Annotated in this window: 210 protein-coding genes, 4 tRNA genes, 3 other RNA genes, 4 pseudogenes and 2 riboswitches (2 of these 223 only partly in view); of the genes and pseudogenes, 108 read left to right on the top strand and 113 right to left on the bottom strand. The window is 66.0% G+C overall.

Annotated features, from left to right (window positions below; translation table 11 throughout):
- The 5 genes in view from pdxA to lptF are tightly spaced (at most 44 nt apart) and all read right to left on the bottom strand, a layout consistent with a single transcriptional unit that may run on beyond the window.
- Positions 1-455, bottom strand: partial view of a 4-hydroxythreonine-4-phosphate dehydrogenase PdxA gene (pdxA, locus tag AC4PTB_RS12970; protein ID WP_492190348.1) — the 5' end (the start) only. 556 nt of this gene lie to the left of the window's left edge; the window shows 455 of its 1011 coding nt (coding positions 1-455); it begins with the start codon at positions 453-455; its stop codon lies off the left edge, out of view.
- Complete coding sequence (locus AC4PTB_RS12975; protein ID WP_492190349.1) at positions 452-1720, bottom strand: peptidylprolyl isomerase; 1269 nt, start codon at positions 1718-1720, stop codon at positions 452-454. The genes pdxA and AC4PTB_RS12975 overlap by 4 nt, the downstream gene beginning before the upstream one ends.
- A 44-nt stretch (positions 1721-1764) precedes the next feature.
- Positions 1765-3972, bottom strand: a complete 2208-nt coding sequence (locus AC4PTB_RS12980) for an LPS-assembly protein LptD (protein ID WP_492190350.1) — start codon at positions 3970-3972, stop codon at positions 1765-1767.
- The gene (gene lptG / locus AC4PTB_RS12985) at positions 3972-5072 is read right to left on the bottom strand and encodes an LPS export ABC transporter permease LptG (RefSeq protein ID WP_492190351.1); all 1101 of its coding nucleotides are present in this window, start codon (positions 5070-5072) and stop codon (positions 3972-3974) included. Before lptG ends, AC4PTB_RS12980 begins: the two co-directional genes overlap by 1 nt.
- Positions 5069-6199, bottom strand: a complete 1131-nt coding sequence (gene lptF / locus AC4PTB_RS12990; protein WP_492190352.1) for an LPS export ABC transporter permease LptF — start codon at positions 6197-6199, stop codon at positions 5069-5071. The genes lptG and lptF overlap by 4 nt, the downstream gene beginning before the upstream one ends.
- Before the next feature lie 165 nt (positions 6200-6364).
- Here lptF and AC4PTB_RS12995 point away from each other — a divergent pair, with 165 nt between their 5' ends.
- From AC4PTB_RS12995 to AC4PTB_RS13025, 7 genes are all read left to right on the top strand, one after another.
- A complete protein-coding gene (locus AC4PTB_RS12995; protein ID WP_492190353.1) occupies positions 6365-7831 on the top strand; it encodes a leucyl aminopeptidase in 1467 nt (488 codons plus the stop codon).
- A gap of 4 nt (positions 7832-7835) precedes the next feature.
- Entirely contained in the window at positions 7836-8288 is a 453-nt protein-coding gene (locus AC4PTB_RS13000) for a DNA polymerase III subunit chi (protein WP_492190354.1), read from the top strand.
- A gap of 74 nt (positions 8289-8362) precedes the next feature.
- A riboswitch (TPP riboswitch) is annotated at positions 8363-8465 on the top strand.
- A gap of 39 nt (positions 8466-8504) precedes the next feature.
- Positions 8505-9494, top strand: a complete 990-nt coding sequence (thiB, locus tag AC4PTB_RS13005) for a thiamine ABC transporter substrate binding subunit (protein ID WP_492190355.1) — start codon at positions 8505-8507, stop codon at positions 9492-9494.
- A complete protein-coding gene (locus AC4PTB_RS13010) occupies positions 9470-11014 on the top strand; it encodes a thiamine/thiamine pyrophosphate ABC transporter permease ThiP (RefSeq protein WP_492190356.1) in 1545 nt (514 codons plus the stop codon). The genes thiB and AC4PTB_RS13010 overlap by 25 nt, the downstream gene beginning before the upstream one ends.
- Positions 10998-11693, top strand: coding sequence for a thiamine ABC transporter ATP-binding protein (locus AC4PTB_RS13015; RefSeq protein ID WP_492190357.1), 696 nt, complete (start codon positions 10998-11000; stop codon positions 11691-11693). Before AC4PTB_RS13010 ends, AC4PTB_RS13015 begins: the two co-directional genes overlap by 17 nt.
- A gap of 105 nt (positions 11694-11798) precedes the next feature.
- Positions 11799-12140 (top strand): hypothetical protein, encoded by a 342-nt coding sequence (locus AC4PTB_RS13020; protein WP_492190358.1) that lies wholly within the window; start codon positions 11799-11801, stop codon positions 12138-12140.
- A 4-nt stretch (positions 12141-12144) separates the two neighbouring features.
- Positions 12145-12465: an I78 family peptidase inhibitor gene (locus AC4PTB_RS13025; protein ID WP_492190359.1), complete on the top strand. Its 321-nt coding sequence runs from the start codon at positions 12145-12147 to the stop codon at positions 12463-12465.
- Between the two features lie 60 nt (positions 12466-12525).
- Here the strand turns inward: AC4PTB_RS13025 and AC4PTB_RS13030 are convergent, their stop codons facing one another.
- A complete protein-coding gene (locus tag AC4PTB_RS13030; protein WP_492190360.1) occupies positions 12526-12984 on the bottom strand; it encodes a cytochrome c in 459 nt (152 codons plus the stop codon).
- A 341-nt stretch (positions 12985-13325) separates the two neighbouring features.
- Here AC4PTB_RS13030 and AC4PTB_RS13035 point away from each other — a divergent pair, with 341 nt between their 5' ends.
- Positions 13326-13673 (top strand): DUF2794 domain-containing protein, encoded by a 348-nt coding sequence (locus AC4PTB_RS13035; protein ID WP_492190361.1) that lies wholly within the window; start codon positions 13326-13328, stop codon positions 13671-13673.
- 21 nt (positions 13674-13694) lie between these two features.
- Here the strand turns inward: AC4PTB_RS13035 and AC4PTB_RS13040 are convergent, their stop codons facing one another.
- From AC4PTB_RS13040 to AC4PTB_RS13050, 3 genes are all read right to left on the bottom strand, one after another.
- Positions 13695-14522: a C40 family peptidase gene (locus AC4PTB_RS13040; RefSeq protein ID WP_492190362.1), complete on the bottom strand. Its 828-nt coding sequence runs from the start codon at positions 14520-14522 to the stop codon at positions 13695-13697.
- Positions 14519-15922, bottom strand: a complete 1404-nt coding sequence (locus AC4PTB_RS13045) for a leucyl aminopeptidase family protein (protein ID WP_492190363.1) — start codon at positions 15920-15922, stop codon at positions 14519-14521. Before AC4PTB_RS13045 ends, AC4PTB_RS13040 begins: the two co-directional genes overlap by 4 nt.
- Positions 15923-15993: 71 nt before the next feature.
- Complete coding sequence (locus tag AC4PTB_RS13050) at positions 15994-16413, bottom strand: hypothetical protein (protein WP_492190364.1); 420 nt, start codon at positions 16411-16413, stop codon at positions 15994-15996.
- A 127-nt stretch (positions 16414-16540) separates the two neighbouring features.
- On the opposite strand from AC4PTB_RS13050, the gene AC4PTB_RS13055 reads away from it, so the two are divergent.
- On the top strand, positions 16541-17191 hold the full coding sequence (locus AC4PTB_RS13055) for a carbonic anhydrase (protein WP_492190365.1): 651 nt from the start codon (positions 16541-16543) through the stop codon (positions 17189-17191).
- 54 nt (positions 17192-17245) lie between these two features.
- Complete coding sequence (locus tag AC4PTB_RS13060; protein ID WP_492190366.1) at positions 17246-17692, top strand: hypothetical protein; 447 nt, start codon at positions 17246-17248, stop codon at positions 17690-17692.
- Between the two features lie 133 nt (positions 17693-17825).
- Here AC4PTB_RS13060 and AC4PTB_RS13065 read toward each other — a convergent pair whose 3' ends face one another.
- The 4 genes and pseudogenes from AC4PTB_RS13065 to AC4PTB_RS13080 form a co-directional block, all read right to left on the bottom strand.
- Positions 17826-19430, bottom strand: coding sequence for a DUF4139 domain-containing protein (locus AC4PTB_RS13065; protein WP_492190367.1), 1605 nt, complete (start codon positions 19428-19430; stop codon positions 17826-17828).
- A gap of 103 nt (positions 19431-19533) precedes the next feature.
- Positions 19534-20556 (bottom strand): aspartate-semialdehyde dehydrogenase, encoded by a 1023-nt coding sequence (locus AC4PTB_RS13070; RefSeq protein WP_492190368.1) that lies wholly within the window; start codon positions 20554-20556, stop codon positions 19534-19536.
- Positions 20557-20661: 105 nt separating this feature from the next.
- Positions 20662-21840: an MFS transporter gene (locus tag AC4PTB_RS13075; protein WP_492190369.1), complete on the bottom strand. Its 1179-nt coding sequence runs from the start codon at positions 21838-21840 to the stop codon at positions 20662-20664.
- Between the two features lie 77 nt (positions 21841-21917).
- Positions 21918-22139 (bottom strand): annotated as a pseudogene (locus AC4PTB_RS13080) (transposase); the annotation flags it as partial.
- A gap of 154 nt (positions 22140-22293) precedes the next feature.
- Between AC4PTB_RS13080 and AC4PTB_RS13085 the strand changes: the two are divergent.
- Both AC4PTB_RS13085 and AC4PTB_RS13090 read left to right on the top strand, forming a co-directional pair.
- Positions 22294-22383, top strand: a tRNA-Ser gene (locus tag AC4PTB_RS13085).
- Positions 22384-22520: 137 nt separating this feature from the next.
- Complete coding sequence (locus AC4PTB_RS13090; RefSeq protein WP_492190370.1) at positions 22521-23813, top strand: tyrosine-type recombinase/integrase; 1293 nt, start codon at positions 22521-22523, stop codon at positions 23811-23813.
- On the opposite strand, the gene AC4PTB_RS13095 is transcribed toward AC4PTB_RS13090, so the two are convergent.
- A complete protein-coding gene (locus AC4PTB_RS13095) occupies positions 23795-23983 on the bottom strand; it encodes a hypothetical protein (protein ID WP_444460532.1) in 189 nt (62 codons plus the stop codon). The genes AC4PTB_RS13090 and AC4PTB_RS13095 overlap by 19 nt on opposite strands.
- Positions 23984-24122: 139 nt before the next feature.
- Between AC4PTB_RS13095 and AC4PTB_RS13100 the strand changes: the two genes are divergently transcribed.
- Entirely contained in the window at positions 24123-25055 is a 933-nt protein-coding gene (locus AC4PTB_RS13100) for an IS5 family transposase (protein WP_492190371.1), read from the top strand.
- A 161-nt stretch (positions 25056-25216) separates the two neighbouring features.
- On the opposite strand, the gene AC4PTB_RS13105 is transcribed toward AC4PTB_RS13100, so the two are convergent.
- Genes AC4PTB_RS13105 through AC4PTB_RS13120 form a run of 4 tightly spaced genes read right to left on the bottom strand, consistent with a single transcriptional unit; the run spans position 25217 to position 28051 of the window.
- Positions 25217-25846, bottom strand: coding sequence for a phage tail assembly chaperone (locus AC4PTB_RS13105; RefSeq protein ID WP_492190372.1), 630 nt, complete (start codon positions 25844-25846; stop codon positions 25217-25219).
- A gap of 3 nt (positions 25847-25849) precedes the next feature.
- The gene (locus AC4PTB_RS13110; RefSeq protein ID WP_492190373.1) at positions 25850-27361 is read right to left on the bottom strand and encodes a phage major capsid protein; all 1512 of its coding nucleotides are present in this window, start codon (positions 27359-27361) and stop codon (positions 25850-25852) included.
- Entirely contained in the window at positions 27358-27678 is a 321-nt protein-coding gene (locus tag AC4PTB_RS13115; RefSeq protein ID WP_492190374.1) for a gene transfer agent family protein, read from the bottom strand. The genes AC4PTB_RS13110 and AC4PTB_RS13115 overlap by 4 nt, the downstream gene beginning before the upstream one ends.
- Positions 27671-28051, bottom strand: coding sequence for a phage portal protein (locus tag AC4PTB_RS13120; protein WP_492190375.1), 381 nt, complete (start codon positions 28049-28051; stop codon positions 27671-27673). Before AC4PTB_RS13120 ends, AC4PTB_RS13115 begins: the two co-directional genes overlap by 8 nt.
- Before the next feature lie 53 nt (positions 28052-28104).
- Between AC4PTB_RS13120 and AC4PTB_RS13125 the strand changes: the two genes are divergently transcribed.
- The gene (locus AC4PTB_RS13125; RefSeq protein ID WP_492192642.1) at positions 28105-29034 is read left to right on the top strand and encodes a phage portal protein; all 930 of its coding nucleotides are present in this window, start codon (positions 28105-28107) and stop codon (positions 29032-29034) included.
- A gap of 23 nt (positions 29035-29057) precedes the next feature.
- Here AC4PTB_RS13125 and AC4PTB_RS13130 read toward each other — a convergent pair whose 3' ends face one another.
- A complete protein-coding gene (locus AC4PTB_RS13130) occupies positions 29058-29558 on the bottom strand; it encodes a hypothetical protein (RefSeq protein ID WP_492190376.1) in 501 nt (166 codons plus the stop codon).
- A 138-nt stretch (positions 29559-29696) separates the two neighbouring features.
- Here AC4PTB_RS13130 and AC4PTB_RS13135 point away from each other — a divergent pair, with 138 nt between their 5' ends.
- From AC4PTB_RS13135 to AC4PTB_RS13145, 3 genes are all read left to right on the top strand, one after another.
- Positions 29697-30230, top strand: a complete 534-nt coding sequence (locus tag AC4PTB_RS13135) for a hypothetical protein (RefSeq protein WP_492190377.1) — start codon at positions 29697-29699, stop codon at positions 30228-30230.
- A gap of 251 nt (positions 30231-30481) precedes the next feature.
- Positions 30482-31174 (top strand): AAA family ATPase, encoded by a 693-nt coding sequence (locus tag AC4PTB_RS13140; protein ID WP_492190378.1) that lies wholly within the window; start codon positions 30482-30484, stop codon positions 31172-31174.
- A complete protein-coding gene (locus tag AC4PTB_RS13145) occupies positions 31167-31400 on the top strand; it encodes a hypothetical protein (RefSeq protein ID WP_492190379.1) in 234 nt (77 codons plus the stop codon). Before AC4PTB_RS13140 ends, AC4PTB_RS13145 begins: the two co-directional genes overlap by 8 nt.
- Before the next feature lie 181 nt (positions 31401-31581).
- Here AC4PTB_RS13145 and AC4PTB_RS13150 read toward each other — a convergent pair.
- Positions 31582-31657: transfer RNA gene (locus AC4PTB_RS13150), tRNA-Phe, on the bottom strand.
- A gap of 650 nt (positions 31658-32307) precedes the next feature.
- Here AC4PTB_RS13150 and AC4PTB_RS13155 point away from each other — a divergent pair.
- The 5 genes from AC4PTB_RS13155 to AC4PTB_RS13175 all read left to right on the top strand — a co-directional run bounded on the left by AC4PTB_RS13155 (position 32308) and on the right by AC4PTB_RS13175 (position 39618).
- Complete coding sequence (locus tag AC4PTB_RS13155; protein ID WP_492190380.1) at positions 32308-33423, top strand: sulfate ABC transporter substrate-binding protein; 1116 nt, start codon at positions 32308-32310, stop codon at positions 33421-33423.
- A gap of 194 nt (positions 33424-33617) precedes the next feature.
- Positions 33618-34697, top strand: coding sequence for an efflux RND transporter periplasmic adaptor subunit (locus AC4PTB_RS13160; protein ID WP_492190381.1), 1080 nt, complete (start codon positions 33618-33620; stop codon positions 34695-34697).
- On the top strand, positions 34694-35740 hold the full coding sequence (locus tag AC4PTB_RS13165; protein ID WP_492190382.1) for an efflux RND transporter periplasmic adaptor subunit: 1047 nt from the start codon (positions 34694-34696) through the stop codon (positions 35738-35740). Before AC4PTB_RS13160 ends, AC4PTB_RS13165 begins: the two co-directional genes overlap by 4 nt.
- Complete coding sequence (locus AC4PTB_RS13170) at positions 35737-38817, top strand: efflux RND transporter permease subunit (RefSeq protein WP_492190383.1); 3081 nt, start codon at positions 35737-35739, stop codon at positions 38815-38817. The genes AC4PTB_RS13165 and AC4PTB_RS13170 overlap by 4 nt, the downstream gene beginning before the upstream one ends.
- A gap of 66 nt (positions 38818-38883) precedes the next feature.
- On the top strand, positions 38884-39618 hold the full coding sequence (locus AC4PTB_RS13175) for a hypothetical protein (RefSeq protein WP_492190384.1): 735 nt from the start codon (positions 38884-38886) through the stop codon (positions 39616-39618).
- Positions 39619-39700: 82 nt separating this feature from the next.
- Here the strand turns inward: AC4PTB_RS13175 and rpmG are convergent, their stop codons facing one another.
- From rpmG to gatC, 7 genes are all read right to left on the bottom strand, one after another.
- Positions 39701-39868 (bottom strand): 50S ribosomal protein L33, encoded by a 168-nt coding sequence (gene rpmG / locus AC4PTB_RS13180; RefSeq protein ID WP_011750518.1) that lies wholly within the window; start codon positions 39866-39868, stop codon positions 39701-39703.
- Between the two features lie 130 nt (positions 39869-39998).
- Positions 39999-40709, bottom strand: coding sequence for a DUF533 domain-containing protein (locus tag AC4PTB_RS13185; protein ID WP_492190385.1), 711 nt, complete (start codon positions 40707-40709; stop codon positions 39999-40001).
- Between the two features lie 176 nt (positions 40710-40885).
- An RNA gene (gene rnpB, locus AC4PTB_RS13190) (RNase P RNA component class A) lies at positions 40886-41290 on the bottom strand.
- 162 nt (positions 41291-41452) lie between these two features.
- Positions 41453-42142, bottom strand: coding sequence for an N-acetylmuramoyl-L-alanine amidase (locus AC4PTB_RS13195; RefSeq protein WP_492190386.1), 690 nt, complete (start codon positions 42140-42142; stop codon positions 41453-41455).
- On the bottom strand, positions 42139-42798 hold the full coding sequence (locus tag AC4PTB_RS13200) for a hypothetical protein (RefSeq protein ID WP_492190387.1): 660 nt from the start codon (positions 42796-42798) through the stop codon (positions 42139-42141). Before AC4PTB_RS13200 ends, AC4PTB_RS13195 begins: the two co-directional genes overlap by 4 nt.
- Before the next feature lie 10 nt (positions 42799-42808).
- Entirely contained in the window at positions 42809-44287 is a 1479-nt protein-coding gene (gene gatA, locus AC4PTB_RS13205) for an Asp-tRNA(Asn)/Glu-tRNA(Gln) amidotransferase subunit GatA (protein ID WP_492190388.1), read from the bottom strand.
- The gene (gene gatC / locus AC4PTB_RS13210; RefSeq protein ID WP_013068461.1) at positions 44284-44571 is read right to left on the bottom strand and encodes an Asp-tRNA(Asn)/Glu-tRNA(Gln) amidotransferase subunit GatC; all 288 of its coding nucleotides are present in this window, start codon (positions 44569-44571) and stop codon (positions 44284-44286) included. Before gatC ends, gatA begins: the two co-directional genes overlap by 4 nt.
- A gap of 114 nt (positions 44572-44685) precedes the next feature.
- Here gatC and AC4PTB_RS13215 point away from each other — a divergent pair, with 114 nt between their 5' ends.
- From AC4PTB_RS13215 to AC4PTB_RS13260, 10 genes are all read left to right on the top strand, one after another.
- Positions 44686-45378, top strand: a complete 693-nt coding sequence (locus tag AC4PTB_RS13215) for a metal-dependent hydrolase (RefSeq protein WP_492190389.1) — start codon at positions 44686-44688, stop codon at positions 45376-45378.
- A gap of 304 nt (positions 45379-45682) precedes the next feature.
- An RNA gene (ffs, locus tag AC4PTB_RS13220) (signal recognition particle sRNA small type) lies at positions 45683-45781 on the top strand.
- An 88-nt stretch (positions 45782-45869) separates the two neighbouring features.
- Positions 45870-47639: a DNA polymerase III subunit gamma/tau gene (locus AC4PTB_RS13225; RefSeq protein WP_492190390.1), complete on the top strand. Its 1770-nt coding sequence runs from the start codon at positions 45870-45872 to the stop codon at positions 47637-47639.
- A 93-nt stretch (positions 47640-47732) separates the two neighbouring features.
- Positions 47733-48077, top strand: a complete 345-nt coding sequence (locus AC4PTB_RS13230) for a YbaB/EbfC family nucleoid-associated protein (protein WP_013068465.1) — start codon at positions 47733-47735, stop codon at positions 48075-48077.
- A gap of 14 nt (positions 48078-48091) precedes the next feature.
- Positions 48092-48691, top strand: coding sequence for a recombination mediator RecR (recR, locus tag AC4PTB_RS13235; RefSeq protein ID WP_492190391.1), 600 nt, complete (start codon positions 48092-48094; stop codon positions 48689-48691).
- Entirely contained in the window at positions 48691-48879 is a 189-nt protein-coding gene (locus AC4PTB_RS13240) for a hypothetical protein (protein ID WP_492190392.1), read from the top strand. The genes recR and AC4PTB_RS13240 overlap by 1 nt, the downstream gene beginning before the upstream one ends.
- 74 nt (positions 48880-48953) lie before the next feature.
- Positions 48954-49619 carry an FtsZ-binding protein FzlA gene (fzlA, locus tag AC4PTB_RS13245; RefSeq protein WP_492190393.1) on the top strand — a complete coding sequence of 222 codons (666 nt, stop codon included), beginning with the start codon at positions 48954-48956 and terminating at the stop codon, positions 49617-49619.
- A gap of 158 nt (positions 49620-49777) precedes the next feature.
- On the top strand, positions 49778-50794 hold the full coding sequence (queG, locus tag AC4PTB_RS13250; protein ID WP_492190394.1) for a tRNA epoxyqueuosine(34) reductase QueG: 1017 nt from the start codon (positions 49778-49780) through the stop codon (positions 50792-50794).
- Positions 50795-50831: 37 nt separating this feature from the next.
- A complete protein-coding gene (locus tag AC4PTB_RS13255) occupies positions 50832-51782 on the top strand; it encodes a DMT family transporter (protein WP_492190395.1) in 951 nt (316 codons plus the stop codon).
- 123 nt (positions 51783-51905) lie between these two features.
- Positions 51906-52100, top strand: coding sequence for a hypothetical protein (locus tag AC4PTB_RS13260; RefSeq protein ID WP_492190396.1), 195 nt, complete (start codon positions 51906-51908; stop codon positions 52098-52100).
- Positions 52101-52284: 184 nt separating this feature from the next.
- On the opposite strand, the gene AC4PTB_RS13265 is transcribed toward AC4PTB_RS13260, so the two are convergent.
- Entirely contained in the window at positions 52285-53154 is an 870-nt protein-coding gene (locus tag AC4PTB_RS13265) for a branched-chain amino acid aminotransferase (protein WP_492190397.1), read from the bottom strand.
- 148 nt (positions 53155-53302) lie between these two features.
- Between AC4PTB_RS13265 and AC4PTB_RS13270 the strand changes: the two genes are divergently transcribed.
- From AC4PTB_RS13270 to AC4PTB_RS13290, 5 genes are all read left to right on the top strand, one after another.
- Entirely contained in the window at positions 53303-53803 is a 501-nt protein-coding gene (locus AC4PTB_RS13270; protein ID WP_492190398.1) for a MarR family winged helix-turn-helix transcriptional regulator, read from the top strand.
- Complete coding sequence (locus AC4PTB_RS13275; protein ID WP_492190399.1) at positions 53803-54513, top strand: response regulator; 711 nt, start codon at positions 53803-53805, stop codon at positions 54511-54513. The genes AC4PTB_RS13270 and AC4PTB_RS13275 overlap by 1 nt, the downstream gene beginning before the upstream one ends.
- A 194-nt stretch (positions 54514-54707) precedes the next feature.
- Positions 54708-55283, top strand: coding sequence for a ubiquinol-cytochrome c reductase iron-sulfur subunit (petA, locus tag AC4PTB_RS13280; protein ID WP_492190400.1), 576 nt, complete (start codon positions 54708-54710; stop codon positions 55281-55283).
- 12 nt (positions 55284-55295) lie between these two features.
- A complete protein-coding gene (gene petB, locus AC4PTB_RS13285) occupies positions 55296-56609 on the top strand; it encodes a proton-pumping cytochrome bc1 complex subunit PetB (protein ID WP_492190401.1) in 1314 nt (437 codons plus the stop codon).
- A 17-nt stretch (positions 56610-56626) separates the two neighbouring features.
- Positions 56627-57466 (top strand): cytochrome c1, encoded by an 840-nt coding sequence (locus tag AC4PTB_RS13290; protein ID WP_492190402.1) that lies wholly within the window; start codon positions 56627-56629, stop codon positions 57464-57466.
- Positions 57467-57564: 98 nt separating this feature from the next.
- Here the strand turns inward: AC4PTB_RS13290 and AC4PTB_RS13295 are convergent, their stop codons facing one another.
- Positions 57565-58191: a TetR/AcrR family transcriptional regulator gene (locus tag AC4PTB_RS13295; protein WP_492190403.1), complete on the bottom strand. Its 627-nt coding sequence runs from the start codon at positions 58189-58191 to the stop codon at positions 57565-57567.
- 121 nt (positions 58192-58312) lie between these two features.
- Between AC4PTB_RS13295 and AC4PTB_RS13300 the strand changes: the two genes are divergently transcribed.
- The 11 genes from AC4PTB_RS13300 to AC4PTB_RS13350 all read left to right on the top strand — a co-directional run bounded on the left by AC4PTB_RS13300 (position 58313) and on the right by AC4PTB_RS13350 (position 68617).
- Entirely contained in the window at positions 58313-58756 is a 444-nt protein-coding gene (locus tag AC4PTB_RS13300) for a tellurite resistance TerB family protein (protein ID WP_492190404.1), read from the top strand.
- Positions 58757-58890: 134 nt separating this feature from the next.
- Positions 58891-59688, top strand: coding sequence for an ABC transporter ATP-binding protein (locus AC4PTB_RS13305; RefSeq protein WP_492190405.1), 798 nt, complete (start codon positions 58891-58893; stop codon positions 59686-59688).
- A gap of 31 nt (positions 59689-59719) precedes the next feature.
- Entirely contained in the window at positions 59720-60439 is a 720-nt protein-coding gene (locus AC4PTB_RS13310; RefSeq protein WP_492190406.1) for a transporter substrate-binding domain-containing protein, read from the top strand.
- Between the two features lie 85 nt (positions 60440-60524).
- Complete coding sequence (locus AC4PTB_RS13315; RefSeq protein ID WP_492190407.1) at positions 60525-61406, top strand: ABC transporter permease; 882 nt, start codon at positions 60525-60527, stop codon at positions 61404-61406.
- Positions 61403-62236: an ABC transporter permease gene (locus tag AC4PTB_RS13320; protein ID WP_492190408.1), complete on the top strand. Its 834-nt coding sequence runs from the start codon at positions 61403-61405 to the stop codon at positions 62234-62236. Before AC4PTB_RS13315 ends, AC4PTB_RS13320 begins: the two co-directional genes overlap by 4 nt.
- Before the next feature lie 4 nt (positions 62237-62240).
- Positions 62241-63572, top strand: coding sequence for a glutamine synthetase family protein (locus AC4PTB_RS13325; protein WP_492190409.1), 1332 nt, complete (start codon positions 62241-62243; stop codon positions 63570-63572).
- 175 nt (positions 63573-63747) lie between these two features.
- Positions 63748-64434, top strand: coding sequence for a type 1 glutamine amidotransferase (locus tag AC4PTB_RS13330; RefSeq protein ID WP_492190410.1), 687 nt, complete (start codon positions 63748-63750; stop codon positions 64432-64434).
- Positions 64435-64436: 2 nt separating this feature from the next.
- On the top strand, positions 64437-64607 hold the full coding sequence (locus tag AC4PTB_RS13335; protein WP_492190411.1) for a hypothetical protein: 171 nt from the start codon (positions 64437-64439) through the stop codon (positions 64605-64607).
- A 54-nt stretch (positions 64608-64661) separates the two neighbouring features.
- The gene (locus AC4PTB_RS13340; protein WP_492190412.1) at positions 64662-66029 is read left to right on the top strand and encodes a glutamine synthetase family protein; all 1368 of its coding nucleotides are present in this window, start codon (positions 64662-64664) and stop codon (positions 66027-66029) included.
- 3 nt (positions 66030-66032) lie between these two features.
- The gene (locus AC4PTB_RS13345) at positions 66033-67340 is read left to right on the top strand and encodes an NAD(P)/FAD-dependent oxidoreductase (RefSeq protein ID WP_492190413.1); all 1308 of its coding nucleotides are present in this window, start codon (positions 66033-66035) and stop codon (positions 67338-67340) included.
- A gap of 92 nt (positions 67341-67432) precedes the next feature.
- Complete coding sequence (locus AC4PTB_RS13350; protein WP_492190414.1) at positions 67433-68617, top strand: DegT/DnrJ/EryC1/StrS family aminotransferase; 1185 nt, start codon at positions 67433-67435, stop codon at positions 68615-68617.
- Between the two features lie 114 nt (positions 68618-68731).
- On the opposite strand, the gene AC4PTB_RS13355 is transcribed toward AC4PTB_RS13350, so the two are convergent.
- Both AC4PTB_RS13355 and rlmB read right to left on the bottom strand, forming a co-directional pair.
- Positions 68732-69151, bottom strand: coding sequence for a CoA-binding protein (locus AC4PTB_RS13355; RefSeq protein ID WP_492190415.1), 420 nt, complete (start codon positions 69149-69151; stop codon positions 68732-68734).
- Positions 69152-69347: 196 nt separating this feature from the next.
- Complete coding sequence (gene rlmB, locus AC4PTB_RS13360; protein WP_492190416.1) at positions 69348-70142, bottom strand: 23S rRNA (guanosine(2251)-2'-O)-methyltransferase RlmB; 795 nt, start codon at positions 70140-70142, stop codon at positions 69348-69350.
- A gap of 107 nt (positions 70143-70249) precedes the next feature.
- On the opposite strand from rlmB, the gene AC4PTB_RS13365 reads away from it, so the two are divergent.
- The 5 genes from AC4PTB_RS13365 to AC4PTB_RS13385 all read left to right on the top strand — a co-directional run bounded on the left by AC4PTB_RS13365 (position 70250) and on the right by AC4PTB_RS13385 (position 78022).
- Positions 70250-70333 (top strand) — tRNA-Tyr (locus tag AC4PTB_RS13365).
- Positions 70334-70424: 91 nt separating this feature from the next.
- Positions 70425-71402 (top strand): GT-B fold glycosyltransferase domain-containing protein, encoded by a 978-nt coding sequence (locus AC4PTB_RS13370; RefSeq protein WP_492190417.1) that lies wholly within the window; start codon positions 70425-70427, stop codon positions 71400-71402.
- A 177-nt stretch (positions 71403-71579) separates the two neighbouring features.
- On the top strand, positions 71580-72863 hold the full coding sequence (locus AC4PTB_RS13375; RefSeq protein WP_492190418.1) for an O-acetylhomoserine aminocarboxypropyltransferase/cysteine synthase family protein: 1284 nt from the start codon (positions 71580-71582) through the stop codon (positions 72861-72863).
- 165 nt (positions 72864-73028) lie between these two features.
- Positions 73029-75980: a hypothetical protein gene (locus tag AC4PTB_RS13380; protein WP_492190419.1), complete on the top strand. Its 2952-nt coding sequence runs from the start codon at positions 73029-73031 to the stop codon at positions 75978-75980.
- Between the two features lie 146 nt (positions 75981-76126).
- On the top strand, positions 76127-78022 hold the full coding sequence (locus AC4PTB_RS13385; RefSeq protein WP_492190420.1) for a cation:proton antiporter domain-containing protein: 1896 nt from the start codon (positions 76127-76129) through the stop codon (positions 78020-78022).
- Positions 78023-78131: 109 nt separating this feature from the next.
- Here the strand turns inward: AC4PTB_RS13385 and AC4PTB_RS13390 are convergent, their stop codons facing one another.
- From AC4PTB_RS13390 to AC4PTB_RS13410, 5 genes are all read right to left on the bottom strand, one after another.
- The gene (locus AC4PTB_RS13390) at positions 78132-78641 is read right to left on the bottom strand and encodes a CarD family transcriptional regulator (protein ID WP_013068497.1); all 510 of its coding nucleotides are present in this window, start codon (positions 78639-78641) and stop codon (positions 78132-78134) included.
- 372 nt (positions 78642-79013) lie between these two features.
- Positions 79014-79352 carry a ferredoxin FdxA gene (fdxA, locus tag AC4PTB_RS13395; protein WP_492190421.1) on the bottom strand — a complete coding sequence of 113 codons (339 nt, stop codon included), beginning with the start codon at positions 79350-79352 and terminating at the stop codon, positions 79014-79016.
- 109 nt (positions 79353-79461) lie between these two features.
- A complete protein-coding gene (locus AC4PTB_RS13400) occupies positions 79462-79770 on the bottom strand; it encodes an RNA-binding S4 domain-containing protein (protein ID WP_492190422.1) in 309 nt (102 codons plus the stop codon).
- Positions 79771-79773: 3 nt separating this feature from the next.
- Complete coding sequence (locus tag AC4PTB_RS13405; protein ID WP_492190423.1) at positions 79774-82656, bottom strand: helicase-related protein; 2883 nt, start codon at positions 82654-82656, stop codon at positions 79774-79776.
- Positions 82657-82690: 34 nt separating this feature from the next.
- Positions 82691-83251, bottom strand: a complete 561-nt coding sequence (locus tag AC4PTB_RS13410) for a tetratricopeptide repeat protein (protein ID WP_492190424.1) — start codon at positions 83249-83251, stop codon at positions 82691-82693.
- A gap of 63 nt (positions 83252-83314) precedes the next feature.
- Here AC4PTB_RS13410 and AC4PTB_RS13415 point away from each other — a divergent pair, with 63 nt between their 5' ends.
- Positions 83315-83602: an SCP2 sterol-binding domain-containing protein gene (locus AC4PTB_RS13415; RefSeq protein ID WP_492190425.1), complete on the top strand. Its 288-nt coding sequence runs from the start codon at positions 83315-83317 to the stop codon at positions 83600-83602.
- Complete coding sequence (locus AC4PTB_RS13420; RefSeq protein WP_492190426.1) at positions 83599-84537, top strand: alpha/beta fold hydrolase; 939 nt, start codon at positions 83599-83601, stop codon at positions 84535-84537. Before AC4PTB_RS13415 ends, AC4PTB_RS13420 begins: the two co-directional genes overlap by 4 nt.
- Positions 84538-84542: 5 nt before the next feature.
- On the opposite strand, the gene AC4PTB_RS13425 is transcribed toward AC4PTB_RS13420, so the two are convergent.
- From AC4PTB_RS13425 to AC4PTB_RS13440, 4 genes are read right to left on the bottom strand one after another with little or no spacing between them, the layout of a single operon-like run.
- Positions 84543-85268, bottom strand: coding sequence for a proteasome-type protease (locus AC4PTB_RS13425; RefSeq protein ID WP_492190427.1), 726 nt, complete (start codon positions 85266-85268; stop codon positions 84543-84545).
- A gap of 28 nt (positions 85269-85296) precedes the next feature.
- Positions 85297-86109 (bottom strand): transglutaminase family protein, encoded by an 813-nt coding sequence (locus AC4PTB_RS13430; protein ID WP_492190428.1) that lies wholly within the window; start codon positions 86107-86109, stop codon positions 85297-85299.
- Positions 86106-87059 (bottom strand): alpha-E domain-containing protein, encoded by a 954-nt coding sequence (locus AC4PTB_RS13435; protein WP_492190429.1) that lies wholly within the window; start codon positions 87057-87059, stop codon positions 86106-86108. Before AC4PTB_RS13435 ends, AC4PTB_RS13430 begins: the two co-directional genes overlap by 4 nt.
- Before the next feature lie 4 nt (positions 87060-87063).
- Positions 87064-88476, bottom strand: coding sequence for a circularly permuted type 2 ATP-grasp protein (locus AC4PTB_RS13440; protein ID WP_492190430.1), 1413 nt, complete (start codon positions 88474-88476; stop codon positions 87064-87066).
- Between the two features lie 203 nt (positions 88477-88679).
- Here AC4PTB_RS13440 and AC4PTB_RS13445 point away from each other — a divergent pair, with 203 nt between their 5' ends.
- Positions 88680-90506, top strand: coding sequence for a M3 family oligoendopeptidase (locus AC4PTB_RS13445; protein WP_492190431.1), 1827 nt, complete (start codon positions 88680-88682; stop codon positions 90504-90506).
- A 64-nt stretch (positions 90507-90570) separates the two neighbouring features.
- Positions 90571-91746: a dipeptidase gene (locus AC4PTB_RS13450; RefSeq protein ID WP_492190432.1), complete on the top strand. Its 1176-nt coding sequence runs from the start codon at positions 90571-90573 to the stop codon at positions 91744-91746.
- A 217-nt stretch (positions 91747-91963) separates the two neighbouring features.
- On the opposite strand, the gene AC4PTB_RS13455 is transcribed toward AC4PTB_RS13450, so the two are convergent.
- The 5 genes from AC4PTB_RS13455 to lgt form a co-directional block, all read right to left on the bottom strand.
- Positions 91964-92779, bottom strand: coding sequence for a Hint domain-containing protein (locus tag AC4PTB_RS13455; protein WP_492190433.1), 816 nt, complete (start codon positions 92777-92779; stop codon positions 91964-91966).
- Positions 92780-93061: 282 nt separating this feature from the next.
- Positions 93062-93232: a hypothetical protein gene (locus AC4PTB_RS13460; protein ID WP_492190434.1), complete on the bottom strand. Its 171-nt coding sequence runs from the start codon at positions 93230-93232 to the stop codon at positions 93062-93064.
- A gap of 223 nt (positions 93233-93455) precedes the next feature.
- Positions 93456-94217 carry a peptidoglycan editing factor PgeF gene (pgeF, locus tag AC4PTB_RS13465; protein WP_492190435.1) on the bottom strand — a complete coding sequence of 254 codons (762 nt, stop codon included), beginning with the start codon at positions 94215-94217 and terminating at the stop codon, positions 93456-93458.
- A gap of 3 nt (positions 94218-94220) precedes the next feature.
- Complete coding sequence (locus tag AC4PTB_RS13470) at positions 94221-95291, bottom strand: class I SAM-dependent methyltransferase (RefSeq protein WP_492190436.1); 1071 nt, start codon at positions 95289-95291, stop codon at positions 94221-94223.
- Positions 95288-96172: a prolipoprotein diacylglyceryl transferase gene (gene lgt / locus AC4PTB_RS13475; protein ID WP_492190437.1), complete on the bottom strand. Its 885-nt coding sequence runs from the start codon at positions 96170-96172 to the stop codon at positions 95288-95290. Before lgt ends, AC4PTB_RS13470 begins: the two co-directional genes overlap by 4 nt.
- A gap of 134 nt (positions 96173-96306) precedes the next feature.
- On the opposite strand from lgt, the gene AC4PTB_RS13480 reads away from it, so the two are divergent.
- Positions 96307-96546, top strand: a complete 240-nt coding sequence (locus tag AC4PTB_RS13480) for an accessory factor UbiK family protein (protein WP_023916636.1) — start codon at positions 96307-96309, stop codon at positions 96544-96546.
- 300 nt (positions 96547-96846) lie between these two features.
- Here AC4PTB_RS13480 and AC4PTB_RS13485 read toward each other — a convergent pair whose 3' ends face one another.
- Positions 96847-97158, bottom strand: a complete 312-nt coding sequence (locus tag AC4PTB_RS13485; protein ID WP_492190438.1) for a DUF6476 family protein — start codon at positions 97156-97158, stop codon at positions 96847-96849.
- Here AC4PTB_RS13485 and AC4PTB_RS13490 point away from each other — a divergent pair.
- From AC4PTB_RS13490 to AC4PTB_RS13500, 3 genes are all read left to right on the top strand, one after another.
- Positions 97148-98191 (top strand): RluA family pseudouridine synthase, encoded by a 1044-nt coding sequence (locus tag AC4PTB_RS13490; RefSeq protein ID WP_492190439.1) that lies wholly within the window; start codon positions 97148-97150, stop codon positions 98189-98191. The two genes, AC4PTB_RS13485 and AC4PTB_RS13490, sit on opposite strands and share 11 nt — an antisense overlap.
- A 135-nt stretch (positions 98192-98326) precedes the next feature.
- Entirely contained in the window at positions 98327-99226 is a 900-nt protein-coding gene (gene rpoH, locus AC4PTB_RS13495) for an RNA polymerase sigma factor RpoH (protein ID WP_492190440.1), read from the top strand.
- A 51-nt stretch (positions 99227-99277) separates the two neighbouring features.
- Positions 99278-100249 carry a Gfo/Idh/MocA family protein gene (locus AC4PTB_RS13500; protein WP_492190441.1) on the top strand — a complete coding sequence of 324 codons (972 nt, stop codon included), beginning with the start codon at positions 99278-99280 and terminating at the stop codon, positions 100247-100249.
- Positions 100250-100425: 176 nt separating this feature from the next.
- Here the strand turns inward: AC4PTB_RS13500 and AC4PTB_RS13505 are convergent, their stop codons facing one another.
- Complete coding sequence (locus AC4PTB_RS13505) at positions 100426-100926, bottom strand: Lrp/AsnC family transcriptional regulator (protein WP_492190442.1); 501 nt, start codon at positions 100924-100926, stop codon at positions 100426-100428.
- Between the two features lie 184 nt (positions 100927-101110).
- Here AC4PTB_RS13505 and trxB point away from each other — a divergent pair, with 184 nt between their 5' ends.
- A complete protein-coding gene (gene trxB, locus AC4PTB_RS13510) occupies positions 101111-102052 on the top strand; it encodes a thioredoxin-disulfide reductase (RefSeq protein WP_492190443.1) in 942 nt (313 codons plus the stop codon).
- A 53-nt stretch (positions 102053-102105) separates the two neighbouring features.
- Here trxB and AC4PTB_RS13515 read toward each other — a convergent pair whose 3' ends face one another.
- Positions 102106-102561, bottom strand: coding sequence for a hypothetical protein (locus tag AC4PTB_RS13515; RefSeq protein ID WP_492190444.1), 456 nt, complete (start codon positions 102559-102561; stop codon positions 102106-102108).
- Positions 102562-102798: 237 nt separating this feature from the next.
- Here AC4PTB_RS13515 and AC4PTB_RS13520 point away from each other — a divergent pair, with 237 nt between their 5' ends.
- A complete protein-coding gene (locus AC4PTB_RS13520; RefSeq protein WP_492190445.1) occupies positions 102799-104505 on the top strand; it encodes a bifunctional sulfate adenylyltransferase/adenylylsulfate kinase in 1707 nt (568 codons plus the stop codon).
- Between the two features lie 119 nt (positions 104506-104624).
- Here AC4PTB_RS13520 and AC4PTB_RS13525 read toward each other — a convergent pair whose 3' ends face one another.
- Positions 104625-104852: a DUF1150 domain-containing protein gene (locus AC4PTB_RS13525; RefSeq protein WP_492190446.1), complete on the bottom strand. Its 228-nt coding sequence runs from the start codon at positions 104850-104852 to the stop codon at positions 104625-104627.
- On the bottom strand, positions 104852-105274 hold the full coding sequence (locus AC4PTB_RS13530; RefSeq protein WP_492190447.1) for an Hsp20 family protein: 423 nt from the start codon (positions 105272-105274) through the stop codon (positions 104852-104854). The genes AC4PTB_RS13525 and AC4PTB_RS13530 overlap by 1 nt, the downstream gene beginning before the upstream one ends.
- Positions 105275-105495: 221 nt before the next feature.
- On the opposite strand from AC4PTB_RS13530, the gene AC4PTB_RS13535 reads away from it, so the two are divergent.
- The 3 genes from AC4PTB_RS13535 to AC4PTB_RS13545 all read left to right on the top strand — a co-directional run bounded on the left by AC4PTB_RS13535 (position 105496) and on the right by AC4PTB_RS13545 (position 107336).
- Positions 105496-105726: a YdcH family protein gene (locus tag AC4PTB_RS13535; RefSeq protein ID WP_492190448.1), complete on the top strand. Its 231-nt coding sequence runs from the start codon at positions 105496-105498 to the stop codon at positions 105724-105726.
- A gap of 67 nt (positions 105727-105793) precedes the next feature.
- On the top strand, positions 105794-106279 hold the full coding sequence (gene purE / locus AC4PTB_RS13540; protein WP_492190449.1) for a 5-(carboxyamino)imidazole ribonucleotide mutase: 486 nt from the start codon (positions 105794-105796) through the stop codon (positions 106277-106279).
- On the top strand, positions 106272-107336 hold the full coding sequence (locus tag AC4PTB_RS13545; RefSeq protein ID WP_492190450.1) for a 5-(carboxyamino)imidazole ribonucleotide synthase: 1065 nt from the start codon (positions 106272-106274) through the stop codon (positions 107334-107336). Before purE ends, AC4PTB_RS13545 begins: the two co-directional genes overlap by 8 nt.
- A gap of 147 nt (positions 107337-107483) precedes the next feature.
- Here AC4PTB_RS13545 and AC4PTB_RS13550 read toward each other — a convergent pair whose 3' ends face one another.
- Positions 107484-108209, bottom strand: coding sequence for an alpha/beta fold hydrolase (locus AC4PTB_RS13550; RefSeq protein WP_492190451.1), 726 nt, complete (start codon positions 108207-108209; stop codon positions 107484-107486).
- A 39-nt stretch (positions 108210-108248) separates the two neighbouring features.
- Positions 108249-109268 carry a ribose-phosphate pyrophosphokinase gene (locus AC4PTB_RS13555; RefSeq protein WP_492190452.1) on the bottom strand — a complete coding sequence of 340 codons (1020 nt, stop codon included), beginning with the start codon at positions 109266-109268 and terminating at the stop codon, positions 108249-108251.
- 107 nt (positions 109269-109375) lie between these two features.
- Here AC4PTB_RS13555 and AC4PTB_RS13560 point away from each other — a divergent pair, with 107 nt between their 5' ends.
- Together AC4PTB_RS13560 and AC4PTB_RS13565 are read left to right on the top strand one after the other, a co-directional pair.
- The gene (locus AC4PTB_RS13560) at positions 109376-109987 is read left to right on the top strand and encodes a 2-hydroxychromene-2-carboxylate isomerase (protein WP_492190453.1); all 612 of its coding nucleotides are present in this window, start codon (positions 109376-109378) and stop codon (positions 109985-109987) included.
- The gene (locus AC4PTB_RS13565) at positions 109987-110799 is read left to right on the top strand and encodes an alpha/beta fold hydrolase (protein WP_492190454.1); all 813 of its coding nucleotides are present in this window, start codon (positions 109987-109989) and stop codon (positions 110797-110799) included. Before AC4PTB_RS13560 ends, AC4PTB_RS13565 begins: the two co-directional genes overlap by 1 nt.
- Positions 110800-110838: 39 nt before the next feature.
- Here AC4PTB_RS13565 and fumC read toward each other — a convergent pair whose 3' ends face one another.
- The 4 genes from fumC to ssrA form a co-directional block, all read right to left on the bottom strand.
- Positions 110839-112245 (bottom strand): class II fumarate hydratase, encoded by a 1407-nt coding sequence (gene fumC / locus AC4PTB_RS13570; protein ID WP_492190455.1) that lies wholly within the window; start codon positions 112243-112245, stop codon positions 110839-110841.
- Positions 112246-112330: 85 nt separating this feature from the next.
- On the bottom strand, positions 112331-112918 hold the full coding sequence (locus AC4PTB_RS13575) for a hypothetical protein (protein WP_492190456.1): 588 nt from the start codon (positions 112916-112918) through the stop codon (positions 112331-112333).
- A 10-nt stretch (positions 112919-112928) separates the two neighbouring features.
- Complete coding sequence (locus tag AC4PTB_RS13580) at positions 112929-113390, bottom strand: SspB family protein (protein ID WP_492190457.1); 462 nt, start codon at positions 113388-113390, stop codon at positions 112929-112931.
- A gap of 108 nt (positions 113391-113498) precedes the next feature.
- Positions 113499-113847: a transfer-messenger RNA gene (gene ssrA, locus AC4PTB_RS13585) on the bottom strand.
- Positions 113848-114020: 173 nt separating this feature from the next.
- Between ssrA and AC4PTB_RS13590 the strand changes: the two genes are divergently transcribed.
- The gene (locus AC4PTB_RS13590; RefSeq protein ID WP_492190458.1) at positions 114021-115301 is read left to right on the top strand and encodes a hemolysin family protein; all 1281 of its coding nucleotides are present in this window, start codon (positions 114021-114023) and stop codon (positions 115299-115301) included.
- A gap of 33 nt (positions 115302-115334) precedes the next feature.
- Here AC4PTB_RS13590 and AC4PTB_RS13595 read toward each other — a convergent pair whose 3' ends face one another.
- The 7 genes from AC4PTB_RS13595 to AC4PTB_RS13625 are packed head-to-tail and all read right to left on the bottom strand — an operon-like array spanning position 115335 to position 120662.
- A complete protein-coding gene (locus AC4PTB_RS13595) occupies positions 115335-116195 on the bottom strand; it encodes a 1-acyl-sn-glycerol-3-phosphate acyltransferase (RefSeq protein WP_492190459.1) in 861 nt (286 codons plus the stop codon).
- Positions 116196-116220: 25 nt separating this feature from the next.
- Positions 116221-116493 (bottom strand): HPr family phosphocarrier protein, encoded by a 273-nt coding sequence (locus AC4PTB_RS13600; protein ID WP_492190460.1) that lies wholly within the window; start codon positions 116491-116493, stop codon positions 116221-116223.
- Complete coding sequence (locus tag AC4PTB_RS13605) at positions 116490-116891, bottom strand: PTS sugar transporter subunit IIA (protein ID WP_013068539.1); 402 nt, start codon at positions 116889-116891, stop codon at positions 116490-116492. The genes AC4PTB_RS13600 and AC4PTB_RS13605 overlap by 4 nt, the downstream gene beginning before the upstream one ends.
- Entirely contained in the window at positions 116888-117826 is a 939-nt protein-coding gene (gene rapZ, locus AC4PTB_RS13610) for an RNase adapter RapZ (RefSeq protein ID WP_492190461.1), read from the bottom strand. Before rapZ ends, AC4PTB_RS13605 begins: the two co-directional genes overlap by 4 nt.
- Complete coding sequence (locus AC4PTB_RS13615; RefSeq protein WP_492190462.1) at positions 117799-118218, bottom strand: HPr kinase/phosphorylase; 420 nt, start codon at positions 118216-118218, stop codon at positions 117799-117801. Before AC4PTB_RS13615 ends, rapZ begins: the two co-directional genes overlap by 28 nt.
- 3 nt (positions 118219-118221) lie before the next feature.
- Positions 118222-119964 carry a stimulus-sensing domain-containing protein gene (locus tag AC4PTB_RS13620; RefSeq protein ID WP_492190463.1) on the bottom strand — a complete coding sequence of 581 codons (1743 nt, stop codon included), beginning with the start codon at positions 119962-119964 and terminating at the stop codon, positions 118222-118224.
- Complete coding sequence (locus AC4PTB_RS13625) at positions 119961-120662, bottom strand: response regulator transcription factor (protein WP_013068543.1); 702 nt, start codon at positions 120660-120662, stop codon at positions 119961-119963. Before AC4PTB_RS13625 ends, AC4PTB_RS13620 begins: the two co-directional genes overlap by 4 nt.
- A gap of 325 nt (positions 120663-120987) precedes the next feature.
- Here AC4PTB_RS13625 and AC4PTB_RS13630 point away from each other — a divergent pair, with 325 nt between their 5' ends.
- Positions 120988-122586, top strand: coding sequence for a phosphoenolpyruvate carboxykinase (locus tag AC4PTB_RS13630; RefSeq protein WP_492190464.1), 1599 nt, complete (start codon positions 120988-120990; stop codon positions 122584-122586).
- Positions 122587-122647: 61 nt separating this feature from the next.
- Here the strand turns inward: AC4PTB_RS13630 and rnr are convergent, their stop codons facing one another.
- Positions 122648-124903, bottom strand: a complete 2256-nt coding sequence (gene rnr, locus AC4PTB_RS13635; protein WP_492190465.1) for a ribonuclease R — start codon at positions 124901-124903, stop codon at positions 122648-122650.
- 79 nt (positions 124904-124982) lie between these two features.
- Here rnr and mobA point away from each other — a divergent pair, with 79 nt between their 5' ends.
- The 7 genes from mobA to AC4PTB_RS13670 all read left to right on the top strand — a co-directional run bounded on the left by mobA (position 124983) and on the right by AC4PTB_RS13670 (position 130297).
- The gene (gene mobA / locus AC4PTB_RS13640; RefSeq protein WP_492190466.1) at positions 124983-125561 is read left to right on the top strand and encodes a molybdenum cofactor guanylyltransferase MobA; all 579 of its coding nucleotides are present in this window, start codon (positions 124983-124985) and stop codon (positions 125559-125561) included.
- A gap of 59 nt (positions 125562-125620) precedes the next feature.
- A riboswitch (TPP riboswitch) is annotated at positions 125621-125716 on the top strand.
- 45 nt (positions 125717-125761) lie between these two features.
- The gene (gene thiM, locus AC4PTB_RS13645; RefSeq protein ID WP_492190467.1) at positions 125762-126568 is read left to right on the top strand and encodes a hydroxyethylthiazole kinase; all 807 of its coding nucleotides are present in this window, start codon (positions 125762-125764) and stop codon (positions 126566-126568) included.
- A complete protein-coding gene (thiE, locus tag AC4PTB_RS13650; protein WP_492190468.1) occupies positions 126565-127176 on the top strand; it encodes a thiamine phosphate synthase in 612 nt (203 codons plus the stop codon). Before thiM ends, thiE begins: the two co-directional genes overlap by 4 nt.
- On the top strand, positions 127173-127970 hold the full coding sequence (thiD, locus tag AC4PTB_RS13655; RefSeq protein ID WP_492190469.1) for a bifunctional hydroxymethylpyrimidine kinase/phosphomethylpyrimidine kinase: 798 nt from the start codon (positions 127173-127175) through the stop codon (positions 127968-127970). Before thiE ends, thiD begins: the two co-directional genes overlap by 4 nt.
- A 1-nt stretch (position 127971) precedes the next feature.
- Positions 127972-128895, top strand: coding sequence for an ABC transporter substrate-binding protein (locus AC4PTB_RS13660; protein WP_492190470.1), 924 nt, complete (start codon positions 127972-127974; stop codon positions 128893-128895).
- Entirely contained in the window at positions 128892-129581 is a 690-nt protein-coding gene (locus AC4PTB_RS13665; RefSeq protein ID WP_492190471.1) for an ATP-binding cassette domain-containing protein, read from the top strand. Before AC4PTB_RS13660 ends, AC4PTB_RS13665 begins: the two co-directional genes overlap by 4 nt.
- Positions 129578-130297, top strand: coding sequence for an ABC transporter permease (locus AC4PTB_RS13670; protein WP_492190472.1), 720 nt, complete (start codon positions 129578-129580; stop codon positions 130295-130297). The genes AC4PTB_RS13665 and AC4PTB_RS13670 overlap by 4 nt, the downstream gene beginning before the upstream one ends.
- 20 nt (positions 130298-130317) lie before the next feature.
- On the opposite strand, the gene AC4PTB_RS13675 is transcribed toward AC4PTB_RS13670, so the two are convergent.
- A complete protein-coding gene (locus tag AC4PTB_RS13675) occupies positions 130318-131556 on the bottom strand; it encodes a PAS domain-containing protein (RefSeq protein ID WP_492190473.1) in 1239 nt (412 codons plus the stop codon).
- Between the two features lie 346 nt (positions 131557-131902).
- Here AC4PTB_RS13675 and AC4PTB_RS13680 point away from each other — a divergent pair, with 346 nt between their 5' ends.
- Positions 131903-135382: an EAL domain-containing protein gene (locus tag AC4PTB_RS13680; RefSeq protein ID WP_492190474.1), complete on the top strand. Its 3480-nt coding sequence runs from the start codon at positions 131903-131905 to the stop codon at positions 135380-135382.
- Between the two features lie 7 nt (positions 135383-135389).
- On the opposite strand, the gene AC4PTB_RS13685 is transcribed toward AC4PTB_RS13680, so the two are convergent.
- The 6 genes from AC4PTB_RS13685 to AC4PTB_RS13710 form a co-directional block, all read right to left on the bottom strand.
- Positions 135390-135743: a hypothetical protein gene (locus AC4PTB_RS13685; protein ID WP_492190475.1), complete on the bottom strand. Its 354-nt coding sequence runs from the start codon at positions 135741-135743 to the stop codon at positions 135390-135392.
- A 284-nt stretch (positions 135744-136027) separates the two neighbouring features.
- A complete protein-coding gene (locus AC4PTB_RS13690; protein WP_492190476.1) occupies positions 136028-136807 on the bottom strand; it encodes a trypsin-like serine peptidase in 780 nt (259 codons plus the stop codon).
- A gap of 48 nt (positions 136808-136855) precedes the next feature.
- On the bottom strand, positions 136856-138139 hold the full coding sequence (glcF, locus tag AC4PTB_RS13695; RefSeq protein ID WP_492190477.1) for a glycolate oxidase subunit GlcF: 1284 nt from the start codon (positions 138137-138139) through the stop codon (positions 136856-136858).
- The gene (locus tag AC4PTB_RS13700; protein ID WP_492190478.1) at positions 138139-139212 is read right to left on the bottom strand and encodes an FAD-binding protein; all 1074 of its coding nucleotides are present in this window, start codon (positions 139210-139212) and stop codon (positions 138139-138141) included. The genes glcF and AC4PTB_RS13700 overlap by 1 nt, the downstream gene beginning before the upstream one ends.
- Positions 139213-139275: 63 nt before the next feature.
- On the bottom strand, positions 139276-140706 hold the full coding sequence (locus AC4PTB_RS13705; RefSeq protein ID WP_492190479.1) for an FAD-linked oxidase C-terminal domain-containing protein: 1431 nt from the start codon (positions 140704-140706) through the stop codon (positions 139276-139278).
- A gap of 211 nt (positions 140707-140917) precedes the next feature.
- Entirely contained in the window at positions 140918-141730 is an 813-nt protein-coding gene (locus tag AC4PTB_RS13710) for an SseB family protein (RefSeq protein ID WP_492190480.1), read from the bottom strand.
- A 254-nt stretch (positions 141731-141984) separates the two neighbouring features.
- Between AC4PTB_RS13710 and AC4PTB_RS13715 the strand changes: the two genes are divergently transcribed.
- The 3 genes from AC4PTB_RS13715 to kdsA are packed head-to-tail and all read left to right on the top strand — an operon-like array spanning position 141985 to position 145359.
- Positions 141985-142638, top strand: coding sequence for an ABC transporter ATP-binding protein (locus AC4PTB_RS13715; protein ID WP_492192643.1), 654 nt, complete (start codon positions 141985-141987; stop codon positions 142636-142638).
- Positions 142622-144511: a KpsE/RkpR family capsule polysaccharide export protein gene (locus AC4PTB_RS13720; protein WP_492190481.1), complete on the top strand. Its 1890-nt coding sequence runs from the start codon at positions 142622-142624 to the stop codon at positions 144509-144511. The genes AC4PTB_RS13715 and AC4PTB_RS13720 overlap by 17 nt, the downstream gene beginning before the upstream one ends.
- Before the next feature lie 14 nt (positions 144512-144525).
- Complete coding sequence (gene kdsA, locus AC4PTB_RS13725; RefSeq protein ID WP_492190482.1) at positions 144526-145359, top strand: 3-deoxy-8-phosphooctulonate synthase; 834 nt, start codon at positions 144526-144528, stop codon at positions 145357-145359.
- 179 nt (positions 145360-145538) lie between these two features.
- Here kdsA and AC4PTB_RS13730 read toward each other — a convergent pair whose 3' ends face one another.
- A complete protein-coding gene (locus AC4PTB_RS13730) occupies positions 145539-146726 on the bottom strand; it encodes a BaiN/RdsA family NAD(P)/FAD-dependent oxidoreductase (protein WP_492190483.1) in 1188 nt (395 codons plus the stop codon).
- A 99-nt stretch (positions 146727-146825) separates the two neighbouring features.
- On the opposite strand from AC4PTB_RS13730, the gene AC4PTB_RS13735 reads away from it, so the two are divergent.
- Together AC4PTB_RS13735 and AC4PTB_RS13740 are read left to right on the top strand one after the other, a co-directional pair.
- Positions 146826-146900 (top strand) — tRNA-Gln (locus tag AC4PTB_RS13735).
- Between the two features lie 703 nt (positions 146901-147603).
- Positions 147604-149934 carry a methyl-accepting chemotaxis protein gene (locus tag AC4PTB_RS13740; protein ID WP_492190484.1) on the top strand — a complete coding sequence of 777 codons (2331 nt, stop codon included), beginning with the start codon at positions 147604-147606 and terminating at the stop codon, positions 149932-149934.
- Between the two features lie 65 nt (positions 149935-149999).
- Here AC4PTB_RS13740 and AC4PTB_RS13745 read toward each other — a convergent pair whose 3' ends face one another.
- Entirely contained in the window at positions 150000-150812 is an 813-nt protein-coding gene (locus AC4PTB_RS13745) for a hypothetical protein (protein ID WP_492190485.1), read from the bottom strand.
- Positions 150813-151081: 269 nt separating this feature from the next.
- Between AC4PTB_RS13745 and AC4PTB_RS13750 the strand changes: the two are divergent.
- Positions 151082-151591: pseudogene (locus AC4PTB_RS13750) on the top strand (DUF2793 domain-containing protein); the annotation flags it as partial.
- 231 nt (positions 151592-151822) lie between these two features.
- Complete coding sequence (locus AC4PTB_RS13755) at positions 151823-151960, top strand: DUF6538 domain-containing protein (protein ID WP_492190486.1); 138 nt, start codon at positions 151823-151825, stop codon at positions 151958-151960.
- Positions 151961-152017: 57 nt separating this feature from the next.
- On the opposite strand, the gene AC4PTB_RS13760 is transcribed toward AC4PTB_RS13755, so the two are convergent.
- A complete protein-coding gene (locus AC4PTB_RS13760) occupies positions 152018-152641 on the bottom strand; it encodes a hypothetical protein (RefSeq protein WP_492190487.1) in 624 nt (207 codons plus the stop codon).
- Positions 152642-152884: 243 nt separating this feature from the next.
- On the opposite strand from AC4PTB_RS13760, the gene AC4PTB_RS13765 reads away from it, so the two are divergent.
- The 4 genes from AC4PTB_RS13765 to AC4PTB_RS13780 all read left to right on the top strand — a co-directional run bounded on the left by AC4PTB_RS13765 (position 152885) and on the right by AC4PTB_RS13780 (position 155986).
- Positions 152885-153442 (top strand): GNAT family N-acetyltransferase, encoded by a 558-nt coding sequence (locus AC4PTB_RS13765; RefSeq protein ID WP_492190488.1) that lies wholly within the window; start codon positions 152885-152887, stop codon positions 153440-153442.
- A gap of 7 nt (positions 153443-153449) precedes the next feature.
- The gene (locus tag AC4PTB_RS13770) at positions 153450-153878 is read left to right on the top strand and encodes a sugar 3,4-ketoisomerase (RefSeq protein ID WP_492190489.1); all 429 of its coding nucleotides are present in this window, start codon (positions 153450-153452) and stop codon (positions 153876-153878) included.
- Entirely contained in the window at positions 153875-154975 is a 1101-nt protein-coding gene (locus AC4PTB_RS13775; protein WP_492190490.1) for a DegT/DnrJ/EryC1/StrS family aminotransferase, read from the top strand. The genes AC4PTB_RS13770 and AC4PTB_RS13775 overlap by 4 nt, the downstream gene beginning before the upstream one ends.
- Before the next feature lie 75 nt (positions 154976-155050).
- Positions 155051-155986, top strand: a complete 936-nt coding sequence (locus AC4PTB_RS13780) for a glycosyltransferase family 2 protein (RefSeq protein WP_492190491.1) — start codon at positions 155051-155053, stop codon at positions 155984-155986.
- A gap of 413 nt (positions 155987-156399) precedes the next feature.
- On the opposite strand, the gene AC4PTB_RS13785 is transcribed toward AC4PTB_RS13780, so the two are convergent.
- The 3 genes from AC4PTB_RS13785 to AC4PTB_RS13795 form a co-directional block, all read right to left on the bottom strand.
- Positions 156400-157158: a class I SAM-dependent methyltransferase gene (locus AC4PTB_RS13785; RefSeq protein WP_492190492.1), complete on the bottom strand. Its 759-nt coding sequence runs from the start codon at positions 157156-157158 to the stop codon at positions 156400-156402.
- Positions 157159-157581: 423 nt separating this feature from the next.
- Positions 157582-157875 (bottom strand): DUF6538 domain-containing protein, encoded by a 294-nt coding sequence (locus tag AC4PTB_RS13790; RefSeq protein ID WP_492190493.1) that lies wholly within the window; start codon positions 157873-157875, stop codon positions 157582-157584.
- 81 nt (positions 157876-157956) lie between these two features.
- Complete coding sequence (locus AC4PTB_RS13795) at positions 157957-158418, bottom strand: GmrSD restriction endonuclease domain-containing protein (protein ID WP_492190494.1); 462 nt, start codon at positions 158416-158418, stop codon at positions 157957-157959.
- 222 nt (positions 158419-158640) lie between these two features.
- Between AC4PTB_RS13795 and mads1 the strand changes: the two genes are divergently transcribed.
- The 8 genes from mads1 to drmC are packed head-to-tail and all read left to right on the top strand — an operon-like array spanning position 158641 to position 173748.
- Positions 158641-158829 carry a methylation-associated defense system helix-turn-helix domain-containing protein MAD1 gene (mads1, locus tag AC4PTB_RS13800; RefSeq protein WP_165054474.1) on the top strand — a complete coding sequence of 63 codons (189 nt, stop codon included), beginning with the start codon at positions 158641-158643 and terminating at the stop codon, positions 158827-158829.
- Positions 158830-158860: 31 nt separating this feature from the next.
- Positions 158861-159958, top strand: a complete 1098-nt coding sequence (locus tag AC4PTB_RS13805; protein WP_492190495.1) for a DNA cytosine methyltransferase — start codon at positions 158861-158863, stop codon at positions 159956-159958.
- Positions 159959-159971: 13 nt separating this feature from the next.
- On the top strand, positions 159972-160370 hold the full coding sequence (locus AC4PTB_RS13810; RefSeq protein WP_492190496.1) for a very short patch repair endonuclease: 399 nt from the start codon (positions 159972-159974) through the stop codon (positions 160368-160370).
- The gene (gene drmD, locus AC4PTB_RS13815) at positions 160361-163480 is read left to right on the top strand and encodes a DISARM system SNF2-like helicase DrmD (protein WP_492190497.1); all 3120 of its coding nucleotides are present in this window, start codon (positions 160361-160363) and stop codon (positions 163478-163480) included. Before AC4PTB_RS13810 ends, drmD begins: the two co-directional genes overlap by 10 nt.
- Positions 163477-167148: an Eco57I restriction-modification methylase domain-containing protein gene (locus AC4PTB_RS13820; protein WP_492190498.1), complete on the top strand. Its 3672-nt coding sequence runs from the start codon at positions 163477-163479 to the stop codon at positions 167146-167148. Before drmD ends, AC4PTB_RS13820 begins: the two co-directional genes overlap by 4 nt.
- 11 nt (positions 167149-167159) lie before the next feature.
- On the top strand, positions 167160-171149 hold the full coding sequence (gene drmA / locus AC4PTB_RS13825) for a DISARM system helicase DrmA (protein ID WP_492190499.1): 3990 nt from the start codon (positions 167160-167162) through the stop codon (positions 171147-171149).
- Entirely contained in the window at positions 171146-172987 is a 1842-nt protein-coding gene (gene drmB / locus AC4PTB_RS13830; RefSeq protein WP_492190500.1) for a DrmB family protein, read from the top strand. The genes drmA and drmB overlap by 4 nt, the downstream gene beginning before the upstream one ends.
- Positions 172987-173748 carry a DISARM system phospholipase D-like protein DrmC gene (drmC, locus tag AC4PTB_RS13835; protein ID WP_492190501.1) on the top strand — a complete coding sequence of 254 codons (762 nt, stop codon included), beginning with the start codon at positions 172987-172989 and terminating at the stop codon, positions 173746-173748. Before drmB ends, drmC begins: the two co-directional genes overlap by 1 nt.
- Before the next feature lie 119 nt (positions 173749-173867).
- On the opposite strand, the pseudogene AC4PTB_RS13840 reads toward drmC, so the two are convergent.
- Positions 173868-174467: pseudogene (locus AC4PTB_RS13840) on the bottom strand (DUF2793 domain-containing protein); the annotation flags it as partial.
- Between AC4PTB_RS13840 and AC4PTB_RS13845 the strand changes: the two are divergent.
- The 7 genes from AC4PTB_RS13845 to AC4PTB_RS13875 all read left to right on the top strand — a co-directional run bounded on the left by AC4PTB_RS13845 (position 174446) and on the right by AC4PTB_RS13875 (position 178221).
- The gene (locus AC4PTB_RS13845) at positions 174446-174700 is read left to right on the top strand and encodes a hypothetical protein (protein ID WP_492190502.1); all 255 of its coding nucleotides are present in this window, start codon (positions 174446-174448) and stop codon (positions 174698-174700) included. The pseudogene AC4PTB_RS13840 and the gene AC4PTB_RS13845 overlap by 22 nt on opposite strands.
- A gap of 21 nt (positions 174701-174721) precedes the next feature.
- Positions 174722-175261, top strand: coding sequence for a glycoside hydrolase family protein (locus tag AC4PTB_RS13850; protein ID WP_492190503.1), 540 nt, complete (start codon positions 174722-174724; stop codon positions 175259-175261).
- Between the two features lie 43 nt (positions 175262-175304).
- Entirely contained in the window at positions 175305-175703 is a 399-nt protein-coding gene (locus tag AC4PTB_RS13855) for a transposase (RefSeq protein WP_492190504.1), read from the top strand.
- Positions 175704-175729: 26 nt separating this feature from the next.
- Entirely contained in the window at positions 175730-176053 is a 324-nt protein-coding gene (gene tnpB / locus AC4PTB_RS13860) for an IS66 family insertion sequence element accessory protein TnpB (protein WP_164517419.1), read from the top strand.
- Positions 176054-176132: 79 nt separating this feature from the next.
- Positions 176133-177671, top strand: coding sequence for an IS66 family transposase (gene tnpC, locus AC4PTB_RS13865; protein WP_492190505.1), 1539 nt, complete (start codon positions 176133-176135; stop codon positions 177669-177671).
- Positions 177647-177847 (top strand): hypothetical protein, encoded by a 201-nt coding sequence (locus tag AC4PTB_RS13870; protein WP_492190506.1) that lies wholly within the window; start codon positions 177647-177649, stop codon positions 177845-177847. Before tnpC ends, AC4PTB_RS13870 begins: the two co-directional genes overlap by 25 nt.
- A gap of 65 nt (positions 177848-177912) precedes the next feature.
- Positions 177913-178221 (top strand): hypothetical protein, encoded by a 309-nt coding sequence (locus AC4PTB_RS13875; protein WP_492190507.1) that lies wholly within the window; start codon positions 177913-177915, stop codon positions 178219-178221.
- On the opposite strand, the gene AC4PTB_RS13880 is transcribed toward AC4PTB_RS13875, so the two are convergent.
- The 4 genes and pseudogenes from AC4PTB_RS13880 to AC4PTB_RS13895 all read right to left on the bottom strand — a co-directional run bounded on the left by AC4PTB_RS13880 (position 178218) and on the right by AC4PTB_RS13895 (position 182757).
- Positions 178218-178883 carry a class I SAM-dependent methyltransferase gene (locus AC4PTB_RS13880; protein ID WP_492190508.1) on the bottom strand — a complete coding sequence of 222 codons (666 nt, stop codon included), beginning with the start codon at positions 178881-178883 and terminating at the stop codon, positions 178218-178220. The two genes, AC4PTB_RS13875 and AC4PTB_RS13880, sit on opposite strands and share 4 nt — an antisense overlap.
- Positions 178884-178948: 65 nt before the next feature.
- Entirely contained in the window at positions 178949-179785 is an 837-nt protein-coding gene (locus AC4PTB_RS13885) for a protein NO VEIN domain-containing protein (RefSeq protein WP_492190509.1), read from the bottom strand.
- Positions 179786-180301: 516 nt separating this feature from the next.
- A complete protein-coding gene (locus AC4PTB_RS13890) occupies positions 180302-181474 on the bottom strand; it encodes an IS5 family transposase (protein ID WP_099649422.1) in 1173 nt (390 codons plus the stop codon).
- Between the two features lie 186 nt (positions 181475-181660).
- A pseudogene (locus AC4PTB_RS13895) lies at positions 181661-182757 on the bottom strand (IS630 family transposase).
- Between the two features lie 128 nt (positions 182758-182885).
- Here AC4PTB_RS13895 and AC4PTB_RS13900 point away from each other — a divergent pair.
- Positions 182886-183637 (top strand): IS5 family transposase gene (locus AC4PTB_RS13900; RefSeq protein WP_492190510.1). Its coding sequence is split into 2 segments (ribosomal slippage): positions 182886-183210 and positions 183210-183637, totalling 753 coding nucleotides; the frame shifts between segments, so codons are not numbered across the junction.
- Between the two features lie 13 nt (positions 183638-183650).
- Here AC4PTB_RS13900 and gltS read toward each other — a convergent pair.
- From gltS to AC4PTB_RS13945, 9 genes are all read right to left on the bottom strand, one after another.
- Positions 183651-184856 (bottom strand): sodium/glutamate symporter, encoded by a 1206-nt coding sequence (gene gltS, locus AC4PTB_RS13905; protein ID WP_099649423.1) that lies wholly within the window; start codon positions 184854-184856, stop codon positions 183651-183653.
- A gap of 92 nt (positions 184857-184948) precedes the next feature.
- On the bottom strand, positions 184949-185713 hold the full coding sequence (gene fabI, locus AC4PTB_RS13910) for an enoyl-ACP reductase FabI (RefSeq protein ID WP_035745640.1): 765 nt from the start codon (positions 185711-185713) through the stop codon (positions 184949-184951).
- Entirely contained in the window at positions 185710-186879 is a 1170-nt protein-coding gene (locus AC4PTB_RS13915) for an acetate/propionate family kinase (RefSeq protein ID WP_035745643.1), read from the bottom strand. Before AC4PTB_RS13915 ends, fabI begins: the two co-directional genes overlap by 4 nt.
- On the bottom strand, positions 186876-188270 hold the full coding sequence (locus tag AC4PTB_RS13920; protein ID WP_097031787.1) for a bifunctional enoyl-CoA hydratase/phosphate acetyltransferase: 1395 nt from the start codon (positions 188268-188270) through the stop codon (positions 186876-186878). Before AC4PTB_RS13920 ends, AC4PTB_RS13915 begins: the two co-directional genes overlap by 4 nt.
- Before the next feature lie 4 nt (positions 188271-188274).
- On the bottom strand, positions 188275-190032 hold the full coding sequence (locus AC4PTB_RS13925) for a PHA/PHB synthase family protein (RefSeq protein ID WP_051693716.1): 1758 nt from the start codon (positions 190030-190032) through the stop codon (positions 188275-188277).
- A 318-nt stretch (positions 190033-190350) separates the two neighbouring features.
- Positions 190351-191427: an alpha/beta hydrolase gene (locus AC4PTB_RS13930; protein WP_492190511.1), complete on the bottom strand. Its 1077-nt coding sequence runs from the start codon at positions 191425-191427 to the stop codon at positions 190351-190353.
- An 8-nt stretch (positions 191428-191435) separates the two neighbouring features.
- Positions 191436-192548, bottom strand: coding sequence for an ABC transporter permease (locus tag AC4PTB_RS13935; RefSeq protein WP_068767091.1), 1113 nt, complete (start codon positions 192546-192548; stop codon positions 191436-191438).
- Positions 192549-192555: 7 nt separating this feature from the next.
- Positions 192556-195294, bottom strand: a complete 2739-nt coding sequence (rbbA, locus tag AC4PTB_RS13940; protein ID WP_492190512.1) for a ribosome-associated ATPase/putative transporter RbbA — start codon at positions 195292-195294, stop codon at positions 192556-192558.
- A complete protein-coding gene (locus AC4PTB_RS13945) occupies positions 195291-196358 on the bottom strand; it encodes an HlyD family secretion protein (protein ID WP_035745651.1) in 1068 nt (355 codons plus the stop codon). Before AC4PTB_RS13945 ends, rbbA begins: the two co-directional genes overlap by 4 nt.
- 259 nt (positions 196359-196617) lie before the next feature.
- On the opposite strand from AC4PTB_RS13945, the gene AC4PTB_RS13950 reads away from it, so the two are divergent.
- Positions 196618-197244: a TetR/AcrR family transcriptional regulator gene (locus tag AC4PTB_RS13950; protein ID WP_492190513.1), complete on the top strand. Its 627-nt coding sequence runs from the start codon at positions 196618-196620 to the stop codon at positions 197242-197244.
- A 329-nt stretch (positions 197245-197573) separates the two neighbouring features.
- Here the strand turns inward: AC4PTB_RS13950 and AC4PTB_RS13955 are convergent, their stop codons facing one another.
- The 20 genes from AC4PTB_RS13955 to AC4PTB_RS14050 all read right to left on the bottom strand — a co-directional run bounded on the left by AC4PTB_RS13955 (position 197574) and on the right by AC4PTB_RS14050 (position 219279).
- Complete coding sequence (locus AC4PTB_RS13955) at positions 197574-200921, bottom strand: error-prone DNA polymerase (RefSeq protein WP_492190514.1); 3348 nt, start codon at positions 200919-200921, stop codon at positions 197574-197576.
- A complete protein-coding gene (locus AC4PTB_RS13960) occupies positions 200918-202417 on the bottom strand; it encodes a Y-family DNA polymerase (protein WP_492190515.1) in 1500 nt (499 codons plus the stop codon). Before AC4PTB_RS13960 ends, AC4PTB_RS13955 begins: the two co-directional genes overlap by 4 nt.
- Entirely contained in the window at positions 202344-202946 is a 603-nt protein-coding gene (locus AC4PTB_RS13965) for an ImuA family protein (RefSeq protein WP_051294656.1), read from the bottom strand. Before AC4PTB_RS13965 ends, AC4PTB_RS13960 begins: the two co-directional genes overlap by 74 nt.
- A complete protein-coding gene (locus AC4PTB_RS13970; protein WP_246100380.1) occupies positions 202936-203577 on the bottom strand; it encodes an SOS response-associated peptidase in 642 nt (213 codons plus the stop codon). The genes AC4PTB_RS13965 and AC4PTB_RS13970 overlap by 11 nt, the downstream gene beginning before the upstream one ends.
- A gap of 333 nt (positions 203578-203910) precedes the next feature.
- A complete protein-coding gene (locus tag AC4PTB_RS13975; RefSeq protein ID WP_097031795.1) occupies positions 203911-205833 on the bottom strand; it encodes a DUF2793 domain-containing protein in 1923 nt (640 codons plus the stop codon).
- A 21-nt stretch (positions 205834-205854) separates the two neighbouring features.
- Positions 205855-209820, bottom strand: a complete 3966-nt coding sequence (locus AC4PTB_RS13980) for a baseplate multidomain protein megatron (RefSeq protein WP_099649426.1) — start codon at positions 209818-209820, stop codon at positions 205855-205857.
- 9 nt (positions 209821-209829) lie between these two features.
- Positions 209830-210276: an NlpC/P60 family protein gene (locus tag AC4PTB_RS13985; protein ID WP_099649427.1), complete on the bottom strand. Its 447-nt coding sequence runs from the start codon at positions 210274-210276 to the stop codon at positions 209830-209832.
- Entirely contained in the window at positions 210273-211157 is an 885-nt protein-coding gene (locus AC4PTB_RS13990) for a phage/gene transfer agent baseplate hub protein (protein WP_099649428.1), read from the bottom strand. Before AC4PTB_RS13990 ends, AC4PTB_RS13985 begins: the two co-directional genes overlap by 4 nt.
- Positions 211154-211396 (bottom strand): hypothetical protein, encoded by a 243-nt coding sequence (locus AC4PTB_RS13995; protein WP_145110684.1) that lies wholly within the window; start codon positions 211394-211396, stop codon positions 211154-211156. Before AC4PTB_RS13995 ends, AC4PTB_RS13990 begins: the two co-directional genes overlap by 4 nt.
- A gap of 110 nt (positions 211397-211506) precedes the next feature.
- A complete protein-coding gene (locus AC4PTB_RS14000) occupies positions 211507-211608 on the bottom strand; it encodes a DUF3789 domain-containing protein (protein ID WP_099649430.1) in 102 nt (33 codons plus the stop codon).
- Positions 211601-211831 carry a hypothetical protein gene (locus AC4PTB_RS14005; RefSeq protein WP_099649431.1) on the bottom strand — a complete coding sequence of 77 codons (231 nt, stop codon included), beginning with the start codon at positions 211829-211831 and terminating at the stop codon, positions 211601-211603. Before AC4PTB_RS14005 ends, AC4PTB_RS14000 begins: the two co-directional genes overlap by 8 nt.
- Positions 211832-211834: 3 nt before the next feature.
- Complete coding sequence (locus AC4PTB_RS14010; RefSeq protein WP_099649432.1) at positions 211835-212494, bottom strand: lysozyme; 660 nt, start codon at positions 212492-212494, stop codon at positions 211835-211837.
- Between the two features lie 128 nt (positions 212495-212622).
- Positions 212623-212973 carry a hypothetical protein gene (locus AC4PTB_RS14015; RefSeq protein ID WP_099649433.1) on the bottom strand — a complete coding sequence of 117 codons (351 nt, stop codon included), beginning with the start codon at positions 212971-212973 and terminating at the stop codon, positions 212623-212625.
- Positions 212970-213596 (bottom strand): DUF2460 domain-containing protein, encoded by a 627-nt coding sequence (locus AC4PTB_RS14020; RefSeq protein ID WP_099649434.1) that lies wholly within the window; start codon positions 213594-213596, stop codon positions 212970-212972. The genes AC4PTB_RS14015 and AC4PTB_RS14020 overlap by 4 nt, the downstream gene beginning before the upstream one ends.
- Entirely contained in the window at positions 213596-216055 is a 2460-nt protein-coding gene (locus AC4PTB_RS14025; RefSeq protein ID WP_114348931.1) for a phage tail tape measure C-terminal domain-containing protein, read from the bottom strand. The genes AC4PTB_RS14020 and AC4PTB_RS14025 overlap by 1 nt, the downstream gene beginning before the upstream one ends.
- Positions 216048-216191 (bottom strand): DUF7697 family protein, encoded by a 144-nt coding sequence (locus AC4PTB_RS14030; protein WP_158644569.1) that lies wholly within the window; start codon positions 216189-216191, stop codon positions 216048-216050. The genes AC4PTB_RS14025 and AC4PTB_RS14030 overlap by 8 nt, the downstream gene beginning before the upstream one ends.
- An 83-nt stretch (positions 216192-216274) precedes the next feature.
- Positions 216275-216730, bottom strand: coding sequence for a phage-derived protein YdaY family protein (locus tag AC4PTB_RS14035; RefSeq protein ID WP_099649436.1), 456 nt, complete (start codon positions 216728-216730; stop codon positions 216275-216277).
- Between the two features lie 18 nt (positions 216731-216748).
- Positions 216749-217681, bottom strand: a complete 933-nt coding sequence (locus tag AC4PTB_RS14040) for an IS110 family transposase (protein WP_028718737.1) — start codon at positions 217679-217681, stop codon at positions 216749-216751.
- A 209-nt stretch (positions 217682-217890) separates the two neighbouring features.
- On the bottom strand, positions 217891-218835 hold the full coding sequence (locus AC4PTB_RS14045) for a phage tail tube protein (protein ID WP_097031797.1): 945 nt from the start codon (positions 218833-218835) through the stop codon (positions 217891-217893).
- Between the two features lie 24 nt (positions 218836-218859).
- Positions 218860-219279: an acyl-CoA transferase gene (locus tag AC4PTB_RS14050; RefSeq protein WP_097031798.1), complete on the bottom strand. Its 420-nt coding sequence runs from the start codon at positions 219277-219279 to the stop codon at positions 218860-218862.
- Between the two features lie 87 nt (positions 219280-219366).
- On the opposite strand from AC4PTB_RS14050, the gene AC4PTB_RS14055 reads away from it, so the two are divergent.
- On the top strand, positions 219367-219744 hold the full coding sequence (locus tag AC4PTB_RS14055; RefSeq protein ID WP_141400098.1) for a hypothetical protein: 378 nt from the start codon (positions 219367-219369) through the stop codon (positions 219742-219744).
- A 42-nt stretch (positions 219745-219786) separates the two neighbouring features.
- On the opposite strand, the gene AC4PTB_RS14060 is transcribed toward AC4PTB_RS14055, so the two are convergent.
- Together AC4PTB_RS14060 and AC4PTB_RS14065 are read right to left on the bottom strand one after the other, a co-directional pair.
- On the bottom strand, positions 219787-220419 hold the full coding sequence (locus AC4PTB_RS14060) for a DUF6441 family protein (RefSeq protein WP_097031799.1): 633 nt from the start codon (positions 220417-220419) through the stop codon (positions 219787-219789).
- A gap of 5 nt (positions 220420-220424) precedes the next feature.
- A complete protein-coding gene (locus AC4PTB_RS14065; RefSeq protein WP_097031800.1) occupies positions 220425-220739 on the bottom strand; it encodes a head-tail joining protein in 315 nt (104 codons plus the stop codon).
- A 15-nt stretch (positions 220740-220754) separates the two neighbouring features.
- Here AC4PTB_RS14065 and AC4PTB_RS14070 point away from each other — a divergent pair, with 15 nt between their 5' ends.
- Positions 220755-221137 carry the start of a PGN_0703 family putative restriction endonuclease gene (locus tag AC4PTB_RS14070; RefSeq protein ID WP_097031801.1) on the top strand. It continues 463 nt past the right edge of the window, so 383 of the gene's 846 nt are visible here — the first part of the coding sequence; its start codon is at positions 220755-220757; its stop codon lies beyond the right edge, outside the window.

Below are 221137 nucleotides of genomic sequence, written 5' to 3' on the forward strand. Positions count from 1 at the left end.
ACCCGCGCGCCGCCCGCCAGATGCGCCAGATATTCGGTATGGCCCGGAAAGGCGAAGCCCGCCCCGTCCTTGAGCACCTTCTTGTTGATCGGCGCCGTGGTCAGCGCCAGCCCCGCGCCGCGCGTCACCAGATCGACACCGCGCGCGATCACGTCGATCACCGATTGCGCATTCGCCAGATCGGGTTGCCCCGGCACCGCCGCCGCCGGAAACGGATGCGGCAGCACGCACAGCGCCGCCCCGGCATGGGTCATCGCCTGCTCGGGCGTGTCGATTTCGCGCACCGCCGCGCCGCGCGGCAGATGCGCCGGATCGCCCAGCCAGACAAAGGGCAGCCGCGCCCCCAGCGCCTGGCTCGCCCGCACCGCCAGTTCCGGCCCGACCCCGGACGGATCGCCGCAGGTCAGGATCACCGGCCGCTCGATCCCCGCCACCTCGGTTGCGCGCAGGCTCATTTCCGCACGATCACCGCTTCGGCGCGCAGTTGCGCCAGCATCCGGTCGGCCAGGGCGCCCACCCGCGCGTTCAAAAGCTGATCCCGCACCGCCTCGCGCGAGGGGCCGGTCTCGCCCACCGCGGCATTGATCGCCCGGCCGCGATCGCAGAGCATCACCAGCACGTCATTGCCGCCGCGCGTGATCACCTGCATCTCGTTCAGATCGAGCCGCGGCAAAAGCCGGGCGATATCGGCCGGGATCTGCCCGGACCGCGCCGCCTCGACCCGCTCCAGCCGCTCGGGCGGAAGCTTGCCCGCCACCGAATAAAGATCGTCGCAGCGCTGCGCATCGGCCTCGGCACGGGCGCGCAGGGCGGCGGCCTCGGGCGAGCCGGAGGCCCCCAGAAGCAACGTCGCATAGCCGATCGCCGCGGTTTGCGGCGTCAGCGGCGCCCCCTCGTCCAATCCGCGCAGGAAGAAGACCGACACCGAATTCGGCGTCTGGACCGGCGCCGAGGCGCGGCCGGGCCGCAGCCCCAGCACGGTTTCGCGCACTTCGGGCGGCAGCGCGGTGACCGGCATCCAGTCCAGCCGCCCGCCCTGTCTGGCGCTTTTGGCCGAGGACAGCTCTTTTGCCAGCGCGGCAAATTCCGCCTCGGTCTTCGCCGCGGCGGCCTTGCGCGCCTTGGCCATGGTCTCGGCATCGCGGCCGGGGAAATTGCGGATCACGATTTCCGAGACCAGCACCTTCGGCGGCTCGGGCTCGGCGCCCCTGGGCGCCTCATGGGCCAGCGCCCGGTCGATCTCGGCATCGGAAATCCGGATCCGGCCGCCGCCATAGGTCGCCTTGATCACCTCGCGCCAGGTCACCCCGGAGGTGACGAAATCGCGATAGGTCTGTGCCTCGACCCCGGCCTCGGCCAGAACCTTGAGGAAATCTTCGGGGCTCAGATTGGCGCGGGAAGCGAATTCCGCCATGCCGCGGCTCACCGCCTCGGAGGAGACGGACACACCAAGGCTGCGCGCCTTCCAGCTTTGCAGCCGGTCGTCGATCAGCGCCTCCTCGGCCATCTTGCGCGCATTTTGCCCCGCCCCCAGCAGCTCCATGAAGCGGGCGCGCTGGGCGATTTCATAGCCGCTGATCGCCAGACCGTTGACGGTGATCGCCGGGGCGAAATCCCCCGCCGATTGCGCCTGCAGCGGCGCGGCGGTGCCCAGCGCCAGCCCGGCCGTCAGAACCCATCCGAGAAGCGAGGGAAAATGCCGCATCATTCGTTCCGTCATCCGTTCGTCGTTTCCTTGCGCGGGCCGCGCATCCGGGCCCGGTTTCAGCGCCGGCAGACCCGCTCGGTCCGGTTGCCGCCCGATCCGGCGCCAAAGCCCGCCAGCGTGACCGACAGGCCGAAGTCGGTTTCGGGCTCCACACTAGTAGAGGACGTGAACCGGCGCGAGAGGGAAAGATCGACGGTGACGCATTCGTTTGAATATTGCAGCCCCAGCGCGGCCCTTGCGGCGCGGTCGGCGATCAGGTCGTAGCGGGTGTCGAAACCGGTTGACCAGCCGCGGCGCAGCTGCCAGTCGGATTCGAACAAAAGCTCCGAGGTTTTCGACACCGCCCCGAACTCGCGCATCCACAGATAGCCCGCCGCCACCTTTGCCCGCTCGCCCAGATAGGCCAGCCGCAATTCATCGCGGTCAAAGTCCAGATCGTCATCGACCAGCATCCGGTTCGACACCACCAGCCCGCCCGCCGTGCTCAGATGCGTGGCGATCAGCCAGTCCGAACTGGTGCCCGAAAGCCCCGAGCCTTCGACGAAATCGCCAAGGTCATCCAGCCGGAACACCCGCCCCGCCGTCAGCCCCAGCGACCAGCCCGAGGCATCATGCCGCGTCCAGCTCAGGCCAAGGTTCGCCCGCGTGCCGCGTTCGCGCCGGTCCCCGCCCGGATAGCGGGAAAAGTCAAACAGGTTGCCCTCGTCGAATTCGGTCAGCAGGCTGTCCTCGTCGGGCAGCTGTTTCAGGCTCTTGCCGCTCCAGATGATCTGCGCCACCGGCTCGATCACCTGCACCGCGCGGCCCTCGCTTTTCACCAAAGGCCAGCGCAGCTCGACCCCAAGCGAGGGCAGCGCGCGCAGGCTTTCGCCGGAAAAATCCTTGTCCTGCCGCACCGCCGTCGCGTCGATCGCCAGCTCGCCCTCCAGCGCGGCGAGCAGGCCGCCGCCCAGAAGCCAGTTCCGCCGCCATTCCGCCACGCCCGAAAGCCGCGTCATGTCGCGCCCGTCGGCGGCATCACCGGCATCCGGCCCGTCCGTCGCCAGGCCCGAGGCCCGCCAATGCGCATGCAGGCTGCCCTCGAAGCTCAGCTCGCCGCCGATCAGCCCGGGCCGCCAGACCCGGGTCCAGGCGGCATCGGCCGAGCGCATCGGCTCGGTCTCGTTGCTTTCGCTCTCGCGCAGCGAATGGGTCTTGCCGATCTTCGCCCGGATCAACTCGTCGCGGCGCACCCTGTCCAGCGTCACCCCCGACCACAGCCGGTCATCCTCGGTCACGTCGTAATTGAGCAGATAGGACGGGTCCGAGACCATCCGCAGCTGCAGCCCGAGCGTGTAACCGGCGGGCAGCGCGAAAGTGCCGGTGCCGAACAGATAGCCGCGGGTCTTGCCCTCGCGGATGGAATCGCGGCTCGCCGCGCCCTCGATCTCGAAACTACCGCTGCGCAGCGCCTGACGGTAGCGCAGCCCGAGCGTGCGGGTGTAATTCGCCGACAGATAGGGCGTCACCGTCAGATCGGCCGAGGGGCCGAAGGTCAGGAAATAGGGCACCTTGAGCCCCGGCCCCAGAAGCGAGGTGGTGCGCAGGGTCGGACGCAGCACGCCCGACATCCGCTCCACCGTCGGATCGGGCATGCGCAGCCGCGGCAACCAGACCAGCGGCACGCCCATGGCACGGAACTGCGCGCTTTCAAACAGAAGCTGGCGCGTTTCGGTGTCATGGGTGATGGTGCGGGCGCGGATCTCCCACAAAGGTTCGGGATCGGTCAGACAGACCTTGCACGAGGAGGCCACGACCTCGCGCAGCACGGTGCGGGTGCCGTCCTGCCGCTCCATCCGGTTCGCCGCCAGCTGCAATTCGCGCGACAGCACCATCCGCGCGCCGCTCAGCACGCCGTTTTGCAGATCGCGGCTCAGCTCGGCGGTATCGGCAAGGATCACCGAGCCGGTCGCTCCCGGCTGCACCAGCCGGATCGGCCCCTCGATCGCCAGCCGGTCGCTGGCCTTGTCATAGAGGATGCGGTCGGCGGTCAGCCGGTGTTCGCGCCAATAGACCTCGACATGGCCCGAGGCGATCAGCCGGTCGGTGCCGGTGACCTCGATCCGGTCGGCGAGCAGCGTCGCGGCATCGGAATAAAGCGGAGCCGCCAGCGCGGGGGCGGGCGCGGCCGGGGTCTGCGGCTGCGCCGGGACGGCAAGCGTCAGCGCCAGAGCCGAACCGAGCGCCGAACCAAGCGTCCAGTGCCGCAAGCGGCGGTTGCGCATCATCCCTCCTCCTGCTGCAGAACCAGCGTCAGCGCCAGCATCAGGGCGATGGCGGGCGGCGCCCAGGCCGCCAGCGCGGCGGGGATCTGCCCGTTGTCTCCCAGAACCTGAGCGATATTGCGCAGGAAGAATAGCGCAAGTCCGGCCAGAAGCGCCAGCATCACCCGCCCGCCGGTGCCGCCAAAGCGCGCCGGACGCAGGGTGAAGCCGGCCGCCACCAGCACCATCGCGGCGAGCATCAGCGGCTGCGCCAGCTCCACCTGCAGCCAGACGATATGGCGGCGCGCGGAAAAGCCCGCCTCCTCCAGCGCGCGGATGAAGCCCGGCAATTCCCAGATCGGCATCGCCGAGGGGGCGCCGAAACTGTCGGCGATGCTTTCGGCGGTCAGCGTCGAGGGCAGCGAGAGCGTCCGCGCCCGCGTCGCGTCGCGTTCGGGGTTGGTCGAGCGGCCCAGCGGCCAGTCCTTCGCCTCTGTCAGCACCCAGGACCCGGGCGTCAGCCAGGCCGAGGCGGCATCGATCCGGCGCACCGGCCCGGCCTTGGCGTCGAACAGCAGGAAGGTGACCTGGTAAAGCGCGGTGGCATCGGCATTGCCGCGCATCGCATGGATCACCGCCTGCCCGCCATCGGCGGTGCCCTGGCGCATCCACAGCCCCTCGCGGCCGATCGAGACGGTCTGGCGGCCCTCGGCGCGCAGCTGGCCCTCGATCTCCTCGGCGCGCTGGCTGGTGGCGGAAACGATCGGATTGCCGACCGCGACCAGCAGGACGCCGATCAGCAAAGCCACCGTCACCGGCGCCAGCAGCATCCGCAAGGCCGAGCGCCCGGCGGCACGGATCACCACCAGTTCCGAAGACCGCGCCAGACCGAGAAAAGCGACCACGCCCGAGAGCATGACGACGAGCGGAAAGATCGTGTAAAGCGTCGAGGGCACCGACAGCGCCGCCAGCCGCGCCGCATCCGACAGCGCGCCGCGGGCGGGGTCGAGACGGCGGATCTGCTCGACCATCTCGATCAGGAACAGCACCCCCCAGAACGCCCCGGCGACGATCAGAAAGGCCTGCCCGAAACGGCGCGCGATATAAAGCGACAGCGTCATGCCCGGCCCTCCGCCGCCGTCAGGGGGGGCGACCTGCGCCGCCGCCCGGCCCAGGACAGCGCCAGCACCACCCCCGCAAGCCCGGCCAGCGCGGGCATGTAAGGCAGCGCCCAAAGCTCGGGATCGGCGCGGGTCATCGAGGTGGCCAGATTGGACAGCGACTGCAGCCCGATCAGCGCCAGCACCGCCAGCCCGATCTGCCGCCACAGCCCCAGCCGCGAAAACCCGCCCAGCATCATCGCCGCCACCGCGATCAGCGCCGCCACCGGCGCCAGAAGCGGCTGCGCCAGCCGGTCATGCAACTCCAGCCGCGCCGCCGCCATCGTCGAGCCGGTCGCCGCCAGCAGCTCCGGCCCCGGCGCGATCAGATCGCGGCTGGGCACCTCTTCCCAGTCGATGCGCCCGCGCAGGCCGGTGCCGATCGCGCCGCCCAGATCATAGGTGAAATCGGCAAAGCGCGTCAGCGCCAGCGAGCCGTCCGAAGGCCGCAGCGTCTGCGCCGTGCCATCGAACATGACGAGCTTCGGCCCGGCCTCCGAGGGCACGATCAGCGCCTTTTCGGCGGTATAGATCGTCTCGGCGCTCTCGCCGCGGGCATCATAAAGGAAAATGTCCAGAAGCTCGCCCAGATCGGAAATCTCGCGGATATAGACGGTGATGCCCGCGGTGGGGGTCTGGAAACTGCCCTCGGTCAGAAAGCGCGCGGTGACATCTTGCGACACCTGCGCCTGCCGCTCGGCCAGCCGCGCGCGGGCGGCGGGCACAAGCTCATGCACCAGCACCAGCATCAGCGCCGCGACAATCAGCCCGAAGACCGCGACCGGCCGCGCCAGCCGCCACGGGCTCGCCCCCGCCGATTGCATCACCACCAGCTCGGATTCGCCCGAAAGCCGGTTGATCGCGTAAAGGACGGCGGCAAAGGCCGCCACCGGCAGCACCAGCGAAATCACCTTGGGCAGGGTCAGCGCGGTGAATTCCAGCACCACCCAGGCGGACTGGCCGTCACCGATCAGCTTGTCGAACAAAAGCACCGCCCGGTTCACCCAATAGACCGAGACCAGCACCAGCGCGAAGAATCCGAAGATCGCCATCAGCTGGGACAGGAGATATCGGTCCAGGCGTTTCAATGTCGGATCTCTCCCGCGGGGTTTGCCCCTCTCTAGCGCGGGATCACAGCCGGGAAAAGCCCGAAGACCCGGGCCGGTGCAGCTTCCCGCCCATCATCGCACGGCTATACAAGCGCGGTGGCGCCGCTTAGGCTTGCGCCGAACCAACCAGCCGCAGGGACTGCCATGATCCACCCCGTCGCCCTTCGTTTCACCGCCTCCGATGCCGAGACCCTTGCCGCCCGTGAAGGCCGTCTGGCGCTGATCGTGCCGCCCGAGGGCAAGCTCGGCGTGATGGGGCGCAAGCTGGACCGGCTGACGCGGGGCGCGGTGCGGCGGGCGCTGGCCTCCGAGGGCTGGGGCAAGCTGGCGGTGGGTGATTCGCTCGATCTGGGCTTTCCGGGCGGGCTGGCCTGCGAGACGCTGGCCCTGGTGAAGCTGGACCGCCGCGCCGGCGTGGCCGAGGCGCGCAAGGCGGGCGCAAGCATCGCCAAGGGGCTTGGCGAGAAAGGCGCTCTGGTGATTGCCGAAGCGCATCCGCGCGCCGCCGACATTTCCTTTGGTCTGGCGCTGCGGGCCTACCGTTTCGATTACCTGAGCGAGCCGAAAAAGCCCTTCGGCCCGGTCGAGATGATGGTGGCGGCCCCCGAGGCCGTCGCCGCCGCGGCCGCGCCGCATGCCGCGCTGGCCGAAGGCGTCTTTTTCACCCGCGATCTGGTGAACGAACCGGCCAATATCCTGACCACCGACGATTTCGCCGCGCGGCTGGCGGCGATGCACGAGCTGGGCCTTGAAGTCGAGATCCTCGACGAGGACGCGCTGGAGGAACTCGGCTTCCGCGCGCTCTTGGCGGTGGGCCAAGGGTCGGCCAGCCCGTCGAAGGTCGTGGTGATGCGCTGGCAGGGCGGCGAGCCCGATGCCGCGCCCTTGGCGCTGGTCGGCAAGGGCGTCTGCTTCGACAGCGGCGGCATCTCGATCAAACCCGCGGCGGGCATGGAAGAAATGACGATGGACATGGGTGGCGCGGCCGTTGTCGCGGGCGTGATGCGCACGCTGGCGCTGCGCAAGGCCCGCGCCAATGTCGTGGGGCTGGTCGGTCTGGTCGAGAACATGCCCGACGGGCGGGCGCAAAGGCCGGGCGATATCGTCAAGAGCCTGAAAGGCGACACGATCGAAGTGGTCAACACCGATGCCGAGGGGCGGATGGTTCTGGCCGATGTGCTTTGGTATGCGCAGGAGCGTTTCGCCCCCGCCGCAGTGATCGATCTGGCGACGCTGACCGGCGCGATCATCGTGGCGCTTGGCCATGATCATGCGGGCATTTTCAGCAATGACGACAAGCTTGCGGGCGATCTTCTGAGCGCCGCGAAGGCCGAGGGCGAAGGCGCTTGGCCGATGCCGCTGACGCCCGGCTATGATCCGCTGATCAAGTCGCGTCTGGCCGATATCAAGAACTCCGGCGGGCGCTGGGGCGGCGCGATCACCGCGGCGGCGTTCCTGAAGCGCTTCATCAAGCCCGATATGCCCTGGTGCCATATCGACATCGCGGGCGTGGCACTGCCGCCGGGCGAAAGCCCGCTGGCCCCCAAGGGCGCGACCGGCTGGGGGGTGATGACGCTCGACCGGCTGATCCGCAGCCGCTTCGAGGCCTGAGCCCATGCCCGCGCTGTTCTATCACGTCACCCAGTCGCCGGTCGAAGGGGTGGTCGAAACGCTGCTCACCCGCGCGCTGGCGCAGGGCTGGCGGGTGGAATTGCGCGGGGTGTCCCCCGAGCGGATGGACTGGCTTGACCAGAAACTCTGGCTTGGCCCCGAGGAAGACTTCCTGCCGCACGGGCTGGCGGGCGGGCCGCATGATGCGCTGCAACCCGTGCTGCTGACCACCACCCCGCGCCCCGAGGGGCGGCAGGCGGTGATGACCCTTGACGGCGCCGAGGTCACCCCCGCCGAGGTGGCGGCGGCCGAACGGGTCTGGATCCTGTTTGACGGCCGCGACGAAACCGCCGTCGCCCGTGCCCGCGATCAGTGGAAGGCGCTGACCGGGGCGGGCACCGCGGCGCAATACTGGAGCGAGGAAAGCGGGCGCTGGCAGAAGAAGGCCGAAAAGTAGCGCCCCGCCCCGCCCCCTCGCCCCCCGCAAAACACAGTTTTCGCTTGCGGCTTTCGCGCCGGGCCTTATGGTCCCGTCCCACCTCGGGGTGCTCTGACAGGGGCTGAGATGCGCTTGCGCAAACCCGTTGAACCTGAACCGGTTAAGACCGGCGGAGGGAAGGTATCCGGGCGCTCTCCCGGCCTGACCCCGCCCGTCAAGCCATTGGAGAGAAAGATGAAAACTGCTCTGATGCTGGCGGGTTGCGTGCTTGCCGCAACCCCTGCTCTGGCCGAGGACAAACCCGTCCTGACGGTCTATGCGCCCGAGTATTTTACCAGTGAATGGGGCCCCGGCCCGGCGATTGAAAAGGGTTTCGAGGCCGAGTGCGGCTGCGATCTGCGCTTCGTCGCGGGCGATGTGCTGCCGCGGCTGATGCTGGAAGGCGAGAAGACCGAGGCCGATGTGGCAATCGGGCTGAATACCGACATCACCGCCCGCGCCCGCGCCACGGGCCTGTTTGCGCCCCATCATCAGGATCTGTCGCGCCTGACCCTGCCGATCACCTGGGAAGATGACACGTTCCTGCCCTTCGACTGGTCCGAGGTCGCCTTTGTCTATGACAAGACGAAACTGACCACCCCGCCGAAATCCTTTGCCGAGCTGCTCGACGCCCCCGAAGGCGCCTTCAAGGTCGTCATTCAGGACCCGCGGTCCTCGACCGCCGGCCTCGCGCTGCTGCTTTGGGTCAAGCACATCTATGGCGACAAGGCCGGCGAGGCCTGGGCGAAGCTTGCGCCCAAGGTGCTGACGGTGACGCAGGACTGGTCCGAGGCTTACGGGCTTTTCACCGAGGGCGAGGCCGACATGGTGCTGTCCTTCACCACCTCGCCCGCCTATCACCGCATCGCCGAACAGGATGACAGCAAGGCGGCGGCGATCTTCCCCGAGGGGCATTATTTCTACACCGAGCTCGTGGCACAGCTGAAAACCTCGGATCAGCCGGAGCTGGCACAGAAATTCATGGATTACGTCCTGTCAGATACGTTTCAGGGCATGATCGCCACGGCGAACTGGTCCTATCCGGTGATCGAGAAACCGGGCGTCCTGCCCGAGGGCTTCGCCACCCTGCCCCGGCCCGCGACAACCTTCTTTTACAGCGAAGCCGAGGCCGAGGCGCTGCGCGGCCCGGCGCTGGAAGAATGGCGCGCGAATTTCGGCAAATGATCCCGGCGGCATCGGCGGCGGTCCTGGTGGCCGCGCTGGTGCTGGCCCCCCTCGGCGCGGTGATCCTCCGCGCCGGGGGGCTTTCGGCTTTGACCACCGCCGATCTGGAGGCGTTGCGCTTCACGCTCTGGCAGGCCGGGCTCTCGGCCCTGTTCTCCTGCCTGCTGGCGATCCCGCTCGCCCGGGCGCTGCACCGGCGCCGCTTTCCCGGCCGCAGCCTGTTCATCGCGGCGCTTGGGGCGCCGTTCCTGTTGCCCACCCTTGTCGCGGTGATGGGGCTTCTGGCGATCTTCGGCCGTCGCGGGCTGCTCAATGGCGCGCTTGACGCCCTTGGCCTGCCCGGGGTCTCGATTTACGGCCCCTGGGGGGTGGTGATCGGCCATCTGTTCCTGAACCTGCCCTTGGCGACGCGGATGCTGCTGCAGGGCTGGCAGGCGATCCCGGCCGAGCGGGTGCGGCTGGCGCTGTCGCTTGGCCTTGGCCCGGCGCAGATCGCACGGCATCTGGAGGCGCGGATGCTGCGCGCCGTCCTGCCCGGGGCCTTTCTGGCGATTTTCCTTGTCTGCCTGTCGTCCTTTGCCGTCGCGCTGACGCTGGGCGGCGGTCCCCGCGCCTCGACACTCGAGGTGGCGATCTATCAGGCCTTCCGCTTTGACGCCGATCTGGGCCGCGCCGCGGCGCTCTCGGCTTTGCAGGTGGCGCTGGCGCTGGCGGCGCTGGGCATCGCGGCGCGGCTGACGCTGCCGCCCGGCTTTGGCGCCGGGCTCGATCGGGCGCTGCCGGTGCAGCTGGCGCCGGGGCGGCCGCATCGGATCGGGGATGCGCTGATCCTCAGTGCCGCCGCGGCCTTCCTGCTGTCCCCGCTGGCCGCCATCGCGCTGCGCGGGCTGCCCGCGCTGGCCGATCTGCCCGGGCAGGTCTGGCAGGCGGCTTTCACCTCGGTCTGGCTCGCCATCGGCGCTGCGGCGCTGACGATGGTGCTGGCGCTGCCGCTGGCTTTGGCCGCGCCGCGCCGGATCTGGGCCGAACCCGCGGCGATGCTGCCGATGGCGGCCTCCTCGCTGGTGCTGGGCACCGGGCTGTTCCTGATCGCGCAGCCTTTCGTGGCGCCGACCGCGCTTGCCCTGCCGGTGACGCTTTTGACCAATGCCGCGCTCAGCCTGCCCTTTGCCCTGCGCCTGCTTCTGCCCGAGGTGCGCGCGCTGCAGGCCGATTACGACCGTCTGGCCGACAGCCTGAACCTGCGGGGGCTGGCCCGGCTGCGCTTCCTCACCCTGCCCCGGCTTGCACGGCCGACGGGCTTTGCCGCGGGGATTGCCGCGGCCTTTTCGATGGGCGATCTGGGCGCGATCGCGCTGTTCTCGGATGGCCGCAGCCAGACCCTGCCGCTCGCCGTCTATCAGCTGATGGGCAGCTACCGGATGGATCAGGCCGCGGGCGCCGCCTGCCTTTTGATGGCGCTGACCTTTGGTCTTTATGCCACCTTTGACCGGATCGGAGCCCATGCTGACCCTCGATAAGATCCTGATAGAACAGGATGATTTTAGCCTGAGTGCGGATTTCGCCATTGCCGAAACGGCGCGGGTGGCGCTTTTGGGCGCCTCGGGCGCGGGGAAATCGACGCTGCTGTCGACGCTGGCGGGGTTTCTGGCACCGCGCCGCGGCCAGGTCCTGTGGCGCGGCACCGACATCACCGATCTGGCCCCGGGGGCGCGGCCGCTCTCGATCCTGTTTCAGGACCAGAACCTGTTTCCGCATCTGAGCGTGGCGCAGAACCTTGGCCTTGGGATTTCGCCAAAGCTGCGGCTGGCCCGCGCCGATCACGCGCAGATCGCGGCAGCGCTGGATCGGGTCGGGCTTTCGGGTCTGGGGGATCGGCGGCCCGCGACGCTCTCGGGCGGGCAGCAAAGCCGGGTGGCGCTGGCGCGCTGTCTGCTGCGGGCCAAACCGCTTCTGCTTCTGGACGAGCCCTTTGCCGCGCTGGGTCCCGCGCTCAAATCCGACATGCTGGCGCTCGTGGCCGAGATCGCCACCGAGCAGCACGCCACCGTGCTGATGGTCAGCCACGAGCCCGCCGATGCGATCGCGCTTTGCCCGCAGACCGTGCTGGTGGCCGAGGGCATCGCCCATGCGCCCGCCGCCACCGCGGGCCTTCTGGCCGATCCGCCGCCCGCCCTTGCCGCCTATCTGGGCAAATGACGGAAAAAGCCGCCCGATCCCTGCAAGCCGGGTTCTCTTCCGCCTTTCCGGCCTGTATAGAAAGGGCGATTTCGCGGCCTTGCCGCATCTGCCGGATGGAAGACCATGCTCACCAAATATGCCCTTCTTGCCCTTGCCGCGCTGAGCCTGACCGCCTGCGGCCCTTCGCCTGAAGAAGAAGCCGCCGCCGAGCCCGCGCCGGTGCCGCATCTGACGCAGCCGGTGTTCCAGACCGGCGTGCTGGAAAACCGCTCGCCCGACACCTGCCATGCCGCGCGCTATGCCTCGGCGCTGGGGCAGCCCGCGACGATCATCCCGACGCTGGGCATCACCGATCCGGTCAACGTGATCGAATGGCGGGGCATCGAGCCGCAGGAATACAATTCGCACCGCGTGGTGTTCCGCCTCGATCCCAAGGGCAACATCTTCAACATCGACTGCGGCTGAGCCGATGCGGGCCAAAGCCCCTCTCCGGCTGATCGCCGCGCTGTCGCTGGTCAGCCTGACCGCGGGCTGTTTCATGGTCGTTCCGGTGCCGCTGGGCACCACCGCCGCGCCGTCCGCGACCAAAGCGCCCCAGCCCGACAGCTGCGGCGCCGCCGGGCTGCAGGATCTGATCGGACAGCCGAAATCCGTGCTGAACGGGCGCGATCTGGCCCCCGTGACCCGGGTCATCCTTCCCGGCCAGCCGGTGACGATGGATTCCTTCCCAGAGCGGCTGAACGTCTGGATCGACGACAACGGGCGGATTTCCAGCGTGATCTGCGGCTGAGCGCAGCCAGGACTAGAAAAGCAAAAGACCGGAAAAGCAAAGGGGGCCGCGGCCCCCTTTTCATTGCAGCTTGAAGCGGCCGTGACAATCCTTGCAGGCGGCCTGCACCGGGGCCAGCGTTTCCGCCAGCGCCCCGCTGTCCGCCCCGTCCAGCGCCGCCGTGGTCTTCACCAGCTTCGCGGTCTTTTGCCGGAATTCCGAGGGCGCGGTCCAGATCTCGGGCAGCGCCTGCGAGGCCGGATCATCGGCCCGGCTGCGGAAGGCCGGGGCCAGACCTTCGGCCCCCGCCTGCAGCGCCGCAATCGCCGCCGCGACCTTGTCGGCCGCAAAGGGCTGCGCCCCCGAAGCGGCGTCGGACAAAAGTTTCATCTGCGCCTTGTAGCCCTGCATCAGCTCGACCCGGGCCCTGACCTCCGGGTTGCTGACGCCATCGGCGGCATAGACGATGCCTCCGACAAGAGCCAAGGCGACGGTCAGGCCAAGATGAATGGCCACATACAGTCGTCGTTTCAATTGCATGAAGTTCTCCCTCTTCATGCGCCCAAATGAGGGCGGCAGGGGGCACATGGCAAGCGTTCCGATGATCACGAAAAGGAAAGCCCCGCCCGGGAGGGGGCGGGGCTTTCGCCGCGAAAAGCCGCCCCGGCGCGCGAACTGGGTGGGGGCTGTCGACCGCGCGCCGGGGCTTTCGGCGTTTCCCGCCGCGGCCCAGACTGCGGGCCAATCGCGGCGCAATCGCGCTGGTCAAAGGGCATTTTGCAGACCTTTTCGCGACAAGTTTCAGACAGGATGAATCGCGTGAAAGCCCTGTGAAACAAGGGCGGATTGATTTTCGGACGCAAGACTGTCACGCTTTCGCCATGACCTTCGAGCCGCCCACGCCCTTCCCCGGACCCGCCGCCGCGCCCGCGCAGGTGACCTTTGATCGGCGCGAACTGGGCGCCATCCTGACGGTCTACGGGCGCATGGTCGCGGCGGCCAGCGCGCGCGATTACGCGCTCAGTTTCGGGCGCGAGGCGGCGGTCTTTGCGATCTTACGCCGCACCATGGAAAGCCCGCTCTACCGCCTGGAAAAGCGGCCGGCGCTGCGCAACCGGCAGGGGATCTATGCGCTGATCGGCGCAGAGGGGCAGGTTTTGAAGCGCGGCCACGATCTGGCGCCGCTGTTGCGGGTGATCGAGCGCAAGCTGATCCGCGCGGTGGAGTGAGCGGCGAATCACCCGCCGCCGTCAGAGCGGCCGCTTGCGGCCGAAGTAGCGGCTGCCCTCGGTGGCGGCGATGCGGGCCAGACAAGCGGCGATCGGCTCGCGGCTGACCTGCATCGCATGGCCGTTGGCATGCAAGAGCGTGCCGTTATCCAGCGCGATCGCGACGTGACCGGCCCAGAAGAACAGATCGCCGCGTTCGGTCGGCACGGTGTCGGGCAGGACATCGCCAAAGGCGGCGCGCTGCTGGTCGCTGTCGGCCGGGCAGGCGCGGCCCGCCAGCGTGAAGGCAAGCTGCACAAGGCCCGAACAATCGATGCCCGCGGCGGAATTGCCGCCCCAGAGATAGGGCGTGCCGATCAGCCGTTCCGCCACCGCGACCGGATCGGGCTCGGGCTCAGCCAGCGGCCGCAGGTGGCTGGCGGGAAGGAAGCCATCGGGCGTGCGGGCCAAAGCGCCCTCCTGCCCCAGCACCGCAACGCGGGCGCCAAGGCTGAGCGCGCCGATCTCGCCACGCTTGATCAAGGCCTCACGGTACAGATGCGTGCCGCGGCTGGCGACGACATGGGTGGCGGGCACCGGCGCGGCCAGCGCAGTCTCGGGCAGCCAGCCGCAGGCGCCATCCAACGCCGCCTGCGCGAAGGCGAAACCGTCGCGCCGGTCGATCACCGTGACCGCGGCGCCATGCAGCCATTGCCGCTCGCGCGGGCCACCGGGATCCAGCGCCAGATCCACCAGCATCGCGCCGATCCGCGCCGGTTCGCCCGCAGTGAAGGCCGGGGCGTCGATCTGACCGCGCAAGGACGCGTGCGCGACCCGGCCCGAAAACGGCATCAGACGGCGGTCGGTCACAGCCCCAGCACCTCGGAGAGCGCGCCCAGCACCGCGCGGCCGCCCTGCCCCAGCCCGCCCTTGCTCCGGCCCGGCGCGGCGGCGGGTTGCCAGGCGTAAAGGTCGAAATGCGCGAACCGCTCGGTCTCGGTGACGAAGCGGCGCAGGAAGAGCGCGGCGGTGATCGAGCCCGCCATGCCGCCCGAAGGCGCGTTGTCGAGATTTGCAAGGCTCGGCTCGATCAGCGGCTCGTAGGGCGCCCAGAACGGCATCCGCCAGAGCGGATCGCCATTGCGCAGCCCCGAGGCGGTCAGCGCCGCCGCCAGCTCGTCGTCATCGGTGTAAAACGGCGGCAGATCGGCGCCCAAGGCCACCCGCGCCGCGCCGGTCAGCGTCGCCATGCACAGGATCAGATCGGGCGCCTCCTCGTCGGCGGCGGCCAGCGCATCGGCCAGGATCAGACGCCCCTCGGCATCGGTGTCATTGACCTCGACCGTCAGCCCCTTGCGCGAGGTGTAGATGTCGCCCGGCCGCATCGCATTGCCCGCCACCGCATTTTCGACCGCCGGAACCAGCAGCCGCAGCCTGACCGGCAGGTTCAGCGCCATGATCATATGCGCGAGCGCGAGCTGGTTCGCCGCCCCGCCCATGTCCTTTTTCATCAGGGCCATCGTGGCCCCGGTCTTCAGGTTCAGCCCGCCGGTGTCGAAACAGACGCCCTTGCCGACCAGCGCCAGATCGGGGCCAGCCTCGCCCCAGCGCAGCTCGATCAGCCGCGGCGCCCGCGCACTTGCACGCCCCACCGCATGGATCAGCGGATAGCCCTGCGCCAGAAGGTCGTCGCCGGTGACCACCGCGACCTTTGCGCCATGCCGCGCGGCAAGATCGCGGACGGCGGCTTCCAGCTCATCCGGTCCCAGATCATTGGCGGGGGTGTTGATCAGATCGCGGGCCAAAGCCTCGGCCTCGGCCATGATTTCAAGCCGGTGCGCATCAAGGCCCGCAGGCGCCACCAGCCGCGCCGCGGGCACGGATTGCGGGCCGTAACGGTCGTAGCGATAGGCTTCCAGAAGCCAGCCCAGGACCTCGGATTTCTGCACCTCGGCCGGTAGCGGGCTGGCCAGCGCCCAGGCCCCGGCAGGCAGTTTTGCCGCCGCCGCCGCCAGCTGGAACCGCGCCCGCGCCCGTTTGCGCGCATCGCCATAGCCAAACAGCGCCGCCGCGACCGCCCCGGTCTCGTCCGGCAAAAGGCACAGGCTGCCCAGCGCGCCGGTGAAGCCCTGCGCCGTGGCAAAGGCCCGTTGCGCCGCGGTCAGCGCCACAGGCAGGTCTGCCCCCGCCTCGACCAGATGCAGCGGACGCGGCCCGGCATCGGCGGGCGCGAAGCGCATCTCGGGACGGAAACGGAAAAGATCGGACATGCTCGGGCCTCCTGCGACTGTCGCGCCAGCCTAGCGCGGCGCCCGCCGCCCGCAAGCCCCGTTCGCCGGTCTCAGAGCTGCAGGTCCTGATAATCCCAGACCGCCGTCAGAGAGGTTTCGGCCAGCCGCACCAGCCGCGCCAGAACCGCCGCCTGCGCCACCGCATCGGCCCGCGTGACACAATCGCGCAGGTCCTGCGCCACCCGGGCCAGAAGCACCATGCCGACCTGCCGCGCCAGACGCGCAATCTCGGCCGCACCATGATCAAGCACGTCAAGGCGCCGCTCCTGAGCGGCCAGCTGCACCGCCACCAGATGCACGGCCAGATCCTCCATCGCGGCGGCAATCAGCCGTTCTGCCGCGAACTGCCCCAATTCGGCATAAAGAACCACCAGCCTGTCCGGATCGAGCCGCACCGGCTCTTCCATCCGCAATTTCTCGATCGCGCTCACCCCAGCCTCCGTCTTCGTCTTGGTCTTGGTCTTGGTCATTCCGGCCCCCACGGCCTCGGCCAACATGACCGGCAAGTTTCAAGAAAAGGTTGAGGCGCGGCGAAAAAACCCTCGCATTCAAGCGGGTTGACGCCTATCAGGTTTGGGACTTGCGACGGGGATGACAATGAAAGAGCACGTGCGGCCCTTGCCCTCCTACCTGACCAACCGCTACCACGGCTGGCGCGCCACCACCTATACCGAGAACCGCCCCTGGTATCGCCGCCTGGCCGATGCCGGTCAGCACCCGCGGGCGATGGTGATTTCCTGCTGCGACAGTCGCGTGCATGTCACCTCGATCTTCGGCGCGGACGAGGGCGAATTCTTCATCCACCGCAACATCGCGAACCTGGTGCCGCCCTACAACCCGGACGGCGATCACCACGGCACCTCGGCGGCGATCGAATATGCGGTGCGCAATCTGCGGGTGGCGCATGTGATCGTGCTGGGCCATTCGCAATGCGGCGGCGTCGCGGGCTGTCATGCGATGTGTTCGGGCGATGCACCGGAGCTGGACGACAAGACCTCCTTCGTCGGCACCTGGCTGAACCTGCTGCGGCCCGGTTTCGAACGGGTCAAGGACAAGGCCGAGGCCGAGCGGATCACCGCGCTGGAGCAGGAATCGGTGGTGATCAGCCTGGAAAACCTGCTGACTTTCCCCTTCGTGCGCGCCGCGGTCGAGGCGGGCGACATGAGCCTGCACGGGCTTTGGAACGACATCGGCGAGGGGATGCTCTGGCAGTTCAACCCGGAGAGCAAAATTTTCGAGCCGATCTGAATCAATCTTAATTCGATTCATCTTGTATTAAGGTCAATGCGCGAGTCTTGGGACATGACCCAGCACCGACTCGTCACCCTTCGCCTTCCGACGGACCTGATCGCCAGGATCGAGGCCGTCGCCCGCCTGCAGGAGGAAACGCCTGCAGAGCTGATCCGACGCTCGCTGGCCGATGCGCTGCGCGAGGCCCCGAGCGTCGTGCAAAAAACCGAGATGGCGGTGATCACCGCCGCCTTCGACAAGGCGCAGGGATGGCTTGATCTGCAAGCCAAGCTGCGCAAGGCCGGCTTCGTGCTGCGGCTCGAGGAGGAACGGCTTGGACTGCACGAATGGCCCTCGGACCGGTTCGTGCTCTGGATAGAAGAGATCGGCCATTCGCTGTCCGATCTGATGCTGCAATACCGCGCCCCCTTCCCCGGCGCGCTGACCCGGCGGGCGGGGCTTGCCCCGCGCGAGGTCGGTGTGACCGGCAGGGGACGACACCCGGGGCGGGCCGCCTGAAGGCGACCCCGCTGCACCGCCAGAATGGCGGCGTGATCCGGCCTCCGGCATGCGGGGCCAAGGCCTGACCGGCGGCAGAACGCCCCCGGTCAGGTTTTTCATTTCCGGCCAGGCGCGGAGGCCCGGCCCGGGCTCACTGCAACACCAGATCGGCGGGCCAGCGCATCTTCGTCTCCAGCCGGATCGCCTGGGTCGCCCCCGCAGCCAGATCGAGATCCCAGGCCAGAACGCCGCGCTTGTCGTCGTAATCGGTCTGCGTCGCGGGCGGCGTCGCGGCATGGGTGATCTGCAGATCCTCCTGCTCGGCATAGGGCACGCGATCGATCACCCGCAGCGCCCAGGGCTTGCCGGTCAGGTTCTCGACCGTGATTTCAGCGGTTTCGGTCCGTTCGTTCGATTTCGTGATCAGGCCGCGGTCGCCCTCGTTCGCCTGCGGAATCACCCGCTTCAGCCGCAGCCCGTCAATCGCGCCATAGCCCAGCCGCAAGGTGTCGCCCGCCGCGACCAGCGGCAGATCGGCCGTCCCCACCACTGCGCCATCGAGCCACAGCACCGCCGGGCCGGGCAGGATCGGCTCGGCGCCCGCCGTCTGCCCTTCGACGACGCGATAGGCAGTCTCGTCGAGCATCGGCACCGCTTCGGCCAGCAGCTTGACCGGCGTCTCGATCCGATCCAGCTTCAGGCGCAGGTCTTCCACCCCGTCACGGATATCGACCGCGGCCGGATAGGTGTAGGTCACCGTTTCGCCTTGCAATTCCATCGCCATCCGGCCCGCCGCCGGGGCTGGCGCGGCCTCCATCACCGGGACGGCATAGCTGTCCATCGCCGCTTTCGGCGCCGCCATCCCCACCATCGGCGGCGCGGGCGGGCCGATGCGGCGCAGATCCGACCAGAGTTCGGACGGATCGGTGCGCTCCGAGGGCCGCGCAGTCGACAGCACCAGCGCCACCCCGCGCCAATCCTCGCCCGAGGCCTGATGCACCGACACGAAGCGATCGAGCGCCAGCTTGCCCGCGGCACTGTCCAGCCGCGCATCGTAGCTGGGCGCCCAGCCGGCTTGCGCCACAAAGGTCGTCACCGTGACCGTCCCCGCCCCCGACACCGTCAGCAGCAGGGAATCGCTGTCCTTTTTCGGGTTTTCCAGCACCTCGAGCGCCTGTTTCGCCCGTGCCACCGCCTCTTTCGCCGGTTTCAGCGCCGCTTCCGCCGTGCGCAGTTCGGCCCGGGCGGCGATCCGGGCCTGTTCGGCGGCCAGAACCCCCTCGGAGACCGTCCGCGCCAGCGCCGCGATCTTGTCGGGCGGGGTGTTCGAGGTGTCGAGCGCGGTGAAGAAATCGGCCTCGGCCTCGGCCGCGGTGATCTTTGCGCGCAGCAAAGCCAGCTTGTCCTGCTGCACAGCCAGATCGGCGCGCGCGGTCTCAAGCGCGGCGCGGGCCGCGCTGACCTCGGCCGAGGGCATGCGCGCGGCGGCGGGTTCGCGATCCGCCATCAGCGTCACGGCGCCGATCTCCACCCCCTCGCCCACCACGCGCAGACTGGCCGGATCGGTGCCGTCGGGCAGATCGGGCACCAGCACCTCGGTCACGCCCGCGGGCACGGAGAGGCTGCGGGTCACCTGCGCCCCTTCGGGGAAAAGCGTGACAGCGGAAAGGGTTGCGGGGATCTCGGCAGGCGCGGCGAACAGCGCTGCAGGGGCGCAGGCCAGACAAAGGCTGGCGAAAAGCGGCAGACGGGGCATGGGGTCCTCCCGGGAAAAGATGCCCTCAGCGTCCCTTGGCTCGCCCACAAAAGCAAGAGGGCGCCCCAAGGGGCGCCCTCACGTTTCAGCGGGTGGCCCGTGATCAGCCTTTTTTCAGGCAGCGTTGGCCCAGCACTTCGGCGATCTGCACCGCGTTCAGCGCCGCGCCCTTGCGCAGGTTGTCCGAGACGCACCACAGGTTCAGCCCGTTCTCGATCGTGCTGTCCTGGCGGATGCGCGAGATATAGGTGGCATATTCGCCGACGCATTCGACCGGCGTGATGTAGCCGCCCGCTTCGCGTTTATCCACCACCAGCACGCCCGGGGCTTCGCGCAGGATCTCGGTCGCTTCTTCCCAGTCGAGGAATTCCTCGAACTCGATGTTCACCGCTTCCGAATGGCCAACAAAGACCGGCACGCGCACGCAGGTTGCGGTCACCTTGATCGACGGATCGAGGATCTTCTTCGTCTCGGCCACCATCTTCCATTCTTCCTTGGTCTCGCCGGAATCCAGGAAAACGTCGATATGCGGGATCACGTTGAAGGCGATCTGCTTGGGATAGACCTTGGGGGCCACTTCCTGACCGGGGACATACATGCCCTTGGTCTGGTTCCACAGCTCGTCCATGGCTTCCTTGCCGGTGCCCGAGACCGATTGATAGGTCGAGACCACGACGCGCTTGATTTTCGCACGGTCATGCAGCGGCTTGAGCGCCACCACCATCTGCGCGGTCGAGCAGTTCGGGTTCGCGATGATCATCTTGTTGGTGTAGCGCACGACATCATCGGCGTTCACCTCGGGCACGACCAGCGGGATCTCCGGGTCGTAGCGATAGAGCGAGGAGTTGTCGATCACCACGCAGCCCTGCGACGCGGCTTTCGGCGCGTAGACCTTGGTCGCGTCCGAGCCGATCGCGAAAAGCGCGATGTCCCAGCCAGTGAAATCGAAAGTGTCGAGGTCCTGGGTCTTCAGAGTTCGGTCGCCAAAGCTGACTTCGGTGCCAAGCGACTTGCGCGACGCCAGCGCCGCGATTTCGTCCACCGGAAACTCGCGCTCGGCGAGAATGTTCAGCATTTCCTTGCCAACGTTGCCCGTGGCTCCGACGACGACGACCTTGTAGCCCATTCGGACCTCCTTCTCGAAAGAACGACCCCCGCTAGCGGAAACGGGGGGGTTTGGAAAGGGGTTCGGGAAAGTTTCGGGAAAGTGGTGCCGAAACACCCGCCCGGATCATGCCGGGCGGGCGCGCGAGAACAGATAGACCGCCAGACCGGCCACGACCGGGATCAGGAAGAACAAAAACAGCCCCCGGTAAGCCGCCACCGGATCGCCCGCGCCTGAGGCAACGGCAAAGACCGGACGCGACAGGAAAAGCCAGATCCCCGCCCCGGCGATGGAAAACAGGTTCAGAAGCGTCACCCCCCGGCCCAGCAGATGCGACGGCAGGAAGGTCCGCCCATGCGCCATCAGAGCCGGGAAGGAGGCGCCAAAGAACCCCACCGCGGCCAGCAGCGCCGTCGCCTGCCACAGCCCCGCATCGGGCGCGATGGCCAGCGCGGCCAGGGCCAGACACAACAGCGCATTGCCCACGATCGCCACCCGCTTGTGGCTGCCAAGGATGCGGTCGGCAGGGCCATAGGCGAAATTGCCCAGCACCATCGCCACCCCCATCGCCAGCGTCACCGAGCCGATCAGGGCCGCATCGGCGCTGTGCAGCGCGCTGAGCCAGGGCCCCGCCCAAAGGCCGCGGATCGCCGCGGCGGCGGTGTAATTCGCAAAGATCAGGGGCAGGATTAGCCAGAAACCGGGCAGGCGCAGGATGTCGAGCACATTGCCCTTTTGCCCCTTGTGCGCGATGCGTTCCGGGTCGCGGGTAAAGATCAGGATCGCCAGCGCCACGATCAGGGTAATGGCGGTCAGCCCCCAGAGCGTGCCGCGCCAGCCAAAGGCCGCAATCGCCGCGGCGAGCGGCGCCGCCCCGGCCAGATTGCCCAGACTGCCGACGCCGATCACCGCCGCGGCCAAAGTGCCGAAGATCGCGGGCGAGAAGCTGCGCGCAAAGATGTAGTAAGACCCCATCAGCACCGGCGAGCAGCCGATGCCGATCAGCACCATCGCCAGATGGATGCCCCAGGGCCCGGTGGCCAGCGCGAAGGCGGCCGCGCCCCCGCCCCCGCCCAAGGCCAGCAGCCAGCCCACGGTGCGGCGCGGCCCGATCCGGTCCAGAGCCTCGCCGACCGGGATCTGCATCAAGGCGAAGGCCAGATACCAAAGGCCGAGCGAGACGGCCAGATCCTCGGCCGAGGCCCCCAGCTCCGTCTTCAGAACCGGCGTCAGGACCGCAAGACAGGCCCGATAGAACTGGCTGAGCACATAGCCCGCCACAAGAAACGCAATCGACAGTCGCATGATCCCTCCCCGGAGCCCGGCCAAGCTGCCTTGGGCGCTGCGCAAACACAAGGGGGGGCAGCCCCGAAACGACCTGCCAGGGCCTTGCGGCGTGCAAGGCGCGGCGCGAGGTCCATGATGGTTTTCCAAGGCTTCTCATTCTTGCGGGGCGGGATGACGGCATGAGCACCGCACTCGGCGATCTCATCATGGCACCTGCGCGTGTCGCAGGCGCCGCCTGCCGTGACGCTGCCAATTTCCTGGTTCTCCGGAATCTGGCTGAGCAGATCAGGGAGCACCGGCGCATCGCCGATGTGGCTCTTCAGGCCGCCACCCGGCGCACCGCATACCACGGCGGGGCATCCCCCCCTGGTTTCGGGTCACGGGGTACGAAAACACACCATTTGCCTGTGGCCACCCGCCGCACGGAAAAAGCTCTTGTTCTGCCTTCACTTGCCGCATATACGGGCAGGCGGAGCGGTGGCCGAGTGGTCGAAGGCACACCCCTGCTAAGGGTGCAGGCGGGAAACCGTCTCGAGGGTTCGAATCCCTTCCGCTCCGCCATTCACAATGTTTTGATGTTAGACAAGCCCTTGATCTTCAAGGGCTTTTCTATTTTCACCCCATGCAGGCGCCCACTTCTGCTATACATTTTGCATTACATTTTGTGATACACTCGCCCGAAGCACCGGGGGCAAAGCATGGCAATCAAAACGCGCGACGGTTCAGTAAAAGGAACGCTTCACCTCTACCGGCGCGTTCCGAAACGCTATGCCTCGGTTGAACCGCGCAAGTTCGTCTGGATAAGTCTGCACACGGATTCCCCCTCGGTCGCCAAGACGAAAGAGGCCGCGACATGGGAACAGATGGTTGCAGCTTGGGAAGCCAAGCTCGCCGGTGACAGCACCGATGCCCAGGAACGCTTCGCCGCGGCCCGTGACCTCGCCGAAGCACGCGGCTTTCGCTACATGCGCGCCGAACAAGTTGCGAAGCTGCCGCTCGAAGAGCTGCGCGACAGATTCGCCGCCGTTACCGGCTTCAAGGATAGCCCCGAAACACCCGACATGCGCGAGGCCGCCGCCCTGCTTGGCGCAGAGAAGGCCCCGCCCCTTTCGGTCAGTGCCGCGCTGGAACTCTATTGGACACTCGCCAAGGACAAGACCTTGGGCAAGTCCGAGGATCAGCTTCGGCGCTGGAAAAACCCGCGCGTGAAAGCCGTGAAGAACTTCATTGCCGTGGTCGGCGACAAGGCGATTCACGACATTACCGGCGACGACATGCTCGACTTCCGCAACTGGTGGATGGAACGGCTCGAAGAGGAAGATCTGACAGCGAACAGCGCAAACAAGGATCTGATCCACCTTGGCGACGTGCTGAAGACCGTGAACCGGATGAAGCGGCTCGGTCTGGTGCTGCCGCTTTCGGACCTGTCCTTCAAGGAAGGCGATGCAAAGAAACGTCCGCCCTTCTCGGTGAAATGGATCAAGGAAAAGCTTCTCGCGCCGGGCGCTCTGGACGGGCTGAACCCCGAGGCACGGGCAATCCTGATTGCGATGGTGAACACCGGATGCCGTCCTTCCGAGCTGGCCGCCCTGACGGTGAACACGATCAAGCTCAATCACAATGTCCCGCACATTTCGATTGAGCCGGAAGGTCGGCAGGTGAAGACGAAACACGCCCGACGCATCGTTCCCTTGCTGGGCGTGTCGCTGGAGGCCCTGCGCGCCTTTCCCGAGGGCTTTCCGCGCTACCGCGACAGCAGCGCCAGCCTGTCCGCGACGGTCAACAAGTTCCTGCGCGAGAACGGCCTGATGGAAAGCGACGATCACACCCTTTATTCGCTGCGCCATTCCTTCGAAGACCGGATGCTTGCGGCGGGCATTGATGACCGGATCAGACGCGACATTCTCGGCCATCGCTTGTCGCGCGAGCGTTACGGCGACGGGGCCACGCTCGAACACATGCAGCAACTGCTTCAGGCTACGGCTCTGTGACACGCCGCGATGGCGCGGGCCCGGCTGATTGCATCATCCTTCGCCTGATGGGCGGCCAGCTCCAGCTCGATGCGCTCGAAAAGCGGCAGATAGACAGGATCAGCCACGACAAGCGCGGCGGCCATTCTGTGCATCTTCTGAAGTTCGGGCAAGGTGACAGGTTCAGGCATGAGGGCTCTCGGGGACGTTACCTTCATTCTATAGGCCCGCCGGGCGAATCTGTTCGGCGGGATAAGTGAAAAGGGCGTTGTTGCAGAACTCCGGCCTGCTAGGATTCACATTGCGAATCCATGTGGTTAGACGGGTTGCATGAGCAGACCATCCCCCGCCCGTTATCGCACGACGAACTGGTCCAGCTATACAGCCTCGCTTCGCAAGCGTGGGTCACTACTGATCTGGTTGGACAAGGACATGGCCTGGGAAGCTACGCGCGATGGCAAGCCCGGTCGCCCAGCGGTGTTCTCTGATGCCGCGATCCAGTTGTGCCTGAGCATCAAGGTCCTGTTCAAGCTGCCGCTGCGGCAAACGACGGGAATGGTTGCCAGCCTGCTGAAGTTGGCGGGTCTGGACTGGGCCGTGCCAGATTACACGACCTTGTGCCGCCGTCAAAAGACCCTGGCCGTCCAGATCCCCTATCGGCGCGCCGACGGGCCGCTGAACCTGCTCGTGGACAGCACTGGCATCAAGTTTCTGGGCGATGGCGAATGGCAAGCCCGCAAGCATGGTGTTCAGGGCAGACGCCAATGGCGCAAGGTGCATCTGGCGATGGACACGGCAACCTCCGACATCCGGGCGGTCGAATTCACCCCCAGCAGCGATGGCGACAGCCCGGTTCTGCCGGAACTGCTCGCCCAGATTCCCGAGGGCGAAGACATCGGCACCGTAACCGCCGACGGGGCCTATGACACCCGCCGCTGCCACAGCGCCATCATCGACCGGCAGGCCATTCCGATCATCCCGATCCGCAAGAACGGGCGAGTGTGGAAGGAAGACTGCCCGGCCGCAATCGCCCGCAACGAAACCCTGCGCGCCACCCGGCACTACGGCAGGGCATTCTGGAAGCGATGGACAGGATACCACGTCCGAAGCCGGATCGAGGCAAAGATGCGCTGCCTCAAGGCCTTCGGCGAGCGCATCGCGGCAAGAGACCCGGACCGCCAGACCGCCGAAATCCAGATCCGAGTTGCCCTCATCAACCGCTTCAACGCACTCGGCACCGCCGAGATCGTCCGCGTGGCGTGAAGTCGACGGGGAAAGGGGAAGTCACCCCTCAAGCCGTCGTTGTGCAACAATGCCCATCGTGGCGGCGCTTGCGGGCGCGGTCGGCGTCTTTCTGGCAAGTGCAGCGCTCGCCATGCGGCACAAGGCGGCCACAGGCGCAGATATGGGGCGGGCGGGGCATGTCAGGTCATCGCTTTCAGACGGCGCAGGCCCTCGCGGTCAAAGGCCGGGTCGAAGCCCAGCTCTTCGATCTCGCGCAGCCGCGCGGGGGTGTATGTGTCGGGACCGGGACCGGCGGGACCGCTGGGACCGGCGTTGCCCTCGCCGCCCTGCAGCGCAATCAGATGCGCGAGCTTGCCGTCGAGCGCCTGCGTGATCTCGGTCGGTGTTGCGGCCCAGGTCTCGGCCGGGCTCCAGCCAAGCCAGCCCGTGCCGAAGCGGTAAAGCTCGGCATAGGCGTCCGCCCAGGGCTTCGACTGTGCCGGGGCGGTGGTCTCGGCCGTCTCGGTCATCGGGGCAAGGAAAAGAGTCAGAAGCGCACCGAGCGGCGCGGTGACGGCCTCTTTCACCGCCGAGATGGGGGCGGCAGCGAAAGAGGCCAGAAGGGCCTCGGCGGCGTTGCGATCAACCGCCGAAGCCCGGATGATCGCCTGAACGGTCTGCAAGCGGAACTGTCCGAGCCCAAGGAGAAGACCCGGCCAGCCATCGTGCAGGCGTTCAAGCGTCATCGCCGCGCGCAGCGAGGGGCGCAGCACCACGGCCCAACCCCCGTGATGCAAAGTCACCTCTTCACTGCGCGCAAGCGGGGTCATGGCTCAGGCGGCAAGCTTGAGCTTCACCAGCGCCTCGCCCAGCGTCACCCGGCCACCGACACGGCGGCGGGCGTGCAGCTTGACGATGCCGTTCGCCGCGCCGGTGTAGTCGTCACGCATGACGCTGAAGCCGGTATGGTCGGCGATCGTGTAACCCGAGGCGAAGTCACCGAAGACGATCGGCGTCTTGCCGGTGGTCGCGTCGTCCATGTCGGGCGCCTCATAGACCGGGCGGCCGAGCAGAAGCGACGGTTGGCCCGCCGCAAGGCCGCTTTGCCACAGAAGTTGCCCGTCGAGGTCGGCCAGCTTGCGGATGCTCGCCATCGTCTTGCGGTTCATCAGCCACGCGCCGTTCTGCGCATAGGGCGTCTTCACCGCATAGAAGAGGTCCAGCAGCGTGTCGGCCGTCAGGGTCGGCGCGTCGAGTTCCTGCACCTCGGCTGCGGTCAGAACGCCCTCGGCGGCGGTGGTGCCGTTCCCTTTGACGAACCATTGCGCTTCAAGCTGGCCGAAGCGGCGGGCGATATGGGCGCTCAGATAGCCGTTCAGATCGACCTGCGCATCTTCGAGCAGCACCCGCGTCACCGGCACAATCACCGCCATCTCATGCGGCTTGAGGTCGATCTGTTCGAAGGTCGGCTCGGATTCCGGGCGGGCGGCGGTCTCGGTCACATGGGCGGGCTGCACCTCGTTGACCAGCCGGGGCAGTTGCAGCAGCGGCCCGCTCATGGAAATGACCGAGGCAAGGCCGCGCACGGGCGATTGTTCGGCGATCTTTTCGATGATCGCGGTCGAGACGGTTTCGGGGGCGAGGATGCCGCCGGTCGAGGGGGCGCCATAAGCGAGGCTCTTCGTCTCGGACTTGTCGCCGGTGCGCAGGTAATGCACGAAGCCCTTCACCTCGTCGGCGGCCATGATCGGGCTTTGCACGCCGGTCACGGCCAGGCTCGGGCGGTTCGTCTTCGCTTCAAGCTTGTCGAGGCGGGCCTTGATCTCGTCAAAGGCTTTGGTGTCGATCTGCGGCGCTTGGGCCGGGGTGTCTTCTTGTTCCATCTGTGTGAACTCCGAATTGCAATGCGTTGATTTCAAAGAGGTGATCTGCGCGCCCGGATGCGCCGGGACGGCAACAATGCTGATTTCGTGCAGCTCAAGCGCGGTGATCCGGCGGCCCCGGCCGTCGCGCTTGGCATCCTTGGTGACAAAGCCGATCGACAGGCCCGAGACGGCCCCCGCCTTGACCATCGCGCGCACCTCGCGGGCGCGTTCCACATCGTCGATCAGAAGGCGCCCCTTCACCGTCAGACCGGCCTCGGTCTCGGCGATCCGGTCCCAGACGCCAATCACCTGCGCCTGATCATGGGCAAAGAGCATCGGCAGCGCCGCGGGGGCTGCGAAGGCACCTTTCACGATCACGTCGCCCACGCGGTCGGCAGAGCCGAAAGGCCAGGCAATCCCGGTGATCTCGCCCGCCTCGGTCACGGCGAGCTGCGCCTTGATTTCGAGCCGGTCGGTCATCGCGTCACCTCAACACCGCTCCAGCGCGCATCCAGGACCGCGAAGGCGAGCGGGAAGACCTCGGCCAGCGGGCGGTTCTCGGCATAGGTGGTGCAAAGGTGCTTGGCTTCCTCGGGTGTCATCCCCGCGCCGATCAGGCCAAGCCGGATCACCTGCGCGAGAACCTGCACCGGGAAGGCCATGTTGACGAGCTGGGCATAGAGCGCGCCGGTGCCAAGGCCGGTCAGGCGCTCCAGCTCGGTCAGCATCGGGTCGGTCAGGGTGAAGGCTTGCTCGGCATCGCCAAAGAAGGCGCGCAGGGTGATGCGGTCAGTCATGCGGGGCATCCTCGGGGGCAGGATCAGCCACCGGATCAACCGCAGGGGCGGCGCCGGTGGTGGTGTAGGGGTTTTGCAGCGTGTCGCCATCGGCGCGCGGAGGCAGGTTCAGCCCGGCGCGCACCTCGTTGGCGGTCATCGCGCCCATACTGCGATACTGCCCATAGGCGGCGGCACGGGCGGCGGTGTCGGTGGTGGTCAGGTCGTCCGTGACGAACTCGACATAAAGGCGGCGGCGTTCCTCGGGCGAAAGCAGGCAGCGCGCATAGGCCCAGGACCACGACGCAAGCCACGGCTTCAGCGTCACTTGCAGGAATTGCCGGGCCATCTCTTCGGTATTGCTCCAGGTGCCCCGCGTCAGCTCGAAGAGCATCGTCGGCGGCACCCGGAAGGCACGCCCTCGGCGCAGGTCGCCTCGTACAGGGGATCGAGTTCGACCCGGTCGGCAAGCGCCGCGCCTACTGGCTGCATGCCGAGCACCCGGGCGACGCCTACGGAGCCTTGCAGAACGGTCTGCAGAGCCGCCCGGTCCCGGCCACCGAGATCGCGCACATCTACGAGAAGCAGCGCACCCAGGCCCGCGGCGTGCCCTGGGGCGCGCCGGTGATCCGGTCCTTGCGCGATCTCGACGACTACGAGGTGGCGGAACTGGTCCGCAAGAAGACCGAGGCCTGCGTCACCGCCATCGTCTTCGGCGACGACGAGGCGCAGCAGGGCATCGCGCCGTCCGTGGTCGACGCCGACGGCAACCGGGTGGAGCAGTTCGAGCCGGGGCTGATCGCCTATGCCCGTGGCGGCAAGGACATCCGGTTCAACCAGCCCTCCGCCACCGGCGGCTATGGCGAATACAAGCGGGCGAACCTGCACACGATTTCGGCCGGGTTCCGCGTGCCCTACGAGCTGCTGACCGGGGACCTGTCCCAGGTCAACTATTCCTCGATCCGGGCCGGGCTCGTGGAGTTCCGCCGACAGATCGACGCGGTACAGTGGCAACTGTTCATCCCGATGTTCTGCGCGCCGGTCTGGCGCTGGTTCACGGAAGCGGCATGGGCCGCAGGCCAGATCCCGTCGCCGACCGTCCCAGTCGAGTGGTCGCCGCCGAAGTTCGAGGCGGTCGATCCTCAGAAGGACGCCATGGCGAACCTGCTGTCGATCCGCTCGGGCACCATGACGTTGGCCGAGGTGATCGCCCGGCAGGGCCGCAACCCCGACGCGGTGCTGGCCGAGATCGCCGCGACCAATGCCAAGCTTGACGCGCTGGGGCTGGTGCTCGACAGCGATCCGCGCCGGGTCACCAAGACCGGCAGTGCGCAGACTAGCGATCCGACAGACGTCATGGATGAAGCTACGGAGTAGAGGTCACCCCAACAAAGGACGGCCTACAAGGCCGCGCGAAGTTCGAGCCGCTGGTTGGCCGGAAGCAGATCGGCGACGGCGAGCATCAGTTGGAGCAGCCGCCTGTCTTCGCCTTCACTTGAGGCCGCTTCACGGAATTCTGGGCGGACAACCATCAGCCGCACCTTCTGAGCTTCGCCGCCGCGAGGACGCTTGCCGAACGTTCCCAACCACTCGGAGAGTTGCTTGAACAAATCTTCATAGGCCGGAGACCCAAAACGCAGTTCTACAAACCACTTCGACAGTGCGTGCTCGGTGTTGCGCCCATCAAGTGACTTGTAGTCTCGAAGGTAGTCGTCCGGCGTCAGGCCCTCATAGCCGACGAACTTCGAAAAACCAAAGCTCGGACCTTCATCGCCTTCGAGGACGTAGAACGCGTGGGCTTGTCCCAATCGGTCCGCGAGCTCCGGATACTCATGCAGGCTACCGTTCAGAGTTTTGATGGCAGCCAGCGCGCTGTCGAGGCTTGTGACGAGGTTTGGCATTCCGCCCTCCTATCTAAATCATCTAAATTTGATCTAGATGAATAACACGAACGCGTCAATCTAAATCTTCTAGATCAGATCTAGTTTGGGATAACGCATCGGCGCTGCGAATGCCCGCGTGAAAGCAAGGAACCGTTGATGGACACGATAATCGAACTGCCGGCCATGCGTCGGTCGGCGGAGCTTGCGCCGAACACGGCCGATGCCGACACCCGCACCATCGAGGTGGTCTGGTCCGCCGGGGCCCGCGTCCGCCGCGCAACCTTCTTCGGTGAGCCCTATGACGAGGAGCTGAGCCTCGATCCCGCCCATGTCCGGCTCGACCGGCTGAACGCGGGCGCGCCCTTCCTGAAGGTGCACGAGCTCGACACGCTCGACGCGGTGATCGGCTCGGTCGTCCCCGGTTCGGCGCGGATCGAGAACGGCCGGGGCATCGCGCTGGTGCGGATCTCGGAGCGGGCCGATGTCGAGCCGATCTGGCGCGACATTCAGGCCGGGCACATCCGCGCGGTCTCCATCGGCTACCAGGTCCACCGCTTCGAGGTCTCGAAGCCCGATGGCGGGCGCGAGCTTTGGCGCGCGGTCGACTGGACCCCGTTCGAGATCTCGGCCGTGCCGGTCGGCGCCGATCCAGCCGCGGGCTTCCGCGCCAACCCGGATCCGCGAGGCTAGCGACGATCCGACCCAGTACCTGGAAATCGCCTATCGCGTGCCGGAACGCCGCTTCGGAGCCTGGCCCGATGCCATGCGCGAGGGCTTCGCCGCCGCCCGGTCCGAGACCACCGGCAAACCCGTGTTCCGGCTCGAGACCCGAGACCGGTGACGCGCGGCGGCGGGACGCCCGTGCGGCAACGCCGGGCAGGTTCCCCTTCGGCACCCGGTCAACCCCGCCGCCGCGCCCTTTCAATCTTTCGGAGAACCCCATGGCCTTCCGCATCATCACCGCCGACGAACGCCTCTCGGCCGCCGAGAACAAGACCTCGCTCGCCATCTTCGGCCCACCGGGCGTGGGCAAGACCACACTCCTGAAGACCCTGCCTGCCGAGGAAACCGTCTGCCTCGACCTCGAGGCCGGGATGAAGTCGGTACAGGACTGGCGCGGCGCGTCGATCCCGGTGCGCAGCTTCACCGACTTCCGCGATCTGGCTGTGCTGATCGGCGGGCCGGACCCGGCGCAGCATCCGCAGTCCTGGTACGGGACCGAGCGGCATGCCTGGCTGCAGGCCCAGCAACGCGACAGCGGCATCGAGGCCTTCCTCGCGGCGCGGCGCATCGTCTTCGTTGACTCGATCACCGATCTGACGCGGCAGGCGATGGCCTATGCCCGCCAGCAACCCGAGGCCTTCTCGGACCGGACCGGCAAGCCGGATGTCCGCGGCGCGCTGAACCGCGACACGATGGAATTGCATGCGGAACTGGTCCCGTTCGATGCCCGCCTTGCGCAGGAGATGTCGGATCGCGCCGTCGCTGTTGTCCAGTGCTCGGCGGCGGGCGAATGGTTGCCCCGCATGGCCACCGAGCCGACGGCGGTCGTCTGCCGGGGCGGCATGGCCAGCGGCAAGTGGCACGCGCCCTGTGCTTGGGCGGAGCGGTGCTGGAGGGGCGGCGGTGTCTGACTTCATCCCCTCGGCCGCGCAGGCCGCCGCCATCGCCGAAGTCCGCGACTGGTTCGAGAACCGCACCGATGAGCAGCAGGTCTTCCGGCTCTTCGGCTATGCCGGATCGGGCAAGAGCACGGTCCTGAAATTCGCTCTCGACGACCTCGGTCTGTCGCCCCACCGCAGCGCCAGGGATGGCAGTTGCGTGTCGGGCGTCGTCACCGCCAGGCGCACCATCCAGTAGGGGCTGCGCGCTGTCTTATAAATGGCGAGCCCCTTGCGCAGTTGGCGCAGCGAGGTCATCCGGTTCGGGGAGTCTGCGGTCATGGTGCCGAGGATTGAGTGTATAACTGTGTATAACTTAATCCGGGGCTCAAAATGGATCAACGGCGATCCAGAAAATCCAACGATATCAGAGATTTAAGTGGTGCCCAGAGCCGGAATCGAACCAGCGACACGCGGATTTTCAATCCGCTGCTCTACCAACTGAGCTATCTGGGCACCGGGCCTGCTCGACAAGATCGTCAAACCGGTGTTGGTGCGGGGTTACTAGACGAGGGCGCCTGGACTGTCCAGAGGGTATCGTCACTTTCTTGCGCAAAAATCGACCGGCCCCGACGGCGCGTAAAAGAAACCGGGACAGAACCTGTCGGATGTCCCAATACCGGCTTCCGGGTCGGGACGCGCCCAGGTCGTCACGCTCCGAAACCGCGCGCCAAAGCCGCCTAGAAGACATTTCTGCCGCCCGTTCCGGCATCGCACCCTGGCCCGAAGATCCGGCCCCCGCCCTCGCGGCCCGGGAGAGGCCGCGACCCGGAGGAGCCGCGCAAGCGCCAGATCGCCCCGCCCCGCCGTCGATTCGGGCCAAAGCCCCTCCGGGCGGAGAATAAAATTCCATAATCACGACAAACTAAGGCGTGATTATTTCCTTGCCAATCTCGACTAAACCAGTGGACATTAACAACATCGCGCCGATCACCCGCCGGAAAGGAGATGCCGATGATCGATCCTGCTCTGACCGCTCCCGCTGCAAGCCTGCGCGCGCCGATGCGGGCGATGATCTGCCCCGGCCCGCGCCATCCGGCCCCCCACAGGTCCGCCGCCCCTACGTCCCATCCGCTTTCCCCCCTCTTTTCCTGATCGAGAGACCCATGCTGACCACGATTTCGCTGTCCCGCCACATCACCGCCCAGGGTCAAAAGACCGCAGACCATACCGACGGCCGCGTCACCATCGCCGATGGCGCCCGCCGCCTGACCGGCTGGCCGATCGCCCGCATCGCCCGCTCCACCAGCGCGCTGGTGGCGCTTGTGCTGGCGGGCCTTGTCGCCGCGCCGCAACTGCAGGCCGAAACCCTGCTCAATGTCAGCTACGACCCGACGCGCGAACTTTACCGCGAGGTCAACGAGGCCTTCACCGAACACTGGGCCGCCGCAGGCCATGACGCGCCGAAGATCGAGACCTCGCATGGCGGCTCGGGGGCGCAGGCGCGCGCGGTGATCGAGGGGCTGAACGCGCAGGTGGTGACGCTGGCGCTGGCCTCCGACATCGACAAGATCGCCAAGGCGGGCAAGCTGCCCGCGGATTGGCAGGGCAAGCTGCCGCACAATTCCTCGCCCTATACTTCGACCATCGTCTTCCTGGTGCGCGAGGGCAACCCGAAGGGGATCAAGGATTGGGGCGATCTGGTCAAGGAGGGCATCGAGGTGATCACGCCGAACCCGAAAACCTCGGGGGGCGCGCGGTGGAACTATCTGGCCGCCTGGGCCTGGGCGGAAAAGAACGGTCAGGACCCGAAAGCCTTCCTGCATGACCTTTTTGCCCATGTGCCGGTGCTGGACAGCGGTGCGCGGGGAGCGACGACGACCTTTGCCCAGCGCGGCATCGGCGATGTGCTGCTGGCCTGGGAAAACGAGGCCTATCTGTCGCTGAAGGAATTGGGCGAGGATCAGTTCGACATCGTCGTGCCCTCGGTCTCGGTTCTGGCCGAGCCGCCGGTGGCGCTGGTCGAAAGCAACATCGCCAATGACGATCAGAAGGCTCTGGCGACGGCCTATCTGGACTTCCTGTACAGCCCCGAGGGCCAGGCGATCGCCTACAAGCACTTCTATCGTGCCTGGGATGCCTCGAAGGCCGATCCGGCCGATGTGGCGCGGTTCCCGAAGATCGAGCTGGTGGACATCGCGCATTTCGGCGGCTGGGCCAAGGTGCAGCCCGAGCATTTCGGCGACGGCGGCATCTTTGACCAGATCTACACCGCGAAATAAGCCCGGCCCCGGTCCGGCTTGCGGCGCCCCTTCGGGGGCGCCTGCCGTTGTGCCGCAACGGCACGGGGGCTGACGCAGATCAAAGATTAATCAAAGATTACTTGTCGGCTTTCCTGTCCTATGATCGGGCAATCGTTCGGCCGGGCGTCCCGAATCGCCCGCTCGACGCCGGACCCGGTGCAAAGGGAGAGACGATGCGCAAGACGGCGCTGCATGGCCCCATCTTTCCGGCCCTGGTGCTGGCAGGCCTGATCCCCTTTGCCCCGCCGCTCGCCGCCGAAGCCCCGCTGGCGGTGGAGCTTGTCACCGCCCATACCGCGCCGGCCTTCGTGCATTTCGAACTTTCGGGCAGCATCGAGGCGGCCGAGGCGGTACCCGTGGGCTTTCGCGCCGGCGGGCGGATCATCGCGCTGCAGGTGCAGGTGGGCGATCAGGTGCAGGCGGGCCAGGTGCTGGCAGAGCTGGACCCGACCCAGGCTGCGGCCGCGCTGCGCGGCGCCGAGGCGCAGGCCGATGCGGCGGCGGCGATGCTGACGCAGGCGGAACAGGCGCGCAGCCGGGCGGCGGAACTGACCCAGCGCGGCGCGGCGACCCAGGCCGCGCTGGATGCCGCGACCGAGGCGGCGCTGTCCGCCCGCTCGGCCCAGGATCAGGCCCAGGCGGCCCTGGCCAAGGCCCGGCAGACGCTGGCCGATTGCACCCTGACCGCGCCCGCCGCGGGGATCGTCACCGCCCGCGCGGCCGAGACCGGCCAGATCGTCGGCGCGGCGCAGACGGTGCTGACGCTGGCCCGCGACGGCGCCCGCGAAGCCGTGCTGTACGTCCCCGATTTCCCCGCGCTCGACCGTTTTCGCGACCAGACCGTGACGCTGCGCCCTGTCGAGGGGACCGGCCCCGTCATGCAGGCGCTGGTGACCGAGATTGCCCCTCTGGTCGCGGGGGCCACCGGCACCGTCCGGGTCAAGGCCAAACTGCCCAAGGACACCCAAGCCCCGGGGCTGGGCACCGCGATCGTCGCCGTACTGGATCTGCCGCTCGGCTCGGCGATGGGGCTGCCCTGGACGGCGCTGGTAACGAAAGACGGCCGCCCCGCGGTCTGGACGATCGATCCGAAAACCCGGCGCGCCACGCTGCGCCCGGTGCGGATCTCGCGCTACACCGACCGCGGCATCGATGTCGCCGAGGGCCTGTCCGAAGGCGCGCTGGTCGTCGCCCGCGGCGCGCATCTGCTTTACCCCGGCCGCGCCGTCCGGCCACTGGAGACGACGCCATGATCCGCCCGCTCGTGCTTGTTCTGCTGGCGCTTGCCCCCGCCGCCGCGCTGGCCGAGGCGCCGGTCCGCCCGGTGGTGTCGGAAATCGTCACCGGCCTGGCCATCGCCACGCGCGATTTTCCCGGCGTGATCGCGGCCGAGGTGGAAACCACGCTCGGCTTTCAGACCGCGGGCCGGATCGAGACCCGGCCGGTCAATCCGGGCGATGCGGTCAAGGCCGGACAGGTGCTGGCGACGCTCGATCAGGTGACTTTGGCCGAGGATGTCGCCGCCGCCGCCGCCGGGCTGCGCGCGGCCCTGGCCGAGGCGGATTTCGCCCGGCAAAGCCTTGAACGGGCGCAGGAATTGCACCGTCGCGGGGTGGCGCCGATGGCCACGCTCGAGGCCGCCGCGGCAAAAGCCGCCGCCGCCCGCGCCACGGTCGACCGCGCCCGCGCCGATCTGACCCGGGCCCGCGATGCCGAACGCTTTGGCACTCTCAGCGCGCCCTCGGCGGGGGTCGTCAGCCAGATCCTGGCGGAACCCGGCGCCGTCGTCACCCCGGGCACGCCGGTTCTGCGTCTGGCCACCGCCGCCGGGCGCGAGGCGGTGATCGATGTGCCCGACGAGATGCTGGCCGTGCTGCCGCAAGACGCGCATTTCACCATCGAGACCCGCGGCGACGGCCCGAAAACCCTGTCCGGGCGGCTGCGACTGATCGAGCCGGTCGCCGATGCCTCGACCCGGGCGCATCGGCTGCGGATCTCGCTGGCCGACGGCGGCCATGCCTTCCGCCTTGGCACGCTCGTCACCGCGCGGCTCGATCAGCCCGAGGCGCCGCTTCTGACCCTGCCCATGGCCGCGATCCGCCCCGACACCGACCCGCCGCAGGTCTGGCGCATCGGCCCGGACCGGCGTGCCGAAGCGGTGCCGGTGCGGCTGGGCCAGCACCTTGACGACCGCGTGGTGATCACCTCGGGCCTTGCGCCCGGCGACGAGGTGGTGATCCGCGGCATCCGCTCGATCACGCCGGGCCAACCTCTCGGACCAAGGGTATCGCCATGAGTTTCAACCTGTCCGACTGGGCTTTGCGGCATCGCTCGATGATCTGGTATCTGATCCTCGTCTCGCTTCTGGCGGGGGTTCTGGCTTATCGCGACCTTGGCCGCGAGGAAGACCCCTCCTTCACCATCAAGATCATGATCGTCACCGCGATCCTGCCCGGCGCCACCGCCGAGGAGACGCGCGAACAGGTCACCGACCGGATCGAGAAGAAGCTGCAGGAACTGCCGAACCTGAAGTTCACCAAATCCGAAACCTTCCCGGGCCGCGCCGTGGTGCAGGTCGAACTGACCCCCGAAACGCGGGGCGAGGCGGTGACGCGCAGCTGGCAGAAGGTGCGCAACATGATGGCCGATATCCGCCCGGATTTTCCGGCGGAATTCGCGGGCTTTTACTTCAACGACAGCTTCGGCGATGTCTATGGCTCGATCTATGCCTTCACCGCCGACGGGTTCAGCCCGCAGGAAGTGAAGACCCGGGTGGAGAAGGTCCGCTCGGCGGTGCTGACCCTGAAGGCGGCGGGCAAGGTCGAGCTGATCGGCACGCAAGACCCTGTTGTGCATGTGGAATTTTCCGCCCGCAAGCTCGCGGCGCTGGGGCTTGATCAGGCGCAGGTGCTGGGCACGCTGGCGGCGCAGAACGCCATCGTGCCCTCGGGCGTGATCCGCACCGCGGACGAGCTGATCGCGGTGCGGATGTCGGGGCGCTTTGCCGATGCCGCCGAACTGGCCGCGGCGCCGCTGCGGGTGGGCGATATCTTCTTTCGGCTCTCCGATGTCGCCACCGTCCGCGCGGGCTTTGCCGATCCGCCCGACAGCCTGTTTCGCTACAACGGCCAGCCCGCGGTGGGGCTGATCATCGGCATGAAACAGGGCGCCAACATCCTGGATTTCGGCGCCGATCTGACCGCGCTGATGGACCGGGTGGCGACCGAATTGCCGGTGGGGATTTCCCTGCACAAGGTCGCCGATCAGCCGCTGGTGGTCGAGCAATCGGTGAACCATTTCCTGCGCGCGCTGGCCGAGGCGGTGGCGATCGTGCTGCTGGTGTCGTTCGTCTCGCTGGGCTTGCGGGCGGGGCTGGTGGTGACGATGTCGATCCCGCTGGTTCTGGCGCTGACCTTCGTCATTCTGGAGGCGATGGGGGTGACGCTGCAGCGGATTTCGCTGGGCGCGCTGATCATCGCGCTCGGGCTTCTGGTCGATGATGCGATGATCGCCATCGAAACGATGATCGCCCGGCTCGAGGCGGGGGACACGATCACCAAGGCGGCGTCGCATGCCTGGACCTCGATCGCCTTTCCGATGCTCTCGGGCACGCTCGTCACCGTCGCGGGCTTCATTCCGATCGGGCTCAATTCCAGCCAGGCCGGGGAATACACGCTGTCGCTGTTCTACGTCATCGCGATTTCGCTGATGCTGAGCTGGGTCGTCGCGGTGCTCTTTGCGCCGCTGATCGGCGCCACCTTCCTGCCAAAGACGATGCCGCATCACGACGCCACCCCGGGCCGGCTGCGCCGCGGTTTTCGCGTCCTGCTGCTGGGGGCGATGCGAGCGCGCTGGCTGACCATCGTGCTCACCGTCGCGCTGTTTGGCGCCTCGCTTTACGGCATGCGCCATATCGAGCACCAGTTCTTCCCCGCCTCGGACCGGCCGGAACTGCTGATCGACGTGACGATGCGGCAGAATTCGGCGATTGCGGCGACCGACGGGGCGATGGCAGAGCTTGACCGCTGGCTCGCCACCCGCCCCGAGGCCGCCTATTGGACGACCTATGTCGGCCGCTCCGCACCGCGGTTCCTGCTCTCGCTCGATGCGCCGACGCCGGTGCCCTTCATCGGCCAGATCGTGGTGATGACCAAGGGACTTGAGGAACGTAACGCGCTGCGGCAGGCGCTGATCGAGCATGCGGCGAAACTGCCCGGGGTCGATGTGTTCTCGAAGCTGATCGAGCTGGGACCGCCGGTCGGCAAGCCAGTGCAATACCGGCTGATGGGTCCGGACCGCGGCCTGCTTTTGACCGAGGCGCGGGCGCTGGCCGAGCGGCTGGCGCAGGACCCGCGGCTGTCGAACATCACGCTCGACGAGGGCGAGCCGGTGCGGGTCGCCCGCGTCGTGCTCGATCAGGAGCGGCTGCGCCAGCTTGGCCTGACGCAAAAGGACGTGGCGCAGGCGCTGCAGGCGCTGTTCGAGGGCGTCACGATCACCGAATTGCGCGACGGTCAGACGCTGGTCGATGTGCTGGCCCGCGGCGCCGAGGCGGACCGCTCGCGGGTGGGCTCGCTCGCCTCGCTGCAGCTGCCCTCACCCTCGGGGGTGCCGGTGCCGCTGCTTAGCTTCGCGACGCTGGACTGGCAGATGGAGGCGCCGGTGCTGCATGCCCGCAACCGGGTGCCGACGATCACCGTCAAGGCCGCGGTGGTGGGGTCGAACCAGCCCTCCACCGTCACCGCCGATCTGGCCCCGGCGATTGCCGAACAGATGGCGCGGCTGCCTGCCGGAACCACGATCGAGCCGGGCGGCGTGGCCGAAAGCAGCGGCGAAAGCCAGGCGCCGATCGTCGCCGTCGTGCCGTTGATGGTGCTGATCATCCTCACCCTTGTGATGGTGCAGATGCAAAGCTTCCGGCTGATGTTCATCGTTCTGGCCGTCGCCCCCCTTGGCCTGATCGGCGTCGTCGCCGCCATGGTGCCCTCGGGACAACCGCTTGGTTTCGTGGCGATTCTGGGCGTGCTGGCGCTGGTTGGCATCCTGATCCGCAATTCGCTGATCCTGATGGCCGAGGTCGACGAGCAGATCGGGGCCGGCAAGACCCGCTGGGACGCGATCTTCGAGGCCTCGGACGCGCGTGCCCGGCCGATCCTGCTCACCGCCGCCGCCGCCTCGCTGGCGCTGATCCCGATCTCGCGTGAGGTGTTCTGGGCGCCGATGGCCTTTGCGATGATGGGGGGGATCATCGCGGGGACGCTGGTGACGCTGGTCTTCGCCCCGGCGCTTTACTGCGCGGTGTTCCGCGTGCCCGCGCCGCCGCGGCCGCCGCGCCCGAGCCTTGAGGCCGAGGCCCTGCCGGACGGATATTAACCGGATATTAACCCTCCGTTCACCAATTCCTGTCATCCTCGGGCATGTCTTGCCCGAGGCCCGCTCATGCTGATGCCCCTGCCTCTGCCCACCGCCCCCAGCCTGCTGCCCGCGGGAACGCAGTCCCTGCCGCTGCCGCAGGGCGCCGATCCGCACCGCGGCGCGGCGCTGACCCTGCCGGATCTGCCCGATCTGCCGACTTCGGCACCGACATCCCAGCCCCGCCCTGCCCCAGGCTCTGGCCCCGCCGCCGAGCTGCCCGCGCCGGGCGCTGCCCCCGATCGTGCTGCCGCCCTGATGGCACGGGCCAGCGCGCTCTCGGCCGAGGTGCTGGCCACCGCCACCCGGGCCGCGGCCCCGCAGGGCGGCGGCGCCACGCCGATGTCCCTCGTCGCGGCGCAGATGCTGGTCGATCCCACGGCGCTGCAGGCGGTTCTGGCGCAGCAGGCGGCCACCCGCGCCCTGCCCGGCGCACAGCACCGCCGCGCACCGCATTCCGACGATCCGCCCGCGCCGCTGCTGGCCGCTGCGGACGACAGTTTCGATCCCCATGCGCCGCACCCGCCGCCGGTCCCGCCCGGCGCGCAGGGCACCCGCGCCCCGCCCGACAGCGACGGGCCCGAGGCCACCGCCCCGCCGACCGAACGCAAGCGCCAGCAGGATCCGGCGCCGCTGCCACCGCATCGCCCCGATCTCGCCGCGCCGCCGCTATCTGGCGATCCAGGTGCGCGGCCGACCCTCTGGGCGTTGGCGGGGGCGGTCTTCACCGGCGTCTTCGTGCTGGCCCTGCTGTTGATCTGAGCGCTACAGAGCAAAGCCAAAGGGCCGCAAAGCAAAAGGCCGCCCCTAAGGACGGCCCTGAACCCTTAAGGTCTGCAAGATCTTACTTGATCTTGCCTTCCTTGTATTCGACGTGCTTGCGCACGACCGGGTCATATTTGTTCACCGTCATTTTCTCGGTCATGGTGCGGGCATTCTTCTTGGTCACATAGAAGTGCCCGGTGCCCGCCGTCGAGTTCAGACGGATCTTGATCGTCGTCGGCTTCGCCATTCTCAGTCTCCCAGAGTCGGATGCGCCTGCATCCGCGAAATCCTTGAAGCCTGCCTTTTAGTCAGCCGCCGCGTAGAGTCAACCGCAAAGGCGCGCGACGGCGCGTTTTTTCGCAGCCTCCCGCGCCGGATCACGCCGCGGGCTTGCCCATGCCCAGATGCACCTGCGCCACGGTCTCGGGATCAAGCGCCAAAGCCGCCGCAAGGCTGCGCAGATAGGTCTTTTCCGCCTCGGTATCGACGGTGATCGCCATCAACGCGGCGGAATAAACCTGCACCCGCGCCGCCTCGTGGACATCGCCCGCCAGCCCGAGAATGTCGATCGGGCGATCCAGCTCGGCCTGCACGAAGGACACTTCCTCCGCGCTCGCCTCGCCCAGCTGCGCCAGGATCTGCGCCCGCTCCGCCTCATCGATCGTGCCATCGGCCTTGGCAGCCTGAATCATCGCGCGGATCATCAGCTTGGCGTGCTCCTCGGCGCCCGCCGCCACAGCCGGATCGGCCAAAGCCGCGCCCATCACCTCGCCCAGGCCCTTCGCCCCTGTCCCCGCCGCCGCACTCATCGAGCCCAGCATCGCGCCGATATTCGTCTGCGCCGTCTCGGTCGCCGCCGCGGCCTGGGTGCCGAACGTTGCCAGCATCCGGCTGACCGTCTCCTTGCCGCCCGGAACGCCCATCCGGGCCGCCCAGTCGCCCATCTGCTCGGCCATGCCGCCGGGCTTGCCCGCATCGCGCAGCGCACCCTTCATCGCGTCGATCCCGCCCGCCTGCTGGAATCTCTGCACGCCCTTGGCGGCGGCGAAGCCCACCGCCAGCGTGGCCAATGTCTTGACGAAACTCATCCCGTTCCTCCCGGTTTGATGGTGTCGATCCGGCCCGGATCGCGCCCGGAGGCGACCGATCGCGCCGCTCTGCCGCCCCCAGCCTTGTTTCTCAATCTCGGGGCACATCCGCCCCGGTTCAAGAGGAATCACGCCAAAGCGAAAAGACCCGCAGGCCGCCGCCCCGCAAGGAGGCAGCGCGCGGAAGACCTGTAAGCCGGATTTTGTCCGGGGTTGCCCCCTGGATGACCATTCCTCTGGGTCTGCGGTCACCCGCAGCCTCAAGCCGCCAACCCGGACACCTCGGGGCGAAGCTCCCCTGCCGTCCCCCGTTTCCGGTTGCGGCGCGGCATCCCTATTCGGCGTTGCTCCCGGTGGGGCTTGCCGTGCCGGTCCTGTTGCCAGTCCCGCGGTGGGCTCTTACCCCACCGTTTCACCCTTACCCTGCATGCAGGGCGGTCTCTTCTCTGTGGCGCTTTCCCTGGGGTTGCCCCCGCCGGGCGTTACCCGGCACCGTTGCTTCATGGAGTCCGGACTTTCCTCGGCCGCCCAGCTATCCGAAAAACGGAGCTATGGGCCGCCGCGGTCATCCGGTCTTCCGCGCCCGGCCCTGATACGCTGCGCCCCGGCCAAAGGTCAATGGGGGCGCTGCCCCCATACCCCCGGGATATTTGGAGCAAGATAAATGAGAATCCCCGTTTTGGCTTTTATCTTGCCAGAAATATCCCGGGGGGAGGCGCAGCCGGGGGGCAGAGCCCCCCTCCTCAGCTGGACCGCCAGGCGCCGCCGTCCGAGCCGAAGCGCAAGGCCAGATCGTTGATCATCGCAATGTCGGTGGCGTCAAGCGGGCCGTCATGCCGCGGCCGGAACCGCAGCCGGAAGGCGGCCAGCAGCACCTCGACCGGCGCCTCGGGGTAGCCGAAGGTCTCGGCCAGCGCGAGGAAGGCCTCGGGCGTGACGGGCGGCACACGGCCCGCGGGCGCGGGCCAGATCGCCAGATCCTGCCGGGCAAGCCGCGCCCAGTCGAACCGCGGGCCGGGATCGATCTTGCGGCCGGGCGCACAGTCGGAATGGGCGATCACCGCCTCGGGGCCAAGGCCCCAGCGCGCCATGATCCCGGGCAAAAGCCCTTCCAAGGCCGCCATCTGCGGTTCGGGAAACGGCGCGTCGCCCGGATTGGCCAGTTCGATCCCGATCGAGCGGGAATTGATGTCGCCCTGCCCCATCCAGCCGCCCGCCCCGGCATGCCAGGCACGAAAGCGCTCCGGCACAAGGGCTTCCACCCGGCCATCCTCGGCAATCAGCCAATGCGCCGAGACCTCGGCAGCGGGATCACAGAGCCGCTCCCGCGCCGCGGCGCAGGTTGCCATGCCGGTGTAATGCAGGACGATCAGCTCGGGCTGCGCGCCGCCGCGCCGCTCTCCGAAATTCGGAGAGGCGGGGGCCTCGGTCATTTCCGCGCCGCCTGGAAGGGACGCGGGTCCCAGGCGCAGGCGAAGCCGTCGCCGTCGGGGTCAAGATTGCCCGGATCCTGGACCGGGCCGCCCTTTTCCAGAAACGCCCGCTGCGCCAGATCGGAAGAGACGAATTTCGCGCAGGCTTTTTCGGTCGAGGTCATCTTGAAGCCGTTGCGCGCATAGACCTTCTGGCCAAGGCTGTTCGTTGCAGCCAGGGCATAGGCGGCAAGGTTCGGCCCCGCCGCGCCCTGCGTCGTCATGTCGGTGACCGGCGCGGGCCGGGTGGTGCCGAAATGCGACATCGCATCCATCGGCTGACCGGGCGCGCGCGGTTGGCCGTTCACGCCGATATATTCGCCGGTCGCCGGATTGACCGGGGCCGGGCCGGGGCTTGAGGGCGCGGTGGCGCGCAGCGCGGCGATCGCATCGGCGCCGATCGTGCCCTGCGTCGTCTTTGCCGCCGCCGCATCCAGCGCCGCGGTCGAGCCTGCGGGCGGGGTGGTGGCGCTCAGCGGCGCCCCCTGCAGCGCACCGTCGCGCGGCTGAGAGCCCGGATAAGCGCCAAACCCCACGCCCGCCGCCGAATTCGGCACCGAGGGCTCGCAAGCCGCCAGCACCAGCCCCGTCAGAACGAACCCGACCGCCTTGCGCATCGCCGTCTCCTTACCACCATTTCGCCGGTTTCGCGGCAAAGCCCGCGGCTTTTTCCAGAACCAGCGCCTGATTGAGCAGATCACCCTCTTCCCAGGGCCGACCGATCAGCTGCAGCCCCATCGGCAGGCCCTTGGCATCCAGCCCCACCGGCACCGAAATCCCCGGCAGACCGGCCAGGTTCACGGTGACGGTGAAGACATCGTTGAGATACATCTCGACCGGATCGGCGTCTTTCATCTCGCCCAGCCCGAAAGCCGAGGACGGCGTCGCCGGCGTCAGGATCGAATCGATCCCCGCCGCGAAAGCCTGATCGAAGTCCTGCTTGATCAGCGCCCGCACCCGCCGCGCGCGGTTGTAATAGGCGTCGTAGAACCCGGCGGACAGAACATAGGTGCCGATCATGATGCGCCGCTGCACCTCGGGGCCGAAGCCCTCGGCGCGGGTCTTTTCATACATGTCGACGATGCCCTCGCCCGCCGAGAGTGTCGCGCGATGGCCGTAGCGCACGCCATCATAGCGCGCGAGGTTCGAGGACGCCTCGGCCGGGGCGATCACGTAATAGGCGGGCAGCGCGTATTTCGTATGCGGCAGCGAGATTTCAACGATCTCCGCGCCCGCATCGCGCAGCATCGCCGCGCCGTCGGACCAGAGCTTTTCGATCTCGGCGGGCATGCCCTCCATGCGGTATTCGCGCGGAATGCCGATCTTCTTGCCGCGGATGTCGCCCGTCAGCGCCGCTTCGAAATCCGGCACCGGAATATCGGCACAGGTCGAATCCTTGGCGTCGTTCGAGGCCATGGCGGAGAGCATGATCGCCGCATCGCGCACCGATTTCGTCATCGGCCCGGCTTGGTCGAGGCTCGACGCAAAGGCGACGACGCCCCAGCGCGAGACCCGGCCATAGGTCGGCTTGATGCCGACGATGCCGGTGAAGGCGGCGGGCTGGCGGATCGAGCCGCCGGTGTCGGTCCCGGTCGCGGCCAGACACAGATCGGCGGCGACCGCGGCAGCCGAGCCACCCGAGGAGCCGCCCGGCGTCAGCTGCCGGTCATCGACCTTCCACGGGCTGACCACGGGACCGTAACAGGCGGTCTCGTTCGACGAGCCCATGGCGAATTCGTCCATGGAGAGCTTGCCCAGCATCACCGCGCCCGCATCCCAGAGGTTCTGCGTCACGGTCGATTCATATTCCGGCTTGAAGCCCTCAAGGATGCGCGAGGCGGCCTGCGAGGCCACCCCCTTGGTGCAGAACAAGTCCTTGATCCCAAGCGGAATCCCGCACATCGCCGGGGCATCGCCCGCCTTGATCCGGGCATCGGCGGCCTTCGCCTGCGCCAGCGCGATCTCGGGCGTCTTCGCGCAAAACGCATTCAGCGCGCCCGCGGCGTCGATCTCGGCCAGACAGGCCTCGGTGATCTCGATCGAGGTCACTTCCCCCGCCTTCAGCGCATCGCGGGCGGCGGCGATCGTCAGTTTGTTCAGGCTCATTCGACCACCTTCGGCACGGCAAAGAAACCCTCGCGGGCATCGGGGGCGTTTTTCAGCACAGCTTCGGGATAATTCCCGTCCGTGACCACATCGGCCCGCCGTTTCAGCCGCATCGGCGTGACCGAGGTCATCGGCTCGATGCCGTCCACGTTCACTTCGTTCAGCTGCTCCATGAAGGTGAGAATGCCCGAGAGCTGCTCGGCCAGTTTCGGCAGGTCGGATTCGGGCACGCGGATCCGCGCCAGATGCGCCACCTTGCGGGCGGTGTCGATGTCGATGGACATGGGTTGCTCCGGTTGACTTGGGCCGGGTTTAGCGTCCGGGGGCGGGCGATTCAAGCGCCGCTTCCCTTTGCGGCGGCCTGCGCTAGACTTTGCGCGGAAAATGGGAGGAACGGCATGAAACTGACATGGTTCGGGCATTCCGGGTTCCGTCTTCAGATCGAGGGCGCGGTGATCCTGATCGACCCCTGGCTGAGCGGCAATCCGATGTTCCCGATGGCGCGGCGGGCCGAGGCGCTGGCGGGGGCGACGCATATTCTTTTGACGCATGGGCATGGCGATCATTCCGCCGACACTTTGGCGCTGGCGCGCGAGCTGGGCGTGCCGGTCGTGGGCATCTATGACACGATCAGCCATTGGGAAGCGGTGGAGGGGATCGCGGGCGTGGGTTTCAACAAGGGCGGCACGGTTGATCTGAATGGCGCCAAGGTGACGATGGTGCCCGCCTCGCATTCCTCCTCGATCAGCGGTCCCGCCGGTCCGGTCTATGCGGGAACCGAGTCGGGCTACATGATCGCGGGCGAGGGGCGGATGATCTATGTCTCGGGCGACACCGGGATTTCCGCCGAGATGGGCTGGATGGGCGAGTATTTCCGCCCCGATATCGGGATTCTCTCCTGTGGCGGGCATTTCACCATGGACATGAAGGCCGCCGCCTGGGCCGCGAAGAAATACTTCGATTTCAAGGTGGTGGTGCCGTGTCACTACCGCACCTTCCCGCTTCTGGAGCAATCCGCGAAGGTGCTGGCCGATGGCTTGCCCGGCGTGCAGGTGATCGAGCCCGAGGTGCTGGTGCCGATCGTGCTGTGAGCAGGAAGACTTGACCGAGGCCATCGCCGAGGTCATGCGGCACATCAGCCCCCTGACCGCCGAGGGCCCAAAGGCACTCGGCCAGCGCCCGCCCCGCCCTCGGCGGGCGCTTCTCGCCCGCCGGGGCTGGCGCCGGCCTCTCGCGGGCTTGGGGAAACGGTCCTGCACGCCCCCCTGGCGCCGCCGGGCGGGGAAAAGCGGTGCTTTTCCTGATCCGCCCGAAACCAAGGCGGGCTTCGGGCCTTGACCAACTCGGCTGCACAGCCCGCTTGCAAGCCAGCGCATCCGCCCTTATATGAGCGCTTGAGAGGTTGGCGCGGGCGAGCGCCTCGCCAACCCGGTCAGGTCCGGAAGGAAGCAGCCGCAACGAGCCCCGCTTGGGTCGATGTCCAGCCTCTCACCCCTCCCCCCATTCGCGATCCTTCCGTCCAAGGGATCGGTTTGACTTGCGCTCCCCCGCGCGTAAAGTGGCGCCGAACCGAGGAGACCCCATGACCGACGCCGACAGCCCCGCCGCGACCTCTTCGGGCTATCAGGTCCTTGCGCGCAAATACCGCCCCGCCACCTTTGCCGATCTGATCGGGCAGGAGGCGATGGTGCGCACGCTGAAAAACGCCTTTGCGGCAAGCCGTATCGCGCAGGCCTTCATCATGACCGGCATCCGCGGCACCGGCAAAACCACCACCGCGCGGATCATCGCCAAGGGGCTGAACTGCATCGGCCCCGACGGCAAAGGCCAGCCCACGACCGAGCCTTGCGGGATATGCGAACATTGCCGCGCCATCGCCGAGGGCCGCCATGTCGACGTGCTGGAAATGGACGCCGCCTCGCGCACCGGGGTCGGCGACATCCGCGAGATCATCGAAAGCGTGAACTACCGGGCGGCCTCGGCGCGCTACAAGGTCTATATCATCGACGAAGTCCACATGCTCTCGACCTCGGCCTTCAACGCGCTTCTGAAAACGCTCGAAGAACCGCCCGCGCATGTGAAATTCATCTTCGCCACCACCGAAATCCGCAAGGTGCCGGTGACGGTGCTGAGCCGCTGCCAGCGGTTCGATTTGCGCCGGATCGAGCCCGAGGTGATGATCAACCACCTGTCGAAAGTCGCGACGCAGGAAAGCGCGCAGATCGCCCCGGATGCGCTGGCGCTGATCACCCGCGCGGCCGAAGGCTCGGTCCGCGATGCGATGTCGCTGCTCGATCAGGCGATTTCGCATGGGGCGGGGGAAACCACCGCCGATCAGGTCCGCGCCATGCTGGGGCTGGCCGACCGCGCCCGGGTGCTGGATCTTTTCGACATGATCCTCAAGGGCGATGCGGCCGCGGCGCTGACCGAACTGGGCGCGCAATATTCTGACGGCGCCGATCCGATGGCGGTGCTGCGCGATCTGGCCGAGATCACGCATTGGGTGTCCGTCATCAAGATCACGCCCGAGGCCGCCGAGGACCCGACCGTGCCACCCGAGGAGCGCACCCGCGGCCAGGCGATGGCGCAGGCGATCCCGATGCGGGTGCTGTCGCGGCTCTGGCAGATGCTTCTGAAGGCGATCGAAGAGGTGTCTTCGGCGCCGAATGCGATGATGGCGGCGGAAATGGCGCTGATCCGGCTGACCCATGTCGCCGACCTGCCCGACCCGGAAACGCTGATGCGCAAGGTGATGGCGGGGCCGGGCGCCGCGGGCGGGCATGGCCCGTCGCAGGGCGGCGGTGGCGGTGGCGGTCCGCGCGCCGAGGCCACGACACGGCACATGATGGGCGGGCGGCCGCTGTCGGTGCAGGGCTCTGCGGCGCTGGCACTCTCGCCCGCCGCCTCGGCCTTGGCGAAATATGCGCGCTTTGAAGATGTGGTGGCGCTGATCGGCCGGATGCGCGACGTGAAGCTTTTGGTCGAGGTCGAAAAAGGCGTCCGGCTGGTGCATTACGCGCCGGGCCGGATCGAATTCGAACCCGCCCCAGGGGCGCCGCGCGATCTTGCGCAGACTTTGGCGCAACGACTGCAGGGCTGGACCGGCGCGCGTTGGGGGGTCTCGGTCGTCTCCGAAGGCGGGGCCGCCACGATCGACGAGACCCGCAATGCCGCGACCCTTGCCGCCGAGGCGGAGGCGCGGGCGGAAAACCGCGTCGTGCAGGCGATCTTCGCCGCTTTCCCGACGGCGAAATTCGAAGAAATCGTGCTGTCCGACGCGCTGGAGGCCGAACAGGCCGCCGAGGCCCTGCCCGAGGTCGAGGACGAATGGGACCCGTTCGAGGACGGCTGATCCCCCCGGCTGCCCCCCCTGCGGCGCCGACTGCCTTGCCGCCGCCGCGGCCGATGCTTATCTGTGATCCGCGAAACCGATCGGAGGACCACGATGTTCAAGGGACTGGGGCAGCTTGGCGACATGGCCAAGATGATGAAAGCGGCCAAAGAAATGCAGGAGCGGATGCTGACCCTGCAGGAAGAGCTGGGCCGGATGATCGTCATCGGCGAGGCGGGCGGCGGTCTGGTCAAGGCGCGCGTCACCGCCAAGGGCGAGCTGACGGGGCTGGATATCGACCCGACGATTCTGGTCGCCTCGGAAAAGGAAGTGGTCGAGGATCTGATCGTCGCCGCGGTGAAAGATGCGCAGGCGCGCGCCCAGGACAAGGCGGGCGAGGAACAGCGCAAGCTGATGACCGAACTTGGCCTTCCCGCCGACATGGGCCTGCCCGGCTGAGATGCGCCCCTGAAATGAGCGGCCCCCGCGACGAGATCGAGGCGCTGATCGCGCAAATGGCGCGATTGCCGGGGCTGGGGCCCCGTTCGGCCCGGCGTGCGGTGCTGCATCTTCTGCGCAAGCGCGAGGGGCAGATGGCGCCCCTTGCCGCGGCGCTGTCGCGGGTGGCCGAAACCGCCCGCGATTGCCCGGTTTGCGGCAATATCGCGATGGGCGCCAGCTGCGAGATCTGTGACAGCCCCGCCCGCGCCACGGGCGAGATTTGCGTGGTCGAGGATGTCGCCGATCTTTGGGCGCTGGAACGCGGCGGCGCCTTCAAGGGCCGCTATCACGTCCTGGGCGGCACGCTCTCGGCGCTTGATGCCATCGGCCCCGAGGAATTGCGCATCCCGCAGCTGATCGCCCGCATCCGCGCCGAGGCGGTCACCGAGGTGATCCTTGCGCTGAATGCCACGGTCGAGGGGCAGACGACGGCGCATTACATCGCCGAGGCGCTGGAGGGGACGGGGGTGCGCGTGACCTCGCTTGCGCAGGGGGTGCCGATCGGCGGCGAGCTGGATTATCTCGACGACGGCACGATCTCGGCGGCGCTGCGGGCGCGGCGGGCGCTGTGATGGCAACCCGCGCCGAAACGGTTGAATTCTTTCTGGAACAGCTCGAGGGCCGCGGCATCAGCGCGCGCAAGATGTTCGGCGAAGACGGCATCTGTGCCGGGGGCAGGATGGTGGCGCTGCTGGCGTGCAGCCTGCCCGCGCCGAAGCCGAAAGCGCGCAAACCCGCCAAATCAAAGGGGAATGGTTAACGCCCGCGCATGAAGCATTGATCCCACCCCCTGCCGGGTCTATCAGGGGGAAAAGCTTGCAGCGGGTGTTGCCGATGAACCGCCTATATCACGTTGCTCTGTCGCCGTTTTGCCGCAAGGTGCGGCTCACGCTCGCCGAAAAACGCATCGAGGTCGAGCTGGTCGAAGAGCGCTACTGGGAAAAAAGCACCGATTTCCTGCGCCGCAACCCGGCCGGGAAAGTGCCGGTGCTGCGCTATGACAACCGGCTGTTCTCGGAAAGTCAGGCGATCTGCGAATATCTGGACGAGGTGGTGCCCGGCCCGGCCCTGATGCCGCGCGACCCCGAGGCGCGTTATGAAGTGCGCCGCCTCTGCAGCTGGTTCGACGACAAGTTCAACACCGAGGTCACCGCCAAGGTGATGGGCGAACGGGTCTGGAAGAAGGTGCAGAAAAAGGGCTACCCGGACAGCAAGACGGTCAAGGAAGGCCTGGGCGCGATCAAATATCATATCGACTACATGGCCTGGCTTCTGGACAGCCGCCGCTGGCTGGCGGGCGACGTGATGACCTTGGCCGATTTCGCCGCCGCCGCGCATCTGAGCTGCCTTGACTATATCTCGGATGTGGACTGGCACCGCTCCGAAGCGGTGAAGGAATGGTATGCGAAGATCAAGTCGCGCCCGGCCTTCCGCTCGCTGCTGGCTGACCAATTGCCCGGGGTGCCGCCCTCGCCGCAATATGCGGAGCTGGATTTCTGAAGCAAGCCGGGGGCTCTGCCCCCGGACCCCCGGGATATTTGAGGCAAGATGAAACACGCCCCTTTCATCTTGCCTCAAATATCCCGGGGGTGAATTTGCCGTCAGGCAAAGAGGGGGCAGCGCCCCCTGCCCCGGCTGAGGAGGCGGAACTGGAAACCTTGAAGACCCGCCTGATCGAAGAGGCCCGGGCGATCGGCTTTGCCAAGGCCGGCATCACCCGCCCAGACGCCTGTCCCGAGCTGCCCGCGCGGCTTTCCGCCTTTGTCGCGGCCGGGTATCACGGCCAGATGGCCTGGATGGCCGAGCGGATGGAGTGGCGGGGGAACCCGGCCGCGCTTTGGCCCGAGGCGCGCTCGGTCATCCTGCTCGCCGAAAGCTACGCGCCCGAGGTCGATCCGCGGGAGGCCACGCGGCACCCCGGGCATGGCGCGATTTCGGTCTATGCGCAGGGCAAGGATTATCACGATCTGGTGAAGCGGCGGCTGAAGCGGCTCGGGCGCTGGCTGATCGAGAATTCTCCTTGCGAGATCAAGGTTTTCGTCGATACCGCCCCGGTGATGGAAAAGCCGCTTTCGCAGGCCGCGGGGCTGGGCTGGCAGGGCAAGCACACCAATCTTCTGGCGCGCGATCTGGGCAATTGGGTGTTTCTGGGCGCGATTTTCACCACGCTGGATCTGCCGCCCGACGCGCCCGAGATCAGCCATTGCGGCAGCTGCACCGCCTGTCTCGACGCCTGTCCGACCGGGGCTTTTGTCGCGCCTTATCAGATGGATGCGCGGCGCTGCATTTCCTATCTGACGATCGAGCACCGCGGCCCGGTCGATCCCACGCTGCGCCCGGGGCTGGGCAACCGGATCTATGGCTGTGACGACTGCCTTGCCGCCTGTCCCTGGAACAAATTCGCCGTCGCCGCGCGCGACATCGGCTATGCGGCGAAACAGGGCACGCCCACGCTGACCGAGATCCTGGCGCTGGACGATGCCGCCTTTCGCGCACGGTTTGCGGGCAGCCCCGTCAAGCGCATCGGCCGCGACCGGATGATCCGCAACGCGCTTTACGCACTCGGAAATTCCGCCCGCCCCGAACTGGCCGCGGCCGCGCGCCCGCATCTGCACGACCCCGATCCCGCCGTGGCCGAAGCCGCCGCCTGGGCGCTGGCGCGGCTGGCACCCTGACCCTTTTCTTCGGCCCGCAAAGGCGTAAGCTGGCCGCATGTCCGCCCCCTCCCCCGCCGCCAGCCAGAACCCCAACCCGGTCACCGGGATCACGTTGAAGATCCTGTCGGTGCTTGTCTTCATCGCCATGTCGACGGTGATCAAGCTGCTGGCCCCGCATGTTCCGCCGGGCGAGACCGTCTTCTTCCGCTCGCTTTTCGCCATTCCGGTCATTCTGGCCTGGCTTTTGTGGCGGCACGAAATCCGGGTCGGGCTGAAGGTGCGCGCGCCCATGGGCCATGTCTGGCGCGGCGTCGCGGGGACATCCGCGATGGGGCTGGGCTTCGCGGGGCTCGCCTTTTTGCCCCTGCCCGAGGTCACGGCGCTGGGCTATGCCGCGCCGCTGCTGACCGTGGTCTTCGCCGCGATGTTTCTGGGCGAGGAGGTCCGGGCCTTTCGGCTGAGTGCCGTCACGCTTGGGCTGATCGGCGTTTTGATCGTGCTTTGGCCGCGGCTGGGCGATTTCGAGGGCCGCGACCCCGCCGCGACGCTGGGCGCGATGCTGGTGATCATGGGCGCGACCTTTGCCGCGCTGGCCCAGGTCTTCATCCGCAAGATGGTCGCGACCGAGCGCACCTCGGCCATCGTGTTCTGGTTTTCCGTCACCTCGACGGTGCTGTCGCTGATCTCTGTGCCCTTCGGCTGGGTCCTGCCCACGCCCTTTGAGGCCAGCCTGCTGATTTCCTGCGGCATTCTGGGCGGGATCGGGCAGATCCTGCTGACCTCCTCATATCGCTACGCCGATGCCTCGATCATCGCGCCGTTTGAATATGTCTCGATGCTGTTTGCGCTGGGGATCGGCTACTGGATGTTTGCCGAGGTGCCGACGGCCTGGATGCTGGGCGGCGCGGGGCTGATCATCGCCGCCGGGGTGATGATCATCTGGCGCGAGCGGCGGCTGGGGCTGGAGCGGCAGCGCGCGCGCAAGGCGGTGACACCGCAGGGCTGACAGCGCGGGGCAGACCGCGCGGGGCGAACCCGGGCGCAAGACTCCGCCGGTCCATGATCCTGCGCAAAGACAGGGCGGTGATTCTGTGCTAGCCTTTTCTCAGATGAAGCGAAGGAGGCAAGCATGACCCGTTCCATCATCGACCATGCCGAACAAGCGGCCGAGGGCGCGCGGATGCGGCAATTCCTTGAGATCGACCGGCGCAGCGGCGTGCATCCGGCTGTGGATGCGCTGGTGCGGCGTCCGGCGGAACGCTCGGGAGCTAAGGTCCGGGAGTTCCTGCGCATCGATCGCGAGGAAGCCCGGAGGGACGAGTGAACCGACGCCCCTGACAGCCGGGGGCCGCAACGGTGACGGGCATGTCTCTGGCGTGCCACCGTAGCGGCGGCATGAAAAAGACCAAGGCGGGCCATCTGCTGATGGTCCGCCTTGGTCTTTTCGGGACCGGCCTATCCGGCCGTTTGCCCCCCGGCCGCGGAAGGCCGCGGTCGGGGGGGATCGCTCAGGCCCGCACCAGCTTTTCGTAGCTTGCCGCCACCTCGCGGGTCAGCGCGCCGACCTCGAAGTGGAAATCGCCGATCTGCCCCACCGGGGTCACCTCGGCCGCGGTGCCGGTCAGCCAGCATTGCTCGAAGCCCGCCAGCTCCACCGGCTCGATATGGCGTTCATGCACGGTGATACCCTTGCCCCGCATCATCTCGATCACCGTCTGCCGGGTCAGACCGTTGAGGAAGCAATCCGGCAGCGGCGTATGCACTTCGCCGTTCTTCACGAAGAACACGTTCGCGCCGGTCGCCTCGGCCACATAGCCGCGGTAATCCATCATCAGCGCATCCGAGCAGCCCTTGGCCTCGGCGGCGTGTTTCGACATCGTGCAGATCATGTAAAGACCCGCCGCCTTGGCGGCCGAGGGGATCGTCTTCGGATCGGGGCGGCGCCATTTCGAGATGTCGAGCTTGGCGCCCTTCATCTTCGCATCGCCGTAATAGTTGCCCCATTCCCAACCGGCGATCGCCAGCCGCACCGGGTTGCGCCGCGCCGAAACCCCCATGTCGTCGCCCGCCCCGCGCCAGGCGATGGCGCGCACATAGGCGTTCGTCCAGCCGTTCGCCGCCAGCATCGCATATTTCGCCGCCTCGATCTCCTCCACGCTGTAGGGGATCTCGAAATCAAGGAGTTCCGCCGATTTGCGCAGGCGGATCGAATGCTCGACGCCCTTGAAGATCTTGCCGTCATAGCAGCGCTCGCCCTCGAAGACCGAGGAAGCGTAATGCAGCGCATGGGTCAGGATATGGACCTTGGCATCGCGCCACTCGACCAGTTTCCCGTCCATCCAGATCTTGCCGTCACGATCGTCATAAGCCCCGGCCATCACGCCCTCCTTGGCTGCTTCGTTTTCACTAATTGCGCCAACTCGGTCCGTCTCGGACATAATATTGCGCAAAATCTGCGCCTCGGTAACAATTGATTCTTGGAAAGTCAACAAGGCTGACATAAACTCGCGCAAAAGCGAGGATCACATGGCCGATACCGGAGCCCCCGGGGGCGAAACGCTCCTGTTTCTGACCGACGAACAGCTGCGCAAGGGCATCGAGGCGATGTTCTTTGCCTATCGCGGCTTCACCGCCGATCCGGACCGGATCCTGGATCAGCACGATTATGGCCGCGCGCATCACCGCGCCATCCACTTCATCAACCGCGAGCCGGGGCTGACGGTGACGACGCTGATCTCGGTGCTCGGCGTGACGAAGCAGAGCCTGAACCGGGTCCTGCGCACGCTCATTGACGACGGTCTGGTCGAAAGCCGCGTCGGGCGGCGCGACAAGCGCGAGCGGCATCTGCACCTGACCGAGAAGGGGGCGGAGCTGGAACGCGCGCTCTCGGAGGCGCAACGCGGGCGGATGCGCGCCGCCTATCGCGCGGCGGGGCCGCAGGCGGTGGCGGGCTTCCGGCAGGTGCTGGAGGCGATGATGGACCCGGCGATGCGGCGCCACTATCAGATGCTGAAGGAGACCGAATGATGTCGGCCTCGCCCCCGCATCTTCTGATCGTCGATGATGACGAGCGGATTCGCGGACTTCTGCAGAAGTTCCTGATCCGCAACGGCTTTCTGGTCACCGCCGGGCGTGATGCGGCGCATGCCCGCCGCCTGCTCTCGGGGCTGGAGTTCAACCTGATCGTGCTGGACGTGATGATGCCGGGCGAGGACGGGCTGTCCCTGACCCGCGATCTGCGCACGAAGATGACAACGCCGATCCTGCTTCTGACCGCGCGCGGCGAGACCCGCGAGCGGATCGAGGGGCTTGAGGCCGGGGCCGATGACTACCTGGCCAAGCCCTTCGAGCCGAAGGAACTTTTGTTGCGCATCAATGCGATCTTGCGGCGCGTGCCCGAGGCGGTGACGGCGGGGCCGAAATATCTGTCGCTTGGGCCGCTGCGCTATGATCTTGAGCGCGGCGAGCTGAGCCAGGGCGATCAGCCGGTGCGACTCACCGCGACCGAGGCGGCCCTGATGCGAATCTTCGCCGCCCATGCGGGCGAGGTGATCGGCCGCACCGAACTGATCGAGGAGCTGGGCCGCGACCGCTCTGCCGGCGCCGAGGAGGCCGCGGGCGACCGCGCCGTCGACGTGCAGATCACCCGTCTGCGCCGCAAGATCGAGCCCGACCCGCGCGAGCCGCGCTATCTGCAGACGGTGCGCGGACTTGGCTACATGCTTGCGCCCGATTGAGGCCTGCAAGCGCCTGCCCCAGCGACAAAAAAGCGCGAATCGGGCCGTGCCGCGGCTTTTCGCCTCACCCGCTTGTGAATGTATGCTGGACTGCGGGTTTCCCGGACGCTAAACGAGCACTGTCCGGCCGCATTCTGTGTGGCCCGCAAAGGCGCATCGACTTGAATTTCAAGTTCGGGGAAGGGAGAAGACACGTGTCCCACGCAGAAGACAACGCAGGCACTCGGAGGGATTTCCTCTATCATGCCACCGCTGCCACCGGGGTGGTGGTGACCGGTGCGGCCGTCTGGCCGTTGATCAACCAAATGAACGCTTCGGCCGACGTGAAGGCGCTGGCATCGATCTTTGTCGATGTCTCGGCGGTCGAGGTGGGCACCCAGCTGACCGTGAAATGGCGCGGCAAGCCGGTGTTCATCCGGCGTCGCGACGAAAAGGACATCGAGCTGGCCCGCTCGGTGCCGCTGGGCGCGCTGCGCGACACCTCGGCGGAGAATGCGAACAAGCCGGGTGCCGAGGCAACCGATGAAAACCGCACGCTTCCGGCCTTTGACGGCACCAACACCGGCGAATGGCTGGTGATGCTTGGCGTGTGCACCCACCTCGGCTGCGTGCCGATGGGCGACAAGTCGGGTGATTTCGGCGGCTGGTTCTGCCCCTGCCACGGCTCGCACTACGATTCGGCGGGCCGTATCCGCAAGGGTCCCGCGCCGCGCAACCTCGACATTCCGGTCGCGGCCTTCGTCGACGAAACCACGATCAAGCTGGGCTGAGGGGAAAGACACATGTCCGGAATTCCGCACGACCATTACGAGCCCAAGACGGGCATCGAGAAGTGGCTGCACGACCGCCTGCCGATCGTCGGCCTCGTCTATGACACCATCATGATCCCGACGCCGAAGAACCTGAACTGGTGGTGGATCTGGGGGATTGTCCTCGCCTTCACCCTGGTGCTGCAGATCGTCACCGGCATCGTGCTGGCGATGCACTACACGCCGCATGTCGATCTGGCTTTCGCCTCGGTCGAGCACATCATGCGCGACGTGAACGGCGGCTGGGCGATGCGCTACATCCACGCCAACGGCGCCTCGCTGTTCTTCCTCGCCGTCTACATCCACATCTTCCGCGGCCTCTACTACGGCTCCTACAAGGCCCCGCGCGAGATCACCTGGATCGTCGGCATGGTCATCTACCTGCTGATGATGGGCACCGCCTTCATGGGCTACGTGCTGCCGTGGGGCCAGATGTCGTTCTGGGGCGCCACCGTGATCACCGGCCTGTTCGGCGCGATCCCGGGCATCGGGCCGAGCATCCAGGCCTGGCTTCTGGGCGGACCGGCGGTCGACAACGCGACGCTCAACCGCTTCTTCTCGCTGCACTATCTGCTGCCCTTCGTGATCGCGGCGATGGTCGCCATCCACATCTGGGCCTTCCACACCACCGGCAACAACAACCCGACCGGGGTTGAAGTCCGCCGCACCTCGAAAGCCGATGCCGAAAAGGACACCCTGCCCTTCTGGCCGTATTTCGTGATCAAGGACCTGTTCGCGCTGGCCCTGGTGCTGCTCGCCTTCTTCGCCGTCGTCGCCTACATGCCGAACTATCTGGGCCACCCGGATAACTACATCCAGGCGAACCCGCTCTCGACCCCGGCGCATATCGTTCCGGAATGGTACTTCCTGCCGTTCTACGCGATCCTGCGCGCCTTCGCCGCCGACGTCTGGGTGGTGATCCTGGTCGACGGCCTGACCTTCGGCATCGTCGATGCGAAGTTCTTCGGCGTGATCGCGATGTTCGGCGCCATCGCCGTGATGGCTCTGGCTCCGTGGCTCGACACTTCGAAGGTCCGTTCGGGCGCCTATCGTCCGAAGTTCCGGATGTGGTTCTGGCTGCTCGTGCTCGACTTCGTGGTGCTGACCTGGGTGGGCGCGATGCCGACCGAGTATCCCTATGACTGGATCTCGCTCATCGCTTCGACCTACTGGTTCGCCTACTTCCTCGTGATCCTGCCGCTTCTGGGCGCGACCGAGAAACCGGAACCGATCCCGGCCTCGATCGAGGAAGACTTCAACAGCCACTACGGCAATCCGGCCGAGTGAGGAAAGGAACCGACATCATGAAAAAACTTCTGATCTCTGCGGTTTCGGCCCTGGTGCTCGGCTCTGGCGCGGCCCTGGCGAACTCCAACGTCCCGGATCACGCCTTCAGCTTCGAAGGGATCTTCGGCAAGTACGATCAGGCGCAGCTGCGCCGCGGCTTCCAGGTCTTCAGCGAAGTCTGCTCGGCCTGCCACGGCATGAAATTCGTGCCGATCCGCACGCTGGCCGATGACGGCGGCCCGCAGCTCGACCCGAACTTCGTGCGGGAATATGCGGCTGGCCTCGACCCCGTGGTCGACAAGGACAGCGGCGAAGAGCGCGAACGCAAGGAAACCGACATGTTCCCGACCCGCGTCGGCGACGGCATGGGCCCGGACCTGTCGGTGATGGCGAAGGCGCGGGCGGGCTTCTCGGGCCCGGCCGGTTCCGGCATGAACCAGCTCTTCAAGGGTATTGGCGGGCCGGAATATATCTACAACTACGTCATCGGTTTCGAAGAAAACCCGGAATGCGCCCCGGAAGGGATCGATGGCTACTACTACAACAAGACCTTCCAGATCGGCGGCGTGCCGGACACCTGCAAGGACGCCAACGGCGTGAAGATCACCCACGGCAGCTGGGCGCTCATGCCCCCGCCGCTGGTGGATGATCAGGTCACCTACGAGGACGGCACCCCGGCCACTGTCGATCAGATGGCGCAGGACGTGTCGGCCTTCCTGATGTGGGCGGCCGAGCCGAAACTGGTGGCGCGCAAGCAGATGGGTCTGATCGCCGTGGTCATGCTCGGCCTGCTGAGCGTGATGCTCTACCTGACCAACAAGCGTCTGTGGGCGCCCTACAAGCGCCAGAAGGCCTGAGGTCTGCCGGACAGCAAAACCGAAACGCGCCCCACGGGGCGCGTTTTTCATTTCGGCAAGGAAAAAGACGAAAGGCCGCCCCGGGGGCCCCTGCCCGCTCAGCCGCGGGCGCCGTAGCGGGCGAGGAACATCTCGATCGCGCCCTCGATCACCCGGGCGCGGCGCTCGGGCCGGAATTCCGAGGTCACGCCGCACAGGAAGCCCTGATAGGCGTCGACCTTGCACAGCTCGGCGAACTGATCGGCGGCGAGGTCGAAATCCTCGATCACCAATTCGCCCCGCGCCACCGCGGTCTTCAGATATTCGACCATGCGCACCCGCACCAGCAGCGGCCCCGAGGCATAGAACTGCTGGCCAAGCGCCGGAAACCGGTCGGTCTCGGCGACGCACAGCCGGTAGGTCTGAAGCCCCAGCGGCGAGGTGATGTAATCGATCAGCTTGTTGGCCGCATAGCGCAACACTTCGCGCACCGGCCGGTCGCCTTCGTTGAGAAATTCCAGCGCATCATCGGCCTGACGCTGGCATTCGCCGGTCGCGATCGCCATGAACAACAGCCGCTTGTCGGGGAAATAGCTGTAAAGCGTCGCCTTGGACACCCCCGCCTCGCGCGCGATGTCATCGACCGAGGCGCCCTCGAACCCGTCGCGCAGAAACACCTTTCGCGCGCCCTCGAGGACCTGGTCGAACTTGCGTCCCTTCTTGATACCGACTTGAACCTGCGTCATGACAAGCCCGCCTCCACGGGCGTGTCACCTTAGACCCTGCGTGGAATCCGGGCAAGCGGCGGTGGAGCGGAAAACCCCGGTCCGGCCTTGCCCCCGGCCCCGGCTGCGCTAGACTGGGGCCATGTTCAAATTCCTGACGGGCCTGCTGGCCGATCCGCATCCGAAACCGCTGACCGCGGATGACGCCGACCTTGCGCTGGCGGCGCTGCTGGTGCGGCTGGCGCGCGCGGATGACCGCTATGACGAGGACGAGCGGCGGCATATCGAGCAGGTGCTTGCCGCGCGCTCCGGCCTGTCCTCCGCCGAGGCGTCGGAACTGCGCCTGCGCGCCGAGGCGCTTGAGGCCGAGGCCCCCGACACGGTGCGCTTCACCCGCGCGCTGAAGGACAAGATCGCCTGGGAGGACCGGATCGGCGTGGTCGAGGCGCTGTGGCAGGTGGCGCTGGCCGATGACGCGCGCAACCCCGAGGAGGATGCGCTGATCCGCCTCGCCGCCCGGTTGCTGGGCGTGTCCGACCGCGATTCGGGTCTGGCGCGGCAAAGGGTAGCGGCCGGGCCGGCCTGACCCGGGCTTTGCCCGATCTTGCGGCATCTGCCCGGGCTTTTGGCGTCTTGCCCCTTGCCAGACGCAACTCGCCCGTTGCATTTGCCCCCGAAATCGCGCCAACTTGGCCGACCGGACAAAGAGAAGCCGTTAAAGTGACCGACAGCCAGACTGCCCCCCTTGCCACCGCGCCCGTCATCGAAATCAGGGACCTGCACAAGAGCTACGGCGCCCTTGAAGTGCTCAAGGGGGTGTCGATCCGTGCCGAACGCGGCAAGGTCGTGTCGCTGATCGGCTCTTCGGGCTCTGGCAAATCCACGCTTTTGCGCTGCTGCAACCTGCTGGAGGACAGCCAGTCCGGCGAGGTGCTCTTTTCCGGCGAGGCGGTGACGTGGCAGGGCAGCGGCCTTGCGCGCCGCCCCGCCGACCGCGCGCAGGTGGTGCGGTTTCGCACCAATCTTTCGATGGTATTCCAGCAGTTCAACCTCTGGAGCCACATGACGATCCTGCAAAACGTCATGGAGGCGCCGGTGACGGTGCTGGGGCGCGACCCGAAACAGGTCGAGCCGCTCGCCCGCAGTCTGCTGGCCAAGGTCGGCATCGGCGACAAGGCCGATGCCTGGCCCGCGCAGCTCTCGGGCGGCCAGCAGCAGCGCGCCGCCATCGCCCGCGCGCTTTGCATGCAGCCGCAGGCGCTGTTGTTCGACGAGCCGACCTCGGCGCTTGATCCCGAATTGCAGCAGGAAGTGGTCAAGGTGATCAAGGATCTGGCCGCCGAACACCGGACGATGATCCTTGTGACGCATGACATGCGGCTGGCGGCGGATGTGTCGGATCATGTCATCTTCCTGCACAAGGGCCGCATCGAGGAAGAGGGCCCGCCCGAGACCCTGTTCGGGGCGCCGAAATCCGAACGGCTGCAGCAATTCCTGTCGGCGACGCTGCCGGCGTGACAAGAACAAGACCCCAACCGTGGAGAGAGCCATGAAGAAGCTGATCCTGACCGTCGCAGCGCTTGCGCTGAGCGCAGGCACCGCCCTTGCGGGCGATGTCGTGCGCATGGGCACCGAGGGCGCCTATCCGCCCTACAACTTCATCAACGACAAGGGCGAAGTGGACGGGTTCGAACGCGAACTGGGCGACGCGCTTTGCGCCAAGGCCGCGCTGAAATGCGAATGGGTGACGAGTGAATGGGACAGCATCATTCCGAACCTGCTCGCGGGCAACTATGACACGATCCTTGCCGGGATGAGCATCACCGACGAGCGCAAGCAGAGCATCGCCTTCAGCGACAACTACATTCCGCCCGCGCCCTCGGCCTATGCCGCGACCAAGGCGGATGCCGATCTCAAAGGCGTCGTCGCGGCGCAGGTCGGCACGATCCAGGCCGATTACGTGGCGAAATCGGGCGCGACGCTGCTGGAATTCCCGACGCTCGACGACACCATCGCCGCGGTGAAGAACGGCGAGGCCGACGCGGTCTTTGCCGACAAGGACGCGCTCAAGCCCTTCGTCACCGAAGGCGGCGAGGTCATGTGGACCGGCGCCGACGTGTCGCTGGGCGGCGGCATCGGCGTCGGCCTGCGCAAGTCGGACACCGAGCTGAAAGCGAAGTTCGACACCGCCATCGCCGCGATGAAAGCCGACGGCTCGCTCAATGCGATGATCAAGAAATGGTTCGGCGACGACGCGCCGGTGTTCTGAGAAAGAGCCTCCGGCGGGCGTCTTGCGCCAGGAAAGCAGCTGTTTTCCCGGTGCGATGCCGCCCTGCCGGAGGCGCCCCTGACCCATGTTCGACATCTGCGCCGATCCGAAATCCCTCGAGGGCCTGGCCTGGGCTCTGTGCTACCTGACCTCGGGCAAGCACCTGCTTTTCTACGCCTCGTTCTTCGTGGTTCTGGCGCTGATGCTGATCGTGGCGCCGATCGCGCTTGCCTTCGGCTTTGGCGGCGCCATCGCCGCGCGCTCGGCCTTTCTGCCGCTGCGGTGGTTCGGCAAGACCTATACCGCGATGGTGCGCGGCGTGCCCGACATCGTGTTTTTCCTGTTCGTGCCGGTGGCGATGGACCAGGGGCTGGAATATCTGCGCCATCTCTGGGCCTGTCCGCCCTCTGACGCGCCGGTCTGGGCGAATGGCGAATTCGCCGTCTGCGCCGCGGCGAAGCTGCCGCTGTCGACCGCGCCGCAGATCTGGCACGAGATCTATGGCTTCGGCCTGGCCGTCGTCGCCTTTTCCATCGTCTTCGGCGCCTTTGCCGCGAATGTGCTTTACGGCGCGATGAATGCCGTGCCGCGCGCGCAGCTGGAAACCGCCGAGGCTTACGGCATGACCGCCGCGCAGGTGCGCCGCCGGATCCTGATCCCGCAGATGTGGACCTATGCGCTGCCCGGCCTCTCGAATCTCTGGATGATCCTGATCAAGGCGACCCCGCTTCTGTTCCTGCTCGGCGTCGAGGATATCGTTTATTGGGCGCGCGAGCTTGGCGCGACGAAATCGGCGCTTTACGACTACCCGCACCCGGACTGGCGCGTCTGGTATGTGCTGGCGCTGCTGGTCTTCTATCTGTCGATGACGAAAGTGTCGGAAATCGTGCTGGAGCGGGTGACCAGCCGGCTCTCGAAAGGCCAGGCGACGATGGCGGGCGAAGCGCAACGGAAGGCCGCGGCATGAGCGACAGCTGCACGCAGATCATCGCGGATTACGCGTTCCGCTCGCTGGGCTATGGCGAGCGCCTGCTGCCGCGCGGCGACTTTACGCTGTGCCATCAGTTCACCCTGATCGGTTCGGGGCTGATCTGGAACATCTATTTCGGCGCGCTGGCGCTGTTCTTCGGCTTCTTCGCCGCCACGGCGCTGGCGCTCGCGAAAGCCTCGCCCCGGGGCTGGCTGCGTCGCCCGGCCGAGGCCTTCATCTTCGTCTTCCGCGGCTCGCCGCTGTTCATCCAGTTCTTCCTCGCCTATGAAATCCTGGTGCAGCTGCCCAAGGCGGGGATCACCCTGGGCGGGCTGCTCATCCCGACCGACTGGACCACCTCGGCCTGGGCGGGGGCGCTTCTGGTGCTGTTTCTCAACACCTCGGCCTATTCCGCCGAGATCTTCCACGGCGCGCTAATGGCGGTGCCCAAGGGCGATATCGAGGCCGCCGATGCCTATGGCCTGACCGGCTGGCAGAAGTTCCGCCGCATCCTGTGGCCCACCACGCTGCGCCTGGCCTGGCCCGCCTATACGAACGAGGCGATCTTCCTGTTCCATGCCACGACGCTTGTCTTTTTCTCCGGCTTTCCGGCCTATCAGCAGCGTGGCGACGCGCTTTATTACGCCAAATTCCTCGCGGACAAGACTTTCAACCCATTCATCCCCTACCCGATTACCGCCTTCTACTTCGTGCTGATCACCTTGGCGCTGATCGGGCTGTTCGGGATGGTCAACCGCCGTCTGAACCGGCATCTACCAGGGCAATCCCGCCCAAAGCTGAGGATCAGACCGCAAATCATCAGGTGAGGACATGGACTGGCTGAAGGAGCATCCCGAGGTGCGCACCATTCGCGTGGCTGCGGCGGACCTCAACGGGGTGGCACGGGGTAAGCGCATACCCGCACGTTTCGCAAACAAGGTTTTTTCCGAGGGAACACGCTTTCCGTTCTCGGTGATGAACCTCGACATCTGGGGCGAGGACATCGAGGACAGTCCGCTGGTGTTTGAAACCGGCGACTGCGACGGCCTGTTGCGCCCGACCGAACGCGGCTTCATGCCGATGCCCTGGCTCGAGGCGCCCACCGCGCTGTTGCCGATCTGGATGTTCCACATGGACGGCCGCCCCTATTCGGGCGATCCCCGGCAGGCCTTGGCCCGGGTCAAGGACCGCTATACCGCGCTTGGCCTGACGCCCGTGGTGGCGACGGAACTTGAATTCTTCCTGATCGATGATTCCGGCACGAAATTGCGCGTGCCGCCCAGCCCCCGCTCGGGCAAGCGCCGCACCGGGGGGGAAATCCTGTCGCTGCGGGCGCTGGATGCCTTCGACAATTTCTTCACCGCGCTTTACGAGGCCTGCGAGGTGATGGACATTCCCGCCGACACGGCGATGTCCGAAGCCGGGCCGGGGCAGTTCGAGATCAACCTGATGCATCAGGCCGATCCGCTGAAGGCCGCCGATGACACCTGGCTGTTCAAGATGCTGGTCAAGGGTCTGGCACGCCAGCACGGCTTTGCCGCCTCGTTCATGGCGAAACCCTATGACCTGTGGTCGGGCAACGGCATGCACACGCATTTCTCGATCCTCGACCGGAACGGCGACAACATCTTCAACGATGGCACCGAAAAGGGTTCGGACGCCTTGCGCGCGGCGGTGGCGGGCTGTCTGGCTGCCCTGCCCGGCTCGACGCTGATCTTTGCGCCGCATCAGAACAGCTATACCCGGCTGGTGCCCAATGCCCATGCGCCCACGGGCATCGGCTGGGCCTATGAGAACCGCACCGCGGCCTTGCGCATCCCCGCCTCGGGGCCTTCGGCGCGGCGGATCGAACATCGGGTGGCGGGGGGCGACGTGAACCCCTATCTGATGATCGCGGCGATCCTCGGCGCGGCGCTGGTGGGCATCGAGGACAAGATGGTCCCCGACGAGCCGATCGTCGGCAATGCCTATGCGCAATATCTGCCGCAGCTGCCCGCGACCTGGAATCTGGCGATCAACAAGTTCGACAGCTGCCCGCTGATCAAGCGCATCTTCGAGGAAGAGCTGATCGAGAACTTCCTGATGACCAAGCGTCAGGAGATCCACTACATGGCGGAACTGTCCGAGGAAGAGCAGACCGAGCTTTATCTCGACACGGTCTGAACGAAGCCGGGGGGCTGCCGCCCCCCGGACCCCCTGCGCGTATTTTGACCAGGAAAAATGCAGCGGCCCTTCTTTTTGATCAAATTCCCGAGCAGGCGTCAGGGGGGCGGCCTGGTCCCCCTTGTCCGGGGGCTGTGCCGGGGTTAGGCTTTGAAAACCCAATCACGAGACTTCCATGCGTATCGGCATCCTGCAGACCGGCCAATCCCCCGACATCTTGCGGGCGGAGGCGGGCGATTATCCCGACATGTTCGTGGCGCTGTTGCGCGACCACGGCCTGACGTTTCAGACCTTCAATGTCGAGGCGATGGACTTTCCCGCCTCGGTGCAGGACTGCGAGGGCTGGCTGATCACCGGCTCGCGGCATGGCGCCTATGAAAGCCATCCGTTCATCGCGCCGCTTGAAGCGTTCATCCGCCAGGCGATCGCGGCAAAGGTGCCGATGGTGGGCATCTGCTTTGGCCATCAGATCATCGCCCAGGCGATGGGCGGCAAGGTGGAGCGGTTCCCGGGCGGCTGGGCCGTGGGGCCGCAAAGCTATGATTTCGGCGGCGATCCGGTGGTGCTGAACGCCTGGCACCGCGATCAGGTGACGGTGCGCCCCGAAGGCGCGCAGGTCATCGCCTGCAACGACTTTTGCGAGAACGCGGCGCTGGTTTACGGCGATGCCGCGCTGACGATCCAGGCGCATCCCGAATTCCGCGACGCTTTTGTCGAGGGGCTGATGGCGACGCGCGGGCCCGGTCTTGTCCCCGATCCGCTCCTGGCCGAGGCGCGGGCGAAACTGGCCACCGGGCGCGGCACCGATTCCGCCCGCGTGGCCAAGCGCATCGCCGATTTCTTCCGCGCGAAACGGAGCTGATCATGTGCCCCGCCCCGCTGCCCTGCCCCTCTCCCTTCACCGCCCCCGCGGCGATGGAGGGGCGGCGCGCGGCGGCGGCGCATCGCAAGCCGATCCTGACCGGCTGTGCCGATCCTGAATTCTTCTCCGAAGGCGTGCCGCTGGCGCGGCTGATGCCCGACCCCGGGGCGTGACTTTCCGCCCTGCCAGGAATTTTCTGGCCCGAAACATTTTGGAACGCGAAAGACATGTCACGCAAATCCCAGGACTGGACCAGCCTGATCCCGAAAGCCACCCGCGACTACATCGCCGGGCGCCGCCTTGACGAGGTGGAATGCATCGTCGCCGATATCGCGGGTGTTGCCCGTGGCAAGGCCATGCCCGCCTCGAAATTCGCCTATCAGGACCGCTTCTACCTGCCGAATTCGATCTTTTTGCAGACGATCACCGGCGAATGGGCCGACAACCCGATGGGCGCCTTCACCGAGCCCGACATGGTGCTGACGCCGGACTGGTCCACCGCCTCGGCCGCGCCCTGGACCGCCGACATCACGCTGCAGGTGATCCACGACGTTTTCGACCAGAACGGCGAACCGATGCCGGTGGCGCCCAGGAATGTGCTCAAGCGCGTGGTCGCGCTTTACGAGGCCGAGGGCTGGAAGCCGATCGTCGCCCCCGAGATGGAATTTTTCCTTGTCGCGCGCAACCTTGACCCGAACCAGCCGATCATCCCGCCGATGGGGCGCTCGGGGCGGCGGGCGGCGGCGAAGCAGGCCTATTCGATGAGCGCCGTCGATGAATACGGCCCCGTCATCGACGATATTTACGATTTCGCCGAGGCGCAGGGCGTCGAAATCGACGGCATCTTGCAGGAAGGCGGCGCGGGGCAGGTCGAGATCAACCTCGCCCATGGCGATCCGGTGGCCTTGGCCGATCAGATCTTCTACTTCAAGCGGCTGATCCGCGAGGCGGCGCTGCGCCACGATTGCTTCGCCACTTTCATGGCGAAACCGATCGAGGGCGAACCGGGATCGGCCATGCATATCCACCAGTCGGTGATCGACGCGAAGACCGGGCAGAACATCTTTTCCGACCCCGATGGCGGCGAGAGCGAGGCCTTCCTGCATTTCATCGCCGGCATGCAGACGCATCTGCCTGCGGTGGTGGCGCTGCTGGCGCCTTATGTGAACAGCTATCGCCGCTACGTCCCGGATTTCGCCGCGCCGATCAACATCGAATGGGGCCGCGACAACCGCACCACGGGGCTGCGGGTGCCGATCTCGGACCCGTCGGGGCGGCGGCTGGAAAACCGGCTCGCGGGGATGGATTGCAACCCCTATCTCGGCCTCGCCGCCTCGATGGTCTGCGGCTATCTGGGGCTGAAAGAGAAAAAGATGCCGCGGGCGGAATGTCAGGGCGACGCCTATATGGGCGAGACCGACCTGCCCTTCAATCTGGGCGATGCGCTGGATCTGTTTTCCGACAGTGGCCCCGTGCGCGAGGCGCTGGGGATCGAGTTCTGCACCGTCTATGAGGCGGTGAAGCGTAACGAATACAAGGAGTTCCTGCAGGTCATCAGCCCCTGGGAACGCGAGCACCTGCTGTTGAACGTGTGACGCATGGACCTGTTGCATGTGAATGACCGGGCGGGGGAATACCCCGCCAGTTTCTACGCATCCACCCGCGATCCCGCGCCCGAGCGGCCCGCTCTGCAAGGAGAGATGCGGGCAGATGTCTGCGTCGTGGGCGGCGGCTATACGGGCTTGTCAAGCGCGCTGCATCTGGCGCGGGCGGGGCGCAAGGTCGTCGTGCTGGAGGCGCATCGGGCGGGCTTTGGCGCCTCGGGGCGCAATGGCGGGCAGATCGGCTCGGGGCAGCGGCTCGATGTCGGCACGCTGGAAAAGCTGGTGGGAAAGGCAACGACGCGCAGGCTTTGGGACATGGCCGAGGAGGCGAAGGCCCTGACCTATGCCTTGGCCGATGCGGCGGGCGTGCCCGCGCATCGCGGCGTTGCGCATCTGGGCCGCAAGCGATCCGAGGTCGCCTGGCTTCTGGACGAGGCAGACCATCTGGCCGCCCATTACGGCTACAACCAGATCGAGGTGCTCGACAAGGCAGCGGCGCAGGCGCTGGTGCCCTCGCCCGTCTATACGGGGGGCGATCTCGATCACGGCGCGGGGCATGTGCATCCGCTGAACCTGTGTCTGGGTCTGGCCCGTCTGGCCGAGGCGGCAGGCGCGGTGATTTATGAGCGTTCGGCGGTGGTGAAGATCCGCCACGGGCGCCGGGCCGGGGACACCAGCCGGATCGAGACCGAAGCGGGCGCTGTGATCGCGGATCAGGTGGTGCTGGGGGCGAACGGCTATCTGGACCGGCTGGAGCCGCAGATCGCCGCCCGCGTCATGCCGATCAACAATTACATCGTCGCGACCGAGCCCCTGGGCGATCGCGTGCGCGAGGTGCTGACCCGCGACATCGCCGCCCATGATCTGAAATTCGTGGTCAATTACTGGCGTTTGCACGAAGACCGGCTGATCTTTGGCGGCGGCGAGACGGTCAGCTACCGCTTCCCCGCCGATATCGCCGCGAAGGTGCGCAAACCCTTGGAAGAGGTCTATCCGCAGCTGAAAGGCGTGAAATTCACCCATGCCTGGGGCGGCACGCTGGCGATTACCGTGAACCGGATGCCCTGCTTTCGGCGTCCGGCGCCGAATTGCCTCTCGGCTTCGGGCTATTCCGGCCATGGGGTAGCGCTGGCGATCCATGCGGGGAAACTGATGGCCGAGGCGATCAGTGCGACGGGCGACGGTTTCGACGTGATGGCGAACCTGCCGCAACCCACCTTTCCGGGCGGCACCGCGCTGCGGTTTCCGCTGCTGCTGGCGGGGATGACCTGGTTTTCGCTGCGCGACCGGCTGGGCCTCTAGGCGCCGCCCGGCCACGTCGCGAAACTTTCACTTGGCGGGCGCGGGGCACGGGTCTAAAGCGTTTCTGAATGTCACATTCAGGAAAGCTGAACATGCCCCGCGACGGTCAGACCCCTCCGAATTGCTATGATGCCGAACCGATCCCCGAGGCCGCCCGCGCCGAGATCGAGCGGCTGCTCGCCACCGGGGATCTGTTCCGCTACACCTCCGAAAACGCGCCGGTGGCGCAACTCGAGGCCGAATTCGCCGCATTGATGGGGGTGCGCTACGCGGTCTGCGTCGCGTCCTGCTCGGCGGCGCTGTTCCTGTCGCTGAAAGCTTTGGACCTGCCGCGCGGCGCGCGCGTGCTGGTGCCCGCCTTCACCTTTGCCGCCGTGCCCTCGGCCATCGTGCATGCCGATTGCGAGCCGGTGCTGGTCGAGGTGGGGTCGAATTTCCGCATCGATCTGGACGACTTCCGCGCCAAATTCGACGACACGATCGCGGCGGTGATGATCAGCCACATGCGCGGGCATACCTCGGACATGGATGTGATCCTGGAGCTGGCGAATGCGAAAGGCGTGCCGGTGATCGAGGATGCGGCGCACAGCTTGGGCACGCTCTGGCACGGGCGCAAGATCGGCACGCTCGGCAAGATCGGCTGTTTCAGCTTCCAGAGCTACAAGATGGTGAATGCGGGCGAAGGCGGCGTCCTGGTGACCGACGATCCCGAGCTGGCCGCCCGCGCCATCATCATGTCGGGCGCCTATGAACAGAACTGGAAGAAGCATCCGGGGTTGCAAAACAGCTTCGTGCATTGGCAAAACAAGCTGCCGCTTTACAACACCCGGATGCAGAACCTGTCCGCCGCGGTGATCCGCCCGCAGCTGCCCGAGCTGGAGCGGCGTGTCAGCGCGGGGCTGGCGAACCACGATTATGTGGCTGAAAAGCTGAACGAAAGCCCCTGGCTCGACGTGCCGCCGCCGCTTGCCCCCGAGACCCGCGCGCCCGACAGCCTGCAGTTCAATCTGGTGGGCGACTGGAGCGATGCGGAAGCGCTCGGGCTGCAGGACGCGGCGAAAGCCCGCGGCGTCTCGGTGCAGGTCTTCGGGCTCTCGCCCGACAATGCCCGCGCCTTCTGGAACTGGCAGTTTCTGGGCGAGCTGCCTGACCTGCCGAAGACCCGCGCCATGCTGATGCGCGCCTGCGACACCCGCCTGCCCGCGCGGCTGACCCGCCCCGAGCTGGACTTCATCGCCTCCGCCATCGTCGAGGCCGCGGCGGCGGTGAAGGGCTGACACCGCGCCGCTCCGGCCCCGCGGCGAAAAGAGCGTATTTGGGCCAGGAAAAAACCCCGGGCTTTTTCTTGGGAAAAATACGCTGGGGGGTATGGGGGGCAAAGCCCCCCTGCCTCACAGCCCCAGCCGCGCGATCTCGAGTTTCGGGCAGCGGTCCATCACCACAAGCTTGCCCGCCGCCCGCGCCCGTTCTGCCGCCTCGGGGTGAATGACGCCGAGCTGCAGCCAGAGCACACGCGCCTCGGGGCGATGGGTCAGCATCTGCGCGACCACCCCGGGCACGGCCTCGGGGGCGCGGAAGACATCGACCATGTCGATCACGACATCTTTCGGAATCGCCGCCAGATCGGCATAGACCGTCTCGCCCAGCGCCACCTGCCCGGCCAGCCCCGGATTGACCGGGATGACCCGGTAGCCGCGCGCCTGCAGGAAGGCCGCCACCCCATGCGCGGGACGGTCGGGATTGGCGGAAAAGCCCAAAACGGCAATCGTGCGGGTCGTGGTCAGGATCTCGCGCAGCTCTGCATCCGTCATCGCGCCTCCGGTCAGAAAAAGCGCCCGGACCACTGGGGCACCGGGCGCGAAAGTGCGGAACGAGGGACAGTGACAGTCAACGCGGAGGTTCCGGCTCCGCGTCTCACCACCGAAACATAGGGATGTGAAAGCCGCGTTAAAGGGTCGCAGCAAAAGATTCCGCGAAGTTCGCCCTTTCGTGATCTCGGCCGCCCCGTCAGCCCTTCGTGCGGGCGCTGGTGGCGGCATAAAGCGCCACCGCCGCCGCATTCGACACGTTGAGCGAACCGAAGGCGCCGCCAAAGGGGATCCGCACCAGATGATCGCAGGTGGCGCGGGTTTTCTCGCGCAGGCCCGGACCCTCGGCGCCCAGAACGATGGCCACGGGACGGCTGCCCGCCTCGGCCAGCCCCTCGGCAAGCGTCATCGTCGCCTCGCCCGCCAGACCGATCAGCACATAGCCCATGTCGCGCAGCGCGCCCATCGCGTCGGAGAGGTTGGTGACGCGCAGATAGGGCTGGCGCTCCAGCGCCCCCGAGGCGGTCTTCGCCAAGGCCCCGGTTTCGGGCGCGGAATGGCGCGCGGGCGCCACCACGGCACGGGCGCCGAAGACCTCGGCCGAGCGCAGGATCGCGCCGACGTTATGCGGATCGGTGACGCGATCGAGCAGCACGACCAAGGGCAGCCCCGCGCCAGTCAGCGCCACATCGGCCAGCTTGCCCCAGTCGAGCGGCTTGACCTCCAGCGCGGCGCCCTGGTGCACCTGATCGGGGCCAAGCGGCACATGGGCATCGAACTTGCGCGGATCGACGATCTCGGGGGCAACGCCGCCCGCCGCGATCGCCTCGGCCAGCTTGTCGGCGGCGTTCTTCGTCAGCACCAGCCGCAGCTTGACCCGATCGGGGTTCATCAGCGCGTCGCGTACCGCATGCAGACCGAACAGCCACAGCGTTTCCGCCGCCGCCGCGCGCTTGGCGCGTTCCTTCTCGATCACCCACTCCGGTTTCTTCATCTTGCACCTCTGTTTCGATCTTCTGTGCGCTGCACGACCCGCTTTGGCAAGAGGCTGAAAAATGCCGCTTGACGCCCCCCGCCCCCTTCGTTACATCGCCCCACGTCGGGTGACGAGCTGCAAGGTGCGGCAGCGGACTGTAACTCCGCCGGGGAGACCCATGCCTGGTTCGATTCCAGGGTCACCCACCACTTCCCAAGTGGTGAGGATACCGACAGGCCCGCTTGTGCCGGGCGCAAATCCCGCTACTGTGACGCCATAGATTGCAGCAGGCGCGAGCAGATGCAGCCGGATTACAATGTTTTCTTCATCGTGCAGGCCGGGCGGCTGGAATACGAGGCGCTGATCTTCGTGGCCTCGTTCCGCGAGGCGAACCCCGATTTCAAGGGCCGTCTGATCGCCGCCGAACCCACGGGGGCAAAATGGTCCACGCCCGTCGCGATCTCCGATCCGGTGCGGCGCTTCCTGCGCGATCACGAGGTCGAGATCCTGCCCTTCGAGAACCGCCATTTCGGCGAAAGCTACCCGCAGGGCAACAAGATCGAGGCGATGGCCGCCCTGCCCGCGGAGCCCTTTGTGTTTTTCGACAGTGACACGCTGTTTCTCGGGCCGCTGTCGCAGGTGGGATTCGATTTCAACCGCCCCTCGGCCTCGATGCGGCGCGAGGGCACCTGGCCCGAGCCGCAGCTTTACGGCGCCGATTACACCACGATCTGGAAAAGCCTTTACGACAAGTTCGGCCTCGATTTCGACAGCTCGCTGGATAAAAGCCAGTATGAAAACTACTGGCAGCGCTATCTTTATTTCAACGCCGGCTGGTTCTTTGGCGCCGATGCCCAGGCCTTTGGCAAGCGCTTTATGCAGTATGCCCATGCGATCCGCTGGGACACGCCCGATGAACTGGCCAGCCAGTCGCTCGATCCCTGGCTTGATCAGGTGGCGCTGCCGCTTGTCATCCACAGTTTCGGCGGCGGCCGGCCGGGGCCGGAGCTGGCGGGGCTTGATGGCGCGGTGAGCTGCCATTACCGCGCCCTGCCGCTGCTTTACGCGCGCGAAAGCGATGCCGTGGTGGCGCGGCTCGAGGCGATCTGCGCGCCGCAAAAGATCAAACGGATCTTGCGGCTGCACGAACCGGCAAGGAAGCTGATCTACCAGCGCAAGGGGTTGAAACTGCGCGCAAAGATCGACCGTAACGCGCTGCCGCGGCGCGAGGCGATGCTGCGCAACGCGATCCGGCGCGAGAAGCTCTGGCTGCGCTGAGCCTCGGCAAACGGCACCTTCGTCGATGGCGGCGGGCCATGGCTTGCGCCGCAAGGCCCTGCGCCAAGGAGCCCGCAGACCCCTTCCGCAGCTGCGCCCATATCTGCGAAGGCGAATGTGTTTGAAGGCGCCCGGGCGGGCGGATAGGCTCGCCCGCGACCATTCAGGGAGACCCCGATGACCAACCAAGCCTTTGACACGCTGCAAATTCACGCGGGCGCCGAGCCCGATCCCGCAACCGGCGCGCGGCAGGTGCCGATCTATCAAACCACGGCTTACGTGTTCAAGGATGCCGACCATGCGGCGCGGCTCTTCAACCTGCAGGAAGTGGGCTACATCTATTCGCGCCTGACCAACCCGACCGTTTCGGCGCTGGCGGCGCGCGTCGCGGCGCTGGAGGGCGGCGCGGGCGCGGTCTGCTGTTCCTCGGGCCATGCGGCGCAGATCATGGCGCTCTTTCCGCTGATGGGGCCAGGGCTGAACATCGTCGCCTCGACCCGGCTTTACGGCGGCACGATCACCCAATTCGCCCAGACGATCAAACGCTTCGGCTGGTCCTGCACCTTCGTCGATTTCGACGATCTTGCCGCACTGGAAGCGGCGGTGGACGACAACACCCGGGCGATCTTTTGCGAATCGATCTCGAACCCGGGCGGCTACATCACCGACCTGCCCGCCGTCGCCGCGGTGGCGAACAAGGTCGGCCTGCCGCTGATTGTCGACAACACGCTGGCCTCGCCCTATCTGTGCCGCCCGATCGAACACGGCGCGACGCTGGTCGTGCATTCCGCCACGAAATACCTGACCGGCAACGGCACGGTGACGGGCGGGGTGATCGTCGATTCGGGCAAGTTCGACTGGTCGGCCAGCGGCAAGTTCCCCAGCCTTTCGGCGCCCGAACCGGCCTATCACGGGCTGAAATTCCACGAGGCGCTCGGCCCGATGGCCTATACCTTCCATTCGATCGCGGTCGGGCTGCGCGATCTGGGCATGACGATGAACCCGCAGGGCGCGCATTACACGCTGATGGGGATCGAGACGCTGAGCCTGCGGATGGAAAAGCACGTCGCCAATGCGAAAGCGGTGGCGGAATGGCTGGCGGCCGATCCGCGCATCGACTTCGTCACCTGGGCCGGGCTGCCCTCCTCGCCCTGGCATGAACGGGCGAACCGGCTGTACCCCAGGGGGGCGGGAGCGCTTTTCACCGTCGCGGTCAAGGGCGGCTACGAGGCTTGCGTGAAATTGGTCAACAATCTCAAGCTGTTCAGCCATGTGGCCAACCTCGGCGATGCGCGCTCGCTGATCATCCATTCGGCCTCGACCACGCACCGTCAGCTGACCGAGGAACAGCAGATCAAGGCGGGCGCGGCGCCGAATGTGGTGCGGCTCTCGATCGGCATCGAGAATGCCGCCGATCTGATCGCCGATCTCGATCAGGCTCTGGCCGCCGCCACCGCCTGAGGCCTGCGCGAAAAGCCGCCCTCACTTTCCGGTGGGCGGCTTTTCATGCGCGGTTTTCTGCTTTACCTAGGTTTCAGCGCTGCGGCGCCGGTATCGGCGCCTCTTTCCCTGTGTTACTGCTGCGGCGCTCCCCGACGCGCCCCGCCCCTGTGTTGAAGCCAAGGCATGAAACCCAACTTCGCCCTCAATCTCTCGCATGACGGTATCGGATTGCTTCACCGCGGCAAGAGCGGCTGGGAGCTGGTGGGCGAGGTGGCGCTGGACGCCCCCGATTTCGGCGAGCGGCTGACCGCGCTGCGCCGCGCCGCGAAGACGCGCGCCCCCGAGGGGGTGACCACGAAGATCGTCGTGCCCGCCTCGCAGATCCTTTACGCCGAGATCACCGCCCCCGGGCCGCAATCCGCCGTGCGGCGTCGGCAGATCGCCGATGCGCTGGAGGGGATGACGCCCTATGCCGTGCCCGATCTGGTCTTCGACTGGAGCGGCGAGGGCGAGGTGGTGCAGGTTGCCGTCGTCGCCCGCGAGACCCTGGCCGAGGCCGAGGCCTTTGCCGATGATTGCGGTTTCTTCCCGGTGTCTTTCGTCGCGGCCCCCGATCCGGCGCAATTCGCGGGCGAGCCCTGGTTTGGCATCACCACCACCGCCCCGGCACATCTGCCGCAGGGCGCAAGGATCGAACGCGACACCGAGGCGCTGCCGCCGGATCTGCTGCGTGCCGCCGCGGCCCCCGCCAGCGCGCCGGGAACCGAGACAGTTGCCGAGCCGGGCGCCGAACCGGGCGCCGAGCCTCCCGCGGCCCAGCCCGAACTGGCACCGCCCGCGCCGGAAGCGCCCGCCGCGGCGAGCGCCCCGGAAGCGGCCCCGGAGTCCGAAGCCGCAACCGCCGCCGCAACGGCGCCGATCCCGGCTGAACCGGCGCCCGAACCGCCCCCCGAACCGGCGCCCGAACCGACGCCCGGCCCGACCGCCGAGGCGCAACCGACGCCGCAACCCGACCCCACTCCCGAACCGGCCGCCGCGCCGGTCGAGCCGCCCGCGCCGGAACCGACCCCCGAAGTCGCAGCTTCTGTCGCCCCGCCTGCTGCGGAAGCTCCGGTCGCCGCGCCGAAACCTGCAGCAGCGCAAAAGGCCGCCGCAGCGCAAAAGGCCGCGGCCACCACGCCGCCCGCCACCGCGAAAACGGCGCAGAAAACGGCGCCGAAACCGCCCGCCCCCAAGGCCGAGGCACCGATTGCGCCCCCCGCCGATCTGCTGGCGGCGCTTGACGAGACACCGCTGAGCGGCATCGACACGGTCGCGCCGCTGCAGATCGACATGCCCGAGCCCGTGGCCAAGACGCCGCGCGCGGGCGATGCCGCCCGCGCCGGGGCTGCGCCCCGCAAACCGCTGCCGGGCGCGGCACGTCCTGGCACCGCAGGCGAAGGCCTGGACAGCCCGAAACCCGCCCCGCGCAAACCGCTGGTGGCCGAGACCGACCGGCCCGCCCCCGCCTTTGGCGAGACCGAGGCTGCGGCGACAGACGCCCCCGGCACCGCCGAGGCCCTGCGCAAGATCGCCGAGGACGGGCGCCGTCTGGCGGCGCTCGGGGCGGCGGCGCTGGAAACGACCGCCAGCAAGGCGCTGGCCAAGGCCCGCGCGCTGCGTCCGGCCCCCGACACCACGGATTCCAAACCTGCCGCAGAGGCGCCCGCGGCAGAGGGGGCCGCGGCGCGGACGGTTTTTGGCACCCGCAAGACGCCCCGGATCGGTGGCAAGCCGAAATACATGGGCCCAGCCCTGCTGGGCGGGCTGATCGCCTTCCTCGCCATTGCCGCGCTCTGGTCAAGCTTCCTGATCAAGCCCGAGGCCCCGACCGAGACGAGCGCACCGGCTGCGCCCGAAGCGGCGGCCCCCGCGATGCCGCCGCAAGACGCAACGCCAGAACCGGCGCCCCCCGTCGCGCCCCCCGCCGCACCCGTAGCCCCCGCGCCGGAAACCGGCGCTCCCGCAACGCCCGCGCCGGACCGGCCCGCCTCGGAAACCGGCGCCCCCGCGCCGGAGGCCGGGGCGCCGGTGGCGCTGCCCGCGTTGCCGACCCTGCCGCCGCTCAGCTCGCCGCCCGCGGCCACCACGACGACACCGCCCGCCCCGCCGCCCGTGCCCGGCGCTCCGGCTGCGGCTCAGGCGACGCCCAGCCGCGATGGCACGCTGACCGCCGAGGGCTTCACCCTGTTCGCGGGCACACCGCCGTCGAAATCGAAACCGCGCCCCGCCTCGGTCAGCCGCGCCGCCGAAGCCGCCGCGGCAGAAGCGGCCGCCGCCGCCGCGGCGCCGCCCGCCGATCCGGCGCTGAAGAACGCCCGGCCGAAACCCCGCCCCGCCTCGGTCGCAGCGGCGGCGGAAAAAGCCGCCCAGACCCCGCCCCCCGAAGCAGCGCCGGAGACACCGGCCGCCAGCCCCGATGACGGCGCGCTGCTCGCCCCGGGCCTCTCGCCCGATCTGGCGCGGGTGTTGCGCCGGGCGCAGCCGAAGGAACGCCCGGACTCGGTCGCACGGACCGCTGCCGCCGCACGGGCCGAGGAAGCCGCCGCCGAAGCCGCTCTTGCCGCCGAAGCCGCCGCGGCGGAGGCCGGTCTGGCCTCCTCGCGCCGTCCGATGACGCGGCCGCGCAATTTCGAAGCCGCGGTGCAAAGCGCACTGGCCGCCGCCATCGCTGCCGAACCGCCGCCCCCGGTGCAGATCGCCGCGATCGCCCCCGAGCCCCTCCCCGTCGCGCCGCAAAAGCCGGTCCGCACCAAGCCCTCGCCGCCGCCCGAACCAACGCTGATCCCCGGCCCCGATGTCGAGACCGGCGAGGTCGAATCCGCCACGGTGATCCCGCGCGGCCCCACCGCCGCCTCGGTCGCCCGCGAGGCGACGCAGAAAAACGCGCTGGATCTGAGCAGGATCTCGCTGATCGGGCTTTATGGCACGCCCTCGAACCGGCGCGCGCTGGTGCGGATGCCGAATGGCCGCTTCTTCAAGCTGCAGGTGGGCGACCGGATCGACGGCGGGCGCGTCATCGCCATCGGCGAAAGCCAGATGACCTATCAGAAGGGCAACCGCCCGATCACGCTCAGCCTGCTTAAGGGCGGTTGAGCCGTTCACATCCGGTAACAGGGCCGAAACCTCGGGCTTTTGCGCTTGGCGCAAGGGCCCTTTCTGGTTAGGGTCGCGCCATCCCCCGCGTTTGACGCCGTGCCGCCGCTGCCCCGCAGCCGGGCGTCTTCTCTGAATGGAATTGCATGGAAAGCTTTCTGCTCCAGGCTACGCTTTATCTTGTCGCCATGGTCGTGGCGGTGCCACTGGCGACGCGGGCGGGGCTGGGCTCGGTACTGGGCTATCTGATCGCCGGGGTGATCATCGGGCCCGGGCTGGGGCTGGTGCAGGGCGAGGCGCATGATCTGCAGCATTTCGCCGAATTCGGCGTGGTGATGATGCTGTTCCTGATCGGGCTGGAGCTGGACCCGAAGGCGCTGTGGTCGATGCGCGACAAGCTGCTGGGCCTTGGCGGGCTGCAGGTGCTGATCACCACGACCGCGGTGGCACTGGCGGCGCTGGCGGTGGGCCAGCCGCCGCGGGCGGCGATTGCGCTTGGCGCGATCCTGTCGCTGTCCTCGACGGCGATCGTGGTGCAGATGCTGACCGAAAAGCGGCTGATGCAGACGGCGGGCGGGCGCTCGGCCTTTGCGGTGCTGCTCACGCAGGATATCGCGGTGATCCCGATGCTGGCGCTGTTGCCGCTGCTCGCCCTGCCCGGGGCGCGGGAACTGGCCCGGGCCGAGGCCTCGGGCCATGGCGCGGCGGCCTTTCTGGATGCGCTGCCTGCCTGGGGGCTGACGCTGGTGACGCTCGCCGCGGTGGTGCTGGTGGTGGGGATCGGGCATTTTCTGGTGCAGCCGCTGTTTCGCTTCGTGCAGGGCTCGAAGCTGCGCGAGATCCATACGGCGGTGGCGCTGATGCTGGTCGTCGGCATCGCCTCGCTGATGAATCTGGTCGGGCTGTCGCCGGCGCTGGGCACGTTCCTTGCGGGGGTGGTGCTGGCCGATTCCGAATTCAAGCATGAGCTGGAAAGCAGCCTCGAGCCGTTCAAGGGCCTGTTGATGGGGCTTTTCTTCATCGCCGTCGGCGCGGGGATCGATCTGGACGTGCTTTACGCCGGGCCGCTGAAGATCGCCGCGCTGGTGCTGGCGCTGGTGGCGCTGAAATCGGCGGTGCTGTACGGGCTGGCGCGGCTCTTCGGGCTTTGGGGCACGGACCGCTGGCTGTTCACCTTTGGCCTCGCACAGGCGGGGGAGTTCTCGCTGGTGCTGGTCTCCTTTGCGACGATGCAGCGGATCCTGCCGCAGGAGACCGCGGAAAAGGCGCTTCTGGTGATCGCGCTGTCGATGCTGCTCTCGCCGATGCTGTTTTTGCTGCATGAACGGCTGGCGCGGCGACTGAAACCGGCCGCGACGCGCCCCGATCCCGACCAGATCGACGAGGAACAGCCGATCATCATCGCAGGCGCCGGGCGCTTTGGTCAGGTGGTGAACCGGATGGTCACGATGTCGGGCTTTCGCACCACGGTTCTGGATGCCGATCTGAAGACGGTGCAGATGCTTCGCACCTTCGGCTTCAAGGCCTGGTATGGCGATCCGGCGCAACCGCAGCTTCTGGCGGCGGCGGGGCTGAGCCGCGCCCGGGTTCTGGTGGCGGCGCTGGATGACAAGGAGGCGACGAACCGGCTCGTGGCCTATGCCCGCAAGGCGCGGCCCGACCTGCATATCATCGCCCGTGCCCGCGACCGCTACCACGTCTACGATCTTTACGCCGCGGGCGCCGATGACATCGTGCGCGAGATGTTCGACAGCTCCTGCCGGGCGGCGCGCTATGTGCTGGAAAACGTCGGCCTGAGCGCGTTCGAGGCGCATGAGCTGGAACGGCTGTTCTGGAAGCTCGACCGTTCCGCCGTGCGCGATCTGGCCGAGGTCTGGAAGCCCGGGGTGGACCCTGAGAAGAACGCAGACTATGTCGAACGCACCAAGGCGCTGAACGCCGAATTCGAGGCGCAGATGCTGGCGCATTTCACCGAGCGGCGGCGGCAGTCCGACGCGCAGGGCAAGGCGCCACAGGACCGCGACGTGATCGAGGAGGGCTGAGCCCTCCCCCCCCGGCCCGTCATCCCCTGCCCCGCCCGCAGGGCGCCAAACAGACCCCAAATGAAAACGGGCCCCCGCGGGGGCCCGTTTTCTGCTGTATCGTCCAGGATCAGGCGGCGCGGCCGACCAGAACCTCGTCGACCTTTTTCGCCGCCCCGGCTTCATCGGTGCCCGAGACGGCCGCCACTTCGCGGGTCAGCCGCTCCAGCGCGGCTTCGTAAAGCTGACGTTCGGAATAGGATTGTTCGCGCTGATCGTCGGCGCGGTGCAGGTCGCGCACCACCTCGGCAATCGACAGAAGGTCGCCCGAATTGATCTTCTGCTCGTATTCCTGCGCCCGGCGCGACCACATCGCGCGCTTGACCTTGGCCTTGCCCTTCAGGGTTTCCAGCGCCTTGGTCACGACATCCGGGCTCGACAATCCGCGCATGCCGATATCCACCGCCTTGTGGGTGGGAACGCGGAGCGTCATCTTGTCCTTTTCGAACGAGATCACGAACAGCTCCAGCCGCAGACCGGCGATTTCCTGTTCCTCGATCGAGATGATCTTGCCGACGCCATGAGCCGGATACACAACGAAATCGTCCGGACGGAATTCGGTCTTCTTCATTTTGGTCATTCAGTCGCTTCCTTGCACCCGGTTACGGCCCCATCCAAAAATAGACCAACGCGGCACGAAATGCGCAGCGAGACCTGAATTTTGCGAAAGACACCCCGTCAGACGAGCAGTTCTGGCCGAGGTATGGGGCGTTCTCCTTTGTAACGACTTTATAGCACAAAAATCAGCCGATTCATAGCTTCGCGCAGGGGAACATGCGCGTGAAGAGCCGGAATCCGAGGGAAAAACGGGGTTTTGCCTTAATCTTGCGGCCCGTCGCGCAGCGACAGATCCGCGCAGGCAAGATGCCGCCGACCGGGACCGGAAATCCGGCCCCCGAGACGACTCGACAGGGGCGGGACGCCGCGGCGCCCCGGCCCGAAAGCGCCGCGATCAGTCGCCGGTGCCGGGATTGGGCGAGAAGTATTTCTCGCGCTTGCCGGTCTCGCCGTCGCGGTCCTTGTGGCCCGGCAGCGGGTCTTTCTTGATCGTGATCACCGGCCATTGTTGGGCATAGGTGCGGTTGAACTCGACCCAGTCCTCCATGCCCGGCTCGGTGTCCGGACGGATCGCGTCGGCCGGGCATTCCGGTTCGCAGACCCCGCAGTCGATGCATTCGTCGGGATGGATCACCAGCGTGTTCTCGCCCTCGTAGAAGCAGTCCACCGGGCAGACTTCCACGCAGTCGGTGTATTTGCAGGCGATGCAGTTGTCGGTGACGACATAGGTCATTCTTGAAACCCCAATCTTTGGCGCTGGGTTGTCCTAGCCCTCCGGGGGCGATCAATCAAGAGCAGGAGATATACAAAAACCGGGTGCGGCGAAGTGCCGGGGGGGGGCGTCATCCCGCCTCCTGCCCCTTAGCTGGCGCGTCGATCCGCTCATAAAGCGTTGCCGCCTCGGGCGCGGGGCCGCGGCGGGTGCCGCAGGCCAGGATGCGCACCACCCGCACCTCGGCACCCAGAGCCAGCGCCAGCACATCCCCCGGACCGACCGCACGGCCCGGCTTTTCCAGCTTCTGCCCGTTCAGCCGCACCCGGCCCGCGGTGACCAGATCAACGGCCAAGGCGCGGCTCTTTGCGAACCGCGCCTGCCAGAGCCATTTGTCGATGCGGATGCGCCCCGCCTCGGATGCGTTCGCGTCAGACAAGGATCAAAGCTTGCCCTTGAGCCCCATCAGCGCCGCCGCAAACGGGTTGTCGGGATCGATCGGCTTGTCCTTTTTCGGCGGATGCGATTCGAAGCCGCGGCCACGGTCCTCCTGCGGCTTGCCCTTGCCCCAGGGCTTGCCGCCCTTCGGCCCGCCCTTGCCGCCGTCAGCGCCGAACTTGCGCTCGCCGCGGTTGCCCTCGCCATCGCGGGACCGCGGCTTGCCACCCTCGGAGCGCTTCTCGCCACCCTTGTGCTCGCCACCGCGCTCACCGCCTTTGTGCGGACGCTCGCCGCCCTTGTGCTCGCGCGGGCCGCGATGGCCCTCGCCCCCGTCCCGCGGCTCGCGACGCGGCCCCCGCTCGGCGCGCGGACGCGGCGCCCAGGTGAAGGTGTAAAAGCTCTCCATCTCGGCCGGGGCGGCCGCCACCTCGGCCTCGGCCTCGGCGATCGGCGAGGCCTCCTCGGGGATCGGATTTTCCGAGCCCGCCTCGGGCGCCTTCGCCTCGACCACGGGTTTCGCCTTTTCGCGTTCGCCCTTTTCGGCGCGATAACCCAGCCCGCCCATCAGATCGGCGAATTGCTCCAGCGTCATGCCGGTGATCGACAGCATGTCCGGCGTGGCTTCAAAACCTGCCTTGCTGTCTTGCGTGCGCAGCATGTCGGCCAGCCGCTCCAGCATGTCGATGCGGATCGCCCGCACCCCGGCCGGACGATAGCCCGAGCGCGTATAGGCCGAAACCGGCACTTCCGCGATATAGGGGATCGTCACCAGACCGGGCGGCGGGCTTTCGGGGAACTCGGACAGCCCGTCCCAAAGCGAGGCCAGCACCAGCCGCAGCCGGGTCGGCGCAGGTTTCAGCAGCAGCTGCTGGAAGATCGTGTATTGGCCAAAGCGCACGCCATGCTTGCGCAGCGCGCCGCGGGCCTCCTGGTCCAGTTCCTTGACCTCGGCCGCCACGCCCTCGCGCGGCAGGATGCCCATGTGCTCGACCAGCCGGAAGGCGAAACCGCGGGCCAGACCCGTCAGCGCCTCGTCACGGCTCATCGCCAGAAGCGGCTCGAACAGCGCGGCGATCTTGCGGTCGATGAAATGCTGCAGACGGCGGCGCACCTTTTCGGCGACCTCGGGACCGGCTTCCTCGTCGACGAAGGGCTCGACCGCGGGCTTGAGCGGATCGGCGCCCTTCACCAGCTTGCCCACCGCCTGCGTGCCCCACATCAGGCCACCTTGCTCGGTGAAATCCATCTCGGTGTCGGGGGCATTGTAGAAGCGGTCGGACCGCAGGCTGAATTCGGGCTTCAGCGCCTCATAGGCGGCACGCGCCAGCATCTTCGCCTCGTCGGGCGAGGACGTGGTGTCCTGCCGGAAGCGGAAGCCCTCAAGACGGCCGGCGAATTCGCCTTCGACCATCACTTCGCCCTTGTCGTTCACCTCGGCCACGAGGGTCTCCTTCTGCTTGAGCCGCCGCAACAGAACACTGGTGCGCCGGTCCACAAATCGTTGGGTCAGCGCGCCATGCAGCGCATCCGACAGACGGTCTTCTACAGCGCGAGTCTCTTCGCGCCAATGGGTTTCGTCATCCACCCAGCCTTTGCGTTGCGCAACATAGGTCCAAGTGCGGATGAAGGCGAGACGTTTCGACAAAGTGTCGATATCGCCCGAGGTCCGGTCGATGCGTTCGATCTGGGATTTCAGCCAGTCCGAAGGCACGCCCTTGCCCGTCTGCAGGAACCCGAAGATGCGCGCCAGAAGGGTCGCATGTTCGGTCTCGGAAATCGAGCGGAAATCGGGGATGCGGCAGGTCTCCCACAAAAGCCGCACATCGGCGGGGGCGCGCACCCGGTCGCGGATCTCGGGCATCTCGGACAGGCTTTTCAGCGCGCGCAGGTCATCGGCCTCGCGGCCGCGGCTGAGCCATTCGTTCTGCGGGCTTTCCTCGAGCGACTGGATCAGCCGCGGCACAGTGCCGAATTCCAGCCGCGGATTGCGCCATTGCAGCCGCTGGATCGGCGCGAAGCGATGCTCCTCGATCGCCTCGATCACCTCTTCGGGCAGGGGATGCGCCTCGCCGGTGATGCCAAAGGTGCCGTCCGTGGTGTGCCGCCCGGCCCGGCCCGCGATCTGGCCCAGCTCATGCGGGAACAGAGGCCGCATCCGCCGGCCATCGAACTTCGCCGTGGCGGAAAAGGCGACATGCTCGATGTCAAGATTCAGCCCCATGCCGATCGCATCGGTGGCGACCAGATAATCGACATCGCCGTTTTGATACATCGCGACCTGAGCGTTCCGCGTGCGCGGCGAAAGCGCCCCCATCACCACCGCGGCACCGCCCTTTTGGCGCCGGATCAGCTCGGCAATGGCATACACATTTTCAACCGAAAAGCCGACAATTGCCGCCCGTGGCTTCATCCGGCTTATCTTTTTCGAACCTGCCCAGGACAATTTCGACAAACGCTCGCGCCGGGCGAATTGCACTTTTGGAACCAGCGCCGCGATGGCGCCCTTCATCGCATCCGAGCCCAGAAACAGCGTCTCGTGCAGCCCGCGCATGTACAAAAGACGCTCGGTGAAGACGTGCCCCCGCTCGGGATCGGCGCAAAGCTGGATCTCGTCGATGGCGACGAAATCGGCGCCCACTTCGGGCATGGCTTCGGTGGTGCAGACCCAGTATTGCGCCCGTTCGGGAACGATCCGCTCCTCGCCCGTCACCAGCGCCACGACCGAGGGGCCGCGCGCCTTGACGATGCGGTCATAGACCTCGCGCGCCAGAAGCCGCAGCGGCAGGCCGATCACCCCGCTGCGGTGCGAGAGCATCCGCTCGATCGCGTAATGTGTCTTGCCGGTATTCGTCGGCCCAAGGACCGCGGTGATCCGCCCCGTCATCGCCTGCCCCGCCCCTCGCATTCCCCCTGCAGGCTCACAAGGTGATGCCCGCAAGCTCCTTTTCCAGCCGTGTGATCGAATCCTTCACATCCTGCTGATGCGGGTTCAAGGCGAAAGAGGCGCGAAAGGCCGCCAGAGCCCGCGCCTTGTCGCCCATGTCGGCGAAAATCATCCCCAGACCGGCCAGTGCGCCCCAGTGCCGCGGTTCAAGTCGCAGCACCTGCGCGACATCGGCCATCGCGGGCCCCAGCTGCCCGGCCATGTAATAGGCGCTGGCGCGGGCGTTCCAGCCCTCGGGGAAATCGGGGGCGTGATCGGTCAGCGCGGTCAGATGCTCGATCGCGGCGGGCAGATCGCCCGCATCCATCGCCTCTTCGCCGCGTTTCAGAAGCAGATCCATCGCGGCCGAGCCCGAGCGCGACCAGGCGCGGAGGATATCCGATTCGGCACTTTGCCAGCCCGCATAGCCCGGATCGGCCAGCTCCGCGAATTGCCGCTCCAGCCCCGCAGTTTCCGCCCCGGCCGGAAAACCGAGGTTGACGAAGACGGCAACTGCCGCAACGATACATTTGTCTCTGATCGAAAGCGCCCGCATATTCGGAACTCTATCCCATATGCCGCGAAAATCGAGGGGGCGGCGTTCACAATCGGAGGCAACATGAGCAAAGTCATCGAAAAAGCCGTGGAACAACTCTCGGCGAAGCTGCCGAACGGCTTTTCATCCACCGCGAAATTCATCATCGAGGGCGAAGGCAGCATCATCTGCGATCCCGATGGCGTGCGCGCGGGCGATGACGCAGCCGTGGTCACGCTGACCGCCGACACCGAAACGTTCCGCGGCATGATCGAGGGCCGGGTGAACCCGACCATGGCCTTCATGTCGGGCAAGCTGAAGATCGACGGCGCCATGGGCGTGGCGATGCAACTGGGCTCGGCGCTGTCGTGATCGAGAAGGCCCCCCTTTTCCACGCTCTGGCCGAAGGGCCGGAGGGCGGTCAGGCTTGGTGGCTGACCGCCGAAGATGGCGTGCGGCTGCGGCTGACGCTGTGGGGCGGGGGGGCGAAGGGCACGGTGTTCCTGTTTGCGGGCCGGGCCGAATATGCGGAAAAATATGGTCCTGCGGCGGCCGATCTGGCAGCCCGGGGCTATGGCACGCTGGTGATCGACTGGCGCGGACAGGGGCTTTCGGACCGGCTGATCGCCGATCCGGTCAAGGGCCATGTCGGGAAGTTCAGCGAGTATCAGCGCGATGTCGATGCGATGCTGGCGGCGGCGGCGCAGCTGGATCTGCCGCGGCCCTGGGTCGTGCTGGCGCATTCGATGGGCGGCACGATCGCGCTGCGCCGTCTGATGGGAACGCATCCCTTTGCGGCCATTGCCTTTTCCGCGCCGATGTGGGGGGTTGGTCTGCCCCGGGCGATCCGGCCTTTCAGATCGGCGCTGGCGCGGATGACCCGAACCAGCCCCTTCGCGCTGCGCTATGCGCCGGGCTGGGGGCCGGTCAGCTTCGTCCATCGCGCGGGGTTTCACGACAATTTCCTGACCACCGATCCCGAGATGTGGGCGCTGCTGGTGCGGCAGGCGGCAAAGGCGCCGGAGCTGGCGATTGCCGGGGCCTCTCTGCATTGGGTGGCCGAGGCGGTGCTGGAATGCGACGCGCTGGCGGCGCTGCCCACCCCCGATCTGCCGTGCTATTGCGCGCTTGGCAGCCGGGAACGCATCGTGCCGCAAGAGCCGGTGCGGACCCGGATGGCCAGCTGGCCGGGCGGACAGCTCGCCCTTTACGAGGGTGCCGAGCATGAGGTGATGATGGAAGGCCCGGCGATGCGGGCGCTGTTCTTCGACGCCTGCGCGGCGCTGTTCGACGCGAACCGGGGCTGAACCGCTTACAGCGTGATCCGGCTGAACCCGTCGCGCAGCGCCTCGGACCAGGCCAGCGACATCGCCGCGAATTGCGCATCGTCCTTTTCGATCCGCTTGCGCAGCCCGACCTTGCAGGCGTCCTTCTCGATCACCGCCAGATCCAGCGGCATCCCCACCGACAGGTTCGAGCGCAGCGTCGAATCCATCGACAGCAGCACCGCCTTTTGCGCATCCTCCAGGCTGGTCGCGGGCCGCACCACCCGATCGAGGATCGGCTTGCCGTATTTGTGCTCGCCGATCTGCAAGAACGGCGTGTCCTCGGTCGCCTCGATGAAATTGCCCTCGGGATAGACCAGGAACATCCGCATCGTGCCGCCCTTGCGCTGCCCCGCCACGATCATCGAGGCGGAGACCGTCACCTTGGACGCGTTCATCTTGTGGTCGATGTCCTGCCGCACACTTGCCAGCGTGTTGCCGATGATCTCGGCCACCGCCAGCATCGTCGGCGCCTGCATGATCGAGGTGTCGGTGCTGGAGTCGGGATGCTCGATCGCCTCGCGCAGCCGCGCAATCGTCGTCTGCGTCACCGAGAGCGAGCCCGCGGTGAGGATCGTCACCACCCGCTCGCCCGGATCTTCGAAGACGAACATCTTGCGATAGGTCGCAATATTGTCGAGCCCCGCATTGGTGCGGGTGTCGGACAACAGCACCATCCCCTGATCAAGCAGCAGGCCCACGCAATAGGTCATCATTCCCCCGGAAAAGCAGGCAGCCAGATTATTGTTGCACGGCCTCCAAGGCAACCGTGACATCAAGACGCTCGCTGCCCTCGCCCTGCGCCACGCCCTTGATCGGCGCCGCCTCATGCGCATCAAGCCCAGAGCCGATGCGGATGTAGCGCGCATCGGGGCAGCATTCATTGGCCGGGTCAAAGCCGATCCAGCCGATGTTTTCCACCCAGATCTCGGCCCAGGCATGGGCGGCCTCATGCTTTTCGCCATCCTCGCGGGCGAAAAGATAGCCCGAGACATAGCGCGCGGGCATCCCCACGGCGCGGGCCGCCGCGATCAGGGCCTGGGCATGATCCTGACAGACCCCCTCGCCCTGGGCCAAAGCCTCGGCCGCGGTCGTATGCGCATGGGTGGTGCCGGGACGATAGGCGATGGCGTCGCTGACCGCGCGCGACAGCCGATGCGCCCGCTCCAGCGGGTCTTTCGTGCCACGGCCCGCGGTTTCCGCCAGATCGCGCAGCGCATGGTCGATCCAGGTCGCCGCGGTCTCGCGCAGATAGGCGAAAGGCGAGACGATCTCGCGATGGCCACGCAGCACCCCCGCAGTGTCGGTGGTCTCGACCTGACCGATGGCGGAAATCGTCACCTCGGTCACCGGGCCGCGCAGCGACCAGCCCTCGACCTTGTCGCCCGCGCCGTCGCGGAAATTGCCGCCGCGCAGGCCGCCCTCGACCGCGACATCCCAGCGGATCGTGCGCTGCCCGTCAAAACGCGACGGGAACAGCCGCAAGGATTGCACGGCGCTGCGCATCGGCGCGTCATAGGCATAGGTGGTGACGTGATGCACGGTCAGGATCATCGCGCTTCTCCGCTCAAGTAAGCCGCCTGAACCATGTCGGACAATTCGCCGACATCGCGGATGAAGCGGGTCAGGAATTCATGCAGCCCCTCGTCGAAGATTTCCTCGACGCGGGTTTCGGCGATCTCGCCCACCAGCGCGCGCGCCCGCATCTGCGCCGCCCCGGAGCGCTGATAGCCCCGTGCCAGCGCATCCAGATTTTCCATCGCCATGGTGACGGTGGCGATCAGGGAGCGGGGCGATTGCGGATTGAGGATCAGGAAATGCGCGATCTTCGCCGCGGTGATCTCGCCGCCATAAGCCCAGTGAAACGCCCGATGCGCCGAAAGCGCCCGCAGCAGGGTCTGCCATTGGTAATTGTCCAGCCCCGAGCCGATGAAATCGACCGAGGGCAGCAGGACGTAATATTTCACGTCGATCAGCCGCGCGGTGTTGTCGGCCCGTTCGAGAGCGAAGCCGAGGTTCAAAAACGCATAGCCGTCGTTGCGCAACAGCGTCGCATCGATGGCGCCCCGCACCAGCGCCGCCTGCCGCATCACCCAGTCGGTCAGCTCCGTCAGCTCCATTTCGGACCGCGGTTTGCGTTCCAGCTGCCGCATCTCCTGAAACGCGCCATTGAGCGCATCCCAGACCTGCGAGGTCAGCGCCGAGCGCACGATCCGGGCATTTTCCCGCGCCCGCTCGATGCAGCTGACGACCGAACTGGGGTTGTCGCGGTCAAAGAACAGATAGCTTTCGATATTGCGCTGCACCGGATCGCCATATTTCGCGGCAAATCCCGGCGAGGTGCCCGAGGCCTGCAACAGGCTCTCCCATTCGCTGCGGTAGCCATGCCCGGCCGAGGGCATCAGCGCGATGCGCGCGCCCACCTCGAGCAGCCGCGCCATGGTTTCGGCGCGTTCGATGTAACGCGCGATCCAGAACAGATTTTCAGCGGTCCGGCTCAGCATGGTGTCACTCCGCCAAAACCCAGGTGTCTTTCACGCCCCCGCCCTGCGAGGAGTTCACGACCAGCGACCCCTCCTTCAGCGCGACGCGGGTCAGACCGCCCGGCACCAGATCGATTTTCTCGCCGACAAGGCAATAGGGCCGCAGATCGACATGGCGCGGCGCGATGCCTTCCTCGACAAAGGTCGGCGTGGCCGACAGCGCCAGCGTCGGCTGCGCGATGTAGTTTTCGGGACGCGCGGCGATCTTGGCGCGGAAGGTCTCGATCTGCTCGGCGCTCGATTTCGGCCCGACCAACATGCCGTAGCCGCCCGAGCCATGCACCTCTTTCACCACCAGATCGCCCAGATTTTCAAGCACATACCGGCATTCATCGGGCTTTGCGCATTGCCAGGTGGGGACGTTGTTCAAAAGCGGCTCTTCGCCCAGATAGAACCGGATCATCTCGGGCACGAAGGTATAGACCGCCTTGTCATCGGCCACCCCCGCGCCGGGCGCCGAACAGATCGACACGCCCCCCGAGCGATAGACATCCATCAGCCCGGGAATGCCCAACAGGCTGTCGGGGCGGAAGCAGAGCGGGTCCAGGAAGGCGTCGTCGATGCGCCGATAGATCACATCGAGCTTCTTCGGCCCCTCGGTGGTGCGCATCCAGACGAAGCCGGCCTCGACGAAAAGATCGGCGCCCTCGACCAGTTCGACCCCCATCAGATCGGCCAGGAAACTGTGCTCGTAATAGGCGCTGTTGTAATGGCCCGGCGTCAGGATGGCGATGGTCGGCTCGCGGTCGCATTTCGCCGGGGCGACACTGGCCAGCGTGCGGCGCAGCGCATCGGAATAGCCATCCACCGGCTCTATACGGTTTTCGCGGAAAAGTTGCGGGAACATCCGCATCATGATCTCGCGGTTTTCCAGCATGTAGCTGACCCCCGAGGGGGTGCGGCAATTGTCTTCGAGCACGAAGAACTCGTCCGCGCCGGTGCGCACGATGTCGATGCCGACGATATGGGAATAGATCCCGCGCGGCGGGGTGAAGCCTGCCACGGCGCGCTCGAAGGCCTCGTTCTGAAACACCATCCGCGCCGGGATCTTGCCCGCCCGCACGATCTCGGCGCGGCCATAGACATCCAGCAAAAAGGCGTTCAGCGCCCGCGCCCGCTGCTTGATGCCACGTTCCAGCTTGCGCCATTCGGCTTGCGTGAAGACGCGCGGAAACATGTCGAACGGGATCAGCCGGTCCGGGTCGCCGCCCTCGCCATAGACCGCAAAGGTGATGCCGATCCGGCGAAAAAGCGCCTCGGCCTCGGCCTGTTTCATCGCGCGCAATTCCGCGGGCATGGCCTTCGTCCAGTCTTCGAGCCGCGCATAGGGCTCGCGGACGGTGCCGCTTTCGTACATTTCGTTGAAATAAGTCGTCATGCGTGATTCCCTCGCCCTGGTTGAATCCTAGGCAGGCCGCGGCACAAGCGGAAGCGCCGCAGCAGGAAACGGGCCAGAAAGCCCGACAGGAACGCCTGATCGCTATGCACCTGCACAACGTTTGGGCAAACGTGCAATCCAAACCCGGCTTGCACGCCCCCTGCCCTGCCCCTATCTCTGATCCGACCCGCAAGGAGAAAGCCATGTTCCGTCCCCTCCCCGCCCCCCGTTTCGATGCCACGCCCGCGCAGGCAGGCTCCGGCGACTTCGGCGCCCTGCCCGACTGGGATCTGAGCGATCTTTACACCGCCCCCGACGCGCCCGAATTTGCCCGCGACATGGCCTGGCTCGAGGCCGAATGCGCCGCCTTCGCCCGCGACTACGAGGGCAGGCTGGCACAGCTGGACGCCGCCGGAATGGCCGAATGCATCGCGCGTCACGAGGCGATCGAGACCACGGCCGGGCGGATCATGTCCTATGCGGGGCTGCGCTATTATCAGAACACCACCGATGCCGGGCGTGCCAAGTTCATGTCGGATGCGGGCGACAGGATCACCGCTTTCACCACGCCGCTGGTGTTCTTCAGCCTGGAGTTCAACCGCATCGAGGATGCGCGCTATGAAGCGGTCTTTGCCGATCCGCTGGTGGCGCGGTTCAAGCCGGTGTTTGACCGGATGCGGGCGATGAAACCCTATCAGCTTTCGGATGAGCTGGAAAAGTTCCTGCACGATCAGTCGGTTGTGGGGGCGGCCGCGTGGAACCGGCTGTTTGACGAAACCACCGCGGCGCTGGAATTCACCGTGGATGGCGAGACGCTGAACCTTGAGGCGGCGACGACGCTGCTGACCGATCACGACCGGGCCAAGCGCGAGGCGGCGGCGCGCGAACTGGCGCGGGTCTTCGGGCAGAACGTCAAGCTTTTCGCGCGCGTGCACAACACGCTGGCCAAGGAAAAGGAGATCGAGGACCGCTGGCGGAAGATGCCCACGCCGCAGATGGGCCGTCACCTGTCGAACCATGTCGAGCCCGAGGTGGTCGAGGCCCTGCGCAATGCGGTCGTGGCCGCCTATCCGCGGCTTTCGCATCGCTATTACGCGCTGAAAGCGAAATGGCTGGGGCTGGAGAAACTGCAGATCTGGGACCGCAACGCGCCGCTGCCGACCGAGACTCCGCGCAAGATCCTGTGGGACGAGGCGAAGGCGACGGTTCTGGCCGCCTACGGCGCGTTTTCGCCGCGCATGGCCGAGATCGCCGCGCCCTTCTTTGACAAAGGCTGGATCGATGCCGGGGTGAAACCGGGCAAGGCGCCGGGGGCCTTTGCCCATCCGACCGTCACCACCGTCCATCCCTATGTGATGCTGAACTATCTGGGCAAACCGCGCGACGTGATGACCCTTGCGCATGAGCTTGGCCATGGCGTGCATCAGGTGCTGGCCGCGGGACAGGGGCCGCTGCTCTCGGACACGCCGCTGACGCTGGCGGAAACGGCGAGCGTTTTCGGCGAGATGCTGACCTTCCGCGCGCTGCTCGATGCCGCGAAAACCCCCGCCGAGCGCAAGCAGCTGCTGGCGGGCAAGGTCGAGGACATGATCAACACCGTCGTCCGGCAGATCGCGTTTTACGATTTCGAATGCAAGCTGCATGCGGCCCGCGCGCAAGGCGAACTCACGCCCGAGGCGATCAACGCGCTCTGGATGTCGGTGCAGGCCGAAAGCCTCGGCCCGGCCTTCGAGTTCATGCCGGGCTATGAGACCTTCTGGACCTATATCCCGCATTTCGTGCATTCGCCCTTCTACGTCTATGCCTATGCCTTCGGCGACGGGCTGGTGAATGCGCTTTACGCGACCTATGCGGCGGGCCTGCCCGACTTCCAGACGAAATATTTCGAGATGCTGGAGGCGGGCGGCTCGAAACATCACAAGGATCTGCTGGCGCCCTTTGGCCTTGATGCCTCGGACCCGGCGTTCTGGGACAAGGGTCTGTCGATGATCGCCGGGCTGATCGACGAACTGGAGGCGATGGAGGGCTGAGTTCACCTCGGCGCTTTGCGGCTGCGCCCGGCCCTGCTAGCCTGCCCGAAAAGGGGAGGCGCGCATGGGCTGGGCAAGACGCATCGGATGGGGCCTCGGCGGGGCGGTGATCCTGGCGGCGGGGGCCTTCTTCGCCTTTGCCCCGGGCCTCGTCGAAAAGGCGCAGAACAGGGTCGTGCCGCATGATCCCTGGCCGGTCTCGGCGCAGGCGGCGGCGCTGCACAAGACGCTCATCCTCGGCGACTGGCATTCCGACGCGCTGTTGTGGGATCGCAACCTCCTGACCCGCTCAGACCGCGGCCATGTCGATCTGCCGCGGCTGCGGGCGGGGAATGTGGCGGTGCAGGTCTTCACCACGGTGACGAAAACCCCCGCCGGGATGAATTACGACCGGAACGACGCCGGGGCGCGGGACAACATCACGCTTCTGGTGATGGGGCAATTGCGCCCGGTAAAGACCTGGTTCAGCCTTGCCGAACGCGCGCTCGATCAGGCGGCGCGGCTGGCCGCGATGGCAGAGGCGGCCCCCGATCAGCTGGTGGTGGTGCGGACGGGGACCGATCTCGACCGGGTGCTGGCGGCGCGGGCCGAGGGCGCCGAAACCGTGGCCGGGATTCTGGGCGCCGAGGGCGGGCATGTGCTGGAGGGCCGGATCGAGACCCTCGACCGGCTTTACGACGCCGGGTTCCGGCTTCTGGGGCTCACGCATTTTTTCGACAACGAACTGGGCGGCTCGCTGCATGGCGAGGGGGGCACCGGGCTGACGCCCTTCGGACGGCAGGTGGTTGAAAAGATGGTGCAAAAGCACATGGTGATCGACCTTGCGCATGCCTCGGAACAGATGGCGCGGGAGGTGCTGGCGATGGAGGGCACGCGCCCGATCGTCAGCCATGGCGGCATTCATGGCGTCTGCCCGGTGAAGCGCAACTTCCCCGACGCGCTGATGCAGGAGATCGCGGCCAAAGGCGGTCTGATCGGCATCGGCGCCTGGGCCGAGGTGACCTGCGACGCGACGCCTGCGGGGGTGGCAAGGTCGATCGTGGCGGCGGTGCGGCTGGTGGGCGAAGATCACGTGTCGCTCGGCTCGGATTTCGACGGCGCGGTCGAGACGGAATTCGACGCATCGGAACTGGCCGCGCTGACACAGGCCCTGCTGGAGGCCGGATTGAGCGAGCGGGGGATCGCGAAGGTCATGGGCGGCAACATGATCCGCTATCTGCGCGAGACGCTGCCGCAGTAGGGGAACCGGGATTTCGCCTCGCTTGCGCGAGGCGACCCGCCGGGGGCTTCGCCCCCGGACCCCCAAGATGCGTATTTTGCCAAGGAACCCCCCTTTCGGGTCCGCCCCGACGTGTCGGCCGCCTCAGCCCTGATTTTCCTTGGCAAAATACGCCGGGGGGTGCGGGGGGCGGAGCCCCCCGCGGGTCGCCCCGGCTTGCCGGGGCGAAATCCCCCGCTCAGTCCCAGAGGCTTTCGGCCTCGAACCGGGTCAGGCGCGGATGCGCGGGCGGGCCGAAGGCGGCAAGGCTTTCGAATTGCGGAAATTGCGCCTCGAAAAGCGACAGCATCCGCGGATCGATCCGCCGCCCCACCCCCTCGCCGGGGTGAAAGGCCTCGATCTCCAGCCCGGCAACGCGCAGCGAGCCGTGGTGTTTGAGCACCAGATGATAGACCGTGACCGGCGCCGAAGGGGTGACCTCGATCACGCTGATCCCGTCCAGGAAGGCGCGGGCGGGCACATAGGCCGCCTCGGCGCCCACGACCCGGCGCAGGCGCGGATCGCGCAGGCACAGCCGCGCCCCCGGACCCAGCACCAGATCCAGCCCCGGCCGCCCCGCCCCGAAAGCCTCGGCGGTGATCCGCGTCAGGCTGACCCGGTCCTGCGGATCCTGGCCCGTCCCGGCGCCGGGATAGATCACCATCGCGCCGATCCAGCACACCTGTTCCGGGCGCCCCTCGGCGGTCAGGACGCGCTGGCCGGGCTGCAGATCCTCGATCGCGACCGGGCCGTCCTCGGTCATCAGCACCGAGCCCCGCGCGAGCGCCGAAAACGCCTCCTCGAAAAGCGGCGTCGCCGGCGCAAGCCGGGTGCCGGTCTCGATCCTGCCCGCGGCGGTCAGCCAAGCCGCCTCATAAAGCCGGGTCAGCGGCATCGCGCGCGGCGATTTCGCCACCCCCAAGGGCGGCTTTCGGGCGGCCAGCCCGGCAGAGAGATCGCTGCGGTCAACGGGCAGGGCAGCCAGCCCGGCCCCGAGCCGGTGGGTCATCGACATGGAACAGCCTTCCGGTCCGGTCAGATCTGCGACGGCCCCCACCGCATGCAGAAAGACCGCTCAATCACGACCGCCTTGCGCAAGCGTGTCAAATTTCGGCAAGACTTGCGGCACGACGCACCCCCAATCCCGGCCGCGGCCCCGCCACCGGGCCTGCGGCGGCAACAATGCCCGGATTTCGCCGCAATCGGCGCAACCGGTCCGCTTGCGGCCGGGGGTGGCAGCCCCCGGCCCCTGCGGCGCCGATCAGGCCCGAAGGCGCGGCGCCAAAGGCGGAAAGGATCAGCGGGCGGCGAGCGAGGGACGCCGGGCCGCGACCGGAGCCACAGCTCCCTCGCGTCGTGCCAGCATCTCGGCGCGGCGGGCACCGCGCTGCCAGGGCATCGCGACAGAGGCCTTGGCGGCGCCCTCAACGGCGGTCAGCATCCAGCGCGGGGTCGGTTTCAGGGTCATTCTGCTCTCCTGCGGGTCTTGCGGATCGATGCGCGGCATCGGTCGCTTCTGTGTTTTCCCCCCGCAATACGGCGAGGATAGGGCACCAAGTGTGCTTTCCTGCGCCGCCCGCAGGCGAAATCATGGCAGGCAGTGTTGCGCAAAACTGCAAAATAAAGGGTTAACGGCGATTGCGGCGCGAATTTCGCCACAATCAACCCCCGACAGGCCCGGACCGCCCGCCCTAGAGCCGAATCGCCGAGATCAAACGGCCGTAATCCGCCTCGCCCGCATGGGTGGTGCGGCGGAAGGAATAGAACCGCTCGGGGTCGGAATAGGTGCAGTGCCGGGTCCATTCCGCCTGCCCCACCCCGGCCGCGCGCAGCCGCGACAGCCCGTAGCCCGGCAGATCGAAGAGCGGCTTGCCCGCGGGACCGGCGGCAAAGAACCGCCCCGCCTGCGGATCGTCGCTCAGGAAATTTTCCATGAAGTCATGGCCGACCTCATAGGCGCGCTGCGAGATGCAGGGGCCGATCACCGCGGAAATCCGCTCACGGGCCGCGCCCAGCGCCTCCATCGCGTCAAGCGTCGCCTCCAGCACGCCATCGCGGCAACCGCGCCAGCCCGCATGGGCCGCGCCCACCACCCCGGCGGTGCGGTCGGCAAACAGCACCGGCTGGCAATCCGCCGTCAGCACGCTGAGCACGATGCCGGGCCGTTTCGTCACCAGCGCATCGGCCTGCACCGGCGCGACGGGCAGGTCTTCGACCACCAGCACCTCGGCGGAATGGATCTGATGCACCCCCACCAGCGCCGCGGACGTCCCCCCCATCGCCGCCGCCACCCGCGCCCGGTTCAGCGCCACCGCCTCGGTCTGATCCGAGGAGCCATGGCCGCAATTGAGCCCGGCGAAGATGCCGGAAGAGGCCCCCCCCTTGCGGGTGAAGAACCCGTGCGTCACCCCCGAAAGGGCCGGAGAGGTCAGGATGTCAAGCGTCGTGGGCATGGATCAAACATCGAAGCCCGGGGGCACCGGGGCGGTTGCGGGAAAAATGGCAAGACTTTGGAACACCTGACCCATTTCTTCGGGATGGGTCAAGCGCCGATGCGCGGCCAGATGCGCCTCAAGCGCGCGGCCCGAAAGCTTGGCCGCCAGCGCTTCGGCCCGGGCGGCGATGCCGAGCCGCTCCAGCAGCACCCCCTGCGCGGTCATCGCCGAGGCCTGCGCCCCCGCCCCCCGGGCCGCCGCGGCCAGCGGTTCGAAGGCGACATGGGCGGTCAGATCGGCCTCGCCGGGGGCGGCGAAAGGGTCGCAATACTCATGCGCTTTCACCGCCTGAAAGGTGTCGCCCAGACTGCGCCAATGGCTGTAATCGATCACCAGCGCCGCACCGCCATGGGCGGCGATGCGGCGGGCGATCCCGGTCAGGATCGGCGCGGCGGCGGGGCAGGTCTCGACCACATCGCCCGGTTTCGTATCGGCCAGCCGGTGTTCGAGCGCGGCAAAGCGGGTCGGCGGCGCAAGGCCGGGCACAAGGCGCTCACCCTGCAGACCCACCTGACGCTCGGCCCAACCCGCCTCGGTGCGCAGGAATTGCCGGATCGGCAGGGCGTCGAAGAACTCGTTCGCCAGCAGGAACAGCGGCGCCCCGGGCAGGGTTTCGACGCTGTCATGCCAGGTGACCGGATGCGCGGCGAGCGTCTGGCGCTGCACCGCGCGCAGGGTGGGAGAGGCTTCGATCAGATGCAGCCGCGCCGCCTCGGCCATGCCGGGAACAGAGCGGATCACCCGCGCCACATCGGCCATCAGCGTCCCCCGCCCCGGCCCGATCTCGGCCAGGGTGAAGGGGGCCGGGCGGCCCTGATCGAGCCAGACCTGCGCCAGACAGAGCCCCAGCATCTCGCCGAACATCTGGCTGATCTCCGGCGCGGTGATGAAATCGCCCGCCCGGCCAAAGGGATCGCGGGTGGCGTAATAGCCGTGCTCGGGATGCAACAGGCAGTCGGCCATGTAGCGGTCCAGCCCGATCGGCCCCTCGGCCGCGATGCGCGCCGCCAGAAGCCGCGCCAGCGGGGTCACTTCGTCCCCCGCATCCGCGCGTAAAGCACCAGCATCAGCCCCATCACGATCATCGGCGCCGACAGCACCTGCCCCATGGTGAGGCCGATATCGCCCAGAAAATAGGCATAGCCCATCGGATTGGCGGCGCTGGCGAATTGCGCATCGGGCTGGCGGAACAGCTCGACAAAGGCGCGGGCGAGCCCGTAGCCGATCAGGAACACCCCCATCAGCAGCCCCGGGCGGCGCAGCGCGCCCCGGGCGAACAGCGCCCACAAGACCCCGCCCAGAACCAGCCCCTCAAGCCCGGCCTCGTAAAGCTGCGAGGGATGGCGGGCGCAGGCGTAATCCACCTGCCCGGCCCAGCCGTTGCAGATCTGCGCCGCCTCGACCGGGAAGATCACGCCCCAGGGCAGATCGGTCGGCCGCCCCCAAAGCTCGGGCTTGATGAAATTGGCGATCCGGCCCAGGAACAGCCCGATCGGCGCCACCAGCGCAAAGGCATCGCCCACGGACAGGGGCGCGATGCCGCGCCGCCAGCAAAAGATCAGCCCGGCGATGACGACGCCCGCAAAGCCGCCATGGAAGGACATGCCGCCTTCCCAGACCCGGAAAATCGCCAGCGGATCGGCCAGATAGGTGGCGGGATCATAGAACAGCACAAAGCCCAGCCGCCCGCCGAGGATGACACCGAGGATCACCCAGGTCAGCAGATCCTCGACCGCCTCGGGGGCCATCGGCGCGGTCTTGCCCCAAAGCTTCGGGCGCCGCATCAGCGCGACGACGATGCGCCAGCCCGCCAGAAGGCCTGCGATATAGGCCAGCGCATACCAGCGGACAGGCCAGTCGAGGATCGGGATCTCGAAGGCATCGGGAGAGATGTCGGGGAAAGGAAGGGCCATGGCGTCCTCGGGCTAAAGCGGTGCCAATTGGCCCTTGCGCTGCGGCGAAGTCAACCTTGTCTCGGCGGGCCTGACGGCCCATATAGGGCGCAAGCGGGGCCGGTGCGGCGGCCCGCAGGCAGAAGGTGAAGACGATGCAAGCTCCGAACAAACTTTTCGACGAGATGTCGAAGCTGATGACCAATGCGATGGGCGTGGCGCAGGGCGCCAAGACCGAGGCGGAAACGGCGATGAAAAGCTGGATGGACCGCTGGATGGCCGATCGCGATTTCGTCACCCGCGAGGAATTCGACGCGGTGAAGGCGATGGCCACCAAGGCGCGCGAGGAGAACGAGGCGCTCAAGGCCCGGCTCGACGCGCTGGAAGCGAAGTAAGCTTCCGGCTTTTCTTTTTCTTGGGAAAAATACGCCCGCCGGAGGTGCACACCTTCGGCGGTTTTGTTTTGATCGATCCCTTCGGGCGGATCAGGAAAGGCATCGCCTTTCCCCGCCCGCAGCACGACGCGAATGAAACGACCGCATCCCCAAGCACGACGAGAGGCCAGCGCCCAGCCCCGGCGGGCGAGAAGCGCCCGCCATGGGCGGGGCGGGCGCTGGCCGGGACGCTTTGGCGCCCCGGCGGTCATGGGACATCTGTTTCGCATGGCCTCGGCGATGGCCGAGGCCAGATCAGCGTCACTTCAGCGCCACATCCTGCGCCAGCCCGCCATCGGGCCGGTATACCAGCACCCGGCCGCTTTCGGTGACAACCACGGTAAACCCCTTGCCGAAGGTCACGGTTTCCGCCTTTTCCCCCGAGGGCAGGGCGATCGCAGCGGGCAGCGCGGGCAGCGCGGGCAGCTTCGTCGCCCCCGGCAGGCGGGTGACAAGCAGGAAGATGATCGTTAGAAGGCCGAAGATCATCACCCCCGCAAGGGTGGTGGTAAGAATCTTCAGAAACTTCACTTCAGGCGGCGGCGCCGGATCGGAAGGCATCATGTCGGACATCGCGGCACACCTCCTGCGCTTCGAAATCGGCGAAGACCCCGCCGAGCGGCTTGATAAGGCATTGGCGGCGCTTGTGCCAGAAGAAGCGGCGCTGTCGCGCTCACGTCTGGCGCGGCTGATCGCCGAGGGCGCGGTGACAAGGGACGGCGTGGCGATCACCGATCAGAAGGCCAAGGTCGCCCCGGGCGAGGTCTACCTGATCGCGCTCGAACCGCCCCGCGCCGTCGAAACCCTGGCGCAGGACATTCCGCTGAATGTGCTGTGGGAAGACGACGACCTGATCGTGATCGACAAGCCCGCGGGGATGGTGGTGCATCCGGCGCCGGGCTCCGAGGACGGCACGCTGGTCAATGCGCTGCTTCATCATTTCGGCGGCAGGCTTTCCGGCATCGGCGGCGAGGCGCGGCCGGGCATCGTGCACCGGATCGACAAGGAGACCTCGGGCCTGCTCGTCGTGGCGAAATCTGACCGCGCGCATCACGGCCTTGCGGCGCAATTCGAAAAACACACGGTGCATCGCCATTACACCGCGCTGGTGCAGGGCGTGCCCTCTGCCGCCGATCCGCGGCTGCGCGGCATCCGCGGGGTGAATTTCGAACAGGGCGGCATCCTGAAGATCACCTCGCAGCTCGCCCGCCACCCGACCGATCGGCAGCGCCAGGCGGTGCTGTTCACCGGCGGGCGCCATGCCGTCACCCGCGCCCGCACGGTCGAGGCCTTTGGCGGCGTCGCGGCCCTGATGGATTGCTGGCTGGAGACCGGCCGCACGCATCAGATCCGGGTGCATATGGCGCATGTGGGGCATGGGCTGGTGGGGGACCCCACCTATGGCGGCAAACGGAAACTCTCGGTCCGCGCGGTGGGCGCCGCCGCGGCCGAGGCGGTGGCGGGCTTCCCGCGGCAGGCGCTGCATGCGACGACGCTGGGCTTCACCCATCCGGTCACCGGCGCGGAGCTCAGCTTCACCTCGCCCCTGCCCGAAGATTTCGAGGCGCTGCTGGCCATCCTGCGCGCGGGACCACAGATCACCTGATCTCACGCTTGCGTCATCAGTGCTTGCCCGGCGCCGGATTCCGGCCCATCCTGCGTTCATCCCCATGACCGGCGGCCCTCCCCTTGCAGGGGCAGGCCTGCTTCCCCATTTGGGGCCCGAAGGGAGACTGAACCGATGTCGAGCTATGCCAACCTGCCCGCCCCCAGCCCCGAACAGGGGTTGAACCGCTATCTGCAGGAAATCCGCAAGTTTCCGCTTCTGGAACCGGAAGAGGAATACATGCTGGCCAAGGCCTGGGTCGACCATCAGGATCCGAAGGCGGCGCATCGGCTGGTGACCTCGCACCTGCGTCTGGCGGCGAAGATCGCCATGGGCTATCGCGGCTACGGCCTGCCGCAGGCCGAGGTGATTTCCGAAGCGAACGTGGGCCTGATGCAGGCGGTGAAACGCTTCGACCCGGAACGCGGCTTCCGGCTGGCGACCTATGCGATGTGGTGGATCCGCGCCGCGATCCAGGAATATATCCTGCGCTCGTGGTCGCTGGTGAAACTGGGCACCACCTCGGCGCAAAAGAAGCTGTTCTTCAACCTGCGCAAGGCGAAATCGAAGATCGGCGCCTTCGAGGAGGGCGATCTGCGCCCCGATGCGGTGGCGAAGATCGCGCATGACCTGAACGTCAGCGAAGATGACGTGATCGAGATGAACCGCCGTCTGGCCGGATCGGATGCGTCCTTGAACGCGCAGGTGGGCGCCAGCGATGGCGAAAGCGCCACGCAATGGCAGGACTGGCTGGAAGACGAGGATGCCGATCAGGCCGAGGCCTATGCCGAAGCCGACGAATTGCAGGCGCGGCGCGCGATGCTGGTCGCCGCGATGGATGTGCTGAACGAGCGCGAACGCGACATCCTGATGGCGCGGCGGCTGCGTGACGAGCCGGTGACGCTGGAAGAGCTTTCGGCGCAATATGATGTCAGCCGCGAGCGGATCCGGCAGATCGAGGTCCGGGCGTTCGAAAAGCTGCAGGGCCGGATGAAGGCGCTCGCCAAGGAAAAGGGCATGAGCCTGCCGGGCTGACGTTGCCCGCCCCGGTCCCGCGCGCTAGCTTGGGGCCAAAGGGAGGCGCGCATGCAGCCAGTCAATTTCGGAATTCTCGGCGGCTCGGATTTCGCGGCGCGTCGGATGGGGCCTGCGCTCCATGCGGCGCGGGGCGCGCGTCTGGCGGCGCTGGCGACCTCCTCGCCCGCCAAGGCCGCGGCTTTCACCGCTTTCGCCCCCGATCTGACCCTGCATGAGAGCTACGAGGCGCTGCTGGCCGATCCGGGCGTTGAGGCGGTCTACATTCCCCTGCCCAATCACCTGCACGTGGAATGGGGGATCAAGGCGCTTCAGGCGGGCAAGCATGTGCTGATCGAAAAGCCGCTGGCGCTGACGGCGGCGGAGATCGACCCGCTGATCGCCGCCCGCGATGCCGCGGGCAGATGCGCCGCCGAGGCCTATATGATCGTGCATCACCCGCAATGGCAGCTGGTGCGCCACTGGCTCGACGCGGGCAGGATCGGGCGGCTGAAACATGCCGATGTGGCCTTCACCTTCGACAACCCCGACCCCGCGAACATCCGCAACCGCGCCGAGACCGGCGGCGGCTCGATCCCCGATATCGGCGTCTATGCCTATTCCGCAATCCGCTTTGCCGCCCGCGCCGAGCCGGTGCGGCTCGCGTCGCGGATCAAGCGCGAAAACGGCGTCGACACCTTTGCCCAGGTCTGGGGCGAGATGGCAGGCCCGGGCGGCGCGTTCAGCTTTGCCGCATTGACCTCGACCCGGCTTTTCCCGCGCCAGGAGGTGACCTTTCAGGGCGAGACCGGCCGGATCACCCTCTCGGCCCCGTTCAACGCCGGGATCTTCGATCAGGCCGAGGTGACGCTGCATGGGCCAAACAGCGCCGAGACGCACCGCTTCCCCGGGGTGAACCAATATCTGCTGCAGGTCGAGGCCTTTGTCCGCCACATCCGCGATGGCGAAGCTTTCCTCTGGACGCTGGAAGACGCGCGCAAGGGTCAGGCGATGATCGATCTGGTGCGCGCGGGCGAGATCTGAGGGCAAGGCCGGGGGCGCTGCCCCCGGACCCCCGGGATATTTATGGCAAGATGAATACATGGCCTTTCATCTTGCCATAAATACCTCGGGGGGTGTCCCGCAGAAGGGGGACCATGGCGCCAGTGGCGCCGCGTAAGCCCCTTGAGCGAGCCCCCCTGCCCCGCTTGGCCGATCGCTCAGGCGTTTTTGGCGAGCCGCTCTTCAAGCACGTCGAAAGGCACGCCGGGTTCATCCTTGGCGCAGCGGATGACAAGCGAGGTCTTCACGCTGGCCACATTCTCGGCCGCGGTCAGCTGCCCGGTCAGGAAATTCTGGAACGTGCTCAGATCCGGCGCCGCGCATTTCAGCACGAAGTCGATCTCGCCGTTCAGCATGTGGCATTCACGCACCAGCGGCCAGGCCTGGCAACGGCGCTCAAAGGCGCTCAGATCCGTCTCCGCCTGGCTGTGCAGCCGCACCATGGCGAAGACCTGGACCTCGAAGCCCAGCTCGCGCGGGTTCACATCGGCGTGATAGCCGCGGATATAGCCCGCCTCTTCCAGCGTGCGCACCCGCCGCAAACAGGGCGGCGCCGAGATGCCGACGCGCTTGGCCAGTTCGACGTTCGTCATCCGGCCATCCGCCTGCAGCTCGGCCAGAATCTTCCGGTCGATCTCGTCGAGCTTGCTCGTGCCCATGCCGAACCTCCTTGGCTGCGCAAACCTTATATTCCAGCGCCAAGCTGCGCAATATTGTTTCGCCCTTTCGGGCGCAAGCGCAATCGCCCGGGAAAGCCCCGGGTGCGACACAGCGCAGCCATGCGGGGGTTTTCCCGGACGCGTCTGCCGCTTATATGAGCAACGTCACAACAGGAGGTCCGGCATGAGCGACACGACGCATACGAAGGTTCTGATCATCGGGTCGGGACCGGCCGGCTATACGGCCGCGGTCTATGCCTCGCGCGCGATGCTCAAGCCGATCCTCGTGCAGGGGATGCAGCCGGGCGGGCAGCTGACGATCACCACCGAGGTGGAAAACTGGCCCGGCCGCACCGAGGTGCAGGGCCCCGAGCTGATGGTGCAGATGGAAGAGCATGCCCGCGCGATGGGCGCCGAGATCGTCACCGACATCATCGTGAAGCTGGATCTGGGCTCCCGGCCCTTTGTCGCGACGGGCGACTCGGGCAAGGTCTATACCGCGGACACGGTGATCCTTGCCACCGGGGCGCAGGCGCGCTGGCTTGGCCTGCCGTCCGAGCAGAAATTCCAGGGCTTCGGCGTCTCGGCCTGCGCCACCTGCGACGGGTTTTTCTATCGCGGCAAGGAGGTCGTGGTGGTCGGCGGCGGCAATGCCGCGGTCGAGGAGGCGATGTTCCTGACCAATTTCGCCTCCAAGGTCACCATCATCCACCGCCGCGACAGTTTCCGCGCTGAAAAGATCCTGATCGAGCGGCTGAAGAAGAACCCGAAGATCGAGGTGATCTGGAATGCCACGGTCGAGGAGGTGCTGGGCACCGAGGCGCCTTTGGGCGTCACCGGCTGCCGCATCAAGGACGTGCAGACCGGGGCCGAGCGCGAAATCCCCTGCCACGGCTTCTTCGTCGCCATCGGCCATGCGCCCGCCTCGGATCTGGTCAAGGACCAGCTTGAGCTGCATCACGGCGGCTATGTGAAGGTGGAACCGGGCAGCACCCGCACCGGCATTCCGGGCGTTTTCGCCGCGGGCGATCTGACCGATCACACCTATCGGCAGGCGATCACCTCGGCGGGGATGGGCTGCATGGCGGCGCTTGATGCCGAGCGCTGGCTGGCCGAACAGGGCTGAGGCGCAACGAAAAGGGCCGCCCGAAGGCGGCCCGTTTCAGACTGTGACAGACCTCAGGCCGCGACGGCCTTGGCCTTCAGTTTCTCCGCGGCCTTTTCCTTGGCGCGGATCTGCGAGCGCTTGATCGACTCTGCAATCCCCGCGACCATCGCGATCAGCAGAGCCGCCGAGAGCGTTTCGGCAAAGCTGGCCGGGCCGTAGAGCTGGAACATTTCCATCGGCATCGGCGCATGGTTCCACAGCGCCAGCAGCGACAGGCCGACCACCAAGACCCACGAGACGATCCCCGCCGCCAGCACGTTGAAACGCGAGACCAGCATCCGCATCGCCAGCGCGAAGACGAGACACCAGACCGCCCATTTCATCATGTCGCCGGGATAGCTCATCCCGAGCGTGCTGTAGTACTCTTCCCACTGGCTTTTCAGCCAGACCTGATTGATGCCGTACTCACAACCGGAGATCCACACCCAACCGGCGATGATAGGCGTCAGACTTGATTTCAGACCCATGACTTCCCCTCAAAGCAAACTTCGGGACACGATAGCACCGCTTCGAACCGCAACAAACGGCGTGGATTGACGCAGTTTGCAGAAACTTCGTTCCGGCATTCGGCGCAAACGCACCAAAACCGCCTTCTTTCACCGGCTCCACCCGGCTTTAGCTTGAAAAAACCCCTGTTTGCGGGCAAATCCGCGGCAAGGCGCCGGTGTGGCGCGGCGGTCAGCCCTCGAAAAACAGGTCAAACGATGACTCTTCCCAATCTCGCTCCCATTCCGGAGCTTTATGTCTCGCATGAATCCGCGCAGAAGCTGAAGATCGAGGCGGGCAACCTGCCGTCCTGGGATCTGACGCCGCGGCAGATCTGCGACCTTGAGCTGCTGATGAACGGCGGTTTCTTCCCGCTCAAGGGCTTCCTGAGCGAAGCCGATTACGAGGGCGTCGTCGACAACATGCGTCTGGCCGATGGCACGCTTTGGCCGATGCCGATCACGCTCGACGTGAACGAGAAATTCGCCGAAACCATCGCGCCGGGGCAGGACATCGCGCTGCGCGATCAGGAAGGGGTGATCCTTGCGATCCTGTCGGTCACCGACAAATGGGTGCCGAACAAGGCGCGCGAGGCCGAAAAGGTCTTCGGCGCCGACGATCTGGCCCATCCGGCGGTGAACTACCTGCACAACACCGCGGGCGCGGTCTATCTGGGCGGGCCGATCACCGGCATCCAGCAGCCGGTGCATTACGACTTCAAGGCCCGCCGCGACACCCCGAACGAGCTGCGCGCCTATTTCCGCAAGCTTGGCTGGCAGAAGATCGTCGCCTTCCAGACCCGCAACCCGCTGCACCGCGCGCATCAGGAACTGACCTTCCGCGCCGCCCGCGAGGCGATGGCGAACCTGCTGATCCACCCCGTCGTCGGCATGACGAAACCGGGCGATGTCGATCACTTCACCCGGGTGCGCTGCTATGAGGCGGTGCTGGACCAATACCCGCAATCGACCACCACGATGAGCCTTCTGAACCTGGCGATGCGCATGGCGGGCCCGCGCGAGGCGGTCTGGCACGGGCTGATCCGCAAGAACCACGGCGTCACCCATTTCATCGTCGGCCGCGATCACGCCGGCCCCGGCAAGAACAGCCAGGGCGTCGATTTCTACGGCCCCTATGACGCGCAGACGCTGTTCAAGCAATATGAGGCGGAAATCGGCGTCACCATGGTCGATTTCAAGCACATGGTCTATGTGCAGGAAAAGGCGCAATATTACCCGGCGAACGAAGTGCCCGAAGGCTGCACCGTGCTGGATATCTCGGGCACCGAGCTGCGCCGCCGGCTGCGCGAGGGCCTGGATATCCCGGAATGGTTCAGCTTCCCGCAGGTGGTGTCGGAACTGCGCCGCACCTCGCCCGCGCGGGCGAAACAGGGCTTCACCGTCTTCTTCACCGGCCTGTCGGGCTCGGGCAAGTCGACGATCGCCAATGCGCTGATGGTCAAGCTGATGGAGATGGGCGGGCGTCCGGTGACGCTGCTCGACGGCGATGTGGTGCGCAAGCATCTGTCGTCGGAACTGGGCTTCAGCAAAGAACACCGCGACATCAACATCAAGCGCATCGGCTATGTGGCGTCGGAAATCACCAAGAACGGCGGCATCGCGATCTGCGCGCCGATCGCGCCCTATACCGCGACCCGCCGCGCCGTGCGCGAGATGATCGAGGCCTATGGCGCCTTCGTCGAAGTGCATGTGGCGACCGCGCTCGAGGAATGCGAACGCCGCGACCGCAAGGGGCTTTACAAGCTGGCCCGTGAAGGCAAGATCAAGGAATTCACCGGCATTTCCGACCCTTATGAAGCGCCCGCAAGCCCGGAACTGGCCGTCGACACCACCGGCGTCGATGTCGATCACTGCGCGCATCAGGTGATCCTGAAGCTCGAGTCGATGGGCCTGATCAAGGCCTGAGCCGTTCGGCAGAGCTGCGCAACGCCCCGGGAAACCCCGGGGCGTTCTGCTTTGACCCGCCCGAAATGAAAACGGCAGGGAAATCCCTGCCGCTCCTGTCGCGAGAATGTCGCACGGTGTCAGTGCACGCTGACCGCGGTGATCTCGTTTTGCCGCGCCAGCACGAAGGCCATCTCGCGGTCCTTCACCAGCGCCAGCCGCTCGCCATTGCTGTTGTGCAGCGCATACATGTGCTCGATATGGCCGATCCGGTCGCGGATCTCGGCCGGGATTTCGGTCACCGGCACCGGCCGGACATAGACGATACGCTCGCCCGCGGCGTGGTCGAAGTCAGCTTTATACGTCATCATGCCCCCTTATGTTTGCGGATCGGAATCGTCTGCACCACCGGCTCGGGCTGCGCCCGTTTCAGCTCGACGTGCAACAGGCCATTTTCCAGCGCGGCCCCCGACACTTCGACGCCATCGGCCAGCACGAAGCTGCGCTGAAAGGCGCGGGCGGCGATGCCGCGGTGCAGGAAGATGCGCTCGGACCCGTCATCGGCCTGACGGCCGCGGATGACCAGGGCGCGGTCTTCCATGGTGATCGCCAGATCGGCCTCGGCAAAGCCCGCCACCGCCAGGGTGATGCGGAATTCGTCAGGCCCCGATTGCTCGATATTGTAGGGCGGATAGGCGTCGGACCCGGATTTTGCGGTCCGTTCGACAAGGCGCTCCAGCTGGTCGAAGCCCAGCAGATAGGGATGTGCGCCGAAGCTCAGTTTCGTCATTGGCAAGCCCTTTGGTAAGCGACGTTGCATGGGGACCCCGCAGCCGCGGCAGTCCCATGCACAGGATATGGGCAGCGCCGCCACGGGTGCAAGGGGGCGGCGGCGCGTCGCAGTCAGGAAATTTCCCGCAAAGGCCCCGGATTTGATAGGATCGCAAAAAGGCGGGGCGAGTCGGCGGCTCGGCTCCGTCTCTCTGTCTCAACCCGTGATCGGACCATGCCATGAATGCCCATACCGACAGCCCGATCGAGATGAACCCGGATGATGTGCTGCGCGTCAAGCTGGAGGTGCTGCGCCGCGAACACCGCGATCTGGACGAGGCGATTTCCGCGCTGGTCAACGCCGCCCACCCCGATCAGCTGCGGCTGGTGCGGCTGAAGAAGCAGAAACTGGCGCTGAAAGACCAGATCGCCCGGATCGAAGACCGGCTCACCCCCGACATCATCGCCTGAGACCGCCCCGAACCCTTGCCCCGGCAGTCCTTCTGCCTATAGTGCCGCCACCAAAAGGGGGGGCCGAATGGGCGTGAAAGTGGGAATCATCATGGGCAGCCAGTCCGACTGGGCGACCCTGCGCGAGGCGGCGGCGATTCTGGATGAACTCGGCGTGGCTTACGAGAAAAAGATCGTCTCGGCGCATCGCACCCCGGACCGGCTCTGGGCCTATGGCAAGACCGCGGTGGAGCGCGGGTTGCAGGTGATCATCGCGGGCGCCGGAGGGGCTGCGCATCTGCCGGGCATGATGGCCTCGAAGACCCGGGTGCCGGTGGTCGGCGTGCCGGTGCAAACGAAGGCGCTGGCGGGCGTCGACAGTCTTTATTCGATCGTGCAGATGCCGAAGGGCTTTCCCGTCGCCACGATGGCGATTGGCGCCGCGGGCGCGGCCAATGCCGGGCTGATGGCGGCGGGCATTCTGGCGCTGCAAGACCCCGCGCTGGCCGCCCGGCTCGATGCCTGGCGCGAGGCGCTTTCCGCCTCGATCCCCGACGAGCCCGCCGATGAGTGAGATGCTGAAACCGGGCGCCACGATCGGCATTCTGGGCGGCGGACAGCTGGGGCGGATGCTCTCGGTCGCGGCCTCGCGGCTTGGTCTGACATGCGCGATCTTCGAACCCGGCGCCAATCCGCCCGCGGGTCAAGTCGCGGACCGGGTCTTCACCGCCTCCTATGACGACGAAGCCGCGCTGCGCGCCTTTGCCGAAGCGGTCGATGTCATCACCTATGAATTCGAGAACATCCCGACCTCGGCGCTGGATCTTCTGGAAAGCCTGCGGCCCATCCGGCCGGGGCGCAAGGCGCTGGCCACCTCGCAGGACCGCATCCTCGAAAAGTCGTTCCTGAATGGCATCGGCCTTGCCACCGCGCCCTGGGCCGAGGTGACCGATGCCGCCAGCCTTGAGGCGGCGATGGCACAGATCGGCACGCCCGCGATCCTGAAGACGACGCGGCTGGGCTATGACGGCAAGGGCCAGGCACGGGTCATGACCGCCGCCGACGCGCCCGAGGCTTTGGCCGCGATGGGCGGGGCGACCGCCGTTCTGGAAGGCTTCGTCGATTTCAGCGCGGAGATTTCGGTGATCGCCGCGCGCGGGCTGGACGGCGCGATTGCCTGTTTCGATCCGGGCGAGAACGTGCACAAATCGGGCATCCTGCACACGACGACCGTGCCCGCCCGCATCCCCCCTGCCCTGCGCTCGGATGCGGTGCTGATCGCGGCGCGGATCCTCAATTCGCTCGATTATGTCGGCGTGCTGGGGGTCGAGCTTTTCGTGACGCCCGCGGGCCTGCTGGTGAACGAGATCGCGCCGCGGGTGCATAATTCCGGGCATTGGACGCAGGCGGGCTGCGCCGTCGATCAGTTCGAACAGCACATCCGCGCGGTGGCGGGCTGGCCCTTGGGCGATGGCGGGCGCTATGCCGATGTCGAGATGCTGAACCTGATCGGCGACGATGTGGACCGCGTGCCGGAACTGGCCCGCGCGAAGAACACGCAGATCCATCTTTACGGCAAGGCCGAGGCCAAGCCCGGTCGCAAGATGGGCCATGTGAACCGCATTCTCTGACCGCGGCAGCGGGGGTTTCACACCCCCGCCCCCCCGTGGCGTATTTGCCCTAAGAAAAGCAAAGCCTTTTGCCCTTTCACCTTGCGGCAAATATCCCGGGGGGTGAATTGCCGCAGGCAAGAGGGGGGCAGCGCCCCCCTGCCCGGCTCAAGGCGCCGCGAGCCGCCGCAAGGCCGCGCCCCAGCCCGGCACCGGCTCGAACTCGCCCGTGTCCAGAAATGCCAGCACTTCGACGATCACCCTTGGATCATCCATCATCCAGGTGTGGGTCACTGGCAGCACCAGAAAATCCTTCATCCCCGCTTGTTTGGCGCTTGCGACCGAGACCTTGCCATCATCCGGTCCGGGGATCAGCCAGGAGGTGATCGGGTTCAGGCTGTCCGAGCCCGCGATCACCGCAAAATCGAACCGCGGCACGGGCAGGCGCGCGGGCGCATCCGTCGCAGCGGTGCCAAGGACCAGCCCCGCCGGGCCGTTCATCCAGCCAAACCAGGCCTGATCACGGAAGGTATCGACGATCTCCGAGCCGCCATTCGGCGGCGCCAGCATCACCGCGCGGTGGATGCGCTTGGCGTTTTCCCCGCGCTTGGCCCAGATCTGCAGCAGGATGCCGCCCATCGAATGCGTCACCACATCGACCCGCCCCGGCCCGCAGGCGGCAAAGCCCGCCTCGATCCGGTCCGCCAGCTGCGCCACCGTCTCCTCGGTCGACGGATAGCCAAGGTTCACCACCCGCTTGCCCCGCGCCTGCAGGACTTCTTCCAGCACAAAAAGCGAGCGCGGGCTGCGCGCCAACCCATGCAGCAGCACCACGCAATCGGCGGCGGCAGGCGCGGCACTCAGACAGAAAAGCAGAAAGGCCCGGATCAGCATGACCCGAGCCTTGTCGAATTTCCGCGACCTGTCCAGCGGTTACAGCGTCGAATAAAGCCCCTCGTAGATCGGCACCAGCGTGTCGGTCTCGAACAGAGACGACACCGACGTGCCCGACCAGGTGTTCAGGATCGCCTGCGCGAACATCGGCGCGGTCGGCACGATGCGGATATTGCGGGCGTTCTTCACCTCTTCGGTGGGGTCGATCGAATCGGTGATGACCAGCGATTTCATCACCGAATTCTCCACCCGCTGCACCGCCGGACCCGAAAGCACGCCATGGGTGATATAGGCATGCACCTCGGTTGCGCCCGCCTCCATCAGCGTCTCGGCCGCCTTGCACAGCGTGCCCGCGGTGTCGCAGATGTCATCGACGATGATGCATTTCTTGCCGGTGACCTCACCGATCACCGTCATCCCCGCGACCTCGCCCGCCTTTTCGCGGCGCTTGTCGACGATGGCGAGCGGTGCCCCGATCCGCTTGGCCAGTTCCCGCGCCCGCGCCACGCCGCCCACGTCGGGCGAAATCACCATCAGATCATCCCGCGCGCCTTTGAAATTATGCAGGATATCAAGGGCAAAGACCGGGGCGGCATAAAGGTTGTCCACCGGGATGTCGAAGAAACCCTGGATCTGCGTCGCGTGCAGATCCAGCGTCAGCACCCGGTTCACCCCGGCTTCCGTCAGCAGGTTCGCCACCAGCTTCGCCGAAATCGGCGTCCGGGCCTTGGCGCGGCGATCCTGGCGGGCATAGCCGAAATAGGGGATGACGGCGGTGATCCGATCGGCCGAGGAGCGCTTGAGCGCATCGGTCATGATCAGCAGTTCCATCAGGTTGTCATTCGCCGGATTGGAGGTCGGCTGGATGATGTACATGTCCTCGCCGCGGACGTTCTCATAGACCTCGACGAAGATTTCCTGATCGTTGAAGCGCTCGACGCGGGCATCGACCAGCCCCACCGACATGCCGCGATGCATCGACATCCGCCGCGCAATCGCCTGCGCCAGCGGCCTGTTCGCATTGCCGGAAATGAGCTTCGGTTCGGTCATCGCAGCCATGGCAGTTCCTTTCTTGCCGCTGCGGCAGCAGCGGATTCGGCGGATTGCGCCTGCCTTAGCACCGGGCTAGCCTGCCCGCAAACCTTGCAAGCCGGGGGAGCGATAACATGGCACATATTGATTACTTTTTTTCGGTGTTCAGCCCCTGGACCTATCTGGCGGGCGACCGGCTGGAACGGATCGCGGCGACACATGGCGCCACCGTCACCTACAAGCCGCTGGACCTGCTGGCGCTTTTTGACCGCACCGGCGGCGTGCGGCCAGCAGTGCGGCATCCGTCGCGGATGGCCTATCGCGATCAGGAGCTGACGCGGTGGGCGCAGCATCTGGGCATGGAGATGATCCCGAAGCCCAGGATCTATCCGCCGAATGCGGCGCCGGGGTCCTATGCCGTGATCGCGGCGCAAGCCGAGGCGGCGAAGGGGGGCGACGGCGATGTCGGCGCGCTGGTGCGGGCGATCCTGCGCGCGCTTTGGGTCGAAGATCGCAACATCGGCGAAGATGACGTGCTGCGCGAAAAGCTCTCCGAGACCGGCTTTGACCCGAACCTTGTCACCACCGGGCTCTTCACCGGCGCGATGGCCTATGAGCGGAACCTTGAGGAAGCGGTCGAGCGCGGCGTCTTCGGCGCCCCCTTCTATATCGTGCGCGAAACCGACCAGCGCTTCTGGGGCCAGGATCGGCTTGATTTCCTCGACGCACATCTGGGGAGGCTCTGATGCCCAAAGACATCCGGCAGGGCCACGAGACCTTCTGGCAAAGCTTCGGAGCCGGGCCGCGGCCGATGCTGGCCATTCACTGCACGCTTGGCAATTCCAGCCTTTGGGGGCCGGTGCTGGAGCCCTTGGGCGCAACTGTCACCGCGACGAGTTTCGATCAGCCGGGGCATGGGCAATCGGCCGACTGGTCGGCCGAAGCGGCAGAGCCGGGCGCGTTCCAGCGGCTGGTGACGCAGATCGCGGCCAGTTTCATCGACCGGCCGCTCGATCTGGTCGGCCACAGTTTCGGCGCCTCGGTGGCGCTGCGGCTGGCGGTGGCGGCGCCGGAAGCCATCCGATCCCTGACGCTGATCGAGCCGGTGTTGTTCCGCGCCGTCGAGGGCAGCCCGGACTGGGTCACGCTGCGCGGGCATCAGGATCATTTCGAAGCGCTGATCGCCGCGGGCGATCACGAGGCCGCCGCCCGCGGCTTCATGGGGGCCTGGGGCGCGGGCGTGCCCTGGGAGGATCTGCCCGCGCATCATCGCGCCCGCTTTGCCGCGCAGATGCCGATGGTGGGCAATATTTCGGCGGCGAATTTCGAAGATCCGGGGCAGATCTGGCGTCCCGAGGGGATCGAGACGATCGACGCGCCGGTGATGATCCTGCATGGCGATCAAAGCCCGGACATCGTCCCCCCGGTCTGCGAGGCGATCGCGGCGCGGCTTTCCGATGTGGGGGTGGCCTGCATCCCGGGCGGCGGGCATATGCTGCCCGTGACCCATGCCGCCCAGGTCCGCGATCTGATCGCGATGAACCTCGAGCGCAGTTGAGGGAACGGGAACCGGACGCGCCGGTTCCCGCCTTTCGCCTCAGCCTTTCGGGCTGATCATGTCTTCCGGGCGCACGACGCGATCAAAGGTCTCGCCATCGACATAGCCCAGCGCAATCGCTTCCTCGCGCAGGGTGGTGCCGTTCTTGTGCGCGGTCTTCGCCACCTTGGTCGCGGCGTCATAGCCGATGGTCGGCGCCAGCGCCGTCACCAGCATCAGGCTTTCCTTCATCAGCTTGTCGATCCGCGCCACGTTCGCCTGCGTGCCCACCACCATGTTGTCGGTGAAGGCGCTGGCGCTGTCGCCCAGCAGCTGCATCGATTGCAGAACGTTGTAGCTCATCATCGGGTTGTAGACGTTGAGCTCGAAATGGCCCTGCGAGCCCGCAAAGCCGATGGCGGCATCATTGCCCATGACATGGGCGCAAACCATCGTCAGAGCTTCCGCCTGCGTCGGGTTGACCTTGCCCGGCATGATCGACGACCCCGGTTCGTTTTCCGGCAGGATCAGCTCGCCCAGACCCGAGCGCGGGCCCGAGCCGAGCAGGCGCATGTCATTGGCGATCTTGAAGAGGCTCGCCGCCACGGTCTTCAAGGCGCCCGAGAAGAACACCATCGCGTCATGCGCGGCCAGCGCCTCGAACTTGTTCGGCGCGGTGACGAAAGGCAGGCCGGTGATCTCGGCGATCTGCGCCGCGATCCGGGTATCCCAGCCGACACGGGTGTTCAGCCCGGTGCCGACGGCGGTGCCGCCCTGCGCCAGCTCGTAGATATGCGGCAGGGCGAGTTTCACCCGTTCGATGCCGCGGTCGACCTGGGTCGCATAGCCCGAGAATTCCTGACCCAGCGTCAAGGGCGTCGCATCCTGCGTATGGGTGCGGCCGATCTTGATGATATCCTTGAACTCTTCCGACTTCGCCCAAAGCGCCTTCGACAGCTTCTCCAGCCCCGGGATCAGCACGTCGCGCGCATGGCAGGCAATCGCCACATGCATCGCGGTCGGGAAAGTGTCGTTCGAGCTTTGCCCCATGTTCACATGGTCATTCGGGTGCACCGGCTTTTTCGAGCCCATCACGCCGCCCAGCATTTCAATCGCGCGGTTCGAGATCACCTCGTTCGCGTTCATGTTCGACTGCGTGCCCGAGCCGGTCTGCCAGACCACCAGCGGGAAATTGTCATCGAACTTGCCCTCGATCACCTCGGTCGCGGCGGCGGCGATGGCATCGGCCAAAGCCGGGTCCAGATCGCCCTGCGCCTTGTTCACCAGCGCGGCGGCCTTCTTGATCACGCCCAGCGCGCGGATGATCGGTTTGGGCTGGCGTTCCCAGCCGATCGGGAAATTCTGGATCGAGCGCTGCGTCTGCGCGCCCCAATATTTGTCGGCGGGAACTTCGAGCGGGCCGAAGCTGTCGGTTTCCGTTCTGGTCGCAGAATTGGTCGCGGTCATCGTGGGCCTCCGTGATGCGAAATGTCCCGCGCGTCATAGGACGGCGGGACATTTTTTGCAATCAGCATGCGGAGGTATACCGCCCTCAGGCGTCAACCGACATCCGGTAGACGCGGGCGTTGCGGCACAGCGGATGATGCGCCAGAAGCTCGGCCAGCGCGGTCTCGACGATCCGCGGCGAGCGGCAGTGGAAGTAAAGCTCGACCGCATTCGGATAGGTGCCGGTGCCCTGCAGCCGCCCGGCGGAGCTGACGCGCTCCTCGATCGGGCCCATCAGCGTGGCGGCGACCTGCGCGGCCGACTGGCCCGCGGGCAGGACGGCCGGGTCCAGCTCCAGCACCACGACCTCGGTGGTGCCGAAGCGACGCAGCTCCTTGCCCTCGGCATCGGTGAACCAAGACCCCTTGGGCGAGCCGAGACTGTCGAAATGCGCCACCAGCCGGTCCAGAACTTTGGCATCCAGCCCGGTCACGGTGAAAACGATCTGCGAGGCGGTGCCGCGCCCTTCGGCATTCACCGAGGACTTGCCCGAAGTGACGCTGCCGAAGCCCTCGGCGGCAAGCCATTTCTGCACCGGGGCGTCGTAGCGCAGGGCGCGGTCCTCGGCCAGAAGGCAGGTCGGCAGATGCGCGGTGAGGGTGGTGGTGACTTTCGGTTTGAGGAAGCTGAACATCACTCGGGTCTCATTTGCGGAATTTGTCGAGACTGACCACTTCGGCTTCGACCCGGGGCTTTTCCGGTTCGCCCTGCGGCGCGTCCTCATCCTCGTCGTCCTCGTCCTCCTCGTCGCTGTCTTGCGATTCGAAGCGCAGGCCGAATTCGACCGAAGGGTCGACGAAGGTGAGCACGGCATCGAAGGGGATCACCAGCGGCTCGGGCTGGTTGCCGAAGTTCAGCGTGATCGAAAAGCCCTCGTCGGTGACGACAAGGTTTTCGAACCAGTGCTGGATCACGATGGTCATTTCTTCCGGGTAACGGGCCTTGAGCCAGTCCGCCATCTCCACCTTCGGCGCGCGGGTGTCGAAGGTGATGAAGAAATGATGCGCCCCGGGCAGGCCATGCTCGGCCACCTCGGTCAGGACGCTCTGGATCAGCCCGCGCATCGCGCGGTGCATGAGGGTGCCATAATCGATCGAACGGGTCATCGGGCCGCCTTTCCTTTCGGCCCAGCATAGGGGATTTGGCGTGCAAGAAAAGGGGGCAAGAACAGCGGGAAAGCGCTGTTCCGGGGCGGGGACCGGGCGGAAAGGGAAAGTGCAGGTTTCTGTTGCCAGGCACCTGCGAGCCCCGCCTTAAGCGGCTAAGCGTAAGGACTTTAGGTTTCGGTACCCGAGCTGCTTACGCAGCCAGAGCCACCGGAGCACGGTTGTCGTTGGCAACTGTACATTTGAGCAGATAACGGCTGCGTCCAACCGAGATGCAAGTACCCGTTCAACCGTTCGTCGACCCTAATTCACCCCCGCAGTCCCGTTAGCCCGGGAAGATTGGTGGAGGTGGGGGGATTCGCACCCCCGTCCGATCCAGCCTAGTTGGCCCGTCTACACCCATAGTCCCTTGCGGAACGTCTTCAATCTAGGTGTCGCGGAGCGAAAGCGCAAGACCCCGGGCGCCGATGCCGTCGCGGGTCTGCCGCGCTGCCTGAAACGATGGGACTTGTGCGGCGGCCCGGAGGCCCCTACCTCTGGGCATCATGCCTGCCGATGCCCCCGTTGCGCCGCCGAGTGCGGCCGCCCTGCCCTTTTCCCGCCGCCTTTCCCTGATGCCCGGATCCCCCGATGTTTCTTGAAATCGCCATCGTCCTGCTTTTGACCCTCGTCAATGGCGTGCTTGCCATGTCGGAACTTGCCATCGTCTCCTCGCGGCAGGCGCGGCTGAAACTGCTCGCCGACCGCGGCAGCCGCGGCGCCCGCATCGCGATGCGGCTGGCCGAGGAACCGGGGCGGTTCCTGTCCTCGGTGCAGATCGGCATCACCGCGGTGGGCGTGCTCTCGGGCGCGTTTTCCGGCGCGACTTTGGGCGAGCGGCTCTCGAACTGGCTTGTGGTGCAGGGGCTTTCGCCCAGCCTTGCCGACACCCTAGGCGTGGGCGGCGTCGTGGTGGCGATCACCTATGCCTCACTTGTCTTTGGCGAGCTGGTGCCGAAACAGATCGCGCTGCGCCGGCCCGAGGCGGTGGCGGTGCGGATCGCACCGCTGTTGCAGCTGATTGCCGTGGTCGCGGCGCCGGTGGTCTGGCTGCTCGACATTTCCGGGCGACTGGTGCTGCTGATGCTGGGCCAATCGGGCGCGGCCGACAGCAACATGACCGACGAAGAGGTCAAGATGGTGCTGGCCGAGGCGCAGACCGCGGGCGTGATGGAAGAGGCCGAGACCGAGATGATCGCCGGGGTGATGCGGATTGCCGACCGCACCGCCCGCGGCATGATGACGCCGCGCCACGAGGTCGATCTGGTCGACATCACCGACAGCCCCGCCGCCATCGTCAAGCGCTTCCGCGAGACCCGCCATTCCCGCCTGCCGGTGCGCGACGGCGGCCCCGATGACATCATCGGCGTGCTGTCCTCGCGCGATTTTCTCGATCACCGCCCCCGCGCCGAGGCGGCGGATCTGCGCGCGCTGATCCTCTCCGCGCCGGTGGTGCGTGACGGCATGTCGGCGCTGGACGTGGTCGAAACCCTGCGCAGCGCCCCGGCGCATATGGTGCTGGTCTTTGACGAATACGGCCATTTCGAGGGCATCGTGACGCCGATGGACCTGCTCGAGGCGATCACCGGCGATTTCCACGACCCCGGCGAGCCCGAGGAGCCGAAGATGGTCACCCGCGCCGATGGTTCGGTTCTGGTGGCGGGCTGGATGCCGGCCGACGAGTTCGCCGATGCCTTCGGCTTCCCGCTGCGCGAGGGGCGCGATTATCAGACCGTGGCCGGGCTGGTGCTGGACGAGACCGGCCAGCTGCCCGAGGTCGGCGCCGTCTTCACCCTTTACGGGCTGCGCATCGAGGTGGTGGACCTGGACGGGCGGCGGATCGACAAGCTGCTGGTCAGCCGCGCGCCCTGAGCGCCCATTTGCGCGCCGCGCGCAGCTGCGGCCTCAGTGCCGCAGCGCCAGGGTCTCGGCGCGCAGATCGGCGAGGAACTGGCGCGGATGTTTCAGCGCCTCGGCGATTTCGGCGGCGGTCTTCGGCTGCCCGATCACCGGCGATTGCGGCTTGAACAGCGCGCGCTTGATCTCATGCAGCAAAAGCCCCTGCCGCGGCGTCGCGCCCAGCTTGTTGGCGATCTGATAGGCGCGCGAATTCTTGCCGGGGAAATAGATCGGCAGCACCGACGCGCCCGAGCGCGCCAGCATCTTCGCGGTGAACGGGTTCCATTCGCCCTCGATCGCCGGGCCGAAATAGGTCTTCGAATGCGCCACCGCGCCCGCCGGAAACAGCACGATCACGCCGCCGCGTTTCAGCTGCGCCATGCATTCGGCCCGCATCTTCAGGCTTTCCTCCTGCGCATTCGGCTCATGCGGGAAGGGCACCGGCAGCATGAATTCCTCGATCTCGGGAATGCCGGTCAGCAGCGAGCGGGTCAGGATCTTGTAATCGGTCCGCACCTGCCCGATCAGCCAGGCCAGCACCATGCCGTCAACCAGCCCGTGCGGGTGGTTCGCGACGACGACGAGCGGCCCGGTCGCGGGGATGCGGGCGATTTCGGCGGCGGGGGTCTGCACCTCGATCCCCATGATCTCCAGCGCCTGCGGCCAGAACGGCTGACCCACCGGCGCGCCGCGACGCTCGAACTTGCGGATCAGCTGCAACAGCGTCCATTTCGCCGTCAGCCATTCGATGGTGCGGATCGTATTCGCCTTCCACGGGTTGGTGAATGTCCCCGCATAGGACAGCCGCTTGATATCATAGGGTTTTTGTTCGACCAACATGCGGTCGACGGGTTGGCTGTCGGTCACGACACTTCCCTTCTTGCCTTGCGGCTCACATCTCTTCGCCGAAGCGGTCGGCCACCAGCGCCGCCAGCGCCCCGGACAATTTCTCGGCCTCGGGGCCGAAGGTCGTGACCTCGATCGTGGTCCCGCGCGAGGCGGCCAGCATCAGCAGCCCCATGATCGAATCGCCCGAGACCTTCATCCCGTCCTTTTCGACCTCGGCGCTGGCGTCATGCGCCTCGACCACTTCCACGAACCGCGCCGAGGCCCGCGCATGCAGGCCCTTTTCGTTCACGATCTTCAAGACCTTGCTGACACTCACTTGGCCGAGGCTCCGCCCGTCGAATAGCAATTGATATATTTGCGACCGGCATCCAGCGAGGCTTCGACCGCCGCATGCACGCCCAAAGAGCGCGATTTGGCGAGCTTTATCAGCAAGGGCAGATTGGCACCATAGATGATCTCGCGCCCGCCAGCCTCGCAGGCCATCAGGCTCAGGTTCGAGGGCGAGCCGCCGAACATGTCGGTGACGACGACAACCCCGGCACCGCTGTCGACCGCATCGGCGGCGGCGCGGATCTCGGCCTGTTTCGCCGCCCGGTCATGGTCGTCTTCTATGGTGATGGCACGGATGCCCTCCTGAGGGCCGACGACATGTTCGACCGCCGCGAGATATTCCCGCGCCAAACCCCCATGTGCCACGATCACGATCCCGATCACGCGCCCTCTGCCTCTTTCCCTGTGGGCATGGCCTGTGCCCGCCGTTCCAGCTCCCTGTGCCGTTTAGACACTTGCCAGTTCGCCTGTGCAAGGGCCTTGGCCACCGCTTCCGTTACGGCAACCGAACGGTGTTGCCCGCCGGTACATCCAAAGCCCACGGCCAGATGGGCCTTGCCTTCGTCCAGATGTGCCGGAAGCTGAAACAGCAGTAGATCACACACCTTCTGAATGAAGGGTTGATAGCGGGCATCGCCCTGCACATGCGCCGCCACCGCCGGATCAAGCCCGGTCAGCGGCCGCAACTCCGCGACCCAATGCGGATTCGCCAGAAACCGGCAGTCGAACATCATGTCGAGGCCGCGCGGCACGCCGCGCTTGTAGCTGAAACTGTGCAGCGAAATCGCCAGCCGCGAGATCTGCCCCATGTCGAACCAGCGCCCGACCTCGGCGCGCAGATCATGCGGGCTCATCGTCGAGCTGTCGATCAGCACATCGGCGCGCATGCGGATCGGCGCCAGCATGTCGAATTCCTGCACGATCCCCGACAGCGGCTGCGCCTGCGGCGCCAGCGGATGGCGGCGCCGGGTCTCGGAATAGCGCCGGATCAGCGCCTCGGGCGTGGCGTCCAGATAGAGCACCTCAAGCAGCAGCCCCGACTCGCGCGTCAGCCAGTCGATCAGCTCGATCAGCGCCGCGACCGAGAAATCGCGGTTGCGCACATCGATGCCAAGCGCCATCGGCCGGGTCAGCGGCCCGTCGATCAGCCGCGGCACCAGCGAGAGCGGCAGGTTGTTGATCGCCTCGTAGCCCAGATCCTCGAGCGCCACGATCGCGGTGGTGCGCCCCGCCCCCGAAGGGCCGGTGACAAGAACCAGCCGGTTCACCGTCTCGGTTGCCGCGCGTTCGTTCACATCGCTCTCCCGGCCTTCAGCCATTGCAGGATCACCGCCTCAAGATGACCATGTTGCAGGCGCAGCACAAGGGGCAGGGTGACACCAAGGAAGGCAATCTCTCGTGAGGGCGGCAGCCTTTCGGTCTCGTCGCGGCCCAGATCGACCGCCAGCACGATCCGCGCCTGCGCCAGCGCCTCGGCGCGCAGGATGCCGGCGCCGCGCGCCTCGATCAGACCGGCGATCGGCGCGGGGGCGCGGGCGATCAGCGCCCCCGCCTGCACCGTCAGCGCCACCCCGTCATCGGCGACAAGCCGCGCCCCAAGCGCCATCAGCCGCAGCGCGAGGCTCGATTTCCCCGCCCCCGAGGGACCAAGGATCAGCACCCCCGCATCGGGGGTCAGCGCAACCGCCGAGGCATGCAGCGGCGGGCCCAAGGCTCAGACCGGCAGGCCGACGACGAAACGGGCGCCCAGCGGCTCCGAGGTGATGTCGGCATCGGTCGGGCGGATGTTCTCGGCCCAGATCACCCCGCCATGCGCCTCGACGATCTGTTTCGAGATCGCCAGCCCCAGGCCGGAATGATCGCCGAACTGCCCCTCGGGACGTTGCGAATAGAAGCGCTTGAAGACCTTGGTCAGCGCCTGTTCGGGAATCCCCGGCCCGGTATCCTCGACCACCACCAGCACCCGGTTCTCGCGCTTGCGCGCCCAGACCCGCACCGCGTCGCCCTCTTCGCAGAAGCTGATCGCATTGCTGATCAGATTGACGAAAACCTGTGCCAGACGCGCTTCAAGGCCGGTGATGCGGATCGGCTCCGCGGGCAGGTCGGTGATGAATTCGACCCCCTTCTCTCCCGCTTCCCGGCCCAGATGCTCGCCCAGATTGGCAAGCATCTTCAACAGGTCGAAGGGTTCTTCCTGTTCCTTGACCAGATCGCTGTCGAGCCGCGAGGCGTTCGAAATGTCGCTCACCAGCCGGTCAAGGCGGCGCACGTCATGGTCGATCACCTCCAGCAGGCGGGTGCGCTGATCCTCGCGCTTGACCACATGCAGCGAGGCCACGGCCGAGCGCAGCGAGGCGAGCGGGTTCTTGATCTCATGCGACACATCGGCGGCGAATTGTTCATTCGCGTCGATGCGGTCATAAAGTGCGGTGACCATGCCGCGCAGCGCCCCCGAAAGCCGCCCGATCTCGTCGGGGCGGGCGGTCAGGTCGGGAATGCGGACCCGGCCCGGCGTCACCATGCGAGACTGCCGGTCGCGGCCGATCTCGGCGGCGGCGGCCAGGTCGGAAAGCGGGTTGGCGATGGTCGAGGCCAGCACCAGCGACAGCCCGATCGAGACGATCATCGCCACGACGAACATTTGCAACACCTGTTCGCGCTCGACCCGGACAAGCTTGTCGATCTCGCCCGCGGCCGAGGTCATCGCCACGGTGCCGACATGGCTGCCGTTCTGGAAAAGCCCGGTCGCCACCGAAAAGATCGTCGCCCCCGAGGTGTCGCGCCGCGTCGCCATCACCGTCTGCCTGGCTGCGACCTGCGGCACCAGCGCCTCGGCCATCGCCCGGGTATCGACGGGCACCGCCGAGGCCTGATTGCGATGGGCCAGCCGGGTCAGCCAGTCCCAGGCGCTGTTGAGCAGATCGGTGATCAGCGTCGAGCGGGTGTCGATGCCGAGCCCCTCGACCCTTTCGCGCGGCGCGGTGCCGACCGCGGCGGAATCCGCCAGCAGATTGCCAGCCGCATCAAAGACATAGACTGTCGTCCCCTCGGGCAGTTCGATCCCGCGCATGACCTCGACGACATCGATCCCGTCAGCCGCCGCCAAATTGACCGGCGCCGCCAGCGGCATCCGCGCCTCGAAGACATCGGCGATCAGCTCGGCCTCGCTGACGATGGCGCTTTCGCGCTGAAACACCAGGCTGTCGCGGAACGGGTTCAGATAAAGCACGCCCGCCACCATGACCAGCATGGCAAGCAGGTTGAAGGTGATGATCTTGCGCGCGAGCGGCGAGTGGTTCAGCGAAATGAAGCTGCGCCGTTCCCGGCCCCGGGCCAGATCCTCATCGACCGCGCCCGAGGGCGCGACCCAGTCCTCGCCCAGAACCACATCCGTCTCGGATTTCGCGGCCTTGATCACATCCCCCCGCCTTGCTGCAAGAAATCCGGCAATGGTCATTCTTCGTTGTAACGATAACCGATGCCGTAAAGCGTCTCGATCGCCGAGAAATCGTCATCCACCGTGCGCATCTTCTTGCGCAGCCGCTTGATATGGCTGTCGATGGTGCGATCGTCGACATAGACCTGATCGTCATAGGCGACATCCATCAGCTGATCGCGGCTTTTCACGAAGCCGGGCCGGATCGCCAGCGCCTGCAGCAGCAGGAATTCCGTCACCGTCAGCGTCACCTCGCGGCCCTTCCAGGTCACCGAATGGCGCAACGGGTCCATGGACAGGGACCCGCGCACGATCACCTTGGTATCTTCGGCCACCGGCGCTTCGCCGGTCGAGATCGCCTCCTGCCGGCGCAGAAGCGCCCGGATACGTTCGACCAGAAGCCGCTGGCTGAAGGGTTTCTTGACGTAATCGTCGGCGCCCATGCGCAGGCCCAGAACCTCGTCGATCTCGTCATCCTTCGAGGTCAGGAAGATCACCGGCATCGTCGTCTTCTGCCGCAGCCGCTGCAGCAGTTCCATCCCGTCCATCCGCGGCATCTTGATGTCGAGCACGGCCATGTCGGGCAGCCGCTTGCTGAACGCGTCGAGCGCGGCCTGACCGTCATTATAGGTCTCGACCTCGTAGCCCTCCGCCTCGAGCGTCATCGAGACCGACGTCAGAATGTTGCGGTCGTCATCGACCAGCGCGATCCTCGACATGTGCTGCACCTCATACTGCCTGTATTATGATTGCCGCCATTGTCCGCTTTCCGGCCCCCGGAATCAACCGCGATGTGCGAATCGCCCCCGCTGCGGGAATCATCTCAATGCAAAAAAGCGAAGGTTTGACTAATTTGTCTCACCTCTTCGCGATGATGGCGCTAAATCGGCTCTGTTTGCGCTAGCTGCGACAAACCCTGCTGTTCCTTCGCAATTGCCCCATGGTATAGGGCGCCATCCGCAACAATCTTGCGCGGATCGGTGCCCGCCCGTAACGGGCGCCGCGAGGAACCACTGCGCCGCAGGGCGGCAACGGGAGCGAAACATGAGCATCGGACGCGTGAACCCGGCGAAGAAGCTGGAAGATCAGGGCATCACTGGTCTCGGCAACGTCTATTACAACCTGCTGGAACCCGCGCTCATCGAACTGGCGCTCAAGAACGGGGAAGGCACGCTTGGCAAGGGCGGGGCTTTCTACTGCTCGACCGGCAAGCACACCGGCCGGTCGCCGAAAGACAAGTTCGTCGTCCGCACCGCCAGCGTCGAAGACACGATCTGGTGGGAAAACAACAAGCCGATGGATCCGGCCAAGTTCGACGTGCTGCATGCCGACATGCTGGCGCATATGAAGGGCAAGGATTTCGTCGTCGAGGATCTTTATGGCGGTGCCGATCCGGCGCATCGTCTCGATGTGCGTCTGGTGGCCGAACTGGCCTGGCACGGGCTTTTCCTGCGCACCATGCTGCGCCGCCCCGCCCGCGAAGAGCTGGACACGTTCAACCCGGAATGGACGATCATCAACTGCCCGTCGTTCAAGGCCGACCCGGAACGCCATGGCTGCCGTTCGGAAACGGTGATCGCGCTCAACTTCGACAAGAAGCTGATCCTGATCGGCAACACCGCCTATGCCGGTGAAAACAAGAAGGGCGTGTTCACCCTTCTGAACTACATCCTGCCCGGCAAGGGCGTGATGGCGATGCACTGCTCGGCCAACCATGCGATCGACAACCCCGATGACTCGGCCGTCTTCTTCGGCCTGTCGGGCACCGGCAAGACGACGCTTTCGGCCGACCCGTCGCGCGTGCTGATCGGCGATGACGAACACGGCTGGTCGGAAAAGGGCATCTTCAACTTCGAGGGCGGCTGCTACGCCAAGACCATCAACCTCTCGAAGGAAGCGGAACCGGACATCTACAACACCTGCTCGATGTTCGGCACCGTGGTCGAAAACATGGTCTTCGACCCGGAAACGCTGGAACTTGACTTCTTCGACAGCTCGCTGACGGAAAACATGCGCTGCGCTTACCCGCTGCACTATATCGGCAACGCGTCCGATACCGCGCTCGGTGGCCATCCGAAGAACGTGATCATGCTGACCTGCGACGCTTACGGCGTGCTGCCGCCGATCGCGCGTCTGACGCCCGCGCAGGCGATGTATCACTTCCTCTCGGGCTTCACCTCGAAGACGCCGGGGACGGAAGTGGGCATCGTCGAGCCGGTTCCGACCTTCTCGACCTGCTTTGGCGCGCCCTTCATGCCGCGTCGTCCCGAGGTCTATGGCAAACTGCTCGCCGCGAAGATCGCCGAACATGGCGCCTCGTGCTGGCTCGTCAACACCGGCTGGAGCGGCGGTGCCTTTGGCGTGGGCAAGCGGATGCCGATCAAGGCCACCCGCGCGCTGCTCACCGCCGCGCTCGACGGCTCGCTGCATGATGTCGAGTTCCGCAAGGACCCGAACTTCGGCTTCGAAGTCCCGGTCGCGGTGCATGACGTGGACAGCAAGCTCTTGAACCCGCGCGAGACCTGGGCCGACAAGGCCGCCTTCGACGCGCAGGCGGCGAAGCTGGTGAAGATGTTCGCCGACAACTTCGCGCAATATCTGCCCTATGTGGACGAAGACGTGAAAGCCGTCGCGATCGGCTGAACCGTCTGACAAGACAAAGGGCCGGGGATTTCCCCGGCCCTTTCCTTTTGTTGCTCGCCGCTTATTTGCGGGTGCGTTTCACTTTACGCGAAATCGCCCGTTCCTTCGCCTTGAAGGCCACGGATTTCCGCCCCGGACGGAACGGCCGCTTGCCGCCCCTGCCCGCGCCGGGCATCGCCTGACCTTCGAGCTCCAGCAATTCCAGCTCCAGCCCGCCGGTCACCGGCACGGCCTCGGCCAGCCGCACCAGCACCCGTTGCCCGATGCCCAGCGTGATGCCGCTGTCGGCGCCGATCAGCTGTTGCGCCTCGCGGTCGTAATGGAAGAATTCCCGCCCCACGGATCGGATCGGCACCAGACCATCCGCCCCGGTCTCATCCAGCTTCACGAAGGCGCCGAATTTCTGCACGCCGCTGATCCGCCCGGTAAATTCGCTGCCCACCCGCTCGCTCAGATAGGCCGCCAGATAGCGGTCGGTGGTGTCGCGTTCCGCCGCCATCGAGCGCCGTTCGGTCTCGGAGATGTGCTGCGCGGTGTCTTCCAGCTGGGCGATGTCGTCGCGGCTCAGCCCATCCTTGCCCCAGCCATGCCCGGCAATCAGCGCCCGATGCACGATCAGGTCGGAATAGCGCCGGATCGGACTGGTGAAATGCGCGTAAGACCGCAGCGCCAGCCCGAAATGCCCCAGATTCTGCGGCGCATAATAGGCCTGCGTCATCGAGCGCAGGGTGGAAATGTTGATCAGCTCGTCAAACTCGCTGCCCTCGGCGTCGTTCAGAAGCCGGTTCAGATGCGCGGTCTTCAGCACCTGCCCCTTCGCCAGCGAAAACCCCGAAGCCTGCGCAACCTCGCGCAGCGCATCGATTTTCTCGGGCGAGGGCTCCTCGTGCACGCGGTAAAGCAGCGGGCGGCGCAGCCGTTCCAGCTCCTCGGCCGCGGCGACATTGGCCAGCACCATGAATTCCTCGATCAGCCGGTGCGCATCCAGCCTTTCCTTGAACTTGACCGAGGCGACCTTGCCCGCCGCGTCAATCTCGATCCGGCGTTCGGGCAGGTCAAGCTCCAGCGGCTGGCGCAGGGCCCGCGCCCGGGTCTGCGCCCGGTAACAGGCGTAGATCGGCGCGATGATCTCCGCGACCAAGGGCGCGGTCTTGTCATCGGGGCGCCCATCCTGTGCCGCCTGCACCTGCGCATATTCGAGCGAGGCGACCGAGCGGATGATGCCGCGGGTGAAGCGATGCGCAATCTTGCGCCCCTCGGAGGAGACCTTCATCCGCACCGCCAGCACCGCGCGCGGCACATGTTCGTGCAAGGAACACAGATCGCCCGACAGCCGGTCGGGCAGCATCGGCACCACCCGGTCGGGGAAATAGGTGGAATTGCCGCGATTGCGCGCCTCGCGATCCAGCGCCGATCCCGGGCGGACGTAATGCGCAACATCCGCAATGGCGACCCACAGAAGGAACCCGCCCGGGTTCGCCGGATCGTCGTCGGGGGCCACGAAACAGGCGTCGTCGCGGTCGCGGGCATCGGCCGGGTCGATGGTGACGAAAGGCAGGCCGGTCAGGTCTTCGCGGTCGCCCAAAGCGGCGGGGATTTCGGCATCGGCCTCGGCGATCACCTCATCGGGGAAATCGTCGGGAATGCCGTGCTGGTGAATGGCGATCAGCGACACCGCCCGCGGCGCGGTCGGATCGCCCAGCCGCTCGACGATGCGCGCCCGCGGCAGGCCCATCCGGCCCTTCGGCCCCGATTGTTCCGCCTCGACCAATTCGCCGTCGCGGGCATCACTCGTCGCCCCGGGCGGCACGATCCATTCATTCATCTCGCCCTTGTCGATGGGCGTGATCCGCCCCCCTTCCGCCCCCTTGCGGAAGATGCCGACGATGCGATGACGCGCCTGGCCAAGCTTGCGAATGAGCCGCGCCTCGGGGCCTTCGGGGCCTTGCGCAATCCGCGCCAGCACGCGTTCACCGGGCCCCACGGCGGGATCGTCGCGGCGGGTCAGAAAGGCGATCCGCGGCGCCTCGCCGGGACCGGCCCATTCCAAAGGCCGCGCCCAAAGATCGCCCATGCCATCGGCGGGCAGGATTTCGAGCACCGTCACCGGCGGCAGGCTGGCCTGATCATGATAATGGCTCTTGCGCCGGGTGATCTGGCCCTCGGCGCTCAGCTCTTTCAAAAGGCGCTTCAACTCGATCTTCGCCGCGCCCTTCAGGCCGAAGGCCTTGGCGATATCGCGTTTCGCCCCCTGATCGGGGTTGTCGGCGATCCAGTCGAGGATCTGCTGCTTCGTCGGGATGGGGCTTTGTGTCATGGCCTTGCCTAGCACGACGGCGTCGCGCAAGAAAGTGGGGCTGCACGGGACGGCGGAGGGGCAAGGCGAAAGGCGGCGCATGCGGATCGTGGGGGTCATTCTGGCGGGCGGTCAGGGGCGGCGGATGGGGCGCGAAAAGGCGCTGCTGCCGCTTTTGGGCCTGCCGCTGATCGCGCGGGTGCTGGAACGGCTCGCGCCGCAGGTCGCCGCGGTGGCGATCTCGGCCAATGGCGACCCGGACCGCTTCGGCCTTGGCCTGCCGGTGCTGCCCGACTGGCCCGGGGAATCGGGGCTTGGCCCGCTGGCGGGCATCCGTGCCGGGCTGGACTGGGCAGTCGGGATGGGCGCCGGGGCGCTGGTCAGCGTGGCCACCGACACGCCGTTTCTGCCCGCCGATCTGGTGGAACGGCTGGCCGCGGCGGGGTGTCCCGCCCATGCGCAAAGCTTCGGGCGCAACCATTACACCGCAGCACTCTGGCCGGTGGCGGACCGCGCCCGGATCGACGCGCTCTTCGCCGCGGGCGAGCGGCGGATGCGCGCCGGTCTGGCGGGGGCGGTCGCCGTGCCCTTCGACACGACGCCCGATCCCTTCGCCAATCTCAACACCCCCGAAGACCTCGCCCGGGCCGAGGCGCGGCTGCGCGCGACCGCGCCCTGACCCCGCACCGGCGCCCGCACCGGGGCTACTGGACAAGCCCCGCCATCCGTGCTTCCTTGCCGCTGCGACAGGGGCGTCCGGGGATCCGGGCTGAGAAGCACCCTTTGAACCTGAACCAGATCATGCTGGCGTAGGGAGTCCGCAACCGGTGCCGGGTCCCTGCCCGCCCGGCTTCGGTCTTCCGCGTCATGGGAGGACCGATGACCGAAACCGCACCGTTCGCAGATGTCGGACAGCAGCTTGCCCGGATGCGCGCCGCCGCGCCGCTGGTGCACAACATCACCAATTTCGTCGCGATGAACGTGATGGCGAATATCGAGCTGGCGGTGGGCGCCTCGCCCGCGATGCTGCATGGCTTGCCCGAAGTGACGGAATTTGCCGCGCTTTGCAATGCGCTGTCGGTGAATATCGGCACGGCGGATGCCAACTGGGCCGAAGCCATGGTGCAGGCGGCGCGGGTGATGCGGCGGCTCGACCGGCCCTGGGTACTCGATCCGGTCGGCATCGGCGCGACGCAGTTCCGCAAGGATCTTTGCGCCCGGCTGCTTGATCTGCGCCCGACGGTGATCCGCGCCAATGCCTCGGAGATCCTCGCGCTGGCGGGGCTGGGCGGGCAGGCGCATGGCGTCGATGCGCGCGACACCGTCGCGGCGGCGGAGACGGCGGCGGTGCAGCTGGCCGGGCAGACCGGCGGGGTGGTCGCGGTCTCGGGGCCGGTCGATTACGTCACCGACGGGAGCCGCGCCTTCCGCATCGGCAATGGCCATGCGCTGATGCCGCAGGTGACCGCGCTCGGCTGTTCGCTCAATGGCGTGATCGCGGCCTTTCTGGTCGGGCAAAAGCCGCTTGAGGCGACGGTGGCGGCGATGGCCTATTACGGTCTGGCGGGCGAGATCGCCGCGCGGACCGCGCAAGGCCCGGGCAGTTTCGCCGTGGCGTTCCTGGACGCGCTGGCCAATCTGACGCCCGAGGCGCTGAGTGCCGGGGCAAAGGTGAGCGCGGCATGATCGGGCCGGTTTACGTCATCACCGACCCGGGCGCGGCGCTTTCCGTGCCCGATCAGGCCCGCGCCGCGGCTCGCGGCGGCGCCCGTGCGGTGCAGCTGCGCGACAAGACCGCTTCGGATGCCGAGCTGCTGGCGCTCGCCCGGCAGCTGTTGCCCGAGATGCGGGCGCATGGGGTGAAGCTCTTCCTCAATGACCGGATCGAGGTGGCGATCGCCGCCGGGGCGGACGGGCTGCATATCGGGCAAGGCGACGGCGACCCCGTCGCCATCCGCGCCCGGATCGGGGCGGGGATGCTGCTCGGTCTTTCGATCGACACCGAGGCGCAGGCCCGCGCCCTGCTCGGCTGTGTCGATTACATCGGCGCCGGGCCGGTGCGCGAGACGGCGACGAAACCCGATGCCGCCGCACCCTTCGGCTTTGACGGTCTGGCCCGGATCGCCCGGCTGGTCGCGGTGCCCACGCTCGCCATCGGCGGGCTGACCCGGGCCGACATTCCGGCGCTGAAAGCCGCGGGCGTCGCCGGGATGGCCGTGGTGTCCGCCGTCACCCGCGCCCCCGACGCCGAGGCTGCCTGCCGGGCGCTGGTGCAGGACTGGAGGCGCGGATGATCCCCAACATTCTTTCGATCGCCGGCTCCGACCCCTCGGGCGGGGCGGGGATTCAGGCGGATCTCAAGGCGATTTCCGCCAATGGCGGCTATGCGATGGCGGCGCTGACCGCGCTGACCGCACAAAACACCTGCGGCGTGACCGGCGTCGATCCGGTCCGCCCCGAGATGGTGACGGCGCAGATCGCCGCGATCCGCGCCGATATCCGCATCGATGCGGTGAAGATCGGCATGCTGGGCGATGGCGCGACCATCGCCGCCGTCGCCGCGGCGCTCGGGGGGCTTGCCGCCCCTCTCGTCCTGGACCCGGTGATGGTGGCGAAGGGCGGCGACCGGCTCTTGGCCGCCGAGGCGGTGACGGCGCTGCGCCAGATCCTGCTGCCGCGCGCCGCGGTGATCACCCCGAACCTGCCCGAGGCGGCCGATCTTCTGGGCTGCGCCGTCGCGCAGGGCCGGGCCGAGATGGTCGCGCAGGCGCGCGGGCTGCGGGTGCTCGGCGCGCGGGCGGTCTATCTCAAGGGCGGGCATCTGCCCGGGGCCATCTGCCCCGATCTGCTGCTGGATGCGCAGGGCGAGCTCTGGTTCGAGGCGCCGCGCGTCGAAACGCAGAACACCCATGGCACCGGCTGCACCCTGTCTTCGGCGCTGGCGACGCAGCTGGCCCGCATCCCCGATCTGCGCCAGGCCGCCGCCGCCGCCCGCGCCTATACCCTGCGCGCCATCGCCGCGGCCGACCGGCTTTCGGTCGGACAAGGCCATGGCCCGCTGGATCACTTCTTTGCCCAAAGGTCGTAAGATGAAACCCCTTCTGCTTGCCCTGCTGCTGATTGCGCCGCGGGCCGAGGCCGCCGAGAGCCTCTCGGTCATGCTCGATTGGTTCGTGAACCCCGATCACGGGCCGATCATCGTCGCCGCCGAGCGCGGCTATTTCACCGAGGCCGGACTCGATGTGACGCTGATCCCGCCCGCCGATCCCTCGGACCCGCCGAAGATGGCCGCCGCCGGGCAGGTCGATCTGGCAGTCAGCTATCAGCCGCAGCTTTATCTGCAGCACGCCGCGGGGCTTGGTCTGAAACGGGTCGGCACGCTGATCGATGCGCCGCTTTACTGCGTCATGGCCGATGCCGCGGGGCCGGTGCGGACGATGGCCGATCTGCGCGGTCGCAAGGTCGGCTATTCGCTCGCCGGGATCGAGGCGGCGCTGATGCAGCGGATGCTGCGCCACAACGGCGTCGATCCCGCCGAGGTCGAGACGATCAACGTCAATTTCGCGCTGACGCCCGCGGTGGCGACCGGGCAGGTCGCGGCGGTCTCGGGGGCGTTTCGCAATTTCGAGCTGCATCAGATGGCGGCCATCGGCCATCAGGGCCGCTGCTTCCTGCCCGAGGAAAACGGCGTGCCCGCCTATGACGAGCTGATCTATCTCGCCCGCGCCGATCTGGCGGGGGATGACCGCATCGCCCGGTTTCTGGCCGCCACCGGCCGCGCCGCCGCCGAGATCGCCGCCGATCCGCAGGCGGGCTGGGACACGTTCCGCGCCCATGCGGCGGAACTGGATGACCCGCTGAATGCGAAGGCCTGGCCCGACACCTGGCCGCATTTCGCCCGCGATCCGGCGGCGCTGGATGTCGCGCGCTACCGCGATTTCGGCGTCTTTCTGGTCGAGACCGGGCTGATCGCCACCGCCCCGCCGGTGGAGACGATCGCGGTGGGCAAATGACCGTCGCGCTTGCGGGTCAGGTCTGGCTGGGCGATCGCCCGCTGCTGCGCCAGCTTGACCTGCGGCTGACCCCCGGCTGGACCTGCCTTCTGGGGGCCTCGGGCGCCGGGAAATCGACGCTGTTGCGGCTTTTGGCCGGGCTGCCCGTCGCGGCCCGGCTGGAGGGGACCCGGCAGGCGCCCGACCGCATCGGCTGGATGGCGCAGGCCGATCTGTTGCAGCCGCGGCTGTCGGTTCTGGGCAATCTGCGGCTGATGGCGCGGCTGCGTGGCGAGCCCCTGCCCCGCGCCCGGGCCGAGGCGCTGCTGGAGGCCGTCGGGCTGGCGGGCCGCGGCACCGACCGGCCCGAGGCGCTGTCGGGCGGCGAGCGGCAGCGGCTGGCGCTGGCCCGGGTGCTGGCCGACGATGCCGCGCTGGTGGCGCTGGATGAACCCTTTTCCGCGCTCGATGCCCCCACCCGCGCGGCGATGCAGGATCTGGCGGCGGCCTGTCTTGCGGGCAAGACCGTGGTGATGGTGACGCATGATCCGACCGAGGCGCTGCGGCTGGGCGACCGGGTTTTGCTGCTGCAAGATGCCCTGCTGCACCAGATCCCGCCCCTGCCCGGTCCGCGTCCGGTGCCGCTCGCCGATCCGGGGCTGGCGCAGGCGGCGGCGGCGCTTCTGGCGCGGATGCGGCGGCCATGAGCGCGCGGATCTGGCCGGTTCTGGCGATTTTCGCGCTGTGGCAGGCGGTCTGCGCCGCGGCGCTGGTGCCCGCCTTCGTGCTGCCGCCGCCCTTGCGGGTGTTCGAAACGCTGTGGCGAGAGCGCGGCCTGATCGGGCAGCACGCCCTGACCACCCTGACCGAGACCGCGGCCGGGCTGGCGCTTGGCACCGGCCTTGGCGTCACGCTGGCACTGGCGATGGCGCTGGCGCCCGGACTGCAACGGCTGATCGGCCCGGTGCTGGCGGGGGCGCAGGCGCTGCCGGTCTTCGTGCTGGCGCCGGTGCTGACACTGTGGCTGGGCTACGGGCCGGGGCCGAAGGTGGCGATGGTGGCGCTGCTGGTGGTCTTTCCCGTCGCCTCGGGCCTGCATGACGGGCTTTGCGCCACGCCCGCGCCGGTGCTCGATCTGGCGCGGATCGCCCGGGCGTCACGGCTGCGCAGCCTGATCTGGCTGCGCCTGCCGCATGCGCTGCCGCAGGGCGCCGCCGGGCTGCGCATCGCCGTCACCTATGCGCCCACCGGCGCGGTGATCGGCGAATGGGTCGGAGCCTCCAGCGGACTCGGCTATCTGATGCTGATGGCGAACGCCCGGATGCGGATCGATCTGATGTTCGCGGCGCTTCTGGTCATTCTGGCGCTGACACTGCTGCTGAACCAGCTGACCGACCGGGCGCTGGCGCGGGCGGGGCTGTGACAGCCCCGCCTAGCACCGGCTTACTCCATGCGCTGCATGCGCTGGAACATCCGCATCGACGTGCCAATCCCCTCCGAGAGCCGCATGATCGTTTCCAGCCGCAGCCGGATGTCGGAATGCGACACGTCGAGCTGGTCGATCGTCGCCGAAAGCTGCGTGTTGGTGCCACGCATCCGCCCGGTCTCCACCCGGCCCAGCACCCGGATCGTGTCGAGCCCCAGCATCTGACGGCGGATCTCGGCGCTGGCGCGGCCCAGCACCTCGGCATGGGCGATCGCCTGTTCCATCGCCGCGCCGGTGTCGCGCTGCGCCTGGGCGTCGATCGCGTTCAGGGTCTGGCGTTCCTGCGCCCAGTCGATCCCCGGCACCGGCGTCGCATCGGCGAAGGTCTGCCGCATCTCCGACAGCACCCGATGCGCCCCGATCAGGAACAGCGCCTTCGACGCCTGCCGGGACACCCGGTCGCACAGGTTGTCCGGCCCGGAGACGAAGCTGCGCAGCCGTTCCGAAATCACCTGCGACGAGCTGCGGTAGTTTTCCGAAATCGCCGAGACCGGCCCGCCCGAGGGCTCCAGCCGCGAGGCGATGATGCGCATGTTGTTGGGCACCGATTGCAGCGCCTCGAAGCTGCGCAAAAGGTTGCGTTCCTCGCGCGAGACCTGCTCGAGCGAGGTGTTGAGCGCGATCAGCTGCGCGGTGCGGGCATCGGCCGGACGGCCCAGCCGGGCGTCGCGGGCCGCCAGCTCCTGCCCCATCGCCGCGGCCATGAAACTTGTGTAGCTCGAATACCCGGCCGTGGCGGCAAAGTCGCGCAGCGCCAAGGCCCCCTCGGCCGGGTCCAGCCCCTCGGCGCGTTCGCGCTGCGCGATCTCGGCATAGATGTCGCGGACCCGGGCAAACAGCGGCGTCGAGGGTTTCATCCGCACCGACAGGAACCCGCCCGGAACCGGCAGCAGCACCGCGAAGACCCAGTAGTGATCGCCGTTGCGGGCGCGGTTCTTCACATAGGCGCCCACCGGATCGCCCTTGCCCAGCGCCGTCCACAGGATGCGGAACACCCCGCGCGGCGTGTCGGGATGGCGCACGATCTTGTGCGGCGCGCCCAGAAGATCGCCCCAGCCATAGCCGGAGATGCGGCGGAAGACCTCGTTGCCAGACTGGATCACGCCCCGGCTGTCGGTGCGCGAAAAGAAAAGCTCATGGAAGCCGAAATCGGCTTCGCCCTCCCGGGAAAGGGAGGTCGGAGTGAGTGCATTCATCGGGGTTCTCTTTGAGTGGAAGAGGGTCGTCTGCGTGAGTGGTAACCAATCCTAACCGCGGGATAGTTAGCCAAAGATTGACAAAAGCCCTTGATCACAAAGGAGTTTTTCAACCTGAGCGTGCAACGGTGTGTGTGCGGGCGGGGCGATCGCGGACAAATCACCCGCCGCCGGGCGGCATGACAAAATGTCGCACCACCGGGCGCAACGCCTGCGTGTGCGGGGCGATCCCGCCTGAACGCCCTGAGCGAAATCGTCCCGCTCCGATCCTTTTGCGCGGCTGGAAACGCCACCTTAACCGGTTCGGGGTTTGGTGAGTCGCATTCATTCGAAGGGTCCATTCCTGATGTCCCTGACCTCTGCGCCGCTCATTGCCCTGCTGGCCGCCTGTCCCGGCGCCGCTTTCGTCGTCTCGTCTCCGGGGCGGATTCTGGCCGCCAATGCCGAGGCCGACCGGGTCTTCGGCACCGCCCGGCCTGCCGTTTCGGGGACCGGGCTTTCCGGTCTGCGCCTGGCCGAGGTGATCCCCTGCGCGCTGGGGACCCGGATTCTGGCGGCGCTGCGGGGCGGCGGGGTCCGCGATGCGACGCGGTTCAGGCTGGCGCTCGACCGCGCCGCGGCGCCTCCCCATGTCGTCGAGGCGCTGGTCTGGCCCGCCACGGCCGAGACCGCGGGCAAGGCTGCGGGCGAGACGGGGGGCGGCACTGGACCGCTCTGGATCGTGCTGGTGCTCGACATGGACGAACGGGCCTCGGCCGGGGGGGACGGGCGCATCCTCTGCACCGGCCTTGCCGCGCTGCGCGCCACCGAGGAGGCCCGCCGCAAGGCCCGGGAAAGCGCCGAAGTGCTGCGAATCTCGACCGAAAACAGCGATCTGGCGCCCTGGGTCTATCACCCCGGTCATCGCAGCGGCGAGCTGAGCCCGCATCTGGCGGCGATGCTTGGGCTGCCGGCGCGGCCGGCTTTGGATCTGGCCGGGCTGGCCGCCCGCATCCATCCCGCCGACCGGATCAGGATGCAGCGGGCCTTTGTCGCGCTGACCCGCGGGCGCAGCGACCGGTTCAGCCAGGACATGCGCCTGCGCCGCGCCGATGGCGACTGGGCCTGGTTCACCGCGCGCGGCTACCGGATGCCGCAGGCGACGCCCTGCCAGCCGGTGACCCTGTGCGGCAGCCTGACCGACATCAGCGCCCGCAAGACCGACGAGGCGCTGATCGCCCGCGCCCTGGCCGAAGCCCAGCACGCCCGCCACCGCGCCCAGCAACGCGAAGAAATGCTGCGCACCTCGGGGCTTTGCGCCGGGATCGGGCATTTCTGCTCCAGCCCGCTGCAGGGCGAGGCCTGGACCCCCGACGAGACCTATCGGCTGTTCGGCTTCGAACCGGACGAGTTCCCGACCACCGATGCGGGCTGGTGCAGCCTCGTCCACCCCGAGGATCTGCCCGGGGTGCGCGCCGCAATGGAGGATCAGAGGGCGGGCCGCACGCCGCTTTTCGACCATGTCCACCGCCGCCAGCACAAGGACGGCAGCTATCACTGGTATCGCGCCGTCGCCCGCCGCGTCGAGCGCGGCGATCCGGGCCTGCCGCCGCTGGTGGCCGGGGCGCTGATCTGCATCGATCAGGCCAAGGAAACCGAGACCCGGCTGGCCGATGCCGCCAAGGCCGCCCGCCTTGCGCGCGAGCGGCTCGACACTTTGGCCGACAATGCGCCGGGCGCGCTCTTCGAATTCCGGATGGGCGCTTCGGGGCAGATGCGGCTGCCCTATTTCAGCGCCCGGCTGCCCGATCTGGCCGGGGTCCCGGGCGGCGAGATCCTGAACGACGCCCGCGCCGTCTTCCGCCATGTGCCGCGCGCGCAGATCACCCGGCTGCTGCGGCGCGCAACCGCGGCGCAGCGCGGCGGCGCGGCGATCGAGATGCGGCTCTCGGTCCGCCATCCCGCCCGCGGCCTGCGCTGGCTCAGCGTCGCCGCAGCACCCTTCCGCCGCGCCGATGCCGCGGTGTGCTGGTTTGGCCAGATCCTCGATGTCACCGAGAATGTCGAAACCGAGGCCCGGGCGACGCATGCCGCCGCCGCCGCGCTGCAGGCGCATGAACGTCTGGCCTCGATCGCCGCGGTGGCCCCGGTCGGCCTTTACGAGGTGCAAAGGTTCCGCAACGGCCGCTCGATCGTTGCCTATACCAGCCCGCAGTTCCGCAACCTGCTCGGGCTGGAGGCGGGCGGCGTGACCCTGCTGGGTGAGGCGGGACGCGAGGACAGTCACCTTGATCTGGACGCCCTGCTGTCGTTCCTGACCTGCGACGACGCCTGGCAGAACCATTTCGACCTGTGGAACCAGCGCTTCTGCATCCTGCATCCGCGGCGCGGCCGGGTCTGGCTGTCGAATTCCGCCACCGCCAAGCCTCTGGCCGACGGGTCGGTGGTCTGGACCGGCGCGCTGCACGATGTCACGACCGATGTGCAGCGCGAGGCCGAATTGCGGCAAGCCTACCGGCTGGCCGAGGATCGGCAGCGCGCGAACGAATGGCAGGCGCTGCATGACGGGCTGACCGGGCTGCCGAACCGGCGCTATTACGATCAGGTGCTGGCGAACCGGATCGCGCAGGCGAAGGCCGCGGGCGGCTGCCGCTGCACGCTGATCCGTATCGACCTCGACCGGTTCAAGCATGTGAACGACACGCTGGGCCATGATGCGGGCGATCTGGTGCTGTGCCGCGTGGCCGACGTGCTGCGCGACTGCCTGCGCGAGGGCGATTTCGCGGCCCGGATCGGCGGCGACGAATTCTCGGTGATTCTGGCGCGCGGGCTGGGCCGCGAGGATGCCGGAACGCTGATCCGGCGGATTCAGGACAAGCTCCTCGAACCGCTGATGTTCGCCGGGCGGCAATGCCGCTTTGGCGCCTCTTTCGGGATCGCCGAGGCGGAGAACCTGGCCAGCACCGGCCCGGAAATCCAGTTCTTCGCCGATGCCGCGCTTTATCGGGCCAAGGAAACCGGCCGCAACCGGATGGAATTCTTCACCCCCGAGCTGCATCAGAACCTGCGCCGCGACCGCGAACTGGCGGCCGAGATCCAGGAAGGGCTTGAGCGCAACGAATTCGAGCCGTTCTTTCAGGCGCAGGTCTCGGCCCGCGATCACCGCCTGACCGGGGTCGAGACGCTGCTGCGCTGGCGCCACCCCCAACGCGGCCTGCTGACGCCGCAGGCCTTCATGCATGTGGCCGAGCAGCTGCGTCTGGTGCCCGAGATCGACCGCGTGGTGATGGAACGCGCGCGCGAGTCGCTGGCCTTCTGGCGCGAGCGCGGGCTGATCGTGCCGAAAATCAGCTTCAACGTCTCTTCGGGGCGGATGCACGACCCCGATGTGGTGCGGGCGGCGCGGACGATTGCCCGCGGCGAGACGCGGGTGACTTTCGAGCTGCTCGAATCGATCCTGGTCGAGGATGAAACCGATCTTTTCCGCTTCCATCTCGACGCGATCCGCGAGGCGGGCATCGACATCGAGATCGACGATTTCGGCTCGGGCCATGCCTCGATCATCGGGCTGATGCAGATCGCCCCCTCGGCGCTGAAGATCGACCGCCGCATCGTCGCGCCGCTGGGCCGCGATCCGCAGGCGCGCAATCTGGTGCGCGCGATCATCGAAATCGCCGAGACGCTGGGCACCGCCACCGTGGCCGAGGGCGTCGAAACCGCAGCCCAAGCGGAGATCCTGCGCGATCTGGGCTGCGACGTGCTGCAGGGCTATCTGTTCTCGGTGCCGCTCTCGGCGCCCGATTTCGCAAGGCTCTGGCAGCACGACCGCAAGCGGCAGCCCGCCTGAGCCCGGTTCAGGCAGGCTCGTCGCGCGCGCGTCCGAAGCCTGCGGGGAAGGTCAGCACATTGCCGCGCGGCGGCGGATGGGCCTCGGCATGCCAGGCGTCCCGCGCGCGCATCAGCCGGGTCTCGACCTCCTCCAGCCCCTGCTGGTGGCAATAGCGGACCAGCTCGTCGATCACCTCGCCCAGCCAGCGTTCCTGCGGATCCTCTGCCAGCGCCTGACCGCGCGGCCCGCAATGCGCCACCAGCGCCACCCGCGCCGCCTGCAGCCCGGCCGAGGTCGAGCGCAGCGCCTGGATTTCGCAATGCGCGATCAGATCGTCCAGAATCGGCAGCAACCACCCATGACCTTCGAACATCGACACCACCGCTTTGATCCTCTGCCCCAGCTTCCCCCGGTTTTACGCGTCGGGCAAGCCTGAACCGGCGCCCCGCCCGGGGGAAGGGGCTGCAAGCCGCGATGTTTGGCCGCCAGCGACTGAATTTACCGAACCGAGCCGCCAGATGAAAATATATTCAATATTTTCATTTTTATTTCAACGCCTTAAAGGCTCCATCATATGCTGCTTGCAATATCCCTGAAAGGTGATGCCGCGCCGGATTCGGGCCCCGGAGCGGGCGTGATGCGGCCGACATGGCCCGGGACGGGTCAGGGCCGGATGAATTTCGCCCCGCCGATGCGGCGCGTCTCGTTCACCGGGGCGGTGCTGTCGGGCAGCGCCAGTTCCGCCCGCACCGCCTCGACCCGCTCGACCAAGGTGCCCAGCGAGACCTTTTTGCCGCGCAGCTCCGCCTTGGCCGACACGACCGAGACGATCTTCGGCTCGAAGCTGCGCATGGCGAAGACCGGCGCCCCCGACGATCCGAAATCGGCGGCGCAATTCATCAGCACGACATCGCTGTCGCGGGTCAGCACGTTGCACATGCTTTGCAGCGCCGGGGCCTCGGCGCGGTCATGGGCATAGGAAACGACACCGACCGTATCGCCCTCGGCGGGAGAGGTATCGAGCGCGAAGGGCTGCACCTGCGGCAGCCGGATCGGCTGATCGAGCTGCACCAGCGCCAGATCATAGCCCACAAGATCGAACTGCCGCGGCCCAAGATATTGATAGGACGGATGCGCAACGGCACGGCGGGCATTGCGATAGGCGACGGCGCGGCCGTTGCGCAGCCCGGCCTGAAACTCGATCGCGCGGGTGTCGATCATCTTTTGCGTCTTCGGATCATAAAGACAATGCGCCGCCGTCAGCACCAGATCGGGGGCAATCAGCGTGCCGGTGCAGAAACTGCCATGGCCGAGATCAAGCCGCCCGACCGCCTCCCAGCCGCGGCTGTCATTGCCGGTCGCCAGAAGCTTGAGCCCGCTTTCGAACGCCGCAACGGGGGCGGCGCAAAGCGCGATCAGGGCAAGGGCAAGGCGCAGGCGCATGTGTCACTCCGGTCCGGTCCCTCTGCCTAGCCTGCGCCTTGGGCAAGATTAAGGCAGGGCCGCCAGCCGCGGCGGTTTCGGCCCGCCCGTGGCCCAGTCGAGCAGCTCGACCGTATGCACGACGGGCAGCCCGGTGCCCGAGCCGATCTGCATCATGCAGCCGATATTGCCCGTCGCGATCAGCTGCGGCGCGGTGGCCTCAAGCGTCGCGACCTTGCGCCGTTTCAGCTCGCCCGAAATCTCGGGTTGCAGCAGGTTGTAGGTGCCCGCCGAGCCGCAGCACAGATGGCTGTCGGCGGGTTCGACCACGGTGAAGCCCGCGGCTTTCAAAAGATCCTTGGGCGCGGTCCTGATCTGCTGGCCATGCTGCAGCGAACAGGCGGCATGATAGGCGACGCGCAGCGGCTTCGGCGCCGCCTCGGGCAGGCCGATATCCGCCACAAACTCGGTGATATCGCGGGCAAGGCCCGCCACCTGCGCGGCCTCCTCCTGCAAGGGCGTGCCTGCGAAATAGCTGCCGTAATCCTTCACCGTCGTGCCGCAGCCCGAAGTGTTGATGATGATCGCATCCAGCCGCCCCGCCGCCAGATAGGCGCGGATATTGGCCGCGGCCTGGCCATGCGCCTCGGCCTCGCGGCCCATGTGATGCACAAGCGCGCCGCAACAGCCCAGTTTCTGCGGAATGACCACCTCGCAGCCCAGCCGCCGCAACAGCCGGATCGTCGCGTCGTTGATATCGGTATCAAGCGCCTTTTGCGCGCAGCCGGTCTGCAGCGCCACGCGATAGCGCCGGGGGCCCAGCGCCGGAAAGACCTGCGGTTTCACATTGGGCGAGGGCTTGGGCAGCCGCTCGGGCGCGAGCGCCAGCATCGCGCGCAGCCGCGCATCGGGGACGGCCCGGGCCAGGGGTTTCGCCCACCGCGCCGCCGTCATTGCAAGGCGGAACCGGGCCGGATGCGGCACGGTTTTCGCCAGCAGGAAGCGCAGCGCCCGATCGAGCAGCGGGCGTTTATAGGTGCGGTCCACATGCGCCCGGGCCTGGTCGATCAGATGCATGTAATCGACGCCCGAAGGACAGGTGGTCATGCAGGCCAGACAGCCCAGACAGCGGTCGATATGCTTTGCCGTGCGGGCATCGGCGGGGCGGCCGGTTTCCAGCATCTCCTTGATCAGATAGATGCGCCCGCGCGGGCTGTCGAGCTCGTCGCCCAGCACCTGATAGCTGGGGCAGGTGGCGGTGCAAAAACCGCAATGCACACAGCTGCGCAGGATCTGGTTGGCGCGGGCCAGCGCGGGATCGGCCAGCTGCTCGGGCGTGAAATTCGTCTGCATCAGCCCATCTTTCCGGGGTTGAAAAGGCCTTTCGGATCAAAGCGGTCCCGCAGCCCGCGGCGCAGCGCGGCCACCGGCGCGGCTTCGGGTTCAAAGGCCGGGAAAGCGCCGCGCAGACAGGTGGCATGGCCCGCATAGGGCGCGGCCAGCTGGCGCGCATCGGTGCCGGGCGCCACCCGCGCCCAGACCAGCCCGCCGCCCCAGTCGAGCACCGCCCGCCCACCGAGCCGCGCCGCGACCTGCGGCCCGTCCGAGGGCTTGACCGAAAACCGCCACAGATCGCCCGGCTGACCCTGCAGCGGCACCGCCCCGGCCAGATCGCGCCACAGCCCCGCGCCCTCGTCGCGCATCACTTTCGGCGCCCAGGCCGCGAGGACCTCGGCCAACCGCCCGGCGCGATAGGCCACGGATTGCTCCAGCCCCTCGATGCGGACAATCGCCCCCACCCCGGGCAACCAGCCCGCGCCCGAAACATCGAATTGCGAGCCAAGCGCCGCCGCCAGCACCTTGGCCGCCTCGGAAAGCGGCACATCGATCACCAAAGTCGCCTGCGCGGGCGCGGCGGGCAGAAGCTTGAAGGCCACCTCGCTCAAAACGCCCAGCGTCCCCCAGGACCCGGCCATCAGCTTGACCAGATCATAGCCGGTGACATTCTTCATCACCCGCCCGCCGTTCTTCACCGCCGCCCCGGTGCCATCGACAAAGCGCACCCCGATCAGACTGTCGCGGCAGGCCCCCGCCTGCACCCGCCGCGGCCCCGAGACATTGGCCGCCACCACCCCGCCGATCGTGCTTTCGCCCGCAGCCCCCAGCAGCGCGCCCCAGCGCGCGGGCTCAAAGGGCAGCCGCTGGCCTTCGGCGGCCACCGCCGCCTCGATCTCGGACAGCGGCGTGCCCGCCCCGGCAATCAGCGTCAGCGCCCCCGGCTCGTAAAGCGAAATCCCCGAAATCGCCACCTGCAGCGGCTCCCCGGCCAAAGCGCCCACCGGCCGCGTGCCACCGCCAGCGATCCGCAAGGGCGCCCGCGCCCCGCGCACCGCCTCGACCAGCTGACTTTCGCTTTCAACCTTCATCGGCCCTGCTTTCATCTTGCCGTAAATATCCCGGGGGTCCGGGGGCAGCGCCCCCGGCCTGCCTTACCCCCGCCGCGACGCGCTGACATCGAGCGGAAACACCTTCGCGGCATTCAGCAACCACTTCGGATCAAAGACATCCTTGACCCGCATCTGCGCCTCCAGATCCGCAGGGGCGAATTGCACCGCCATCAGATCGCGCTTTTCGATCCCCACGCCATGCTCGCCGGTCAGACAACCGCCCGCCTCGACGCAAAGCTTCAGGATCTCCGCCCCCATCCGCTCGCACAGCTCTTGCTGCCCGGGTTCATTGGCGTTGTAGATGATCAAGGGATGCATGTTGCCATCGCCGGCGTGAAAGACATTGCCGACCTCCAGCCCGAAGTCGCGGGAAATCTCGCCGATCCGGCGCAGCACCATCGGCAGGGCCGAGACCGGAATCGTCCCGTCCAGACACATGTAATCGCCCTTTTGCCCCATCGCGCCGAAGGCCGATTTGCGGCCCAGCCAAATCCGCTTCGCCTCCTCGGGCGATTGCGCCTCGCGGAACTCCACCGGGTCGTGGGTCATCGCGATCTGCCGGATCAGGCCCAGCTGCTCGGCGATCTCGGCTTGCGACCCCTCGCATTCGACGATCAAAAGCGCCTCGCACTCGGGGTAGCCCGCATGGCAAAAGGCCTCGGTCGCCTCGATGCAGGGGCGGTCCATGAATTCGATCGCCACGGGCAGGATGCCCGCGCGGATGATGTCGGCGACGCAGGCCCCCGCAACCTCGTTCGACGCAAAGCCGATCAGCACCGGGCGCGCGCCTTCGGGCTGGCGCAGGATGCGCAAGGTGGCCTCGGTCACCACCCCCAATTGCCCTTCCGAGCCGCAAATGACGCCCAGAAGGTCCAACCCGCCCGCGTCGCAATAAGGCCCGCCGATCTCGACCACCTCGCCCTGCATCGTCACCAGCTTGACGCCCAAAAGGTTATTCGTGGTGACACCGTATTTAAGACAATGCGCCCCGCCCGAATTCATCCCGATATTGCCCGCGATGGCGCAGGCGAGCTGGCTCGACGGGTCGGGGGCGTAAAACCAGCCTTCGGCCTCGATCGCGCCGGTGACCGACAGGTTCGTGCGCCCGGCCTCGACCCGGATGAAGCGGTTCGCGTAATCGACCTCCAGCACCCGGTTCATCCGCGCCAGCCCCAGCACGACGGCATCGGCAGACGGCATCGAGCCCCCGGCCAGCGAAGTCCCCGCGCCGCGCGGCACCACCGGAACGCCCATCTGGTGGCACAGCTTCAGACAGGCCGCGACTTCTTCGGTGGTGCGCGGCAGCACGACCGCCAGGGGGGCGCAGCGATAGGCCGAAAGCGCATCGCATTCATAGGCCCGGGTTTCGGCAGGATCGTCGATCACCGAATCGCGCGGCAGGATCGCCCGCAGGCGTTTGACGATCAAAGCCTTTTCGGCCAGCACCCTGGCGCTGGGAAGGGGCATCTGCATGGCGTTCTCCTCCGCTCCGGTCAAAAGTTATGACCAATCCTGCGGATTCGCGCAACCAAAACGATGGGTCGGCTGACCGAGGCCATCGCCGAGGTCACGCGAAACAGATGTCGCATGACCGCCGGGGCGCCAAAGCGTCCCGGCCAGCGCCCGCCCCGCCCATGGCGGCGGGGAAAGGCCGTGCCTTTTCTGATCCGCCCGAAATCCCGCCTCAGCGCAGGATCGGCGGCTTGTCCGGGTCCATGCCGGGGGCGGTCAGCTTCAGCTCCTGCACCTCTTCCACCACCCGCTCGGGCAAAGGCAGCACCAGCCCCTTGTCCAGCAGCTCCCGCGCCGCCGGGTCCGCGGCGTCAAGGAAGGTCACGTCAAGCTCCCCGGCTTCAAGGCCCGAAAACATCAGCGCCTCGCCCATCGCCTTGGCAATGCCCGCCCGCGCCGGGTCGGGGGCGCCCAGAAAGGCCAGCACATGGCCGCGCCGCCCGTCGTCATAGCGGACACCGCCCAGCACCGCCTCGGTCGCAAGCCCGGCCAGCTGCTCGAATTTCGCCTGAAAGGCCGGCAGCAGCAGCGCCAGGACGGCGGGCGAGAGCGACGGGGCAGAGAAATCCACCGGCCGCGCCGCCGTGGCCTCGGGCGCATGGGTCAGCGTGTGCGAGAGCCATTCCAGCGCCTCGGGCGGCAGCAGCATCGCGCTTTCGGCCACGCCAAGGTTCACCCCCAGACCGACCCCCTCGCCCGCCAGAACCTGCGCGATTACCCGGCCGGGCAGCGCCACATAGGGCAGGGGTTCGTCGGAAAAGGACGCCAGCCGCTCCTCGGTGTCGAAGGCCAGCACGAAATCGCCCTCCTCGGTCTCGAAGACCTGCGGGACGATGTCATCCTCGGCATCGGGTTCGCGTTCGAGCAGCACGAACAGCTCGGCATCGGCCAGCCGGTCATAGACGGCCAGCCGCAGCGCCTCGTTCTCGGGGTCGGCCTCCATCGCGGCATGGGCGCGGTCATAGGCGGTCGGATCGGATGTCATCGCGGGCTCTCCTTCCCCCGGGCGCAAGGGCAGGCGGCGCCGCCCCGGCGACCCCGGATTGCGTTTCAGCCCCCCGTATTGCGCCAGACCGCGGGGAGCAAGGAAAAGACGCGCGGCGCGTGTGGACGCACAGGCCTTTCCGACATATTCTCGCCCCAATGCGTCTTTAGCAAGGGGAACCCGCGGCGATGGTGCCCCCGATCGGGACGGAGGCACCGACCGGGGCAAGAGGCGGCACGGCAGGCCGGGAAGCGATGCTCGAATTCGACAATGTCAGCAAGTCCTTCTGGACGGGCAAGCGGCGCAAGGTGATCCTTGACCGGGCCTCGTTCCGGGTCGAGCTGGGCAATTCGCTTGGCATCCTTGCGCCCAACGGCACCGGCAAGACGACGATCATCAACATGATGGCGGGGCTGGAAAAACCCGACGAGGGCGAGATCCGCAAAAACTGCCGGGTGTCGTTTCCGCTGGGCTTCATGGGCGGGGTCGTGCCGCGTCATTCCGGGCGCGAGAACACCCGCTTCATTGCCCGCCTTTACGGGCTGGACCCCGATTACGTCGAAGCCTTCTGCCGCTGGCTGTGCGGGCTCGAGGAATATTTCGACATGCCGGTGGGCACCTACAGCCAGGGCATGCGGGCGCGGCTGACTTTCGCGCTGCTGCTTGCGCTGGAATTCGACATCTATCTGATCGACGAGGGGATGCCCTCGACCACCGATGTCGAGTTCAACCGCAAGGCCGGGGCGATCCTGCGCGACCGGCTGAAGGAGGCGACGGTGATCGTCGTCTCGCATCAGGCGAGCACCCTTGAAAAGTTCTGCCGCACCGCCGCCGTGCTGCGCGACGGGCAGCTTTACCTGTTCGACACTCTGGAAGAAGCGAAACGGATGTATGACTACCATTCCTAAGGCGATCCGGTATCGCATCCGCCCCGAAACGCCGGTTCCGGCGGACAGACCCGGCCTCTCGGCCGATCTGACCCCGGTCGAGGAGCTGCTGCGCCGCCGCGCCGAACGGCTGGGGGCCGAGACCGGGGCGCCTTCCGCAGCTCCGACCTCCGCCTCTCCGACCCCGGCCGCCGCGCCGGAGACACCGCCCGAACCCCGACCCGAACCCCGGCCTGCCCCCCGGGCGGAACCGCTTTCGGGCGATGGCAGCGATCTGTTTCAGCCGCAGGAGGACGGGTTCGGCGAAGCGCCCTATCCGACCGCCGCCCCGCGCAAGACGGCGCAGGGGGAGACGCCCGCCGAGAGCGCCAGCGACGCCGACATCGCCAGCATCCGCGGCGAGGGTCTGACCGGGCGGCAGCTGCGGCTGGCACGGCGGACGGCGCAAAAGCACGGGATCGAGGCGAGTTCGGATTTCGAGGCGGTGCTGCTGTTGCGCCGCCGCGGCATTGACCCGTTCGACCGCAACGCGCTGATGGCGCTGGAACGCGCCGATGCCGAGACGGCGGCGCAGGCGGCGGCGATGCCGATGCCGGGCGCCCGGGGGGGCTCGGCCACCACCAAGGCGCTGGCGCGGATCGACGGCGCGGGCGCCGACACCCGGGTGCAGCTGCCGCAGACGATCTCCCCCGCGCAGGTGCCCGCCCCGCCGCGCGGCGCCGCGGCGCTGGACGAAGGCACCCGCGCGCGCGAGATCATCAAGATCCAGCGTGACATCGCCCGGCGCCGTCGTCGTCGCATCGGGCTGTTGCTGGCCCGGCTGAGCTTTTTCGTCTTCCTGCCGACACTGATCGCGGGCTGGTATTATTTCGCCGTCGCCACGCCGATGTATGCCACGAAGACCGAATTCGTGATCCAGAAGGCCGACAGCATGGGCGGCGGCAGCTCCGGTCTGGGCGGGCTGTTTTCGGGAACGCAGCTGGCGACGAACCAGGATTCGGTGACGGTGCAAAGCTTCCTGCAGTCGCGCGATGCGATGCTGCGGCTTGAGGCGGACAAGGGCTTCAAGGAGCATTTCTCGCAGCCCGGAATCGACCCGATCCAGCGGCTGGAACCCGGCGCGACGAACGAATCCGCCTACAAGCTTTACAAACGCACCGTGAAGATCGGCTACGACCCCTCGGAGGGGCTGGTCCGCATGGAGGTGATCGCCGCCGATCCGCAGGTCTCGAAGGCCTTTTCCGAGGCGCTGATCTCCTATGCCGAGGAACAGGTGGACAAGCTGACCGGGCGGCTGCGCGAAGACCAGATGCGCGGCGCCCGCGAAAGCTATGAAGACGCCGAGAAGAAGGTCTTTGCCGCCCAGGCCAAGGTTCTGGAATTGCAGGAAAAGGTGGGCATTCTGGACCCGGCCGCGGAGGGCGCGGGCAAGATGAGCCAGGTGAACGGCTTCGAGACCGAACTGCAGAAGAAACGTCTGGAGCTGGGGCAGCTGCTCGACAACCCGAGCCCGTCGCCCGCGCGGGTGGCGGGGGTGCGGGGCGACATCTCGCGGCTGGAAACGATGATCGCGGAACTGCGGCGGCAGCTGACCGAAAAGACCGGCAGCACCGAATCGCTGGCCTCGGTCACCGGCCAGCTGCGCATCGCCGAGGCGGAACTGGAAACCCGGCAGGGGCTTCTGGCGGCGGCGGCGCAGCAGATGGAAGTGGCGCGGATCGAGGCGAACAAGCAGGTGCGCTATCTGGAAATGGGGGTGCGGCCGGTGGCGCCGGACGAGCCCACCTATCCGCGCGCCTTCGAAGACACGCTGCTGGCCTTCCTCGTGTTTTCGGGTATCTACCTGATGCTGTCGCTGACGGCCTCGATCCTGCGCGAACAGGTCTCGAGCTGATCCCGGAGGAAAGCATGAAGACTGTCACCATCGGCCGCCTGACGGTGGCCAACGACCTGCCGCTGACGGTGATCGCGGGGCCCTGCCAGCTCGAAAGCCTGCCGCATGCGCTGATGATCGCCGAGGTGATGGCGGAAGCCTGCGCCGCGGCGGGGGCGCAATTCGTCTTCAAGGGCAGTTTCGACAAGGCGAACCGCACCAGCCTGAAGGGCAAGCGCGGGGTCGGCCTTGAGGCCGGTCTGGCGATCCTTGAGACGGTGCGGGCAAAGCTCGGCTGTCCGGTGCTGACCGACATCCACGACCCCGAACAGGCGCGGATCGCGGCGCAGGTCGTCGATGTGATCCAGATCCCGGCGTTTTTGTGCCGCCAGACCGATCTTCTGCTTGCGGCAGGCGAAACCGGCTGCGTGGTGAACATCAAGAAGGGGCAGTTCCTGGCGCCCTGGGACATGCCGAATGTGGCGGAAAAGGTCGCCTCGACCGGCAACGAGAAAATCCTGCTGACCGAGCGCGGCACGTCCTTTGGCTACAATGCGCTGGTGGCCGACATGCGCGGCCTGCCGGTGATGGCGAAGACCGGCTATCCGGTGATCATGGATGCGACGCATTCGGTGCAGCAGCCGGGCGGGCTGGGCGGCGCCTCGGGCGGGCAGCGCGAAATGGCGCCGGTGATGGCGCGCGCCGCCGTCAGCCTGGGCATCGCCGGGGTCTTCATCGAAACGCATGAGGCGCCCGACACCGCGCCTTCGGACGGGCCGAACATGATCCCGCTTGACCAGATGCCGAAGCTGATCGCGACGCTGATGGCCTTCGACCGGCTGGCCAAGGCCGATCCGATCCGGCTGTAAGAAGGGGGGCGCTGCCCCCCGTCCGCAAGCGGACTCCCCCCGGGATATTTGCGGCAAGATGAAGCGCAAAAGGCGTCCGATCCGGGCGCCCCTTCTGTTTTATCCTTTATCTTGCTCAAAATATCCCGGGGGGTGAATTGGCCAAAGGCCAAGAGGGGGGCAGCGCCCCCCTGCACCGCTCACAAAACCTGCGCCGCCGCCCAGGCCGAGGACCAGGCCCACTGGAAATTGTAGCCGCCCAGCCAGCCGGTCACATCGACCACCTCGCCGATGAAATGCAGCCCCGGCACCGCTTTCGCCTCCAGCGTCTTCGCCTCAAGGCCGTCCGTCGCGACGCCGCCCACTGTCACCTCGGCGGTGCGATAGCCCTCGGACCCCACCGGGCGCACCTGCCAGGCCTGCACCTGCGCCGCCAGCTGCGCCAGCGCGCGGTTGCCGTGATCGGCCAGCCGCCCCGACAGGCCCGATTGCGCCACCGCCAGCGCCGCCAGCTTGTCGGGCAGAAGCCGCCCCAGCGCGGTGTGCAGCGCGATCCGCCCGGTCTCGGCACGAATCGCGGCCAGCTCCCCGGCAATGTCGCGCCCGGGCGCCAGATCGATCACCAGCGCCTCGCCCTCGCGCCAGTAGCTGGAGATCTGCAAGATCGCCGGGCCCGAAAGGCCGCGATGGGTGAACAGCAGGTCTTCCTCAAGGCTGCGCTTGCCAAGGCGCACCCGCGCGGGCAGGCCGATCCCCGCCAGAGGCGCGGTGCGCCCCAGATCCTGTTCGGCAAAGGTCAGCGGCACAAGGCCGGGGCGGGTTTCGGTCAGCCGCAGCCCGAAGCTTTCGGCGATGCGATAGCCCAGCCCGCTGGCACCAAGCTTCGGGATCGACTTGCCCCCCGTCGCCACCACCACCCGGGCCGCGCGCAAGATCCCGTCCGAGGTGGCCACCTCGAAGCCTCCCGCCCCCTGCCGCACCGTCTCGACCGAGCAGCCCAGCCGGATCTCGCCGCCCGCGCGCAGATCGGCCAGCAGCAGATCGACCAGCTGCCAGGCCTTGCCGTCGAAGAACAGCTGGCCGCGGTGCTTTTCGTGCCAGGCGATGCCCGCGGCGTCGATCCGCGCGATCATGTCGGCGGGGGTGAAGCGGCTGAGCGCCGACAACGCGAAACGGGGGTTTTCCGAGAGGAACCGCTCGGGCGCATTCTGCCGGGTCAGCTCGCGGTTGGTGAAGTTGCACCGCCCGCCGCCCGAGATCCGGATCTTTTCGCCCGGGCGCTGCGCATGATCCAGCACGATCACGCGGCGGCCGCGACGGGTGGCTTCGGCGGCACAGAAGAGCCCGGCGGCCCCCGCACCAAGGATGATGGCATCATATTGGGTCATGCGACGGCTTTGCCTGCGGCGGAAAAAAAGCGCAACGGATTTCGTGATTTTTCCTCTTGCGCCCCCCCGCAGCCTTGGCTAAACACCGCCGCACAGCGTTGGGGTATCGCCAAGCGGTAAGGCAGCGGTTTTTGGTACCGCCATTCCTAGGTTCGAATCCTAGTACCCCAGCCACTTCCTTCGGATCAGCGCTGAACAAAAGATGCTCCACTCGGGCATTTTTGGCTTTTTGTTGCGCAAACCAGCTGAAGGCCGGAACTCCCCTGCGCCCTGACAGATTTATCCCGAAACCTTGGCGACGGGGATTCCGAGCCTGGAAAAGCCTTTGAGCACCGCGACACCGACCTGGACCTTCGCCACCTGACCGTCGACCCCCCGCGCCGTGAGGCGCTGGCCCGGAGGTTTCACCCGATGCCTCTGCGTTGCGACAGGGCTTCGGCGGTGGCAGCCCCGCCATCGTTGCCAGAGCGCCAGACCGCGGCCTTTCGATGCGCGCCGGGCCACGGTGCGCACGACCGCACCGGCCTTGATCGCCGTCCACGGCCTGGCGTTCTTGGGGGCCGCGGGACGGCATTGGCCCCGGCTTCGGCAATGGCATCATGACGCTCTCGGCGGGGTTCCACGGCGCCGGAGCACCTTGTTATACGCAGGCCAGTTCAGGGGCTTCCCGCCCGGAGCGTGCGGTCTAAGCTCTCACGCGGGCTTCAGAAGATGAACCCGGAACGGGTCGTGCTGCAGCGCCCGCGGCACCGCAAAGCCATTCGCAGCATTTTAAGCTTTGCGCTTTACGCTGCCGGATCGGTGCTGTGGTCAAGGTCGAAGGGCTGTCATGATTTCATGGATGAATGCGTTGGATCTCTCTCGGCGTCTGCCGGCGATGATGATGCTGGTCGCGCTGATGGCGGTGCTTTGCACCGCCCTGCCCGCCTATCTGATCACCCGACAGACCCTGCTGGAAAGCTCCGAGGCGACGCTTGACACGCTGGCCCGCGGACCGGCGCAGACGCTGGAGCTTTTGCTGAACGGCACCCGGGCCGATCTGCTGTCGATGGCGGAGGATCATGCCATCCAGCGCGCGCTTGTGGCAATGACGCAGGCCTATGGCAAGATTCCCAATGCCCAGGAAACGCTGCAAAAAACCTATATCGACGACAATCCGAACCCGCTGGGAGAAAAGAACAAGCTGGTTTCGGCACAGGACGGAAGCCCCTACGACGCGCTGCATGCCGACCTGCATCCTGGCCTCGCGACGCGCCTGGCCGAGCGCGGGTTTTACGACATCTTCCTGATCGATCCGCAGGGCAATCTCGTCTATACCGTTTTCAAGGAACGCGATTTCGCCACCAACCTGCAGACCGGCGAAGGCCGGGACACCGGCCTTGGCGAGGTGTTTCGCGAATCGATGGCGCTGCCCCGCGGCGGCGCGGCCTTTCGCGATTTCGCCCGTTACGCGCCCAGCGCCGATCTGCCCGCCGCCTTCGTCGCCACGCCCGTTCTGGACGATGCCGGAAACCGGCTTGGCGTGATCGCGATCCAGCTGCCGGTCGGGGCGATGAATGCCGCTGTGCAGAATGTCACCGATGGCAATGACAGCAAGGCGGCTTATCTTGTCGGGGCGGACGGGCTTTTGCGTTCGGATCTGAAGGCGACGCCCACGGACGACATCCTGACCACGCGCGAGGAAAACGCCGCGACCCGGGCCGCGCTTGCGGGCGAAACCGGCGTGGTGCGGGTGGAAGATGCGCAGGGCGATCGGTACATCGCCTATCGGCCGCTGTCGTTTCTGGGCACCACATGGGCCTTGTTGACCAGCGAGGCGGCGCCCGAACTGATGTCTCCGCTGTTTCGGATGAGCCTTGCGGTGCTGGGCATCGGTCTTTTGGTGGTCGCGGCGGCGGCGCTGCTGGCGGTGCGGCTGTCCGGTGCGATCAGCCTGCCGCTGACCCGGCTCACCGTCTCGATGGACGAGGTCGGACAGGGGCGTCTGGACAATGACGTGCCGCATCGCGACCGGTCCGACGAGATCGGGCGCATGGCGCGCACGCTGGAGCGGTTCCGGCTGGCCCTGGTGCAGGCGCGCGAGACCGAAACCCGCCTTGCCGCCGAACGCGCCGCGAATGCAGAGCTTGAACGGGACCGCGCCCGGCAGGAAATTGAGCGCGAACGTCTGGAGCAAAGCCGCGCCCGCGAGGCCGAGGACGCCCGCCGCGCCGCGGAAGATGCGCGCCGCGCCGCCATCGACGCCGAACGCGCCAATGCCGATGCCGCCCTGCAACGCGTCGTGACCTCGCTGAGCGCGTCGCTTCGGGCGATGGCCGAAGGGCGGCTCGATGTGACGATCGATCAGTTCGCGGGCGAATCCTTCAAGGCCTTGCGGAACGATTTCAACGCCGCCGCCGACAGCCTGCGCCAGATCGTCAGCGAGATTTCAAGTGCCGCGCACAGCATCGGCACCGATAGCGACGAAATCGCGAATGCCGCCGTCAGCCTGTCGCGGCGGACCGAGTCCTCGGCCGCGGCGCTGGATGAGACCGCTTCGGCGATGCATCAGATGCTGGCCGCGGTGGGCCAGACCAATGCCGGGATCAACAGCGTGCGCAACCTGGCACAGGATGCCTGTGACCGGGCGGGCCGGTCGCAGGTGACGATGCAGGCAGCGGTCGAGGCGATGCAGCGGATCGAAGCCTCCTCGCAGGCGATCACCCGGATCATCAATGTGATCGACGACATTGCCTTCCAGACCAATCTTCTGGCGCTGAATGCCGGGGTCGAGGCCGCGCGCGCCGGAGAGGCCGGTCGGGGCTTTGCCGTTGTCGCCTCGGAAGTCCGGGCGCTGGCGCAACGGGCGGCCGAATCCGCGGCGCAAATCGGCAGTCTGATTGCCGACAGCGGCGCCCAGGTGAGCGAGGGGGTGGCGCTGGTGCGCGATTGCGGCACCGCGCTTGAGACGATTTCCAGCGCGGTTTCCGACATTTCCGGGCGCGTCAGCGAGATCGCGGCAAGTGCCACGGAGCAGGAGCAGGGCATCTCGGAAGTCACCCGTGCGCTGGGGCAGCTTGATACCGCCACGCAGGAAAACGCCGCGATGTTCGAAGAGACCACGGCGGCGACCACTTCGCTTGCGGCGGCGGTCGCGGATCTGGGCAAGCTGATCGCACATTTCCAAGGCTGGGAAGAGACACCGCGCGCGGAGCGTCTGCAAGCCTGAGGCGGGCCGGTATCCCGGGCCGGGCCAAGCGCGGTCGAAACGCCCGCGCCCTGCAGATTGTCCGCTCAGCTGCCGAGAATGTCCCGGATCATGCCGAGATAAATCTGGCCCAACCTCTCGGCGGCGGCGGGTGTCATGTGATCGAGGTCCTCGCCGTTTTTCTGGAAGAAGGCGGCCCGGCCCATCTCGGCGGCGACATCGGAGGGATCGAAGAATCTGTCGCCCAAAGCCGCGGCCCCCGCACGCAGGGTATTGGACCCCAGAAGCCGGACCGCGTTCACCACGGCATCCCGTTCCTCGGTCCCCCCCGGCCGGATGTGACTGACCCAGATCACCGGCTTGCCCTTGAGTTCGGCCTTGATCTGCCGCATCCCGATGAGCACCTGATGCTGGGTCAGACGGCGCATGGAAATGGGCGCGACCGGCACCGACACGCCGGCAGCGGCCTGCCGGGCGATCTCGTCGGCATATCTTTCCTGGTCGCGCTCGGCGAAAATATTGACCGTCAGCGAGGTCCCGCCAAGATCGGCCTCGAACTCGCGCAGAGCGCTGATCTCGATCACGTGGACCGCGAAGCTCGGCCAGACGGAGCGCAGGTCTTCAAGCTTGTCCAGCAGATCCTGTCGGTCCTGTCCCAAGGCCAGAACCTGTTCGGCGGCATGATCCGAGACGAGATGTACCGTCTCCGGGCGATAGGGGGCGGTGCCGTTCATATGCCGGATAAATGCCAGCACCTGCCCCGGCGAGTGAACGCGGTGCGGGGTGCGGCGCGTGTGCAGCCCGCTCGATTTCTGTATCGTATGCTCCGGGTCATGCATGCGGCAGGTTCCCAGAAACATGGCGCGGATCGGCCCCGAAGACGGCGCTCTGTCTTGCATTCGTTCCCCCGTCATTGCGTAGCGGAGATGGCGTGAGTTTTGGGCTTGCAGGTCACATAAACCCGAAAAACACTGCCTGTTAAAGCGCCAACTGGCGGGTTCGGGGCCGCGGCGGCAGCGTGCCCCCGTTACCGCGCCGCCCGCAACTTCACCCGCACGACCTTGCCCAGCCGCACGCAGACGAAATCAAGCCGGATCTGGCTTGCCCCCTGTTCGAATTCGTGAACGACGATGCTCGGCGCGTCCTGGAAGTCCGCAAGACGAATGTTGCCTTGACCGCGCAGTTGCTCGGCCTCGGCGGAGCGACCGCTGACAGCTTCAATCGTCTGTCGGTGAACACGCCTGCCGTCCTTCTGAACAACGCAGGCGCGGGCATCGAGGCGACCGTCAACAAGGCGGCCGCCGGGAATGACGCCGCCTTCGCCTTCAAGACCGGCTTCGCCGCCCGCGCGCTGATTGGCCTCCTCGGCAATGACGATTTCAGCTTCAAGGTCAGCCCGGACGGATCAGCCTTCTACGACGCCATCCACATTGACCGCGCCAGCGGCCAGGTGGAACTGCCGCAGCCGACAGTCCTGCCGGGGCTGTCGGCCGCGCCGACCCCGCCGCCTGCGGGTAAGGCCGCCGTGTATGCCCGCAGCCGCGCCGGGGCGCCGTGGATCGATGTGATGCGGCCCTCAGGGCGGGACTTTCCGCTCCAGCCGCATTTCGGGGTGAACAGGATCGCGACCTGGTCGCCCTCGGTCACGACGACAATCACCACCGAAGGCATGCCGATCGCCAAGCGGATCTTCAAGCTCGTCGACTGCCGGGAACAGATCGCCTTCGCCCGCAAAGGATTTCGCAGCATCCAGTCCGGTTTGACGATCAAGCTCGGCCAACCGTGCCTCTGATAGTGATGTTCGCCGCAGGTGCCTTAACAGGCCCCCTTCGCCGTGGGAAGGGGTGAATCATGTTCTGCATCCGCAGTCGAGGCCGACTATTTCAGCGGCCTGTTAAGGGTCATGTGCATGCACCTCCTACTCAAAGGAAATACCTACTATTACCGCCGCCGCATCCCTGAGGATGTGCGCTCGCTCCACAAGGTGCCGGGCAAGCGGGCACGTGAGCAGTTGATGTTCAGCCTGAAGACCGCCGACAAGGCCTGAGCATCCCCCCAAGATCACGGCACAGGAGAGCATCATGCTTCGCAAACTGATCACCCTTTACCGCATCGTCTTCTTCGCTTGGTGGGCGTAGACGCTTGCGGCAAGTGCTTTCTTTTCATCGGGCGTGAACGGGGGTGACGGTAGACTTGCGAAGACCTCGTCCAAGATGAAAACCTCGACGTCTGCCTTGGTCTGTTCCTTCTCCCAGATGAAAGACGGAAGCGCCGTTTCCGACGTCACAAGCGCTAGGTCGCCCTTCCTGCGCTTCGCCGGCACCTTGCGTTCCAGCGGCAGCTCGACCACGCGGTGCCGCAGTCGTTCTCCCGGCGCGATCTCCGCCTTGATCGCCTCTTGCCGTGCGACCGAGGCGACGGCGCGGTTCACGCCCAGAACCTGATGGTTTCTCGCCACCACCTTGCGCGCGGCGCCCGCCTTGCTCTCGTCGAACAGGATGAAGTTCTCGACCAGATCGAGCAGTCGGTGGTGCGCCAGCATGCCATTCAGCAGACGTTCCGCATCGACGCTGCCTTCATCCGCCTCTTCCAGCCGCTTCCATTCATTGAAGTGCTCCCACGCGCTGGTGATCGAGCCATAGCGGGCGCGGTCGCCGTTCGACACGATCAGGAAGGCGTTGTGGTGGAACGCATGGACAGATCCGGCAGATCTGCCGCTGATCCGCATCGCCCGAACCGATGACGACCGCGATGGTGGCCGACCACGGACCGGCGATGCCTGTCGCGCTGATGCCCCGTGTCTTGTCGCCTCCGGCCTCGCCATGGTGGGGCTGGCGGATTTCGACCTGGCGACGGGGACCTTCGACCTCAGGCCCTTCGCCGCAAGAGCCTTGGTCAACCATTGGATTGTCACTGGTGGCGCGGGTTGGAAACACCCATAATGGTGACCGCCGCCGCTGCACCATAACAAATGTCTGAGGGCATCATGACACCATCGCCTGTCGCTCATGTGACCGGGCCCCGGCTGAGGTTAAGGCTGATCACGCCCGAAGATGCGCCTTATGCGCATGCGTTGCGCGTCGATCCGCTCTACAATCGTTACCTCTCTCCGGTTACGGGGACGGCCGAGGATCAGCGGCAGTGGATTGAGCGCTACAAAGCCCTGGAGGCCCGGTGTGAGCAGCTGTATTACGTGATCGAGCGTCACGACGGCACCCGTTGCGGCCTGGTGCGTCTTTATGACATCCATGACGCGCAATTCACCTGGGGCAGCTGGATACTCGATGCCAACAAACCCCCGAAGGCCGCCCTGGAAAGTGCGGTCTTGTCATTCGGTGTCGGATTCGAGCATCTGGACCTGAAGCTGGCCAAGGTCGATGTGCGGGTGGCAAACACCCATGCAGAGGCGTTCTATCGCCGTCTTGGCATGATCGAGACCCACCGAACGGAACAAGACATCTTCTTTGACTATCCGCGCGCGCTGTTCGAAAAGACCCGCGCCAGCTACCTCCAACTTCTCAAAGGGTGACCCTTCCATGACACGAGTTTCCACGCCCCAAGGCAGTGCGAGGATCATCAGCCTGCCGCAAATCCATGATCCTCGCGGCGACCTGACCTTCGTGGAAGGGGGCAACCATGTGCCGTTCGATATCGCCAGGGTCTATTACCTTTACAATGTGCCCGTTGACGCCGAGCGCGGCGGGCATGCGCATCGCGATCTCGAACAGGTGGTCTTTGCCTTGTCCGGCAGTTTCCGCATCAAGCTTGATGATGGCGAGAACCAGACCGAATACTGGCTGCGTGACCCGCGCAAGGGGCTTTACATCAACCGAATGATCTGGCGCGAAATGGACGCCTTCAGCCAGGGCGCCGTTTGCATGGTGCTTGCGTCGCACCCCTATGACGAGTCCGATTACTTCAGGGACTACAACGCGTTCCTGGCGGCGCTTCGTGGAGAGGCGTGATGATCCCCTTCCTTGATCTGGGCGCGACCTATCGCGAGCTGAAACCGCAGATCGATGCCGCCGTGGCGCGCGTTCTCGAGGGCGGTTGGTATATCCTTGGCCCGGAAGTCGAGGCTTTCGAGGCGGAATGGGCTGCCTACTGCGGTGCCGGATTTGCCGTGGGGCTTGCCAACGGTCTCGACGCCTTGACGCTTGCCCTGCGCGCGCTCGGGATTGGTCCGGGCGACGAAGTCATCGTGCCCTCAAACACCTATATCGCCACCTGGCTTGCGGTGTCCGGCGTGGGCGCCAGGCCTGTCCCGGTCGAGCCCGATCCGCTCACCCATAACATCGACCCAAACCTGATCGAGGCCGCAATCACCCCGCGGACCCGCGCGGTGATGCCCGTGCATTTGTACGGACAACCCGCCGATCTGCAGCCCATCCTTGAAATCGCCAAACGCCACGGCCTGCGGGTGATCGAGGATGCCGCGCAAGCGCATGGCGCGGCCTACAGGGGGCGTCGACTGGGCGGCCATGGCGATATCGTCTGCTGGAGCTTCTACCCGGGCAAAAACCTTGGCGCCTTTGGCGATGCCGGGGCAATCACCACGAATGATGCCGACCTGGCCGCGCGGGTGGCGATGCTGCGCAACTACGGCTCGCGCGAGAAATACGTCAACGAGCTTCCCGGGGTGAATTCCCGCCTGGACCCGCTGCAAGCCGCGGTTCTGAGGGTAAAGCTGAAGGTTCTGGACGACTGGACCGAGAGGCGGCGGGCGATCGCCTCGGCCTATCTCGAGGGGTTGAAGGACAGCGGTTTGATCCTGCCGCATGTGCCGGAATGGGCCGCACCGGTCTGGCACCTGTTCGTTGTGCGCACCGACGCGCGCGAGCAGCTGCAGGCGCAACTCGCAAAGGCCGGGATCGGGACGCTGATCCACTATCCTATTCCGCCGCATATGCAGAGTGCCTATGCAGATCTTGGCTTCGAGGCCAAAGCCTTCCCGATCGCCCGCCGCCTTGCACAGGAAGTGCTGAGCCTGCCAATGGGGCCGCACCTGGATGCGTCCCTTGTCAGAAACCGGATCGTGCCTGAACTATTGCGCGTCGTCTGATACCTGCATCGCGTCGTCGTCGATTGCGTTCCCTTACATGCCACTCCTCCGCCGAGGCAGAAAAGCGAGACCTGAATGTCCCCTCTGTGTTCTGTTTTATGCGTATCCTACAATCACGCGAAATTCGCCGCCGCGGGGCTGCAATCCATCTATGAACAAACCTACCGAAACATTGAAATCATTGTTTTGGATGACGGGTCACCTGACAATTCCGTCGGGGTGATCGAAGCTGCCCTCGCCAAAAGCCCGTTTCCGGCGCGGTTCATAAAGCAGGAAAACTCCGGCAATGTCCCCGCCAACTTCAATAAGGTCCTTGCCGCAGCCTCCGGCGAATTCGTTGCGATGATGTCTTTGGATGACATATTGATGCCGGACTGCATCGCCAATGCGGTTGAGGTTTTGTCAAAGGATCAGAACCTCGTCTTTTCCGCGAACACCGGCCATTGCGAGATCGACGAAAACGGCAAGCAGATAACGGGCGAAATCCACCTTCCTTCTGCTGAGAATTTTCCCCGGACCGCTCAGGATCTGATCGAGCTGGAGTATAATTTCCTGGGGTCTTTCTATATTCAGGGGCAGGTCTTTCGACGCGACGCGCTTCTGACTGTCGGAGGGTTCGACGAAACGATGACCGGTGACGACATCATTCTGCGGACGCGGCTATTCCGGCACATGACGGGGCATCCCGAGCTGAAATTCTCGCTCGGAAACAATGTTGTGATGTTTTACCGAAAGCATGGAAACAACCTTCATCAAAATGGCTTTCGGCAGATCAAGACCATTGTGCAGTGGAAGGAAAAGTATTTTCCGGATCGTGCCTATCCTGATATGTTCTATGGATGGCTTGAAGGGTTTATCAAGAGAAGCATCCGTCAGGACAGGCTTGAAGATATCGCGAAGGTATCTGATCTCAGTCCACAGGTCGCGATGTTCATTCAAGACTATCAGAAAACCTGGAAATATCGCCGTCGTATGCTGAAACGAAAGATCAAGAAACTATTCAGCTTCTAGGTCATGTTGGCAGCTGACGGAGGTCGGCGACTTCGCGGAGGGAGCGGCGTCTTTGCAGAATGCGATCAGCAAAGGATTCGCGCCACGACTCCCAGCGTGTTGAATTATACGCTGAAGGGCTGATATCCGCGAGGACAGCGCGCAGAACCGGGGCCGGATCAAGCCGACCGATACGCCGGCGAAATCCGGGATCCGTGTCACGCACTCGCATCAGGCCGAAAGCCGAGGGCGTGACGAATGCCCGCCCGGGCGATCGCAAATGTTCTGACGGGTCTTATGCGATCTGTTTTCGCGACCGGGGCCAGAGGATGGAGATCCACCGTATCCTGCATCGGCGCGGGACGCGGAACAGCCCTTGTCGCCATCAAGGTTCGAAATCGTCGCCCAGTACGCGCAGGTCAGGGCCGTCGATCCTATTTCAGCGGCTTGCGCGCGACGATGTTCAGGTTCTCGGCGGGGCTCGGTATCTGGCTGTCCCGCATCTTCCGGCCAAGGGCGCGGGCTTCCGCGTCGCTGGTGACGTAAAGCGCCTCGGGGATGGCAGGCCGCTCGGGCGTGGCGTTCACGTAGAGGATCTCCATCCCGAAGGTCGTCAGGATATCCACCAGGACGGGGGCGCTGATGTAGACCACGCAGGTCGTGATGAACTCCGACTGCTCTGCCTTCCCCAGGCCGTCCAGATACGCGGCGGCGAATTCGCGCGGCAGGTAGGGCGGCCAGACCGCGGCGGCATGGCCATCCCAGTTGTTGCGCACGTCGTCGGCATGGATGATCAGCGTGCCGCCGGGGGCGAGCGTGCGGACGATCTCGCGGATCGAGCATTGCGGATCCGTCACGTGTTCAAAGACGAACCAGGAATGGATCGCATTGAAATGGTTCGACGGAAAGGGCATCAGCCGGCCGTCGTAGCGATGGAAGCGGTCGCGCAGCTCCGGGAAGCTGGTGTCGGCGATGCTCAGGTACTGGCTCTGGCGCGCGCTTTCGGTGTCGATGCCCCAGGCCTCCAGCCCGTTCTGCTGCGCGGCCAGCAGGAATCCACCCGCACCGCAGCCGAAATCCAGGATCCTGCCCGAGGCCGGTACGCCGAAATGTGCCTTGTGGCTTCGCTGATAGAGCTTGAAACGCTCTTCACCCTTCGAGAGGATCCTGGCTTGGAAATCGGTGAGGCCCATGGAGCGGGTTCCTTTGATGATCGGTTCGAATTCGGACCGCGTCGGACCCCGGTTCGGTGGAAGATATCGCCAAAAGCTGGCCATGCGGATCAGGCGGCAGTGTGAGGTTGGCGCAGGCCGTCGTGGAATTCAATCCCCCCGCGAGTTCTGGCACTCGTTTCCCGCTGTCGGTCTTGCGCCATTGCCCCTGCGCGGCGATCATCCGCTTGCGCAAGGCGGCGTGCCCGCAGCTGGGGTCGGGATGCGGGCTTTCGCCCCGGTGTTGCCCCGAGAGCTGGAGGCCCGTCATGCGCTCCGGGCAGTCGCGCCGCCAGACGTTCTCTTTCCGGGCCTCTGGCCCGCGCGTGCATCCATCGCCCGCGCGTCGACACTATCCAGCAACGACCGGCCGAATAGGTTGTTGTGCATGAGCTGCCGCCCTTGCTAGAGCCGCGACATGGCGTCCGGGTCACGTGCCCGCTTGCCCGGCACCTTGTAGAGCGATCTCACATCCTCAGGGATGCGGCGGCGGTAATAGTAGGTATTTCCTTTGAGTAGGAGGTGCATGCACATGACCCTTAAGGCACCTGCGGCGAACATCACTATCATGGTTTGTGTAACCTCGTGTGTTACCTCAGGCAACTCACGAGAGCCACTTAAGTCTCTGATATTAAAGGATAATACAGAGATTTGGTGGCGGAGGGAAAGGGTCAAGTATCGAACTCTCTCCCGTGTCATAGGCCGCCAATGCGCGCTTACGCGAATTGCTGCGCGATTTTTTGTGGGGCGACAGAGCAAGTTCCGTCGCCGAAGCCGTGATCAGACACCGATGGCGGTTGTCTTCCAGACTTCTTGCGCCAGCGCGATGAGCAGCCCGTGGCGCGTCTCGATGGATACCGCATTCCAAGTCGGAAAAGCTGCCAGCTTGGTGTTGATGCGGGAAATCGATGTGTTCTGTCCGACGTCGGTCAGCGCCACGAGACTGCGCGTCAGGTAGTTGCCGCTCTTGCTGTACTCGACCTGCTTGGCTGCGTAGAAATCATTACCGGCGACGATGTTGATCGGCTTCTCAAGCAGGGTAAGGTTCGGCTTCGCCGCGATGGCGGCTTGATGGTATTGCCGGCTCGGAGCCGATGTTCTTGTGCTGGATTTCGCCCTGTCAGACCAGCCATGCAGGCGGTCTGGTAGCTTTCGGTCGCTCTCCTGAGTTGCGGCAGAAACTCGACGGCGCCCTTGATGCCAGAAACCGGGATCATTGACGCCATCCTCCGTCCCACACATCCGTGGCCTCACTGAAAGGGCAACCGAAACGTAGGCATGCCCCTATGATCTTGCCAAGACAGCAATCTTTCAAGACGCTCACCCAGACCGTACGGTTGCGCAATTTCCCTGACCTTATGTCGTCCAAAACCGGCTGGATACCCCTTATTCCGGTTTACTCGGCTAAGACCCCGTGCAACACTCTGTCATGTGCAGGCACGCTGGACCTGGAAGGGTCGATCCATGACTGATCGATGGCTCTCCGTTGAGGAGATCGCAGACTACCTCGGGGTCAGCCGGGACACCGTGTATGGGTGGATAGCCAAGCGTGAGATGCCCGCGCACAAGGTTGGCAGGCTTTGGAAATTCAAGTCTGACGAAGTGGATGGATGGGTTAGGACCGGCAGGGCGGCAGATGATTTCAAGGCGTGAGCCCATAGCCGCCAAGGGGGTTTCAGTTCGGATGAAAGACGTAGCGTGCATTGACCTCTTTTGCGGCGCTGGGGGGCTCACCCATGGCCTGCAACGAGAAGGCATCAATGTTGTCGCTGGCGTCGACGTCGAAGAGACTTGCCGACATCCTTTCGAGTTCAACAACTCTGCTGAGTTCATCAATGAGGACGTCAGCAGAGTTTCTGGTGAGCGGCTGAAGGAACTCTACGGCAGCGCAGAGATAAAGGTTCTCGCAGGCTGTGCTCCCTGTCAGCCCTTCTCCACTTACTCGCAAAGGTACGATGTTCTGAGCAGTCCTCGCTGGGGGCTTCTTTATCAGTTCGATCGTCTTGTGAGGGAGTTGCAGCCGGAAATCGTGACCATGGAGAACGTTCCGACTGTCGCGAAACATGCGGTCTTTGACGATTTTTCAGCCTCACTAAAATGCCAAGGCTACGTCGTCCATCGAGGCGTAATCGACTGCACGAGGTATGGGCTGCCTCAAACCCGGAAACGCATGGTCTTGCTCGCCTCTAGACTGGGGCCGATCAACGTTATCGAACCCGATGAGCATAAGGTTCGCACAGTTCGCGAGGCGATCGGGGGGCTTCCGCCAATTTCCCACGGCGAGAGCCACGATGCAGATGCGCTCCATACTGCCTCAAGGTTGTCTCCCCTGAACATCGAACGCATTCGTGCCTCAAAGCCGGGCGGGACTTGGCGAGACTGGCCGGCACACCTCGTTGCTGACTGCCATCGAAAAGAAAGCGGGAGAACCTATCCGGGCGTTTACGGCCGCATGGAATGGGACGCTCCCTCACCGACGCTCACGACCCAGTATTACGGGTTCGGGAACGGCAGGTTTGGTCACCCGGACCAGGAGCGAGCAATTTCACTGCGTGAGGGCGCAATCTTGCAGGGCTTCCCCACGTCTTATTCTTTTGTCCCCGAGGGCGGCTCGATCCATTTCAAGACACTTGGACGCATGATTGGAAATGCTGTGCCGGTTACGCTTGGGGAAGTGATCGGTCGTAGCATCAACAGGCATTTGATCGAAATGTACCAGGCACGGCCCGAAAAGACGGAGATGGCCCCACAAAATGGCAATCGCACAGCCCTCGTCGCCTGACGCAAGCCGAAGGATGGCCCGCGTGCGACAGAAGGGCACGCGTGCGGAAATCGACCTCCGCAGGGCGCTGCATGCCAGAGGGCTGCGCTATCGCCTTCACGTTCCGCTCCTTACGAAGCCGAGGCGCGTCGCTGACATCGTTTTCAGCCGTGCGAAGGTGGCCGTTTTCGTCGATGGATGCTTCTGGCACGGGTGTCCGGAGCACGCCTCCTGGCCGAAGAGCAATGCCGATTTCTGGCGCGAGAAGATCGAAACCAATCGATCCAGGGATGCCGATACAGATCAGCGTCTTCATGCGCTCGGCTGGGAGACAGTCCGGATCTGGGAGCACGAAGACGCCAGCCAAGCCGCAAGCCGCATCGCCGAACTTGTCGATGCTCGCAGAGTGAACAGGACCCATCCATGTCAATGACGACGGCTAAACTCATCGAAGCAGTAGCTCACACCACTGCACCAGAACCGGGTCAGCTGGTCGAAGCTCGCCGCCGGCAATGGATCGTCTCCGAGGTCGAAAGCGGTTCGGTCGCCCCCGGACTTCCCAAGCGGCACCTCGTCAGGCTCGCGTCCATTGACGAGGATGCACTGGGTGAGGAAATAGAAGTGCTCTGGGAATTGGAGCCCGGAGCTCATGTAATCGAGCGGGCCGGCCTGCCGCGGATAACGGGACTGGACGCCCCTTCGACGCTTCAAGCCTTTCTCGACGCGGTCGTTTGGGGGGCCGCTACGAACGCCGATCGTGGGTATCTGCAGGCACCATTCCGCAGCGGCGTCAGCATCGAGGACTATCAGCTTGATCCGTTGGTGCGCGCTATCGACATGGCGCGGACCAATCTTCTGATCGCAGACGACGTCGGCCTCGGGAAAACCATCGAAGCAGGGCTCGTAGTTCAAGAGATGCTCCTGCGTCACCGCGCCCGCACGGTCCTCGTACTCTGTCCTGCCTCATTGCAGGAAAAATGGCGTGTCGAGATGCAGGAGAAGTTTGGGCTGGAGTTTCGGATCGTCGACACAGACTACGTCAAGCGTCTCCGCCGTGAGCGCGGACTCCATGCCAATCCCTGGACCTCTTTTCCCCGTCTCATCACGTCGATGGACTGGGCCAAGCAGGGTGAAGGCTTGCGTCTTCTGCGGGACGCGCTGCCCCCGCACGTGAGCCATCCTAGAAAATTCGATCTGCTCATTATCGACGAGGCTCACAACGTTGCCCCGACCGTCGGCCGCTATGCGGTCGAAAGCCTAAGGACACGGCTGGTTCGTCTGGCCGCACCACACTTCCAGCACAAGCTGTTCCTTACCGCCACGCCGCACGACGGCTACACGGAATCCTTCACCGCGCTTCTCGAACTTCTCGATGATCAGAGGTTTGCGAGAAATGTCATGCCCAGTGACCCTCAGCTTGCTAGAGTAATGGTTCGTCGGCTGAAGACCGATCTGGTCGATGCGAACGGCAAGCGCATTTACCCGGAGCGGCGCCTCGAGGCGCTCCCGGTAAAGTATGGCCCAGACGAGAGAGATACCCGGCGGCAGCTGGAGGCATTCATCAAGAGCCGCGAAAGCGGTGCTGATGGAGGACGGGCTGTTGATCACTTCGTTCACCAGCTGCTGCGCAAGCGCTTGTCATCGTCTCCCGCCGCGTTCGCTGCGACACTGGAGCGGCATAGCGCGACGATTGAAGGTCGCTCGTCAGGCGACCGCAGCAAGAAGAAGTTTGATGATCGCATCCTTCGGAGGGCGATAGCAAAGACCGAAGAGGACTACGCAGACGATGCTCAGCGGGACGCCGCCGAGGCTGAAGCGATCGAGGAGGCGGGCAAACACGTCCGGCCGCCGACCGACGACGAACGCCGGATGCTCGACCAATTGCGCTCCTGGGCCCAACTGGCGGCTCGTCGGACCGACGCCAAGGCCACCGCTGTACTGAATTGGCTAGCCAATCACCTGAAGAACGATGACAGTTGGAAGGATGAGCGGGTTATCCTGTTCACAGAATATCGCGCCACCCAGCAATGGATGCAGGAGATCCTTGCGTCCAACGGCTTCGGGGGCGAGCGTTTGGCGCTCATTTATGGCGGCATGGACCCTAAAGAACGCGAAGGCGTGAAAGCAGCCTTCCAAGCTGATCCTGCAGAGTCCCCGGTGAGGATACTACTGGCAACCGATGCTGCCTCAGAAGGTATTGATCTCCAGAACCACTGCCATCTGATGATCCACCTCGAAATTCCGTACAACCCGAATGTGATGGAACAGCGGAACGGCCGCATCGACCGTCATGGTCAACGCGCGAGTGAAGTCATTATCTGGCATCCGGTGGATGCCGAAGGCGGTCACGGTGACGATATCCTTCGCGCGCTTCGCAAACTGGATGCGATGCGCGCCGACATGGGGAGTGTGAACCCCGTTATTGCACCTCAATTGCCTGACCTACTTGAGGGCCGCCGTCGCGAACTCGACACGCGTCAAGCTGAAGCTCGGATGGAGAGATCTCGCCGCTTCGTGAAAGCGGAGCGCGACCTTCGTGATCGTGTGGCCAAACTTCATGAACGGCTGAGCGAGACCCGACGCGAGCAAAGCCTCGTGCCCGACCATATTGAGCGGGCCGTACGTACCGCGCTGCGCCTTGCGGACAAACCCGACTTGGAACCCACTTCTCTGGCCGATGCACCAGATGGCACGGTCTTTCGAATGCCACCTCTCTCGGGTTCCTGGTCCCGATGCCTAGAGGGTCTCGAACACCCCTACACGCAGAAGGTCCGCCCCATCACCTTCGACCACGAAGTCGCCAAGGGCCGCGACGACGTGGTCCTCGTCCACCTGAACCACCGGCTGGTCCAGATGAGTCTCCGGCTCCTGCGCGCGGAAATCTGGGCCCGTGACGACGTGAAGAAGCTAAACCGTGTGACAGTCCGTGCGCTGCCGGATGGTCGGATCGACGGACCGGCCGTTGTGGTGATGTCGCGGCTCGTCGTGACCGGCGGAAACCATCATCGCCTCCACGAAGAGCTCACGGAAGCTGGCGGCTACCTGCGAGATGCCGGGTTCCGACGAGAGGAACGGGTCACGGAAATCCGCCGCTGGTTGGAAGAGTCGCAACCTGCAGCGCTGTCGGATGCGACGTTCGATGCCTTAAGGACGCGCTTCGACAAACATCGCGATTCTGTTCTGGCAGCCGTCGAGGCACGCTCGAAAGACCGACTGCGCTTCCTCGTGAACACGATCGAGACCAGGAAACGCAAAGAGGCAGAGGACATCCGCCAAGTGCTGGATGATCTCGAACGGGCGCTCAAAACTGAGATTGCGGCAGAACAGCAACCAGTGCAGCTCTCGCTCTTCTCCGAAGACGAACGCACTCAGCTCAAGCGCGACCAAGCAGCCCTAGAAGCGCGCTTGGCCCGGATTCCAACGGAGCGCCAACAGGAGCTGCTTGCGATCGAGGAACGGCACTCGAATGCCGTCGAGCATACCTTCCCGGTAGCGGTAGTGCTGCTGGTTCCAAACTCACTCGCGACGGAGAAGCGCTCATGAGCAACGATCACGAGTGGCTGAACCTCATCGAAGTTTCGGGGCCGTTTCTTGCGGTACCCGTCCTCAAGGAGGTCTTCCCGCAGGGTCTCGAATCTCTACCCTCCGGGCGGTCTCAGCGGCTGCGCCGGACCTATGAAGAATGGCGCGATGCAGTCGACGTGGATGACCTCGACCTTTCTGCGCTGCACGCGGCATGGATCGAAGAGGTGCTCCGCAACGCACTGGAGATGGATGAGACGGTGCTGCGCAAGGGAGCAACGCTGCCTGCAAGCCTTTCAGTCTCAATGCCCGAACACGGTGTCACGATCGCACCCGATCTGGCGGTAGTGAGTCCGACAAACTCAGATGAACCGCTTCTGCTCATCCACGCCTACGATCCCGACACAGACCTCGATACGACGCGTCGCTTCGATGGTCTCGCGATCACCCCGGCCGACCGAATGGTCGCACTGCTTCGGGCAACGGGATGCCCCACTGGGATCGTCACGAATGGCGAGCGCTGGATGCTCGTCCACGCACCCGTCGGCGCAGTGGCAGGCTTCGCGAGCTGGTATGCGCGCCTCTGGGGCCAGGAATCGGAAACAATGCGGGCGTTCGTCAGCTTGCTTGGCGTTCGGCGCTTCTTCGGACCCGATGAGGGCAAGCTACCGACACTGTATGAGCGGTCCCTGAAGCATCAGGACGACGTCACTGAGGCACTCGGAGAACAAGTTCGGCGGGCCGTCGAGGTGCTCGTTCAAGCACTCGACCGTGCCGATCAAGATCGCAATCGAGAACTCCTGCGCGACGTCGATCCGCGAGAACTCTACGAAGCCGGCCTGACGGTCATGATGCGGCTGGTTTTCTTGCTGGCGGCCGAGGAACGCGGTCTGCTCTTGCTCGGCGACCCCCGCTACGACTCCTTCTACGCCATCTCCAGCCTACGAATGCAGTTGCGGGCGGATTCGGAAGAGATCCTCGAGCGTCGCCGATCCGCCTGGTCGCGGCTTCTGGCCCTATTTCGTGGCGTCTACGGCGGCATTGATCATCCGACCCTGCGCCTCCCAGCGCTCGGTGGTTCGCTGTTCGACCCGGATCGGTACCCATTCCTCGAAGGTCGAAAGAAGGGCACGAGTTGGCGGAGTGATCCTGCAGAACCGCTGCCGATCGACGACCGCACTGTTCTTCTCCTGCTGGATGCGATCCAGCTTTTCGAGGGTCGTACGCTGTCATACCGGGCGCTCGACGTTGAGCAGATCGGTCATGTCTATGAGGGTCTCCTCGAGCGCACGGTGAAGCGCGTCGACGACGTCACGCTGGAACTCGACAGCGGCGCAAAGGCGAAGAGCCCGCGCGTCACGCTGGGCGAAATGGAGTCAGCGCGGCTGGATGGCCCGGCGAAAGTGGCTGAACTATTGAAGGAACGGAGCGAACGCTCGGAGTCCGCCATCCGCAATGCCCTGGAGCGGTCTGCGGACGATCGTCTCGCCGCACGTCTGCTCACAGTCTGTCGCGGCGACGTTGGTTTGCGAAATCGCATCTTGCCCTACGCGCCCCTTCTGCGGACCGACCCCTGGGGCTATCCGCTCGTGCACCACAAAGGCGCGTTCGTCGTGGTCCTCGGTGCCGACCGGCGCGAGAGCGGCACGCACTACACGCCCAAGAGCCTGACCGAGAAGATCGTCGCGGAAACGCTGACTCCGGTTGCCTACCGCGGCCCGGCCGAAGGCAAGGCACCCGAGGACTGGGAACTGAAGAGCGCCGAAGACCTGCTGGATCTGAAGATCTGCGACCCTGCGATGGGGTCCGGAGCCTTCCTGGTGCAGGCGTGCCGTTGGCTCTCCGACCGCCTGGTCGAGGCTTGGGCGGCGGCTGAGGCTGACGGCAAGCGGATCGACAGCGAAGGGCGCCTCTTCGATGATGCGACCGAGGAGTTCGACCCGCTGTCGCAGGACATCGAGGAACGCGCGATCGTCGCGCGTCGCCTCGTGGCGGAACGGTGCCTTTATGGCGTCGACAAGAACCCGCTCGCCGTGGAGCTGGCAAAACTCTCGCTCTGGCTCACCACCATGTCCAAGGGGCGGCCCTTCGGCTTCCTCGACCACAATCTGCGCAGCGGGGACAGCCTCCTCGGGATCCATGACATCCGGCAACTGACTGAACTCAGCATGGCCCCGAAAGGGTCGACGCAGCTCAGGTTGTTCGGGCGAAGCATTCAGGCTGCCGTGGAGAAGGCCATCAAACTGCGCACCCGTCTGCGCTCCATTCCCATCCGGGACATCGGAGATGTGGATGCGATGGCCGCGCTCGATGCTCAGTCCCGCGATGAGCTAGCGCTACCGAAACTCATAGCGGATTCGCTTGTAGGCCATCATCTCGCTGAAGAAAGCGGCCAGGCTGTTGATTTACATATCAGAATGCTTGCCTCTCAGGCAGAAGTGGCGCTTGAGGGCAATATCGAGACCAAAGCGGCCATGAAATCACAATCACAGCGCAGCCTTCGAGAAATCGGGGCAGTTGACCAAATCCACACGCCATTTCATTGGCCGGTGGAGTTTCCGGAAGTGTTTTCCCAGCACGCAGAAGGGTTCGATTGCATTGTCGGAAATCCGCCTTGGGGAGCAATTACAGGAGAAAAATATAAGCGCTGGCTTACTTCTGGTTTCGATCTCGTTGGTGACTATGAAACGGCAATGGCCTTTGTCGAACAATCGAAAAATCTGTGCAGGCCAAAGGCCACCATTTCCTTGGTCCTTCCAAATACAATTCTGCTAAACGACTCGGCCAAAAAGCTCCGTTCTTACATTGCCGAAAAAACCAAGGTAGAGGCTGTGATCGACCTGACAAACCAGCCGATATTTAGATCTGCGTCAGTTCGCTGCTGTGTAATTTTCTTCACGACTAGGAAAATTGGCGACGGTGACCTCAGATATTCAACGTCAATAGCAACCGGGTCCGTTTCAGAGCTAAAGATCCCTCAATCGACAATTAAGGGACGCTCCCATTGGGCCGGTTTAGATCAGCCACAAGTAACCATCCCAACCCACCTCCCCAAATTGGATGATCTGTTCTTTGTGAAACAGGGATACAAGCCATACGATAAGCACGCGCTCGTGAAACGAATGAGTACGGAAGACGCGGAGGCGATTGTTCGTGACAAGCCCTGGCACGCCGACGCGAAACTAGATGATACTTTCGTTCGCGAGCTGAAGGGGCGAGATATCGCGGCATTTAATGTGGCTTGGAGCGGGCTTTGGGCAAGCTATGGGCCATGGGTGTCGAATTACATCGATCCAGCGTGGTTCGATGGAGATCGCGTGCTGGTGCGAGAGATTGTAGGCATTGACCCATATCTCATCATCGCCTCAAGGAGTGATGATCAGTTCGTGCACAATCCAAGCATAATTTGCGTTAAGCAGAGATCAGGCCAGAAGTTACATGGAATTCTGGAGCTATACCTAAATAGCTCAATTGCCACGGAATACATCAAGGCAATATCAGCAAAAGCTGCCAAAGGGATGTTCCCAAAGGTCCTAGTCAAAGACTTAAGGGCATTGCCGTTCCCCGATCCGCGCCGGGTTACCGAACACGACATCAAACGTGCGTCCGAGATTCGATCTCAGATCAATATGATCAATGGAAGACAATTGGCTGACGAATTTATAAAAGAATTGATTGCAAGGCGGTAGAGGGACACGAAATGACTGAGTTGATCGAACAATCCGCCCAGCAGTATTCGTCGTGGATCATCCGTGGCGAGCCTGTCACCAACGGACGTGCACTCCGGATCAAACTCGGCCCAACCGACGAAACCGCCGTCGCTCTAGGCGACTGGGCAGTCGTCATAGGGTCCGACGATGCAGTAAGGATCGTCGCTCGTATTCTGCGCGTCCGGTCAGATACCGATGGTCGGACCATCTATTTCGACCAAGTTCTGAGCGTTGATCCGGCGGTTCCTCTGACCGCGCTCGGCCTGACCGCGCCGAGCGCACCGGCGACACGGCTGCCTTGGGGTGATTTCCTTCGTGTCCTTCCCTCGCTCGGCGCTGCTTCACCCGATGCGGTGCCGCTGATCCAGGACGTGACCTACGTTCGCGATCTTCTTGAGGTCTCGGTGCGGGACGATCTGCTCGGCCCAGCGGAAGGGCCGCACGAGTTGATCAAGGACATGAGCGTTCGAGATCGTTACCTCGTCGGCAAGTTGGCGCCCCGGCGGCCGGGTGATGATCAGACTGCTCAGGTGGAACCGGCTTCCGCATCCGATGAGGCCGGCGACCTTGAGGAAGAGCGGACCGCCTCGCTGCACGAGCCGGGCGCAGAATTCCCGAGTGCTACCGGTCGGGTGGAGCCCGAAGATGACGCGCTCGACGAGATCGACACCACGAACAACCAGTCTCTGGTACCTTCGAGCATGGGGCTGACCTTCTGCGTCGCACCCGATGTGCAGGCGTTGGCGGTGGATGCCCGTTGGGGCCGCTACGAGCGCGTCCCGAATGATGAGCATGACATCACCAAAACTAGGCGCAACCGCCAAACCGGCCGAGAGGAAGAGGTGAAGGTCAGGGTCTGGCGCCGCATCCCTTGTGGCGGTGTCGTCTCGCTGCCGCTCGTCGACGGTCCGATCAAACCGTCCACTCCCGACCCCGACCAACCCGACGTTCGTCTTCAGGGCACGGTTCGGACGAACGCCAAAGGCGAACGTCTCGTCACTCTGTTCCTCGTAAACGGACAGCTGGAGCCTGACGACAACAAGGATCGAGCATGGCTGTTCCAGCCGGAGATCACCGTCGAGGCCCCCGAAGATCACGGTGACAGGTCGGTCTTTCGGCGGCGCCCCTCCAACGAAGTGGTGGTCAAGGATCCGGAACGTGACCGTCTCGCACTCATCTATCGCAACCGGCTGGAGTTCGCGGTAGGCCACGGAGTGTCCGTTCACGCGGATACGACGCCCGAGGAGCCGACGAAGGCCCATCGCGTCAGAACTAATATCATCCCGCGCTACGAAGTCGCTGTAACCGAAACGCCCGGCCTTGATCCCAGGGATCGCCCAGCCATGCGGCGCATGGTCGACGCGGGCTGGCTCGACATGACGCGGCTGGCGGAGATGGCGCCAGACGCGCTGCGGGAAGCCCTTTCGTGCCTCGTCGACGACTACGCCGTCTGGATCGGTGATCAGAAGGCCCGGCTGGGGTCCGAGATCACCGGCTTCGACGATCCGGGCAAGGACGTCATCGAGCGCTGCGAGGAGATCCTGCGCCGCCTTCGAGAGGGCATGGGCACGCTTTTTGCCGATCCAAAGGCGCTGGAGGCATTCCGCTTCGCCAATCGGTCCATGGCCTTGCAGCGTGTCCGAAGCATCTACGCTCTGAAGCGCAGACGGAACGAAGCCGTCGACGTGACCACTTTGGACATGCCGAAGAACAGGTCGTGGCGCCCGTTCCAGCTGGCTTTCCTGCTCCTGTCGATCCCGTCGCTCACTGATCCGACTCACCCGGACCGGACTAAGCCAGTCGAGGCGTTCGCCGATCTCCTCTGGTTCCCGACAGGTGGTGGTAAGACCGAGGCCTATCTCGGTGTGGCGGCCTTCGCCATGGCCATGCGCCGACTGAAGAATGATCTCGGCGGCCTCGACGCATCTCGCGGTCTCGCCGTCATCATGCGGTACACGCTGCGACTGCTGACTTTGCAGCAGTTCCAGAGGGCGACGACGCTGCTCTGTGCGATGGAGGTCATTCGTCGTGCAGACGACAAGACCTGGGGCAAGGAACCATTTACGCTCGGTCTTTGGGTCGGCAATCGCGTGACACCGGGCACGACAGACGCGTCTCATCAGGCTGTCGAAGCCATTCGAAACAACGACCGCAACAAGGCGGGCATCGCTTCGCCTGCACAACTGACCAGCTGCCCTTGGTGCGGTTCGGAGATCTCCGGAGGTCGTGACATCGATGTCGACAGGATCGCCGGCCGAACGCTGATCCACTGCGGCGACAAGCTGGGCAGCTGCGATTTCTCGAAGGCAAAATCCACTGGACAGCCTCACCCGGGGCTTCCCGTAAAAGTCGTCGACGAGGAAATCTATCACCGCCCGCCAACGATGATGATTGCGACAGTGGACAAGTTCGCGATGATGGCGTGGCGTCCAGAGGTTCGGAACCTTTTCGGCCGCGTCGAGCAGGAATGCGGACGCCATGGTTTGCTCTGGCCGAGTCACGACTGTGGCACGGGTCATCGAGCAAGGGGGGCATATCCGGCCGCCAGTGTGAAGCCGGTCCGAGCAATCCGACCACCAGACCTGATCATTCAGGATGAGTTCCACCTCATCAGCGGTCCGCTGGGCACGATGGTGGGCCTCTACGAGACGGCCGTCGACGAACTGAGCAGCTGGGCTCTGGGCGACAAGAAGGTTCGCCCGAAGGTCGTTGCTTCCACCGCGACCGTGCGGCGCGCTGACGATCAAGTGCGCAATGTGTTCATGCGCCGGATCTCGGTTTTCCCACCATCTGGACTGGACGTCGAAGACAACTTCTTCTCGGTCCAGAGACCCGTCCGCGAGAAACCGGGCCGACGGTACATGGGTATCTGCGCACCCGGTAGCTCGCGTCCCGCAGTGTTGATCAGGACCTACACGGCGTTCCTGACCGCCGCGCAGGCGCTATTCGATCGGTTCGGCCCGGTGGCCGACCCCTATATGACACTCGTCGGCTACTTCAATTCGCTGAGAGAGCTCGGAGGGATGAAGCGTCTGGCCGAAGACGACGTCCAAACGCGTTCCTTCCGTGTCGATATGAGCCTAGTGGACCGACCTGGACTCGCGCAGCGGCGGGTCGAGGAAATCAGCGAACTGACGTCTCGCGTCTCCAGTCAGGACATTCCTCGATACCTTGATCAGCTCGAGGTGCCCTTCGAAGGGGCGTTCGATCCGGCGCAGGGCAAATGGCTAACCAACAGGAAGCCAGGGGAGGCGCGGCCGATTGATGCCGTTCTCGCCACGAACATGCTGTCGGTCGGTGTCGACGTGAATCGCCTCGGAGTTATGGTCGTAAACGGTCAACCGAAGGGAACGGCCGAGTACATCCAGGCGACCAGCCGTGTGGGCCGAACGCCGCCAGGACTGGTGGCCACTGTGCTGACCTGGGCGCGGCCTCGGGACTTGTCGCATTACGAGACATTTGAGCATTACCACGCGACCTTCTATCAGCACGTCGAAGCTCAATCCGTCACACCGTTCTCGCCACGGGCGTTGGACCGAGGACTCACTGGCGCGATGCTGTCCATCATACGTCACACCTACGATCCCTTCGCGGCAAATGACGGCGCCGGAGCCATGAACAGTCCGAGCCTCAAAGAGATGTTGGATACCATCGGCGCAGTCGCCGCTCGGACGTGGGAAGTCACTGAAGACTCGGGGAAGAAGTCCCTGACCGAAGCGGAGATGAAGAGCCGCGCTGACGATTGGGCCAATGAAGCTGGCGTGGGCGGCCGCACGCTCGTCTACCAGAAGCACGGCGCAGGCCCCACCGCCTACCCGCTGCTTTCAGCGCCGGGCCTCAAGCCTTGGACCGACTGGACGGTCCCAATGTCCATGCGCGAAGTCGAGCCCGGTGTCAGACTCGTGATGGAGGACGACCGTTCGACGAGTGATCCGACTTGGAGACCGCGGGTGACGCAACCCCAGGAGGATCAGCAATGAGCAGGACACCCGTAGGAGAAATTCGACCGAGCCAGTTGCTTTGGACCTACGGCCCGGGAGCCTTGATCGATCTCCCGAACATGTCCGTGGTCACGATGGGGATCGACCGATGGGAGAAAGACAGGTGTCAGCCCATCCAAGAGGCACGATTGCTCGCCAACGTCCGCAGCGTGCTCGGACCCCAAATCGAATCATTGCGTATGCCGCCCGTCGGCGAAAGGGATATCACTGATCCATTTTCGGCCGCCGCGCTGATCGGCGTGCCCGTCAAGCCCTTCCCGCGGTGGCTGCGCTGCGTGAAATGCGGCCTGCTATCGCCCTATGACGCCGGCTTGTTCAAGCTGAAGGAAAACAGGTATCGGCCCGAACTGACACGTTTCGTCCACGAGGGCTGTCGCGGTTCGAATAACGATCAAAGGGCAAGGGATGCCGATGCCGTCCCAGCACGCTTTCTCATGGCATGTCGAGCTGGCCACCTGGACGACTTTGCTTGGCACTGGTTCGTTCACGGCGGACCTAGCACTTGCCGCGCGACGCTGAGGTTTTTCGAGAGCGGCGCATCACTTCAAACCGAAAACCTGTGGGTCAAATGCGACGGCTGCGGCGCATCGAAGAACATGGCGCAGGCCTTTGGTCAGGCAGGTCGAGACAACCTGCCAGCCTGCCGAGGGCGACATCCGCATATAGATCGGTTTGAGGACGAATGCACCGAGGAACCTCGCGCAATTCTCCTCGGCGCAACGAATAGCTGGTTCCCGGTCACACTCTCAGTTCTCGCGATCCCACAGGTGGGAAGCCCTCTGGCGCAACTTGTCGCGGATGGCTGGACGTTCTTTGAAGACGTCACTTCGGCGGCCGAAGTGGCGTTCGTCGTCAAGACCCTGAAGAAAACGGCACAACTGCCTGGAATCGAGCTGTTCAGTGACGAGCAGATTTGGTCCGCAATCGAAACCCACCGCAATGGCGGGTCGGGCGTGGAACAGAGCGACCTCAAAGGGCCGGAATGGGATGTGCTTACGGCCGAAAACCCACCCACCGATTATCCGCATTTCATGAGCAAGAAGGTGGGTCTGCCCTCAGGCTTCGGTGCGGCGATCACACGCGTTCTACTGCTGGAGCGACTTCGTGAGGTGAACGCCCTCCTTGGATTTACACGAGTCGAGTCTCCTGACGAAGGAATGGGAGATGGGGCAGCCCCGCGGGCCCCGCTCGCACGAGCAGCACCGAACTGGGTGCCGGCCACTCAAGTCCACGGTGAAGGAGTTTTCATTCGCTTCGATGCAGATGCATTGAAGACTTGGGCCGATAAGGATCCGGTTAAGGCTCTCGACGCTCGGCTACGGCAGGGCCATCGCGGATGGCGGCAAAAGAGGAACCTGGACGCAAACCAAGGTTACCCGGGCGTTCGCTATGTCATGCTACACACGCTCGCGCACATGCTGATCCGGGAACTGGCTTTGGAGTGTGGCTACAACGCTGCGAGTATTCGTGAGCGCATCTATGCAGACGTCGAGGACGGTAAGGATCAAGCCGGATTTCTCATCTACACGGCGGCAGCAGATTCCGATGGCACTCTGGGGGGGCTCGTAGAGCTAGGAAAGCCTGAAAATCTCGGGCGACTTCTGCGCCAGGCGCTGGATCGCGCCCATATTTGCGCCTCGGATCCACTCTGTTCGGAACACGATCCGAGCAAGGATCAGTCACTTCACGGCGCAGCATGTCACGCCTGCTCATTCGTCTCGGAAACGTCCTGTGAAAGGGGAAATCGTCATCTCGATCGTTCCCTCGTGGTACCCACCCTAGAAAATCCCGACGCGGCATTCTTCGGGACCGTCTGATGGAAGCGATATTGTTCGCGGCCACAGACCTCGTGGCCCTGTTATCACCGTCGAGGATCGAAGCAATCGCAGATCGTGTTCGCGGTTCGATGCCGGTCGAACGAGAAGGAAGCCTGAATCAGCTCGTGAGCACGCCGGCTGCCCGCGCCGCACTTGATCGCTTGATCACCGCCTGGAAGCAGACGGAAATATCAGGCGATGTTCTGGCCGGGATCTTGGTCGGCGCAGCCTTCGCCCGCCAACAAGCGCAGCGCGAAAACCGTGTCGAGCTCGTTTGGACGGGCCCGACGACACCATTCGTCGCCACCCGCCGCACGGAGCAGGTGCTCTTGGATCTCATCGGTCACGCGCAGAGTGACCTCTTTCTCGTCAGCTTCGTCGCATACGACGTCTCCTCGGTGGTCGATGCATTGAATGCTGCAAGCAATCGCGGCATCGACATCCGAATTCTGTTGGAGACATCTACGAGCCATGGCGGGAGCCTGTCCGTCGATCCTATTGCTACGATGCGGCGCTGTGTCCCCTCGGCAGCGCTGTATGTCTGGACCGACCGGCCGGCACCGTTCGCTGAAGGGCGGGTACACGCGAAAGTAGCTGTTGCCGACGGCAATTCAGCCTTCTTGACCAGCGCCAACCTGACTGGGCACGCGCTGGAGAAGAATATGGAGGCTGGAGTCTTGATCACTGGCGGCCATATCGCGGCAGGTCTGCGCGCACATCTTCACGCGCTAGTCGAGACCGCCGTAATCCGGAAGATATAGGTGAATTCTTGGGCAGTAGTGCTTGGGCCGCAAGTGTGAAAGGACTTACGAGTCTGCAGTTTAATGCCGAAGATCATGTATTCGAGATGATAGGCCGGGCTCGGGTCCCCTTCTTCGCTCTAAAAGTCCGTCTCCAGATAGACCCCGGCGCAGTCGTAGGCGACGGCGGCGGCGGTCGCGCCGGTGTTCAGGAACAGGCGCGGCGACAGGAACTGCGTGTTGGCAGGCAGGTCGGCGGTGATCTCCTGCTCAAAGACCGCGCCGGAGACCTCGTCGACGACACGCACCCAGACGGATGACCCATTCGGCGGCGCGGCGATGAACAGGGTCAGCACGCCGCCCGTGGCGATGGCAAAACTCGCTCCCATGTCGGTCAAGGTCGGTGCGCCAGTGCCGTCGTTCGTGACCAGCTGCCAGCGGGTGTGCGTGCCGCGCTGGAAGCCAATGCCGATGCAGTTGACGGCTGCGGCGAGCGTCAGGGTTGTGGCCAGCGCGGCCGTCGATCCGTAGAGGCCGAAGAACCCCATGCCGGTCGCTTGCAGGGTCGTCAGCGAAATCCGCGTCACGAAGGTCCATCCGCCGAGGCCTGCCGCGTTCCCGCGCCAGCAGGCCCAGCCTGCGGAGCGCTGGTCGGCCACAGAGTCCACGACGGCCGCCGAGGTCAGACGCCAGCGGCGCATCGAGGCGGCGAGATTTGTTGCGGCCAAAGTCGGGTGCCCTTGCGCTGTCGGCGCAAGGCGGGGCCGCGATCTGGTGGGCCGGCACGCAGAACACCCGCCTGACGTCGCTCGAGGCGCGGGTGGCCGAACTTCTCTCTGCCTCGCCCCTCTACCACCGGCAGATTGTCGAGGCCGACCGCCGCATCGCGGTCATAGACGAGCGGATCGCCAATATCCTCGCCCGGATCGAGGCGCTGACCGCCGCGCTCGAGCGCCGCCACGACGCCCCCTGAAATTCCAGAAGGATCATTGCCATGCAGACCACCGACCGGGGGTGCCTCACCCTGATCCGGCACGAAGGCGTCGTGCCAGGACCCTATCTCGACGTGAAGGACGTCTGGACCTTCGGCATCGGCCACACCGCCGCTGCCGGTCCGCCCGATCCGGCCCGGATGCCGCGCGGGATGCCCGGCGATCTCGATGCCGGGATCCGCGAGGCGTTCCGGCTCTTCCGAACCGACCTCGTTGCTTACGAGACCGAGGTGTTGCGCGCCGTGAAGGTACCGCTCGCGCCGCACGAGTTCGATGCACTGGTCCGCGTGCTGATCCCCCTGAAGCTGCGCAAGAAGAACGGACGGCCCAAGATCATGCCGCCCGCCGATTACAGCCCGAGCGAGGATCAGACGCAGGACCCGCACATCTTGCGCGCCATCGGCCGGGCATGGGGCTGGCGGCGGCGCATGGAGGCAGGCGAGTTCGCCACGATACAGGAACTGGCCGAGGCCGTCGGTCTGGCCGAGCGCCATGTCAGCCGTAAGCGCTGTTCTGCCCCCACCTTCCTGCTGAATCCGTAAGCTGCGATGCGGCCCTGTGGGTATATTTGCACGGGAGGTTTCAATGGGAGTCCATCAGGAGCGCCATATGGAGGCCGTTGGGTTTGTGGAGCTTTTGGCGGCTCCGACGGCCAAGCGGCGGTGGTCGGATGAGGCGAAGGGTCGGATCGTGGCGGAGACGCTTGTTGCGGGTGTCTCGGTAAACGAAGTGGCTCACCGCCATTCGCTGAAGGCGAACCACCTTTCGGCGTGGCGGACGCTGGCGCGGAATGGCAAGCTGGTGGTGCCCGAGATTGCGGGGGCAAAGTTCGCAGCGCCCGTGGCGTCGCCGATGGCAATCGCGACACCGGAAGCGACGGTGTCGATTGATCTGATCATTGGCCCTGTGACGGTGCGACTGGATGCTTCCACGCCTGCGGCACGGGTCGCGGAACTGGTGACGGCTCTGCAGGCCCGCCCGTGATCTTCCCGTCGAACCGGGTGCGTATCATGGTGGCCACGAAGCCCATCGACTTCCGCAAGGGTCACGACAGTCTGGCCGCGATGGTTAAGAACGAACTGCGCAAGGACCCGTTCACCGGGACGGTTTTTGTCTTCCGTGCCAGGAAGGCGGACCGGTTGAAGCTGCTCTACTGGGATGGCACCGGACTGGTGATGGCCTACAAGCGGCTGGAGGAGCACAGCTTCACCTGGCCCGCGGTGAAGGACGGGTTGATGCTGATGAACCATGCGCAGTTCGAGGCGCTGTTTGCGGGGCTCGATTGGCGACGGGTTCGGGCCATAGAGGCGAAGGCTCCCGAGGCGGTGGAATGACCGGTTCTGCCCTGCGGCAGGATGACTCGGTTTGTGCTTTGGGAGGGCATCGGCAGGGCCGCCATGCTAGATCCGCGCCATGCCGAAGACCGCTGATCTGCTTGAAGAAATTGCTGCGCTGAAGGCGATGCTGATCGCGGCGGACGCACGCGACAAACGTAAGGATGAGCGGATCGCGCGTCTGGAGAAGCTGGTCGCGGCCTTCAAACAGGCGGCCTTTGGGCGACGGTCGGAGAAGAGCGATCCGGACCAGTTCGAACTGGCGCTGGAAGACCTCGAAACCGCCATGGCCGTGATCCATGCCGAAGAGGATGCCGAGGATCACGCTGCCAAGCGTCCCGCCAAACCGCGCGCTGCCAACCGTGGATCACTGCCCAAACACCTGCCGCGCATCGAAGAGGTCATCGAGCCGGACAGCCTGACCTGCGCCTGTGGCGGCTGCCTGCATTGCATCGGGGAAGACGTCTCGGAACGGCTCGACATCGTGCCAGCCCAGTTCCGCGTCATCGTCACCCGCCGCCCCAAATATGCCTGCCGGTCCTGCACCGACGGCGTTGCACAGGCGGCTGCCCCTGCACGGCTGATCCCGGGCGGTATGCCCACCGAGGCCACGGTCGCCCATGTGCTGGTAAGCAAGTATGCCGATCACCTTCCGCTCTATCGACAGGCCCAGATCTACGGCCGCCAAGGCGTCGATCTCGACCGTTCCACCCTTGCGGACTGGGTGGGCCGCGCGGCCTTCGAACTGCGTCCCGTGCATGACACGCTGATGGCGGATCTGAAGCGGTCAACCAAGCTCTTCATGGATGAGACCCGTGCCCCGGTCCTCGATCCGGGGGCGAGAAAGACGAAGACCGGATACTTCTGGGCCCTGGCCCGCGATGACCGACCATGGGGCGGCACGTCACCACCGGGCGTGGTCTTCACCTATGCCCCCGGTCGGGGCGGGCAACATGCTGAACGGATACTGCAGGGCTTCGGCGGCATCCTGCAGGTCGATGGCTATGCCGGCTACAACCGCCTGATAGCCGTGGACCGGATAGGTCCTGGCATCCAGCTGGCGCATTGCTGGGCCCATGCCCGCCGCAAGCTGATCGAGATCACCCGCACCGGACCCGCGCCGATTGCCGAGGAAGGCGTGGCCCACATCCGCGATCTCTATGCCATCGAGGCCGAGATCCGCGGCAGCGACCCCACCACCCGACTATCCGTTCGGCAGGATCGCTCCGCCCCGATCCTCGCCCGCATCGACGAGTGGCTGACGCACCACCGCGCCCGCGCCTCGGCCAAATCGCCCTTGGGCGAGGCACTCGCCTACATCGCCAAATACCGCAACGGCCTTGGCCGCTTCCTCACCGATGGCCGCGTCGAGATCGACAACAACACCGTCGAACGCACCATCCGCCCCATCGCCTTGAACCGCAAAAACGCCCTCTTCGCAGGACACGACGCCGGAGCAGAAAACTGGGCCGTCATCGCCTCGCTCATCGAGACCTGTAAAATGAATGGCGTCGATCCCCACGCATGGCTGTCAGCCACGCTCACAGCCATCGTCAAAGGCCACAAGCAGAGCCAGATCGACGATCTGCTTCCATGGAATTACCCCGTCACGGTGTGATCAGGACACCGCTTACTGTCAGCCGCCAACTGCGCCTCGCCTATCTGGCGCCGGAGGTGCTCAAACGCCTGACCTGCGGCCGCGAGGCGACGACGATCAGCCTCTACGACCTGTGTTTTCTGACCGGGGAGACATGGCAGGAGCAGATGAAACGCTCGTTCGATCAAGGCAAGTAGCAAAAATACTTGAAATATGGCGAGTTCGTGCGCAGCTTTACATCGAGAGGTTTATTGAGGTCTGAATGTCACTTACCAATAGAGACGCGGCGATAGTCTTGGGCATGGTGGCTCGAGGCGACAAGCGCCACGACATTGCGGCTTGGTTTGGCGAAAACCAGGCACGAATAGCTGAGATTGAACAGGGTTCCCACGGGAGTATAGCGGCTGCACCAGCGGCTGATTTGCCTCCCAAAGGCGCGCCAGGACCGAAAGGACGGCGCGTACGTGCATTCGCGAAAAAGGCATTGGACGCCTTGAACGCGAATGACATCGAAGCGGCAAAAAAGGCATTACAGGAAGGTCTCGCAGCCTACGACCGCCACGAGGCTTAATCGTAATCGTCGTCTTTCTCAAGTTGACGTCGGCAGGGCGGGATCCACACCAATTCCGAACTGATTTGGGGTTCGTCCTTTTTCCAGACAAACCATGCATAGCCTGTAGCTGTAGAGGCTTTTCGGTCCACGCGTCCTTTGACCATCGGAACGCGTTCGGTGAATTGAGCGAAATAGGTCGGAGGGATGTTCTTGAATAGCGCCTCATATCTGCCGACGCTTTCAAGAAATACCGTTCGCGCCAAAATAGCGACGCCGCTGTTTGCGACAGTCATGGCTCGCTCGATGAATTCTTGTGCTAGCTTAAACGGTGGATTTGTAATTACCCAATCGTGAGATCCGGCCAAGTAGGGATACGTGAGAAAGTCCCTCACTTCACCGTAGCCGTAATCGATTAGGTCGGCTGAGTCTACGCGCTGGAATTTCTCCAACAACGGGCGGCTCATGTAGCCTCTGCCACATGCCGGCTCAAGGCAGGTCAGACGGGAAAGATTAGGGTCGCGGATCACGTGCTGCAACAGCGCGCGGGTTGCCCACGGTGGCGTTGGGAAGTCATCGGGGCTGTCTTTTGGTTCATGGCGTTGCGCCATGACGGCGTGGGATATGTTCTGCATTACTCCTAATAGCCAGTCGAGTGCGAGATGTGAATCCACTTTCTCCATCACCTTCAGGAACGCCGAAGGCTCTTGCTGACCCATCATTACCCGACGAAAACACATTAGCCCAACTAGTGAAAACTCGCCTGAAAGGACGTCGCGGTCAGCGAGACATGCGCGTCCAGCGGCGGGTGCAGCTCGAACGCCTTCGGCTCACGCGCAAAGTTCCACAGGCGGAAAAGGGACCATTCCGACCGGCGTTCCTCGGCCACGGCCAGCTCGTTGCGGCTGATGTGGAAGGGTGTGCGTTCCCAGCCATTCGTCGTCTTCACCTCGATCAGGCGCGGACGGCCATCCGGCGCGAAGCTGGCGATATCGTAGCCGGCACCATCGCCATCCTCCTCCGACACCCACCTGACCTTGCGCGCCAGATCGTCGCGGCCCGCTGATTTGAGGGCTGCACGTTCGTGCGCCAGCACGCGTTCCTCACCGGCACGGCCGAGGGCGCGGTTTCGCTCGTCTCTCGCCGCAACATCGAATTTGCGGGCGATGTGCAGCATCTGCTCCAGCTCCTGCGGAGGAGGCTGGTTCGACAGCGTGGGCGGCGCCCCGATCCAGATCGGCGCGGCGTCGGCCAGGCCAGTCGGCGCTACTGTACGCGAATGGCGACCGAGCCAGGCCGGGTTCAGCGCCAGCCAACGCGCCACAGCATCCACCAACGTCATCTGGAAATTGAAGGCGGGCTTGTAGCCCGAGATCCAGTCCTCACCCAGCCCCTTCAGCACGGCGCTGATGTTCTGGTGCTTGAACTCGACCGATCCCTCGGACCGATCGTTCAACAGCGGCAAAAGCCCGCGCCGATGCTCGGCCTTGTTGTAGGGGCGACCAGAGACGTCGTCTGCCAGCATCGCGAAATAATCCGCGACGATCAGGTCGTTCTCTTGATCTGTCCAGGGCCCGTTCGACATTGCGCCAGGCTAGGGGCCGAAACTGCGTTTGTCATCAGAGACTTCGCGCAAAACTCCCAAGACATACCAACCACTACGCCGCCCGTGTCGCGTCTCCGAATGCTTCGAGACAAGCCGGAACCAGCGAAACAGGGGCGCAGCGCGACCGCATTAGTTCGCTGAAATGTATGGGTTCTTTGAACCCGTCTCGCCGAGAGCGAGGGGCGGGTGGAAAGAGACGGTGGGCGTTCGGAGACTGATCTCGGGCGGTTGGCCAGTCTCCGAAGGGCGGATGGTTTTTGCAAACCCCTTTGGCACATAAAGAAAAAGGCCCCGCGAGGGACCTGTTTTCGGGTTTGCGATGTGCAAGTGGCGGAGGGGATGGGTCTGACGTCGGACCTTCTCCAGCCACTGCTTCCCTAACAGGTCGCTGAATTAGTCGCCGTGCCGGAACGTTTTTCCGTTGGATGGACGGCGGCCTTTCGCGTCCGGCCCGTTCCTGAGAAACGGCGTTCGCGCCCGATGCCGGCTTTCGGCTTATGCGGCCAGCAGCCGGGGCAGTCGGGCGAGGTTGTTAGCGGCCATCGTCAGGATGAAGCGGGATCGCACCCGCTCGACGCCGCGATAGACGGTCTGAGCCATGCCACCGACGGTCTTGGCCCAGCCGAAAGCCTCCTCGATGCGCTTGCGGTGTTTCTGGGACAGGGCATGGCTCTCATGCCGGGTGGTGCGGCCGTCGATCGCTGAATGTCGCGACTTCCGGGCGACATGCGGGGTCACGCAGGCGAGCCGCAGGTCGGTGACAAACCCGGCCGCGTCATATCCCTTGTCTGCCCCAAGCGTCAGCCGCCGGGCCGATCCGGGGGAATGGCGGTGGATCATGTCCAGCGCGGCACGCCGTTCGGCACGGCCGTCGGCCCGGGTCAGGTCGCCCTGGACGATCAGGCCGCTGCGGTTCTCCATCAGCGCATGCCCGATGAAGCACAGCATCGCGCCGGTTCCGGGAGACTTATTGTAGAGCCGGGCGTCCGGGTCGGTGGTCGACGCATGGGTGGCGTTCGAGCGCTTTTCGCCCCGGAAATCGACCTCGACGTTGCGGTGCTGGCGGGTGTGGCGGAGCATCGGGGCTGACTCGGCTTGGGTCGGTTCAGGCTGGTCTTCGGGGGTGCCCTCAGGTCCGGGCGGATCACCCGAGCCGTCGTCCTCGGGCGGAGTGTCCCCCGTCCTGGCCTGAAAGCTCTTCATCGAAGCCCAGGCCTTGACCAGCGTCCCATCCACCGAGAAGTGGTCGTCGGACAACAACGGCGCGACCTCACGATGCGCCAGGATCGCGGCCATCACCTTGCGCGACATCTCCGTCGTCAGCAGCCGATCGCGGTTCTTGGTGAACACCGTCGATACCCAGACGGGATCGTCGACGCCCAGCCCCACGAACCAGCGGAACAGCAGGTTATACTGCATCTGCTCCATCAACTGCCGCTCGGAGCGGACCGAGAACAGGATCTGGATCAAGCTCGCCCGGATCAGCCGTTCCGGCGGGATCGAGGGACGGCCGAAGTCGGTGTAAAGCGACTCGAACTCGGGATCGAGGCTGGCCAGCGCCTCGTTCACCACCTGCCGGATCTTGCGCAGCGGATGCCGTGCCGGGATCCGCGCCTCAAGATCGACATAGCTGAACAGCGACCCGCTCGTCTCGTCCGTCCCGCGCATCGTCACCCCCGCCGTTGTCGTCCCGAGGGTGAATCATGTTCCTCAAACCGCGTCGAGGGCGGACTTCTTCAGCAGCCTGTTAAGGGCGTCATCATCACCATCGCGCGCCGGCTGATCACTATCGCAATTGCCGTCCTGAAAACAGGCGAGGTATGGCATCTAGAGGTTGATCAATAGACACAATCGCTAGTCACGTGAGTCTAAAGTTGTTGGCAGTGTTTTCTGGCAGAATCGTCGGACTGATGCGAGGATTTCATCGGCGGATTTCACCCAACGATAAGGCTTCGGGTTTTCGTTGTGCGCGTTGATGAAGGCGACAATGTCGGCTTCCAACTCAGCGACCGAGCGATGTACGCCGCGTTGGATCTGCTTGCGGGTTAGTTCAGCAAACCAGCGTTCGACCTGGTTCAACCAGCTTGCCAATGTCGGCGTGAAATGCACGTGCCAATGGGGACGTCGCGCCAGCCAGGCCTTCACGCGTGGGGTTTTGTGCGTAGCGTAGTTGTCCATGACCAGGTGTACGTCCGGCCCTTCGGGCATCTGCCGGTCAATTTGCTTCAGGAAGTCGAGGAACTCGGTGGCACGGTGGCGTTTGTAGCATTTTCCGATCACTGCGCCGGTGGCGATGTCGAGGGCGGCGAACAGCGACGTGGTGCCGTTCCGGGTGTAGGTGTGGGTGCGTCGTTCGGGGACACCAGGCGCCATGGGCAGGACGGGCTGCTCGCGATCCAGCGCCTGGATTTGGGATTTTTCGTCCACGCATAGAACGATAGCCCGGTTCGGCGGTGACATGTAGAGACCGACCACGTCCTGCACCTTGTCCACGAACAGAGGATCGGTTGAGAGCTTGAAGGTTTCAGCGCGATGAGGCTGAAGACCGAAGGCGTTCCAGATACGCCGAACGGTCGTATGCGACAGCCCCGTTTCCGTTGACATCGAACGGATCGACCAATGCGTCGCATCCTTCGGCGTGGTTTCCAAAGTGCGTTGATGACGTCGGCCACTTGCTCATCGGACACGGTGCGCGGACGGCCCGCGCGGTACTCGTCCGACAACCCTTCGAGGCGGTCTTCGGCAAACCGTCGCCGCCACTTGCCGACAGTATGTTCGGAATGGCCCAGTTCGGCGGCGATCGCCTTGCTGATCAGGCCATCCGCGCATCTCAGAATGATCCGGCACCTGTCCGAAAGCGACCGCGCTGCCTTATGCTTGCGCAACTGGGCTTCCAGAAAGCCGCGCTCCTCATTGCTCAGTTCAATCGCAACCGATGCCCGACCCCGCATACCGCACCCCGAAATTCGCCTCCCATCAATGATGGCAAATTCGGTTCCAGATGACTAGGGCGTGTTGACGTTTGAGGATTTCCAAACTGATCGCTGGCTGATTCAAGGCTGCCAAATGGGAGGCAACCTTGATCCGCACGACGTTGACCGACACACAATGGGCACTTATCGCTCCACATTGCCTTGGCCGGGAATGTGACCCTGGCCGCACCGGCCCCGCCCCTCGGCTTTTTGTTGAGACGGTTCTCTGGATAGTCCGGACCGGTTGTCCATGGCGCGACTTGCCGGCGGATTTCGGCAAGTGGAACTCAGTGTTCAAGCGGTTCCGGCGATGGGTAAAGGCCGATGCGTTCTACCGCATGTTCCGAGCCCTGGCTGAAGATGCCGATTTTGGATACGCCATGATCGACGGCAGCATCGTCAAGGTTCACCGCCACGGACAGGGCGCAAAAGGGGAACGCAAAGCCAGGCCATCGGGCGCTCTCGCGGAGGGATAACAACCAAGATCATGGCTTTGGCCGATGCGGTCGGCAACCTGACCGACTTTCGGCTGCTGCCGGGACAGGCCCATGATCTGCGCGGCACAGGGGCGCTGATCGATGGCCTGACGTGTGGCCAACTTCTTGCCGACCGGGCGTTCGATGCCGATTGGCTGCGCGAGGCGCTAACCGGTGCAGGGATCGAGCCGGTCATTCCGCCAAAGTCCAACCGCCGCTTCCCCGCCGAATTCGACCGCGAAACCTGCAAGTGGCGGCACCTGATCGAGAACCTCTTCGGCAGGCTCAAGGAATACAGAGGCATCGCCATGCGCTGCTGCAAGACTGATGAAAGTTTCAGCGCCTTCATTGCTCTCGCCGCAACCGTCATCCGACTCCGGTGAACGTCAACACACCCTAGCCGACCAGCGCCGAGATGATCAGCGCGTTGACGATATCGATGAAAAAGCCGCAGACCAGCGGCACGATCACAAAGGCCCGGTGCGCCGCGCCATGTTGCTGCGCCACGGCGGTCATATTGGCGATGGCGGTGGCGGTTGAGCCGAGCGTGATACCGCCAAACCCGGCCGAGATCACCGCCGCCTCATAATCGCGCCCCATCGCGGGGAACACGACCCAAATCGTGAATCCGACCGTCAGCAGGATCTGCATCACAAGGGCGGCGGTAATGAACAGAAGGACGCCGTTCAGCTCCCAGACCTGCAGGCCCATCAGCGCCATGATCAGGAAAAGCCCGAGTGACAGATCCGAGATCAGCGCCAGCGCATCATCGACCCCAGGCCAGATCCGCCGCACTAACCGCCTCGGGGCCAGCGGCAAAAGGTTGCGCAGCACGATCCCCGCGACAAGGCAGCTGACAAAGGCTGGAAGCGTGACGCCGGCCGCCGTGATCGCCTCATGCAGCGCCAGCCCGATCAGCACGGTGACATTCAGCGCCAGGATCGACCAGAGGATGCAGAAGTAATCCATCCGGACCGCGCGCCCCTCATTCGGAACGCCGATGTCCAGATCGCGCTTGTTTTCCGCCTTCAGCCCGCCCCGCCGGATCAGGAGCGCCGCAATCGGCCCGCCGATCACACAGGCCGCGATTAGCCCGACAGTATTGGCCGCGACCCCCAGTTCCAGCGCATTCGTGATCCCCAGCTTTTCGGCGAATATCGGTGCCCAGGCCAGCGTGGTGCCAACGCCGCCGGTCAGCGAAACCGAGCCGACCATCAGCCCGGCCTTCGGCTCCATTCCAAAGAGCCTCGCCAGCCCCATCCCCGCGAAGTTCTGCAAAAGGATGAAGCTGGTCGCAAGGATCAACAGGATCACCAACGGCCTGCCCCCCGCAAGCAGCGTGCGGATATCGGATTTCAGCCCGATACCGGCAAAGAACACCAGCAGCAGGAAATCACGGATCCCCACCTCGAATGAGACCTTCAGATCGAACAGCGCCCAGAGGAGCCCCGTTACCGCGATACAGAGAAAGCCGCCCGCCACCGGCTCGGGGATCGAATAGCGGCGCAGAAGATCAATGTTCAGGGTCAGGATCTTGCCCGCGATCAGCAAGACCACGGCAAGATTGAAGGAATGGAAGGGATGAACCGTAAAGAAGGTCACGCGGCGGCGCCTGTCAGAATGCTGTCAACTGATGTTGATTCCGCTTTGCCCCGGATCCGCCTTCCGGTCAAGGGCGGGGCCCCGCGCCTGCCTCAGGCGGTGGTGTGAAATCCGTTATCGGCATAGACCACCGATCCGCTCATGGGACTTGCGGCCTCGGTTGCCAGAAAGGCCGCCAGCGTACCGATCTCTTCGATGCTTACCAGTTTTCCCGCAGGCGTACGGGCGCGAATCTTATCCATCAGCGCATCGAACCGGTCGATCCCCGAGGCGGCGCGGGTCTTGACCGGACCGGTTGAAAGCGAAAAGGCACGAATCCCTTCGCCCGCCAGATCGGCCGCCGCATAGCGGACCGAAGCCTCCAGCGCGGCCTTTACCGGACCCATGAGGTTGTAATTCTCGACCACCCGATCCGCGCCGTAAAAGCTGACCGTGATCAGCGAACCACCCGCCTGCATCAAAGGCCGCGCCAGCCGCGCCATGCGCAGGAAGGAGTGGCAAGAGATATCCATCGCCGTCGCAAAACCTTCGGCCGAAGCGTTGACAACGCTGGTGTGCAGATCCTCGCGCGGGGCGAAGGCGATGGCATGAAGCAGAAAATCAAGCCGCCCCCATTCAGCGGTAATTCGGTCAAACACGGCTTCCAACTGGCCGGGTTCACGCACATCGCAAGGAAGGAACAGCGGCGCACCCACTTCCTGCGCCACGGGTTCGACCCATGGCCGGGCCTTTTCATTAAGAAAGGTCAGCGCCAGCTCTGCCCCCGCCGCGCGAAAGGCCCTGGCGCAACCGGCGGCGATGCTGGCCTCATTCGCCACGCCAACCACGAGGCCGCGTTTGCCTTTCAGATCAATCATGTCGCTGCCTCTTCGCTGACGGCCTCCTGGGCGATGATGCTTTCCTCATCGGTCGGAATGACAAGAAGCTGCACCCGGCTGGCGGCGGTGCTGATCCTGCGCGACCCTGCTTCATTGGCATCGGGGTCAAGCTCTGCCCCAAGCCAGGCCAGCCGCGCGGCGACACGGGCGCGGATACCGGGCTGATGCTCGCCGATTCCTGCCGTGAAGACCAGCGCATCGATCCCGCCCATGCTGGTCGCCAACCGTGCCACCTCGCCCGCGATGCGCAGGCAAAAGAGGTCGATCGCCTCGGCAGCCTCTGGGCGCGTGCTGGCCATCAGCTCGCGGCTGTCAGCCTCGAAACCCGACACGCCCAGAAGGCCGCTTTCACGATAGAGCATGGTCTCGACCTGTTTCAGGCTTTGCCCCATTTCGCCCATCAGATGCAGGATCACGCCGGGGTCCAGCGCACCCGAACGCGTCGCCATCGGGATGCCGTCCAGCGTCGAAAACCCCATCGAGCTGTCGATGCTCTTGCCGCCCCGGATCGCACAAAGGCTTGCGCCGCTGCCCAGATGTGCGGCGACCACCTTTGCATCGGTGGCCAGATCGCCCAGTTGCCCGGCGATATAGCGGTAGGAGAGACCATGAAAGCCATAGCGCTTGATCCCCTGATCATAAAGCGCGCGCGGCAGGGCAAAGCGGCGGATCAGGGGCGGGTTGGTGGCATGAAACGCCGTGTCGAAAGAGGCTGTCTGTGGCACATCGGGGTAAAGCCCCCGCATCGCCCGGATCAGCGCAAGGCTTTGCGGCTGATGCAGCGGCGCAAGCCGCGCCAGCGCGTCGATCTGCGCGATCACCTGATCGGTGATCCGGGCTGGTCCTGTGAAGACATCGCCGCCATGCACAACCCGATGGCCGATCACCGCAAGGCGCGAAAGATTGAAATGCCCGGCCAGCCAGGCAAAAGCCTGGTTCAGCACGGCTGTCAGATCGCCGGGATCCGCTGTGATCGGGCCTGAAAAGGTCTTGCCCTCGCGCGTCAGGCGCACTTCGAAAGGCTCATCGCGGAAATCGATCACGCCCGACGCCAGCGGGCGCGGCGCGGCGGCCTCCAGTGCGTAAAACCCCAGCTTGATAGTCGAGGATCCGGTGTTGAATGTCAGGATCAGATCGCGGGTCACGCCTTCCCCTCCGCTTTGCGGACCGCGACCAGCTTGGCCAGCGCAGCCGAGGCGATGCGGGCCGATAAAGGATCCGCCCGGCTTGTCAGAACGATTGGCACCCGTGCGCCCAGAACCAGCCCCGCGGCCGTGGCGCCCGCGAAATAGATCAGCTGTTTGGCAAGCATGTTCCCGGCCTCGAGATCCGGCACCACAAGAATATCGGCCTCGCCCGCCACCTGCGAGACGATGCCCTTCGTCGCCACCGCCTCGGGGCTGATCGCATTGTCGAAGGCCAGCGGCCCGTCAACCAGCGCGCCCGTGATCTGGCCTCGAGCCGCCATCACCGTCAGCGCGGCGGCATCCAGCGTGGCGGGCATCGTCGCGTTCACCGTCTCGACCGCCGCCAGCACCGCGACCTTCGGCTGATCGCGCCCCAGAAGCCGCATCAGATCGACGGCATTCTGGCAGATGTCGCGCTTATGCTCTAATGTCGGTGCGATATTGATCGCGGCATCGGTGACGATCACCGGCTTGCGATAGGCGGGCACATCCATCGCATAGACATGGCTGATCCGGCGTTCGGTGCGCAGGCCGCCGCTTTTCGAAACCACCGCCGCAAGCAGTTCATCGGAATGCAGGCTGCCCTTGACCAGCACCTGGACGTTGCCACAGGCCGCCAGTTCCACCGCCCGCGCCGCCGCTGCATGGCTGTGCTCTGTCTCCTCGATCCGGAAGCCGTCAAGCGAGACCCCGGCCTCGGCGGCCGCCGCGCGAATCTTTGCGCCGGGACCGATCAGGATCGGGTCAAGCAGGCCTTCGTCGCGCACCTCGATCGCGCCAAGGATCGCGGATTTCGAACAGGGATGCACCACCGCCGCCCGCACCGGGGGCAATGCGCGGGCCTCTTCGACAAAGCCCTGCCAGCGCCCCTTCGGCAAGACCACCGCCTCGGGAAGGTCACCCGGCACCCAGGTCACCTGCTCGACCGGGGCCAGCACCAGCGCCTCGCCCGAAAGCACCACCTCGCCCCGCTGATTGCGGGCGGTGGTCGTCAGGCGGACACGGTTCTTGCCCTCGATCAGCTCGGCCACTTCAACTTCGGCGGTGATGGTATCGCCTGGCGAAACCGGCTTGTTAAAGCGGATCTGCTGGTCGAGATAGATCGTCCCCGGCCCCGGCAGGCGGGTGCCCAGCACCGCCGAAATCAGCGCCGCAGTCCACATGCCGTGCACCACGACATGGCCAAACGGCCCATGGGCGGCGAAACCGGCATCCAGATGCGCGGGGTTGGCGTCGCCGGAAACAGCGGCGAACAATTCAATATCCTTGGGACCGACGTGGCGGACAAGACTGGCGCGGTCGCCGATTTTCATCTGGTGAAACAGATAGTTGGTCAGAGTGCCGGTCATCTTGTCACCTCTGGAAAACATATGTGCCGGGCGCATCTGCCAGCGCGTTGCCCATTGCGGGCGGCGCGGCGGGGGCACCCGAACGCGCGGCAAGCCAGGCCTGCCAGGGCGTCCACCACGAACCCTCGGTTGCAGGATTGGCCTCGACCCAGGTCTCGGGCGGCAAAAGCGCGTCGTCATGGGCGCGGGTCGCCAGCCGGTAGCGGCGGCGCGGGTGACCGGGAGGAGAGACGATCCCCGCATTATGCCCGCCCGACGTCAGCGCGAAAGTCACCTCGCAATCGGTGAACTGGTGGATTTTGTAGACCGACTTCCAGGGTGCGACATGATCGCGCTCGGTCCCGACGGCAAAGATCGGCACCCGGATGTTCTGCAACAGAACTGTCTTGCCCCCGGCGGTGAAGCGTCCCGAAGAAAGCTCATTATTCAGATAAAGCCTGCGCAGATATTCGGCATGCATCCGATAGGGCATCCGGGTGCTGTCGGCATTCCAGGCCATGAGATCATTCATCGCCGTCCGCTCGCCCATCATGTAATCGCGCACCATCCGGGACCAGATGAGGTCATTCGAGCGCAAAAGCTGAAACGCCCCCGCCATCTGATCGGCAGAGAGATAGCCGCGGTTCCACATCATGCTTTCAAGAAGATGCAGCTGGCTTGGGTCGATGAACAACGCAAGCTCGCCCGGTTCGGCGAAATCGACCTGCGCGGCAAGCAGCGTCAGCGAGGCGAGACGCGCGTCCCCCTTCCCCGCCATGGCAGCCGCCGCGATCGACAGCAAAGTGCCACCCAGACAATAGCCGGTGGCGTGGATTTTCTGATCGGGCATTAGACGGGTGATCTCATCCAACGCGGCCATCACGCCCAGCCGGCGATAATCCTCCAGCGTCAGATCACGATCCTCTGCACCCGGATTGCGCCAGGAAATGGCGAAAACCGTGTGGCCCTGCGCCACCAGCCAGCGGATCAGTGAATTCTCCGGGCTGAGGTCGAGGATATAGTATTTCATGATCCAGGCCGGAACGATCAGCACCGGCTCGGGGTGCACGGTTTCTGTCGTGGGCGTATACTGGATCAGTTCGATCAGGTGGTTGCGGAAGATTACCTTGCCCGGCGTCACCGCCACATCGCGACCCGGTGTAAAGGCCTCGACACCCTCTGGCGGCTCCTGCCGGATCTGGCGGACGACGTCCTGCAGCCAGTTCTGCCAGCCCTTCACAAGGTTCATGCCTCCGGTAGCCCAGGTCCGTGCCACAACCTCGGGATTGGTAAAAGGGTTGTTCGAAGGCGCACAGACATCAAGTATCTGTTTCGCGGCAAAAGACACCACATCCTCGTGGTGCTTCGTCACGCCCGGAACCTCATGGGTGACGTTATGCAGCCATTGCTGCTGCAGCAGGAAAGCCTGCGACATCCAGCTGAAGGGCGGTTTCGCCCAGGCTTCACCGGCGAAACGGCGGTCGCCCGGCAAGGGCGTGATGACCGGCGCGGCCTGCGGATCCATCGCCGAGGCCATCAGATGCGCCATGAGACGCTGCCATTTGCGGCCCGCCTTGACGCCCAGTTCCATCTGCTTGCCCGGTGCCTGCGCCAGATGAAAGGCCCAGTCGACATAGGCCATCATCAGCGAGCCGGGCGAGACCCCGCCGCTGAGCTGTCCCGAGAGCGCCTCTCGTATGCGGTCAACGGCCTGAAAAGCCTCGATGCCAAGGCTTTCATCGCCGGTTGCACCCGAGCCATCTGATTTGGGAGTAAGGGCCATGTCGCGTCTCCAATTTACCGGCGGGAGTTAGCACAGAACTATCAACGAGTGTTGATCGAAATCAAAGAGTTCAAGATTTTTCTTGAACATAGGCATTGCGCCCAAGGCCCGATGCCGACGACATGTCGTAAAGCGCCGTCAAACCGCCGAAACAGCCGCCCCCGGACTGAACAGGCAAAGCATCGGCGTCCGGCGGCGGACACGGAATCCCCTGTCCCTGCCCTGATCATCATGGACGATTACCGGCAAAACGGCGCGACGTCGAGGCCATGACCCGGCCAATGCCGCTGGCACCAACGCCGGGCCAAGGCCGCGGCCTCAATCCGCCAGCACATCACCGATGCCAGTGAAGACACCACCGACCTGATTGAAGACAAAGGCCCCAGCCAAGCGTACCTCACCGAAAAGGGTGTTTTCAACCACAGCCCCGGCCTCGCCGGAAAGCAGGCCGACATAGCGGCTGTGGGCGGGATCATCGGTCGGAATATCGGTAATATCCACGATCCGTATTCCGGTCGCGACCGCCAGGCGCTGGACCGCCGGATCACGCACATCGACAAGCCCAAGCCGTATCCGACGTGCCGAAAGCCGCGACGACAGTTTCAGCGCCAGATCGTCCGAGGAGACGAGCACCGTGATGGGATGCTTCATCGGCCCAAGGCTGACCATCTGGGCGCGGAAAAGATCGATATCAATATCCGGGGCGGCAAGGATGACCTCGATCCGGTCCAGCACATCGTCCCGCCCGGCAAGACGCAGTTGCACCAGCGTCTCCATCGTCAGCCGCGCGCCCATGCTGTGAGCCAGCACCGGCACCGCGTCGGAAGCGGACCGACCCTTTGTCAAAAGCCGCAGCAGATCGGCAAGCGCCGCGCGGGAAAAGTCAGACGCGTCACGATCAGCCAGATAGGCGCCCGGATAGCCTGCCGAGGGCCATGTAAAAAGGACGGGCTTTTCCTCGATATGCGCATCGACCGAAAGCTGCGCGGTACGGAACAAGGCCTCATGAAAGCGGGTGTTGACGCCGTGGACATACAGCCCGACCCCCTCGCGCGAGAGACGCTTTGCAAAGGCGTCACGGCTAAGCGTCTGCCGGCTGCGCATCACGAAATTCCGGTCGGCGCTGCTGCCATTGCGATCCGGCCATTCAATCTTTCCCGGCCGATGGCCAGGCGGCACCGAGACCTCGTATTCCAGCCAGCTTGGCCGGATGGAGCGAGAGTCGCCAAAGGCCCCCGGCAGATTTGCCTCGGGCGCGCGGGTGGTCATGGTCAGCACCCGGACAAGGCGGGCGCCCTCGGGCAGGGCACCGGCATCGGGGGCCAGAACTTCCGGCCCCGGACGCGCAGCGCAGCCTGCAAGCGCAAGCGTCAGGATCAGAAGCAGGCGGCCCAACATATGCCTTACCGCAGGAATTTCTTGAATCGTATCAGTGCCAGCCAGAACAGCGCCACCCCGATCGCCGCCAGCGCCGCGAACTGGGGCCAGACCACGTCAAGCCCCGCACCTCGGAACAAGATGCCCTGCGAGAGGATGATGAAATGCGTGTTGGGGGCTGCAAGCATGATGGTCTGGATGATCTCTGGCATGGATTCCCGCGGCGTCATCGCGCCTGACAGCACCTGCAGCGGCAAAAGCGCCATCATCAGCAAAAGCGCGAATTGCGGCATCGACCCGGCGATGGTGGCAAGGAAAATTCCAAGCCCCGTCATGGCGAAAACCATCAGCACCGCGCCCGCAAGAAACAGCACGACCGAGCCCTGCACCGGAACCGCCATCAGCGCCTGCACCACAACACTTAGCGAAAAGATCGACCCCAGCAGCACCACCAGCCCCATCGACCAGATCTTGGAAAACATGATCTCGGTCGTGGTGACGGGCATGACCAGCAGGTGCTCGACCGTGCCATGTTCCTTTTCGCGGATCAGCGCCGCGCCGGTCAGCACCAGCGACAGCATGGTGATCGACCGGATCACGGCGGAAATCGCGCCGAACCACTTCGGATCCAGCGAGGGATTATACCGCGCGCGGAGCGCCAGATCGACCGGCAGCGCGGTCTCGGCCCGGTAGCCCGCCACATATTCCGAAACCTCGGAGGACACGATCTGCTGGATATAGCCGCCGCCGGTGAAGGCCTGGCTCATCCTTGTCGCGTCGATATTCAGCTGGATCGCCGGGTTTTTTCCGGCCAGCACATCGCGCGCGAAATCCGGTGGGATGTTCAGCGCAAAAGTATCCAGCCCCTGATCCATCCGCCGATCCATCTCGGCCGTCGTGGTCATCTGCGGCTCGACAAAATAGGGCGGATAAAAGGCCGAGGTGATGCGGGCGGAGAGATGCGACTGATCCTCATCCACGATCGAGATCGCGGCATTCGTCAGCGCCTCGGGCGAGACGTTCGCAGAGGTCCAGATCGAGAGCGAAAAGGAATAGACGATCAGCACCAGCATCACCGGATCGCGCCAGAGCCCGCGCAATTCCTTGACGCCCAGATTGAAGGTGTTGCGCAGGTTCATCCGCCCCTCACTTCGCCTGTTTTTCCAGGAAGGCCGCCGCCAGCCCGATAATCACCGGAATGGCGATGCCCATGGCCAGCATCGGCCCGGCCAGTTCCGCCATTCCGAAGGCCTTGGAGAAAGCCCCCCGCGCGGCGGTGATAAACCAGGTCGAGGGGTAGATCTCGCCCAGAACCCGGCCAAAACCCGACAGCGAAGAGACCGGGTCGATCAAACCCGAATAGCTGACCGCCGGGATCATCGTCAGCATGGCGGTCGCGAACAGCGCCGCGACCTGACTTGCGATGAAGACCGACACCAGAAAACCAAGCGCCGTGGTCGCGGTGACATAGATCAGCGCCGAAAGGGTAAAGCCCAGAAAACTGCCGTTGAAGGGCACTGCGAAGAATGTGACCGCCATGGCCATCATCAGGAAGAAATTCAGCATGGCCAGCGCGATATAGGGCAGCTGTTTGCCAAGCAGAAATTCCAGCCGCGTCACCGGCGTGACGTAGAAATTGATGATCGAGCCCAGTTCGCGTTCACGCGCGACCGAAAGCGTGGTCAGGATCGCCGGGATCATCAGCAAAAGCAGCGGGATGATCGCCGGGACCATCGCATTCAGGCTGCGCACGTCGGGGTTGTAGCGGTATCGGGTCACCAGTTCGAAACTGCCGCCGCTCGCCTTGTCACCGTAAAGCTGACGCGCCTGACGTGTGATCCAGTCGGCATGCATGCCCTGCACATAGCCCTGCACCGTATTGGCGCGGCTGGGGTTGGCGCCGTCGAACCAGGCCCCGACCTGCACATCCCTGCCTGCCGCGATATCGGCGGCAAAGCCGGGCGGGATCTCGATCGCCAGCGCCAGCTCGCCCGAGCGCATTCTTGCGTCGATCTCGTCGTAACTTGTCAGGGCCGGCTGTTCGATGAAATAGCGCGATCCCGCAATATCGGCGATATAATTGCGGCTGGTGGTGGTCTGGTCGCGGTCAAGGGCGGCGAAGGTCAGATCCTCGACATCCATGTTGATGCCCAGCCCCACCACGATCATCAGAAGAAGGCTGCCGACCAACGCCATGGTCAGCCGGATCGGATCGCGCTGCAATTGCAGGCTTTCCAGCTGCGAATAGCTAAGCAGTCGCCGCAGGCTGAAGCCGGATTGCTGCGCGTGATGGGTCACCCCGGCTGCGGGGGCCTCGGGCGCGGCCTCGGGCGCAGCGGCGGGGGCGGGTGCCGTCTCGCCAATCGCCTCTTCAAGATAGGCGATGAACGCGTCTTCCAGCGTGGCGCAACCTTTGGCTTTCGTGATCCCCTCGGCGGTGTCCGAGACCAGCACCTTGCCCGCATGCATCAGGCTGATGCGGTCGCACCATTCCGCCTCGTTCATGAAATGGGTCGAGACAAAGATCGTCACGCCATCCTTGCGCGAAAGTTCCGCCAGAATGCGCCAGAAGCCGTTGCGCGCCACCGGGTCCACCCCCGAGGTCGGCTCGTCAAGGATCAGGATCTCGGGCGCATGGATCATCGCCACCGCCAGCGAAAGCCGCTGGCGGATACCCAGCGGCAACGCCTCGGGCAGGCTGTCGGTCACGTCGCCCAGATCGAACCGGGCGATCATCTCGTCAACCCTGGCGGGGATCTTCTCGGCCGCCATATCGAAAAGCCGCGCGTGCAGATCAAGGTTCTGACGCACCGTCAGCTCGGAATAGAGCGAGAAGGCCTGCGACATGAACCCGACCCGGCGGCGCACCGACAGATCGCTTGCATCGACCTCATGGCCGAAAAGCTTTGCCCGGCCCTCACTCGGCTCCAGAAGCCCGGTGAGCATCTTCATCGTCGTCGTCTTGCCGCAGCCGTTCGAGCCCAGAAAGCCGAAGATCTCGCCCCTGGGGATGCGGAAGGAAACATTGTCGACCGCCACGAAATCGCCAAAGCGCTGCGTCAGCCCCTCGGCCTCGATGGCGATATCGCTGTCATCGGTGGTCCGCGGCGGGATCACCACGGCACTGTCTTCGCCCCGGTCTTCTTCGGGCAAAAGCGCGATGAAGGCTGCATCAAGCGTGTCGGCCCCGGTCCGCGACAGCAGATCGCTGGTGGTGCCGGTGGCCAGCACCCGGCCCGCATTCATCGCAACCAGCCAGTCGAAGCGCGCGGCCTCTTCCATATAGGCGGTGGCGGTGATCACGCTCATCCCCGGCCGTGTCGCGCGGATGCGGTCGATCAGATCCCAGAACTGGCGGCGCGACAGCGGATCGACGCCGGTGGTCGGCTCGTCAAGAATCAGGAAATCGGGATCATGGATCAGCGCGCAGCACAGACCCAGCTTTTGCTTCATGCCGCCCGACAGCTTTGACGCCGGGCGCGACCGGAACGGCGTCATGCCGGTCGCAGCCAGCAGATCGGTGATCCGCCGCTCGCGTTCGGCCTTGTCATGACCGAAAAGCGAGCCGAAGAAATCAAGGTTCTCTTCGACCGAAAGCGTCGGGTAGAGGTTCTTGCCCAGACCCTGCGGCATATAGGCGGTGCGGGGGCAGACGCGGTTGCGATGCGCCACATCGCGCATATCGCCGCCCAGAACCTCGACCTTGCCCTGCTGGATCACACGTGCCCCGGCCAGCAGCGACAGAAGGCTGGACTTTCCGACCCCGTCTGGCCCGATCAGCCCGACCATGCGCCCCTCAGGGATCTCCAGCGTCACATTGTCAAGCGCCGTGACCTTGCCATAGCGCAGCGTCAGGCCGGAGACCCCGGCAACTGAGCCGGTCATTTCACGACATTGGAAAGAAAGTCAGGCCAGGCGGCATCCGGATCAAGCCGCAGATAGGCCATGCCCGGCAGGCCGGTTTTGACATATTCGATATGCCGCGACAGCAGCTCGGGGTCGATGCGGGCACGGACGCGGAACATCAGCTTTTCGCGCTCATCGGCGGTCTCGACCGTCTTTGGCGTGAACTGCGCCACATCGGCAACATAGGAAACCGTGGCCGGGATCACGAATTCCCGCGCCGCATCCATGACAAGGCGCACCTCTGATCCGACCTGCACCCGGCCGACCTGCGATGTCGGCAGAAAAACCGTCATATAGACATCGCCCAGATCGACAAGGCTGAGGATCCGCCCGCCAGAGCCGACAATCTCGCCCTCTTGTGCGATGCGATACTGGATCCGGCCCGTGCGCGGCGCTTTCAGCGTGGCGTCGTCCAGAGAGGCCTGGATCGCATCAATCGACGCCTTTGCCGCCTCGACGGCCGCACTTGCATCGACCACCTGCGCCTGCGCGCTGCTGACCCCCGCCAGCGCTGCCGCATGGCTGGCTTCGGCCGAGGCCACACCGGCGCGGGCCTGGGCGTCCCGGGCGCGGTCATCATCCAGCACCTGCTGCGAGATCGCACTGGTCTTTGCAAGCTGCTCAGAGCGTTCAAGCCTGCGCGACGCGGCATCGGCAACCGAGCCTGCCTGATCAACCGCGGCCCGGGCCGCGCGCTCTTGTGCCTCGGCCTGAGCGACCAGCGCCCTTGCTGTCTCGACGCCGATTTCGGCGCGGGCAAGCTGCGCTTCGGCCTGACGTTTTTGTGCGTTCAGCTGCACCACGTCCATCTGCACCAGCACATCGCCTGCGCTGACCATGTCACCTTCGGCAGCGGTGATTTCGGCGATTCGGCCGCCGGTGAGCGCCGCGATATCCACCTCGGTCGCCTCGATCCGGCCATTGGCGCTGGCAAAACCCGCCGGCAGACCGGCGGGTTGCAGCCGGTCCCAGGCCAGCCAGCCAAGCACGGCGACAACGGCCAGGCCGCCCAGAATAATGGTGTTTCTGCCGGGCTTTGCCATGATCTGCCTCTGATTGCTGTGCTGATGGATGCTTCGCGCATGTCCCGATGCGGTTTTCGCCCTACGCTCCCCTGTTGTCAACGCTCGATGACAGGGTGAAAACCTGTATTGTCGCGCAAAAGCGGCTGCTGGTTGTTTGCTGTTGAAAAACCAGCTAAACAACACGACCCGGTGTGGGCTGCACCTTGCCGCACCTCTGCTCCGGGGCAGCATTTTCAGTTTCTTCGCGTCGAAGCCACCGGACGAACACAAGCCACCCATGCCAAGGACGCTCAACTCAGCCAACTCGACCGACCGCATGCCGGGGCAGGCAACCGGGAAAGAACGCATTCTTGCATCGGCGATGCTGCTTTTCGCGCGGATGCCCTATTCCGACACCAGCCTGCGCGACATCGCCGCCGCGGCTGGGGTCGATGTGGCCTATGTCCATCGCGCCTTCGGGTCGAAGGCCGAGATATTCCGTCAGGCCTTGCTGGCGCTTGCGCCCCTCGATGACATCGCCGCAGGGGACCCCGATGGCGCGACCATGATCAACCGGATCTACGATCTGGCCTTCCTGCGTGATCCGCGCAAGGTAGAAGATGTCAGGCCGCTTCATTTACTGACACAGTCCAGCCTCTGCAGCGAGGCGCGGGCGATCATTGCGCAATTCTTTGGCACTTCACTAGCCCTGCCTCTAAGCAGGGCGTTTGGCCATGCGGATCCGGGACGGGCGCATTTCGCGCTTAGCCTTCTCAGCGGTTTCGTGACCCATCGTGCGATTTTCGGGCCTGCGGATTTGCTGGCTATCCCCGAGGCGGATCAGCGACAGATGCTGCAAACCGCCCTGATGAACGCAATGCTGCCTGGTTGTTCAGATGGGGTATTCGGCTGGCGTCCCATCTAGACCACTATCCAAGTCAGCTTGCCAACTGCGATCCTGTATAAGTCATGTTGGGATTTCCGCGTTTCGTGCGGAGATTTCAACACGATTGATCGGACGCCTCAGGTGCTTTCAGGCGGCTATATACGGTCGGTCAGATGGCCGCTTGGATCGAGTGTCGGTCTCGTAGGTAGCGCGCCCCCGCAACCAAACAAATCAACGATATCAAAATGTTGGAGCCCGACTTAAACCGTTGGGTTTTTGCTTTTGAAATTCTTGTCAACACCTGGTCAACATTTGCAGAGGCCCCCATCGAAGGCCCTGCGGATGGGCGAGTGCTTCCATTTTCCCGATCAATGGAAATCCCGACTCGGAAACAGCTTCCGTGCCTGTTCGCGGGGATGGCGCGCTGTTGGTCTCCTGCTGCCGCCAGTCGGGCGCCTGGTTTCATCGGCGCGACCGTCGTTGGGCGGGATCAGGACGGGGCGGCCCAGAGTGGCCAGCAGAGGGGAAACATCCTCGACCCTCTCGGCGATCAGATGGGTGACCGGGCCATCGCGCTCGATCCGGCCGGTCACGCTCACGAGCCGCCCGGCGATCACCGCCTTGCGAAAGGTCTCGTAGACCTTCTTCCAGACCACGACATTGGCTGTGCCGGTCTCGTCCTCCAGAGTGAGGAAAATGACGCCCGACGCCGTGCCGGGGCGCTGCCGGGTGATGACAAGGCCGGTGACTGTGATGCGGCCACTGGCCTGTGGCAGGCGATCATGGGCCAGGCTTTCGGTCAGGCGCGGTCGCAACAGCTCCATCGGATGGGCGCGAAGACTGAGCCGCAGCGACAGGTAATCCTCGATCACCTCCTGACCCAGGGTCATCTGGGGCAGCTTGACGTCGGGTTCGGCAGCTCCCTCGCCGTCGGAGCCAAAGAGGGGCAGCGGCGCAGGGGCTTTCAGCGCCTTGGCTGCCCACAGAGAGTCTCGGCGATTGAGACCGATGGCGGCAAAAGCATCAGCCTCGGCGAGCCGTTCCAGCGCATCGGCGTGCACGCCCGCCCGGCGCCACAGGCTTTCGACATCGGGATAGCCGTTACCGCGCGCGGCTGCGATCCAGATGGCGTCCTCTTCCCTCATCCCCTTGATCTGCCGGAAGCCGAGCCGCAGGGCCAGCGCCCCATCGGGGCGCGGTTCCAACGTGCAGTCCCAGAACGAGTGGTTGACCGAAATGGGCCGCACCTCCACTCCATGATCGCGGGCGTCGCGGACCAGCTGTGCAGGTGCATAGAAGCCCATCGGCTGCGAATTCAGAAGCGCGCAGGTGAAGACCGCCTGATGGTGGCATTTCAGCCAGGCGGAAATATAGACCAGCCGCGCAAAGCTGGCGGCGTGGCTCTCGGGAAAACCATAGCTGCCGAACCCCTCGATCTGGGCAAAGCAGCGCGCCGCAAAATCGGCGTCATAACCCCGCGCGAGCATTCCGCTGACAAAGCGGTCGCGGAACGAACCGATGGTGCCCATGCGTTTGAAGGTGGCAAGCGACCGACGCAGGCGGTCAGCCTCGGACGGGGTGAAGCCTGCCGCGACAACGGCGATTTGCATCGCCTGTTCCTGAAACAGCGGCACACCATAGGTGCGGCCCAGAACCTCCATCATCGCGGGACCGAGATCTTCGACCTTTTCGCGCCCCATGCGGCGGTTGATGAAGGGATGCACCATGCCGCCCTGAATCGGGCCGGGGCGGACGATGGCGACCTCGCAGACCAGGTCATAGAATTTGCGCGGCCGCATCCGGGGCAGGAAGTTCAATTGCGCCCGGCTTTCGACCTGAAAGACCCCGATCGCATCGGCGCGGCAGAGCATATCGTAGATCGACGGATCCTCGGGCGGCACATTGGCCAGCGTCAGCTGCTGCCCGCGATGCTCATCCAGAAGCGCAAACGCCTTGTGAATGCAGGTCAGCATGCCAAGCGCCAGAATATCGACCTTCAGAAGGCCAAGCGCGTCGATGTCGTCCTTGTCCCATTCGATGATGGTGCGGTCGTCCATCGCCGCATTTTCAATTGGGCAAAGTTCGTCCAGACGGCCTTTGGTGATAACAAAGCCGCCTACGTGTTGCGAAAGATGGCGAGGAAAGCCGATGATCTCGCCGATCAGTCGCACGGCCAGTTGCACGCGGCGGTCGGCAAGCGATAGGCCCGCATCGCGCAGCCGGTCCTCGCCGGGGGGGGCCGAGGACCAGCCCCAGATTTGCCCGGAAAGCCGCGCGATCACGTCCTGCGACAATCCCATGACCTTGCCAACCTCGCGGATGGCGGCGCGGCTGCGGAAATGGATCACCGTTGCGGTCAGGCCGGCACGCTCGCGGCCATAGCGGGCATAGATCCACTGGATCACCTCCTCGCGGCGTTCGTGTTCGAAATCCACGTCGATATCCGGCGGTTCGCCCCGCTCCTTGGAGATGAAACGCTCGAAGATCAGGGTGATCGACTCGGGCGGCACCTCGGTAATGCCCAGAAGATAGCAGACCACCGAATTGGCGGCGGAGCCGCGCCCCTGACAGAGGATGCCCTTCGATCTGGCGAACTGCACGATGTCGTGGACGGTCAGGAAATAGGGGGCGTAGTACACCTCGCGGATCAGGGTCAGTTCCTTTTCCACGCGATGCACGATCTTTGGCGGCGCACCAGAAGGGTAGCGCCAGTGAAGACCTTCGCGCGCCAGCCGTTCCAGCCGGTCCTGCGCTGGCTCGTTCTCCGATTCATCGGGATATTGATAACGCAGGTCGCTGAGGCGAAAGGCGCAACGGTCGGCAATCTCCAGCGTGCGGCGCAGCGCGGCGGGGTGGCGGTGAAACATCTTCGCCATCTCGGCGCCGGATTTCAGACGGCGCTCGCCATTTACCAGCCGGTGTTCGCCGATAGCGTCGATGGTGCAGCCAAGGCGCATGCAGGTCAGCACATCGGCCAGGGGGCGACGGGCGGAACGGTGCATCAGCACATCGCCCACAGCGACCATCGGCTGGCTCACCTCCTGCGCCAGAATGCCGATCCGGTCGAAACGGATCTGATCCCGGCCGTCATAGCGCGGGGCGGCCCCCAGGAAGCACTGACCGGGGAAGGCGCGACCGATGGCGCGAAGATCGCCGCGGGTGCTTTTCGGGCCGGGATCGTCCAGCGGGTCGGGCGAAAGGGCGATCAGCACCATGCCCTTGCCCCATTCGACCAGATCGGCGCGTTGCAGGTGACATTCGCCCTTGGCCGCGCGCCGCTTGCCAATCGACAGAAGCCGGGTCAGGCGCGACCAGGCGGCAAGATCGGTGGGCAGGGCCAGCCATTCCACGGCGGAGTCAGTCAGCACCAGACGCGCCCCGGCGATCAGTTTCGGCAGCGGCGCGTCCGACATGGCGGGGGCATCAGTCTGTCCGGTGAAATGCGGCACGGTCTGGCGGCTGGAATGGTCCGTCACGCGCTGCGAGCGGATGATTGGGCCCGCCTCTGCCGCCGCGGTCCGCGCCTCGTCGCGCAGACGCGCCAGTTCCTTCAGCGCGGAGAAGGCCCGCACCACGCCTGCCACCGAATTGCGATCGGTGATGGCGATGGCACTCAGCCCCAGTTCTGCCGCCCGCGATACCAGTTCCTCTGGATGCGAGGCGCCGGTCAGGAAGGTGAAGTTCGATGTGACGCAAAGTTCGGCGTAGGGAATCATGCGAACTCCCCCTGTACGTGCCAGTTCTGCGCCCCTCCGGGCGCGGGCCAGTCCGGGGTTTGCGGGGTGTGAAACAGCCAGAGCCGCGGCCCTTCCCGGGTTTCGATCCGCCAGTAATCGCGCAGGCCCGACCGCCAGGCGGGATCGTCGAACCACCATTCCGGCGTGATGCGTTCTGGGCCCAGCGCGCGCAGCGTGGTGAAGCGCATGCGCCGCCAACGGAAACTCGCGGGCGGGTTGCCCGAGGCGGCGGTCACCGGCTCGGGCGGAAACAGGGAGATCGGCCGCGCCGCCCCCCCGCGATGCGGGATCGGTTCGGATGCGGAATAAGCAGCCGGGGCCAAGAGGAAACTGCGCTCAGGGATCAGGCTGGTTGCAGGCAACAGCCGCAGCACCCGGTCAAAGCCGATGCGGTTGCCGACAGAGGACAGAAGATCAGCCAACGCATCGTCGTGCCGGATCGCCTGGCCGCCACCAATCTGTTCCGGCGCAAGGGCCTCTGTCACCGGGGCAGTCAGGCGAAGGGCATCAATGCCGAAACCGGCATCCACCTCGTCCACGCCCTTGGCAAACAGCGCAGCGATGCGGGCCGCGTCGCGCATCGGGCGGGCGAGACCGATCTCGACCTGTGAAGATTGGCGATCAACTCGGCGCAGCTCCAACCGGACCCGGCGTGCGCCCATCCGATGCTGGGCGAGTTTGGCGCAGAGCCGGTCCAGCAGGCGCTCCAGCCCCGCCATGACATCGGATTGCAGCCCGATCGGTTCGGGGAGCGTCATCCGCACCCCAAAATGCGGGGCGTCCGGTTCCGCTGCAACGGGCTCGTCCCGCTGCCCGAGCGCCTGATCCAGCCGCAGAACCAGCCCTTGCCCGAAGCGGCGGGCCAGAGGCGCGCGCGGCAAATGCGCCAAATCGGCAATACGTGCCAGACCCACCCGCGCCAGCGCCTCGGCCGTTTCAGGATTCGCTCTGAGGGCTGTCACCGGCAAGCGACCGATTCCCTCGATCAGTCGCCCGTCAGGCACGATGCCGCCGCCGTTACGAGCCAGCGCATGGGCTGCGCCTCGGGTTCCTGCTATGGCGCTTTCCGGATGCAGGCCCGCCCGCGTCAGTCGCGCGTGCAAGTCCTCGCGCAAATCGGCTTCGCCGCCAAACAGATGCGGCACGCCCGAGATATCGGCCAAAAGACCGTCCGCGCCATCCGTGGCAATCATGGGGGCATAGCGGCTGGCCCAGCGGCGCAAGGACACCAGCGCCGCCGCCTCACGCGCCAGATCAGCGGGGCGGATGGCAAGATCGGGACAGATCGCGCGGGCATCGGCCAGTGCCATGCCGCGATGCAGGCCGCGGGCCGTGGCGGCGGGGTTCAGGCAATGCAGATGATCGGCATTGCCCGAGCGCAGGCTCAGGGCAAGGGGCCCTTCAACCGGGCGGTTCCGCAGGCTGATGTCGCTGCCCAGCCTCGGAAACCAGATGGACAGCAGCCGTCGCGCCATTCCAGTTCACAATCCAACTTCCGCAAGTTCCCTTTTTGTTCTTATTAAGGGTCCAGCAATGCAGAGTCGAGTCCGCCGCCGGGCTTGCTACGGGGGCACAGGCCCAGCGCGTTTCGGTGGCATTGCTGCCCGCGCCTTCGCGGATCAGCATCAGGCCGGTGGTCCGCCCGGCCTCGGCCGCCAGTTGCAGGCGACGCCCGGCGGTCAGCGACAGGGGCTTTTCCGGTTCGGCGATGACAAGGCCGACGGGAGCCGAGCGCAGTGCCTCCTCGATGCACCACAGCAGATCGGTCTCGCCCTCGGCGCGGAACAGGTGCAGCCGTTCGCCGACACCTTTCGGCAACCCGCGCAGCATCGGCAGTTCCGGCACATGGGCGGGCAGGATCCAGACCAGCGGGCCGGGATGCCGCACCGCCTGAAACAGCGCAAAGGTTCGGCGACCGCGGCCTTCGGCTTCATGCACACGTCGCCCACAAAGGTCGAATTCGTCGGCGTGGGCCAGTTCAGGGCGCAAGGTCTCAGGCCGCATCTTCCCGCACTCCCTCCGCCACGATCTGCAGCGTACCGTCGGGCAGGGGGCGTTGCAGCGGCAGGGCCTCGGCCACCGGTGCAGTCAGCCAGCGCCGCCACTCCTCGGGCCTGGTCAGGATCACCGGCATCGCCTTGGGATGGATCTTCGCGACCTCGGCATTGGGTGGGCAGGTCAGAAAGCCGAACAGCTCTGCCGTTACCTCGCCCTCCTTCAGCTTGCGCACCGAGGTCCATTCGGTGCGGATGCCCGCGAAGAAGGCCAGGGGGCGATACTGGCCAAGCGCGAACCAAACCGGATGGTTGCGGGGTGCGCCCGGGCGGCTGTCGATCTCGGAAAAGCTGGTGAAGGGGACGAGGCAGCGATGCTCCACCCCGAGCCAGCGTCTCCAATGGGCCGAAGCGACATTGCGAATATTGGTGACGCCCGGATCGGTGCGCTTGCCTGCCAGAAACACCTGCGGTGTCGGCATACCCCAGCGCGCCATGGTCAATTGCCAGCCACCCTGTGTCCCGTGCCGGATGATCGGCGCGGGATAGTCGGGGAAGATTCCGGTCATGGGTGGCAGGTTGCCGGTCAGATCGACCAAGTCCTCGTCATCCCCGCGCATGTCGTCAAAGACATGGCGCATGGCGTCCTGGCTCTTGGTCTGGGAATACAAATTACACATGCGAAGGTCCGGGAATCATAAAGACAGGATGGAACATTGCCAGAACAGAGACTTCGGGGAAAGCGTGGTTCAGATTTCGGCCTGATCCAAGGTGCAGATTTGTGCCCATCGCCGCAGGGGACAGATGCCGCTTAGCTGTGCAACCATTCCGGCGCAGCGAATCCCTGCCGCTTTTTGAAACCGTGAACCCGTGATCCGGGCCGGGCGATGCGCCGCGGTCGAGGCGTTCGGCGCTTCCCGTTCTGATGTCGCCTGGCCCGGGCTTCACACGAGCTGGTTCTCCACCAAGCCGGATCAGAAGTCCGTCTCGACGTAGACCCCGGCGCAGTCGTAGGCGACGGCGGCGGCTGTCGCGCCGGTGTTCATGAACAGCCGTGGGGATAGGAATTGCGTCGTGGCTGGCAGGTCGGCGGTGATCTCCTGCTCGAACACCGCGCCTGAGACCTCGTCGACCACCCGCACCCAGACAGAGCTTCCGTTCGGAGGCGCGGCGATGAACAGCGTCAGCACTCCGCCTGTGGCGATACCGAAACTCGCGCCCAAGTCGGTCAGCGTCGGCGCCCCGGTGCCGTCATTCGCGACCAGTTGCCAACGGGTGTGCGTCCCGCGCTGGAAGCCGATGCCAATGCAGTTGATGGCTGCGGCCAGTGTCAGGGTGGTGGCAAGGGCTGCCGTTGAACCATAGAGGCCGAAGAAGCCCATGCCCGTCGCCTGCAGTGTCGTGAGCGAAATCCTGGTGACGAAGGTCCAGCCGCCCAAGCCCGCCGCGTTGCCGCGCCAGCAGGCCCAGCCTGCGGAGCGCTGGTCGGCGACCGAGTCCACGACGGCCGCCGAGGTCAGACGCCAGCGCCGCATCGAGGCGGCGAGGTTCGTCGCGGCGAGGGTCGGGTGCGAGACGGTGCCGACCGAGGTGATCGGCAGGCCTTCGGTCGTGATCGTGGTGCTGACCGAGGGCGACCAGTTTGCGATCCGGTTCACCCCGAAGTGCGGCTGCAAGGGGAAATCCCGTCCCGAGGGACGCATGACGTCGATCCACGGCGCTCCGGCGCGGTTGCGGGCATAGACCGATGCCTTGCCTGCGGGCGGCGGGGTTGGCGCGGCCGCCAGTCCCGGCAATACCGTCGGCTGCGGCAGTTCCACTTGGCCGCTGGTGCGGTCGATCCGGATCGCGTCGAAGAACGTGGATCCGTCAGGGCTGACCTTGAAGCTGAAATCGTCGTTGCCGAGCAAGCCAATCAGCGCCCGCGCCGAAAACCCGGTCTTGAAGGCGAAAGCTGCATCGTTTCCGGCGGCCGCCTTGTTGACGGTGGCCTCGATGCCTGCGCCTGCGTTGTTGAACAGCAGTGCCGGAGTGTTGACCGAAACCCGGTTGTAACTGTCCGCCGTGGCCCCGCCGAGGCCGAGAAGCTGAGCAGTCAGGTTCGCCTGCGGCATGCCGACCTGCGTGACCGCATTGGCGAAGGTGACCGTGGGCGTGTTCACCACCGTCGTGCCGCCTGCGCCAGCCGTCGCAGAGCCGATGTTCACGACCGTGGTCGATCCGGAGGCGCCGCCGGTGCCGAGGTTCACGGTCTTGGTGACGCCGGTGGTCGTCGCCCCGGTGCCCATTCCGTAGGTCGCGGTCGTCGTGGCCGTGCCGATGCTGGCGGACGCTGCCGAGACGGTGACCGTGCCCGAGGCGGTCAGAGTCCCCGAAAACGTCTTGTTGCCCGTGAAGGTCTGGGTGCCTGCAAGGATTGCCAGTTCAGAGGAGGTGTTGGGCAGGGTGAAACTCCGCGTGGTGCCGGTGCTGATCCCCGCCAGCGAGAATGTCGCCTTCTTCGTTGGGTCCGCATCGTTCACCAGGCTGAACACGGCATCGGAGACGTCGCGCGGCTCGCCCACGACCTCCCAGACGCTGCCGCTCCAGACGAGGAACAGCCCCTCGGCCGCGACCCAGACCATCCAGCCGGTGCGAGGAACGAGGCGGATCCACGCGCCGTCAACCCAGAAGGCCACGTTCAAGTCCCACCCAGCCCAGAGGCCGGTCGCGCCGGAGGCCACCAGATGGCGGTTGCCGTCTGCCGGGCTGGCCGGGGGCGCGGTGCGCGTGCGGTCGAGGACCGAGAGCTGCACCATGGCGTCGAGCAGGCGCAGCGCCTCGTTGTGGCTGACGTGCTTCTGCGCCTGGGCGGCCAGAAGATACGGCAGGCCCAGATGGGTCGTGGTGTCGGACATGGGGATTCCCGTGGATTGGGATCAGAATTGCAGCGTGACCGCGGCGGGCGTGCCGCGGCCGAGGCGGTTCGAGAGCTGGAAGATGCGGATGGCCAGCGTCTGCCCCGGCCCGAGCGGCGCGCCCCAATCAGTGGTCTGCTGGGCGGCGGCGTAGAGGACGGAGGTCGTGCTGCTGGTCAGAGTGCGCTTGATCGCAGCCCCGTCGAGGATCTGGACGTCGTAGCTTTCCAGGTCCTCTGCCAAGGGTACCTCGACCTGCTCCCAGGCATCGGCGACCAGCGCGCGGGACCGTCGTGTCCAGCGGATGGTCAGATCGCCCGTGTTGCGGGCCGTTCGCCACGGCTGTTCGGCATGCACCGGCGCGAAGGGGACAAGCCCCCGGCCGGAGGGGGCGAAGCCCAGCGCGGCATAGCTTGCGTCACTGACGGCCCGTGCCGCAGGGCCGATGCGCCAGTTCCAAGGCAGACCGAGGTCGGCTTCGGCGATGGGCAGCGATGACAGCGCGGTGTCCAGGACCACAACCCGCGCCCCAGCCGGTGCCGGGGTGCCCATCGCGTATTCCGTCCCGCGCTGGCCACGCAGCAGGCGGGTCAGGCGATAGCGGCCGGGGGCGATGAGTTCCGCCGCGCCTGCCTGGATGATCTCCCACACCCCTGCTGCCGCCTCGACCGCCAGCGCATTGACCCCGCCGAACAGCGCAACGTCCGTCACGCTCTCCAGCGTTCCGGACAGCAGATCGACGACCAGCGCGTTGCCCAGATCGAAGCGCGAGGTCGGCCCCGGAAAGAAGTCGAAGGCCAGCGTGCCGATCCGCGCCCGACTACCGAAGGTCGTCAGCAACGCGAAGCCATCCGTGGAGGCGCTGCGGAACACGGCGATCTCGCCCGGCCAGGGACTGGCATGGGCCGCGATCAGGGGCCGATGTGCGGGCTGGTCTTCGCTGATCTGCGGCAGGTCAAGCATCACCACTTCCGGCGTCCCGAAGACGACGGGGCTGGCCAGCGAAGCGGGCCGGGGATCGCCGGGCGGCAGATCGTAGGCGGCGCGGTCCTGGCGGACAGCCTCGATCCCGCGCGCCTCGGCATCGGCGACGGAGACGAGGCGGAACTCGACCTCACGGCCATCATGCGCCAGCCGGATGACGTCGGCGGGATCGAGGGCTAGCCGCGAGGGCGGCAGGCGGAAGGTGGCGCTCTCCCGGCCGATCCAGGCTTCCATCAGCGCGCGGCGGCAGCGGCGTTCGGCCTCTTCGGGCGGGATCGCCATCGGGAAACTTTCCGAGGCAATGCGCGTGGTGTCGACCGTGATACGGCGGGCCTCGACAAGCGCTGCGTCATAATCCTCGTCCGCGCGGGCGACCTGCCATTTCAGCGCCTGGGGCAGTTCGGTCTCCTGGCCGCGGGTCAGCTCGAAGGCCTCGCCCTCGCGGCTTGCGACGAGATCGTCGATGGTGAGCGTCGCAACCGAGGCGCGGCCGCGCATGACGAAGCGGATCACGCCCTCCGTTTCGATGGCATCGAACCCGAAGTGGCGGGCCAAGGTGGAAATCGAGGCGCGGGGGCTTTCGAGTGCCCCGATCACATAGCCCTCGACCGCGCCCCAGAGGCCCGAGACGTCGATCAGGCTTTCCGCCAGCCCAGCGCGCAGGCAGAGATGGCGCACGAGGGCCGGCAGCGACACCGCGCCGAGCCGTCCGGTCAGCCAGTGACCGAGCCGCCAGTTCGGGCCGTCTGTCCAGGTGCCGGTCAGCTCCGGAAAGAACGGATAGGGCCGCGCGTCCCAGGTCCAGGCGGCGCATTCGGGGACATGGACCATCCGGCCGCCGTAGACGGATGACGTCGGGTTGTTCGCGCCCTGACCCCACCAGAGGTAGCTGGCCTCGAGGTAGGCGCGTTGGATCGCGTCGTCGCGCCAGCCTCGCGAGAAATGCGGCGTGAAGCTCTCCGACGACTTCGGGTCGAAGAACACGTTGGGCTGGTTGGTGCCCCGGTCGATGGCCGGACAGCCGAGCTCGGTGAACCAGATCGGCTTCGACTCCGGCACCCACGCCGTCGGTGTGCCGCTCTCCACCCCACCCGGGCGATTGTAGTGCGGGTTCGACCACCAGGCGCGCAGGTCCTTGTAGCGGAACACCCACGGCTTGGCCGCCGCGCCATCGGTGATCGGGGTGCGGACCTGCGCGGATCTGTCGGCGGCAGAGGCATAGAACCAGTCGAAGCCTTCGCCGCCCGCGATGTTCCTCTGCAGATAGGTCCGGTCATAGATCGCAGGCCAGCCCTCGGCCGCGTCGGCATGCTCGAACCCGTCCCGCCAGTCGGAGAGCGGCATGTAATTGTCGATCGCGATGAAATCGATGTTGGCATCCGACCAGAGCGGGTCGAGGTGGAAGAACACGTCGCCGCTGCCGTCGCCCGGCTGGTGCCCGAAGTATTCCGACCAGTCGGCGGCGTAGCCGATCTTGGTGCCGGACCCGAGGATCGAGCGCACATCGGCGAGCAGATCCCGATAGGCCTGCACGGCGGGATAGGTGCTGGCCCCCGAGCGGATCGTCGTCAGCCCCGGCATCTCGGTGCCGATCAGGAAGGCGTCGACACCGCCCGCCGCCGCGCAGAGATGGGCGTAGTGCAGCACCATGCGCCGCAGGCCCCAGTCGCCGGACGGGCCGGTCCACGAAACCGACTGGCCCGAGACACTAAAGCTCGCGGGCGTCGCGGCTCCGAAGAAGCTCGCGACCTGCGCGGCGGCCGTGCCGGTCTTGTCCACGGTCCCGGCGAAGCCCGCTGCAGGCGAACAGGTGATCCGCCCCCGCCAGGGAAACGCGGGCTGGCCGGTCTCGGCGGCGTTGTCCGAATAGGGGTTCGGCAGACTGTTGCCGGGCGGCACGTCCATCAGGATGAAGGGATAGAATGTCACGCGCAGCCCGCGGGCCTTCATCTCCTGGATCGCCTGCACCACGGCGAAGTCGGACGGCGTGCCGCCATAGACCGGGCGATCCTGATCGTCGCGGCTGACGAGGAAGGCACCGGCGCGGCTCACGCCATTCACCGACCAGCTGGCGGGCGTGGTCGACTTTGCGGACACCTCGACGCCCGGCCGCACCCTGCAGGATCCCGCGCGCAGATCGTCGCCGAACCACGCCACGACGAGGCTGACGCTCTCGACCGCAGGCGCCATCGCCTGCAGCCGGTCGAGCGCCTCCACCATGTCGGTGGAGTCGGCCAGCGCGTTCAGGTTCTCGGGTACCGTTGCGCCGCCATCGGTCTTCCGGATCGCCTGCGTGGCATAGGTGAACTCGCCCGAGGCCGGGATCATGGTGACCGCGCGGGTCAGCCCCTCGGCGGTGTCGGGATCGGCCAGCGGCCGGAACACCTCGAAGGAGAGCTGCGGCAGGCGGTTGCCGTAGGTCGAGAGCGCCAGTTCCTCGAAGACCACATAGGCGGTGCCGCGATAGGCGGGCGTGTTGGCCGCGCCCATCTTCGCCGCAATGAACGGGTCCGCCGTCTGCGCCTCGTCGCCCGGATACCAGCGCCAGGTGACGCCGGAGAGGTCCATCGGCTTGCCGTCGGCCCAGATGCGGCCGATCCCGGTGATCGGGCCCTCGCAGAGCGCTACGGCGAAACTGGCAAAGTAGAGATACTCGGTCGTCTTGACTTTGCCGCCTCCGCCGCCCTTGCCGCCGCCCTGCGTGGTGGTCTTCGTCTCCTCGCGGAAATCGGTCGCCCAGATGATGTTGCCGCCCATGCGCATCCGGCCATAGAGCCGCGGGATGACCGCGCCCTCGGTGGCCGAGGTGATGCGGAGCGTGTCGAGCCGCGCGCCCTCGATGCGCTGTGTGGGCGCCAGCGACGAGATGATCCAGCTGTCGACCACCGAGCCGATGCTGGAGCCGATGAAGCCGCCGATGGTGGCGGCACTCACGCCGAGGATCGCGCCGCCGATGCTGCTGCCAATGGCGGCACCGGCCGCGCCGAGAACAAGCGTTGCCATGGTCGGGCCTCAGCGTTGCGGAAACAGGAAGGCGAAGGCGATGCGCCGCCGCCAGGATGGGGTGAGCGGTTCCTCGATCACGCCGAGCCGCTCATAGGCGTGGAGGAAGGTATCGGGGCCGGTGAGGATCCCGACATGCTTGGCGATGGCGCGGGGCTTCATGCGGAACAGCACCAGCGCGCCGGGACCGGCCGCCGCCGGTTCCACTTCGATCATCATGCGCCCCGCGCCCTCGGCAAGAACCTCGCGCGGCCCGGTCTCGCCCCAGTCGCGGCTGTAGGGCGGGATCGGGAACGGCTCGGGGCCGACGACCTCGCGCCAGACGCCCCGGGCCAGCCCGAGGCAATCGCAGCCGACACCGCGCAGGCTGGCCTGGTCGTGGTACGGTGTGCCGAGCCAGGAGCCTGCGACGGAGATGACGCGCGTCGGGTCGGCCGATGCGAGGGGTTGCGTCACAGCACCCCTCCCTCGTGGCCGCCGTCCTTCGTGGCGTAGCGCAGCACGGCGTCCTGGCCGGGGATGTGCGGGAAACCCCGGAAGTTGGCGGTGTTCGCGAACTTCGCGCCACAGGTCTCCATGCGCTTGTCGCAGCCCGCGCGGATGGTGAAACCGTCGCCCTCGGCGATCGCGCGCACCGGCGCCTCGAGGAGCGTCAGCACGGCAATGCCATCCGTGACGTCATGGCCCAGCACCTCGGTGCGCCGCCCCGCATTTGCGCCGCTCGTCCAGTTCAGCGTGCCGAAGGTGAACCAGCCGGAGGCGAAGCCGCCGAGGCCAGAGGCGGTGAAGGCCCTGTCGCGCAGGAGATCGATGACGGCGCCGGTGCCGCTGAAGGCGGGATTTTCGATGTCCACTCCGCAGCGCGCATCGCCGAGCGCCGCGTCGCAGGTCGCCTGGAAGGTCCGTCCCACCGTCTGGCCCAGCACATGGGCGAGCGAGCGCACCTCGGCGACGAAGGCGAGCCGCCCGCGCCGGATCTGGCCGATGGCACCGCGCCGCATCAGCACGCGCTGGCCAGTGTCGGCCCAGTTCACCCGCCAGACCTCGACCTCGGCGTTGTCCCATCGGCAGTCAAGAATGTCGGTCTCGGTGATCTGGTCCGAGGTCAGCACGCCTTCCGCGTCCTGCGCATCCACCGACAAGTCCGAGCCCGAGCGGACCTCGGAGGCGGTCAACCCGCTCTCGGGCTCGAAGTCGGTCTCGTCGAAGCTCAGCGTCCGGTCGTGATCGGTGAAGCCGAAGGTGACGCCGTCGGCACGGGTGATGCGCCAGCACCAGGCGAGCGTCGTCGTGCCCTCGTCGAGATGCGCCTGAAGCTCGGGCGAGAGGGATTTCATCGGCAGGTTCCCGTCATTCGGTCGTCGAGATCGGCGATCCAGCTCGCCCAGTCCGGCGGCACGGCTGCGACAGTCTCGGCGGGCGGCCGGGCGAGCCGCGCCTCGGCGTAGGAGGCGCAGCCGGCGTCACCACCGCCCATCGTTGCGGCGCAGCCGGTCAGCGGGATCGCCAGCGCCGCGGCCATCACGAACCGCATCCCGCCCGCGCTCGACACGGTTGTTCTTGTCTTTGATCGCATCGCGTTCCGCCTCCCGTTTGCCTGCACGTTCCCCTTCCACTCGGCCCCAGACCCGGCCGAGGACGACGCCCCCGACCGCGCCGAGAGCCGCGACCAGCCAGATGAGGAGTTCAGCCATCGTCCCGCTCCCCGCGTGCGGCGGCCATGCAGAGGGCGACGACGAATACGCCGAGGCAGCCGCCCACGACGACACCTGCGAAGAACTCAAGCATCGCCGCGGAACCCGCGCTCGATCCGGTCCCGCAGACCGATCAGGCCCAGACCGAGGAACATGAGCCCCGCGGGCGAAGCGTCCCCCGAGCCGGCGAGCAGTGCGACGAGGCGGGACACTTCCCCGAGCGGCCCGGTCGCGGGCAACGCGAGAGAGGCAATGCCGGTGAGCATGGCGAGCAGTCCCGCCCACCAGGTGAGCGAGGTCGGACGAATGTAGCGCATGGGTCAGGCCCTCCGGATCAGGATGGAGAAGAAGGCGGCCAGGCGGGCGAGCCAGCCGGTCGGCGCGTCGGGAGCAAGATCGAAGACCGGCGGTCTCGGCAGCGGCGACGGCCGCAGCAGGGCCAGAGCCTCGTCTTCCGTCAGGCGGCGGATCGGCCTGGAGAAGTCCACGCGGCCCGCGCGGTCCACGGACCAGACCGGGATCGTGCCGCCGGGATATTGGCCGTGGCGGAACAGGTCGCGCTCGGCTTCGCGGCGCGGGATGATGGAGGCCGGTCGCCGCCAGTTCAGAAACGCGTCGGCGGCTGCAACGCGATTGCCGGCGTTGAGGTGCCGGGTGAGCGCGGCCTTCGCGATGCCGCCGGTGTTGTAGTGAAAGCTGACCAGCGCATCGAACTCGTGCGGCGCCAGCGGAACCTTCACGGCGCGCAGGACAGCGGCCTCGTAGCGGGCGAGGTCGGCATGGAAGACCCGGAACGCCTCGCGGATCCCGGCGTCGAGATCGGCGGGCATGCCGCGCGGCATCGTGGACGGATCGGGCTCCCCGGCGGCAGCCGTGTGGCCGATGCCGAAGGTCCAGACCTTTTTCACATCAAGATAGGGTCCGGGCACGAGTCCTTCGTGCCGGACGAGGGCCAGCAGGCCCCGGTCGGTCATGTGCATGAGATTACCGGAGAAGCGAGAGGATCAGGATCAGTGCCGCGACGGCAAGGCCAATGCGCAGGCGATGGGCGAAAGCCTGCCGTGGAGCGGAAGGCTCGCAGCGGAGGGAGCGCGCGAGGCGAATGAGCTCATTCATCGCCGCGGCCTTCGTTGGCGCGGCGGAGGCGGGCGAGCAGCATCTCGATGAAGGCCGGTCCGAAGACCCCGACGAGATAGGCCGCCGAACCCGCCGCTCCGCCTGCGGGGATCGCCTCGGGCGGCAGACTGAGCCAGGCGGTGATCACGGCCATGGAGAGGCTGCCCATCCCGGCGGCGATCAGCCCGCCGAGCAGGATGTGCCGCAGCGCATCGCGCAGCCGCATCTTCGTGGTCAGTGCGTTCGTGGCGCCGCCGAGCGCGCCCCAGGCGGCGAGGATCACGGCGGTCGAGGCCGCGAGCTCGCGTAGGACGGCTGCGACGAAGCTGCCGGTGTCGTTCATCGCCGGATCTCCAGCAGCGGAATGGAGGTGATCGAGCCGAGCCGCTCGAGGTCGAGCGTCACGTCGAGCGCGTCGGTGTCGAAACGGACTGGCACGTCGAAGGTGAAGCCCGCTGTGACGGCGACGCCAGCGCCCGGCGCGACGCCGAAGGTGACGACGCCGGTCGTGGCGTCGACCGACCAGCCGGAGAGCTGCTCGACGCCCGCCACCGCGATGCGCACGGTTCCGGTCACCGGTTTGGCTATGGCGCGTGTCCAAGTTTGCGCGCCGGAGGCGTAGCGCTTCACCAGCTGGAAGGCGCTCGTCGTGCCGTCGCCGGTGCCGATCGCCTGATCGGTCGGCGCTGGCGTCTGGGACGGCAGGCAGGACTTGTGATCGCCCCAGTCCTTGAACCGAAAGCCATGCAGCCGCCCATTCCGTGCCTCGAAGAAGGCGACGACGGCGGCGAGATCATCGGCGCGGCGGATGCCGTAGGCGACATCGTAGCGGCGGCGCGAGTTGGCCCAGCTCGCATTGCGCTCCTCGTCGCCCGAGGCGAGCTCGACGATCTGCGTCCGCCGCTCGGGCCCGCCGCGCGCGCCGCGACTGATGTTGTCGGGGAACCGGACCTCGTGAAACGCCATCACATGCCCCTCCGCCCGAGCGAGACCGCACGGGCGATGTCTGCCGCAACCTGCGTCCGCGACTGCCGGAAGCTCTCGGCGTCACGTGCCATGATGGTGACGTTGACGCCGCCGCCCGCGCCGTAGCTCTGCGCCTCGCGCCTCGAGAGCACCCGCTCGCCCCGCTGGAGGATAGCGGGCACCTCATCATGCCGAAGCCCCGCCATCCCGCCGGAATGCATCCGCGGCGCGGCGGCGAAGACCATCGCCGGGACCATCCTCGTGGGCCCAGCCGATCCGACCATCCCGCCCGCATGCAGGACGTTGGCGTAGGTGAGCGGGGACCGTGGCCCCAGTGGGGCCGCGTAAGCCCCGCGAACGCCCGCCCCGGAGAACACGCCGGAGAGCGCGTTTGCGATCGGTCCGAGGATGAAGCGCCGCGCCGCCAGCTGGGCGAGATCGGCCAGCAGCGAGGTGATCAGATCGCGAAAATTCAGCTTGCCGGTCTTCACGAACTCGCCGACCGCGGTCTCGGCGGACTGGAAGGCGCCGACGAGGCTCTGGCCGATGTCGCCACCGATCTCGCGCGCCTTGCTGGCGTAGTCCGACAGCGCCGCCGTGACCGCCTGCCAGCCGGTGACGGCCGTCTCCACATTCGGCTCGGCCGCGGCAGCCGCAGCACCCGCGGCGGTTCCGGCGTCGGTCGCAGCTTGTCCCGCGCCGTCGAGCGCGGTCTCGAACCGCTCCGCCGCGGTCGTCGCCTCGGCCAGCGCATCGGCCCCGTCCTCGTCGGTTGCGCGGACGGCATCCCGCAGGGCCTGCCAGCTTTCGAGGGGCGCGCGGGCCCCTTCCGCCAGATCGCGCGCGGCGCCCCTATAGAGGTTGGCGGACTCGAGCGCCCGGTTTGCTGCCTCGGTCAGACCGAGGTCGGGTGCGGTCAGCGGGTTCTCCTCGAAGGCCCGGTCGAACGCCGCCTGCGCCGCCGTCGTGGCAGCACTGGCCGCGCCCTCGAAACGGTTCTCGATCTCGCCGAGATCGAGGTCGCGCACCAGCGAGATGCGGCGCTCGGACCCGAGCGCTTCGAGACCGGCGTTGATGCCGCCGATGAAGCCGTTGATGCGCGAGACCACGCCGTTCAGCATCGCCTCGACACCGTCGACGAGGCTGTTCGCTGCCTGGAACGCGAGATCGCCGATGGCGGCGGGCAGCAGACCCCAGATCGCCTTGATCGCCTCGTAGGCGCCCTCGAACGTGTTCGCGGCGGTGTTGCCGAAAGCCACGACGCTCTCGATGGCGCTCTTCATGCCCGAGGCGGCATCGGCCTTCAGGTCGAAGAACATCGCCGTGGCGGCCGCGCCCGCCGCGGCCGCACCCATGCGGATCCGCTCCCAGACCTCGACGGCGAGGTCCTTCAGGAGCGACATCGCCTCGCCGAAGCCGCCCGCGCCGGAGACAAGCCGGGCGAACTGGTAGACGAGTTCTCCCGCGCCGACGATGAGCGCGCCGATGCCGGTGCGGATCAGCGCGCCGCGCAGGACGACCAGCGCCGTGGCGAGGCCGCGCACGGAGAGCGCCGCAGCGGCCATGCCAGCGACCCAGCGGCCAGCGAGGAAGGCCGCGAAGGTGGCGGCATAGGTGGTCAGGCGGCCGATATTGTCGAAGAGACCGCGAATGGCGATGCCGAGCGGCCCGGTGCGGCTGGCAATGGCGGCCATGGCGTTGGCGACAGCCTCGAGCGCCGGGGCTGCGGCGACGGCCAGCTGGTTCGAGAGCCCGCGCCAGATCAGCCCGAGGCGCGAGATTGCGTCGTTCGTCCGCTCGATCTGATCGGCATCCTGCTCCGAGACGACGACGCCGAAGGCGAGCACGTCCTCCGTCGCCTGGCGCAGCGTCGCGGTGTCGATCCGCGACATGGCGATGGAGCCTTCCTCGCCGAAAAGCTGACCTGCCACGGCCGCGCGCTCGGCGGCAGGCACGAAGCTCTCGATGGCCGCGTTGATCGCGCCGACCCGCTGGTCCAGCGGCAGCGCAATCAGGTCGGTGGCCGACAGCCCCAGCCGGTCGAGCGCGTCGGCGGCGGGACCGGTCCCGGCGGCCGCCTGGCTGAGTCGCCGCGTCAGGTCCTTCGTCGCCTGCTCGATGCCGGACATGGACACACCAGCCAGCTCGCCCGCGCGCTCCAGCGTCTGGATCGAGGCGACGGTGGTGCCGAGGGACTGGGCGAGCTTGGCCTGCGCATCGACCGTCTGCAGACCGGAGCGGATCATCGCCACGCCCGCCGCGGCGGCAGCTGCAACTGCGGCGGCAGCGGCTACGGCAACGCGACGGGAAAATGCCGCTAGCCTCGCGTTCGCGGCCTCCATCTCCCGGCTCAGCCGTCCGAAGCCGCGCGACCCGGCCTCGCCCACGCCTTCCAGCTCGGCGCGCACCTGCCGTCCGCCCACGGCCGCGAGGCGGACGCTGACCCTCTTCTCAGCCATGGGAGTGCTCCATCTGCTCGTTGAGCTTGGCGACCATCACCGCTTCGATGACAGGCAGCAGTTCGGCCATGGCGAGCGGCGGCACGCCGAGTGCGTCACCGAGCGCGAGCGCCGCCGACATGTCCCAGCCGGTCACCGCGCCGGGCAGGACACGCAGCTGGCCGCCGAGTCGGCCGACAAGGTCCCAGACCTGCCAACCCTCCGGCGTTGCCGGACGGTTCAGCCGCGCCGGGCAGTCCGGGCAGGCTTGCTCGCGGCCCTCGTAGGGTGCGCAGGCTTCGCAGTAGCGCTCGCCCCCGCCGAAGGACCATTCAGCGAGGGCGCAGAGGCGTTTTTTTCCTGTTCCAGCAGCAGGCCCTTCGAGACGTAGGTCAGCTGGAACGCCTCGAAGATCGGCCAGACATCGAGCAGCGCGTCGATGGCCTCGGGGCTCGGATCGATGGGCTTGCCGTCCGCATCGCCGATACCGTCCCAGGCGAGCACCGCGCGACGCGCCAGTGCTTTTGCAAAAGCGACGGCGCGCTCCTCGTCGGAGGCGTCCTCGGGCACCCCCTCGACAGCGGGATCGCTGCGTGTCGCGACCATCAGCGCGGTGGTCAATGGGCGGAGTTGCACCCGCACGCCGGGGGTGAGGTCATGCCAGCGCGGGGCGTTGGTCAGGTCGAGCGTCAGCATCAATAGTATCCGTTTTGATCAAGGGTTGATTTCGGCCCATTTCCGGTCGTCCCGGATCAGGGCGTTGGCGAGGACGATGAGCTTTCGCATCACCGCCGTGATGGCGACTTTCCAGGGCTTTCCGGCAGCGATGAGCGTCCGGTGGACTTGCTGGAGCGGGGCGTTGAAGCGGGTCGCGATCACAGCGGGCATGAACAGCATGCAACGGAGAGCAGTGCGGCCTCCGCCGATACGGGCCTTGCCCTTCCACGTTCCCGACTGCCGCGTGATAGGTGCGAGGCCTGCGAGGCTCGCAGCTTCCTTCGAACTCATCGCCCCGAGCTCCGGCATCTCGATGATCAGGGCGATGGCGGCGACGGGCCCGACGCCGGGGATCGACGTCAGGATCTCGTAGCGCCTGGCGAGCCCGGGATCGGCTTTGATCCGGGAGCGCAGTTCCCTGTCGATCTGCGCGATCTGGGTGTCGATCTGGCGAAGGCGCGCGCGCAGCTGCGCCAGGACGATCTTGTTGCGCGCCATGCCGATCCGGTTTCGGCAGGCCGTCCGATCCTTGATCAGAGCAACCCGAGCGACATGCAGCTCCTTGATTTCGTGCAGTTCGTCAGTTTTGACCGGGGTCGCCTCGAGGCCGAGCACGGTACCCATCCGTGCAAGCATCTCCGCATCGACGCGGTCGGTCTTCGCTCCCTGTCCGGTAGCCTGCGCGAAGCGTCGCGCCCGTGCGGGGTTCACCTTGACGTTGTGATGGCCGAAAGCCGCAAGCGCGGCCTCCAGATCGCGGTGATAGCGCCCGGTCGCCTCGTAGACGACGCGGAGCGGTGCCGCCCCGAGCCACTTGCGCATGGCCTTCAAGCCGGACGCGTCGTTGCCGAAGCGGGCTCGTTTGCCGTCCGAGATACGGTAGATGTCGAGTGTGGTCTTCGAGATGTCGATCCCGATAGTGTCGGTCATGGTCTTTTCGCCTCCTGGCCTTGTCATTCGGGGCAAGGACGCGAGGTCTTCCCCATGTATCCGTTCAGGACATTCGAAAAGGCGGGGGCGATCACACTACTGACCGGCCCTCTCCGACCATCTCCACAACGATCCGTCCCCCGCCGCTGTCCGGCATATTTGAGGTGCCGGACAGCGGCTCCCGTATCGCACGGGAACCGGGGGAAATCTTAAGACAAGGTCTCCACGTCGTTCACGAGGGTTGCGGTGCACATCCGGCCGACGACGCTGTCGCGCGCCGCCTGCCAGTCGAAGGTGGCCTGCACGCCTTGCGGCCCCGAGATCTCGATGCGCGGACGCGGCAGGTAGACGGCGTGCACGGTGAAGGTGAAGCTTTCGCCGGACGGCAGGAGGTAGGCGAACTCCATCTCGCAGGCCTCGCCGTTGATTGCCTGCGTCACCAGCGTCTGGTCGGCGAAGCGCACCTCGATCCGGCCGGTCAGCGCGGCGATGGACGGGTCCGCGCCGTCGATGCGGCCATCCGAGCGGATGGTCTCGATCCGGTCGAGGTTGTTGGCATAGGTGATCTCGGCCGAGACCACGTTGCCGAGGGCGGACCCATTCCGCGTGATCGCCCCGTTGAAATGCCCGAAGCGCTTCAGCTCCAGCGCGGCGGGCGTTCCGGCGCTGGTCGTGGTGCCGACCGTCTCGCCCTGCGCCACCAGCCGGGCTGTCGCGGTCAGGAGCCCGGATCGCTGCATCTGCCAGGTGATCTGGTCGAGCACGCAGCCCGAGTACATCGCGTAGCGCGGCACCTCGGGCATGCCGGTCTCGATCGACATGCTGGGCAGCGTCCAGGACCCCGACTGGAACTCGTGGCTGTAGGGCGCCTCCGCACCCGTGGTCGTCGGTGTCCCGAAGGCCGCCTTCAGCCAGAACCCGAAAGCCTCGGCGTCGAGCGGCACGACGACGTCGCCATCGGCCGTGACCGCATCCTTGATCGGCGCCAGCGGATCGCGGCCGTAGCCGAGAAGCTCCGAGTTCAGCAGTGGCTGCTCGGCGCCGAGCGAGGTGCTGGCGAAGGGCATGCGGGTGAAGCCGCTGGCGGGCGGCGTTCCATAGGTCGTCTCGAACGCAAGCGCCATCAGCGCCCGCGCCCCCTGGGCTCGTGCCATGGTGTTCTCCTCGGGTTGTCGGGATCAGCCGAGCGGATCGGCCGTGGAATAGTGCAGCACCACCGGGATCACGGCCGCCTTCAGGCTGGCCGCGCCCTCGACCGGCAGATCGACCGGGCGCGGGGCTTCGGCCTCGACCCAGTCGCAGAGCCCGCCCAGCGTCCGGTCGGCGGCAAGCGCTGCGCCGATGCTGGCGGTCAGCGTGTCGAACGCAGCGTCGCGATCGGCGCCCTGAACGACCGCCTCGATCTCGGCGCGGTGCTGGTAGTGGTAGCGCAGGGGCGACAGCGTGACTTCGGGCTCGCCTGGTTCGCCGTCGCGCAGGATCAGCAGGCCTTCGGCCGGGACGCGCTCGGGTAGCACCTCGCCGCGGAGGGCGGTGGCGGGCAGCGCCGAGAGCCGCGCGTGCAGCGCGGTGAGGATGGTTTCGCGAGGGGTGGGCATATCTGTCACGCGACTCCGCGCTTGACGTTTGTTTCGAGGGTGTTTGGATTAATGAAGGCCGCGCGGAACCAAGCGGTGGGAGGAAAGATGCTGCTTGATCCGCATAGACTCGAAGAACAGCTACGAGCGGCAACAGCCATCGATGCTGCCGTCCGCGACGCCTATTTGACCTTTGCCCATGCTCATTTTCCTGGCGGGACCACGGTGCGCCCGGCCGGACATGGTTACATAGAACGAGAACTTCGTTTCGAAGCCAAGGGCGACTGGCTGTATTCAGCTGTCCTGAATCAGAAGTGGGTCCTGTGGTACTTTCGGAAGCCTGCCTTGAATGCAGGGCTTATTGATCCGGGCAAGACCAAAGAGCACTTTCCCGCTTCGGAAGAAACGTCACGCGGGGAAATCAAGCTTCGAGTTCGTAGTTCGCCAGAGGCACTTGCTGTGTTGAAGTGGGTGGGCGCTGAATAATGCGCTCCGTCGAGCGTCCGGTTTATTCCAATGGTTGCGCACTCATCCAAGCCGCCCCTCAACCCAATTCGCCACGATCAGACCCGGCACGCTGTCCAGCGCCCGCTCGGCATCCCGGTCTAGGTTGAGCCGCTTCGGCAGCTTGACCTGCGGCACCAGCAGGAAGATCGGCACCGTCGTGCGCCCGCGGCCAGTCTTCGAGCGTGACGCGACACCGAGCCCACGACTGTTCAGCCGTCCCTCTGCCACCAGCAGGCTGGGCCCGCGGCGACGGTAGACGAAGCGGAGCCGCAGCCCCCGGCGGCGCTCCCATTCGCCGGGGGTGATCCTGCCGCCGCGCAGGCCGCGTCCGGCGGCTGGCGTCGGGATCGCAAGCCAGAACCCGTCCTTGGAGCGGATCAGCGGCCCGGTGTCGTGAGCGCCGACGATGACCGGGGCCTTGGACCACACGAGCGCCGCGGCGTTCAGGCTCTCGCCGGCCTTCGGGAAGGTCTGGCTCCGGATCGAGTTGGCGAGCCGCCGGCCGAGCCCCGCGCCGGTGATCTGGCCGCGCCAGGCGGTCTTCAGCCCGGTGCCCGCCTCGCGCATAGCGGCGGTGACGGCCTTCTCTCCGGCCTTCACCTCTGCCGCCATGGCGGCGACGAGGTCCGGGGTGATGTCGAGCTTCAGCTTCATCGCGATCAGGCCGGACGCAGATCCACTGTCCAGACCAGCCGTTCGCGGTCGCGGACGGGCTCGCCCTGGATGAGGAAGGCCTCGCCGTCGATCTCGATGCGGTCGCCGGGACGCGGGTTGGCCACCTCGGAAAGGCGCAGATCGAGCCGGGTGCTCTCCGACCAGATCCGCGCCTCGCCGAAACTGGTGACGTCGTCGGGGCGCCGCAGGATGGCGCGGACCAGCGAAGGCGCGCCGCCCTCGGCGATGTAGACGATGTCACTCGCGAGATGCGCATCCGCGAAGAGCGCCTCGAGGGCGGATGCGAACGCGCTGGCCATGGCTATACTGCTCCCATGAAACAGGAATCGATTTCAGAACGCCCGACGAGGGTCCGAGCCGTCCAGGCGCTGTCAGAGGCGTTCATGGGCCAGCACCCGGACACGTCCCTCGACCCGAAGGGCTACGTTGCAGATTTTCGCGACACCCTGCTTCCGCAGGTCACGCTGAAGGATTTCGAAGCAGACCTGTCCTCAGGCGACGGCAACGAGCTGCAGACCAAGTTCCGGGCGGCCCATTCTTCATCTGGGCTGGCGGTCAACTGCTTCGCGCCGTTTCGGAGCCGGATCGCCGACCTCGCCATGCCGATGGCTGCCGGTTTCGACGATCTTCGCTTCGAACGGAAATGCCCCACCGGACTCCGCGGCGGCCGTGCACCCAACCTCGACGTCGTGCTTTC

Source organism: Rhodobacter sp. 4.3.4 (assembly GCF_058724655.1).

Coding starts and splice junctions, on each gene's coding strand:
- AC4PTB_RS13505 (WP_492190442.1), bottom strand. CDS start 100,926: ATGGGCACGAGCAAGCTCGACGAGATCGACCGGAAGATTCTGGCCGAG.
- AC4PTB_RS13630 (WP_492190464.1), top strand. CDS start 120,988: ATGAGCATCGGACGCGTGAACCCGGCGAAGAAGCTGGAAGATCAGGGC.
- AC4PTB_RS13970 (WP_246100380.1), bottom strand. CDS start 203,577: ATGCGCCATGTCTTTGACGACATGCGCGGGGATGACGAGGACTTGGTC.
- AC4PTB_RS13240 (WP_492190392.1), top strand. CDS start 48,691: ATGGCAACCCGCGCCGAAACGGTTGAATTCTTTCTGGAACAGCTCGAG.
- AC4PTB_RS14060 (WP_097031799.1), bottom strand. CDS start 220,419: ATGAAGCTGAAGCTCGACATCACCCCGGACCTCGTCGCCGCCATGGCG.
- AC4PTB_RS13875 (WP_492190507.1), top strand. CDS start 177,913: ATGTCACTTACCAATAGAGACGCGGCGATAGTCTTGGGCATGGTGGCT.
- fabI (WP_035745640.1), bottom strand. CDS start 185,713: ATGATTGATCTGAAAGGCAAACGCGGCCTCGTGGTTGGCGTGGCGAAT.
- AC4PTB_RS14010 (WP_099649432.1), bottom strand. CDS start 212,494: ATGCACATGACCGACCGGGGCCTGCTGGCCCTCGTCCGGCACGAAGGA.
- AC4PTB_RS13810 (WP_492190496.1), top strand. CDS start 159,972: ATGGCCCGCGTGCGACAGAAGGGCACGCGTGCGGAAATCGACCTCCGC.
- AC4PTB_RS13130 (WP_492190376.1), bottom strand. CDS start 29,558: ATGCCAAACCTCGTCACAAGCCTCGACAGCGCGCTGGCTGCCATCAAA.
- AC4PTB_RS13325 (WP_492190409.1), top strand. CDS start 62,241: ATGGACTGGCTGAAGGAGCATCCCGAGGTGCGCACCATTCGCGTGGCT.
- AC4PTB_RS13515 (WP_492190444.1), bottom strand. CDS start 102,561: ATGGGTCTGAAATCAAGTCTGACGCCTATCATCGCCGGTTGGGTGTGG.
- kdsA (WP_492190482.1), top strand. CDS start 144,526: ATGAAGACTGTCACCATCGGCCGCCTGACGGTGGCCAACGACCTGCCG.
- AC4PTB_RS13555 (WP_492190452.1), bottom strand. CDS start 109,268: ATGGCTGCGATGACCGAACCGAAGCTCATTTCCGGCAATGCGAACAGG.
- AC4PTB_RS13070 (WP_492190368.1), bottom strand. CDS start 20,556: ATGGGCTACAAGGTCGTCGTCGTCGGAGCCACGGGCAACGTTGGCAAG.
- AC4PTB_RS14035 (WP_099649436.1), bottom strand. CDS start 216,730: ATGCTGACGCTCGACCTGACCAACGCCCCGCGCTGGCATGACCTCACC.
- AC4PTB_RS13415 (WP_492190425.1), top strand. CDS start 83,315: ATGAGCAAAGTCATCGAAAAAGCCGTGGAACAACTCTCGGCGAAGCTG.
- AC4PTB_RS13620 (WP_492190463.1), bottom strand. CDS start 119,964: ATGACCATTGCCGGATTTCTTGCAGCAAGGCGGGGGGATGTGATCAAG.
- AC4PTB_RS13565 (WP_492190454.1), top strand. CDS start 109,987: ATGCCCAAAGACATCCGGCAGGGCCACGAGACCTTCTGGCAAAGCTTC.
- AC4PTB_RS13275 (WP_492190399.1), top strand. CDS start 53,803: ATGTCGGCCTCGCCCCCGCATCTTCTGATCGTCGATGATGACGAGCGG.
- AC4PTB_RS13300 (WP_492190404.1), top strand. CDS start 58,313: ATGTTCAAATTCCTGACGGGCCTGCTGGCCGATCCGCATCCGAAACCG.
- AC4PTB_RS13980 (WP_099649426.1), bottom strand. CDS start 209,820: ATGGCAACGCTTGTTCTCGGCGCGGCCGGTGCCGCCATTGGCAGCAGC.
- fdxA (WP_492190421.1), bottom strand. CDS start 79,352: ATGACCTATGTCGTCACCGACAACTGCATCGCCTGCAAATACACCGAC.
- AC4PTB_RS13690 (WP_492190476.1), bottom strand. CDS start 136,807: ATGCGCCTGCGCCTTGCCCTTGCCCTGATCGCGCTTTGCGCCGCCCCC.
- AC4PTB_RS13500 (WP_492190441.1), top strand. CDS start 99,278: ATGCAGCCAGTCAATTTCGGAATTCTCGGCGGCTCGGATTTCGCGGCG.
- lgt (WP_492190437.1), bottom strand. CDS start 96,172: ATGGCCCTTCCTTTCCCCGACATCTCTCCCGATGCCTTCGAGATCCCG.
- AC4PTB_RS13110 (WP_492190373.1), bottom strand. CDS start 27,361: ATGACCGACCGGCTCGAAATCAAGGCGCAGCTCGCCGTGACCGAGGCG.
- thiM (WP_492190467.1), top strand. CDS start 125,762: ATGACCGAAACCGCACCGTTCGCAGATGTCGGACAGCAGCTTGCCCGG.
- rpoH (WP_492190440.1), top strand. CDS start 98,327: ATGTCGAGCTATGCCAACCTGCCCGCCCCCAGCCCCGAACAGGGGTTG.
- AC4PTB_RS13095 (WP_444460532.1), bottom strand. CDS start 23,983: ATGCCTGAACCTGTCACCTTGCCCGAACTTCAGAAGATGCACAGAATG.
- AC4PTB_RS13965 (WP_051294656.1), bottom strand. CDS start 202,946: ATGCGGCCTGAGACCTTGCGCCCTGAACTGGCCCACGCCGACGAATTC.
- AC4PTB_RS13885 (WP_492190509.1), bottom strand. CDS start 179,785: ATGTCGAACGGGCCCTGGACAGATCAAGAGAACGACCTGATCGTCGCG.
- AC4PTB_RS13880 (WP_492190508.1), bottom strand. CDS start 178,883: ATGGAGAAAGTGGATTCACATCTCGCACTCGACTGGCTATTAGGAGTA.
- AC4PTB_RS13950 (WP_492190513.1), top strand. CDS start 196,618: ATGCCAAGGACGCTCAACTCAGCCAACTCGACCGACCGCATGCCGGGG.
- AC4PTB_RS13890 (WP_099649422.1), bottom strand. CDS start 181,474: ATGCGCGGGACGGACGAGACGAGCGGGTCGCTGTTCAGCTATGTCGAT.
- AC4PTB_RS13740 (WP_492190484.1), top strand. CDS start 147,604: ATGATGATGCTGGTCGCGCTGATGGCGGTGCTTTGCACCGCCCTGCCC.
- AC4PTB_RS13445 (WP_492190431.1), top strand. CDS start 88,680: ATGTTCCGTCCCCTCCCCGCCCCCCGTTTCGATGCCACGCCCGCGCAG.
- thiB (WP_492190355.1), top strand. CDS start 8,505: ATGAAAACTGCTCTGATGCTGGCGGGTTGCGTGCTTGCCGCAACCCCT.
- AC4PTB_RS13580 (WP_492190457.1), bottom strand. CDS start 113,390: ATGACCCGTTCGATCGATTATGGCACCCTCATGCACCGCGCGATGCGC.
- tnpB (WP_164517419.1), top strand. CDS start 175,730: ATGGTGGCCACGAAGCCCATCGACTTCCGCAAGGGTCACGACAGTCTG.
- AC4PTB_RS13590 (WP_492190458.1), top strand. CDS start 114,021: ATGTTTCTTGAAATCGCCATCGTCCTGCTTTTGACCCTCGTCAATGGC.
- fumC (WP_492190455.1), bottom strand. CDS start 112,245: ATGACCGCGACCAATTCTGCGACCAGAACGGAAACCGACAGCTTCGGC.
- AC4PTB_RS13785 (WP_492190492.1), bottom strand. CDS start 157,158: ATGGGCCTCACCGATTTCCAAGCCAGGATCCTCTCGAAGGGTGAAGAG.
- AC4PTB_RS13700 (WP_492190478.1), bottom strand. CDS start 139,212: ATGAAGGTTGAAAGCGAAAGTCAGCTGGTCGAGGCGGTGCGCGGGGCG.
- AC4PTB_RS13460 (WP_492190434.1), bottom strand. CDS start 93,232: ATGACCCTGAAACCGACCCCGCGCTGGATGCTGACCGCCGTTGAGGGC.
- AC4PTB_RS13060 (WP_492190366.1), top strand. CDS start 17,246: ATGACCCAGCACCGACTCGTCACCCTTCGCCTTCCGACGGACCTGATC.
- AC4PTB_RS14015 (WP_099649433.1), bottom strand. CDS start 212,973: ATGAACGACACCGGCAGCTTCGTCGCAGCCGTCCTACGCGAGCTCGCG.
- lptG (WP_492190351.1), bottom strand. CDS start 5,072: ATGACGCTGTCGCTTTATATCGCGCGCCGTTTCGGGCAGGCCTTTCTG.
- AC4PTB_RS13155 (WP_492190380.1), top strand. CDS start 32,308: ATGCTGACCACGATTTCGCTGTCCCGCCACATCACCGCCCAGGGTCAA.
- AC4PTB_RS13370 (WP_492190417.1), top strand. CDS start 70,425: ATGCAGCCGGATTACAATGTTTTCTTCATCGTGCAGGCCGGGCGGCTG.
- AC4PTB_RS13715 (WP_492192643.1), top strand. CDS start 141,985: ATGCTCGAATTCGACAATGTCAGCAAGTCCTTCTGGACGGGCAAGCGG.
- AC4PTB_RS13925 (WP_051693716.1), bottom strand. CDS start 190,032: ATGGCCCTTACTCCCAAATCAGATGGCTCGGGTGCAACCGGCGATGAA.
- thiE (WP_492190468.1), top strand. CDS start 126,565: ATGATCGGGCCGGTTTACGTCATCACCGACCCGGGCGCGGCGCTTTCC.
- AC4PTB_RS13435 (WP_492190429.1), bottom strand. CDS start 87,059: ATGCTGAGCCGGACCGCTGAAAATCTGTTCTGGATCGCGCGTTACATC.
- AC4PTB_RS13405 (WP_492190423.1), bottom strand. CDS start 82,656: ATGACGGGGCGGATCACCGCGGTCCTTGGGCCGACGAATACCGGCAAG.
- AC4PTB_RS13100 (WP_492190371.1), top strand. CDS start 24,123: ATGAGCAGACCATCCCCCGCCCGTTATCGCACGACGAACTGGTCCAGC.
- AC4PTB_RS13675 (WP_492190473.1), bottom strand. CDS start 131,556: ATGAATGCACTCACTCCGACCTCCCTTTCCCGGGAGGGCGAAGCCGAT.
- drmB (WP_492190500.1), top strand. CDS start 171,146: ATGAGCAGGACACCCGTAGGAGAAATTCGACCGAGCCAGTTGCTTTGG.
- AC4PTB_RS14050 (WP_097031798.1), bottom strand. CDS start 219,279: ATGCCCACCCCTCGCGAAACCATCCTCACCGCGCTGCACGCGCGGCTC.
- AC4PTB_RS13160 (WP_492190381.1), top strand. CDS start 33,618: ATGCGCAAGACGGCGCTGCATGGCCCCATCTTTCCGGCCCTGGTGCTG.
- AC4PTB_RS13680 (WP_492190474.1), top strand. CDS start 131,903: ATGTCCCTGACCTCTGCGCCGCTCATTGCCCTGCTGGCCGCCTGTCCC.
- AC4PTB_RS13625 (WP_013068543.1), bottom strand. CDS start 120,662: ATGTCGAGGATCGCGCTGGTCGATGACGACCGCAACATTCTGACGTCG.
- AC4PTB_RS13770 (WP_492190489.1), top strand. CDS start 153,450: ATGACACGAGTTTCCACGCCCCAAGGCAGTGCGAGGATCATCAGCCTG.
- AC4PTB_RS13530 (WP_492190447.1), bottom strand. CDS start 105,274: ATGACGAAACTGAGCTTCGGCGCACATCCCTATCTGCTGGGCTTCGAC.
- AC4PTB_RS13105 (WP_492190372.1), bottom strand. CDS start 25,846: ATGACCCCGCTTGCGCGCAGTGAAGAGGTGACTTTGCATCACGGGGGT.
- AC4PTB_RS13990 (WP_099649428.1), bottom strand. CDS start 211,157: ATGAAATCCCTCTCGCCCGAGCTTCAGGCGCATCTCGACGAGGGCACG.
- AC4PTB_RS13870 (WP_492190506.1), top strand. CDS start 177,647: ATGGAATTACCCCGTCACGGTGTGATCAGGACACCGCTTACTGTCAGC.
- AC4PTB_RS13175 (WP_492190384.1), top strand. CDS start 38,884: ATGCTGATGCCCCTGCCTCTGCCCACCGCCCCCAGCCTGCTGCCCGCG.
- AC4PTB_RS13055 (WP_492190365.1), top strand. CDS start 16,541: ATGAAAGAGCACGTGCGGCCCTTGCCCTCCTACCTGACCAACCGCTAC.
- AC4PTB_RS13020 (WP_492190358.1), top strand. CDS start 11,799: ATGCTCACCAAATATGCCCTTCTTGCCCTTGCCGCGCTGAGCCTGACC.
- drmC (WP_492190501.1), top strand. CDS start 172,987: ATGGAAGCGATATTGTTCGCGGCCACAGACCTCGTGGCCCTGTTATCA.
- AC4PTB_RS13170 (WP_492190383.1), top strand. CDS start 35,737: ATGAGTTTCAACCTGTCCGACTGGGCTTTGCGGCATCGCTCGATGATC.
- rlmB (WP_492190416.1), bottom strand. CDS start 70,142: ATGAAGAAACCGGAGTGGGTGATCGAGAAGGAACGCGCCAAGCGCGCG.
- AC4PTB_RS13705 (WP_492190479.1), bottom strand. CDS start 140,706: ATGCAGATGCCCCTTCCCAGCGCCAGGGTGCTGGCCGAAAAGGCTTTG.
- rapZ (WP_492190461.1), bottom strand. CDS start 117,826: ATGGCTGAAGGCCGGGAGAGCGATGTGAACGAACGCGCGGCAACCGAG.
- AC4PTB_RS13790 (WP_492190493.1), bottom strand. CDS start 157,875: ATGACACGGGAGAGAGTTCGATACTTGACCCTTTCCCTCCGCCACCAA.
- AC4PTB_RS13795 (WP_492190494.1), bottom strand. CDS start 158,418: ATGTGTGGGACGGAGGATGGCGTCAATGATCCCGGTTTCTGGCATCAA.
- AC4PTB_RS13260 (WP_492190396.1), top strand. CDS start 51,906: ATGACCCGTTCCATCATCGACCATGCCGAACAAGCGGCCGAGGGCGCG.
- trxB (WP_492190443.1), top strand. CDS start 101,111: ATGAGCGACACGACGCATACGAAGGTTCTGATCATCGGGTCGGGACCG.
- AC4PTB_RS14000 (WP_099649430.1), bottom strand. CDS start 211,608: ATGCTTGAGTTCTTCGCAGGTGTCGTCGTGGGCGGCTGCCTCGGCGTA.
- AC4PTB_RS13030 (WP_492190360.1), bottom strand. CDS start 12,984: ATGCAATTGAAACGACGACTGTATGTGGCCATTCATCTTGGCCTGACC.
- AC4PTB_RS13425 (WP_492190427.1), bottom strand. CDS start 85,268: ATGACCTATTGCGTGGGCCTGCTGCTTGATCAGGGGATGGTGCTGTTG.
- AC4PTB_RS13225 (WP_492190390.1), top strand. CDS start 45,870: ATGACCGACGCCGACAGCCCCGCCGCGACCTCTTCGGGCTATCAGGTC.
- AC4PTB_RS13015 (WP_492190357.1), top strand. CDS start 10,998: ATGCTGACCCTCGATAAGATCCTGATAGAACAGGATGATTTTAGCCTG.
- gatC (WP_013068461.1), bottom strand. CDS start 44,571: ATGTCCATCGACATCGACACCGCCCGCAAGGTGGCGCATCTGGCGCGG.
- AC4PTB_RS13340 (WP_492190412.1), top strand. CDS start 64,662: ATGTCACGCAAATCCCAGGACTGGACCAGCCTGATCCCGAAAGCCACC.
- mads1 (WP_165054474.1), top strand. CDS start 158,641: ATGACTGATCGATGGCTCTCCGTTGAGGAGATCGCAGACTACCTCGGG.
- AC4PTB_RS14055 (WP_141400098.1), top strand. CDS start 219,367: ATGCTGCTTGATCCGCATAGACTCGAAGAACAGCTACGAGCGGCAACA.
- AC4PTB_RS13995 (WP_145110684.1), bottom strand. CDS start 211,396: ATGCGATCAAAGACAAGAACAACCGTGTCGAGCGCGGGCGGGATGCGG.
- AC4PTB_RS13135 (WP_492190377.1), top strand. CDS start 29,697: ATGGACACGATAATCGAACTGCCGGCCATGCGTCGGTCGGCGGAGCTT.
- AC4PTB_RS13975 (WP_097031795.1), bottom strand. CDS start 205,833: ATGTCCGACACCACGACCCATCTGGGCCTGCCGTATCTTCTGGCCGCC.
- AC4PTB_RS13485 (WP_492190438.1), bottom strand. CDS start 97,158: ATGTCCGACATGATGCCTTCCGATCCGGCGCCGCCGCCTGAAGTGAAG.
- AC4PTB_RS13820 (WP_492190498.1), top strand. CDS start 163,477: ATGAGCAACGATCACGAGTGGCTGAACCTCATCGAAGTTTCGGGGCCG.
- AC4PTB_RS13480 (WP_023916636.1), top strand. CDS start 96,307: ATGCAAGCTCCGAACAAACTTTTCGACGAGATGTCGAAGCTGATGACC.
- AC4PTB_RS13575 (WP_492190456.1), bottom strand. CDS start 112,918: ATGTTCAGCTTCCTCAAACCGAAAGTCACCACCACCCTCACCGCGCAT.
- AC4PTB_RS13805 (WP_492190495.1), top strand. CDS start 158,861: ATGAAAGACGTAGCGTGCATTGACCTCTTTTGCGGCGCTGGGGGGCTC.
- rnr (WP_492190465.1), bottom strand. CDS start 124,903: ATGACACAAAGCCCCATCCCGACGAAGCAGCAGATCCTCGACTGGATC.
- AC4PTB_RS13525 (WP_492190446.1), bottom strand. CDS start 104,852: ATGACGTATAAAGCTGACTTCGACCACGCCGCGGGCGAGCGTATCGTC.
- AC4PTB_RS14005 (WP_099649431.1), bottom strand. CDS start 211,831: ATGCGCTACATTCGTCCGACCTCGCTCACCTGGTGGGCGGGACTGCTC.
- AC4PTB_RS13035 (WP_492190361.1), top strand. CDS start 13,326: ATGACCTTCGAGCCGCCCACGCCCTTCCCCGGACCCGCCGCCGCGCCC.
- AC4PTB_RS13455 (WP_492190433.1), bottom strand. CDS start 92,779: ATGTCGATGACCCACCGGCTCGGGGCCGGGCTGGCTGCCCTGCCCGTT.
- AC4PTB_RS13355 (WP_492190415.1), bottom strand. CDS start 69,151: ATGACGGATGCAGAGCTGCGCGAGATCCTGACCACGACCCGCACGATT.
- AC4PTB_RS13165 (WP_492190382.1), top strand. CDS start 34,694: ATGATCCGCCCGCTCGTGCTTGTTCTGCTGGCGCTTGCCCCCGCCGCC.
- AC4PTB_RS13560 (WP_492190453.1), top strand. CDS start 109,376: ATGGCACATATTGATTACTTTTTTTCGGTGTTCAGCCCCTGGACCTAT.
- AC4PTB_RS13230 (WP_013068465.1), top strand. CDS start 47,733: ATGTTCAAGGGACTGGGGCAGCTTGGCGACATGGCCAAGATGATGAAA.
- AC4PTB_RS13960 (WP_492190515.1), bottom strand. CDS start 202,417: ATGGCGCGACGGCTGCTGTCCATCTGGTTTCCGAGGCTGGGCAGCGAC.
- AC4PTB_RS13450 (WP_492190432.1), top strand. CDS start 90,571: ATGGGCTGGGCAAGACGCATCGGATGGGGCCTCGGCGGGGCGGTGATC.
- rpmG (WP_011750518.1), bottom strand. CDS start 39,868: ATGGCGAAGCCGACGACGATCAAGATCCGTCTGAACTCGACGGCGGGC.
- AC4PTB_RS13710 (WP_492190480.1), bottom strand. CDS start 141,730: ATGACATCCGATCCGACCGCCTATGACCGCGCCCATGCCGCGATGGAG.
- AC4PTB_RS13550 (WP_492190451.1), bottom strand. CDS start 108,209: ATGCTGATCCGGGCCTTTCTGCTTTTCTGTCTGAGTGCCGCGCCTGCC.
- AC4PTB_RS13535 (WP_492190448.1), top strand. CDS start 105,496: ATGAATGCCCATACCGACAGCCCGATCGAGATGAACCCGGATGATGTG.
- AC4PTB_RS13440 (WP_492190430.1), bottom strand. CDS start 88,476: ATGACGACTTATTTCAACGAAATGTACGAAAGCGGCACCGTCCGCGAG.
- AC4PTB_RS13000 (WP_492190354.1), top strand. CDS start 7,836: ATGCCCGCGCTGTTCTATCACGTCACCCAGTCGCCGGTCGAAGGGGTG.
- AC4PTB_RS13310 (WP_492190406.1), top strand. CDS start 59,720: ATGAAGAAGCTGATCCTGACCGTCGCAGCGCTTGCGCTGAGCGCAGGC.
- AC4PTB_RS14025 (WP_114348931.1), bottom strand. CDS start 216,055: ATGGCTGAGAAGAGGGTCAGCGTCCGCCTCGCGGCCGTGGGCGGACGG.
- AC4PTB_RS13375 (WP_492190418.1), top strand. CDS start 71,580: ATGACCAACCAAGCCTTTGACACGCTGCAAATTCACGCGGGCGCCGAG.
- mobA (WP_492190466.1), top strand. CDS start 124,983: ATGCGGATCGTGGGGGTCATTCTGGCGGGCGGTCAGGGGCGGCGGATG.
- AC4PTB_RS13185 (WP_492190385.1), bottom strand. CDS start 40,709: ATGAGTTTCGTCAAGACATTGGCCACGCTGGCGGTGGGCTTCGCCGCC.
- AC4PTB_RS13045 (WP_492190363.1), bottom strand. CDS start 15,922: ATGTCCGATCTTTTCCGTTTCCGTCCCGAGATGCGCTTCGCGCCCGCC.
- AC4PTB_RS13955 (WP_492190514.1), bottom strand. CDS start 200,921: ATGATTCCCTACGCCGAACTTTGCGTCACATCGAACTTCACCTTCCTG.
- AC4PTB_RS13390 (WP_013068497.1), bottom strand. CDS start 78,641: ATGACCAAAATGAAGAAGACCGAATTCCGTCCGGACGATTTCGTTGTG.
- AC4PTB_RS13520 (WP_492190445.1), top strand. CDS start 102,799: ATGACTCTTCCCAATCTCGCTCCCATTCCGGAGCTTTATGTCTCGCAT.
- AC4PTB_RS13330 (WP_492190410.1), top strand. CDS start 63,748: ATGCGTATCGGCATCCTGCAGACCGGCCAATCCCCCGACATCTTGCGG.
- AC4PTB_RS13290 (WP_492190402.1), top strand. CDS start 56,627: ATGAAAAAACTTCTGATCTCTGCGGTTTCGGCCCTGGTGCTCGGCTCT.
- AC4PTB_RS13195 (WP_492190386.1), bottom strand. CDS start 42,142: ATGACCGAGGCCCCCGCCTCTCCGAATTTCGGAGAGCGGCGCGGCGGC.
- AC4PTB_RS13410 (WP_492190424.1), bottom strand. CDS start 83,251: ATGCGGGCGCTTTCGATCAGAGACAAATGTATCGTTGCGGCAGTTGCC.
- AC4PTB_RS13670 (WP_492190472.1), top strand. CDS start 129,578: ATGAGCGCGCGGATCTGGCCGGTTCTGGCGATTTTCGCGCTGTGGCAG.
- AC4PTB_RS13120 (WP_492190375.1), bottom strand. CDS start 28,051: ATGCTCTTCGAGCTGACGCGGGGCACCTGGAGCAATACCGAAGAGATG.
- AC4PTB_RS13665 (WP_492190471.1), top strand. CDS start 128,892: ATGACCGTCGCGCTTGCGGGTCAGGTCTGGCTGGGCGATCGCCCGCTG.
- AC4PTB_RS13935 (WP_068767091.1), bottom strand. CDS start 192,548: ATGAACCTGCGCAACACCTTCAATCTGGGCGTCAAGGAATTGCGCGGG.
- pgeF (WP_492190435.1), bottom strand. CDS start 94,217: ATGCCCACGACGCTTGACATCCTGACCTCTCCGGCCCTTTCGGGGGTG.
- AC4PTB_RS13780 (WP_492190491.1), top strand. CDS start 155,051: ATGTCCCCTCTGTGTTCTGTTTTATGCGTATCCTACAATCACGCGAAA.
- AC4PTB_RS13380 (WP_492190419.1), top strand. CDS start 73,029: ATGAAACCCAACTTCGCCCTCAATCTCTCGCATGACGGTATCGGATTG.
- drmD (WP_492190497.1), top strand. CDS start 160,361: ATGTCAATGACGACGGCTAAACTCATCGAAGCAGTAGCTCACACCACT.
- AC4PTB_RS13115 (WP_492190374.1), bottom strand. CDS start 27,678: ATGACTGACCGCATCACCCTGCGCGCCTTCTTTGGCGATGCCGAGCAA.
- AC4PTB_RS13215 (WP_492190389.1), top strand. CDS start 44,686: ATGAAACTGACATGGTTCGGGCATTCCGGGTTCCGTCTTCAGATCGAG.
- rbbA (WP_492190512.1), bottom strand. CDS start 195,294: ATGACCGGCTCAGTTGCCGGGGTCTCCGGCCTGACGCTGCGCTATGGC.
- AC4PTB_RS13025 (WP_492190359.1), top strand. CDS start 12,145: ATGCGGGCCAAAGCCCCTCTCCGGCTGATCGCCGCGCTGTCGCTGGTC.
- AC4PTB_RS13335 (WP_492190411.1), top strand. CDS start 64,437: ATGTGCCCCGCCCCGCTGCCCTGCCCCTCTCCCTTCACCGCCCCCGCG.
- AC4PTB_RS13075 (WP_492190369.1), bottom strand. CDS start 21,840: ATGCGACTGTCGATTGCGTTTCTTGTGGCGGGCTATGTGCTCAGCCAG.
- AC4PTB_RS13850 (WP_492190503.1), top strand. CDS start 174,722: ATGCAGACCACCGACCGGGGGTGCCTCACCCTGATCCGGCACGAAGGC.
- fzlA (WP_492190393.1), top strand. CDS start 48,954: ATGAACCGCCTATATCACGTTGCTCTGTCGCCGTTTTGCCGCAAGGTG.
- AC4PTB_RS13345 (WP_492190413.1), top strand. CDS start 66,033: ATGGACCTGTTGCATGTGAATGACCGGGCGGGGGAATACCCCGCCAGT.
- AC4PTB_RS13140 (WP_492190378.1), top strand. CDS start 30,482: ATGGCCTTCCGCATCATCACCGCCGACGAACGCCTCTCGGCCGCCGAG.
- recR (WP_492190391.1), top strand. CDS start 48,092: ATGAGCGGCCCCCGCGACGAGATCGAGGCGCTGATCGCGCAAATGGCG.
- AC4PTB_RS13265 (WP_492190397.1), bottom strand. CDS start 53,154: ATGGCCGGGGCTTATGACGATCGTGACGGCAAGATCTGGATGGACGGG.
- thiD (WP_492190469.1), top strand. CDS start 127,173: ATGATCCCCAACATTCTTTCGATCGCCGGCTCCGACCCCTCGGGCGGG.
- AC4PTB_RS13065 (WP_492190367.1), bottom strand. CDS start 19,430: ATGCCCCGTCTGCCGCTTTTCGCCAGCCTTTGTCTGGCCTGCGCCCCT.
- gatA (WP_492190388.1), bottom strand. CDS start 44,287: ATGAGCCTGAACAAACTGACGATCGCCGCCGCCCGCGATGCGCTGAAG.
- AC4PTB_RS13855 (WP_492190504.1), top strand. CDS start 175,305: ATGGGAGTCCATCAGGAGCGCCATATGGAGGCCGTTGGGTTTGTGGAG.
- AC4PTB_RS13050 (WP_492190364.1), bottom strand. CDS start 16,413: ATGACCAAGACCAAGACCAAGACGAAGACGGAGGCTGGGGTGAGCGCG.
- AC4PTB_RS13945 (WP_035745651.1), bottom strand. CDS start 196,358: ATGGCAAAGCCCGGCAGAAACACCATTATTCTGGGCGGCCTGGCCGTT.
- AC4PTB_RS13295 (WP_492190403.1), bottom strand. CDS start 58,191: ATGACGCAGGTTCAAGTCGGTATCAAGAAGGGACGCAAGTTCGACCAG.
- AC4PTB_RS13200 (WP_492190387.1), bottom strand. CDS start 42,798: ATGCGCAAGGCGGTCGGGTTCGTTCTGACGGGGCTGGTGCTGGCGGCT.
- AC4PTB_RS13745 (WP_492190485.1), bottom strand. CDS start 150,812: ATGCAAGACAGAGCGCCGTCTTCGGGGCCGATCCGCGCCATGTTTCTG.
- AC4PTB_RS13760 (WP_492190487.1), bottom strand. CDS start 152,641: ATGCGGATCAGCGGCAGATCTGCCGGATCTGTCCATGCGTTCCACCAC.
- AC4PTB_RS13090 (WP_492190370.1), top strand. CDS start 22,521: ATGGCAATCAAAACGCGCGACGGTTCAGTAAAAGGAACGCTTCACCTC.
- AC4PTB_RS13730 (WP_492190483.1), bottom strand. CDS start 146,726: ATGACCCAATATGATGCCATCATCCTTGGTGCGGGGGCCGCCGGGCTC.
- AC4PTB_RS13315 (WP_492190407.1), top strand. CDS start 60,525: ATGTTCGACATCTGCGCCGATCCGAAATCCCTCGAGGGCCTGGCCTGG.
- AC4PTB_RS13660 (WP_492190470.1), top strand. CDS start 127,972: ATGAAACCCCTTCTGCTTGCCCTGCTGCTGATTGCGCCGCGGGCCGAG.
- AC4PTB_RS13010 (WP_492190356.1), top strand. CDS start 9,470: ATGGCGCGCGAATTTCGGCAAATGATCCCGGCGGCATCGGCGGCGGTC.
- AC4PTB_RS13720 (WP_492190481.1), top strand. CDS start 142,622: ATGACTACCATTCCTAAGGCGATCCGGTATCGCATCCGCCCCGAAACG.
- AC4PTB_RS13270 (WP_492190398.1), top strand. CDS start 53,303: ATGGCCGATACCGGAGCCCCCGGGGGCGAAACGCTCCTGTTTCTGACC.
- AC4PTB_RS13350 (WP_492190414.1), top strand. CDS start 67,433: ATGCCCCGCGACGGTCAGACCCCTCCGAATTGCTATGATGCCGAACCG.
- drmA (WP_492190499.1), top strand. CDS start 167,160: ATGACTGAGTTGATCGAACAATCCGCCCAGCAGTATTCGTCGTGGATC.
- petB (WP_492190401.1), top strand. CDS start 55,296: ATGTCCGGAATTCCGCACGACCATTACGAGCCCAAGACGGGCATCGAG.
- AC4PTB_RS13385 (WP_492190420.1), top strand. CDS start 76,127: ATGGAAAGCTTTCTGCTCCAGGCTACGCTTTATCTTGTCGCCATGGTC.
- AC4PTB_RS13545 (WP_492190450.1), top strand. CDS start 106,272: ATGAGTGAGATGCTGAAACCGGGCGCCACGATCGGCATTCTGGGCGGC.
- AC4PTB_RS14020 (WP_099649434.1), bottom strand. CDS start 213,596: ATGGCGTTTCACGAGGTCCGGTTCCCCGACAACATCAGTCGCGGCGCG.
- AC4PTB_RS13320 (WP_492190408.1), top strand. CDS start 61,403: ATGAGCGACAGCTGCACGCAGATCATCGCGGATTACGCGTTCCGCTCG.
- tnpC (WP_492190505.1), top strand. CDS start 176,133: ATGCCGAAGACCGCTGATCTGCTTGAAGAAATTGCTGCGCTGAAGGCG.
- AC4PTB_RS14045 (WP_097031797.1), bottom strand. CDS start 218,835: ATGGCACGAGCCCAGGGGGCGCGGGCGCTGATGGCGCTTGCGTTCGAG.
- AC4PTB_RS13430 (WP_492190428.1), bottom strand. CDS start 86,109: ATGATCCTGACCGTGCATCACGTCACCACCTATGCCTATGACGCGCCG.
- AC4PTB_RS12980 (WP_492190350.1), bottom strand. CDS start 3,972: ATGCGCAACCGCCGCTTGCGGCACTGGACGCTTGGTTCGGCGCTCGGT.
- AC4PTB_RS14065 (WP_097031800.1), bottom strand. CDS start 220,739: ATGGCCAGCGCGTTCGCATCCGCCCTCGAGGCGCTCTTCGCGGATGCG.
- AC4PTB_RS12975 (WP_492190349.1), bottom strand. CDS start 1,720: ATGACGGAACGAATGATGCGGCATTTTCCCTCGCTTCTCGGATGGGTT.
- AC4PTB_RS13490 (WP_492190439.1), top strand. CDS start 97,148: ATGTCGGACATCGCGGCACACCTCCTGCGCTTCGAAATCGGCGAAGAC.
- AC4PTB_RS13765 (WP_492190488.1), top strand. CDS start 152,885: ATGTCTGAGGGCATCATGACACCATCGCCTGTCGCTCATGTGACCGGG.
- AC4PTB_RS12995 (WP_492190353.1), top strand. CDS start 6,365: ATGATCCACCCCGTCGCCCTTCGTTTCACCGCCTCCGATGCCGAGACC.
- AC4PTB_RS13920 (WP_097031787.1), bottom strand. CDS start 188,270: ATGACCGGCACTCTGACCAACTATCTGTTTCACCAGATGAAAATCGGC.
- purE (WP_492190449.1), top strand. CDS start 105,794: ATGGGCGTGAAAGTGGGAATCATCATGGGCAGCCAGTCCGACTGGGCG.
- AC4PTB_RS13255 (WP_492190395.1), top strand. CDS start 50,832: ATGTCCGCCCCCTCCCCCGCCGCCAGCCAGAACCCCAACCCGGTCACC.
- AC4PTB_RS13755 (WP_492190486.1), top strand. CDS start 151,823: ATGCACCTCCTACTCAAAGGAAATACCTACTATTACCGCCGCCGCATC.
- AC4PTB_RS14040 (WP_028718737.1), bottom strand. CDS start 217,681: ATGACCGACACTATCGGGATCGACATCTCGAAGACCACACTCGACATC.
- glcF (WP_492190477.1), bottom strand. CDS start 138,139: ATGCAGACGAATTTCACGCCCGAGCAGCTGGCCGATCCCGCGCTGGCC.